Source organism: Allobosea sp. RCC_152_1, from assembly GCF_041360765.1.
Lineage (GTDB): Bacteria > Pseudomonadota > Alphaproteobacteria > Rhizobiales > Beijerinckiaceae > Allobosea > Allobosea spartocytisi.
This window is the reverse complement of sequence record NZ_JBFUPU010000002.1, coordinates 671513-898513: the sequence shown is the minus strand read 5'-3', so window position 1 is coordinate 898513 and position 227001 is coordinate 671513. Positions and strand designations below refer to the sequence as shown.

Below are 227001 nucleotides of genomic sequence, written 5' to 3'. Positions count from 1 at the left end.
AACGCGCCCTCGTGGAAGAGGCGGACCTGCTGGCCGGGCGCGCGGATGAAATCCGTGTTGCGCGTGCTGTAGTGATAGGGCGCAAGGAACTCGGCGAAGGCCGCCATCGCATAGATCACGAAGATGAGGACGGCCGAGATCACCGCGAGCCTGTGCTTGCGGAACTTCCACCACATCAACTGCCATTGCGAGGCGAGATAGACCCGCTCCTGCTCGGCGGTCATCTCCTCGGTGGCATAGGGCTCGAACGGGGCCGTCGAGACCGCATGCGGCAGCGGCGCGCCCTCGGGCGGCAGATCCTTGAGCGAGTTCGCGGTCACTTCGTTGCAGCCCCCTGCAAGCGAATGCGCGGATCGAGGATGGCCAGCGCGATGTCCGAGATCAGCACGCCAATCACGGTGAGGAAGGAGAGGAACATCAGGAAGGAGCCGGCGAGATACATGTCCTGGCTCTGCAGGGCGCGGATCAACAGCGGGCCCGTCGTCTGCAGCGACAGCACGATCGCCACGACCTCCGCGCCCGAGACGATCGAGGGCAGGATGTCGCCGATATCGGAGATGAAGAAATTGAGCGACATGCGCAACGGGTATTTGCGCAGCGCCTTGCCCGGCGGCAGGCCCTTGGCGCGGGCGGTGGTGTAGTACTGCTTCTGCAATTCGTCGAGCAGGTTGGCGCGCAGCGCCCGGATCATGCCCGCGGTGCCGCCGGCACCGATGATGATGACCGGGATCCAGAGATGCTCCAGCACCGATCTGAGCTTCGCCCAGCTCATCGGCTGGTTGAGATATTGCGGATCGACGAGACCGCCGATCGAGAGGCCGAACCAGAGATTGGCGAAGTACATGAAGACGAGCGCCAGCAGGAAGTGCGGCACGGCAAGCCCGATCAGGCCGAGGAAGGTCAGGCCGTAATCGCCCCAGCTATATTGATGCGTCGCGGAATAGATCCCGATCGGGAAGGCCACGATCCAGGTGAACAGGATCGTGGCGAAGGAGACGATCATCGTCAGCAGGAGCCGGTCGCCGACGATCTCCCGCACCGGGCGCTGGTATTCGAAGGAATAGCCCATATCGCCGTGGAGCAGGCCCGCGACCCACCAGGCATAGCGCTCCACCGGGGGCCTGTCGAAGCCGTACTCCTTCTTCAGGAACTCGATGCGGCTCATATCGGCCTTCTCGCCCTGCGCCTGCATCTCGGCGGCGAGGGTCTCGAAATAATCGCCTTCGGGCAGGTTGATCACGGTGAAGATCAGCGCGCTGGTGACCAGCAGCGTCGGGATCATGATCAGGATGCGCTTGAAGATGTAGCGAAAGAGCACCGCTCAGCCCTCGCCGTCTTTCTTTCTACGAAACCAGAAGGTGTCTGGCATGTAGCGGCCGAGGAAGGCCCCGGGCTCGAAGCTGTAAAGCCCGTGATCGGGAACGTTGTTGAGGTCGCGCGACACCACGATGGGCTGCAGCGTGCTGTTGATGACGCCGATGGTGAAGAGCTGCTCGGCGTTGATCCGCAGCATCTTCTGCCAGATTTCGCGGCGCTGCGCCGTCGTCACGCTCATCCGCCATTCGTTGTAGAGCCTGACGAGCTCGTTCGCCTCGGGGAGCGACGGGCGCTCGCCTTCGCGGCCATTGGTCTCGATGAACTGGCCCCAGCGCGGCCACTGGAACTGGGCAGTGGAGGTCGGGGCGAGCGCGTCCGGCTCCATCTCCGGCGTGACCAGCGCGTTGTCCATGCCGGCCCAGGCCGACATGATCGTCTGCCCGGCGACGATGCGACGCCGGAAGACGTCACGCTGGCTCGAGCGCGGATAGATCTTGATGCCGACATCGAGAAAGTTCTGCTTCAGCAGGTCGAGGATGTCGGTCTCCTCGGTGTTCTCGCCTGCGGTCTCGATGGTGAATTCGAGCCGTCTCCCGTCGGGCAGGAGGCGCACGCCGTCATCGTCCCGCTTGGTCAGGCCGATCTCGTCGAGGAGCTGGTTGGCGAGGCCGGGATCGTGCTGGATCCAGAGCGAGGCGAGGGCCGGGTCGTAGAGCGGGCTTTCCGGCAAGGCCGTGTTGCCGCTTTCGCGGGCGAGGCCGAAGAAGATCACCTTGTTGACGTCGGTCCGGCTGATCGCGACCGAGATCGCCCGCCGGTAGCGGACGTCGCGGTTGAGGTCGCGCCAGACGGGGTCGATGGCGTTGAGATTGGGCAGCAGCGCGAAATAGGCGCCCTCGGCCCGTTTCCAGAGCTTGACCTCGAAATTCATCCGCTTCGAGGCTTCCTTGAGGAAGGTGTAGTTGTCGAAGCGGATGTAGCGCACCTGCAGGTCGGCCTCGCCGGCCGCGGCCTTGGCCGGGATGAGCGCGCTCGTCCCGATCGTCATCGTCACCTCGTCGGCATAGGGCAATTGCCGGCCGTTCTCGTCGATGCGGTGGAAATAGGCGTTGCGCTCGAAAACGAACTGCTCGGCGGGCAGGGGCGTGGTGTTGCGCCAGGGCTCGAGGGTCGGAAGCTTGGGGTTCTCGGGCCGGTACATGCGGGAGTTGCGCTCGTGCAGGGCGCCCCAGTCGCGAACCCGGTTCTCCTTGATCTTCGCGGCGAGCTCCTGCTTCAGCGCGTGGCGCTCGTGGAATTGCCGCAGATATTGCGAGGGCATGAAGATATAGGTCGGCTGGGCGGCGGCCAGAGCCGGCAGGAAGATCGGGTTGGGCGCCTTCCAGCTATAGCGGACCTCGGTCTCGCTCACGATCTCGAAGACCGGCGGTTCGCCCGCCGAGAACAGCGCCTGAGGCGGCCCGCCCGGCGACAGGCGCTTGTTGTTGGCGACATCCTCCCACCAGTAGCGGAAATCCTCGCTCGTCAGCGGTGATCCGTCCGACCAGCAATGCCCGGGCCGCAGGCGCAGCGTGAAGATGCGCCCCTCATCGACGTTGAAGCTCTCCAGCACGTCGGGGACGAGCTCGAGCTTGTCGTCGTAGACGACCAGGCGCGTATAGCCATAGAGCGTCATCATGCGCAGGTCGCGCTGGTCGCCCATCAGCAGGCGGATATTGCCACGGTGCCGGCCGGCCCTGCGCCCGAGGCTCGCCATGTCGATGACGCGCGGAACGTCCGGAATCCGGTCGCCGACCGGGGGCAGCGCGCCGGCCGCCACGCGGTCGGCGAAGAACGGGCTGTCGATCGCGGCAGGGGTCTGGGCGGCGGGAGCCTGGGCAGAGGAAGGCTGGACGGGAGGCTGCTCGGGCGCGGCGCGCAAGGCGCGCGGCAGGCCGAGGCCGGCGGCGGTGGCCGTTCCCAGAAGCAGCGCCGAGCGGCGCGTCGGAGGAAGGCGGCGCTTCGTCACGACACCAGCTCCTTCACATCGGCATTCGGCCGCGCCAGCACATAATGGCCGTCGCCGAGGGCCAGGTGCGTGAGCTCGCGGTCGTCCGCCCCGTGCTTGAAGGCGCTGCCCCAGCCGCTATCGTCCGAGGCGCCGCCGGGCGCGGCCAGCTTGAAGTCGAGCTTGCGGTCGAGATCGGCGAAGGGCACCGAGCGCAGCAGCGCCTTGGTGTAGGGATGGACGGGCCGGGTGAACAGCGTGTGGCGCGGCGCGAGCTCGACGATGCGGCCGTTGGCCATCACCGCGATGCGGTCGGCCATGTAGTTCACGACCGCGAGGTTGTGCGAGATGAACAGGAAGGTCAGGCCGCGCTCGGCCTGCAGGTCCTTCAGCAGGTTGAGGATCTGCGCCTGGACTGAGACGTCGAGCGCCGAGACCGGCTCGTCGCAGATGATGAGGTCGGGATCGAGCGCGAGCGCGCGGGCGATGCCGATGCGCTGGCGCTGTCCGCCGGAGAAGGAATGCGGATAGCGGTTGAGGAAGCGGGTATCGAGGCCGACATCCTGCATCAGCGCCTTGACCCGCTCGGCCTGTCCGGGCGCCTCGCCGCGCTCGTGGATGACCAGCGGCTCGCGCAGGATGCTCTTCACGGTCATGCGCGGCGAGAGCGACGAGACCGGGTCCTGGAAGATCATCTGGACGCGCGGGCGGAAAGCGCGCAGCGCCTCGCCCTCGAGCGCCAGCACATCGGTCCGCCGATGGCCGTCATCGAAGATCACCTCGCCGGAATCGGCGGTGACGGCGCGCATGACGATCTTGCTGACGGTGGTCTTGCCGCAGCCGCTCTCGCCGACGAGGCCGAGGCATTCGCCACGGCGGATATCGAAGCCGACATCGTTGACCGCCTTGACGACGGAAAGGCTGCCCTTGCCGAAGAAGCCGCGCGAGCCGGTGACATAGGTCTTGTGCAGGTTGCGCACGCGCAGGAGCGGAGCCGCATCGGCGGCCGGCGCGGGCGCTGGCTTCGCCGCGGCGGGCGGGCGGGCCCGTGCCTCGCGCAGGGCCACGAGCCGCTCGCCCTCCTGCATGTCGAAATGCGGCGAGGCTTTCAGCAGCGCCTTCAGATAGGGGTGGCGCGGGCGCCTGAAGATGTCCTCGACCTGGCCGCGCTCCATGATCTCGCCGTGGAAGATGACGACGACCTCGTCGGCCATGTTGGCGACGACGCCGAGATCGTGGGTGATCAGCAGGATCGCCATGCCCATCTCGGCCTGGAGATCGCGCATCAGGTCGAGGACCTGGGCCTGGATGGTGACGTCGAGGGCGGTGGTCGGCTCGTCGGCGATGAGCAGCGCCGGCTGGCAGATCAGCGCCATCGCCAGCATGGCACGCTGGCGCAGGCCGCCGGACAATTCGAAGGGGTAGAGTCCGGAGGCGCGATGCGGGTTCTTGAAGCCGACGCGCTTGAGCATCGCCTCGATCAGCTCGCGTGCCTGCGCCTTCGGCATCGGGCGGTGCAGGAGCAGGGCTTCCTCGATCTGGTTGCCGATGGTGTGGACCGGCGAGAGCGAGGACATCGGCTCCTGAAAGATCATGCCGATGCGGCCGCCGCGCAGCGCGCGGATGCCCGGGCCTTCCCTTGGCAGGGCGGCGATGTCGATCACGGCGTCGGGCGCGAGCGGGTCGCGGAACAGGATCTCGCCGCCGGTGACGGAGCCCGCGCGCGGCAGCAGCCCCATGATCGCCTGCGAGATCACCGATTTGCCCGAGCCGGATTCGCCGACCAGCGCGACCGTCTTGCCGGCGGGAACACGCAGGCCGACGCCCTTCACCACGTCGCGGGCGAGGCCGTGGACCGTGAAACCGATACGCAGATCGCTAACGCGAAGAATGTCCATGAACCGAACTTGTACTTCCCCTCGGGAGGTCCTTACCCTCACCTGACGTCACTAGACGTCGAAAGTTCCGTCTTGCCAATGGCTTTCGGCAGGCCGGATCACTCGGACGGACATTGGCCGGCGCGGATGACATCGCTGCAACGCGGGCCGCGGCGGAAATCGTCGTAGCTGATGCTCCAGGGCTGTACGTTCGGGGCGCGATAGGGACCGAATTTGAAATATTGATTACGGTCGAGGCCCGGTGCCGCGTGCCCGATGTGACCTTTGACCGTGACGATCGGGATGCCGTCGGCCAGAATCTCGATATGGCCGTCGCCGGACGGGCCGGGCTGCGAGCGGACCACGAAATCGATCCAGCCTTTCTGGGCCGCAGGCAGGTCGGCATGGCGCGTCACCCGGATTCCGGGGGCGCAGGCGCCGAAATAGGAGGGATATTCCTCCGGCACCGAGCCGCTCTCGATGGCGACCAGCGCCCGTGTCTGGTGGACCTGCGGTCGGCTGAGCACGCGCGCCTCTCCGGGCAGGCAGCCTTGCGGGCGCTGCGGGCCGCCGATCGGATAGGATTCGACCAGGTCGGTCTCGACGGTGAAGCCGAGACGGCCCCGGTAGAGCCGCAGGGCCAGGAAGGGCGAGAAGTCGCCTCGCGCGTCGCGCAGGATCTCGCGCTTCCACTGCGCCATCACATATCTGCGATCATCCTGCGGCAGCGGATCGTTCAGCCGCATGGCGAAGCCGTACCAGACGGTCCGCGAGTAGGAGGCGAGAACCTCCGGGCGCTCCCAGACTTCGGCGCGCTCGCTGCAGGCCCTGGCGCGCGGATCGCAGGACGGCATCGCCGTCAGGGTCAGCTCGCCCCGCCCGCGCAAGGGCGAGCGCGTGCCGAAAACAACCTGCCCGCCACGCTGTTCGGGGTTGTCCTTGTAGAAAAGGCCGCCTTCGGGCGCGAAACCGCGCTGCTCGAAGCCATCGGTCAGGACGAAGTCGGCCGGATCGGTCGGGGGTGTCGTCGCAGCGGGCTGTGCCGCCGAGAGCAGGAGCAGCGACAGCAACGCCGCGCGCCCGAGCCGATGCCTGACGGCAAGATCGCCCATATATCCCCCCGCATGCGACCGGCCCCGTCGCCGATCCACGCTTTCGCCGCTAACCGACGCACATTGTACAGCACCGCGTACTAACCATATATGGACACCCGCGGGGTGCGGTCTGCGGGGCATAATACAATCGGGCGCGTGTCCGCGCCGAACAGGATCGTCTCCTTTGGAGCCCAACCTTTTCCGCTACATCTGGCAGAAGAGTCGCGGCGAGCAGATCGTCGTCCTGGCGATTATCCTCGTGTCGATCCCGTTCAACTGGGCTTCGTTCGACGTTCCCAAGCGCATCGTCAACGACGCGATCCAGGGCGGCGCCTTCAAGGGCGGCCACACCACCGCGACCCTGATGGACCTCACGCTACGCCTGCCGTCCTGGCTGGGCGGCGCCAGCGTCAAGCTGTTCGAGGGCTTCCAGGTCGGGCAGCTCGGCCTGCTGATCGGGCTTTCCAGCTATTTCCTGCTGCTCGTCCTGATCAACGGCGCCTTCAAATACGTCATCAACGTGCGCAAGGGCATCCTCGGCGAGCGCATGCTGCGGCGCATGCGCTACGACCTCTTCAGCCAGCTCATGCGCTTCCGGCCGGAGGATATCCGGGCGGTCAAGCCGGCCGAGATCGCGAGCATGATCAAGGACGAGGTCGAGCCGGTCGGCAGCTTCGTCGGCGACGCCTTCATCCAGCCGGTCTTCCTGCTCAGCCAGGCGCTGACGGCGCTCGTCTTCATCATGGCGCAGAGCTTCTGGCTGGGCTCGATCGCGCTGCTGATCGTTCTGGCGCAGGCGATCATCATCCCGATCCTGCGGCGCGAGCAGCTTCGGCTCGGGCGCCAGCGGCAGATCGTCTCGCGCCAGCTCGCCGGGCGCATCGGCGAGATCGTCGATGCCGGTCCGATGATCCAGGCGCATGGCGCGACGGCCTATGTCCAGTCCGACATCGCCGGGCGGCTCGGGCGTCTCTTCGACATCCGCTACGCGCTCTACAAGCGCAAATTCGCGGTCAAGTTCCTGAACAACCTGCTGGCTCAGGTCACGCCGTTCTTCTTCTACGCGATCGGCGGCTATTTCGCGTTGCAGGGGCGGCTCGACATCGGCCAGCTCGTCGCCGTGATCGCCGCCTATCGCGACCTGCCGCCGCCGATCAAGGAACTGATCGACTGGGATCAGCAGCGCAACGACGTCACCATCAAATACGATCAGGTCATCTCGCAGTTCAACAGCGACGACACGCTGGTGCTCGACGAGGAGAAGGCGGTGGCGCCGCTGCCGGCGACTGGCGAGGTCCAGGTCGAGGCGCTGCAATTGCTCGACAATCGCGGCCAGCCCCTGCTGACGCCGCTCTCCTTCGGCGTGCCACGCCCCGGCATCGTCGCGGTCGTCGGGCCCCATGGCGGCGGCAAGGATGTGCTCGGGCGCATCCTCGGCCGCCAGGCCACCAACTATACCGGCCGCGTCCTGATCGACGGGGAGCCGCTCGCGACCATGTCGGTCGAGCGAGCGAGCCACATCATCGGCTATGCCGGCGACGAGGCCGAGATCATCGCGGGGTCGATGCGCGACAACATCCTGCTGCCGCTGCAGCGGCACCGCCCGACCCTGAAGCCGGCGGGGGCGGTCACGCCGGCCGAGCATCGCCACTTCGTCGAGGCGATACGCTCGGGCAATTCACCCTTTCCCTTCGAGGCGGACTGGACCGATTACGACGGCGCGGGCCTGGGCGACCGGGGCGCGCTCGCCAAGCGGGTGCGCGAGCTCCTCGACGTGCTGGGCTGCACCGAGGACGTCTACAGCCTCGGCCTCGGCGGCAAGGTGATGCCGCCGCTCAGCGAGGAGGGGACGCAGCGCCTGATCGAGGCGCGTCGCGCGGTCGCCCACGAGCTCGCGCGCACCGATCTCGGCGAGCTGATCGAGCCCTTCGTCGCCGATCGCTACAACGCCAATGCGAGCGTGGCGGAAAACCTGATCTTCGGGACGCGGACGACGCCGCGCTTCGACAATGCGACCTTGCTGTTCGAGCCCTACGCCCATGCGATCCTGAAGGCGGAGGCCTTGATCGAGCCGCTGGCGGAGATCGGGGCGCGGATCGTCGCGACCGTGGTCGAAATCTTCGCAGGGCTGCCGCAGGGCCATGCGCTGTTCGAGCGCTATTCCTTCGGGGCCAATTTCGAGCTGGAGCGGCTGGGCGAGCTTTCGGATATCCTGGCGAAGCAGGACATGCGCTCGCCGCTCGATCAGGAGAGCGAGCGCGATCTCGTCGCGCTTGCACTCGGCTATATCGAGCCCAAGCACAGGCTGAACCTGATCGACCAGCGCCTGCAAAGGCGGATTCTGCGGGCCCGCGCCAGCTTCCGCAAGCATCTGCCGGCCAATGCGGTGGACGATGTCGATTTCTACGACCCCGACAAGGTGATGTTCGGCGCCAGCGTGCGCGACAACCTGCTGTTCGGCCGTATCGGCTACGGGGTGGTCGATGCCGAGCGCAAGGTCGCCGATGTGGTTCATCGGGCGCTGTCGCGCGCCGGGCTCGAGGGCGCGCTCTATCGCCTGGGGCTGGACACGGAAAGCGGCATCCGGGGGCGTTACCTGCCGGCGCGGCTGCGCCAGGCGATCCCGCTGATGCAGGCCCTGATCAAGGCGCCGCAGATCGCGGTGCTCGACGTCACCGGGCTTTTGGCGATATCGGACGATCCCGCCGGCATCGTCGCCCGCCTGCGCGGCTATTGCAGCGGCATGACGCTGTTTCTTCTTGTGGGAGATGCTAATCTGGTCGAGGACGTTCCGTTGCGGGTGGTCTTCCACGGCTCGACCGGCTCGGTCGAGGCTGGAGCCTTGCCGGAGGCGGCGAACGATGCCGGCCGGCAGCCGCCTCGCTTCGAGGACGTCCAGCGGATGGAGGTACGGTCATGACGCTCGAAACCGATATCGCCTGCCTGCGTGAACTGCCGCTGTTCCGCGAGCTGCCGCCGTCCCGCCTCAAGCTCGTGGCGCTGATGGGCGAGCGGCTGAGCTTTCCCGCCGGAACGCTGCTCGTCCGCGACCAGGACCGGCCCGACGGGGTCTATGTCATCCTCCGGGGTGAAGTCGAGTTCTCGCAGAAGCGCGAGGACGGCGGCGGCCGCCGCTTCCAGAAGGAGGCGGGCAGCATCATCGGCGACGTCTCGCTGCTGAGCGGCAAGCGCTTCCTCGGCAAGGTCACGGCCGGCTCCGACGTGCTGGCCCTGCGGATCCCGAAGGATCTGTTCTTCGAGCTGCTGCAGACCGTGCCGGAGTTCAGCCTTGCCATCTGCCGGGATCTGGCCGACCGCGTGGCGCGCCTGGCAAACGTCCTGCTGCACGAGGACGAACCGGTTTTATGAAGCAGGCCAGCGTATGAGTTTGCCACAGATCGCCGGCGCCAGGCGGGCAGCCATGGACGCCGGCATGCAGCAAGTATCGTCCTGGAGCCGCGACATCCGCCTGGTTTCCGGGCTGATCCTGCTGGCTTTCGCGACCACGCATTTCATCAATCACGCCGTCGGCATCTTCGGGCTGCAGGCCATGGAGGCGGTGCAGAACTGGCGCTACTGGTTCTGGCACACTTGGCCCGGCACGGTGGCGCTCTACGGTTCCTTCATCGTCCATCCGCTCTTCGCACTGGTGCGGGTCGCGCAGCGCCGCACCTTCAAGATGCCGGTCCGGGAGATGCTCCAGATCGCGCTCGGCCTCGCGATCCCGCTGCTGCTCGTCGATCACATCATCAGCACGCGGGTGATGGGGGCCTATTTTCAGGTCGACGAGAGCTATCATTCGATGCTGCGGCGGCTGTGGCCGCGCCTGGCCCTGTCGCAGTCCCTCCTGCTTCTGCTGGTCTGGACGCATGGGATGATCGGCATCCATTTCCTGCTGCGCTCGCGGGACAGTTACCGGCACTGGCGCGACGTCTTCCTGCTGGCGGCGATCCTGGTGCCGCTGCTGGCGCTGATCGGCTTCGCGGTCGGTGCGCGCGAGGCGTTGCAGATGGCGCTGCCGCCCGAGCGGATCAGCCAGGCGCAGGAGTCGATGTTCGACTTCAACGTGACCTGGGCGAAGGGGCTGTTCTACGGCCTCGTCGGCTCTTTCGTGCTGTTCGTCGGCGCGCGCGAGATCAGGGTGCGGACCACGCGGCAGATCACGATGCGCTTCGTCGGGCACGGCACGCGGCGATTGGCTCCGGGCCCGACCGTGCTGGAGATGTTCCGCCGTTTCGGCATTCCCCATGCGGCGCTCTGCGGCGGCAGGGCGCGCTGCGCCACCTGCCGCGTCCTGGTGATCGACGGCGCGGACACCCTGCCGCCGCCGACGGCCAACGAGGCCAAGCTGCTGCGGCGAATCTCGGCGCCCGATCGCGTCAGGTTGGCATGCCAGATCCGGCCGCGCGACGATCTCCAGGTCCAGATCCTGCTCGCCTCGCGCCTCAACGCCGCGCCGGGGCGCGGCCTCGAGCCGGACGCGACCATGGGCAAGCGCGATCTGACCGTGGTGGTGGCGGATCTCAGGGCCTTCTCCGCCCTGTCGGAACGGCAATTGCCGCAGGAGCTCATCGGCCTGCTGAATCGCTTCTTCGACGAGATGGGCCAGGCGATCACCGCCCATGAGGGACGCATCGACGCCTTCTATGGCGACGGCTTCATGGCGGTGTTCGGTCTGGAGGGCTCACAGGCCAGGGCGGCGCAGGCGGCGATCGCGGCCGCGGCCGACATCGTGCGCGCCGTCGAGGCGCTCAACCGCGAGTTCGGCGCCGCGCTGCCTTTGCCGCTCAGGATCGGCATCGGCATCCACACCGGCAACGCCATCACCGGTGCGGTCGGGAACGACAATCTCGGCCGGCGCGAGATCACGGTCGGCGAGACGGTGATGATCGCGAGCCAGCTCGAATCGGCGACGCGCCGGGTGCTCTCCGATGTCGTCGTCTCGGAGGACGCCATCCGGGCGAGCGGGCGCAGCTATGCCGGCACGACCGCTCTCAAGATCGCGATCAAGGGGCGCGAGAAGCCCCTCATCGCCTATGGCTTCGCCAGCGCGCCCGAGATCGCCAAGCGCAAGCGGGAGAGCGCGGCCGTTGCGGCGGCCCCGTCGGGCGCCACGGCCGGCGGCGAGGTGGCTGCGGTCGCAGAGGCAGGACCGGAGGGGGCTTCCGACGCTGCGCGCCCGAAGCCGCCCGCGCCCTGAGCCTGCCGGCTCGGGCTTTCGCGCCCCCTATCCATGGGTCATGACCGCCTCTATGGTCCGCCCGCCCTCATCCTATCCGAACGAACCATGACGCCAGAACCGCCCGTCGAGGCTTTCCACGACCTGCTGAAGGGCATGGCGGCCCTGTCGGGCAACCGTATCGTCGGCGACATCGCCCGGCTCTACGGCAAGGACGCGCCGCCCGACCTCTCGATCGCCTGCAACCATAAGCAGATCGCCTCGAAGCAGTGGCTGGTCGAGGCACTGGCCGAGACCTTGCCGCGGCCCGATGGCCCGGTCTGGGTGCTTGGCGCCTGGTATGGCGTGCTCGGCGCGCTGCTGCTCGACGACGACCGGCTCGATATCGGGCAGGTCGTCAGCCTCGACATTGATCCCACCTGCGCGCCGGTGGCCGAGACGCTGAACCATCGCCATGTCGCCACCGGCCGCTTCCGGGCCGTGACCGCCGACATGACGGAGCTGGATTTCGCCGCGCTTTCGCCGGCACCGGGACTCGTCGTCAACACGAGCTGCGAGCATCTCGACGACGTGCCGGGCTGGCTTGCGAGCTTGCCGGCCGGGCTGCCGCTGCTACTGCAGTCGAACGACTATTATCGGGAGCCCGATCATCGCAGCTGCGTGCCTTCGCTCGAAGCCTTTCGCGAGCAGGCGGGATTGGCGGAGATCTGCTTCGCCGGAGCGCGGCCGACGAAGAACTACACCCGCTTCATGCTGATCGGCCGGCGATGAGCCGTTCTGCTCCGCCGCGCATCGCGATCGCGATGAAAGGTTATCCGCGCCTGTCGGAAACCTTCATCGCGCAGGAACTGCTGGGATTGCAGCAGCGCGACGTCCCCTTCGAGATCTGGTCGCTGCGCCACCCGACCGATGCTGACCGGCATCTGATGCACAAGCAGATCACGGCGCCGCTGCGCTATCTGCCGGAATATCTGCATGACGAATGGGCGCGCGTGATGCGCGGCATCCTTGCCGCGCTGCTGCGGCGGGGGTTGGTGCGGCTGCTGCCGGTCTTCCTGCGCGATCTCGCCCGCGACCGCACGCGCAACCGCTGGCGCCGCTTTGGCCAAGCCTGCGTCATGGCGCGGGAATTGCCCGCCGATATCCGGCATCTGCATGTGCATTATCTGCACACGCCGGCCTCGGTCATCCGCTATGCGGCGCTGCTGCGCGGCCTGAGCTGGTCCTTCTCCGCTCACGCCAAGGATATCTGGACGACGCCCGACTGGGAGAAGCGCGAGAAGATCGCTGATGCCGCCTGGGGCGTCACCTGCACGCAGGATGGGCATGGCGAGCTGGAGAGGCTCTCCGATCCGCCCGGCAAGGTCGCATTGGTCTATCACGGGCTCGAGCTCACGCGCTTTCCGGCGCCCGTCGCCCGTTCGCTGCGTGATGGATCGGATGCGGCCGATCCGGTGCGTTTTGTCACGGTCGGGCGCGCCGTCGCCAAGAAAGGCTTCGACGATCTGCTGAACGCGCTGGCACGGCTGCCCAGCGTGCTGCAGTGGCGGCTGACCCATATCGGCGGCGGCGAGATGCTGAAGGCGCTCAAGCAACAGGCGCAGGCGCTGGGCCTCGTGGACCGGATCATCTGGGCGGGGCCGAAGGCGCAGGGCGAGGTGATCGCCGCCTTGCAGGAGGCCGATATCTTCGTGCTGCCTTCCAAACAGGCGGGGGATGGCGACCGCGACGGCCTGCCCAATGTCGTGATGGAGGCGGCGAGCCAGAAGCTGCCGATCGTCGCGACCGATTTCGCCGGCATCCCCGAATTCGTGCGGCCGGGCGTCGAAGGGCTGCTCGTGCCGCCCGGCGATGTCGATGGATTGGCGATGGCGCTGGCTGAACTCGCCGGCTCGCCGGAGAAGCGCGCGGTGCTGGGGGAGGCCGCTTTCCTGCGATTGACGACATCCTTCTCGGCCGCCGCCGGGCTGGACCGGATCGCCGGCATGCTGCGGGCCTCGTCGGGCGAGGGCGCATGAGCGGCACGGTCCTGATCGTCGTCACGCATCTGCTTGGCAGCGGGCATCTGGTGCGGGCGGCGCATCTGGCCCGGGCACTGGTGCGCGGCGGCTTCGCGGTGACGCTCGCCAGCGGCGGCATGACGCTGCGGTCGATGGAGGGGGAGCCCTTCGCTTTCGTGCAATTGCCGCCGGTCAGGACCGAGGGCGTCGATTTCCGCAGCTTGCTCGATGGGGCGGGGCGGCCAGTCGAGGCCGGGCGGATGGCCGCGCGCATCGCCATGCTGGAAGCGCTGGCGGCGCGTTTGCGGCCGGACGTCGTCGTCACCGAGCATTTCCCCTTCGGCCGCCGGCAACTGGCTGAGGAATTCCTGGCTGCGATTGCGGCCGCGAAGGCGGCGAACCCGGCTGCTCTGGTGCTGGCCTCGGTGCGGGACGTGCTGGTGACGCCTAAGCCCAAGCGCATCGCCGAGGCGCATGAGCGTATCGCAGGGCTGTTCGATGCCGTGCTGGTCCATGGCGAGGACGATTTCCTGCCGCTGGATCGATCCTGGCCGGTCGATGCCGGGCTCAGGGCCAAGCTGCGCTATACGGGCTATCTCGCGGACAGGCCGAAGCCTGCTCCAAGCGTCCTTCGAGACGCCATCTCCGGCGAAATGGCTCCTCAGGATGAAGGCCTGGAGGGGAGGGGCGAAATCGTCGTCTCCGGCGGCGGTTCGGCTGCGGCCATGCCGCTGTTCGAGCTTGCTCTCGCCGCCGCGCGTTTGGGGCCGGCGACGCGGCGTTGGCGCATTCTCGTCGGGCGCGGCGTGTCGGAGGAGGCGTTCGGGCGCCTGATGGCCGGGGCGCCGGACCATGCCATCGTCGAACGCGCGCGGCCCGATTTCCCCGCTTTGCTCGCCGGCTGCGCGCTGTCGATCAGCCAGGCCGGCTACAACACTGTGCTCGATCTGATCGCGGCGCGGAGGCCGGCCATCGTCGTGCCTTTCGATGCGGGGGCGGAGACGGAGCAGGCTGTCCGGGCCGAGGCGCTGGAACGGGCCGGGCTTGCCCTGTGCCTGCGGCTGTCGGGCGCCGAGCCATTGACGGCCGAGGGGCTGGCTCGCGCCGTCGAGACGCAGATCGGGCGGCCCGTTCCGGCCGGCGGGTTTCGGCCCGATGATGGAGGACGCGCCGTCGCGGCGGTGAAACGGCTGCTGCGGGAGCGGCGTTGAGATGTCCGGGACACTGAGCCGGCATGCCCTTTGCGTGGGCTGGGGTGCAGCTTTGCGAATTGCCGCTTCCGGTCTTTCGCTCTAATGAGGGATGATCCGCCTCCCTCCTCGGTCGGCACTGGGTAACCGGCAACTTCCGGTCAAGGCCCTGCGCCCGGAGACACGATGATGACGACGACGACCGCGCCCGGATTGCCCGACATGAAGCTGTCGGTGCGCCAGACCTTCGGGATCGACACAGACCTCGAGGTGCCGGCCTTTTCGGTAGCCGATCCGCATGTGCCGGATTTCGACCCGGATTACCGTTTTGATCGCGACACCACGATCGCGATCCTCGCCGGCTTCGCGCATAACCGCCGCGTCATGATCTCGGGCTATCACGGCACCGGCAAGTCGACCCATATCGAGCAGGTCGCCGCCCGGCTGAACTGGCCCTGCGTGCGCGTCAACCTCGACAGCCATGTCTCGCGCCTCGACCTCGTCGGCAAGGACGCGATCGTGCTGAAGGAAGGCAAGCAGATCACCGAGTTCCAGGACGGCATCCTGCCCTGGGCGCTGCAGAACAACATCGCGCTGGTCTTCGACGAATACGATGCCGGCCGCCCGGACGTGATGTTCGTGATCCAGCGCGTGCTGGAGCAGTCCGGCAAGCTCACCCTGCTCGATCAGAAGCGCGTCATCCGCCCGCATGGGGCCTTCCGGCTGTTCGCCACCGCCAACACGGTCGGCCTCGGCGACACGTCCGGCCTCTATCACGGCACGCAGCAGATCAACCAGGGCCAGATGGACCGCTGGTCGATCGTGACCACGCTGAACTACCTGCCGCATGACAACGAGGTCGCGATCGTTCTGGCGAAGTCGAAGCACTACCAGAAGAGCCCGGAGGGCAAGGACATCGTCAACAAGATGGTCCGCGTCGCCGATCTCACCCGCAACGCCTTCATGAACGGCGATCTCTCGACCGTGATGAGCCCGCGTACCGTCATCACCTGGGCCGAGAACGCGGCGATCTTCGGCGATATCGGCTTCGCCTTCCGCGTCACCTTCCTGAACAAGTGCGACGAGATGGAGCGCACGCTGGTGGCCGAGTTCTTCCAGCGCTCCTTCGGCAAGGAACTGCCCGAGAGCGCCGCGAACGTGGTGCTGAGCTAACGAGAGGACGCGCGCCATGGCGCAGTATCAGGGAAGCTGCCACTGCGGGCGGGTCGCCTACGAGGTCGAGGCCGATCTCGGGCAGACGCTCACCTGCAACTGCTCCTACTGCCAGCGCCGTGGCTCGATTCTCGCGTTCTCGCCCGCGAGCTCATTTGCCCTGACCAAGGGCGAGGATGCGCTGACCGAGTACCGCTTCCATACGCAGAAGATCCAGCATCTGTTCTGCGAGAGCTGCGGCATCGAATCCTTTGCCAAGGCGAATGGGCCCGACGGCACGCCGATGGTCGCGGTGAATGTGCGCTGCCTCGTCGGCGTCGAGCCGACCGAATTGTCGCCGACGGCCTATGACGGGCGCTCGCGCTAGGGGGAGCGATGGTCGCGATCACGGTCGAGCCCGAGCAGGACGAGACGCGTGCCGCGGTGTTGCGCGGCCTGAGCGCCCATAACCAGTCGAGGGTCGGCCCGCGCAACGGCAAGCCGCTGACGATTAGCCTGCGCGATGCGGATGGCGCGATCCTCGGTGGGCTGGTCGGCGAGCTGAAGTGGGAATGGCTCCATGTCGACCTGTTCTGGATCGACGAAAGCCAGCGCGGTGCGGGACAGGGCGCGGCCATCATGGCCGAGGCCGAGCAGCGGGCGAGGGATTATGGCGCACATGGCGTCTATCTCTCGACGATGAGCATCCAGGCTCCTGATTTCTACCCCAAGCTGGGCTATCGCGAGTGCGGTCGGATGGAGAACTATCCGGTGGCCGGTCAAACGCTGCATCATTTCACGAAGGCGCTATGAGCATCTCGAACCGCAAGCCCGGAACGCCGAAGGAAGCCCCGGCCGAGCCGCTGAAGCGGGCGATTTCCGGTGCGATGAAGGCCATCGCGCGCAAGCCGGAGATGGAAATCGTCTTCGCCGCCGACAAGCCTTCTCTGGTCGGCGAGCGGGCACGCCTGCCCGAGCCGCCGCGCAAGCTGACGGCCGGCGATGTCGCGGTGTTGCGCGGGCACGCCGATTCGATGGCGTTGCGCCTCGCCTGCCATGATGCTGCGATCCACCGCCGCGCCGCGCCGGAGGGCGATGCGGCGCGCGCCGTCTTCGACGCGGTCGAGCAGGCGCGGGTCGAGTGCATCGGCGCGCGGCGCATGTCCGGCATGGCCGGCAACATCTCCGCGATGCTGGAGGACCGCTATCACCGCGGCGGGCGCTATGAGGAGATCACCGACCGGGCCGATGCGCCGCTCGAGGATGCGGTGGCGCTCATGGTGCGCGAGCGGCTGACGGGGCTGAAGCCGCCCAAGGCGGCCGAAAAGATCGTCGAGCTCTGGCGCGAGCAGATCGAGGCCAAGGCCGGGGACGATCTCGACCGGCTGTCGAAGACCATCGAGGACCAGCGCGGCTTCGCCCGCACGGTGCGCGACATGTTGGCGGCGCTCGACATGGCCGACCAGAGCGCGCAGGGCGACGAATCCGAGGAGGACGAGGACAATCAGGATCAGTCCTCCGAGGATCAGCAGCAGCAGGAAGGCGAGTCCGACCAGGAGAGCGGCTCCGACCGCTCCGAGGTCGAGGTCAGCGAGGATGCGACCGAGGAATTGCAGGAGGGCGCCTCCGAATCATCCGACGCGCCGGCGGGCGACTGGGAGGAGGAGGACGAGAACTCCGAATCCGAGGAGGCCGGCGAGGCGCCACGCCCGCGCGAAGGCAAGAATGACGGCCGCCTGGCGACGGACTACAAGGCCTATACGGTCAAGTTCGACGAGATCGTCACGGCCGAGGAGCTCTGCGACGCCGAGGAGCTGACCCGCCTGCGCGCCTATCTCGACAAGCAGCTCGCGCATTTGCAGGGCGTCGTCGCGAGGCTTGCAAACCGGCTGCAGCGCCGCCTGATGGCGCAGCAGAACCGTTCTTGGCAGTTCGACCTGGAGGAGGGTGCGCTCGACCCGGCTAGGCTGCCGCGCATCATCATCGACCCGTTCCAGCCGCTCTCCTTCCGGCAGGAATCGGATGTGAATTTCCGCGACACGGTCGTCACGCTGCTGATCGACAATTCCGGCTCGATGCGCGGCCGGCCGATCACGGTCGCGGCGACCTGCGCCGACATCCTGGCGCGGACGCTGGAGCGCTGCGGCGTCAAGGTCGAATTGCTCGGCTTCACCACGCGCGCCTGGAAGGGCGGGTTGTCGCGCGAGGCCTGGCTGCAATCGGGCAAGCCGGCCAATCCGGGCCGCCTGAACGATCTCAGGCACATCATCTACAAGGCCGCCGATGCGCCCTGGCGCCGTGCCCGCAAGAACCTCGGGCTGATGATGCGCGAGGGGCTGCTCAAGGAGAATATCGACGGCGAGGCGCTGGACTGGGCACATAAGCGCCTGCTCGGCCGGCCCGAGCAGCGCAAGATCCTGATGGTGATCTCGGACGGCGCGCCGGTCGATGATTCCACGCTGTCGGTCAATGCCGGCAACTATCTGGAGCGGCATCTGCGCCATGTCATCGCCGAGATCGAGACGCGCTCGCCGGTCGAGCTGATCGCCATCGGCATCGGCCATGACGTCACGCGCTATTACCGCCGCGCCGTCACCATCGTCGATGCCGAGGAGCTCGGCGGTGTCATGACCGAGAAGCTCGCAGAGCTGTTCGAGGAAGATGGCCCGGCTTCCGGATCCGCTTCCGGCTCGCGCCGCCTGCACTGATGCGCCTTAGCCGTCGTGGCCTGCTGGCAGGGCTGGGTTCGCTCGCGCTGCCACCGGCGGCGCAAGCGATCGAGCAGAATCGCTTTTCCGTCGAGATCGGCGCGCGGCGCATCGCCGCCTTCGAGCCGCGCAGCCCGGAGAAGCGGCGCTTCGGCGCCTTGCAGTTTCGCGGCGGGCTCGTGCTGTCCTGCAGCCATCCGCGCTTCGGCGGGTTCTCCGGGCTGTGGCGTTCCGTCGATGGGCGCGAACTCGTTTCGGTCAGTGATCGCGGCTATTGGCTGACGGCGAAGGTCGCCTCGGACGCTGGGCGGCCGGTCGGGCTGGGGAGCGCCGAGATGGCACCCATCCTCGGCGCCTCGGGGCGGCCGCTGGCGCGCACGCGCTCCTTCGACACGGAGAGCCTCGCGATTGCCGGTGGCGTCGCCTATGTCGGCGTCGAGCGCACGCATGAGGTGCTGCGCTTCGACTGGGCCGGGGAGGGCGTCGAGGCGCGGGCGCGCTCGCTGCCGGTGCCGCCCGAGGTCAAGCGCCTGCCGAGCAACCGCAGCCTGGAGGCGGTCGGCGTGGTGCCGGCGGGGCCGCTTGCCGGCACCGTGGTCGCGATCGCCGAGCGCTCCGGCCGCGAGAACGAGCCGACGCTGGGGGTGATCCTGAGCCCCGGCCGGCCGGGGCTGTTCAAGGTCGTGCGCCATGACGGCTACGACATCACCGATCTCGCCTTCCTGCCCTCCGGCGACATGCTGGTGCTGGAGCGCTGGTACAGGCCGTGGCGTGGCGTCGGCATGCGGATCCGGCGAATCGCCGGGCGCGACCTCAAGCCCGGCGCGCTGCTCGACGGGCCCTACCTGATCGAGGCCGATCTCGGTTTTGAGATCGACAATATGGAAGGGCTCTCTGTCCATCTGGATCAGGGGCGGACGATTCTCACCCTGATCTCGGACGATAATTTCTCGATCCTGCAGCGCACGCTGCTGCTGGAATTCGAGCTGGTCGCATAGTGGGCGTCATGGTCGGGCTTGACCCGACCATCTCTTGCCGAATGAAGTTCCGATGCCTTCTCGTCCCGAGATTCTCGGGTCTGCACTACGCTTCGCCCGAGAATGACGCCTCATTCGCCAACGAAAAAAGCGGCCTTGCGGCCGCTTCGTTCAAACCCGAGATGAAAACCCGCTCAGTTGGCAGCGAGCTTCTTCTCGAGGTCGCGCTTCAGGCCGAGAGCGCCGACCGAGAGGTCGTCGGCCGCAGCCTTGAGCAGGAAGGCGTCGAGGCCGCCGCGATGCTCGACCGAACGCAGGGCGTTGGCCGAGATGCGCAGGCGCACCGAACGACCGAGCGCGTCCGACTGCAGCGTCACATTGACGAGGTTCGGGCGGAAGACGGTCTTCGTCTTGCGGTTCGAGTGGCTGACGAGGTGGCCGCTCTGGGTGGCTTTCCCGGTCAGTTCGCAACGGCGGGCCATGGCAATCGTTCCTTGCATCCCCGGTTCGCTCAAATAAAAATGCCGACACGCGACGTGCCGGCCATCGAGCACCGGAAGTCAAATTGAGTTGGCGGTTCCATAGCCAAGGCTGTGAGCCACGTCAAGAAAAACTCCAAGCACCGCGATGGCAATCCATCAGCGTTAAGGGATCGTAAAGCGCCGGGCCGGATGCTTTCATCGGAAAGCTGCCCGAGGGCGGCGCTGCGGTCACGATTCGGACCGATTCACAATGCATGTCGCGGCATGATCGCGCCGCTCCGGAGGAACTGGATGAAGCCCGCCGTCGCATCGTCCCTGGCAGGTCTGATCCTCTCGATCTCTTTCGCCACCGCGGCGGTGGAGGCGGCGTCGCTCGACGCCAGATACGATGTCTCGCTGCTCGGCATCACCTTCGGCAAGGCCGGCCTGAGCGGCAGCATCGACGGCGCCAACTACAAGCTCGACCTCGTCGCCAAGCTGACCGGCGTGGTCGGCGGGGTGACCGGCGGCCGCGGCTCGGGCGCCGCGACGGGGGCGCTCGTCGGCGGCAAGCTCTCGCCCAAGACCTTCGCTGTGAGCGCGGCCAACTCCAGCGAGAGCCGCACCGTGCGGATGGCGCTCGCCGACAACAGCGTCGCCGGCATCGACATCGAGCCGCCGATCGACGAGAAGCCGGATCGCGTGCCGCTGACCGATGGCAACAAGCGCAACATCGTCGACCCGCTCAGCGCTTTCATCATGCCGGTCAACGGCAAGGGTAAGGACGCCTGCAACCGCACCCTGCCGATCTTCGACGGCGCGGCGCGCTACGACATCAAGCTCTCGAGCGCGGGCACCCGCCACGTCAAGCTCGACGGCTATAGCGGGCCGGTCTCGATCTGCCAGGCGCGCTATGTCCCCATCGCCGGCCACCGGGCGCTCCGGCCCAGCACCAAGTTCATGGCCGAGAACAAGGATATCACCACCTGGCTCGCGCCCGTGGCGGGCACCGATGTGATGGTGCCGGTGCGCATCTCGGTGAAGACGATGATTGGCACGGCGGTGATCGAGGCGTCGAGCTTCAAGGTCGACCCGGGCGTGACGGCGAGCGCGGCTCGGAACTGACGGGATCTGCCGTCGTGCTCGGGCTTGACCCGAGCATCTCTGAAACAAGAGCCTTCCCGTCATGAGATTCTCGGGTCGAAGCCGTGCTTCGCCCGAGAATGACGCCCGGCAGCAAGCCTTCAATGCGCCGCCGACTTCGAGAACAGGTTGATCACCATGACACCGGCGACGATCAGCGCCATGCCGCCGAGCGCGGGCAGGTCGAGCTTCTGGTCGAAAAGCACCAGCGCGATCAGGCTGATCAGCACGATCCCGACGCCCGACCAGATCGCATAGGCGATGCCGACGGGGATCGTCCGCAGGCACAGCGACAGGAAATAAAACGCGCAGAAGAAGGCCGCGACGGTGATCAGAGACGGCACCAGCCGCGTGAACTCGTTCGAGGCCTTCAGCGCCGAGGTGCCGATCACCTCGCTGACGATGGCGATGGCCAGGTAGAGATAGCTCATGCGGTCACGGCGTTCGTCCGGCGTTCCGAGGGAGCGCGGGACGCGCCGCGGTCATCCTCGAAAACCGGCCGGAAGAAGGAGCGCTCATAGCTGACGATGAAGCGGTCCTTTTCGTTCATCGCGAAGGCGGCCTGACATTCCGGGTCCGTGGCTGCGCGCTCGCGATACTCTTCATAGGCTGCGAGCGACGGGAAACTGAACATCGCCAGCGCGACGTTGGAGGTTCCTTCCGACGGCATGAAATAGCCGTGATGCACGCCGCCGAACTTCTCGACGAGCCGGATCCAGAGCTTGCCATAGGCCTCGAAGGCCGGAAGCTGATAGGGATCGACGATATAGCGCAGATGGCAGGTTATCATGCTCAGGCCACCTGCCGGCTTTCGAGGAAAGCGCGCATCCGTTCCAGCGCCTTCTCGATGTTCTCCAGCGAGTTGGCATAGGAGAGGCGGATATAGCCCTCGCCATGGACGCCAAAATCCGGGCCGCCGATGGTGGCGACGCCGGCATCCTCCAGCAGGGCGGAGGCGAGCTTCTTCGCTTTCCAGCCGGTCCTGGAGACGTTCGGGAAGGCGTAGAAGGCGCCCTTCGGTACGGCGCAGGAGACGCCGGGCAGGCCGTTCAGCCCCTTCACCACCGCCTTCCGGCGCCTGTCGAACTCGGCCACCATGGCGTGGACGGCATCCTGCGGGCCGGTCAGCGCCGCCAGCCCCGCCCATTGCGCGGGGGCGTTGACGCAGGAATGCGAGTTGACCGCGAGCTTGCGGGCGTTGTCGTAGAGCGGCTTCGGCCAGACCGAGTAGCCCAGCCGCCAGCCGGTCATGGCGTAGGTCTTCGACCAGCCGTTGAGCAGGATCAGCCGGTCGCGGATCTCGGGATAGCTGAGCAGGCAGACGTGGCTTTCGCCGTCATAGACCATCTGGTCGTAGATCTCGTCCGACATGACCGCGACGTCGGGAAACTTCGCCAGGCCTGCGACGAGCTTGTCGACCTCGCTCTTGGGCGTGACGCCGCCGGTCGGGTTGGCCGGCGAATTGACGATGAGCAGGCGCGTCCTCGGCGTGATCAGCGAGAGCGTCTCCTCGGCGGAGAAGGCGAAGCCGTTCTCCTCGCGGACCGGCACCGGGATCGGCGTCGCGCCAGTGTATTCGATCATCGAGCGGTAGATCGGGAAGCCGGGGTCGGGATACAGAATTTCCGCGCCGGGCTCGCCGAACATCAGGATCGCCATGAACATGGTGACCTTGCCGCCGGGCACGATCATCACGTTCTCCGGCGAGACCTCCACGGAAAAGCGCTTGTGCAGATCGGCAGCGACGGCCTCGCGCAGCGGCAGGATGCCATTCGCCGGGGTGTAGCCGTGATGGCCGTCGCGCAGCGCCTTCACCGCCGCCTCGACGATATGCTCCGGCGTCGCGAAATCGGGCTGGCCGATGCCGAGATTGATGATGTCCTTGCCCTGCCGCTGCAGTTCCGTCGCCCGTGCCAGCACGGCGAAGGCGTTCTCCTCGCCGATTCGGGCGAAGGCGGGGGCGACATGGAGGGTCATGATGGCCTCGGGCGTGATCGTTTCCGGCGGCCTGCTTGCCAGCGGCCTTAGGCCACAGTCTTCGCCGGAAAGGGCGCTGCGATGCAAGCCCGCGCGGTCGGTCGCGCCCCGACCATGCAAGGCGCGCATGAAAAATAGTATGATTTATCGTGACGGGCCCTCTTGCGGGCGAAGGGGCCGGACCGGATAATCGTCAAATCATTCTAAGAAAAGGCGCTGCCGCAAGGCCTTGACGGCAGCGCGGGAGAGGAGCGTTCGATGGCAAAGACCCCGGAGAGCAATGTGCCGCGGCAGGACCGCCCGGTGGCGGTTGCGAAGCGCAAGGCAAAGCGGCGCATCAAACCGGAACAGCTCCGCTCGAAAGCCTGGTTCGATAACCCCGCCAATGCCGACATGACCGCGCTCTATATCGAGCGCACCATGAATTTCGGCCTGTCGCGCGAGGAGTTGCAGTCCGGCCGGCCGATCATCGGCATCGCCCAGACCGGCTCCGACATCGCCCCGTGCAACCGGCATCATCTCGAGCTCGCCCCGCGCATCCGCGACGGCATTCGCGAGATGGGCGGCGTTCCCTTCGAGTTCCCGATCCATCCGATCCAGGAAACCTGCAAGCGCCCGACCGCCTCGCTCGACCGCAACCTGCAATATCTCTCGCTCGTCGAGATCCTCTACGGCTATCCGCTCGATGCCGTGGTGCTGACCACCGGCTGCGACAAGACCACACCGGCGCAGATCATGGCTGCCGCGACGGTCGACATCCCTGCGATCGCGCTGCCGGGCGGGCCGATGCTGAACGGCTCCTTCCGCGGTGAGCGCACCGGCTCGGGCACCATCGTCTGGAAGGCGCGCCAGATGATGGCCGCCGGCGAGATCGACTATAAGGGCTTCGTCGACCTGGTCGCGTCGTCGGCACCGTCGGCCGGCCACTGCAACACCATGGGCACGGCCTCGACGATGAACGCGCTGGCCGAGGCGATGGGCATGACGCTGCCCGGCGCTGCCGCGATCCCCGCGCCCTACCGCGACCGCTACGAGATGGCCTATCTCACCGGCAAGCGCATCGTCGAGATGGTCTGGGAGGATCTGAAGCCTTCGGACATCCTGACCCGCGAGGCCTTCGAGAACACCATCGTCATCAACTCGGCGATCGGTGGCTCGACCAATGCGCCGATCCACGTCAACGCCATCGCCAAGCATATCGGCGTCAAGCTCGACAACGAGGACTGGACGAAGATCGGCTACGACACGCCGCTGCTGGTCAACATGCAGCCGGCCGGCGAATATCTCGGCGAGGATTATTACCGCGCCGGCGGCCTGCCGGCAGTGATCGCGGAGCTGCTCGCCAAGGGCAAGCTCAAGCCCGCCATCACCGCGAATGGCCGCACCCATGAGGAGAACTGCGCCGGGGCCTTCTCGGGCGATCGCGAGGTCATCAAGACCTATGACGCGCCGATGAAGAAGGAGGCTGGCTTCCTCAACCTCTCCGGCAACCTGTTCGACTCGGCGATCATGAAGACCAGCGTGATCACGCCGGAATTCCGCAAGCGCTATCTGGAGAACCCGAAGGACCCGATGGCCTTCGAGGGCCGCGCCATCGTCTTCGACGGGCCGGAGGACTACCACCACCGCATCGACGATCCGGCGCTCGCCATCGACGAGCACTGCATCCTGTTCATCCGCGGCGTGGGGCCGATCGGTTACCCCGGCGCGGCGGAGGTCGTGAACATGCGGCCGCCGGATTATCTCATCAAGAAGGGCGTCACCGCGCTCGCCTGCGTCGGCGACGGGCGCCAGTCCGGCACCTCGGGCTCGCCCTCGATCCTCAACGCCTCGCCGGAAGCGGCGACGGGCGGCGGGCTCGCGCTCCTCAAGATGGGGGACAAGGTCCGCATCGACCTGAAGAAGCGGACGGCCGACATCCTCATCTCCGAGGCGGAACTGGCCGAGCGCAAGGCCGCGTTCAAGGCGGCGGGCGGCTACAAATATCCGAAGAGCCAGACGCCCTGGCAGGAGATCCAGCGCAAGATCGTCGATGAGCTCTCCGAGGGCATGGTGCTGAAACCGGCGGTCAAGTACCAGAAGATCAACAAGAAATTCGGTATTCCGCGCGACAATCATTGAGCGAGGCGCCACAGGCGCCGTCATGCTCGGGCGAAGACCCGAGCATCTCTCGACGAAGAGGCTCCAGTGCCTGCTCCGGTCAGAGTTTCTCGGGTCGCTGCTTCGCATCGCCCGAGAATGACGGACCAGGTGGCATTCGCCGCGCGCAACGGCCCCCGCCTGCCAATGCGCGCGGATGGGGCTGACAAACGGGCCGGCGCTCGACACTATGCCAGCCCGCAGCTCCCGCTGATCTGAAACGATTTAAAATGAGCTATTCCCCGCAGGTCGAAACTTTCCGCAAGCTGCATGAGAGCGGCTGCTTCGTGATGCCCAACCCCTGGGATCTCGGCTCGGCGCGCTGGCTGCGCGGGCAGGGATTCAAGGCGCTGGCTTCGACCAGCGCGGGCTTCGCCTTCACGCAAGCGCGGGCCGATCAGGATGTGCCGCGCGACATGATGCTCGCCCATCTCGCCGAATTGGTGAAGGCGGTGCCGGACCTGCCGGTCAATGCCGATTTCGAGAACGGCTATGCCGATACGCCCGATGGCGTCGGGGCCAACGTCAAGCTCTGCGTCGCGACCGGCGTCGCCGGGCTCTCGATCGAGGATGCCACGGGCCGCGAGGCAGAGCCGCTCTATCCGTTCGAGCTTGCGGTCGCGCGGGTGAAGGCGGCGCGCAAGGCGATCGACGAGACCGGCTCGGGCGTGCTGCTGACGGCGCGCGCCGAATGCTTCCTGACCGGCCATCCCGAGCCGCTGAAGGAAGCGGTGCGCCGCATCGAGGCCTATGCGGCGGCGGGCGCCGACGTGCTCTACGCGCCGGGCCCGAAGACGACCGACGACATCCGCACGATCGTCGATGCGGCCGGCGGCAAGCCGGTCAATGCGCTGGTCTATGGCGATTTCGGGCTAACCGTCTCCGATATCGCGGCGGCCGGTGCGCGGCGTATCTCGATCGGCGGCGCGCTGGCGCGGGCGGCCTGGGCCGCCTTCATCGAGGCGACGCGGCTGATCGCCGAGGAGGGCAGCTTCAAGGGCTTCGCCAATAATGGCCCCTCGGCGCCGCTCAATCCCTTCTTCCGTGGGGATCTCGAGGCGCGTTCGTGAGCGGCGTGCTGCTGATCGCGCCGGAGTGGCTTGGCCATAGCGGGCTCTGGCAGATCGACGCCAAGGGCAAGCGCAAGGCTGTCGATGCCGAGGATATTGGATTGTCGGAGAAGCTTGCCGACCGGCTCGAAGCCTGGATGGATTCCTTCGACGCGATCTATGACGAAGACGACGAGGCGGCCTCCGATTTCCCAAGCGAGGTCGAGCGGTTGGCCTGGGAGGCCGAAGGGCACGCCATCGCGGATGCGATCGCACGCGAGCTGGGCGCGGGCTGGGACATCCGGCAGGATTTGACCGGCTGGCGGGAAAAGGGAAAGTCATGACCTCGTTGCAGAACTGGAAGCCCGTGCCGTTCCCGCCGGCGAAGGTGCTGGAAGGGCGCTATTGCCGGCTGGAGCCGCTCGACGTCGGCAGGCATCTCGACGACATCTGGGCCGCGACGACCGGCCACGATCAGATCTGGGACTGGCTGCCGGCCGCGCCGCCGAAGAGCAAGGACGAATACCGCGCTTTGCTCGAATCGATGGTAGCGAAAGCCGGCATCGTGCCGCTCGCGGTGATCGACAAGGCCGATGGCAAGGCCAAGGGCCATCTCTGGATCATGGAGATCCGCCCCGAGCAAGGCGTCTTCGAAGTCGGCTGGATCACCTATTCGCCGGCGCTGCAGCGTACGCGGGTGGCGACGGAAGCGATCTATCTCGTCGGCGATTACGGCTTCTCGCTCGGCTATCGCCGCTATGAATGGAAGTGCAACAATCTGAACGAGCCCTCGAAGCGCGCGGCTTTGCGCTTCGGCTTCCAGTATGAGGGGCTGTTCCGCCAGCACATGGTGGTGAAGGGCGCGAACCGGGATACGGCCTGGTTCTCCATCATCGATTCCGAGTGGCCGGCGCGTGCGCGCGCTTTCCAGGCCTGGCTCGCGCCCGACAATTTCGATGCGCAGGGCCAGCAGAAGGCGTCGCTCACCGATCTCGCCAAGGTCCAGGCCTGACGATGACGCCGCGCCGCGCCGCGCCTGCCGATATTCCGGCGATCGTCGCGCTGACGGAGGCAGCCTATCTGCCGAACGAGGCGATCATCGGCGTGCCCTCGCTGCCGCGCCTCGCGGACTATCACGAGGTGCTGGCCAAGCACGAGGTCTGGCTGCTCGATGGCGAAGCGGGGCTCGATGCCGCGCTGGTGCTGGAGATCGAGCCGGAGGATTTCACGATCTGGAGCATTGCGGTTTCGCCGCAGGCCGCGGGCCGCAAGCTCGGCGCGGCGCTGATGAACTTTGCCGAGGAGCGGGCGAAGGTGCTCGGCTACGCCTCGATCCATCTCTATACGCACGCGAAGCTCAGCCAGCGCATCGGTTGGTATGAGCGTCTCGGTTTCACCATCACGCATCATGAGGACATGGCCGACCGGCGCCTCACCCATATGCGCAAGACATTTTCCAAAGCCGGCTAAAAAGAGGACGAAGGCATGGCGGGTCGTTTGAAGGGCAAGGTCGCGGTGGTCACCGCTGCGGGGCAGGGCATTGGCCGTGCGATCGCCGAGGCCTTCGTGGCGGAAGGCGCCACGGTCTGGGCGACGGACAAGGACGTCACCCTGCTCGAAGGCATTCCGAAGGCGAAGAAGCGCAAGCTCGACGTGCTTTCGACCAAGGCCGTCAACGCCTTCGCCGAGAAGGTCGGGCCGATCGACATCCTCGTCAACGCTGCCGGCTTCGTCCATCATGGCACGGTGCTCGACACCGACGACAAGGCCTGGGACTTCTCCTTCGACCTCAACGTCAAGGCGATGCACCGCACGATCCAGGCTTTCCTCCCGGGCATGCTGGCCAAGGGCGCAGGCTCGATCGTCAACATCGCCTCCGGCGCCGGCTCGGTGCGCGGCATCCCGAACCGCTATGCCTATGGCGCGACCAAGGCGGCCGTGATCGGGCTGACCAAGGCCGTCGCGGCCGACTTCATCAAGAAGGGCATCCGCTCGAATGCGATCTGCCCGGGGACGATCCAGTCGCCCTCGCTCGACCAGCGCATCAAGGATCTGGCAGCGGCGACCAACGTCACCGAGGCTGCGGCGCGGCAGGCCTTCATCGATCGCCAGCCGATGGGCCGGCTCGGCACGGCCGAGGAGATCGCCTGGCTCGCGGTCTATCTCGCCTCCGACGAAGCGAGCTACACCACCGGCCAGATCCACCTCGCCGATGGCGGCTTCGCGCTCTGACGCGCACACAAAAACTCAAGGGAGGTCAGGGTGCATATCCTCGTTCTCGGCGGCGCCGGCATGGTCGGGCGCAAATTCATCGAGCGGCTGGCGCGCGATGGCGGGCTGGGCGGCAAGCCGGTCACCCGCGTGACGGCGCAGGACGTCGTGCCGGCCTCACCGCCGCCGGCTGCGCCCTTCGATTTCGAGGCGGTGGTCTCCGATCTGTCGGTCGAGGGCGCGGCCGAGACGCTGATCGCGACGCGGCCCGAATTGATCGTCCATCTTGCGGCGATCGTCTCCGGCGAGGCGGAGGCCGATTTCGACAAGGGTTATCGGATCAATCTCGACGGCACGCGCTACCTGTTCGAGGCGATCCGTCGAATCGAGGGCTATACGCCGCGCCTCGTCTTCACCTCCTCCGTCGCGGTGTTCGGTGCGCCCTTCCACGACAAGATCGAGGATGAGTTCTTCACCACGCCGCTGACCAGCTACGGCACGCAGAAGGCGATCGGCGAGCTTCTGCTCTGCGACTATTCGCGGCGCGGCTTCTTCGACGGCATCGGCATCCGCCTGCCGACGATCTGCGTGAGGCCGGGCAAGCCGAACAAGGCGGCCTCGGGCTTCTTTTCCAACATCATCCGCGAGCCCCTGAACGGCGAGGAGGCCGTGCTGCCGGTCTCCGACCAGGTGCGGCACTGGCACGCCTCGCCCCGTTCGGCCGTCGGCTTCCTCGTCCATGCCGCGACGATGGACACCACGGCAATCGGCCCGCGCCGGGCGCTGACCATGCCGGGCTATTCCTGCACCGTTGCCGAGCAGATCGAGACGCTGCGCAAGGTTGCGGGCGAGAACGTCGTGAAGCGGATCAAGCGGGTGCCTGATCCGGTGATCGATGGGATCGTCGCCGGCTGGCCGCGCAATTTCGACCCCCAGCGCGCGCTGGCGCTCGGCTTCAAGGCGGAGTCGAATTTCGAGGAGATCATCCGCGTGCATATCGAGGACGAACTGCACGGGACCTTCGTGAAGTGACTTTGCCGGCCTCAGGGCCGTTAGCATCACGCTTCCATCTGCGGCACGCCCGGCCTTGAGCCGGGCGTGTTCTTTTTCAGGCTCCGGCGCGCTCAGGCCGCACAGGTCTCGCTCTGCGACTGCTGGAGCCGTGCCGGAAGCTCCGGCTCCGTATCGGCGGATGTCCTGGCCTCGAGCTCGGGCGCATGGGCCCAGCCGGTGGCGCCCCAGCTCTTCAGCGCCGCCCAGGTCGAGCGGTCGAGCCGGAACTGCTCGCAAGGGAACAGCCCGCCCCGCGCCGGCAGCGACTTGAGGAAGGAGCCCTCCGGCCGGAAGCCGGACTTCTCCAGCACCCGCCGCGAAGCCGGATTGATGACGCGGGTATCGGCCTCGATCGCCGGCACGTCGACCAGCGAGAACAAGGTGTCGATCAGCCCCTGCACCGCCTCCGTCGCGTAGCCCTTGCCCCAATGCTGGGTGCCGAGCCAGTAGCCGATGAAGGGCGTGCCCGAGGCCTGCCGGTGCGCGCCGATCATGCCGATCAATTCGTTGGGCTTCGCGCGCGGGGTGACCGCCAGCACGAGGTGCTCGCCCAGCGCATTGCCCTTGCGCATCGCGAAGATGAAGGGCTCGACCGCCTCGGGCGGGTAGGGATGCGGGATATTGGCCGTCATCTCCGCCACGGCCTTCTCACCGGCCTGGCGCAGGATGGCGGCGGCGTCCGCCATACGCGGCCAGCGCAGCCAGAGACGGCGGGTCTCGAGCCGGAAGACGTCGTCGCGGGTCAGTTCGGGGAACATTCTCGTCTCTCCGTCGGCGCAAACGAAAAAAGGGAGCTGGGACTTCGGTCCCATCTCCCCTTCGCTGACCTTCGGGAGACCCATTTCGGGCCTTCAACCCTTGATCCGTTCGGTTCGATGGAACCGGCGGATCGAGAGAATTCCCTATCCGCCTTTTACTCTGCGGCCTCTTGGGCCGGGACTACGTTCACGAAAGCTCGGCCGAGTTTCGTCGTGAATCGGACGCGGCCATTCGTCGTCGCAAAGAGGGTATGGTCTTTGCCCATGCCAACGTTCGCGCCGGCATGCCACTTGGTGCCGCGCTGACGAATAATGATGTTGCCGGCAACGACGGCCTGATCGCCGAAGCGCTTCACGCCGAGTCGCTTGCTTTCGGAATCGCGGCCGTTACGCGACGAGCCGCCTGCCTTTTTGTGAGCCATAACGCCCTACCTCAAAACTTCTCGTGTCTCTCTAACCCGAATCGGCGGCGAAAGCCACCCGGTTCGGATACGAAATGCCGGAGCACCATTCTGTCAGGAGCGACAGGCCGAGGACGTAAGCCTTCGGCGATGGCGATCCGGCGTGGATATCGACGCCGGGAAACCCGGTCTCAGGCCTCGGACGCCTCGTCCTTGGCCTTCTTGGCAGGGGCCTTCTTGGCCGCGGCCTTCTTCGGCTTCTCGGCATCCTCGCCGGCCTCGGCCTTGGCGGCCTTCGGAGCAGCCTTCGCCTTGGCGGCGACCGGAGCAGCGGCGGCGGCATCGCCCTTCTTCATCTCCGGCTGCTTGCCGCCGGTGAGGATGTCGGTGATGCGGATGACGGTCAGCTCGGCGCGGAAGCCGCGCTTGCGCTTCGAGTTCTGGCGGCGGCGCTTCTTGAAGGCGATGACCTTCTCGCCACGGGCCTGCTCGACGATCTCACCGACGACGGTGATCTCGGAGAGGGCCTTGGCGTCGAGCGTGGTCTTCTCACCTTCGGTGAGCATCAGCACGGAGCCGAAAGCGACGGTGTCGCCCGGGTTGCCCTCGATCTTGGCAGCGGTGATCTTGTCGTTGGCGGCGACGCGGAACTGCTTCCCGCCGGTCTTGATGACTGCGAACATTTTGTCCTCCATGTTCGGCCCCGCCCTGTCACGGCCTCCGGACTGGAAGCGCATGCGGGACGGCTTTTTGGCAGTCGATTGCGTGGTCTGGTTTGCTCTTGCCGGCATGCGACGCAGCGCACATGCCAAAAGAGATCGGGCGCGGGTTTCCCCACGCCGGACGGTGCTCGATAGTCGGGCTCTCCGCGAAGGTCAAGCGAAAGCGGCGGGGGACGGTCGATTTCTCCCGCCCGGGAGGCTTGCCCCTCGGGCGTGGCTTGTGTAGTAAGCGCCTCGCTTCGACCGATAGCGACCGCGGACAGGTGGCAGAGTGGTTGAATGCACCGCACTCGAAATGCGGCATACCTGCAAGGGTATCGGGGGTTCAAATCCCTCCCTGTCCGCCATCATCCCGCCAAGGGATTGAGACCATCGATATCACCGCGCCTGACCTGATCCGTTCCCGGCTTGCGCTGGGAAAGTGGGCGAAAGCCCGCAAAGGTTGACGCAATCATCATGCGTGCGCGCCGACCGCGTCCTCGTTCTTTTTCAGCACGCCGAACGACGCATGCAGCAGCTCTCCTCAGGCCGGCGCGGAATGCGCTTCGGCGCCAAATGGGACAACATTTAGGAAGCGGGAATGGCCAAGCGTACGAAATCCAAAGCTCTCGATACCGAGTTCACGATGTTCGATGTCATCTATGAGGATGGGTCGAGAACCTCCAACCGACGCGTTCCGACAGCGCTGCTCGGGGGGCTCGATGGCGATGAGCCGGCCAAGGCGGCAATCCTGGAGCAGGACCAGATCATCTCCGAGAAGTCGGGCAAGCCGCCCTTGGCGATCGCGACCCTCGTCCGGTCGACGAAGGCAGCGGCCGAGCCAGAGAAGCGCAAGGATGACCGCAAGAAGCGCAGTGCGTGATCGGCGAGGAGTTGGATAGGCCAGCAGATGCCGGCGAATCGCCACCGGCCGCAGAGAGGATGTGCGGAGTCGGTTTTTCTTTCCGCCGGTCCATTGGAAGAAGCCGAGGCCGGAATTGAGCCGCCCTGGGTTCGCCGGAGGTGCCAACTTCTGAGAGACTGGGGCTATGAGACCCCAGGGCCCGCTTCCTATGCCAGCGGAGGGCCTATCGCTGGAGCTTCGCGGTGATTGGCGCGGATTCTGGCGCGGTGTTCCCAACAAACGAAAGCCCCGTCTCGTGGGGAAACGGGGTTTGCACAATTATGTAAATTTGGTTGCCGGGCCTGAAACCACCGACAGTTGCCTCAAGTGCTTTCTCGAAAGAGATCCCCGCTTCCGCGCAGCGCCAATTGCAGACATTGGGCTTTTGCCTGGAAGCGGACATCACCAATCGGTAACAATGAAGGCTTGAGGATGAGCCGCGCTGCCCTGGGAAGGTTCGTGGCAGAGGTCCTCTTTCCAGCTCTCGAACCGATCTTGCCAGATCGTTTCAAGATTTAGCGGCGCGCTCGCCCCAAAAAACTAGATTTTTCTGCGAGGAATGGCGGTCGCATAGGTGTTCAGCGAGAGCAGGTGGCGGTCGGCGCGATGGAGCGCAGCGAGCGCCGCATTGCGATCCTTGTTGGCCAGTAATCCGCAGAGCACCTCGGAGATCGCCAGCGCCGGCGCCAGCGTGTGGAAGAAGCTCTGGCTCTCGGTGGAGCAGAGGATGGCCTGATCGGCGATGCCGACCAGCGGCGAAACCTCGCTGTCGGTGATCGCGATGATGCCGAGCCCCTTTTCGCGAGCGAGCTCGGCGAGCTCCAGGCTGTGGCGCGCGTAAGGATTGATCGAGATGGCGAGCAGCACGTCCTCGGCGCCGGCGCGGATCAACCCGTCGCCCACCGTGTCGGCCGGCCCGTCGAGATGGATCGTCTTCTCCCCGAGCAGCGCCATCACATAGTGGAAATGCCAGGCGACCGAATGGCAGGAGCGCAGGCCCAGCACATAGATCCGACGCGCCTGCGCCAGCCGGTCGGCCGCCGCCGAGAGACGTTCCAGCGAGGCCGGTTCCGACAGGCGCGCGATCTGGGCGGCGAGCCCCTGCAGCATGCGCCGCGACAATTGCGCTGCGGCCATGTCCTGCTCGCTCTCGTCGGTCTTCATCGCGCGCGCCGCGAAGCCGTCGACGCGGAAGCGGATCGCCTCGGCATGATGGGCGCGGATATCGTCATAGCCGGCGAGGCCCAGGAACTTCGCGAGCCGCGTCATCGTCGAGGGCTGCACACCGGCATTGCGCGCCAGCTCGCGCATCGAGACCAGCGCCACCTCCTGCGGATGCTCGATGATGTAACGCGCCGCCTGCTGCAATTGCGGGGACATGCCGTCGAAGAGGCTGACGATGCGCTCGCGCAAGGGATCCGCCTGCAACATTTGAATCGCACCCTCTTTGCCCCGTCGCGACCATTCCCGCGCGCCGGTCGGATTTCAAACGGTTTCTCGGCTTTCCCTCAGCCTTTGAGGGCGTTGCGCCGGACTGTTCCGTCGCGACAGTTTTAGCGTCAATCGTTTCCGATTTGTATCATATAAAACAAATGTTGCATCACTCGATGAGGCGTGTCATGAGGCTGCGCGTCGCGGCGGCCTGTCCGCGCCAATCCGGGAAGCTTGAGATGACCAGGATTCTCCATCGCTCGATCGGCGGCCGGTTGCCGCAAGCGGTTGCGGGGCAGGGCGTCACGATCACCGACGCGGATGGCCGCAGCTATATCGACGGATCGGGCGGCGCCGCCGTCTCCTGTCTTGGCCACGGCCATCCCGAGGTCATGGCGGCGATGCGCGCGCAGATGGACCGCATCGCCTACGCCCATACTTCCTTCTTCACCACCGATGTCGCCGAGGAGCTGGCCGAGCGCCTGGTCGGGCTGGCGCCGGAGGGGCTCGATTACGTCTATCTCGTCTCCGGCGGCTCCGAGGCCGTCGAGGCCGCCATGAAGATGGCGCGGCAGTATTTCGTCGAGATCGGCCAGCCACAGCGCCGCCATTTCATCGCGCGCCGGCAGAGCTATCACGGCAATACGCTGGGCGCGCTTGCCGCCGGCGGCAATGCCTGGCGGCGGGCGCAGTTCCAGCCGATCCTGCCGCAGACACACCATGTCTCGCCCTGCTACGCCTATCGTGGCCAGAAGGCCGGCGAGACGCCCGAGGCCTATGCCGCTCGCCTCGCCGACGAGCTGGAAGCCAAGATCCTCGAGCTCGGAGCGGAAGAGGTCATCGCCTTCATCGCCGAGCCGGTGGTTGGCGCGACGCTCGGCGCCGTCGGGCCGGTCGCGGACTATTTCGCCCGTATCCGCCGCATCTGCGACAAATATGGGGTGCTGCTGATCCTCGACGAGGTGATGTGCGGCATGGGCCGCACCGGCACGATGTTCGCCTGCGAGCAGGAGGGCATCTCGCCCGATCTCGTCACCATCGCCAAGGGGCTGGGGGGCGGCTACCAGCCGATCGGCGCGGTGCTGCTCTCGGACAGGATCTACCGCGCCTTCGCCGAAGGCTCCGGCCTGTTCCAGCACGGCCACACCTATATCTGCCATCCGATGGCGGCGGCGGCGGCCAACAAGGTCGTCGAGCTGATCTCGCAGCCGGAGATGCTGGAAAACGTCCGCCTGATGGGCAAGCGCCTTCAGGCCGGGCTCGACGCTCGCCTCGGCCAGTCTCCCCATGTCGGCGATATTCGCGGCCGCGGCCTGTTCCGAGGCATCGAGATCGTTGCTGACAAGGAGACCAAGACGCCCTTCGCCCCGGCGCTGAAGGTGCATGCCCGGATCAAGAAGGAGGCGATGGCGCGCGGCCTGATGAGCTACCCGATGGGCGGCACAATCGACGGGCGGATCGGCGATCATGTCCTGCTGGCGCCGCCCTATATCATCACGCCCGAGGAAATCGATCTGATCGTCGAGCGGATCGGCGGCGCGATCGACGCGGCGGTCAGGGTCTGACCGCTGCCATGGCGTTCCGCATCGCCTTCGCCGGCTTCAATCTCGAATCGGTCACGGCCGTTCCGCAGATCGTGGAGCTGGCGGAGTTCGAGCGCGTCTGCGTGCGCGGGGCTGAGCTGACGGAACGGTTCCGCGGTACCAACACTGTACCCGGCGGCTGCCTGAAGATCTGCGAGGCGGAAGGCGCGGAGTTCGTGCCGCTGTTCCACACGCTGCTCGGCGCGCTCGGGCCGACTGCGGATGAGGCGGTTGCGCACTACACCGGCGAGATCGTCGAGGGCCTCCGCAAGAATGGCCCGCGCGACGGCGCCATCCTGTTCCTGCACGGTGCCTGCTGGGCGCCCGGCTATGCCGATGTCGAGCGGCACGTCATCGACGCGGTGCGCGCGGCCTTTCCGGCGCTGCCGATCGCCGTCGCGCTCGACTATCACGGCAATATCGACCGCGAGACGCTGCGCGGCGCCGATATCGCCGTCGCCTATCGCCATTCCCCGCATATCGACATGGGCGAGACCGGCGAGCGGGCGACCCGCGCGCTGCTCAGATTCCTGCGCGAGGGCCGTCGGCCGGGTCTCGCGGTGGCGCGGCCGGATGTCGTCATCCCCTCGATCATGTCGGCGACGGCGCTGGCACCGCTGGCCTCGATCATCGCCGAGGCGCGGGCCGCCGAGCAGGACGGCGATTGCGACATCTCGATCATGGCCGGCTTCTCCTATGCCGACAGCGCCAATACCGGCATGTCGGTGATCTGCCTGGACTGGGACGGGCAGGAGGCGGCCGAGGCCAAGGCGCAGGCCTTCTCAGGCCGGTTGCGCGCGGCGCGCAAGGCCATCGCCAACGCTATCCCGATCCTGAGCGTCGAGGACGCCCTGGCCGATATCGAGCGCAGTCCCGCGACGGGCCGGCCGATCGTGCTGCTCGAGCATGCCGACCGGATGAACGATTCCACCCATCTGCTGCGGGCTTTGCTCGGCCGCGATGTCGGGAGGGTCAACGTGCCTTTCCTGCTCGACCCCGCGACGGCCGCGCAGGCCAATGCAGCGGGCGAGGGCGCCGAGATCACGGTCGCGCTCGCCGGCAAGACGGCGCCGGAGACTGGTGGGCCGGTCGAGGCAGTGGCACGCGTCCTCTGGTCGGGGCCGAAATCCTTCAACGTCTCCGGCCGCTACCAGCGCGGTTCCTTCGTCGATCTCGGGCTGACGGCACTCCTCCAGATCGGCGCGGTCCGGATCTCCGTGGTCTCGCATTTCGCCTTCGCCGTCGATGGCGACCCATTCTTCATCTTCGGCGAGCGACCAGAAGATTACGACGTCATCCTGCTGCGCTCGAAGACGCATTTCCGCGACTACTACGAGCCGCTGGCCGACCGCATCCTGGTGGTCGACACGCCCGATCTGGGCCCTGCCAATGTCAGGCTGATCCCGTACCGCCAGCTCGACACGGCACGCGCCTATCCGTGGAGCGACGCTCCCGCCTGACGACACGCGCCAATCCAAGCAACCAAAAACGAGGGGATAACAATGACGTTTCGGTTCAGGACTTTCGGGGCTGCGGCGCTGCTCGCCGGCTCCCTGCACGCATTGCCGGCTTTTGCCGAGACGACGCTCAATGTCGTCATGCAGGCGCCGCTCAGGTCGCTCGATCCGATCCTGAGCACCGCCCAGATCGTGCGCACCCATGGCTTCATGGTGTTCGACACGCTGCTCGGCATGGATGCCAAGTACAACCCGCAGCCGCAGATGGCCGACTACGCCGTCTCAGCCGATAAGATGACCTATACCTTCACCTTGCGCGACGGCTTGAAATGGCATGACGGCACGCCGGTGACCGCGGCCGATTGCGTCGCCTCGCTGAAGCGCTGGGCCGCGAATGACGGCGCCGGGCGCACGATGATGGGCTCGGTCGCGTCGATCGAGGCGACCTCTGACAAGGTGCTCGTCATCAAGCTGGCGAAGCCTTTCGGCCAGGTGCTGGAACTGCTGGCGAAGCCCTCGCCGGTGCCGCCCTTCATGATGCCGAAGCGTCTCGCCGAGACGCCTGCCGGCCAGCAGGTGACGGAGATGGTCGGCTCCGGCCCGTTCAAGTTCGTCGCGGCCCAGTATCGTCCCGGCGATCAGGCCGTCTATGTCAAGAACACCGACTACAAGCCGCGCGCCGAGCCGATGAGCTGGACCGCCGGCGGCAAGACCGTGAATGTCGACAAGGTCGTGTGGAAGGCGATGCCGGACATGCAGACCTCGATCAATGCATTGCAGTCCGGCGATGTCGACCTGATCGAGCAGGTGACGATCGACCTGCTGCCGCTGCTCAAGGCCAATGACGAGATCAAGACGGGCGCCATCAACGCGCTCGGCAGCCAGGTCACCGGCCGCTTCAATCATCGCCTGCCGCCCTTCGACAATCCCAAGGTCCGCCAGGCGGCGATGTATGCGCTCGACCAAGAGCAGCTGATGCAGACCGCGATCGGCGACAGCCAGTATTACAAGCTCTGCGCCTCGGTCTATGGCTGCGACGTGCCGCTCGCCTCGGATGCCGGCTCGGAATATCTCAAAGGCAGCGCCAAGGAGCGCATGGCCAAGGCGAAGGAGCTGCTGAAGGCCTCCGGCTATGACGGCACGCCGGTGCTGATGATGCAGCCGACGGACCTGACGATCCTGTCGACCCAGCCCATCGTCGCGGCCGAGCGCCTGCGCGAGGCCGGCTTCAAGGTCGATGTCGCCGCGATGGATTGGGCGACGCTGCAGTCGCGCAAGAACAGCACGCAACCCGTGGCACAGGGCGGCTGGAACATGTTGTTCACCTATTGGGGCGTCTCCGGCATCTGGAACCCGACCGTGCATGCCCTGCTCGACGGCTCGGGCGCGGAGACGGCGTGGTCGGGCTGGCCGAAAAGCGCCCGCGTCGAGGAACTGCGCGCTGCCTTCCTCACCGCGCCGACGCTCGACGAACAGAAGACAATCGCCCGCGAGATCCAGCAGATCGCCTATGACGAGGGCTTCTATTTCAATGCCGGCGAGTTCCAGTCCGTCGCCGCCTGGAGCGCCAAGCTGAAGAACCTACAGCCCGGCCCGCTCACCCTGTTCTGGGGCGTGAGCAAGTAACCTCGCGAACCGGGCGGCATCGCCGCCCGGCTGGCTTGACCGAGCGCTGGCTGTCCGGCCAGCGCCCAGGCGCGGAGCACCACATGGCTTCCTACTTCCTGCGCAGGCTGGCGATGGCGATCCCCGTCATGTTCTTCGTGGCGCTGTTCGTCTTCCTGCTGCTGCGGCTGACCCCGGGCGACCCGGCCCAGGCCATTGCCGGCGATCAGGCGACGCCGGCCCAGCTGGTCGCGATCCGTGAGAATCTCGGCCTCGACAAGCCGCTCGCCGGCCAGTTCGCCACCTGGCTTGGCGGCATGGCGCAGGGCGATTTCGGGCACTCGCTGATCTCGCAGCGCCCGGTTCTGGAGATGATCGGCCAGCGCATCGGCCCGACGCTGGCGCTCGCGGTCATGGCGATGATCTTCACGGTCGTCATCTCGCTGCCGCTCGGCGTGCTCGCCGCCTGGCGCCATGGCGGCATGGTCGACCGCTTCGTCATGGCGCTCTCGGTCGTCGGCTTCTCCGTCCCGATCTTCGTGATCGGCTATGTGCTGATCGCGGTCTTCGCGGTGGACCTGAAATGGTTCCCGGTGCAGGGCTACAAGCCGCTCGCCGAGGGCTTCGGCCAGTTCCTCCACCGCATCCTGCTGCCGGGGCTGGCACTTTCCTTCTTCTACATCGCGCTGGTCTCGCGGATGACGCGAGCCTCGATGCTGGAAGTGCTGCGCGAGGATTATGTCCGCACGGCGCGGGCGAAAGGGTTGGGCGAGCGCATCGTCCTGTTCCGCCACGCCCTGCGCAACGCCGCAATCCCGATCCTCACCGTGGTCGGAACCGGCTTCGCCATGATGGTCTCCGGCGTCGTCGTCACCGAGACGGTCTTCAACATCCCCGGTCTCGGACGGCTGGTCGTCGACGGCGTGCTCGCCCGCGACTACCCGCTGATCCAGGCGATCATCCTGCTGACGGCCGGAACCTATGTGCTGATCAACCTGCTGATCGATCTCTCCTACGCGCTGAGCGACCCGAGGATCCGCTACCAATGAGCGCCGCATCGAACCCCGCGCAAGGCGGCCTCCCGCGCCGCCGCCTGCTCAGAAACCCGCCGCACTGGACGACGGTGCTCGCCATTCTCGTCCTCATCATCGTCGTTGCGATGGCTGTCTTCGCGCCGTTCATCGCGAATTTCGAGCCGACCAAGCTCAACGCGGCGATGCGGCTCAAGCCTTCCTCGAACCTCTATTGGCTGGGCACCGACAGCTTCGGCCGCGACCTCTTTTCGCGCGTGGTCTATGGCGCGCGGGTCTCGCTGCTGGTGGGGGCCGGCGTCGCCATCGGCGCCATCGTGATCGGCCTTCCGCTCGGTCTGATCGCTGGCTGGTACCGCAGCGTCGACGGCGTGCTGATGCGGATGATGGACGGGCTGATGGCGATCCCCGGCATCCTGCTCGCCATCGCCATCGTCGCGCTGGTCCGTGGCGGGCTCACCACCGTCATCATCGCGATCATGATCCCGGCGATTCCTCAGGTCGTCCGGCTGGTCCGCGCGCGCGTCATCGCCGCCCGCGAGGAGACCTATGTCGATGCGGCGATGCTGCTCGGCACGCCGCCTGCCAAGCTGATCTGGAAGCATCTGCTGCCGACGACGATCGCCCCGCTGATCGTGCAGGGGACCTATATGTATGCCTCCGCCATCCTGACGGAGGCGGCTTTGTCCTTCCTCGGCGTCGGCATCGGCACGGAGATCCCGAGCTGGGGCAACATCATGGCCGAGGGGCGGCTCTATTTCGCGATCAACCACTGGCTGGTGTTCTGGCCGGCGATCGTGCTGTCGGCCTGCATCCTGTCGATCAACCTGCTGGGCGACGCGCTGCGCGACCGGCTCGACCCGAAGATGCAGGGGAGAGCCCCGTGACGACGACATCCTCCAGCCAGCCGGTGCTCTCGATCCGCGACCTCAAGGTCGCGACGCGCGGCCGCGAGCCCAGCGAGATTCTGAAGGGCATCAGCTTCGACATCATGCCGGGCGAGACGCTCTGCCTCGTCGGCGAATCCGGCTCCGGCAAATCGGTGACCTCGCTGGTGACGATGGACCTGCTGCCGCGCGACGAATTGCGGGCGACGGGCGGCACGGTGCGCCTCAACGGCGAGGACATCCTCACAGTGACGCCGTCCCGCACCAAGGCGCTGCGCGGCGCCGAGATGGCGATGATCTTCCAGGAGCCGATGACCGCGCTGAACCCGGTGCTGACCATCGGCCTCCAGATGGACGAGGTCTACTGGGCGCACACGGCAATGCGTCTTAAGGAACGCAAGGAAGCTGCGCTCGCCGCCTTCGAGGCCGTGCATCTGCCCGATCCGGCGCGGATCTATGACAGCTATCCGCACCAGCTCTCGGGCGGACAGCGCCAGCGCGTGATGATCGCGATGGCGCTCGCCTTGAAGCCGAAGCTCCTGATCGCCGACGAGCCGACCACCGCGCTCGACGTCACCACGCAGAAGCAGATTCTCAGCCTGATCCGCGAGTTGCAGGACAAGCAGAACACCGCCGTCCTGTTCATCACCCATGACATGGGCGTGGTCGTCGACATCGCCGACCGGGTCTGTGTCATGCGCCGCGGCGAGATCGTCGAGACCGGCCCGGTCGAGCAGGTGCTCAGCCGGCCGCGCGAGGATTACACGCGCGACCTGCTGCAGGCCGTGCCATCGCTGGTGCCTCGCGCTCCTCGTGCTGCGGCGAAGCAGGCCGAGGCCGTGGTCGAGATCCGCAATCTCGAAAAGACCTTCAGCTTCGGTTCTCTGCTTGGGAAGCTGATGGGGCGGGATATCCGCACTGTCCGCGCCGTGAACGATGTCAGCTTCAGGCTGGAGCGTGGGCGCACGCTCGGCATCGTCGGCGAAAGCGGCTCGGGCAAGTCGACGGTCGCGCGCTGCCTGATGCGCCTGGAACATCCGACCGGCGGCGAGATCCGGGTCAACGGCCAGGACATCGCCCCGCTCCAGGGCCAGAAGGCGCTGGCCCCGGCGCGTCGGCGCGTGCAGATGGTGTTCCAGGACCCCAATCGCTCGCTCAATCCGCGCCTGCGCATCGGTGAGAGCCTGATCGAGGGGCCGCTCAATCTCGGCGAGGAGCGGGGCTCTGCGCTGAAGCGCGCGGGCGAATTGCTCGAGGTGGTCGGCCTGCCTGGCACAAGCCTCGAACGCTTTCCCCATCAGTTCTCCGGCGGCCAACGCCAGCGCATCGCCATCGCGCGCGCCCTGATGATGGAGCCCGAGGTGATCGTCGCGGACGAGGCCGTCTCTGCCCTCGACGTCTCCGTGCAGGCGCAGGTGCTCGCGCTGCTGGCGGAGATCCAGGAGCGGCGCAATCTCGCCGTGCTGTTCATCACCCATGACCTGCGCGTCGCCGCCCAGATCTGCGACGAGGTGATGGTGATGCAGCGCGGCCGCGTCGTCGAGGACGGGCCGGCCGCCGAAGTGCTGGCGCGGCCGCGCCATGAGTATACACGGGCCTTGATCAACGCGGCGCCGGGGCGAGACTGGGATTTCGCCACCGGGCGCCGCATCGCCGGAGCCGACGCATGATTTCCGCCAGCCTCGTCCAGCTCGACGTCCAGTCTCTGGCGCCGGCCGAGAACTTCCGCCGCATCCACGACTTCGTCGCGGCCGAGGCGGCGAAAGGCGCCCAGCTCATCCTGTTCCCCGAACTCGCCAACACCGGCTATGTCGAGCCACTGGTGCCGGGCGGGGCGCTCGTCAGCGACGTCCCTCATTTCGGAGCGGCGCTCTACGAGGCCTGCGCCGCGCCGGATGGCGAGGAGGTGAGGGCGCTCGTCGCACTCGCCGCGCGGCACCGCGTACATATCGTCATCGGCCTCGGCCTGCGCGATCGCCTGCGCGCCGGCGTGATGCGCAATGCCTCGCTCTTGATCGGCCCGGAGGGCGTGCTCGGCGACTACACCAAGATTCACCAGTGGCAGAACGAGAAGCTGTTCTTCAGCGGCGGCGACAGCATCGACACCTACCCGGTCTTCGGCACGCGGCTCGGCATGCAGGTCTGCTACGATATCCGCTTCCCCGAGATCACCCGCATCCTCGCGCTTCAGGGCGCGAGCATCGTGACCTCGGTCTGGGCTTCGTTCGGGGCGGAGAATGCGCCGGTGACCGACGAGGGGCTCTTCATCCACCGCGCCTATACGCGGGCGACCGAGAACGGCGTCTTCTTCCTGAGCTGCAACCGCAGCGGCAGCCGCGGCGGGCAGCGCTTCTTCGGCCGCTCCTGCGCGGTGGCGCCGGATGGCCGCGTGCTCGGCACGCTCGATCATGATCGCGAGGACGTGCTGCGGGTCGAGATCGACCTCGCCGAGGTCGCGCGCTATCGCAGCTTCACCGGCATCTGGGCTGATCGCGTGCCGGCCCTCTACGCCAAGTACCTCACGCCCTGAGCCTCGCGAGACCTCCGATGACGACCTCTCCCTGTCCGCCGATCAGCGATGCCGACTGGCCCGAAGCCATCGCCGAGATGAAGACCGGCTTTGCCGGCGCGCTCAATGTTTACCGGACGATGGCGCATCATCCGGCCTTGCTGAAGGCCTGGGCGCCCTTGCGCCAGCATATCGTCAAGGACAGCGCGCTCGGGCCGGTGCGTTCGGAGGTGGTGATCCTGCGCGCGGCGCATCGCATGGGCTCGCCCTATGAATGGGCGCATCATGTCAGCAGGGCGCGGGCGCTCGGCATGAGCGATGCCCGCATCGCGGCGCTGCGGGGCCAGCCGGAAGGCGAGGACGGGCTGATCGTACGCGCGGTCGATGCGCTCTTCGACGACAAGCGCCTGTCGCTATCGCTCGAAGCGGAGCTCGCCGCGGCGATCGGGCGCGAGGCGGTGTTCGACCTGCTCGCGACGGTCGGCTTCTATTCGGTGCTCGGCTACATGCTGATGACCTATGAGACGCCGATCGATGAGGCGATCACGACCGAGATGTCCGAAAAGCCGCTGGCCGCCACTGCTGACCGCTAAACGCAGAAGATTGCCGCTTAATGCAAGCGGGATTCGTTCCGCCGAGAAGCGCCATGACCAGACATTGAGTGTATGCCCAGAACCGGACATCCAACACGTTTCGGAGGATTGAGCGTCGGTAAGTGGGCAGCTAGCCCCCTCACTATGTTTGGCCGGCTGCTGCTCAATCCTTTCGTCAACAGGCATCCCAACAGCCGCGTCAATGAGCAGTTGTCCTGAGCCTATCCGCCACAGCCCACTCTCAGGGGCCTAGCGTCAGAACGACGCTTCCCACGCCCCATTCACGGCTCCGTGCGACATCTGCTTCGTTTCCGGAACCCGCCCGACCATGGTGGATGTCGTACAGCGTAGCGTCCCCTCAATCCGCCGGCGAATTGCCTGCGCTGTTCACCGGTACGGGCGGATCAATCAGCTCCGAATTCAGTGCGACAGCACCGCCATGCGGTCGAGGGCGGTAGCGAAGCCTTGCAACGAGATCGAAAATGGCGTGGCGCCACCACCATCGGCGACAGCTCTCACCTTCAGCGCCGTGCCCGCGCGCAGCGCGACCAGCGTTGGGGCCTCGAAGGTCACTGAAACGAGGCAACCAGCCGGCACGCAAGTGCGGAAGCGCAGCGGCTGCATCGCAGGCTTGTCATCGATCTGGAAGGTCACGCCGGAATCGAGCGCAAGGCCGAACGGCAGGACCAGCGTCCCTGACATGGTGTTGCCGTTCGGCGCGTTGAGCTCGATGGCGAGCACCCGCTGACCGTTCTGCTGCGCCTGAACCTGCGACAGCACACAACGCTTCTGATTGCCCTGCTGCGCACAGGTGGCACGCCAGTCCTTGTAGGTCTCGTTCAGCGAGGATGCCCCACCGGGAAGACCGGACGCAGTGTTCCCGCCAGCCGGTTGACCACTGGATTGGGCCTGTGCGAGCTCGAAGCGTTGTGGGGTAGGATTGTCGTGGCTGTCGGTGATCGAATCCGCCTGGCTTGGCGTGGAGACGGCGACGCCCGCCACCATATGCACTGTCACGCCCGCAGCGATCGTCAGTGCGGCCACCGAGCCGGTTCCAAAAAAGCGGACTTTGCTGGTCATCATGCGAGCGCCTTTCGTTCGTTTGCGCGCTGCACATTGAGATCGAGCAGACCCTGAAAGCTCTGAAGCGAAGCAAGGTGGAGCGTGGCGAGATCGAGCCAGCCCTTCGCGTACCAGTCGGTGTCGGTTCTAGCGGGCAACGCCCGGAATGCCTTCTCATCCACCGCCCAGAAGCCGTTCAGCATCTGTTGGGCACCATCGGGAAACTGTATCTGGACTGGTTCGGCGTGGGCAGCTTCGCCTCGCCAAGCGCTCTGACGAACGCGAGCGTGTTGACGACATCGACATGGTAGGCGCGGCAGAAGGCCATGGCCGCCTGCGCCGTCGAAGTTGGCTTGCCTTCTCCGTCGAACCGGCGCTTCCGCGTCCGATCGCATCGATATCCAAGCAACAAAACGGTCTGACTTCCGGTCGATGGCCAGTAGCTGCGCCTTGTCGGGTGTCTCGGTCCCGATGAAGGGGGAGCGGCGCACATAGGCCGGAACATAGCTGCGCACGCCATCGGTCGCGAAGACGATCGGATAGTGGCGTATGGCGAGGGCAAACGCGCCGATGCAAAGGGGAACGGCGACGGCCTCGCTTGCAAACCCGAAATTGGTGGACGGTTCGAGACCCACATCGCTATGGTCTTCAAAGCGCAGGAGCACGGGGGCTCTGTAGAAGATTGGAAGCGCCGACGTCCCTGTCCCTGCTTGCGTGTCTTTGCTCACAGTCAACTCAGTTTCCACTTTCAGAACTTGACGTCGAGGTTCAAGCGAGCGGACTGGTCCGAGAGACCTGAGCCGAACTGGCCGCCATAGGTGACGCCGAGCGTCGCGTTTGGCGAGAGAGCGTAGTCGAGGCCGGCTTCAACCACCGCTGCATTGCGCGCGATCGGAACCCCGCCGGTCGAGAAGGCGTCGCCGCCACCGGCAAAGCGCATCGTCGAGAGCGGCGTCGCATCGCCGAAGGCGTGACGCCAGCCTGCCATACCCTTGACCGTCACAGCCGCGCCGTTGAGGTCGAAGCTGGTCGAGGCGCGAAGGCCCAATGTCGTGAAGGTCGCATCCGTGGTGGCCCCCTGGCTGGTCAGCGCAGCCGCCCCGCCCCGCTCGGTGAAGCCATCGGTATGGACACTCACATGAGTGAGGTTGGCGAAGGGCTCGAACCGGGTCGCGCCCATGGTGAAGCCGTAGCCGAGCTCGCCGAAGACCTGCGCCGTGCTGGCGTTGTAGTCGCCCTTCAGGCCATTGCCAAAGCCCGGGAACATCACGTTCCGTGAGGTCGAGACGTCATGCCAAGTGTAGGCGGCGCCGGTCCGGAAGGTGAGATCACCCCAGTTCGTGCCGCCATAAAAGCCGACATGGTAATTGTCGCTCGAGCCGGACGAGTGACGGTCCTTCACGTCGAAGCTGACGCGGCTGTAGCCCGCGACCGCGCCGAAGCGCCAGCTGTCGAGCACCGGCGCATCCGCGCCGATGAAGAATCCACCGGTCGAGCGGTTGAGGCGCGCGGCATTGCTGTCGCCATTGGTGTGCCCCCAGGAGCCGAAGCCCTGGCCCCAGACCGCCAGACGATCCGTCGTCGCGCCGACCGCAACCGGCTTGCCGTCGACATAGGTCGTGACCATGCCCTTCGCGGCGCCGGCACTCTCGAAGGCCGCACGGATGCGGTCGTTGATGGCGTTGCGAATGAAGCGGCTATCCTCGACCAGCGCCGACTTCGCCGAAGCGTGGATCTCGCCCGAGAGCTGGTCGAAGGCGTACTGCGCCTGCGGAGCCGACAGGTTCAGCACCGCATTGTAGACCGGGTTGCCTCCCCCAAGGCTCTCGACGCCGCCGCCGGTGGCGATCTGGTTCGGGGTCAGGCCGACGTTCTGGAAGCTGACGACATTCCGCGTCAGCGTCAGATAGACGTTGTTGGCGTCGTAACTGAGCGAGGGATCGAGGAAGGCGAGGTTCGAGGTCACGCTGCTGAAGGTGCCGCTCCGGCCGCCATTGGCGGTGAGGATCGTGTACTGGGTCTGCGGCGCATAGTTGCCCATGTCCGCCAGCACTCTGACCGAGCTGCCGGCGATGGTCGCCGTGCCGCTGGCGACGATCTTGTCCGACTGCCTCGCCGCGTTCACCTCGACCTCGTAGATCGAGCCCGCCGCAAAGATGACGTTTCCGGCGATGTTCAGCGTGCCGATCGAATTGCCTGGCGCAATCGTGCCCAAAACGTTCACATTGCTCACCACGCCGCTGCCTTGCAGGCGGCCGCCGGCCAGCACGTCGACGGTGCCGCCGAGTGAGCCGTTGACTGCCAGCGTGCCGTTCTCGGCCGTGGTCGTCCCGGAGAAGGCTGAGGAATTGCCGTTCAGGATGAGAAAACCCGCGCCGGTCTTGTTGAAGCGGCCATCGCCCGTCAGCACGCCGGCATAGGTGGCATCGACGCTCTGGTCGAAGGTCAGCGAGGCGCCCGAGGCAATCGCGACATTGCCGCCGAAGTGCGTGGCTGAGGTGACCAGCCTGCCGGCTTCGACCGTCCAGTCGAGCGACGACATGCCGGTCAGGCTGAGAACACCCGCGCCGCGCTTGACCATCATGCCGCCCGAGCCATTGAGCGCCGCTATGTCGCCGGCAAAGACGGCGTCGGTCGTCTGATTGAAGACGACCGTGCCGGCGTTGCCGACATTGCCCGAGATCGAACCGGCGGTGCCGATCAGCGTCCCCTCCGTCACGAGGGTGTTGCCGAAGGCGTTGGCAACATTGTCGAGCCGCAGTATGCCGGCGCCCTGCTTGATCAGATCGCCACTCCCCGACACCGTGCCGGTCAGGCCGAGGCTGGTTCCGGCGGCGATGTCGAAGCGCCCTGTCTGCGTCAGCGCGATCGACCGGGCGGTATCGAAGCTCCCCGTGGTCGCGAGGGCGCCACCGGTGAAGGACAGACCCCCTGCCGCTGCGCCGAGATTGGCGTCGCGCGACACCGACAGCACACCGCCCGCGATCGTCGTGCCACCGGTATAGGTGTTGTCGCCGGTCAGGGTGAGTGTGCCGGCGCCGGCCTTGGTGAGCGAGGTGCCGTTCCAGCCCGTCGCCAGGTTTGCCGCCCGGTCGGCGAGCACCGCTCCGACCGTGAAGGAGTCGGTCGCACTGGTCAGGGTGAAGGTGCCGTTGGCGAGATTGTTGCCGGCGGTCCAGCTCAGGCCATAGCTCGCGAGATATTGCAGGCCATCGTCCGATTTGCGGGTGGATAGGGTGAGATAATCCACCGTGCCGCTAAAGCCGCCCACGCTGACATTAGCGAAGTCGCCCACGATCCCCAGGGGGGTGTCGATCAGCACTTTGTCGAGCTGGCTCGCATCGCTGATGCCGGTGAGGTTGAAGGTAACGCCGTTGCCGATCGTGACGCTACGGGCCGACAGCGTCGGGCTGGCCGGGCCGGCGGCGATGGACAGCCCGGTGCCGTCGGCAAAGGTTGCGGCTCGTTCAAGGTTCACGGTCGCCGGTGTCTGTATCGCCAGCATGCCGCCGGTCACGGTCAGGTTGCCGCCGAGATTGTTGCTGCTGCCCGCGCTGCCGTCGCCGAACTGCAACCGGCCGCCGGAGACGGTGGTGTCGCCGATGTAGCTGTTGCTCCCGGTCAGGATCGTCGTGCCGGAGCCGATCTGCTGCAGGGCGCCGCTGCCGGAGATCGCGCCGGAGAAAGTCACCGCGTCCGAGCGGTTGAAGGCGAGCGTGCCGTTGTTGAGGACATCACCGACGATCGAGCCGCTGGTGCCGCCATTGCCGAGCTGCAGCATGCCGCCGCTGATCGTCGTGCCGCCCGTGTAGCTGTTGGTTCCGGTCAGGGTTGTCGTGCCCGAACCGATCTGCCGCACCGCACCGCTGCCGGAAATGCCGCCGGAGAAAGTCACCGCGTCCGAGCGGTTGAAGGCGAGCGTGCCGTTGTTGGCGACATCGCCGGCGATCGAACCGCTCGTGCCGCCATTGCCGAGCTGCAAAGTGCCGTCGCTGATCGTCGTGCCGCCCGTGTAACCGCTGTTTCCGGTCAGGAGCGTCGTGCCCGAACCGACCTGGCGCACGGCGCCGCTGCCGGAGATGGCGCCGGAGAAAGTCACCGCGTCGGAGCGGTTGAAGGCGAGCGTGCCGTTGTTGAGGACATCACCGACGATCGAGCCGCTCGTGCCGCCATTGCCGAGCTGCAAAGTGCCGCCGCTGATCGTCGTGCCGCCCGCGTAGCTGTTGGTTCCGGTCAGGAGCGTCGTGCCTGAGCCAATCTGCTGCACCATGCCGCTGCCGGAAATATCGCCGGAGAAGGTCATCGCATCGCTGCGGTTAAAGGCGAACGTGCCGTTGTTGAGGACATCACCGACGATCGAGCCGTTGGTGCCGCCATTGCCGAGTTGCAGCGTGCCTCCAGAGATGGCCGTGCCGCCTGTATAGGAATTGTCCGTCGAGAGGATCAGCGTGCCCGAACCGGCCTTGGTCAGCGATCTGCCATCCCAGCCGGTTGCAGGATTGGCGGCCTGATCGGTGAGCGCCACCCCCATCGTGAAGGTGTCGGAGGGATTGGTCAGCGTGAAGGTGCCATGCGCCAGATTGTTGTTGGCCGTCCAGCTCAGGCCGAAACTGGCGAGATATTGCAGATGATCTGCCGATAAGTGGGTCGAGAGGGTGAGATAGTCCACCGTCCCGCTGAACCCGCCCACTGTCACCGTGCCGAAATCGCCGTCGAAGCCGTTGCGCGTGTCGATCAGCACCTTGTCGAGCTGACTTGCATCGCTGACGCCGCTGAGATTGAAGGCGACGCCCGTTCCAAGCATGAGGCTATCGGCGGTAAGCGAGGGAACGCCGGCAGTGGCGCCGATCGACAGCGTGGTGTTGTCGCCAAAGGTCGCAACCTGAGCGACGCTCACGGTCGCCGGCGTCTGGATCGCCAGCATGCCGCCGGTCACGGTCAGGTTGCCGCCGAGATTGTTGCTGCTGCCCGCGCTGCCGTCGCCGAACTGCAACCGGCCGCCGGAAACGAGGGTGTCGCCGGCATAGGTGTTCGTGCCTGTCAGGATCGTGGTGCCCGCACCGGTCTGGCGCACCATGCCGCTGCCGGAAATATCGCCGGAGAAAATCATCGCATCGCTGCGGTTGAAGGCGAGTGTGCCGTTGTTGAGGACATCACCGACGATCGAGCCGCCCGCGCCACCACTGCCGAGCTGCAGCATGCCGCCGCTGATCGTCGTGCCACCCGTGTAGCTGTTGGTTCCGGTCAGGGTTGTCGTGCCCGTGCCGATCTGCTGCACGGCGCCGCTGCCGGAGATGCCGCCGGAGAAGGTCACCGCATCGCTGCGGTTGAAGGCGAGCATACCGTTGTTGACGACATCACCGACGATCGAGCCGCTGGTGCCGCCATTGCCGAGCTGCAGCATGCCGCCGCTGATCGTCGTGCCGCCCGTGTAGCTGTTGGTTCCGGTCAGGGTCGTCGTGCCCGTACCGATCTGCTGCACCGCGCCGCTGCCGGAGATGGCGCCGGAGAAGGTCACCGCATCGCTGCGGTTGAAGGCGAGCGTGCCATTGTTGACGACATCGCCGACGATCGAGCCGCTCGTGCCGCCACTGCCGAGTTGCAGCATCCCGCCGCTGATCGTCGTGCCGCCCGCGTAGCTGTTGGTTCCGGTCAGGGTTATCGTGCCCGAACCGACCTGGCGCACGGCGCCGCTGCCGGAGATGGCGCCGGAGAAAGTCACCGCGTCCGAGCGGTTGAAAGCGAGCACGCCATTGTTGACGACATCGCCCAGAATAGAGCCACTCATGCCGCCATTGCCGAGCTGCAAGGTGCCGCCGTTGATCGTGGTGCCGCCGGTATAAGTATTGATCCCCGACAGCGTCAGCGTGCCGGTGCCAGTTTTGACCAGCGAGCCGCCTGTGCCGGAGATCACGCCGCCCACCTCTGTCGAGAGATTGTTCGAGCCGACAGTCAGTTCGTTGGCGCCAAGCAGATAGGAGCCGCCACCTGCGATCGAGCCGGCGGTGAGTTTTTTGTCACCGGCGGCACCCGTCGAGCCCGAGAAATCGACAGTGCCAGCCGAGCCATTGATGATCTCGGCGCCACCGGCGTTGCTGTTGTGGAGAAACACAAGGCTGGAGTTGTTGATCATCCTGGCGTTGCCGGCCGCGCTGGTGGAGCGGAACGTCAGGCTGCCGTTGTTGGTGATCGCCGAGCTGCCGGCGCCGCTCGCGTCGTAGAATGTGAGATCGCTATTGTTGGTGATGCTGGCGCCGCCGGCCGTACTCGTGTCGTAGAAGGACAGCGTGGCGCCATTTGTGATGATGGCATTGGCTGCGGAGCTTGCATTGTGGAAGTTCAGCAAACCGCTGTTGTTGGCAATCGTGGCGGTGCCGGCAAGGCTGTCGTTGTAGAATAACAGATTGCTGTTGTTGGTGATGTTGCTGCCGCCGGCCGAGCTCGTATCGTGAAATTCGAGGACATTGTTGTTGGTCCCGACAGCACTGCCGGCGCTGCTGGTATTGTAGAAATAGAGTTCGCCGCTGTTGGTTATGGTGGCGTTGCCGGCACTGGTTCCATTCTGGAAGTTGGTTGTGCCGGTATTCGTGATGCCGGTGATGCCCGTGGTGGTGGCATTGGTGACGGTGAATGTACCAGCGCCGTTCACATTGACCTGGCCCTGGATCGAGCCGGCGGTGCCAGCGGTGCCAAGTTGCAATATGCCGGCGTTGATCGTGGTGCCGCCGGTGTAGCTGTGGCTGCCGGTGAGAATTGTCGTCCCGGGACCGCCTCTGGTCAGCTGCGCTGCGCCGGAGAGTGTTGCGCCAACCGTGCCGTCGCCCCAGAGGTTGAACGCGTTCGCGGCTTCGATTGTGCCAGTGCCGCTTATGCTGCCGCCATTGAAAGCGAGGATTTGCAGGCTGAGCTTGCGGCCTGCGCCGATATTGAGGATCGCCGCGCCTGAATTTGTGAATGTGGAGACGCCAAACATGTCGCGGCCAGTGAGCGACACCGAACCGTTGCCCTGGTTGTTGATGTTGCTTGTCTGGACATCAACATCGCCGCCGAGAACCTTGATCTGGCCGCTGTTGTTGACGTTGTAACCAGCCCCAGGGGAAAGTATCGCCGTGCCGCCGGGGCCATTGAAGTTGATGATGCCGCCAGCGTTGTTGTTGATGTCGCCATTGTCCATCACGACGCCGTCGGTACCGACATTGATGGTGGCATCGTTATTCAGCGTGTTGCCGGTGCCGAAAAGTGTGGCACCGGTCCCCAGGTTGATTATCCCTCCCCCGGCATTCCAGATGGTTCCGGCGGACAGCATGTTGCCGTCACCGATGTTGATCGTGCCGCCCGCATTGTTGAGGCTGGTAAAGCCGGTGGCATTTCCGGCAGCACCCAAGGCGAGCGTGACACCTGCATTTGCATTGAGAACATTGTTGTAAGTGCCGGAAATCTCCGTGGTGCCGCCGAGCAGTTCGATCACGCCGATATTGCTGCCGGTCAGCGCCGTGATGCTGTTCGTGCCGCCGGTGATGACGATCGCGGAGGAGGGGTTTCCCGACAGACCGCCGGCGCCGCCGCGCGCGCCGCCCTGAATGCTCCCGCTGTTGATGATCGTCAGGTTCTGGCCAATGATGCCGTAGCCGCCGGCCTGCGGGCGATAGGGCTGGGAGTTTAGGAAGTCCGTTCCACCGCCGCCGCCTTGGATCGTACCGGAATTGGTGATCGTCAGTCCGCTGGAGGCGGTGGCGGTGACGCCGTTGCCGCCATTGCCGCCCGCGCCGTTGCCCGAGAAGTCGGCGAAGGGATTGGCGATGCCCGGCCCGATAACGGCCGCGCCGCCGCCGCCCTTGCCGCCCGCTATCACGCCTGAATTGGCGAGGCTGGTTCCGGTCGTAACGATGATGCCGGACCCACCGCCGCCGCCACCGCCGCCGCCCGCATAGTTCCACGACTGCGCATAGTTCGCGGAGCCGGACCCGCCATTGCCGCCATTGCCACCCTTGATCGTAGCGTTGTTGGTAAGGTCCGTCGTCAGCGTGAGGCCCGCCCCACCCGCGCCGCCGCCGCCGCCGCCGGCGCCCAGGCCGTAGCCTCCGCCACCGCCGCCGCCGCTGTCCGATCCTCCTCCCGAGCCGCCACGGTTGCCCGAGCCGCCGGTCGAGCCGCCGCCGCCGTTCGACCCGGTCGTCGAGCCGTCCCCTCCGAGGCCCGCCGACGCGCCGCTGCCTGCAGTCGAAGAGTTCGGCGCATTGCCGCCGGTCCCGCCGTTCTGGCCGATGCTGTCCGCCAGCGCAGGTCCCGCCGCGAGGATCAGCGCCAACGGCGCGACGGAGTTCGCAAGCGCCGCAGCCAAAGAGGCGACGACGACACCCGATGCGGGCACACGCAGTGCGGAGCGGCTGGCGCGCACCTCGGAAATTCTGACTGCCCTCACCGCGATGCCCCGCGTGCTTTGGTGCCGGTATCGCCGCTGCCGGGAGAAGGTACCCAGGTAGCACCGCGTCGGAGCCGGATGCCGGTCACCGTCAGCGCCGTGGAGGCCAGCAACGCGGCGCGCAACAGGTTGCCCATGACGCCGCGGGCCGAAGCCGAATGCACCCCTGAAGACATCGTTCCCCCAGCCTGGAATCGGGACTTGTGTTCCCGCAGCGCATCCAGGCGTCATGCCTTTTCCGCGCTTCCCGTGATCGAGCCCCGCGAGCGCGTTCGTTGTGCTCCAGCGCCTTATGTCAGCGCGGGCCGGAAGGGTCCTGAAAGGGCGGCGGGGGAATTCTGAAATTTCGCTGAAATTTTCTTTTCCTGAGGGAATCGGGGTGGCTTTTGAGGAATCTGCGTGCTTTTGGCAGGATACCGCGGTTCTGTGGCAACGCTGGAGAAGGGGGGCAGGTGCTCAGATTCGCAGGATTTGAAGTCGATCAGCGGCGTTCCGAGCTGCGGGGCCCCGATGGCGGGACGATCAAGCTGCGGCCGAAGGCTTTCGATCTGCTGTGGCTGTTCGCCGCCAACCCCAGGCGAATCATCAGCAAGAACGAGCTAATGGAGGCGGTCTGGCCGGACGTCCATGTCAGCGACGACAGCCTGTTTCAGTGTATCCGAGAGCTTCGGACCGCGCTGGGCGATGACAGGCGCCAGTTGATCCGAGCCGTCTCCGGTCGGGGCTATCTGTTAGAGGCTGAGGTATCGGACACAACGGATACGAGCGCGCGGGAAGACGCCGCCTCGACTGTTGGCCCCGAAACGGAAAGCGAACTGGCCGGAAGCTGGCTCGATCTCAAGATGCGGCGCCGCGCCGCACTCTTGACCATGGCGGGGCTCGGCGTGTCGGCTTTGGCGGCGGCCGCGACGCGGCTTCCCCATCTCTTCGCAGGCGCGCGCCCGACCGTCGCCGTGATCCCCGTGACAACCGCGAGCAATGACCCCCTGGCCGCCCGGATGGCGGCCGGCGTCACCCGCGACCTGACCGACGGCCTGGCGAAAATCGAGACGATCCAGGTGGTGATCCCGCCCGGCGGCGCCGTACCAGCCACCGATCTCGTCGTGAGCAGTGAACTGGAGAAGACCGAAGCAGCGTGGAATTTGCGTGTGCGCATGACCGAGCCGACGACCGGCGCGGTCAAGTGGACCACATCGGTGTCGGTCGGCCTGACCGACACCGACGTGCAACTCCAGCAGACCCGCCTCACGGCCGGCATGGGCCACGCGCTGGCGCTGCGCATCAACGTGCTTCTGAATTCAGGAGAACGCTCGGCCGACGGCTTGCCGGCGGGCAGCACCAAAGTCGCCATAGAACAAGCAACGGCCTCGATCAACCAAACGACGCTGGAGCGCTTTCGTGTCGCGCAGGCGATGCTGGAACAAGCCCTCGCCGACGACGCCGGCAATGTCGACCTGCAAGTTGCGCTCGCGGCATTTCAACTGCGCGGGATTCAGATGGCCTGGTTCCCTGCTGCGGAGCGCGTGTCGGTCGAGAACCGCGTCGGCGTGGTCATGGAACGCGCGTTGCGCGCGCAGCCCAATTACATCCCGGTGCTCCAAACGCATTGCCGGTTTCTGTCGACGACTAACCGCTTCGTCGAAAGCCTGGTGGCATGCGGTAAGGTGCTCGCCCTCAATCCGTGGGACGGAAGCGCTTTGTACCTTACCGGACTTTCCCAGATCTTCTTGGGCCGTTTCGACGACGCGCTCGCAACATTCAAGCAAGCGGATCGGTTCGATACGCCACAGGTCGCTCGCTGGACATGGGCGATCGGAGCGGGCTTGGCCTGCCTGCTCATGGGGCGCGCCGAAGAAGCATTGCCCTGGCTGCAGCGATCGATAGCCATCACGTCGGCCAGCGGACGCACGCATTTGCTGCTGGCCGCCGCCTATCAGCAATTGGGCCGAACCGACGACGCCAGGGCAGCCATCGCCAAGGCCCTCGAACTGAGACCAGGTTCGACGGCACGCAATGCGCCGCCGCCCACCCGCAATACGAGCCCGGTGTATCTCAAGGCCTCCGAACGAGTCGTGAGCCTTATGATCGCCGCCGGGTTGCCTGAGAGCTGACAACACGCGACAGCGCGGGCCATTGGACGATCCTGCTTCCCAATGTGGCATGACCGCGCGGTGCCCGCTAAGTCTCGGCCGGGCGTTTTACACGCTGGCGCGGAGCCGGCGCCAGATCTCGGACAAACGGGCTCCAAAGCAGCCGGAAACGAACCGGGGCCGGACCGATATTGGCAGGCAACACCAGATCCGAGCGCCGGCAGTTGCTGTGACGCATTAACCATTAACGGGGTTTTAACTTTTCGAAAGCCCGAAAGCCGCGCTATTTTGTTAAGGAGTTGTTAACCATACGGCGGCCCCGGCATGCGTATCAGAGCCAGGTTGATCCTTTCGATTGTTGCTCTGCTTGCGCATTTTTCGATGCCGATCTCCTCGGCCGCTGCCGGTGCGACCCAAGCCGAGGGCCTGCCAGTCGCAGAGCCCGCCGCATTCGCCCGGATCGGCGGGCAAGCGAAGCCGATGATCGGCTGGACCCTGTTTTGCCAGGCGCAGCCGCTCGAGTGCAGCGAAACGCGGCTCGCTCCGGTGGCGGTGATCCTGACGCCGGGCTCATGGGCGGAGCTCAACGCCATCAACGCCTTGGCCAACAAGCAGATCAAGCCGATCGGCGACGACGACCATTACGGGATCTCAAAAATGGGGGTCCCCAATTGGTGGACTTACCCCGATGACGGATCGGGTAATTGCAATGACTATGTGCTGCTCAAGCGACGGCTCCTCATCGAGGCCGGGTGGCCGAAATCCGCGCTGCTCATGACGGTCGTCGTTACCCCCGAGGGTGAAGGGCATCTGGTTCTGACAGTCCGGACGGACCGGGGCGACCTCATCCTCGACAATGTCCGCGAGAAGATTCTGGTCTGGAACAAGGTCGGCTACCGCTTTGTGAAGCGGCAGTCCGCCGCGAACCACAATGTCTGGCTTTCGATCGAGGCCGACGAGCTTGCTCCCGCGACATCCGCGGCCTCGTCGCGGGTCAGCAGTCGTTGAGGCTCCAGTATTTGCTCACGAGCTCTCTGTCATCGTCGTCCAGGACGGCGAAAGTACCGGGGATCACGACGAAAAACCGTTGAGCCGATTTTCCCGACGCGGCGACCCGGCCGCATACGGCGAACCCCGGCATCCGCCTGCTCGGGCGAATTCTCAGATCGGACATCCTGGCTGCCGGCCCCAGTCGCCGGTTCAGTGCTTCCTGAGTGAGGCGCGGAACGTCGCCGCGCGTCGCGGGAGCTTCTCCTGGAGCAGCGGCAAGCGTGATCTGCAGGGCTGTGAGGATGGCCGCGGTCCAGCTCGTCATGGCGAAAGCATCTTTGCTGTGGTGGCGCCGGGCAAGAGCAGGGCTCCAGCCCAGAGAAATGCGGACGCCCAGTTCGAGAGATGGAAGGCGAGGGGTGGCATAGCCGACAGACCCGCGACGAGCGGGACCGTCGCGCGCAACGGCCCGAAAAAGCGGCAGCCGACGATACCGAGCCAACCCCATTGCCGAAAGAATGCTTCTGCGCGGCCCATCAATGCAGGATGGCGCAATGCGAAGCGCGAGCGCCGCATCGTTGTCTCGTACCGCCTTCCGAGCCAGTAGGAGACCCAGTCTCCCAGCGCAGCCCCTATGGAGATCGCGATCCAGATGGGCAGAAAGGCGATGCCGCTGGCGCCTATCAGGCCGCCGATCGCCAGCAATAAAGCTGTGCCGGGAATGATCAGGGAGACGAAGGCAAGGGATTTGAGGAAAGCCAGAAGAAACGCAATCGGCGCCGCCCAGGCTTCGTGAGCCTGAATAAAGGACAGAACGGGCGCAATCCATTCATTGAGAAACGCGAGGGCGCCGTGGTTTGCGAGGGTGTCCTTCAATCCGTCAGCCCCGCTGGCGCTTGTGTCGTTATGGCTCCAGCAGGCCGGTTGATCCGGGCAAGCGGCGTGCCGGGAGATGAAGAGCTGCCTTCCGTTGCCACCTTTAGTCCTCGCCTCGCGCGGCCGCAAACGTCGTCACGGCACCCTCGGCTGCAGGCGCGCATTCATGCAATCGGATCCGGCTGCTGAAGCGGGAGATGAGCCTGTAAAGTCCAGGCTCGGGGTGGCTCGACGGTGAGCTGCCGGAGTGCTACACACGGTCGATAGGCATTAAGCTATTGATCTTACTCGGTAAGAGGCGCGGAAAGCCACATCCATCCCTCTCCGCCTCTTCCGCATTGCGCGCAGTTGCCATGGGGTTGCTGTGCACGGGCTGTTTTCATGCGCGTTGACGTCCTGGGACTTCAGGCTTTCGTCGCCATAGCCGAGCGCGGCAGCTTCCGCGCTGCCGCCTCCCATCTCAATCTCTCCCAGACCGCGCTCAGCCATCGCATCCGCAAGCTGGAGGAGATGCTCGGCACGCCGCTTTTTCTGCGTACGACCCGGCAGGTCTCCCTGACCGCCGCCGGCACGACGCTGCTGCCGCGGGCGCGGCGCATCTTCGAGGATCTGGGTTCCGCACTCGACGAAGTCCGGATCGATCTGCAGGAAGGGGACGAGCAGGTCTCGGTCGGCTGCCTGCCGACCGTCGCGGTGCATTGCATGCCGTCGGTCATCGCCGCCTTCGCCAGGCGCCATCCCGGCGTCGGGGTGAGGGTCCATGACAATTCGGCGTCCGAGATCGCCGGCAAGGTCCAGTCCGGCGAGGTTGAGTTCGGCGTCACCATCGTTGCCGCCAATCGCTGGGATCTGGAGCTGAAGCCGGTCGTGAAGGAGCCCTTCGTTCTGGTCAGCCATCGCGACATGCCGCTGGCCCAGGCCGCTTCGCTGACATGGGCGCAGTTGCAAGGCGAGCCGCTGGTGCGGATCAGCGCCGAAACCGGCAACCGCATCCTCATCGACGATGCGCTGGGCGCACGGCGCGAGAGCCTGACCTGGCGCTACGAGGTCCAGCGGGTGGTCACCGCGGTCAGCCTGGTGCGCTCCGGCATCGGCTACGCGATCGTCCCTCAGCTCGCGCTCGACGCGGTCGAGGCCGGCGGGCTGGTGGCGGTGCCGCTGCGTTCGCCGACCGTCACGCGCACGCTGGGCATCGTCACGCGCAAGACCGTGCCGCTGCGGCCCGTGGCGCGCGATCTTCTCTCGTTGCTGAGCCAGGCCCTGAAGCGCAGCGTCACGCCGCGCCGAGATGAATGAAATTAATCAATCGCTGCATTCTTATCATTTGATGAGGGAATGAGGCTGCTCCACCTTTGCTGCGGGAGAAAACGCACAAGGGAGTGGCGGCGATGGCTGGTTCGGCCAGGATCGCATTCATCGGCTATGGCGAGGTCGGCCAGACGTTCTCGCGCGGATTCCTGACCCATGGCGTGGCCGGGATTCACGCCTATGACCTGCTTTTCGGCAGCGGGCCGGGCAGCCGGCTCGAGGAAGCGGCGCGCCGGATCGGCGTGACCTGCGCCGACACAGCCGAACGGGCCTGTGCCGATGCTGTGTTCATCTTCTCGGCCGTCACGGCGGACCGCACCGAGGCCGTGGCCGCCGAGGCTGCAAGCTGGCTGAAGCCCGGCCAGATCTTCGTCGATGTCAATTCGGCCGCGCCCACGACCAAGCAGCGGGCGGCGCAGGCGATTGCGGCAAGCGGCGCCGATTATGTCGAGGCGGCGGTGATGGCTCCGGTGCTGAAGCCCGGCCTGCGCGTCCCGATCCTTGCCGGCGGCCCGAAGGCGGTGGACGCGGCCGAGGTGCTCAACCGACTCGGTATGAACCTGACACCGGTCTCCGAAATCTTCGGACGGGCATCGGCGATGAAGCTCTGCCGCAGCATCGTCATCAAGGGACTGGAGGCGCTGATGGTGGATTGCGCCGCCGCCTGCGAGGCCTGGGACGTCAAGGATCCCGTCTTCGCCAGCCTGCACGAGACCTTTCCCTCCATCGATTTCCATGCGCTCGCCGCCGATATGCGCGAGCGCGTCGCGACCCACGGCATCCGGCGGGCGGCGGAGATGCGCGAGGCCGCCGAGATGCTCGCCGCCGCCGGCCTCGAACCCGGCCTCGCCAGCGCCATCGCGGACGCCCAGCAGCGCGGGGCGCGCGCCAAGCCGGCGGCAGGAGCCTGAGGCCATGGCCCAGATCGCCATTCCCTGCATGCTGATCCGCGGCGGCACCTCGAAGGGAGCCTATTTCCTGCGCGGCGACCTGCCGGCCGACAATGCGGCGCGGGACGCATTCCTGCTTGCGGTGATGGGCTCGCCCGACAAGCGGCAGGTCGACGGGCTCGGCGGCGCGCATCCGCTGACGAGCAAGGTCGCGATCATCTCGCCGTCCAGCGAGCCGGGCTGCGACATCGATTTCCTGTTCGCGCAGGTCGGCATCGAGACGGCGCAAGTCGATACGACACCGAATTGCGGCAACATCCTCGCCGGCATCGGGCCCTTTGCCCTGGCGCGCGGTTTGGTCAAGGCGCAGGGCGCGCGCACGACCGTCCGGGTCCGCACCATCAACACCGGCACCATCGCCGATCTGACCATGGATACGCCCGATGGCGAGGCGAGCACCGAGGGCAGCGCGCGCATCGATGGCGTGCCGGGGACCTCGGCGCCGATCGATATCGGCTTTCTCGATGCCGAGGGCTCGGTCTGCGGCGCGCTGCTGCCGACCGGCCATGTCGTCGATGTGATCGAGAGCGTGCCGTGCACGCTGATCGACAATGGCATGCCGGTGATCGTGATGCGCGCGGCCGATATCGGACGCAGCGGCTACGAGTCGCGCGAAGAGCTCGACAAGGATAGGGAGCTGAAGCAGCGGATCGAGCGTATCAGGCTCGCAGCCGGGCCGCTGATGAATCTGGGCGATGTTTCCGGGAAGGTCGTGCCGAAGATCGCGCTCGTCGCGCCGCCGCAGGCCGGTGGCGCGATCTGCACGCGCAGCTTCATCCCGCATGAATGCCACGCCTCGATCGGTGTTTTCGCGGCAGTGACGGTCGCGACCGCGGCCGTGCTGCCGGGTTCGCCGGCGGCGTCCGTCGCGGCGATGCCCGAGGGCCGCGAGCGCTCGCTCTCAGTCGAGCATCCCACGGGGGAGTTCACCGTGACACTCACGGTCGGCGGCACGGCCGAGCGACCTGTGGTCGAGCGGGCCGGGCTCCTGCGCACCGCACGCATCCTGATGGAGGGCCGCTCCTTCGTGCCGGCGAGCGCCCTGGCCGCACATGCGGACAGCGCCCGCCATGCCGCCGAATGAGTTGAGAGAGGGTTGAGGCTTCGATGGCGAACGCGCAGAAGACGGGTCTCGTGATCACCGCCCATCCGGGTGATTTCGTCTGGCGCGCGGGCGGCGCCATCGCGCTGCATGCGAAGCGCGGGATGCGGGTGAAGATCCTCTGCCTGTCCTATGGCGAGCGCGGTGAGAGCCAGTTCGCCTGGAAGAAGGCTGGCGTCAGGATGGAGGAGGTCAAGGCCCAGCGCCGGGAGGAGGCCGAGGCCGCGGCCGAACTGCTCGGCGCCGAGATCGAGTTCATGGACGCAGGCGACTATCCGCTGCGCACCACGCCGGAGATGCTCGACCGCGCCATCGACATCTTCCACGAATTGGGGCCGAGCTTCGTGCTGACCCATGCGCTCGAAGACCCCTACAATGTCGACCATCCCGAGGCGGCGCGCTTCGCCCAGGAAGCCCGCATCATCGCGCAGGCGGCCGGCCACAAGCCCGATCCGGAGCGTGCCTATGCCGCCCCGCCGGTCTTCCTGTTCGAGCCGCACCAGCCCGAGCAATGCGACTTCAAGCCGAATGTCATCCTCAACATCGACGAGGTTTGGGAGGTGAAGCGCCGGGCCTTCGAGATCCTCGCCGCGCAGAAGCATCTCTGGGAATATTACACCCGCGTCGCGCTCAATCGCGGCATGCAGGGCGGCCGCAACTCCGGCAAGGCGATGACCTATGGCGAGGCCTATCAGCGGCTCTTCCCGGAAGCGCTGGAGGCGCTGGCGTGACCCCGTGGGCATCCGCGCCCGCCAGTCCAACGAAGACGAAAAGCCTAGACGATTGGCGGCTGGCGAAGGCGGACGGGACATGTAGGCTATGCACAAAGGCCCTGCCAAAGCGGGCCGCGTCCATCGCGACGGCGATGGGGACGAAGAACGGCTTCGCAGAGAGCCAATTCAGGGGAAGGGAACGGACATGACGGTTCGCAGGACGTTACTCGGTGGCATGCTCGGGCTGGCGCTGGCCGCCTCGACGAGCGGGTTTGCGCTGGCGCAGGAGGCGGTGAAGATCGGCCTGATCCTGCCGATGACGGGGCCTTTCGCCTCGACCGGCAAGCAGATCGATGCCGCGGTGAAGCTGTTCCTCGCCAGGGAAGGCGCCACCCATGGCGGTCGCAAGCTCGAAGTGATCCTCAAGGACGATGCCGGCAACGCCGATGCGACGCGGCGCCTCGCCCAGGAGCTGGTCGTTAACGAAAAGGTCTCGGTGCTTGCCGGCTTCGGGCTGACGCCGCTTGCCATGGCGACCGCACAAATCGCGACGCAGGCCAAGGTGCCGGAGATCGTGATGGCGGCGGCGACCGCCTCGATCACCGAGGCCTCGCCCTATATCGTGCGGACCTCCTTCACCTTGCCGCAGGCTTCCGAGCCGATGGCCAACTGGGCCGCCAAGAACGGCATCAAGAAGGTCTTCACCGTCGTCACCGATTACGGGCCGGGCATCGATGCCGAAACCTCCTTCGCCAACACGTTCAAGGAGGCCGGTGGAACCGTCGAGAGCGTGCGCATCCCGCTGCGCAATCCGGATTTCGCGCCCTTCCTCCAGCGCGTCTCGGAGGCCAAGCCCGACGCGCTCTTCGTCTTCGTGCCGTCGGGCGTCGGCGCGCAGTTCATGAAGCAGTTCATCGAGCGCGGCCTCGACAAGGCCGGCGTCAAGCTGATCGGCACCGGCGACGTGGTCGATGACGACATCCTCGAAGGCATGGGCGATGTCGCGCTCGGCGCCATCACCACGCACCACTATTCGGCCGCACATGACAGCCCGGCGAACAAGGCCTTCGTCGAAGCCTTCCAGAAGGCCAATCCCGGCATGCGCCCGAACTTCATGGCGGTCGGCGGCTATGACGGGATGAAGCTGATCGCCAAGGCGCTCGACGCGACCAAAGGCGACGCCAGCGGCGACAAGCTGATCGCGGCGATGAAAGGCGCCTCCTGGGAGAGCGTGCGCGGGCCTGTGAAGATCGACCCCGACACCCGCGACATCATCCAGAACATCTATGTCCGCAAGACGCAGAAGCTCGGCTCCGAGCTGCACAATGTCGAGTTCGAGACGATCAAGGACGTCAAGGACCCGGTGAAGGCCCGCAAGTGACGGGCTTTCCGACGGCAGCGGATCGACGCGCATGCTGACCATCCTGTTCGACGGCATCGCCTATGGGATGGTGCTGTTCGTTCTCGGCTGCGGGCTCTCCGTGACCATGGGGTTGATGAATTTCGTCAACCTCGCCCACGGCGCCTTCGCGATGCTCGGCGGCTATGTCGCCGTGCTGGCGATGCAGCGGCTCGGCCTGCCGTTCCTGGCGAGCCTGCCGCTCGCCTTCCTCGCGGCGGCGCTGGTCGGCGTCGTGCTGGAGCAGCTGATCTACCGGCCGATGTACACGAAAAGCCATCTCGACCAGGTGATGTTCTCGATCGGGCTGGTCTTCATGGCGGTGGCCGGCACGGACTGGCTGATGGGCTCGACCCAGCAATTCATCCGCCTGCCGGACTGGCTGCAGGGGCGCTTCGAGGTCGCTGGCATCGGCATCGGCCGCTACCGGCTCTTCGTCATTGTCGTCTGCGGCCTGCTCGCCGTCTCGCTGCAATGGGGCTTCACACGCACCCGCTTCGGCAGCCGGCTGCGCGCGGCGGTCGACGATGCGCGGGTGGCGCGTGGCCTCGGCATCCCCGTCAACCGCCTGTTCGCGCTGACCTTCGCGCTCGGATCGGGGCTGGCCGGATTGGGCGGCGCGCTCGGCATCGAGCTCATGGGCCTAGACCCGACCTTCCCGCTGAAATTCATGATCTACTTCCTGATCGTCGTCACGGTCGGCGGCACGTCCAGCATCACCGGGCCGTTCTTCGCCGCGATGCTGCTCGGCGTCGCCGATGTCGTCGGCAAGTATTTCGTGCCGCAGGTCGGCGCCTTCATCATCTACGCGCTGATGGTCGTGCTGCTGATCACCCGGCCGCATGGGCTGTTCGCGAGGGCGCGGGCATGACGATGCCCGTGTTCGAGACACGCGTCCGGCAGGCGCTGTTCGCCTCGCGGCGCTGGCATCCGGCCGAAATCGTTTTCTGGTGTCTCGCCTTCGCGGCCTTCCTGCTGTTCCCGCGCAACCTGCTGCTGCTCAACGAGATTGCGATCCTCGCCCTCTTCGCGCTCTCGCTCGACCTGATCCTCGGCTATGCCGGCATCGTCTCGCTGGGACACGCCGCCTTCCTCGGCATGGGCGCCTATGCGGCCGGGTTGCTCGCCAAACATGTCTCGGCCGATCCGTTCGCCGGGCTGTTGGCCGGCATGGGAGCGGCCGGGCTGCTCGGCCTCGTCACCAGCCCGCTCGTCTTGCGCGGCACCGATCTCACCCGGCTGATGATCACGCTCGGCGTGGCGCTGATCCTCTACGAGCTGGCGAATTCGTTCAGCACGCTGACCGGCGGCGCCGACGGTTTGCAGGGCATCATGATGGCGCCTGTGCTCGGCCTGTTCGATTTCGATATTTTCGGCCGCACCGCCTATTTCTATTCGCTCTCGGTCCTCTTCCTGCTGTTCCTGATCGCAAGGCGGGTCGTGCATTCGCCCTTCGGCCTGAGCCTGCGCGCGATCCGCGACAATCCGCTGCGGGCCGCGGCCTCGGGAGTTCCGAATGATCGGCGTCTTGCCGCCGTCTACACGCTCGCGGCGGCCTATGCCGGGGCGGCGGGCGCGCTGCTTGCCCAGACGACGCAATTCGTCTCGCTCGACGTGCTCGATTTCCACCGCTCGGCCGATCTGATGCTCGTGCTGATCATTGGCGGCGCCGGCTATCTCTATGGCGGGCTGATCGGGGCGATCGCTTTCAAGCTGCTGCAGGACCTGATCGCGAGCTTCACGCCGCAATACTGGATGTTCTGGATCGGGCTCTTCCTCGTGCTCTTCGTGCTCGGTGGACGCGAGATGATCCATGGCGCGGTCAAGGCCGTTGCGGCACGCTTCGCCCGGCTCGGCAAGGGAGCGGCCCGATGAGCGCGGTGCTGCAAACCTTCGACCTGTCCAAGAGCTTCGGCGGCATCACCGCGACCGATCATGTCGATTTCACGCTCGCGAAGGGCGCGCGCCATGCGCTGATCGGCCCGAACGGCGCCGGCAAGACCACCTTCGTCAATCAGCTCACCGGCGTGCTCCGGCCGAGCTCCGGCCGCATCGAACTGATGGGCGAGGACATTACCGCGTTGCCGCGCGAGGCGCGGGTGAAGCGCGGGCTCGCCCGCACCTTCCAGATCAACCAGCTTTTCGGGACGATGACGCCGCTCGAGATGATCGCGCTCGTCACCTCCGAGCGGCTCGGCCGGGGGAGCCATCCGTTTCGCGCGCTCGACCGCGATCTGGAGCTGGTGGGTCAGACTGCCGAGATTCTGACGCGCTTCCGGCTCGACGACATCATGGACCGGCGCATCGCGACGCTGCCCTATGGCAAGCAGCGCCAGATCGAGATCGCCGCCGCCTTCGCCGCAAGGCCGAGCGTGCTGCTGCTCGACGAGCCGGCGGCCGGCGTGCCGGAGGCCGAGCGGCGCGAATTGATGCAGACCGTTGCCGCACTCCCGGACGACGTCTCCGTGCTGCTGATCGAGCACGACATGGATCTCGTCTTCCGTTTCGCCACGCGCATCACGGTGCTGGTCAATGGCCGCGTGCTGGCGGAGGGGACGCCGGAGGAGATGGCGCGCGACAGCAGCGTGCGCGCGGCCTATCTCGGCGAGGGCGCCCATGCCTGACGCATCGCTGCCTGAGCTGCTCAAGATCGAGAAGCTGAGCGCCGGCTATGGCGAGGCGCAGGTGCTGTTCGACATCGACCTCACGCTTGCACAGGGGCAGTCGCTGGCGCTGCTCGGCCGTAACGGCGTCGGCAAGACGACTTTGGTCAACAGCATCATTGGCGTCACCCGGCGGCGCGGCGGGCGGATCGTGCTGGCCGGGCGTGATCTCACCGCCGCCTCGCCGGAGCAGAGGGCGCATGCCGGCATCGGCTGGGTTCCGCAGGAGCGCAACATCTTCAAGTCGCTGACCGTGCTGGAGAACCTGACGGCGGTGGCCCGGCCAGGGCCCTGGGATGCCGCCCGCGTCTTCGGCATGTTCCCGCGATTGGCGGAGCGGAAGACCAATCTCGGCAACCAGCTTTCCGGCGGCGAGCAGCAGATGCTGGCGATCGGCCGGGCCTTGATGCTCAACCCGAAGCTCTTGCTGCTCGACGAGCCGACCGAGGGGCTGGCGCCGATTATCGTCGAGGAACTGCTCAAGGCGCTGAAGGCCCTGTTCCGCGAGGAGGGGCTTTCCGCCATCGTGATCGAGCAGCATGCGCGCAAGATCCTCGAGCTGACGGACGAGACGATCGTGCTCGAACGCGGCCGCGTGGTCCTCGCCGAGCGCAGTGCTACGCTCATCGCCGAGCCCGAACGGCTCGAACACCATCTCGGCCTCGCCGCCGCAGCCTGACCGTCAAGAACCGGAGGAAACGCGATGACCCAGAGGAAGAAGCCACCGTTCCGGGGCGACATGGTGGGAAGCCTGCTGCGCAGCGCGCCCGTCAAGGAAGCCCGCGCCAAGGTCGCTGCGGGCGAGATGGCGCAGGCCGAGCTGACGAAGATCGAGGACGAGGAGATCAAAAAGCTCGTCCGCAAGCAGGAGGAGATCGGCTTGCAGGCGGTGACCGACGGCGAATACCGCCGCGCCTTCTGGCATTTCGACTTCCTCGACGGCTTGACCGGCGTCACGACCTACGAGACCGATGCCGGCATCCAGTTCAAGGGCGTCGCCACGAAGGGGCATGGCATCCGTGTCACCGGTAAGCTCGACTTCCCGGCCGACCACCCGCATCTGGCCCATTTCAAGTTCCTGGCCTCGGTGACCAGCCGTGTGCCGAAGATGACCATCCCGAGCCCGTCCATGCTGCATTACCGCGGCGGGCGGAAGGCGATCGATCCGAGCGCCTATCTCAAGATGGAGGATTACTACGACGATCTCGGCAAGGCTTACGCCAAGGCGATCAAGGCCTTCTACGATGCCGGCTGCCGCTATCTGCAGCTCGACGATACCAGCCTGTCCTATTTCTGTGATCCCGAGCAGCGCAAGATGCTGGCCGAGCGCGGCGACGATCCGGACAAGCTGATCTTCGTCTATCGCGACGTGCTCAACGCGGCGTTGAAGGCGAAGCCCGCCGACATGCAGATCACCACCCATACCTGCCGCGGCAACTTCAAATCGACCTTCATCGCGTCCGGCGGCTACGAGCCGGTGGCCGATCTCGTCTTCAACCAGATCGATGTCGACGGCTATTTCATGGAGTGGGACGACGACCGCTCGGGCGGCTTCGAGCCGCTGCGCTTCCTGCCCAAGGGCGACAAGCAGGTCGTGCTTGGCCTCGTCACCTCGAAGTTTGGCACGGTCGAGAGCAAGGACAATCTCAAGCGCCGGATCGAGGAGGCCGCGAAATTCGCGCCGCTCGAGCAGCTCTGCCTGTCGCCGCAATGCGGCTTCGCCTCGACGGAAGAAGGCAATGTGCTGGCCGAGGACGAGCAATGGGCCAAGCTCTCGCGCATTCTCGAAGTGGCGAAGGAAGTCTGGGGCTGAAAGCGCCTTTGGGGGAAATCTGGTCATCCCGGACGGAGCGAAGCGAAGATCCGGGATCCATGCCTGAACATTGATCGGAAACGCTCCGGCATGGATCCCGGGTCAAGCCCGGGATGACCGCGTGGCTCCGTGCAAAATCAGCTTGCTCCAGAGGACACCAGACATGAGCGCCGAGCCCTGCTTCGACATCGCCCATCTCGGCCATGTCGAGCTCTTCACCAACAAGCCGCAGGAGAGCCTCGACTTCTTCGTCAACATCTTCGGACTGACGGAGAGCGGGCGCGCGGGCGACTCCGTTTATCTGCGCGCCTGGGACGATTACGAGTTCCACACGCTGAAGCTGACGGCCTCGAATACGACCGGCGTCGGCCATATCGGCTATCGCGCTGCGAGCGAGGCGGCGCTCCTGCGCCGCGTCGCGGGAATCGAGGAGATGGGCGCGGGCATCGGTTGGGTCGAGGGCGACCTCGGCCATGGCCGCGCCTATCGCTTCCGCGACCCCGACAACCATGTCTTCGAGATCTATTTCGACACGAACAAATATGTGGCGCCCGAAGGCGAGCGGCCGGCGCTGAAGAACCAGGCGCAGCGCAACCATGGCCGGGGCTGCGCCGTGCGCCGGATCGATCACGTCAACCTGCTGGCGCAGGACGTCGCCGCGATCCGCGACTTCATGCCGAAGGCGCTGGGCAGCCGCGTCACCGAGCAGATCGTGCTGGATTCCGGCGAGGTCGGCGGCTGCTGGTTCACCGTCAACAACAAGAGCTACGACATCGCCTATACGCGCGACCACACGCCGGCGCAGGGGCGCTTCCACCATGTCACCTATGCAGTGGACCAGCGCGAGCACATCCTGGAGGCGGCCGATCTCTTCCTGGAGAACGGCGTCTTCATCGAGACCGGCCCGCACAAGCATGCGGTGCAGCAGACCTTCTTCCTCTATGTCTATGAGCCGGCCGGCAACCGCGTCGAGATCGCCAATGCCGGCGCGCGCCTGATCCTGGACCCGGACTGGCAGACCGTGACCTGGACCGAGACAGAGCGGAAGAAGGGCCAGGCCTGGGGGCTCAAGACGATCGAGAGCTTCCACACGCATGGTACGCCGCCGGCGGCGTAGCGCGCGCCACAGGCTCTGTCTCAGGGAGAGATGTCTGGGATGCCGTTATGGCGGCATCTGCATAGCTTCCGCCGGAAGTCCTGCTTCGACTTGGTCGGATCGTCGGCCAATGATCGGGCTGCGGCGACGACAAGAAAATGTCGATGGTCCAGATCGCTGTCGGGTTCCGTTCAGAATCGCGATTCTAAACTGCATCGTGTTCTCGAAAGCGGTGCCATCGATTTCGGTCGAGCGCCGTTAACGAAACATTCTTGCTCATCACCCGTTTTGGGCAATAGCCTTGTCTCGTTTGATTCGACTGGGCTTTGTTCATGCGATTTGGAGAAACGCTTATGGAACGACGTTCTTTCCTGCTCGGGCTGTTTGCCCTTTCCGCTGGCGCCGCCACCGTCGCTGTCGCTGGCAAGGCTGATGCGGCTGGGCTCGGCGCTGCCGGCCAGGCGCTCGGCGCCATGCCCTCCGAGAAGGCCGCGACGCTGCCTGACGGCACCCCGATCGAGCAGGTGCAGTATTCTCACCGTCCTCACCCCGGCCACCGCCCGCGTCCTCCCTACCATCGCCCGCGTCCGCGGCGTCAGGTCTGCACGGTGCACCGCAACCGCTTCGGCCGTCCGGTCCGCGTTTGCCGCTGGGTCTACTGAGCGTTTTGACCGTTTCGGCGGAAATGGCTTTCGAGCTATCTTTCGCCGCGTGAGTATCGGGCGATGGCGGAGGCGCCATCGCCCTTTCGGTTTCCTCGTCGACGCGGCACAGGTGAGGTCATGATCAGGACATCGGTAACCCTTGGAGCTCTGGCGGTCCTCGTTGCGGGCTGCGTTTCAAATCGCCCGGAACCTGCACCTGTCCCGCAGGGCGGCACGGCGAAGCAGATCCTTCGCGATGGCGGCCAGCTCGTCCTTCCCGACGGGACGCGGGTCACGCCCGATCCCACCGGAGGCTTTCAGCTGCCGAACGGCGACTATGTCCGGCGCGATCGCGGCGGCGCGCTCATCCTGCCGACCGGCGCACGCTGCGCGGCGACGCCCAGCGGCTATATCTGCCCCTGACAACAGGCTTTTGCTGGCCTGAACCCTTGCCGGTGCATCCCCACCGGCCTGCGGGCGCGCAGCCTTACATCGCACGGCCGCGCGGCGGGCGGCGGTGTTCGTGCCGGTCGGTCAGATCGGGCGGCATCGGCCGGGCTGCGCCGAACGAGTCCTCGTTCTCGTCGGTGAGGACATGGTTGTGGCTGCGGAAGGCCCAGATTTCCTTGGCGGCCTCCCAATGCTCGCGGTCACGGCCTTCCGGCTGGCCTTCCTGCATCCAGATGCCGTAGGCGATCTTCCTGATCTCGCGCTGTGCCTTCTCGTCCTTGCTCATGCAATCCTCCATCGTGAGCGACGGCCGGGCTTCACCCTATGGCGACCAGCCGCCATGATGCCGCTTCAAGGCGGGCCGCAGCAGCGGCCGTTGCGGCTTTTCAGCGGTGACATCCGGCGAGGCCAGCCCGGATCGCGTTGGGCCTCGCCCTGTCTCCACGGCGCCCTTCCATGAAGGCGCTCGCTTCCGGGAGAGCGACGTCCTTTCATGTGGGGGCAGGCAGGGGATCAACAAGGCTGAAGCCCGGCTTGTTCCGGTGGAGCGAGGTGAGACGTAAGCGCGCAGATCGCGCGCCCGGCTTCGTTCAGGCCTTTGCCGGGCCGAGCATGGGCTGGGATTCCGGCTCGGGATGGGTCTCGACGGGACGCTTGGCGTAACGCTGCGCCAATGTGGCGCAGGCGAAGAGCTGGATCTGGTGGAACAGCATCAGCGGCAGGACGATGAGGCCGAGCGCCTGGCCGGGGAAGAGGATGTTGGCCATCGGAATGCCGCTCGCCAGGCTTTTCTTCGAGCCGCAGAAGACGATGGCGATCTCGTCCTCCTTGGAGAAGCCGAAGCGGCGGCTGACGACCGTCGTGATCACCAGAACGGCCGCGAGCAGGACCATGTCGAGCAGCACGACGGCGACGAGGTCGCCCGCCGTGACCTGCGACCAGATGCCGGCCGCCATGCCTTCGCTGAAGGCAGCGTAGACGACGAGCAGGATCGAGCCGCGATCGACCAGCGAGATCACCGCCTTGTGCCGCTGCAGGAATGTGCCGATCCAGGGGCGCAGGATCTGGCCGACCGCGAAGGGCGCCAGGAGCTGGAGCGCGATGCTCTCCACCGCCGCGGTGCTGAAGCCCCCGCCGTTCGCGTTGAGCAGCAGCATGACGAGCAGCGGCGTCACCACCATGCCGAACAGGTTCGAGACCGAGGCGCTGCACAGAGCGGCGGCGACATTGCCGCGCGCGATCGAGGTGAAGGCGATGGAGGATTGCACCGTCGAGGGCAGCACGCAGACGAACATCAGCCCGAGAATCAGAGTGGGGGAGAGAAAGTTTCCGAACGCCTTGGTCAGGCCGAGCCCGAGCAGCGGGAACAGCACATAGGTGCTGGCGAAGACGAGGGATTGCAGCCGCCAGTGCAGCAGACCGTCCCAGACCGCCTTCGGCGAGAGCCGTGCGCCATAGAGGAAGAACAGCAGCGCGACCGCCACGGAGACCGCGTCATTGGCGACCACGGCGCCCCGGCCGGTGGCCGGCAGGATGATCGCGATCGCGACGGTGGCGAGGAGCGCAAGCAGATAGGGGTCGATGCCGAAACGGGCGAGGGTGCGGCGGAGCATCTGATGCCCTCCTGAATGAGCGGCTTCTGCGGCATCGGCCTGTTCCGAAAATCGCCTGCCACTTTCGGGCCGATGCTGTAACAGATCGCCGGCTCATTTTGATCCGGACTGGACATGATATTGCTCATCATGAATCATGATGAGGTGACATCCGATCCGAAACCGCTCGATCCCGTGCTGCTGCGCAGCTTCCTCAAGGTCTGCGAGACGCTGAGCTTCACCGAAGCGGCGCGGCAGCTCGGCTTACGGCAATCCTCGGTCAGCCAGCATGTGGCGCGGCTGGAGAAGCGGGTGGGGCGCAAGCTGCTAGCGCGGGATACGCATGAGGTCCGCCCGACGCCGGATGGCGATGCGATCCAGCCCTTCGCCCGGCAGGTGCTCGAGGCCGGCAGCCGCATCGAGCACTATCTCAAGGGCTCGACGCTACGGGGGCGCCTGCGGCTCGGCGTCTCCGAGGATTTCGCCTTCACGGCGCTGCCGGACATCCTCGCGGAATTCGCGATGCAGCATCACGCCGTCGATCTGGAGCTGACGGTGGGCTTAAGCGGCCGGCTCTACGAGCAATACGATGCGGGCGATCTCGACCTCATCTTCGTCAAGCGCCGCAATGGCGACGCGCGCGGCGTCGTCGCCTGGGAGGAGCGGCTGGTCTGGGTCGGGCGGCCGGGCTCGCGGCTGGCCGAGCAACCGGTGGTGCCGCTGGTGCTCTATCCGCCGCCGAGCATCACGCGCATCCATGCGATCGAGACGCTGGAACAGGCCGGCCGGGCCTGGCGCGTCGCCTGCACCAGCGGAAGCCTTGCGGGCCTGCGTGCCGCCACAGTGGCGGGGCTCGGCGTCACCGCGCATTCGGCGCGCTTGATCCCGCCCGGGCTGGCCGAGGCCGAGCCGCGCGAGGCATTGCCGCGGCTGGGCTCGATCGAGTTCGTCGTGGTCGGCGGGCAGTCGCATGAGGAAGCGGCGCGGGCGCTCGCCGCCAGCATCCTCTCCGGCGCCGGCCGGCTGCTACCGGCCGAGAGTTCCACGGGGCGGCGGGGCAGGGCATAGAGCCTGCCGAGCTTCGGGAACGCGTCAGACGAGCTCGAAGCTCTGCACCAGGACGTCGTGCGAATCGAGGCCGAGCTGCACGTCGAAGCGCCCGTTCTCGACCACTTCCTTGAGCTCGCCATTGATGAATTTGAGCTCATCCTCGCCGATCTCGAAACGCACGACGCGGCTCTCCCCCGGCTTGAGCGTGACCTTCTGGAAGCCCTTCAGCTCCTTCACCGGCCGCGCGATCGAGGCGTAGGGGTCGGCGATGTAGAGCTGCACGACATTAGCGCCCTCATAGCTGCCCTCATTGGTCAGCGTCGCCTCGGCGCTCAGCTTCTCGCCGCGCTTGAGGCGCGTGGCCGAGAGCTTCAGATCCTTCAGCGTGAAGCGGCTGTAGCTCAGGCCGAAGCCGAAGGGATAGAGCGGGCCTTGCGCCTCCTCGAAATATTGCGAGGTGTAGTTGCCCGGCTTGCCCTCGGTATAGGGCCGGCCGATGCGCAGGGCGTTGTAATAGGTCGGGATCTGACCGACCGAGCGCGGGAAGCTGATCGGCAGCTTGGCGGAGGGGTTGTGATCGCCGAACAGCACGTCGGCGATGGCGTTGCCGCCTTCGGTGCCGGTGTACCAGGTCTCCAGCAGCGCGTCGGCATTGTCCTTCTCCCAGCCGATCGCGAGCGGCCGGCCGTTCATCAGCACGACGACGAGCGGCTTGCCGGTCGCCTTGAGCGCCTGCAGCAGCCGGCGCTGCGAGCCGGGCATGTCGATGCTGACGCGGCTTGAGGATTCATGCGACATCCCGCGCAACTCGCCGACGGCGGCGATCACCACATCGGCCTGGCTGGCGACCGAGACGGCTTCCTCTATCATCGCCTCGATGCTGCGCGGGTCCTGGACGACCTCGGGTTTGTCCCAGTTCAGGAAGTTGAGGTACTCGACGACCTTCTGGTCGTCGATGACGTTGGAGCCGCGGGCGGTGACGAGGCGCGCCTTGCCCTCGATCGCCGCCTCGAGGCCGGCGCGCAGCGTCACCGCCTGCTCGGGCACACCCTGGGCCGACCAGCTTCCGAGGATGTCGAGCCCGGAATCGGCCAGCGGGCCGATCAGCGCGATGGTGCCTTGCTTCTTCAGCGGCAGGGTCTGGTTGCGGTTCTCCAGCAGCACGATGGTCTCGCGGGCGATCTCGCGGGCCGGCTGGCGGTTGAGGCGGCTGTCGGCCTTGACGTCGACGGGATCGTCCTCGGGCTTGCCCATGCGCAGGAACGGGTCGGCGAACAGGCCCATATCGTATTTCGCGCCCAGCACCTCGCGGACGCAGGCGTCGATCTCGGCCATCTTGATCTCGCCCGAGGCGATCAGCCCCGGCAATTCGGCGAGATAGACCTGATCGGCCATGCTGAGGTCGATGCCGGCCTTGACGGAGAGCTTGGCCGCCTCGCGATTGTCGCGCGCGACGCCGTGCCGCGTCAGCTCGGTGATCGCGCCGTGATCGCTGACGGTGACGCCCTTGAAGCCCCATTCCTTGCGCAGGAGATCCTGCAGCAGCCAGGTATTCGAGGTCGCGGGCACGCCGTTGATGGAGTTGAGCGCGACCATGACGCCGCCGGCGCCGGCATCGATCGCGGCCTTGTAAGGCGGCAGATAGGTCTGGCGCATCCGCAGCGGGCTCATATCGACCGTGTTGTAGTCGCGCCCGCCCTCGACCGCGCCGTAAAGCGCGAAATGCTTGACCGCCGCCATGATGGTGTCGGGCTTGTCGGGCGAGGTGCCCTGGAAGCCGCGCACGCTGGCGCGGGCGCATTCGGAGACGAGATAGGGGTCCTCGCCGAAGCCTTCGGAGGTGCGGCCCCAGCGCGGGTCGTGGCTGATATCGACCATCGGCGCGAAGGTCATGTCGACGCCGTCATTGCAGGCCTCGACGGCCGAGACGCGGGCCATCCGCTCGATCACGGCCATGTCGAAGCTCGACGCCAGCCCGAGCGGGATGGGGAAGGTGGTGCGGTGGCCGTGGACCACGTCATAGGCGAAGAATAGCGGAATCTTGAGGCGGCTGCGCTTGACGGCGGCCTCCTGCAGCGGCCGATTGTCGCGCCGGATGACGGTGTTGAAGGAGCCTGCGATGCGCCCGGCCGCGACCTCGTCCATCAGCTTGGCATGCGGCATTTCGGGGCCGATGCTGATCAGGCGGAGCTGGCCGATCTTCTCGTCGACGGTCATGCGTTTGATGAGGTCGTCGACGAACGCCTTCTTGGCGGCGTCAGAGGGCTTTCCGGCCCGTTTCGGCGTTGCCAGTGCGGGATTCGCGGTCATTCCCACCGCCAGCGCGGCCCATGAGATGGCCCCGAGCGCCTGCCGCCGGGACAGGCCGTTCCTGCTCTCCTCCATGCGGGAACCATCCCCTCGCCGGTCGGCGACTGGCACGCTGTTCTGATTGTCCATGCTGTGTTCGTTCACTTCGATCGAGGTTGGCGGGGGAGGCGCGGGCGCGGGTCGAATTGGTCGGCGCTCATTCCTTGACCCTTGTCCCCACGATGGGCATGTGTGCTCGGACGCGCCTCTGCCAGTGCAGGACCGGCGCATATCCTGCCATTCGTTATGTAAGGGAGCTTCTGTGAACTTGTCGACCCGTCCCGCGGCCGCACCCTGCGATCCGACCCGACGTTTCTCGATCCGGTCCACCCAGGCTTCGTTCGGATTCAAGCCTTCCCGGCGGAGGCCCGGCCTTGCAAGGCTGCAGGTGGCTCTGGGCTGGCTGGTGGCCGGCACGCTCGCCTTCTGCGCCTCGGCGATGGCGCAGGAACGCCCGGCCTTCGGGCTGGGCGAGGTGGTGGCGCGGGCGAAGGCGCTGGCGGCGGCCCCCTATGCCGCGCCGGTCAGCAACCTGCCCGACGTCTTCAGCAAGATGCAGTTCTTCGACTACCAGAAGATGCAGCCCCGGCGCGATCGCTTCGCCTGGTCCGAGCTGGACACGCCGTTCAAGCTGTCCTTCTACCACCAGGGCATGCAGTTCAACACGCCGGTCAGGATCAACGAGATCGTCGACGGCGCTGTGAAGGAGATCCCCTACGATCCCGGCCGCTTCGATTTCGGCGACCTGCATTTCGACCGCGAGCAGACCAGCAAGCTCGGCTGGGCCGGGTTCCGGGTGTTGTTTCCGGTCAACGAGCCCGGCAAGAACGACGAGATCATGAGCGTGCTGGGCGCGAGCTATTTCCGCGTCATCGGCAAGGGCCAGATCTATGGGCTGTCCGGGCGCGGGCTCGGCATCGACACCGGCCTGTCGATTCCGGAGGAGTTCCCTGCCTTCCGCGAATTCTGGATCCGCCGCCCGGCGGCGCTGGACACGTCGCTGACCTTCTATGCCCTGCTCGATTCCCCGCGTGCGACCGGCGCCTATGAATTCACCCTGACGCCCGGTTCCGACGCGGTGCTCGCCGTCAAGGCGCGCGTCTTCCAGCGCCCGGGCGGGAAGCCGGCCCTGTTCGGCGTCGCACCGCTCACCAGCATGTTCCTGTACGGCCCCAACCAGCCGTCGCCGGTCTATAATTTCCGCCCCGCGATCCATGATTCCAACGGGCTCGCGATTCATGCCGGCAATGGCGAATGGATCTGGCGCCCGCTCAACAACCCGCCGATGGTCGCGCTCAGCAGCTTCGCGGCCGAGAATCCGAAAGGTTTCGGCCTGCTCCAGCGCGGCCGCTCGTTCTCGCGCTACGAAGATCTGAAGGACCGTTACGATTTGCGCCCGAGCGCCTGGATCGAGCCGATGAACGACTGGGGCAAGGGCTCGGTCCGCCTCGTCGAGATTCCGACCGCGGACGAGACCAACGACAACATCGTCGCCTTCTGGGCGCCGGACACGCTTCCGCCCCCCGGCCAGCCGATGCAGTTCGACTACCGCATGCACTGGACCATGGATGAGCCGGCCATCATGAAGGACGGCCCGGCCCATGTGCTGCAGACGCTGCGTGCCACGGGCGAAATCTATCAGTCCAACCTGATCCGCGCCGGCGACGGCACGCTCGCCTTCCTCGTCGATTTCAAGGGGGAGCGGCTGCGCGACCTGCCTCAGGGTGCGCCGGTTACGGCGCTCGTCAGCGCCAACGACAATGTCGAGGTCGTGGGCACGCTGCTCCAGCCCAACCCGGCCATCCAGGGCTGGCGCCTGACCTACCGGATCAAGGTCAAGGACTCCACCAAGGTGTCCGAGCTGCGGGCCGCGCTGGAGGCGGATGGGCGCACGCTTACCGAGACCTGGAGCTTCCAGCTTCCGCCGCTGCCGGCCAGCATGTCGCCCGGCGACAGGGAGCGTTATCTCAATCTCCTGCGGATTGGGCAGCAGTAGTGCTGCGAGCCGGGGGCATCTGCCCTCGAAGCGATGATCCCGCGCCGGGCACCGACCCCGCGCGGGGAGGCGCCGGATCGGCTGGGCGCGCTGTCATGCCGGTGCCATGTCCCGCTGCCTGCCGGCGAACGGCCGGAAGGTCATCAGGACCAGCATCGCCGCCAGCCCCAGGGCCCAGGAGGCGGCATACATCGGCACATAGCTGGCGAAATGGTCATAGATCATGCCGCCGAAGAGGGGGCCGATGGACATGCCAAGGCTGCCGGCCATCGCCGTGCCGCCGATGATCGTGCCCATCATCCTGAGCGGGAAGTTCTCGCGGATGATCACGGCGTAGAGCGGCATCGTGCCGGCATAGATGAAGCCGACCACCACCGCGACGGCATAGAAGCCGGCGAGCTCCCCGACGAAGGCATAGGCGAGCACGCCGAAGGCCTGCGCCAGCAATCCGATGACGAGAACGCGCTGGGCGCCGAAGCGGTCGCCCGCGACACCAAAGCCGATGCGGCCGAACATGCCGGCCAGCCCCTCGACGCTGTAGATCGAGACCGCCGCGATCATCGGGATGCCGCAGGTCACGGCGTAGCTCAACGTGTGGAAGATCGGGCCGGAATGGGTGGCGCAGCAGAAGAAATTCGCCAGCATCAGCGTGATGAACTGCGGCGAGCGCACGGCCTGCCTGACCGTCATCCCTTCTTGCGGGCCCTCCGTCATCGCCCCGGCCTCGGCGTGATCGAGCGCGGGCGGCCGGCGCACGAGGAGCGCGGCCGGGATCATCAGCGCCGCCGCAATGCCGGCGATGATCAGCATGGCGCCGCGCCAGTCATGAATGGTCACCAGCCAGGCCGCGAGCGGCGCCATGGTCATCGGCGCCATGCCCATGCCGGCGGAGACGAGCGAGACGGCAAGCGCGCGCTGCGTCTCGAACCAGCCGGTGACGCAGGCCATCATCGGCGCGAAGACAGCGGCCGTCGCGCCGCCGACCAGGAGACCGAACAGGAGCTGGAACTCGACCAGCGACTGTGCCCGGCTGGCGAGCGCGAGGCTCGATGTCAGCACGATCGATCCCGTCAGCACCACCGGGCGCGGCCCGAACCGGTCGGAGAGGTTGCCCCAGACCATGCTGGCGCCCGCCATGGCGAGGAAGCCGATCGTCATCGCCGTGGAGATGCCGGTCACCGACCAGCCGGTGTCCTGCGACATCGGCCTCAGGAAGACGGGCAGCGAGAACATGGCGCCGACCGCGGCGCAGCCCAGCAGGGCACCCGCAGCGACGATCACCCAGCGATAGGGATGGTTCATGACATTCTCCGGGATGCGCCGGCGCCGGCATCCATATCCTTCAACCGGTGTTTCGGGGCGGATCAGCTCTGCGGCGGCCGCCAATCGGCCGAGGGCAGGGTGTTGACCATCCAGGGGATGCCGAACTTGTCGACGAGCGAGCCGAAGCCGGGCGACCAGAAGGTCTCGGCGAACGGCATGCCCACCTTGCCGCCTTCCGAGAGCTGCTCGAACCAGCGCTGGCTCTGCGCCTTGTCGGTGCCGTGCAAGGTGACGTCGAAGCCGTTCTTGGGCTTGTCGATGTTGGAGGCCCAGCCGACATCCATGTCGGCGCCCATCAGGGCCTGGTCGCCGACCTCCAGCCAGCAATGCATCAGCCAGCTCTTGTACTTCTCGTCGGTGATCGGCATGCCGGGAGGCGCGTCGGCATAGGGGATGGCGGCGGTGATCTTGCCGCCCAAGACCTTGGCGTAGAATTCGAACGCCTCGCGGCACTGACCGCGGAAGCTCAGGCTGGTCACGATCTTCATGGTCGTCTCCTTTGTGATCGGGCTTCGGCGCGCGTCAGGCGAGATCGATGGGGCCTTCCGCACCGGGCTCGCCTGTCGGCCGGCGCGTCACCTCGACGATCCGCACCGTCGTCGAAGAGCGAGGCGCAAAGGGGCGTCGCGTCTTGGGCGTGGCCGCCCCGGAACATCAGGACGTGCAGCATCGTGGACACGGTCCGATTCCTTCCAGGCGGGCGCGGAGAACGGTTGCCCTAGCCGGTCGGCGGTTTCTTCTTCGTTGATATCAACGTAATGATCGCGCCGATGTCAACCTTGCGGCCGCGCGTTCCTGCCAGCTCCTGTCAGTGGGGAGACGGTGCCCAGGCTGGCCGCGTTTCCGGGGCGGCGGGGCAGTCCCCATGGTGTTCGCAGATGAGGTCGAGTCCTCGTCCGGCGGTGCGATCGCCATCGCGTCGAGGCAAGAAAAAACCCTGCAAGACCAGGGTCTTGCAGGGTTCGAAAATGGTGGGCGCGACAGGGATCGAACCTGTGACCCCTACGATGTCAACGTAGTGCTCTCCCGCTGAGCTACGCGCCCGTCAGCCGCCCTTGGCGACTTTCGGAAGCGTGTCCGGGCCTTGCGGCCGCAGTCACGCTGCGAGGTGAGGGGGCTATAGCGGCTCGCCTCGCGGCTTGCAAGGCGTTTGCCGCATAAATTCTCACAGGCCATCCGACACCCCGTTGCAGGGTGCCGAACAGGCTTCAGGCGGCCAGCAATTTCTCGACTTCGTTGACGAGCTCGCGCAGGTGGAAGGGCTTGGAGAGCACCTTCGCATCCTTCGGTGTCTGCGAATCGGGGTTGAGCGCCACGGCGGCGAAGCCGGTGATGAACATCACCTTGATGTCGGGATCGAGCTCGGTGGCGCGGCGCGCCAGCTCGATGCCGTCCATCTCCGGCATGACGATGTCCGTCAGCAGGAGCTCGAAGGGTTCCTCGCGCAGACGATTATAGGCCGACAGGCCGTTATCGAAGGAGGCGACGTCATAGCCTGCATTCTGCAGGGCCTTGACCAGGAAGCGACGCATATCGTTGTCGTCTTCCGCGAGCAAAATCTTCGTCATGGGCCTGTTCTGTCCGTCCCCGAGGCCGGTCTCTCCCGGCGCTGCCCGGGCGATGCCGCGTCCGTTTCAATGCGTCTGGCGCCCGCGCCGCCGTCGGGGCCGATGCGGCTGGGTAGCGACCCCGCCGCTTCGTTGGAACCATGCCCTCTTATAAGGCCAGATCGTGGTAAACAACGCGTGAATCCACTGTTGCACGACAGCCACTCTTTCGGCGCCGCTTCAACCCGTTCGGTTTGTGTGCTTCAGTCAGGTGAAATGAGCTTTTCCTCTGCCCCGTTTCCGCCCGCGCCCGACGATGTCGTCGGCGAGATCGACCGTCCCTACAGCCTGTACCAGCCGGCGCTGCAGGTGGTGCCGGTGGTCGTCGATGTGCCCCATGCCGGGAGGCGTTATCCGCCGGGCTTCGTCGAGCAGGCGCGCTTGCCGCTCAAGGGGCTCAGGCGCTCCGAGGACGCTTTCGTCGACCGGCTGTTCGCGCAGAGCGTCGCGCTGGGCGCTCCGCTGCTCGTCGCGGAATTTCCCCGCGCCTATCTCGACGTGAACCGCGAGCCCTACGAGCTCGATCCGCGGATGTTCGACGGGCGGGTGCCACCCTTCGCCAATACGCGCTCGATGCGGGTCGCCGGCGGGCTCGGCACGATTCCGCGAATCGTCGGCGATGCGCAGGAGATCTATTTCGGGCGCATCCCGATCGCGGAGGGCCTTGGCCGGATCGACGCGCTCTATCGCCCCTATCACGCCGGGCTGCGCGGGCTCGTGCAGCGGACGCAAGGGGCGTTCGGCACCTGCATCCTGGTCGATGCCCATTCGATGCCTTCGGCCGGGCTCGATCGCGAGGGATCCGCGAAATCGGACATCATCCTGGGCGACCGATTCGGCACCAGCGCGGCCGGCTACATCATCGACATCGCCGAGGAGGCTTTCGCCCGGCTGGGCCTGAGCGTCACGCGCAACCGGCCCTATGCTGGCGGCTTCATCACGGAGCATTACGGCGCCCCCGCTGCCGGCGTGCATGCGCTGCAGATCGAGGTCAACCGTGCGCTCTACATGAACGAGGCGACGCTCGAGCCGCATGACGGCTTCGAGACCTTGCGCGACGCCATATCCCGCGCGCTTGCCGATTGCTTCGCCCGCTGGAGCGGCTGGCTCGACGAATGGCGCGAGGCGGCCGAGTAGCCGCGCCCCGTGGCCGCGACGCGGCATCGGCCAGCCAAGAAAAAAGGGCCGCACACTTGCGTGGCGGCCCAAGTCTAGGGAGGAAACGCCCAAGGAGGGCAAGCGAAGGTTTGAAGCGATCTCCCCTTCGCAGATGCACAATAAGACTGTGCGGCGCAAAAACGCAAGCGGATTTGTCGGATATCAAAGCAGCCATGCGTTGGTTGCATGGTTGACCCCGAAAATCGTTGCAAACAAAACGATCTATGACATTTGGCAGAGGGCTGCGATCTCGCCGGGATCGGACTATGGGCAAGGTTATGTTGCAGAGCACAATAATCCAGCAAGGGACGTCCCGATGAGTGCGGTCGATTTCGGTGCCTTCGTGGCGGATCTGGCGACGCAGTCAGGCCAGGCGATCCTGCCGTTCTTCCGGGCGCATCATACGGCCGAGGACAAGTCGGGCGGGGGCGTGTTCGACCCGGTCACCGAGGCCGACCGCGCCGGCGAGACGGTCATGCGCCGCCTCATCGGCCAGCATTTCCCGGAGCATGGCCTGCTCGGCGAGGAGTTCGGCAGCGAGAACACCGATGCGGACTATGTCTGGGTGCTCGACCCGATCGACGGCACGCGGGCCTTCATCTCAGGCATTCCGGTTTGGGGCACGCTGATCGGGCTGACGCGCAAGGGCGTGCCGGTCTATGGCATGATGCACCAGCCCTTCACGGGCGAGCGCTACTCCGGCGACGGGCGCGAGGCACGCTATGAGGGTCCCGGCGGGCCGCGGCGGCTCAGGACGCGGCAGGTGCCGGACCTTGCGGCGGCGACGCTGATGACGACCTCGCCCGCGCTGTTCCAGGGTGAGGAGGCGCAAGCCTTCCAGCGCGTCGAGCGCGCGGTGCGGCTCTCGCGCTATGGCTGCGACTGCTACGCCTATTGCATGCTCGCCGCCGGCCATGTCGATCTGGTGATCGAGAGCGGCCTGAAGCCCTATGACATCGTCGCGCTGATCCCGGTCATCGAGGGCGCCGGCGGCGTCGTCACCTCATGGGATGGCGGGAGCGCTGCCGGGGGAGGCCGCATCGTCGCCGCCGCCAGCGAGGCGCTGCATGAGGCCGCGCTCGATCTTCTCGCCGGCTGAGGCGGCCTCTGCCTGGTCCTCGCCGGGGATGAAGGCGTCGAAGGCGGCCCAGAACCGGGCGCGGATCGCATCGCTCTCCATCAGGATCTCGTGGCGCGCCTCGGGGAAGACCAGCGCCGAACCGGTCTTGAGGCGGGCCGCGAAGCGTTCGATCGCCGGTGTCGAGACGACGGGGTCCTGTCCGGCGGCGATGATCAGGGTCGGCACCTTGACGTCGAGCGCAGCGGAGGGGGCGTTGAGCCGGGCCATCAGCCGGAAGGCGTTGCGGACCCAGGCGATGGTCGGGTCGCCGATGCTGAGATGGCGCGCCTGCGCCGACAGCTTGCTGTTGCGCGCATAGCGAACCGGATCGCTGGTCAACCGGTTGCCCGCGAAGGGTTTCGTCGCGATGGCGGTGTCGCCGCCGCCGGGGACGAAGGCGCGGCCGAAGCCGAGCCAGTACAGGATGCTGGCGAGCCGGCTCGCCCCTGCAGGGTTCTTCACCATGGTGAGGCCGAGCATGGGGGCGAGCGCGACCATGCGCGAGACCGGCAGGGCGCCGTGACGCGCGGCATCGAGACAGAGCGCGGCGCCCATCGAATGGGCCAGAACGAAATAGGGCGGCGGGAACTTCGCCTGCATCTCCGCCATCGCCAGGGCGAGATCGGCCTCGTAATGCTTCAGCCGGCCGACATGGCCCTTGCGCTCGCGGCGGACGAAGCGCTGCGAGCCGCCCTGGCCGCGCCAGTCGAAGGCGAGGACATGGAAGCCGCGCCGGCGCAATTCGGCGATCGTCTCGCTGTAGCGCTCGATGAATTCGGCCCGGCCCTGGACGAGGACGATCGTGCCGCGCACCGGTTTCACGGTCGGGTGCCAGCTCGCGAGGCGCAAGGCGGCGCCGTCGCGCGTCGTCGCCAGCCAGACCTTGCCATGGCCCGGGACGGGATAGTCGGGATCGGCGAAAAAGGCGGCCTCGGCCATTGCTGCTCCGGGCAATGACGCCGGACCGAAAAGTGGACATCACCCTTCGAAAAAATCCGATGCCATCGCGATTAGATCGATCGCCGTCATCACGTCCGGTGGGGCGCAAGGCAACCTGAGCTCACGCCGCCTGCCGGCCACGCGAACTCGTATCGGGCTTTGTCAGGCCCCGTTTATGCCCTTGGCGCGAGGCTCTTGAAAAGCCGAAAACGCTTCCCCAGATCACTTCTGCGCAGGCCGGAACCGGCTGCGTGAAACCCAACAGGGCCCGCGCTCAGGCGAGGCGGGCCGCAATGCATGTCGCTTTCCGGAGGACACATCATGCGTCATTTCGATCTCTCCCCCCTCTACCGCTCGACCGTCGGCTTCGACCGCCTGTTCTCGATTCTCGACCAGGCGACCAGCAATGATTCGGCCCCGAGCTATCCGCCCTACAATATCGAGCGTACCGCCGAGAACGCCTACCGCATCACCATCGCGGTCGCGGGCTTCGGCGAGGCCGACCTCTCGATCGAGAGCAAGGAAAACGCGCTGACCGTCAAGGGCGAGAAGCAGGCCTCCGACACGGCCGAGAAGCGCGAAGTCCTGCATCAGGGCATCGCCGCACGCGCCTTCGAGCGTCGCTTCCAGCTTGCCGATTATGTGCAGGTGACGGGCGCCAGCCTCGAGAACGGCCTGCTCCATATCGACCTCGTGCGCGAAATCCCCGAGGCCAAGAAGCCGCGTCAGATTCCGATCGGCGCCGGTTCGGCCAAGGTCATCGAGGCCAGGGTCGGGACCGCCAAGGCGGCGTAGTTCCTCACGCCCCGACGGTTTGAAGAGCGAGGGCTCCCGGTGACGGGGGCCCTTTTCGTTTGGCTGCGGAAACACAGCCGTCATGGTCGGCCTTGTGCCGGCCATCCCCGTCTTCCCTGATCGAGGGCGGTGTCCAAGACATGGGTGCTCGCCACAAGCGCGAGCATGACGAGGGTGGAGCCGGTGTCCCGTTGACCGGCTGGGGACTTCGTGAGCCCCCAAAAGTCACTGCAGCGGCGTGACCGGCGCGATCGGCGTTTCAGGCTTGGGGTTGGCCGTGCCGGTATCCTGCCCCTGCACCGGAGCCAGCGGTACGGCGGCCTCGGCGGAGGCCGGCGGTGGCGCTGAGAGCGGCGGCTGGCGTTCGGCCGTGTCGGTGCCGCGCACATCCTGCGGATTCACCAGCTTGGGTTTTTCGGTGCCGTTGTCCGGGTTGACCGGGCCGGGCGAAGGCTCGGCGGGGGCGGCGGCCGGGGGCGGCGTCTGCGTCGCCGGCGCGCTGGCCTCGACCGGGGGCTGCGGTGCGGGTGGGGTCGGCGCCTGCTCCGGCGCGGGCGGGGCGGCCGGCGCGGGTGGAACGATGGTCGCGGGGGCGCTCGCCTCGGCCGGGGGCCTCAATTCGGCCGGGCGCTGCGGCGGCTTCGGCACGAGTCGCGGTCGCGGCGGCTCGCGCTCCTCGCGTGGGTCGACGCGGGCGATATTCGGCCCCAGGTCGGCCTGGCCGTTGCGCAGCGGCACGCGGCGGATCAGGTTGCCGGCGAAGGCATCGAGGATCAGCCGCTGCCGCTGGCCGTTCGCCCGCATGCCGTCGACGACATAGGCGTCCTCGCTCCGATAGAGGCGGTCGATCCGGACGAAGCCGTAATTCTCGGCGGCGATGCGGCGGATGTCGTAGGCCGTCACCGGCTCGGCGATGCGGGGCGCGGAACGGTAGCCATATCCGTAGCCATAGACATAGGCTGGCGGATAGGGCGCCGGCTCTTCGTAATAATAAAACTGGGCGGCGGCGCCTCCCGCCGAGCCGGCGAGTGCACCGGCCACGGCCAGACCCATCAGGCCGATGTGCCTCGACGCGGTCGAACGTTGTGCCATGCCATCTTCCTTAACGAGGTGTCGCGCCTTTCAGTCTTCCTTAGCGATTGCGGCAGGCATGGGGCCGGACCGGGCCGAAAAATCCCTGTGTCAGTCGGAGATCGCCGCGATCAGCCGGCCGACCTCGCCGGGATCGGTCGCAAAGGACATGACGAAGCGGCCGACGATCTCACCGTCCTGCAAGGCATTGTCGGGGGCGAGCGAGCGGCCGGGCCAGGAATGGTAGCGCACCTCAGCCGCGGTCAGCCGTTCCTGCGTGGCGGGAGGCAGGATCAGGAAAACCTCGTTGGCCTGGCAGGGCCAAGCGAGGCGCGCCTCGCCACCGTTGCCGACCGCATCCGCAAGACGCTTCGCCTGCGCATTGGCGTGGCGGGCGAGATCGAGCCAATGGTCGTCGGCCAGCAGGGCCTCGAACTGCGCGCCGAGGAAGCGGCCCTTCGACAGGGTCTGGCCGGCGCGCTTGCGGCGCCATTTCATCTCCTCCGCGCGGCCGGGGTCGAAGAAGACCACTGCCTCGACCGCCCAGGCGCCGTTCTTGGTGCCGCCGAAGGAGAGCACGTCGACACCGGCCTTCCAGGTGATCTCGGCCGGCGTGCAGCCCAGCGTGACCAGCGCATTGGCGAAGCGCGCTCCGTCCATATGGACCGTCAGATTGCGGGCCGTGACGGCTTCTTTCAGCGTGCGGATTTCGGCCGGGGTGTAGATCGTGCCGCATTCCGTCGCCTGGGTGACGGAGAGGGCCTGGGCCTGGACATTGTGGAAGCTGCCCTCGTTCAGGTTGCCCAGAGCCCGCGTCACCGCCTCTGGCGTCAGCTTCCCGCCGATGCCGGGGAGATCGACCAGCTTGGCGCCGTCGCTGAAGAATTCCGGCGCGCCGCATTCGTCCTCGACGATGTGGCTTTCCTCATGGGTGATGACGGCCCCCCAGGGCCTGACCACGCTGGCGAGCGCCAGGGCATTGGCCGCGGTACCCGTGGTGACCAGGAAGGCGGCGACCTCCCGCTCGAACAGCGCTGAGAGGCGCTCCTCGACGCGCTTCGTCCAGTCATCCGCGCCATACCCCGCTGCGGGGCCGCCATTGGCGGCGGCGAGGGCGGCCATGACGCGGGGGCTGGCGCCGGCGGTGTTGTCGCTGATGAAGTTCATGGAGGAAAGGGTTATGGGGCGACCCAGCTTCTGCCAAGCGACGAAGGCGGGGAGGGGGCTTGCACGCCGTGCCGGTCGGGACAGGCTCAGAACAAGAAGCGTATCGCCGGAGTCGGGCTTTCATACCGGAAATGTCTCGTGGGAATCGGGTATCGCAATAAAATTTCGTTTCTGCCTCAAATCGGTGCTTGTGCGCAGATTGGAATTCTGGCAAATTCGTCTCGATAGGACAGTGTTGCTGTCCCATTTTTCATCGCGCCGACCAAAAGCCGTCCCAGGCTGAGGTCGCGCCGTCGCAACGGAGGCGAGCATGACGAGGGGCCGGGCTGCTAATGCCAAAGCCGACCGTACGCGCGCCGTCCGTAAAACGACGGCCTAAGACAGGCGCGACCGGGCGATAGCCGCCCGAAGCGCCTGCGGAGGACGCGGGCGCGGTGGAAACAAAGCGCAAGCAAGCCTCTGACAAAAGACAAGGCCGATCCGTTCTGGCCCTTTCCTTGCTGCCGGCTTCCGGCCGGCTCGGAAAGACCGGCGCGGAAAGGGATGGTGTGGGCTTGATACGCCTGCCTGCCGGCATCGCGCCGGTGGGTTCCGGCGAGCGGGGTTTGACGATGAGCGCGACCAGCCAATCGAACGAGGATATCGGGCGCTTCCCGGCCGTGCGCGACCCGGCGCTGCCGACGCATCAGGGCCTCTACAACCCGGCCAATGAGAAAGATTCCTGCGGCGTCGGCTTCATCGCCGACATGAAGAACCGCAAGAGCCACGCCATCGTGCAGCAGGGCCTGCAGATCCTGCACAATCTCGACCATCGCGGCGCTGTCGGCGCCGATCCGAAGCTCGGTGACGGCTGCGGCATCCTTACCCAGATCCCGCATCGCTTCTTCAAGGAAGAGACCGCGAAGCTCGGCATCGATCTGCCCGAGCCCGGCTTCTACGCCATCGGTCAGTTCTTCATGCCGCGCGATCCGGCGATCCGCGCGCTCTGCGAGGAGATCATCTCCCAGGCCGTCGAGGAGGAGGGCCTGAATTTCCTCGGCTGGCGCGATGTGCCGGTCGACAATGCCGATCTCGGCAAGGCGGTACTGGAGACCGAGCCGGTGCATCGCCAGCTCTTCGTCGGCCGCCCGGACGACATCACGGACGAGGACGAGTTCGAGCGGCAGATCTATGTCCTCAGAAAGTCCGTCTCGAACAAGGTCTACCGGCATCAGGAGCGCAAGACGGCGGAGTACTACCCCGTCTCGATGTCCTGCCGCACCATCGTCTACAAGGGCATGGTGCTGGTGAACCAGCTCGGCTCCTACTTCAAGGATCTGCAGGATGAGCGCTTCGACAGCGCGCTCGCCCTGGTGCATCAGCGCTTCGCGACCAACACCTTCCCGTCCTGGCGCCTCGCGCACCCCTACCGGATGGTGGCGCATAACGGCGAGATCAACACGCTGCGCGGCAACGTCAACTGGATGGCGGCGCGGCAGGCGAGCGTCGATTCCGACCTGTTCGGCTCGGATATCTCGAAGCTCTGGCCGATCTCCTATGAGGGCCAGTCGGACACCGCCTGCTTCGACAACGCGCTCGAATTCCTGGTGCAGGGCGGCTATTCGCTCACCCACGCCATGATGATGCTCGTGCCGGAGGCGTGGAACGGCAACCCGCTGATGGATGAGGAGCGGCGCGCCTTCTACGAGTATCACGCCGCGCTGATGGAGCCCTGGGACGGGCCAGCCGCGATCGCCTTCACCGACGGGCGCCAGATCGGCGCGACGCTCGACCGCAACGGCCTGCGCCCCGCGCGCTATCTCGTCACCGATGACGGGCTCGTGGTGCTGGCTTCCGAGTTCGGCGTGCTGCCGATCCCGGAGGAGAAGATCGTCGAGAAGTGGCGCCTCCAGCCCGGCAAGATGCTGCTGATCGACCTCGAGCAGGGCCGCATCATCGGCGATGACGAGATCAAGACGAGCCTTTGCCTCGCCAACCCCTACAAGGACTGGCTGAAGCGCACCCAGATCGTGCTGGAGGATCTGCCGCCGGTCGAGGCGCGGGCCTCGCGCACCGACGTGCCGCTGCTCGATCGCCAGCAGGCCTTCGGCTACACCACCGAGGATGTCCGCCTGCTGATGGCGCCGATGGCGGTGACCGGGCAGGAAGCGGTCGGCTCTATGGGCACGGACACGCCGATCTCGGCGCTCTCGTTCAAGTCGAAGCTGCTCTACACCTATTTCAAGCAGAACTTCGCGCAGGTCACGAACCCGCCGATCGATCCGATCCGCGAGGAGCTGGTGATGAGCCTGCTCTCCTTCATCGGGCCGCGGCCGAACATCCTCGATCTGGAAGGCACCTCGCGCCGCAAGCGCCTGGAAGTGCGCACCCCGATCCTGACCAATGACGATCTCGAGAAGATCCGCTGCATCGGTCATTACGAGGATCGCTTCGACACCAAGACCATCGACTTCACCTATCCGGCGCGCGAGGGCGCGGCCGGCATGGATGGCGCGCTGGAGCGGCTCTGCGAGCGCGCCGAGGCGGCGGTCCATGGCGGCTACAACATCATCATCCTGTCCGACCGGCAGGTCGGCGCCGACCGCATCCCGATCCCGGCGCTCCTGGCGACGGCGGCGGTGCATCATCACCTGATCCGCAAGGGCCTGCGCACCTCGGTCGGCCTCGTCGTCGAATCCGGCGAGCCGCGCGAGATCCATCATTTCTGCTGCCTCGCCGGCTATGGCGCCGAGGCGATCAACCCCTATCTCGCCTTCGACACCCTGCTCGACCAGCATGCGCAGGGCGCCTTCCCCGAGGAGGTCGATGCCGACGAGGTGGTGAAGCGCTACATCAAGTCGGTCGGCAAGGGCGTGCTGAAGGTGATGTCCAAGATGGGCATCTCGACCTATCAGTCCTATTGCGGCGCGCAGATCTTCGACGCCGTCGGCCTGAAGAGCGCCTTCGTCGACAAGTTCTTCTTCGGCACGGGCACGGCGATCGAGGGCGTCGGCCTCGACGAGATCGCCGAGGAGAGCCTGCGCCGTCACCGCGACGCCTTCGGCGACTCGCCGCTCTACCGTGACAGCCTCGATATCGGCGGCGAGTACATGTACCGCGTCCGCGGCGAGGACCATGTCTGGAAGCCGGATGTCGTCGCCTCGCTCCAGCACGCCGTGCGTCTCAACGCGCAGGACCGCTACGAGGAGTTCGCCCGGCAGGTGAATGACGACGAGCAACGGCTCAGCACCATCCGCGGCCTGTTCAAGCTCAAGATGGCGGCCGATGAGGGCCGGGCGCCCGTGCCGCTGGAGAGCGTCGAGCCTGCGTCCGAGATCGTGAAGCGTTTTGCCACCGGCGCGATGTCCTTCGGCTCGATCTCGCGCGAGGCGCATGAGACGATGGCGCTCGCGATGAACCAGATCGGCGGCAAGTCGAACACCGGCGAGGGCGGCGAGGAAGCGATCCGGTTCAAGCCGATGCCGGACGGGCGCTCGAAGCGCTCGGCGATCAAGCAGATTGCGTCGGGCCGCTTCGGCGTCACGGCCGAGTATCTCGTCAATGCGGACGTGATGCAGATCAAGGTGGCGCAGGGTGCCAAGCCTGGCGAGGGGGGGCAGCTTCCCGGCCACAAGGTCGACGCCAAGATCGCCCGGACCCGGCATTCGACGCCGGGCGTCGGCCTGATCTCGCCGCCGCCGCATCACGACATCTATTCGATCGAGGATCTCGCCCAGCTGATCTTCGACCTGAAGAACGTCAACCCGGCGGCCGATGTCTCGGTCAAGCTCGTCTCCGAGATCGGCGTCGGCACGGTGGCGGCCGGCGTCGCCAAGTCGCGCGCCGACCACATCACCATCTCCGGCTTCGAGGGCGGCACCGGCGCGAGCCCGCTGACCTCGCTGAAGCATGCCGGTTCGCCCTGGGAGATCGGCCTCGCCGAGACGCAGCAGACCCTGGTGCTGAACCATCTGCGCGGGCGCATCGCGCTGCAGGTCGATGGCGGCCTGCGCACCGGCCGCGACGTGGTGATCGGCGCTCTGCTCGGGGCCGACGAGTTCGGCTTCTCGACCGCGCCGCTGATCGCGGCGGGCTGCATCATGATGCGCAAGTGCCACCTCAACACCTGCCCGGTCGGCGTCGCGACGCAGGACCCGGTGCTGCGCAAGCGCTTCAAGGGCCTGCCCGAGCATGTGGTGAACTACTTCTTCTTCGTCGCCGAGGATGTCCGCAAGATCATGGCGGAGATGGGCTTCACCAGCCTCGACGAGATCGTCGGCCGCTCGGACCTGCTCGACAAGCGCGAGGCGATCGAGCACTGGAAGGCGAAGGGGCTCGACTTCAGCAGGCTGTTCCACAAGGTCGACCTGCCGGGCGTGGCGATCCGCCATGTCGAGTTGCAGAAGCACCCGATCGACGATGTGCTCGACCGCAAGCTGATCAAGGCGGCGCAGGGCGCGGTCGAGACCGGCACGCCGGTCGTGATCGAGGAAAGCATCTGCAATGTCGACCGCTCGACCGGCGCGATGCTCTCGGGCGTCGTCGCCAAGAAATACGGCCATGCCGGCCTGCCGGACGACACCATCACGGTGAAGCTGAAGGGTACCTCGGGCCAGAGCTTCGCGGCCTTCCTGGCGGCTGGCGTTACGGTCGAGCTCACCGGCCAGGCCAATGACTATGTCGGCAAGGGGCTCTCCGGCGGCAAGCTGATCGTCCGGCCCGATCCCGCGACCCGGGCCGTGGCCGAACGCTCGATTATCGTCGGCAACACCGTGCTCTACGGCGCGATCTCGGGCGAGGCCTATTTCCGCGGCGTCGCGGGCGAGCGCTTCGCGGTGCGCAACTCCGGCGCCATCGCGGTGGTCGAGGGCACGGGCGACCATGGCTGCGAATACATGACCGGCGGCGTCGTCGCCGTCATCGGCCAGACCGGGCGCAACTTCGCCGCGGGCATGTCGGGCGGCATCGCCTATGTGCTGGACGAGGACGGCACCTTCAAGTCGCGCTGCAACCTCTCGATGGTCGATCTCGAACCGGTCGAGGAGGAAGAGGAGCTGATGGAACGGCTGCACCATCACGGTGGCGACCTCGAGCATAAGGGCCGCATCGACATGACCAACATGTCGGGCCATGACGAGGAGCGCCTGATGCAGATGCTGACGAACCACGCGAACTACACCGGTTCGGAGCGTGCCCGCACGATCCTCGACAACTGGGCGGATTACCGCACCAAGTTCGTCAAGGTGATGCCGGTCGAGTACCGCCGCGCGCTACGCGAAATGGAGCAGGCCCGCACCTTGCAGGCCGCGGAATAAGCGAAACGCCACCTGCCGGGGCCGTCACGGTCCCGGCACCCGGAACAGGTTAAGGCATGCGCGCGGGGCGACCCGGGCACAGGGCGAGAGAAACGGCATGGGCAAGGTCACGGGCTTTCTCGAATACGACCGGCAGGAGCAGAAGTATCAGCTCGCCGGCGATCGCATTCGCCACTTCCGAGAGTTCACGCTCCCGCAGGAGGAGCGCGATATCAAGAAGCAGGCGGCGCGCTGCATGGATTGCGGCATCCCCTTCTGCCACGGCCCGACCGGCTGCCCGGTGCACAACCAGATCCCGGACTGGAACGAGCTGGTCTATTCCGGCGGCTGGGAGGATGCGCTGCGTAACCTCCACTCCACCAACAACTTCCCGGAGTTCACCGGCCGCATCTGCCCCGCGCCTTGCGAGGAAGCCTGCACGCTGAACCTCGAGAATATGCCGGTGACGATCAAGACGATCGAGCAGGCGATTGCCGACAAGGGCTGGCAAGAAGGCTGGATCGCGCCCGAGATCCCGGCCAGGCGCACCGGCAAGCGCATCGCCATCGTGGGCTCGGGGCCTGCCGGCATGGCGGCCGCGCAGCAGCTCGCCCGCGTCGGCCACGACGTCCATCTCTATGAGCGCGAAGCCAAGGCCGGCGGTCTGCTGCGCTACGGCATTCCCGACTTCAAGATGGAGAAGAAGCATATCGACCGCCGGGTGAAGCAGATGGAGGCGGAGGGCGTCACCTTCCACTACAACGCCAATGTCGGCGTGACGCTGCCCTTCGCGACGCTCCTTGCCGAGCACGACGCGGTGCTGATGACGGGCGGGGCGGAAGCGCCGCGCGATCCCGGCCTGCCGGACACCAACCTCGCCGGCGTGCATTACGCGATGCCCTACCTCACCCAGCAGAACAAGCGCGTCGGCGGCGAGGACGTCTCCGGCGAGGCGCCGATCCTGGCTGCGGGCAAGCATGTCGTCGTGGTCGGCGGCGGCGATACGGCTTCGGACTGCGTCGGCACCGCCTTCCGGCAGGGGGCGCTCTCGGTGACGCAGCTCGACATCCGGCCGATGGCGCCGGAGATCGAGGACAAGCTCACGGTCTGGCCCTATTGGCCGACGAAGTTCCGCACCTCCTCCTCGCAGGCCGAGGGCGCGGAGCGCGAGTTCCAGGCGGCGACGCTCGGGCTGGAGGGCCGCAACGGGCGGCTGACCGGTGTGAAATGCGCGCGCGTCGATGAGAAGCGCAAGCCCATCCCCGGCACGGAATTCGTGCTCCAGGCCGATCTCTGCTTCCTCGCCATCGGCTTCGCCGGCTCGGTGATCGAGGGCATGATCGCGCAGTCGGGCGCGGCCGTGGACAAGCGCGCCAATGTCGTCGCCAACGACCGCGACTACGCCACCAGCGTCGACAAGGTCTTCGTCGCCGGCGACATGCGCCGCGGCCAGTCCCTGGTCGTCTGGGCGATCCGCGAGGGCCGCCAGGCGGCGCATGCCATCGACAAGCATCTGATGGGCGAGACCATCCTGCCGATGTGACGGGGGCGCCCTCCATTGCGGGAGCTTGCCGATTTTCGGTAGAAACACGCCGTCATTCCGGGCTTGACCCGGAATCCATCGTAGAGTGCTCAAGCACCAAATGCCGGGACCAGCCGCCCTCGGACCCGCGTGGCGTAATCCGAGCAGCCGGCAAGCTGGCCTGAAGAACGCGATCCTCCGCGATCGTGCGATGGAGCAGGGAACGGCAGGCTGAAGATCACGATGAGCGCCGCCGCGAGGCACGATCCGAGTACAGCCCGCTTGCCACGATGATCGGAATCCCGGCGGTGTCTCCGGGACGGCGGACGATCCGCCGGCGCACACTTACCGCTTAGTGTCCGCAACAGGATATGCGATCAGCCGACGCCGCAATCGGAGTTGGGGGCGCCGGGCGGGGAAGCGGTGACGGTGAAGTCCTTCCGCGCGATCTCCTGCCCGCCGGCCGAGACGATGAAGGTCCAGCTGCCCGGCTCCATTTCCCATTCGTGATCGAAGGTGAAGCCGATATGGGTGACGCCCTCGATCACCGCGCTCGGGAAGCGGTCCTGCGTGCTGGTCTTGCCATCGGGGCTGGTGAACTGGGGGTGCAGGACGCGGACGGAGACCTGGCGCGGCAGGATCTGGGGAATGGCGTCGCTCAGCTTGAGCGTGAGGCCGAAATTCCGGCATAGCCGCGCCTCGATGCGGTCCGCGCGCTCGAGGTAGCGGATGTTCTTCATTTCGCGAGCCGGTTCGAGACCGGTTCCGCCGGGCGTCGGGGCCGCCATCATGCGGCGACCCACCGTGACCCCGAAATCGACGATCTCGGCTTTCGGCGCGGCGACCGCGGAGCCGGAAACGGCGGCAAGAATCATCGCGGCCATCGCGGCCATATATAGGCGTTTGCTCATGAGACCTCGGGGGCGCTCCGCTGCCTCGCATGTTGAACTTTGCAAAAACGCCAGTCAAAGATGGAGTGTCGGGCTCCGGCGCCGCGGCCGGCCATCCCGGCGGTCGAGCATCAGGATAGCCCTTCGCCTGAGGCCGCCGCATGCCGAAGCAAGCGATCCCGCATCCGGTCCTTGCGACGCCCCGCCTGCGCCTGCGCCAGTTCCGCGCCGATGACGTGGATGCGATGCATGCCTGCTTCGCCGACCCCGAGGCGATGCGGTTCTGGAACCAGCCGACCTACACGAAGCGCATCGAAACCGAGCGCTCCGTGCGCAGCTTCGTCGATTGCACGCCGTCCTATTACCGGTTCTGGGCGGTTGCCGATGCCGGGACCGATCGCTGCCTGGGGCTCGTCAATTATCACGACGGGCATATCCGCAGCAGGCGGGCGAGCATCGGCTACATGATCGATCCCGCTCTCCACCGGCAGGGCATCGCGACGGAGGCGGTCACGGCGATGCTCGATTTCTGCTTCTCGGAGCTCGGTCTGCATCGCCTCCAGGCCTTCATCCATCCGGACAACCGCGCCTCGATCCGGCTGATCGAGAAGCTCGGGTTCCGCCGCGAGGGCCTGCTGCGCGACAATCTGCGCGTGGGGGAGGTCTGGCGGGACGATCTGCTCTATGCGCTGCTCGCGACGGAGTGGCGCGGCGCGGCCTGATGCCGGGCAGCATGCCGGGGCAGCGGTCCGGTCCTCACCGCGGCCAGCGATAGTCGTCGATGCGGCCCGGCACGGGCTCGGGCGCGATGCCCTGTCCGAAGACGCGCTCGAGCTGGTCGGCCGCATCGCCGCGACCGCGCGCTTCCGTGATCGAGGCGAGCAGCGGCTGTGCCGAGGGCGCCGCCTGTCCGGTTAGCGGCTGAATCGGCCCGGCCAGGGGGCGGGCCTGCAGGGCCTGCGGCAAGCCGATCGCCGGCAAGCCGGCGGCCATCTGGTCGATCAGGCGCTCGACACCGCCGGGCTGCAGCTCGGGCGCGGTCGGGGCGCCGGTGTCGGGCGCGACGGGCAGGGCGATCACATTGCTCTGCGGCGCCTGCTCGATGATCCGGCGGATGACGAGGTCAACGAAATGCGCGGCCTTGCGGGCGCCGGCCTTGGTGAAGTGCACGCCGTCGCCGAGTCGCAGGCGCGTCGGCTGGCCGGAGACGTCCGGGCCGGTCGCGGTATAGCGGTTCTCGGAATCGACGAAGCCGCCCCAGAGGTCGACATATTGGCCGCCGGCCTTCTCGGCCCGTTCGCGGTAAAGCTCGTTCAGCGTGACGAGATCGGCCGAGAGGCGGGCGTTCTGCACGGGCGGGACGCCGACCCAGATCAGCGGGATGCGCTTGGCCGCGAAGGCGGTGGCGAGCGCGTCGACGCGGTCGCGATAGAGCTCCAGCCAGCGCGGGCTCAGCGGCTCCTGCACGATGTCGCCTTCGCGGATCGGCTGCCGGTCGTTGAGCCCGACCATCATGACCGCGATGGTGATCTTCTGGTCGCTGGCGAGCAGATCCGTGACGGCCTTCTGCCAATCGTAGAAATCGGTGCGGACGAGGCCTGAATCCGGCTTCGTCCGGTGGGTGACCTCGACATCGGGGCGGTCGTTCAGCGCCTCGTCGAGGCCGTCGGCGAGCAGGTTGGCGAGGGAATCGCCCATCACCACGATGTGGTTGGTGACATCGACCTTCGGGATGACGGGATCGTCGCGAACGACGACGGGGGCCGCCGCCCTGCTGCGCCGAACGACCGGGGCCGGGCTGGGGCGCAGGCGCGGCTGCTGCGGCTGCACGGCCGGTCTGGCGGGCAATTGCCAGAAGAGCTGGAACAGGCTGCGCTGCTGTTGCGGCGGCTGCTGGGCAAGCGAAACGGGGCCGCCGGTCAGGAGGAGCAGGCAGGCGGAGCAGAGAACCATGACGAGCGAGCGCAGGCGCATCAGCCATCCGATCCAGCGGCTCGGGACAGGTTCAATATAGGGCCGGATGGGCCAAAAGTCAGCGGGAGCCGCGCATCCGGGTGAGCAGGGCCGGCGTCGGATAGCCGTCCGCGATCTCGCCGACGCTGATCTGGTAGCGCCGCACCGCCTCGCGCGTGCCGGTGCCGATGCGCCCGTCCGCGTCGTGGTCGTAGAGTCCCAGCGCCTTCAGGCGGCGCTGCACGTCCTTGGTGCCGGCCATGTCGAGGCGGGCGGCCTTGAGCGGCCAATCGGCCTGGATCGCCGCCCGGCCCATGATGCGGTCGCCGAGATGGCCGACGGCCAGCGCATAGGCGTCGGAGGAATTGTATTTCTTGATGACGTCGAAATTCGCGGTCAGCAGCAGCACCGGGCCGGTATGGCCGGCGGGGTAGAACAGGCGGCCCTCGCCGGAGGAGGGCAGGGCGCGGCCATCGGCCCGGCGCACGCCGGCGGAGCGGAAGGCGGCGAAACTCGCCTTGTCCAGGCGATGGTCGAAGCCGTCCGGCAGCGAAACCTCCATGCCCCAGGGCAGGCCGGGGACCCAGCCATAGCTCTTCAGGTAGTTGGCGGTGGAGGCGATGGCGTCGCTGGACGAGTTCCAGATGTCGGCATGGCCGTTGCCGGTCCAGTCGACGGCGTATTTCATGTAGCTCGACGGCATGAACTGGGTGTGGCCCATGGCGCCGGCCCAGGAGCCGCGCAATTCGTCGCGCTCGACATAGCCCTTCTGGATCAGCTCGAGCGCGGTCAGCAATTCGTCGCGGAAGAAGTCGCCGCGGTAGCGGATCGCGGCGAGCGTCGCCAGCGAGCGGATGACGTCCTTGCTGCCCTTGAAGGAGCCGAAATTGGTTTCCATGCCCCAGACGCCGAGCACGACCTCCTTCGGCACGCCGTAGCGGGCCTCGACCTGGGCCAGCACGGCCGCGTTCTCCGCCGCCACCGCCTGGCCGCGCTGGACGCGGCCGCCGCCGACGGCGTTGTTGAGATAGCTCCAGATCGGCGCGCTGAACTCGGACTGCTTCTTGGTCAGCGCGACAATCGAGGCGTCGGGCGTCACGCCGCGGAAGGCGAGATCGAAGGTCGTGCGCGAGATGCCGCGCGCCTGCGCCTGTGGCCAGAGCCGTTGCAGGAAGATGTCGAAGGAGGCGCTGGCGGGGCTTGCCTGCGCGCTGCCGGCCGGCGCGCGCGACACGTTGATCGAGCCCGTGGTCTGCGCGAGCGCCGGCGCCAGGCTCAGCAAGGCCGAAGCAGCGAGGACGGACAGGCGCATGGGGGCTCCCGACGGCTGAGGGATGAAAACACCTCCAGAGCGCCCGAACAAGATTAACCAAGCGTTAAATCGGGGAATACTGCGGCAAATTGCGCGCAATTTGACAAGCCGCGGCGATTGTCCGACCCTGATCGGATGCACAGCGCCTTTTCCTTCGCTCGCGGCCGGCATCGGTCGGGTAACGTCATCGCGGGCTTATAGCCCCGGGCCTGTCGCGCTTGGCGCCTCCGGTCCGGGGGCGCCTCCACTTGATCCCCATCTTCCAGCGACGGCGTTCGTCCGGGCCTGTTTCGCGCCTGGCCGCCTGCGCTGATTTCTCCGAGAGACAGACATGACCGACAAGACCAGGAAGGCGCCCGCGCGCCCTGCCATCACCGTGACCGCCGCCGACCATGCGATGCTCAGCCGCATCGCGGCGGGGGCCGCCAACACCATGCCGGAACTCGCCGCCGAGCTGACGCATGAGCTCGACCGCGCCCGCATCCTGCCGGAAGGCCGGGTCTCGGCCGAGCATGTGCATATCGGCAGCGAAGTCACCTATCGCGACGAGAGCACCGGGCGGGAGACCAAGGTCACGCTGGTCTGGCCTGAGCATGCGGATATCGAGAAGAACCGGATCTCGGTGATGACGCCGATCGGCGTCGCGCTGATCGGCATGGCTTCCGGCCGCTCGATCGACTGGACGACGCGCTCCGGCGATGTGAAGCGCCTGACCGTCGTGGCGGTCGGCCAGCCTGTCGGGGAAACGGCGGCGGCCTGAGGTCGGATGCGTGCTGCCTTCCCGGACACGCACCGTCATTCCGGGCGAAGGCCCGGAATCCATCACAGAGCGCGGTGCTTCTCGATGGATTCCGGATCGGCGCCGCTGACGCGGCTTGTCCGCAATGACGGTGGGTTTTCGGAAGACGGCGTGATGTGAAGTTCAGGCCGAGGCGTTCTTCATCCTGAGCTTCTCCTCCCAGGCGAGGGCCTGGCCGACGATCTCCTCCAGATCGTCATGCTGCGGCCGCCAGCCGAGTTCGGCCTGGATGCGGTCGGCGCGGGCGATGAGCGAGGCCGGGTCACCGGGCCGGCGCGCGGCGAGCGTCACCGGGAAGTCGATGCCGGAGACCTTCTTCACCACCTCGGTGACCTCCTTCACCGAATAGCCGCGGCCATAGCCGCAGTTCAGCGTCAGGCTCGTGCCGCCGTCGCGCAGATGGTCGAGCGCGGCGAGATGGGCGCGGGCGAGATCGGTGACATGGATGTAGTCGCGCACGCAGGTGCCGTCGGGCGTCGCGTAATCCGTGCCGAAGATGGTGAGCCCGTCGCGCTGGCCGAGCGCGGCCTGGCTCGCGACCTTGATCAGATGGGTGGCGTTGGGCGAGGACTGGCCGGAACGCCCCTTCGGGTCGGCGCCGGCGACGTTGAAATAGCGCAGGGCGATGTAGGAGAAGCCATGGGCCTTCGCGGCGTCCTGCAGCATCCATTCGCTCATCAGCTTGGAGCGGCCATAGGGGTTGATCGGGTTGAGCGCGATCTCCTCGGGCACGGGCGAGACGGCGGGCTCGCCATAGACCGCCGCCGTCGAGGAGAAGATCACGTGCTTGACGCCGCCGCGCACGGCGCTTTCAATCAATGCTCGGGTTTTGACAGTATTATTGAAATAATAACCAAGCGGATCACTCACCGATTCAGGAACAACGATTCGCGCCGCGAAATGCGCCAGCGCCGTTACGCCATGCTCGGCGATCAGCTTCTCGACCAGCTCCTGATCGCCGACATCCCCTTGAATGAAGGTCGCTTCGGGCGGAACGGCCCACCAGAAACCGGTCGAGAGATTGTCGAGAACCACGACCTTTTCGCCGCGATCGAGCAATTCCAGCACCATATGACTGCCGATGTAGCCGGCGCCGCCTGAGACCAATACCGCCATTGTCACTCTTGCCTCATCTTCGTCTGGAACTCTGCCTATCCGAAACCGGTTGACGGGTTCTCAAGGCCTGTCAGCTAATACGCTCCTGATGGCCGACGACAGTGACAGTTGTGCGGCCCACCCCATCAAAGCCTCGCTTCGGCAAAGGCACTCGCGTCAAGGACCCTTCATGACGAAACGCATCCGCAAGGCCGTTCTCCCTGTCGCTGGTCTCGGCACCCGCTTCCTGCCCGCCACCAAGGCGATCCCGAAGGAGATGCTGACCATCGTCGACCGTCCGGTCGTGCAGCATGTCGTCGATGAGGCGCGCGCCGCCGGCATCGAGCATTTCATCTTCGTCACCGGCCGCAACAAGGCGGTGATCGAGGATCATTTCGACATGGCCTACGAGCTGGACGATACCCTCGCCAAGCGCAACAAGACCAGGGAATTGGAGGCGCTGAAGCACGATCTGCCGGCAGCGGGCGCGACCAGCTTCACCCGCCAGCAGGCGCCGCTCGGCCTCGGCCACGCGGTCTGGTGCGCGCGCGAGATCGTCGGCGACGAGCCTTTCGCGCTGCTGCTGCCGGACATGCTGCACTACAGCGCGGGCAAGGGCTGCCTCGCCGAGATGATCGAGGCCTATGACCAGCATGGCGGCAACCACATCGCCGTCGCGCCGGTGCCGGACGATCAGACGCATCAATACGGCATCGTCGGCGTCGAGGACGCCAGGGCCAAAGTCTCGAAGATCACCGGCATGGTCGAGAAGCCGCCGAAGGGCACCGCTCCGTCCAACCTGCACATCACTGGCCGCTACATCCTGCAGCCGACGATCTTCAACCTGCTCGCCAACCAGGAGAAGGGTGCGGGCGGCGAGATCCAGCTCACCGATTCGATGATCGCGCTGTCGCATCAGGAGCCGTTCTTCGCGGTGCGCTTCGATGGCGAGATCTACGACACCGGCTCGAAGATCGGCTTCCTGACGGCGAATGTGGCCTATGCGCTCGACCGCGGCGATCTCGGCCCGCAACTGCGCGCGGAAATCGAGAAGCTGCTCGATCGCTGAAGCGGACAGGAAGAGCGTGGGTCATCCCGGGCGACCACAGGTCGACCCGGGAGCCATGTCGGACCGGTTCAGGCGGGGATTCCGGATCTCCGCTTCGCTCCGTCCGGGACGCCCCGCGTTTGATAGGCATGGGAAACCGCCTCCCGCAGTCGATTTGCCGGGTGGCCATTCCCTGGAAAATGCCGGATGAGGGGCCATGCAGGAGATGCCCCGTTGAGTGACCAGAGCCTCGTGTTCGATCGTGCGCTCGGCCGGTCGCGGCTGAAGCGCGCGCTTGCCGGTGACTACCCGGATTTCCTGCTGCAACGCGCGGCCGGCGATCTGGAGGAGCGGCTCGGCGCGGTGCTGCGCGAATTCGGGGTGGCGGTCGATCTCGGCACGCCGCTGCCGGTCGTCGCGCCGGTCCTTGCCGGCAAGGCGGGTCGGGTGTGGCGCATGGCGGAGGCGGACGGTGCGTCGGCCGATCTGGTCGGCGATCTCGAACGGCTGCCCTTCGCGGCCGGCTCGCTCGATCTGGCCGTCTCGCTGCTGGCGCTGCACGGCGTCAACGACCTGCCCGGCGCGCTCATCCAGATCAAGCGGGCGCTCAAGCCCGACGGGCTGTTCATGGCCTGCCTGCTCGGCGGGCGCTCCCTGCAGGAGCTCCGGCAGACGCTGCTCGAAGCCGAGAGCGAGACGACTGGCGGGGTCAGCCCGCGCGTCGCGCCCTTCGCCGATCTGCGCGACCTCGGCGGGCTCCTCCAGCGAGCCGGTTTCGCCCTGCCCGTCATCGACAGCGAGACCGTGACCGTGCGCTATCGCGACGCCTTCGGTCTCTTCCGCGATCTCAGGGCGATGGGCTGGGCCAACACCCTCGTCGCGCGCCGCAAGGCACCGCTGAAGCGGGAGACCTTGCTGCGGGCGGCGTCGCTCTATGCCGAGCGCTTCGCCGATGCCGATGGACGCCTGCCGGCGACCTTCGAGTTCGTGTGGCTCTCCGGCTGGGCGCCGCATGAGAGCCAGCAGAAGCCCTTGCGGCCGGGTTCGGCCAAGGTGCGGCTGGCCGATGCGCTCGGCGTGCCGGAGATCAAGACCGGCGAGAAGCCGGGAGGCGAAGGCTGATGGCCGAGCGTGCATCCCGCCTGACTCGCGGCGATTTCCGCATCTTCCGCGCCATTCCGACGCGCTGGCACGACAATGACGTCTATGGCCACGTCAACAACGTCGTCTATTACGGCTGGTTCGACACGGCGGTGAATGGCTGGCTGATCGAGAACGGCTTCCTCGATCCGGCGACGAGCGAGATCGTCGGGCTCGTGGTCGAGACCGGCTGCAGCTATTTCGAGAGCGTCGCCTTTCCCGAAACCGTCGAAGCGGGCATCGCGGTGGAACGGCTCGGCACCAGCTCCGTGACCTATCGCATCGGAATCTTCAGGCAGGGGAGCGAGCAGGCGGCGGCGCAAGGACGCTTCACCCATGTCTATGTCGCGCGGGCGAGCCAGAAGCCGGTGCCGATTCCGGCGCCGCTCAGGGCCGCGTTGACTGCCATCCAGAGCTGAAAACGGCGTCTCAGCCGCGAATGCGTTGTCTCGCACGTTAAGGCAGGCTATGCCCCTGCCAACCCCTTGCCGGACCGCCAGGAAGCCTGAGCCCGTGATTCCGAACGACATCAAGATCACCCCGCAACTCGTCGCCGAGCACGGCCTGAAGCCGGACGAGTACCAGCGCTTCCTGCATCTGATCGGCCGCGAGCCGACGATCACCGAGCTCGGCATCGTCTCGGCGATGTGGAACGAGCACTGCTCCTACAAATCCTCGAAGATCCATCTGAAGACGCTGCCGACCAAGGCGCCCTGGGTGATCCAGGGTCCCGGCGAGAATGCCGGCGTCATCGATATCGGCGAGGGCACGGCCATCGTCTTCAAGATGGAGAGCCACAACCACCCGTCCTTCATCGAGCCCTATCAGGGCGCGACGACGGGCGTCGGCGGCATCCTGCGCGACGTCTTCACCATGGGCGCGCGCCCGATCGCCGTCCTCGACGCGCTGCGCTTCGGCGATCCGGCGCATCCGAAGACCCGCCACCTCGTCTCCGGCGTCGTTGCCGGCATCGGCGGCTACGGCAATTCCTTCGGCGTGCCGAATGTCGGCGGCGCCACCGGCTTCCACACGCGCTATGACGGCAACATCCTCGTCAACGCCATGGCGGTCGGCATCGCCAAGGCCGACGAGATCTTCTACGCCAAGGCCTCCGGCGTCGGTAAGGCGATCGTCTATCTGGGATCCAAGACCGGCCGTGACGGCATCCATGGCGCGACCATGGCCTCGGCCGAATTCGACGACAAGTCGGAGGAGAAGCGCCCGACCGTGCAGGTCGGCGACCCCTTCGCCGAGAAGCTGCTGCTCGAAGCCTGCCTCGAGATCATGGCCGCCGGCCATGTCGACGCGATCCAGGACATGGGCGCTGCCGGCCTGACCTGCTCGGCCGTCGAGATGGGCGCCAAGGGCGATCTCGGCGTCGAGCTCGACCTCGACAAGGTGCCCTGCCGCGAGGAGGGCATGAGCGCCTATGAGATGATGCTCTCGGAGAGCCAGGAGCGCATGCTCATGGTGATCAAGCCGGGCCATGAGGAGGCCGCCGAGGCGATCTTCACCAAATGGGGGCTCGACTTCGCCGTCATCGGCCACACCACCGACACGCTGCGTTTCGTCGTGAAGCATCAGGGCGAGGTCATGGCCGACCTGCCGATCAAGGAGCTTGGCGACGAGGCCCCCGAATATGACCGGCCCTGGATCGAGACCCCGCCGCAGCAGCGCATCGCGCCGGAAAGCGTGACGCCGCCCTGCGGCAACGCCGAGGCGCTGAAGAGGCTGATCGGCTCGCCGGACCTGTCGTCGAAGCGCTGGATCTGGGAGCAGTACGACACGCTGATCCTCGGTAATTCGGTGGTGCGGCCCGGCGGTGATTCCGGCGTCATCCGCATCGAGGAGGGGCCGCGGGGCCTCGCCATGACGGCTGATGTCACGCCGCGCTATTGCGAGGCCGATCCCTTCGAGGGTGGCAAGCAGGCGGTGGCGGAAGCCTGGCGCAATCTCACCGCGGTGGGCGCGACGCCGCTCGCCATCACCGACAACCTCAACTTCGGCAATCCCGAGAAGCCGGAGGTCATGGGCCAGTTCGTCGGTTGCGTCCGCGGCATCGGCGAGGCCTGCAAGGCGCTCGATTTCCCGGTCGTCTCGGGCAATGTCTCGCTCTACAACGAGACCAACGGCGTCTCGATCCTGCCGACCCCGACCATTGGCGGCGTCGGCGTCATGGCCGATGTCACGAAGCACGCCACCATTGCCTTCAAGGGCGAGCGCGAGGCCATCATCCTGATCGGCGAGACCGCGGGCTGGCTCGGCCAGAGCTCTTATCTCGCGACCATCTGCGGCCGGGAGGAAGGCGCCCCGCCGCCTGTCGATCTCGCGATCGAGCGCCGCAACGGCGATTTCGTGCGCGGGCTGATCGCGTCGGGCACGGTCTCGACCTGCCATGATGTGTCGGATGGCGGGCTTGCGGTTGCGCTTGCCGAGATGGCGATGGCCAAGGGCGTCGGCGCGACCATCGAGACGCTGCCGGCCGGCTCGGCCCACGCCGCACTCTTCGGCGAGGATCAGGCGCGCTATGTCCTGACGGTCCCGGCTGCCGAGGCCGATGCGGTGATCGCGGCGGCGAAGGCGGCTGGCGTGCCGGCGCTTACCATCGGCAAGACGGGCGGCACGGCGCTCAGCCTTCCGGGCGAGCCGGCCCTGGCTGTCGCCGATCTGCGCAAGATCCATGAAGACTGGCTGCCGTCCTACATGGCCGGCAAAGCGGCCTGAGGAGGCAAGACCATGGCGATGGACGCGCACGAGATCGAGCGCATGATCAAGGCGGCGCTGCCGGATGCGGCGGTCGAGATCAAGGATCTGGCTGGGGACGGCGACCACTATGCCGCGACCGTCACCTCGGCGGCCTTCAAGGGCAAGACCCGGGTGCAGCAGCACCAGATGGTCTATGCCGCGCTGCAGGGGAATATGGGCGGCGTGCTGCACGCCCTTGCGCTGACGACGGCGGTGGCGGAATGAGCCGGCCGGCGCCGGGGGGGCTGCGCCTCGCGCCGTGGCGCGCCGGCCTGGCTGCCGCTGGGTTCTGCATCGCGCTGGGCGCTAGTCCGGTCATGGCCCAGATCATGCCGCCGGTGGAGGATCCGGCCGCGAATTCGCGTGCCTTGCTCGACAAGCTCCAGAGTGACGGCGGCGAGCCTTTCGTCGCCGAGGTGATGCGGCTTCTGAGGAAGAAGGGCGAGAACACCGAGCTCTCCACCAATCTCAGGCCGTTCAGCAAGAAGAAGCCCGACGTCCTCGGCCTCGCCTATGACCGGAACTTCAACGACCTGATCCGGGTGATGGTGTTCTACGCACAGTACGACGATAACCGCTATCCGTTCATGTACTTCCAGTTCACCTACAAGAAGATCAAAGAGGGCTGGGCGATGACCAATTTCCGCTTCGAGAACGAGGCGTCGCGCGCCTTCCCCGAGGGGTATGCCGCGCCCTGAGGGCCGATGAGCGGCCGGGGCTGGTGCGAGGTGCTCTGGAATCTGCTAACGCTCGCCCCGATATAAGGCGGACCGCACCAGCGAGCGCCATCAGATCGTCCGGCAGAAAGGCCGTTATCCCATGTCCGACATCAATGCCCGTATCGATGCCGAAGTGAAGAGCAACGACGTCGTGCTGTTCATGAAGGGCACGCCGCAATTCCCGATGTGCGGCTTCTCCGGCCAGGTCGTGCAGATCCTCGGCTATATCGGCGTGCCGTTCAAAGGCGTGAACGTGCTGGAGGATCAGGAGATCCGCGAGGGCATCAAGGCCTATTCGAACTGGCCGACGATCCCGCAGCTCTACGTCAAGGGCGAGTTCGTCGGCGGCTGCGACATCACCCGTGAGATGTTCCAGGCCGGCGAATTGCAGGCGCTCTTCGAGGAGAAGGGCATTTCGGTGAAGCAGGCGAGCTGAGGGCTCGCCGGTTTCCCAATCAGCTTTCTGACCTGACGGTGCTTCTCAGGCCGCCGCGCATTGCGGGTGCGGCTTGCGGACGCGTTCTGTCGATGCCGGGTGTTTCGCCAGCATGCGCTCCGGCCTGATCGGCCGGCGCGTGAAGTCGCCGCCGCAGTTCGGGCAGATGCCGGCGAAGCGCGTCTCGGCGCAATCGGTGCAAAAGGTGCATTCATAGGTGCAGATCAGGGCGTCGCGCGACTGGGGCGGCAGGTCCCGGTCGCAGCATTCGCAGTTCGGGCGCAGTTGCAGCATGGCGTCGTCTCCTTTTGCGGGTGGCGGAAGAATGACCGCAAACCGGGACGACGCCAGCGACTTCGCGTGATCCGACCGATCAATGGCGCGGATCGATTTTTCTCGACCTTGGAATTTTGCACTGTCATCCCGGGCGACCGCAGGGAGACCCGGGATGACGGCGTGTTTTTGGGAATGCCTGACTGCGCCGGCTATTTCACCAGCAGCCAGTCGTCGATCACCAGCGCGTCGAGCCCGCTCGTATAGAACATCAGGATGGCGTCCTCCGCCGTGTGCAGGATCGGCTTGCCCATGATGTTGAAGGAGGTGTTGAGGATCACCGGCACGCCCGTCAGTTCATGGAAGGCCGAGATCAGCGCGTGATAGCGCGGGTTGCGCTCGGCCTTGACGCTCTGGAGGCGGCCCGTCGCGTCCTCATGGACCACGGCCGGGACGCGGTCACGCACCGTCTCCTTCCAGGTGAGGGTGCGCTCCATATAGGGTGCGTCCTGGTAGTTCTCGAACCAGTCGGCGGCGTGCTCGGCCAGGATCGAGGGGGCGAAGGGGCGGAAGGCCTCGCGGTACTTCACCTTGGCGTTGAGGATGTCCTTGGCGTCGGCCGGGCGCGGATCGGCGATAATCGAGCGGTTGCCCAGCGCGCGCGGGCCGAACTCGGCGCGGCCCTGCACCCAGCCGATCAATTTGCCCTCGGTGAGCAGTTTGGCGGTGACCGGCGCGATCTCGTCGGCGCTGAGCTTGCGCAGGCGCGGCTCCCAAGCCTGCATGCGTTTGAAGGGCTCGGTCGAGACCGTCGAACCGAGATAGGGCGAAAGCGGCCCCTTCGGCGCGCGCCAATCCGGGTTCGCCTCTGCGTGGCTGAGCCACGCCGCGCCGATCGCATTGCCGTCATCGGCGGGCGCCGAGGGAACGAAGACCGTCCGGAAGCCATGCCGGCCAACGATCTTGCCGTTGAAGGAGGAGTTCAGCGCGCAGCCGCCGGCCATGACGAGGTTTTCGCTTGGGACCAGAGCGGCGGTCTCGGCGAGCAGCGCCTCCATCATCTCGGCGAAGACATCCTGCCCGCAGCGGGCGAGGTCGGCCCAGCCCTTGTCGAGCGCGTCGGCCGGGCGGCGGGCGAGGATTTCGGCGGCAACCGCCTGCACGATATCCGCCTTGGCGAAGGAGAGCTTGTGGCCCTCGATCGCATAGAGCCTGCGCAATAGCGCCATCAATTCCGGATCGGTCTTGCCATAGGGGGCGAGCCCCATGATCTTCCATTCCTCGCCCTTGGCCTGGTCGAAGCCGGCGAGGTCGGTGACGAGGCCGAAATAGAAGCCGATCGATTCCCGGCCGCGATGGCGCTTCACCTCGCGCAGCTTGCCGTTCTCCAGTGCGAAGATGGCCGAGGCGCCGGTCTCGCCCATGCCGTCGACGACGAGGCAGGCGGCGTTGTCGAAGGGCGAGGACCAGCAGGCATAGGCTGCGTGGCTGAGATGGTGGCCGTAGCGCTTCAAGCCAGTGACATTGGCCTTGCCATAGGCGCGGTCGAGGCCGAGCAGCACGCCCATGCCGGCGCGCTGTTGGGCGTGGTGGAGCGAGGCGATGAGCGCGCGCTCGGTGCGTTCCGGCACGAGCGAGCGGTTGAGCTCGGGCGAGAGTTTGAGCAGCGCCTCGAGGCTGAGGGAGCCGGCGCGCGCCATCTGGTCGAGGAAGCCGGTGAAGTCCTCGCCCCAGCTCGTGGCGATCGCGACCTCGGCGCCGTCCGGGATGTAGCGCTTCAGCAGCCCTTCCATGCGCGGGGCCGAATCCGGCTCGCAGTTCGGCGCGCGCTTGTATTGCAGATAGCGCTCGGTCGCCTCGGCGAAGAGAACCTCGCCATCCGGGCCGATGATCGCGAGGGCGGGGTCGTGGAAGGTGGTGGCGAGGCCGATCGTGTAGCGCATGGACATGCCTTTACCCGTGCCGGGGCGCCGCGCCAATCCGAATGGCACGGGCCGCCGCTGCGCGCGGGGGAGGGTTGCTATTTATCCTTGAAGGCGATGCTCGCCGCCGTCTGGTCGATGGCGGGCTGGAGCTGCGGCATCTCGCTTTCGTCGGCCATGACGATCAGCCGCACGAAGCGGCTATCCGGTCCGATCGCCAGATACTGGGCAAAGCCCTTGTTGGCGCCATTCGGGTGCTTGAACGAGCCCGTGAGCAGCATGCCGTCCTGGCCGGCGAAGGGCACGCGCTTGCGCTCGGCGACCGTGGCGTTTTCCAGATTATGCGTGCCCTTGAGCAGGCTTTCGGAAAGGGCGTCCTCCTGGCCGGGCTTGACCGGCCCGGTGGGCTGGTAGGCGACGACCAGCAATGGCTGCGTGCCGGAAGGATCGGTGTTCTTGTCGCCGACCGTCATCAGCAGGCCGGAGCCGCCGATGCTGTCGATCACGCGGAAGGGCGCGGCCGCCTTGATGGCGAAGGGCAGGGCGGCGAGCTTCTCGTCGAGCGACGGCTCCTTGCCGAGCGAGACCGAGGCGATCATCGCCTTGATCTGCGCCGGGGCGAGCTTGGCCTTCTGCGGTGCCTGCACCGTCAGCATCACGGTCTTCTCGCCCTTGAGCAGGACGATCCATTTGTCGAAGGTGTCGCCGGTCGGTGCGATCTGCGAGCCCGTCAGCAAGGGCACCTTGTCGCCGCCGACAGCGATCTGTTCCACCGATTTGATCGTGATGTTCTGGCGGGCGAAGTTCGCCTTGGCCACATCGGCATTGCCGAACAAGGTGGAGAGCTGCGCATGGGCCTCGGGCGGCAGCTCGACGATCAGCACGCTCGCCTGGTTCGCCTTGTTCACCAGACCGGAGAAGCCGGTGGCCGGCTCGAAGCCCTTCGGTGCGGCGAGCGAGACGCTGGTGCCGGGGATCGGCTTGCGCTCCTGCGCGACGGCCGGCGCCAGCGCCAGCCAGGCGATGCAGGCGAGCGCGACGGCACCGGACTTGCCGAGCCGGGACTTGCCAAGCCGGGACTTGCCGGATCCGGAGCTGCCGAATCGGCTCGCGCCGCTGCGTGGATGGGTCATGGCTCGTCCTTCCGGTCTTCGATGTCGTCCGCAACAGAACGCCGCAATGCGACAAGAGTTCGTCATGCCGCCGGCTATGCGGTCCATCCGGTCTTTGGTCAGGTGGAATTCGGTCAGGGACGGCCGGTGGCCGCAGCCATCAGCGCCTTCGAATCGGCGCTCGCCCAATCGGCCGGGCCCTGGATGATGCCGAGCTCGCAGCCCGTCTTGTCGACGATGATGCTGACCGGCATGCCCTCGACCTTATGCGCCTTGCGCAGCGCCTGGAAGGTCGAAGCCTGCGGGTCGCCGTAGAAGGGCAGGGTGGTGACCTTGTTCTCGGCCAGCCAGGCCTTCGGCTTGTCGAGGTTGCGCGTGTCGATATTGATGGCGACGACCGCGAAATCGGGGCCGCCCATCTCGCGCTCCAGCACGTCGAGCGCCGGCATTTCCTTCAGGCAGGGCGCGCACCAGGTCGCCCAGAGATTGACCAGCACGGTCTTGCCCTTGAAGTCGGCGAGCGTCAGCGGCTTGCCGTCCGGCCCGCTGAAGGCGAGCTCGGGCGCCGGCTCGGGCCGGGGGCGGATCTCGACCGCCGCGACCTCGCCCTTCGCCAGCGGCGCCATGCGCGCTGCGGTCTTGGCGGCCGCGCTGCATGATCCGTTGCCGGCATCGCCCAGCCCGGAGTAGAAGGCTGCCACGCCAGCGAGGCCGAGCGCCGCCACGACCCCGAGGGCCAGTCCGATCTTCGTTCCTGACGTCATCGTGCGTCCTCAAAAGCAGGAAAGACCGCCGTGAGCAACCGCATGTGGGGTGGGCGTTTCGCCACAGGTCCCGACGCCATCATGGAGGAGATCAACGCCTCCATCGATTTCGACAAGAGGCTCTGGCGCCAGGACATCCGCGGTTCGCTGGCGCATGCCGCCATGCTGGCCGAAACCGGCATCCTGACCAAGGAAGACGTCGCGACGATCACCGCCGGCCTCAAGCAGGTCGAAGGCGAGATCGAGAGCGGCGCCTTCACGTTTTCGCGTGCGCTCGAAGACGTCCACATGAACGTCGAGTCGAACCTCAAGGACAAGATCGGCCTGGCCGCCGGCCGGCTGCACACCGCCCGCTCGCGCAACGACCAGGTCGCGACCGACATGCGGCTGTGGGTGCGCGACACGCTCGACGAGCTCGACGGGCAGATGGCCGACCTCCAGCGCGCGCTGGCCGAAAAGGCCGATACCTATGCCGGCGCGGTGATGCCGGGCTTCACCCATCTGCAATCGGCGCAGCCGGTCACCTTCGGTCATCATCTGCTCGCCTATGTCGAGATGCTCGGCCGCGATCGCGGCCGGGTGCGCGATGCGCGTGCCCGCCTCAACGAATGCCCGCTGGGCGCGGCCGCGCTCGCCGGCACCTCTTTCCCGATCGACCGGCACATGACGGCGAAGGCGCTCGGCTTCGACCGGCCGACGGCGAACTCGCTCGATTCGGTCTCGGATCGCGATTTCGCGCTGGAGACGCTGTCGACGGCCTCGATCTGCGCCATGCATCTCTCGCGTCTGGCCGAGGAGATTGTGCTCTGGGCGACGCCGCAATTCGGCTTCGTCAGGCTCTCCGACGCCTTCTCGACGGGCTCCTCGATCATGCCGCAGAAGCGCAACCCCGACGCGGCCGAGCTGGTGCGCGGCAAGGCGGGGCGCGTCTTCGGCGCGCTGCAGGCGCTGCTGACAATGATGAAGGGCCTGCCGCTGAGCTATTCCAAGGACATGCAGGAGGACAAGGAAGGCACGTTCGACGCCCTCCAGACGCTCTCGCTGTGCCTCGCCGCCATGGCCGGCATGGTCCGGGACATGCAGCCCGACCTCAAGGCGATGAAGAAGGCGGCGGGCGCCGGCTATGCCACGGCGACCGACCTCGCCGACTGGCTGGTGCGCGTGCTGAAGATGCCGTTCCGCGACGCTCATCACGTCACCGGCCGGCTCGTCGGCATCGCCTCGGAGAAGAAGGTCGGGCTGGAGAAGCTGACGCTCGCCGAGATGCAGGCGGTCGAGCCGCAGATCACCGAGGCCGTCTTCGCCGTGCTCGGCGTCGACCAGTCGGTGAGGAGCCGCGTCAGCTATGGCGGCACGGCCCCGGCCAATGTCCGCAAGCAGGCCAGGCGCTGGCTGAAGCAGCTCGCGAAAGGCTAGTCGGACGGCGAAACGCCACGTCATCCCGGGCTTGACCCGGGATCCATCGACGGGCGTTGGTGCTCTACGATGGATTCCGGATCTCCGCTTCGCGGCGTCCGGAATGGCGGCGAAGGATTGTCGCAACCGCTCGCGCTTCGCCGCATCCTCCGCTACTGTCCCGCCACGTTTCGTTCGAGGGTTCGTCTTCGTGCTTCCATCCCGTCTGAATCTTGCCCGCCTGAAATTCGGCCGCACCCTCCTGGTCGTCGGCCTCCTTGGCGTGGCGCTCGCCGCCTGCGGGCGCAAGGGGCCGCTCGAAGCGCCGCCGAACGTCTCCGGCGCCGTCGACCTGCCGGACAACCAGATCGGCGCGCAGTCGAACGACGTGTCGGATTACGGTTCGGCCTCGGTGCTGGCCAAGCCGGCCAAGGCGAACCGGGCGATCACCGTGCCGGAAAAACCGTTCCTGCTCGATCCGCTGATGTGAGCGGCGGCGCCCTCATCAGCTTGCCGCGAAGTCATCCCGGCCAAGCGTAGCGCAGAGCCGGGATCCATGCCTGAGCCTCGACCGGAAGCGCTCCGGCAGGGATTCCGGGTCTCCATTCGGTCGCCCGGGATGACGGCGACGGTTCAACAGATCTCGTTCCGGGGTTCCGCCCATGCATCATTTCGCCTATCGCGACGGCTCGCTCCATGCCGAGGGCGTCGACCTCAACCGGATCGCGGCCGAAATCGGCACGCCGGTCTATGTCTATTCGAGCGCGACGATCGAGCGGCACTACACGCTCTTCGAGCAGGCACTGAAGAAGGCCGTGCCGGCGGGCAAGGCGCATGTCTTCTACGCCATGAAGGCGAATGGCAATCTCGGCGTGCTGAAGACGCTGGGCGCGCTCGGCGCGGGCGTCGATACCGTCTCCGAGGGCGAGGTGCGCAAGGCGCTGGCGGCCGGCATCCCACCCGAGAAGATCGTGTTTTCCGGCGTCGGCAAGAGCGAGCAGGAATTGCGTTTCGCCGTCGAGGCCGGGATCTACCAGGTCAATATCGAGAGCGAGAGCGAGCTCGACCTGCTCTCGAAGGTTTCGGCCTCGCTCGGCAAGCGGCAGGAGGCGGTGTTCCGGGTCAATCCCGATATCGGCGCCGGCGGCCATGCCAAGATCACGACGGGCTCCTCCGAAAACAAGTTCGGCGTCTCCTTCGAGGAGGTCGGCCGGCTCTATGGGCGGGCGGCCAACATGCCGGGCGTGCGGATCATGGGGCTTGCCGTGCATATCGGCAGCCAGATTCGCGAGATCGACGCCTTCGAGGCGGCCTATTCCAAGATGGTGGCGCTGGTCGGCGCGCTGAAGGGGGAGGGGCACCGCGTCGAGCGGCTCGATCTCGGCGGCGGGTTGGGCATTCCCTACGACATCCCGAAGAGCTTCGATTACGGCCCGGGGCTGATCGAGGCCTATGCCGAGATGGTGGGACGGGTGACGAAGGGGCTCGATGTCGAGCTCGGCTTCGAGCCGGGACGTCTCATCGTCGGCAATGCCGGCATCCTGCTGACGCGGGTGCTGCATCTCAATCCGCGCCCGACCAAGCAGTTCCTCATCGTCGACGCGGCGATGAACGACCTCGTCCGGCCGGCGATGTACGAGGCCTATCACGAGATCTGGCCGGTGGCCGAGCCGGCGATCGGGGCGCCGGACGTCGCTTATGACGTGGTCGGGCCGATCTGCGAATCGGGCGACACCTTCACCACCGGGCGGGTGCTGTCGGCGCTGAAGCAGGGCGATCTCATCGCCTTCATGACCGCCGGCGCCTATGGCGCCTCGATGTCCTCGACCTACAATCAGCGCCTGCTCGTGGCCGAGGTGATGGTCAAGGGCGACCAATATGCCGTGACCCGTCCGCGTCAGAGCTATGAGGAGCTGATCGGGGCGGACAGGTTGCCGGGGTGGTTCGCGTAAATTCACGCATCATTCTCGGGCTTGACCCGAGAATCTCATGACCAGTTGGCTCTGGTTTCAGCGATGCTCGGGTCAAGCCCGGGCATGACGGCCTGTGTGCCCGTTCACGAAACGTCGAGCGCGGTGCAAAGGCCGGTCCGGGGACTGGCAATGCCACATTCCCGTGTTAGCCTGCTTCAGTAAGGCGATGAACCGACGGAAATGGGGGCTGCCCGGAGCGATGGCATGAGCGAGGCAGAGCGCCGCAAGGCGCCCGACACGATGGACGGCATCCGGCAACGGTTGCGCCGCCTCACGCTGGCCTCGCGGGTTTCGCTCGGCTGGGAACGGCTGTGGCCGCGGCTGTGGTTGCCGCTCGGCGTCGTCCTCGCCTTTCTCGCCTTGTCCTGGTTCGGGCTGTGGACCCATCTGCCCTGGTATGGGCGGATCGCGGGCGTCCTGGCCTTTGCAGGGGCCTTCCTCGCCAGCCTCTGGCACGTCGCCCGCATCGTGCTGCCGACGCATCGCGACGCGCTGACCCGGCTCGATCGCTCCTTCGCCGGCGGGCATCGGCCCGCTTCGGCGCTGGAGGACAGCCTCGCCGTCGGCTCCAGCGATCCGGTTTCGCAAGCTCTCTGGAAGCTGCATGTCGAGCGCCAGAGCCGGCAGGTCGCGGCGCTCAGGATCGAGGCGCCGCGTCCGTTGATGGCGGCTCGCGACCAGCGGGCGCTGCGCGCGGTGCCGCTGCTCGCCGCCATCGCGGCCTTCTTCGTCGCCGGGCCCGAGACGACGCAGCGCCTCTCCGCCGCCTTCGACTGGCAGGGGCCGCCGGGCGCCTCGCCCTCGACCCGCATCGACGCCTGGATCGACCCGCCGGCCTATACCCGCCTGCCGCCGATCCTGATCGACTTCGCCAAGCTCGCGAGCCCGCGTCTCAGCGCGCCGGAGAAGTCGACGATCGTCGTGCGCATCGCCGGCAAGACCAATATGGACGTCGTCACCACCGGAAAGCTCGAGACCAAGCCGGCCGAGGCCCAAGACGGCAAGACCCAAGACGGCGAGGCGGGCGCCCAGCCGGCCCGGCAGACGCAAGGCAGCGATCCGCAGCAGGCGGTGCTGGAGAAGCGCTATGTGCTCGCCGGCAACGGCACGCTGAGATTGACCGGCAGCGGCGCGCCCGGCACCACGCTCAGCATCACCGCCATTCCCGATTTGCCGCCGACCATCGCCTTCGTCGACACGCCGAAGCCGGTCGTCGGTGCCCAGTCTGGCGGCTTGAGCATCACCTACAAGGCCAAGGACGATTACGGTATCGCCTCGATCGAGGTCGATGTCTCGCGCCCCGACGCCGCCGCCGGCGGCCGTTCGCTGGTCGACCCGCCGAAGCAGAACCTCGCCGTGCCCTCCTCCGCCACTGGCGAGGAGGAGCTCAAGGGCACCGTCGATTTCTCGGCGCATCCCTGGGCTGGCGCCAAGGTCCGGATGGTGCTGATCGCCAAGGACGAGGCCGGGCAGGAGGGGCGCAGCCAGCCGGTCGAGGTCGTGCTGCCGCAGCGCACCTTCACCAATCCGCTGGCCAAGGCGCTGGTCGAGCAGCGGCGCAAGCTCGTGATGAATGTCGATGACCGCTCCAGAGTGCAGCTCGCCATGGATGCGCTGATGATCGAGCCCGGGCTCTTCATGAAGGAGATGGGGACCTATCTCGGCATGCGCATGCTGACGGAGCGGCTGCGCAAATCCGGCAGCGACGACGAGTTGCGCGAGGTCTCAGAGCTGATGTGGGCGATGGCGCTCCAGCTCGAGGACGGCGGCATGTCCGATGCCGAGCGGGCTCTGCGGCAGGCGCAGGAGAATCTGCAGCAGGCGCTGGAGCGTGGCGCCTCCGAGGAGGAGATCAAGAAGCTCACCGAGGAGATGCGGCGGGCGATGGACAACTATATGCGCCAGCTCGCCGAGCAGATGATGCGCCAGCAGCAGAACGGCCAGCAGAACCAGGCGCAGCTGCCTGAGAATTTCCGGACGGTGACGCCGCGCGACCTGCAGAACATGCTCGATCGCATCGAGGAATTGTCGCGGCGCGGCGACATGGCCGAGGCGCAGCGGCTGATGGAAGAGCTCAACCGGATGCTCAACAATCTGCAGATGGCGCGGCCCGGCCAGGGCGATCCGCGCCAGAACCAGATGAACCAGGCGCTGGGCGATCTCGACCGGATGACGCGCGATCAGCAGAACCTGCGCGACGAGACCTATCAGAACCAGCAGCGCGGGCAGGGGCAGACCCAGCGCGGCCAGCGCCCCGGCCAGCAGCAGGCACGTCCCGGCCAGCGCGGCCAGCAGGGCCAGCAAGGGCAACGCGGCCAGCAGGGCCAGCGCGGTCAGCAGCCCGGCCAGCAACCGGGCGACCAGGGCGAGGACGGCGAAGGCGGCGAGGGCATGCAGGGCCAGAACGGCCAGGGGCAGGGTGGCCTGTCCCAGCGCCAGCAGGCCCTGCGCGAGCGGCTGCAGGATCTGCAGCGGCGCATGCGCGGCATGGGCGCGCCGCAGAATGGCGAGCTCGGCGAGGCCGAGGAGGCGATGCGCGAGGCCGAGCGGCAGCTCGGGCAAGGCGACGGGGAAGGGGCGCTGGACGCGCAGGGCCGCGCGCTCGACGCGCTGCGCCGCGGCGGCCAGAACCTCGCCCAGCAGATGCAGGGCCAGCCCGGCGAGGGCGACGGCGAGGGCCAGGCCTATGGGGAGCCGGACGGGCGCCAGCAGGGCCGCCCCTCGGCCCAGCAGCGCGGCAGCGAGGATCCGCTCGGCCGGCCGCAGCGCCAGCGCGACTGGGCCGATGGCCGGGTCAAGGTTCCCGGCGCCGACGAGAGCGCGACGCAGCGGGCGCGGCGCATCCTGGAGGAGCTGCGCAAGCGCCTCGGCGATCCGCTGCGGCCGCAGGAGGAGCTGGATTATCTGGAGCGGCTGCTCCGGCGGAACTGAGCGGACCGCTCCCCGCGCCTCTCAGCTCTTCCGCTGCGCGGCGAAGCGCGCCGCGGCCCTGAGCGCGTCAGCCGCGCTGCCGAAGCCGTCGAGTGCCTTCACCGCCGCTTCGCTCAGCCGGTCGCGCTCGCGCTTGGCGCCGTCGAGCCCGAGCACGCCGATCAGCGTCGCCTTGCCCTTGTCCTCGTCCTTCGCCGTCGCCTTGCCCATCTGGGCCGCATCGGCCTCGACGTCGAGAATGTCGTCGGCGATCTGGAAGGTCGCGCCCAGCGCCCGGCCATAGGCGTCGAGCGCCGTCAGCGCCGCCGCATCGGCGCCGCCCAGCCGCGCGCCGATCTCGACGCTGGCCGCCAGCAGCGCCCCGGTCTTCATCGCCTGCAGGCGCCGGATCTCCGCCTCGGTCAAGGCATGCTTCTGGGCCTCGAAGCGGCCCTCCGCGGCGAGGTCGAGCATCTGGCCGCCGACCATGCCGCCAAGCCCGGAGGCGCGGGCGAGGCAGCGCACCAGCGCCACCCTGATCTCACCCGCTTCATGCGTCTCCGGATCGGCCAGCACGTCGAAGGCGAGCGTCAGCAGGGCATCGCCCGCCAGGATCGCGGTTGCCTCGTCATAGGCCTTGTGGACGGTGGGGCGCCCCCGGCGCAGATCGTCGTCGTCCATCGCCGGCAGGTCGTCATGAACAAGCGAATAGCAATGCAGCAGTTCGACCGCGGCGCCGGCCCGCAGCGCCTGTGCCGAGGGAACGCCGAGAAGCCGGGCAGTCTCCACCGTCAGGAACGGCCGCAGCCGCTTGCCGCCCGCGAGCGCGCCGTGGCGCATCGCGGCGACCAGACGCGGTGGACGCAGGATTTCGCCGGCCGCCGGCGTCTCGGACAGGAGGCTCTCGAGCAGCGTCTCGACCGCCGCGGCATTCTGCGCCAGCCGGGCATCGAGATCGGCGTGGCTGGCCTGTGACGGGACGGAACTCATGCGTGGGTCTCGCGTTCGCTGCCGGGACGGGGGCCTTGCCGGACGTTTGCCGCATCGTCAAGGTGCGGGGCCATGGCGGACGCGTCGGTGGAGCGGCGGGAAACAGGGAGCGGTCTCCTGGCTTGGGTTTTCGGATGGTGCCTGAGGCTGACCTTCTGGCTCGTCCTCGCCCTCGTCGTTGCTCTGGTGCTCTATCGATTCGTGCCCGTGCCCTCGACGCTGATGCTCGGCCGCTGGCTGACGCTGCGGCCGGTCGAGCGCGAATGGGTGCCGCTGGAGCGGATTTCGCCCAATCTGATCCGTGCCGTCATCGCCTCCGAGGACCAGCGCTTCTGCAGCCATCGCGGGGTCGACTGGGTCGAGCTCAATGCAGTGATGGAAGACGAGGACGGGCCGAGCCGCGGCGCATCGACGCTGACCATGCAGACGGCCAAGAACGTCTTCCTCTGGCCGGGGCGCTCCTACATCCGCAAGGGGCTGGAAATCCCGCTCGCGATGGTGAGCGACCTCGCCTGGGGCAAGCCGCGCGTCATCGAGGTCTATCTCAACGTCGCGGAATGGGGCGAGGGCCTGTTCGGGGCCGAGGCCGCGGCGCAGCACTATTTCCGCAAATCCGCGGCCCGGCTCACGCCGGTGGAGGCGGCGCGTCTTGCCGGGGCCCTGCCGAATCCGATCCTGCGCAATCCGGGCAAGCCGAGTCGCGCGCTGCAATCGGCCTCCGGGCGCGTTCTGCGCCGCATGGGCCAGCTCGGCTCCCTTGGCAATTGCGCCTTGCCCGGCTAACTCCTCCGCGAAGACGAAGCCTGCTCCGGCGCCCGACATCGTTGTGGGCAAAGGTCAGTCAGCCACTTTTTCACATGAGGCTCTAGCCAGCGCGCGCCTGAGCGTGTATGGGCAACGCCTCACGAGATTGATCCGTCGTCGTGGCGGTGGCGCAGCTTTGGCGAGCGGCGCTCCGAGCGGCGGCACGATGGAGAGTACAATGGCCGTTCCGAAGAAGAAGACGTCGCCGTCGAAGCGCGGCATGCGCCGCTCGGCCGACGCGCTGAAGCAGCCCACCTATATCGAGGACAAGAACTCCGGCGAACTGCGCCGCCCGCACCATGTCGATCTGAAGAGCGGCATGTATCGCGGCCGCCAGGTTCTCAAGGTCAAGGCCGACGCCTGAGCCGGAATGGCCGGATCGCCTCCGGCCTTCGCTCGAATCTGATGAAACCGGCCGAAAGGCCGGTTTTTTCTTTGTCTTGCCGGGCCGAGAGTCGCGCTCGGAACCTGTGAGCATGACGGCGCCGAAACGGCTGCCCTATCCGCATATGCCGGGGGCGGGGCTGTAAGCCCTTCAGCGCCTCGCCGACGACAACGCCGCCAGCCGCGCCGCGGCGCGATAAAGCAGCACGGCCGATTGCGACGTCGCCAGGCCCTTGAGCGCGAAGGGCCCGATCCGCGCTTTGAAGGCCGCGGCCTGCAGCAGCACGAGCGCGGACGCGCTGAGGTTCAACCCCTCAGGCGCTGGCCTCTCTCCGTTACGCATATGTCTCACTCCGGCACGGGCACTCTGTGACGGGGCGGAAGTTGCAAGACGGTCGCCACGCTTAACGGGGCGTTAAGCAAAAACCCTTCATCATTTCGAAACACTTCCCCAACCAGCCGGACATGGCGGGGCCGCACCAGGACGATGCGGCGCGAACAGTCCGATGAGGCCGCCCGCGATGCCTTCCCCCGCGCTTTTCAGCTTCCGCAAGGACAATGCGGCTGATCCGAGGGGATTGCTCTCGTCGATCGGCGAGGTGGTCTATAGCTGGGACATCCAGAGCGACGCGCTGAGCCTGGGCCCGAATGCCACGGATGTTTTCGGCACGCTCCCGGAACGGGCGATGACGCGGGGCATCGGCTTCGCCGCACTCGTCGAGCCCGGCAGCGGCCCGAGCCGCTACGACGCGATCTTCGGCTCGAGCGAGCAGGACCAGGGCGAGGGCGTGCTCTACCGCACCCGCTACGCCATCGATCTCGGTGGCCGGAAGATGTGGGCCGAGGATACCGGCCGCTGGTTCGCCGGCAGCGACGGCCGCCCGGCCTGCGCCCGCGGCGTGCTGCGGCTCGACCGTGCGGTGCGCAGCGAGGAATTCGGCTCTTCCGGCAGCGATCTCTGCGATCGCCCGGCCCTGGTCGAGCAGATCGGCCTCAGCCTGCAGGAGCATCTGCCGCAGGACCGGCCGGTGGTCGTCCTCGTCGCGGCGATCGACGAGCTTGCGCGCCTCAACGACGATTTCGGCCATGAGGCGACCGACGAGATCGTCATCACGGCGCATGAGCGGCTGCGCTCGGTGACGCGCCAGCGCGACCATCTCGTTCGCTATGCCGGCAACAGCTTCGCGATCATCCTGTCCGGCTGCCCGCGCGACCAGATCGATTCGGCGGCCCGCCGCTTCATCAAGGTGGTCGCGGAATCCGCCATCGAGACCAGCCATGGCATCGCGCTGGTGCGGCTGCGCGTCGGCGCGGCCCATGCGCCCGAGCTCGGCAGCCATGCCGGCGAATTGCTGGCAGCGGCCGAGGGCGCGCTGGCGGCGGCGCGGGCCGGCGCCTCCGAGGATGCCGTCATCGCCCGCCCGCAGCGCCGGCGCCAGGACAGGGCCGACCATGGCGGGCTCGACGTCCAGGCCGTCACCGCGCTGAACGAGCGGCGGGTGCGGCTGGCCCTGCAGCCTGTCGTCTCGGCCCGCACCCGCGAGGTCGCCTTCCACGAAGCGCTGCTGCGCGTCGGGCAGCCCGAGGCCGGCCTGTTCTTCGCTTCGGCCGAGCTGGTGCCGCTGCTCGAGCGGCGCGGCCTCGTGCGGCTGTTCGACCATCGTGTGTTCGAGTTGGCACTCGCGATGCTGGCCGGGGACCCGGCGCTCACGCTGTCGATCAACGTCTCGCCGGTCTCGCTCGGCGATCCCGAATGGCTCGACGCCTTCCTGACGCTGGCCGGCTCGTCGCGCGGCCTCGCCTCACGGCTGATCGTCGAGATCACCGAGACGGCGACCATCCAGGACCCGGTCCGGATCGCGAAGCTGCTCGCCCGGATCAAGCAGCATGGCTGCCGCATCGCCCTCGACGATTTCGGCGCGGGGCATACCTCGCTCAAGCATCTGCGCGCCTTCCCGATCGACATCCTGAAGATCGACGGGGCCTTCACGCAGAATCTGCGCCGCTCGACCGACGACCGCTTCTATGTCCGCACGCTGATCGATCTCGCGCGCCATCTCGAGGTCGAGACCGTCGCCGAATGGGTCGATGACGAGTTGCAGGCGACGATGTTGCGCGACTGGGGCGTGACCTATCTGCAGGGCCATCTCGTCGGTCGCGCCGAGCTCGTGACGGAAGTCCAGCCGGAGCGCCGCCGCGCCGTCGGCTGATGCAGGCCGGGGCAGCGGCGGGCAACGCCCGCCGCCTTCGGCTCACTTGCTGCGGGAAAGCTTGTCCAGCCGCTCGCGCATTTCGGTGAGCTCGCGCTTGAGATCGCCGAGATCGTCGGCCTTGGCCGGCTCCGACGCGGCGTCCTGCTTCGCCTTCGCGGCCGCCGCGGCGGTGAAGGGATTGAACATCCGGAAGGCCTCGGTGAAGATCTGCATGTTCGCGCGGGTCTGCGCCTGGATGGCGTCGAGCGCGGGCGCTCCGAAGGCGGTGCCGCCGAAGGCCGGGCTGCCGAAAGCCTTGCTCATCTGCTCGCGGAATTTGCTCTGCTCCTGGGCGAAATTCTCCATCGAGAATTCGAGATAGCGCGGCACCAGCGCCTGCATGCTGTCGCCGTAGAAGCGGATCAGTTGACGCAGGAACGCGATCGGCAGCAGGTTCTGACCGTCCTTGGCTTCCTCGTCGAAGATGATCTGCGCCAGCACCGAGCGGGTGATGTCCTCTCCCGACTTGGCATCGTAGACGACGAAATCCTCGCCGCCGCGCACCAGCCCGGCCAGATCCTCCAAGGTGACGTAGGAACTCGTACCCGTATGGTAGAGGCGCCGATTGGCGTATTTCTTGATGACGGTCGGTTCTTTTTCGCTGGCCATCATGTCCTGCTAGACGTTGATCCGCCCCGTGCCGGCGGTGCCGGCGCCGTTTGGCGGAACGTTCTCCCTGCGGTGACGATAGCCTCTCGGTGCTGCGCCGCAAGCTTTTTGAGCGTGCGGCGCAAAAACCGGTCGGAATTGAGGCGATGTCTCCGCCGCGACCGCGCGCTCCACAGCCGGGAGGCCCTGCCAAACGCCGGATATGGCAGTAGGGCTGACTTGACGGCGTCACGGCGGCCTTCGAAGGTGGGCGAAGGTTGCGCCGGCGGGAGCGGCGCGGCAGGTCAACATCAGAATAGCAGCAAGGAATTCCCCCATGGCAGATACGGACATCGTGATCGTCGGCGCAGCGCGCACGGCGGTAGGCGCCTTCAACGGCGCTTTTGCCAACACTCCCGCCCATGATCTTGGCGCCGCCGCGATCAAGGAAGCGCTGAAGCGCGCCAAGGTCGAGGCGGCCGAGGTCGACGAGGTCGTGCTGGGCCAGGTGCTCGCCGCCGGCCAGGGCCAGAACCCCGCCCGCCAGGCCGCGATGGCCGCCGGCATCCCGCAGGAGAAGACCGCCTGGGGCCTCAACCAGCTCTGCGGCTCGGGCCTGCGCACGGTCGCCATCGGCCTGCAGCAGATCGCCAATGGCGATGCCGACATCATCGTTGCCGGCGGCATGGAATCGATGTCGCTGGCGCCGCATGCCTCGCATCTGCGCGCGGGCACCAAGATGGGCGACACCAAATTCATCGACACCATGATCAAGGACGGGCTCTGGGACGCCTTCCACGGCTACCATATGGGCACCACGGCCGAGAACGTCGCGACCAAGTACCAGATCAGCCGCGAGGAGCAGGACCGCTTCGCCGTGGGTTCGCAGAACAAGGCCGAGGCTGCCCAGAAGGCTGGCCGGTTCAAGGACGAGATCGTTCCCTTCACCATCTCGACCCGCAAGGGCGACGTGGTCGTCGACAGCGACGAGTATCCCCGCCACGGCGCGACGCTGGAAGCCATGGCCAAGCTCAAGCCCGCCTTCTCCAAGGACGGCACGGTGACCGCCGGCAACGCCTCGGGCCTCAATGACGGCGCCGCCGCCCTCGTCATCATGACGGCCAAGGAAGCGGCCCGCCGCGGCCTCACCCCGCTCGCCCGCATCGCCTCCTGGGCGACGGCCGGCGTCGATCCGGCGATCATGGGCACGGGCCCGATCCCCTCGACCCGCAAGGCGCTGGAAAAGGCCGGCTGGAAGGTCGCCGATCTCGATCTCGTCGAGGCCAACGAGGCCTTCGCCGCGCAGGCGCTCGCGGTCAACAAGGATCTCGGCTGGAACCCTGACATCGTCAACGTCAATGGCGGCGCCATCGCGATCGGCCACCCGATCGGCGCGTCGGGCGCCCGCGTGCTGGTGACGCTGTTGCACGAGATGGCCAAGCGCGACGCCAAGAAGGGCCTCGCCACGCTCTGCATCGGCGGCGGCATGGGCGTCGCCTTGGCCGTGGAGCGCTGAGACAAGCGCCTCTGCTCATGGCGAAGCGCACGACGCTCTACCGCTATCTCACCGGGCCCGATGACGCTGCGTTCTGTCATCGGGTCACCGAAGCCTTGAGCCAGGGCTGGTCGCTCTACGGCCAGCCGACGCTCACCTTCGACGCCGCGCAAGGCCGCGTCATCTGCGGACAGGCCATCACCAAGGACGTGGACGTGCCCTACACGCCCGCGTTGAAGCTATCCGAACAATAGCGGCGGCAAGCCGCGCAAGACTTCACAAGAGGGAGAATGGCTATGACGAAGGTGGCGCTGGTGACGGGGGGCACGCGCGGGATCGGCGCGGCGATCTGCAAGGCCTTGAAAGAGGCCGGATACAAGGTCGCGGCCAGCTATGCCGGCAATGACGAGGCGGCCGCCAAGTTCAAGGCCGAGACCGGCGTTTCCGTCTATAAATGGGACGTCGGCGACTATGAGTCCTGCGTCGCCGGCATCGCCAAGGTCGAGGCTGAGCTCGGGCCTGTCGACGTCCTCGTCAACAATGCCGGCATCACCCGCGACGGCATGTTCCACAAGATGACCAGGGATCAGTGGGACGCGGTGATCAACACCAACCTAAACTCGCTCTTCAACATGACCCGCCCGGTCTGGGAAGGCATGCGCGCCCGCAAATTCGGTCGCGTCATCTGCATCTCCTCCATCAACGGCCAGAAGGGCCAGATGGGTCAGGTGAACTACTCCGCCGCCAAGGCCGGCGATATCGGCTTCGTCAAGGCGCTGGCGCAGGAGGGCGCACGCGCCGGCATCACCGTGAACGCGATCTGCCCCGGCTACATCGCCACCGAAATGGTCAAGGCGATCGATCCCGCCGTGATTGAGAAGTCGATCCTGCCGCATATCCCGGTCGGGCGACTCGGCGAGCCCGAGGAGATCGCCCGGGCGGTCGTGTTCCTCGCCGGCCCGGATGCGGGCTTCATCACCGGCTCGACCCTCTCGGCCAATGGCGGCCAGTACATGGCGTGAGCCGCCCGGCAATCCGCCGTCGTTCTCGGGCGCCGCAAGGCGGTGACCCGAGAATCTCGCACCGGAGGGGGAGCTCTTCCGCCAAGAGATGCCCGGGGCGCTCCCAGGCCTGAGGCCGCCCGCAGAAGCTGCGCTTCCGTACTTGTATATTTCCATATTTCCTATATCGTGGAATTATGGAAATTACAGATGCCGTCACGCGCCTTTCCGCGCTCGCTCATGAAGGTCGCCTGGCGGTCTTCCGCATGCTCGTCCAGACAGGCCCCGACGGCATTGCCGCGGGCGAGATCGCGCGCCGCCTCGGCGTACCTCCCAGCAGCCTTTCAGCCAATCTGACCGTGCTCAGCCATGCCGGCCTGATCGCGGCGCGGCGGGAGGGCCGCTCGATCGTCTATACCGCCGGGTATGACGAGATGACGCGGCTGCTCGGTTATCTCCTCGACGATTGCTGCGGCGGATCCCCCGAGATCTGCCGGCCGCTCGCCGAGAAATTCGCGCAAGCGGCTTGCTGCGCCCATGACACCGCCTCAGCGTAACTTCGCCATGCACGCGGCGGTCAGACCCCTTGCGGAGGCGACGCTGGCGCGCCGCCTGGCAGCGGAGGGGCTGGGAACGATGGCCCTGCTCGCCATCGTCATTGGCTCCGGCATCATGGGCGAAAGGCTGGCCGGCGGAAACATCGCGATCGCGCTTATGGGCAATACGCTGGCGACCGGGGCAGGGCTGGTCGTGCTCATCACCATCTTCGGCCCGGTGTCGGGCGCGCATTTCAACCCGGCCGTCACCCTGGTCGCGACGCTTCGGCGCGAACTGCCCCGGAGGGTGGCTTGCGCCTATGTCGCAACGCAGCTCATCGGCGCCGTTCTCGGCGTCTGGCTCGCCCATGCCATGTTTGCCGAGCCGCTTCTGCAGGTTTCGGGCAAGCTGCGCGACGGTCCGGGCCAGGCCTTGTCGGAATTCGTGGCCACTTTCGGCCTCATCGCCGCCATTTGCGGGGCAGCGCGCTTGAGGCCGCAGGCCGTGCCGTCGATCGTCGGCTTCTACATCGTGTCGGCTTACTGGTTCACGGCCTCGACCTCTTTCGCCAACCCCGCCGTCACGCTGGCGCGCAGCCTGTCCGACAGCTTCGCGGGGATCGCTCCTGGCTCCGTGCCGGTTTTCCTTGCGGTGCAGCTGGCGGGTGCCGCGGCAGCCTCGATGGTCTTCCACTGGCTTCTTCAGGAGAATGCGGCGCCATGACTGCCGGCTTTCCGATCACCATCTTCCACAATCCCGCCTGCGGCACCTCGCGCAATGCGCTCGCGATGATCCGCGCCGCCGGCTACGAACCGACGGTTGTCCATTATCTCGACACGGGTTGGACTCTGGCGCAGCTCCGGCAATTGCTCGACGCGATGGCGGCACCGCCGCGCGACATCCTGCGCGAGAAAGGCACGCCGGCTGCCGAGCTCGGCCTGCTCGATCCGGGAATCTCCGAGGATCGGATTCTGGACGCGATGGTCGCCCTGCCCATCCTGGTGAACCGCCCGATCGTCGTTACGCCGAAGGGCGTGAAGCTGGCGCGCCCTTCCGAAGTCGTGCTCGAGCTTCTGGAACGCCGCCCCGACTCGTTCACAAAGGAAGACGGCGAGGTCGTCCGCTTGGCGGCGATCTAGAGTACGATGGAGCCACGCAGTCATCCCGGGCCTGACCGGGAATCCATGCCGGAGCGCTTCCGATGGACGTTCAGGCCTTCCGCGCTCCCCTCGGCAGCAGGAAGGTCAGGAGCCCCAGTGCCGGCAGCCAGGCGCAGAGCTTGAAGACCTGGATGATGCCGACCTGGTCGGCGAGCGCGCCGAGCGCCGCCGCGGCGACGCCGCCGAGCCCGAAGGACAGGCCGTAGAACAGACCGCCGACGAGGCCGATGCGGTGCGGTACCAGATCGATGGCGTAGATCAGGATCGCCGAGAAGGCGCTCGCCATGATGAAGCTGACGACGATGCTGAGCACGCCCGTCCAGAACAAATCCGCGTAGGGCAGCGCGAGCGCGAAGGGCAGCGAACCCAGGATCGACAGCCAGATCACCCGGTCGCGGCCGATCCGGTCGCCGATCATGCCGCCGAGGATGACGCCGATGGCGCCGACCACGAGATAGAGGAACAGCATGATCTGCGAGAGCTGCACCTCCACGCCGAAGCGCGTGATCAGGTAGAAGGTGTAGTAGGAGGTGAAGGCGGCCGTGTAGCCGTTCTTCGAGATCAGCAGCACGACCAGTACGGTCATGGCCAGGATGATGCGCCCGCGCGGCAGGCCGTGGCTCGCGGTCTCCTCGACATGCTCCTTGGACGATGTCTGCTCGCGCCGCATCGCCGCATAGCGCGCGCCGATCCAGCCCATCAGCCCCATCGCCAGCAGCACGACCAGCGAGAACCAGGACAGGCTCTCCTGCCCGCGCGGCACCACCACCATCGCCGCCAGCAGCGGGCCGATGGCGTAACCGACATGGCCGCCGACCTGGAACACGCCCTGCGCCAGCCCCTGCCGCCCCGCGGCGGCGTGACGCGCCATGCGCGTCGCTTCCGGGTGGAACACCGCCGAGCCGAGGCCGATCAGCCCGGCCGCCAGCAGCACGACGGCATAGCTGTGGGCGAAGGAGAGCAGCAGCAGCCCGGTCAGCGTCGAGCACATTCCGGCGACCATCGCATAGGGCCAGGGCCTGCGGTCGGTGACATAGCCGAGCAGCGGCTGCAGCAGCGACGACGTCACCTGGAAGGCGAGCGTGATGAAGCCGATCTGCATGAAGTCGAGCCGATAGGCATCCTTGATCAGAGGATACAGCGCCGGGATCATCGACTGGACAAGGTCGTTCAGCAGATGGGCGACGCTGAGCGCCGCCAGAACCGGCATCAACGGGCGGCGGACGACGCCTTCTATCGGGATCGTGGTCATGAATGAGGCATGATGCGAGCCGGCGTCGCGGTCAACGGTTTCCGGAACATGGCGCCCATGGCTGCCGTGCTGAGGTGCAATGCAGCATGATGCCGGGGGCTGCCGGACAAACTGGCGCCGGCCCATCGGCAAGCCCGGCGAAACCTGCTATCGCCGCCCTGTTTCGAGCCCGGCTTTTCGTCATGACCTCCCGCACCGCCACTCTCATCGGCTTCTGCGCCATCCTGCTCTGGTCGACGCTCGCGCTGTTCACCGCGATGTCGGGGCGGGTGCCTCCGTTCCAGCTCGTCGCCATGACCTTCGTCATCGGCGGCCTGCTGATCCTCGCCATCACGGCGCTGCGCGGCGAGCTCAGCCGGATCAGGCCGACGCCGGCCTCCTTCGCACTGGGCCTCTACGGTCCGTTCGGCGACAGCGCGCTCTACTATGCCGCGGTGAAGACGGCGCCGCCGGCGGAAGCGAACCTGATCCATTATCTCTGGCCGCTGCTGATCGTGCTCTTCGCCGCGCTCCTGCCCGGCGGCGGGCTGAAGACTCGCCATCTCGTCGGCGCCTTCATCGGGCTCGTCGCGACCGGGCTCCTCGTTTCCGGCGGCCTCGGCAGCGGCGGCGGGCTCGCTTTCGGCCATGTGCTGGCCGCGCTCGGCGCCTTCGTCTGGGCGAGCTATTCGGTGGTCTCGCGCCGCTTCGCCGACGTGCCGTCGGAAAGCCTCTGCGTCACCATGCTGGGTTGCGCCGTGCCGGCTCTCCTCTGCCATTCCGCCTTCGAGACGACGCTGTGGTCGCTCACGGGGGTGGAGTGGGCCGGTGTTCTCGGCCTCGGGCTCGGCTCGATCGGGCTCGCCTTCGTCGTCTGGGACATCGGCATGAAGCAGGGCGATGTCGCGCTGCTCGGCGTCGCCTCCTACGCCGCCCCGGTGCTCTCGACGCTGGTGCTGGTGCTGTTCGGCTATGCGCAGGCGAGCTGGCTGCTGGCGGCCTCCTGCGCGCTCATCGTCATCGGCGCGCTGGTGGCGAGCGGGGCCGGGCGGCCGTCCCGGAAATAGAGGCGCGGGTGCCTCTCTCCTTGTGGAGACCGGGCGTCTCCGGAGCCGGAAGGAAGGGGCTACTGCCAGCGGCCGAAGGCGTCGCCCAGCGTCTGGGCGCCCGAGACGCCCTTCTCGAAAGTGATGATGCCGCGGCGACCGGAGGTGAACAGCACGGGCAGGTCGATCCAGCTCCGGTTCAGGATGAGATCGGTGTTGCGTTCGACCTCGACCGGAACATTGGACAGGGCCGCGACGAAGAGATTGTCGCCGAGCGCCGAGTTGATCGCCGAGAGCGGCGCGCCGCGCTCGCCTTCCGCGGTCTTGAACTGCGGTACGCCGACTTCCTTGATCCCCTGCGTCGCCGGGTCGCCGGTGGCGGTGAAGCGCATGCCGACGATGTGCGAGGCGGGGAAGGCCGAATCGGTGTTGCGCCGGATGGTGAAATCGAGATTGACGCCCGCTTCCGGGATTTCGATGGTGGCGCGCACGATGGTTTCGACGGGCCGGCCCTGGCCAGCGCTCTCGCTGTCGAGCCGCCAGAAGACGCGGCCATTGACGGTGCGCGGCTGCTGGGGGTTGTCCGGGTTCTCGACATAGAGGATGGCGCGCTGGGCGACGGCGATCTCGCCGCCCGGCTGCTGCACCGGCGTGCCGGCCGCGTTGTTGCCGCCCGCATTGTTGGGGCGGCCCTGCGCCGGCGCATTGGCGTCGCCGACGCGGTCGCCGATCTTGCCGGCATTTTCCGGCTGGGCCGGCTGCTGCCGGGCCGCGGTTTCCGCGCCGGGATGCGTCGCGTCCTGCGGCTTGAGCTTGTGGACATAGATCGCGGTGCCGGCGATGGCGGCCACCGCGACGGCGACGACCACGCCGACCACGCCGGTGCGGATGTGGCCGGGCTTCACCCGGGACTCGCGCGGCGGCATGATGCGCGGGCGGGCCGGCTGGCTCTCGGCCGGCTCGGGCAGGGGCTCGCCGAATTCCTGGCCCTCGGCGGGCGGCAGGGGGGCGAATTCGGGCTGCTGCTTCGGCTCGGGCGGGCGCGGAGGCTTCGCCGCCGGCTCCTGGGGGCGAATCACCGGGCCGCGAGCGGGCGGCAGCGGCGCCTCGCTGTATTCGGCCTCGATCCGGGCGACGGCCTCGTCGAGCGTCAGGCGCTCGCGCATGATCTCGGCCTCGCTCAGCGGCGGATCGAGACCGCGCAACTGCGCGACGAGGGCTGCCCGCGCCCGGTCGAAGATGGCGCGGCGCGCCTCGGGTGAGTTGTCGGGCAGCCCGGCGACGGCGCGTGCCAGGATCGGGTAGAAATCGGCCATTGGCCTCACTTGTCGCTGATGACGAGCCGCGTCAACCCTCGAACGGATTATGAACGAGGATGGTGTCGTCGCGTTCCGGGCTGGTCGACAGCACGGCGACGGTGGCGCCGATCAGTTCCTCGATGCGGCGGACATATTTGATCGCCTGGGCCGGCAGATCGGCCCAGGAGCGGGCGTTGGCGGTCGAGCCTTCCCAGCCTTCGATCGTCTCATAGACCGGCTCGACGCGGGCCTGGTCGCTCTGGCCGGCGGGCAGATGCTCGATGATCTGGCCGTCGAGCTTGTAGCCGACGCAGACCTTGATCTCCTTGAAGCCGTCGAGGATGTCGAGCTTGGTCAGCGCGATACCGTCGATGCCGGAGGTCTTGACCGTCTGGCGCACGAGGCAGGCGTCGAACCAGCCGCAGCGGCGTTTGCGGCCGGTGACGACGCCGAATTCCTTGCCCTTCTGGCCGATCAATTCGCCGATCTCGTCGAAGAGCTCGGTCGGGAAGGGGCCTTCGCCGACGCGGGTGGTGTAGGCCTTGGCGATGCCCAGCACATAGCCGACGGCGGAGGGGCCCATCCCCGAGCCGGTCGCGGCCTGGCCGGCGACGATGTTCGAGGAGGTGACGAAGGGGTAGGTGCCGTGGTCGACGTCGAGCAGCGCGCCCTGCGCGCCCTCGAACAGGATGCGCTTGCCGGCGCGGCGCTGCGCATCGAGCAGCGCCCAGACGGTGTCGGCATAGGGCAGGATTTCTGGCGCGATCGCCTTGAGCTGGCCGAGCAGTTCGCGGCCGTCGACCTCGGCGATGCCGAGACCGCGGCGCAGCGCGTTGTGATGGGCGAGCAGGCGCTCGATCTTGGCTTCGAGCAGGGCCTCGTCCTTGAGATCGATGACGCGGATGGCGCGGCGGCCGACCTTGTCCTCATAGGCCGGGCCGATGCCGCGCTTGGTCGTGCCGATCTTCATGCCGGCATTCGAGGTCTCGCGGAAATGGTCGAGCTCGCGATGCAGCGGCAGGATCAGCGTGGCGTTGTCGGCGATGCGGAGATTGTCCGGCGTGATCGCGACGCCTTGCGCGCGCAGCTTGCCGATCTCCTCGACGAGGTGCCAGGGATCGACGACGACGCCGTTGCCGATGACCGAGAGCTTGCCGGGGCGCACGATGCCCGAAGGCAGAAGCGAGAGCTTGTAGACGACGCCGTCGATGACGAGCGTATGGCCGGCATTATGGCCGCCCTGGAACCTGACGACGACATCGGCCTGGCTGGAGAGCCAGTCGACGATCTTGCCCTTGCCCTCGTCGCCCCACTGGGCGCCGACCACCACAACATTCGCCATGAGCGAGGTGTCCCTGCTTGTTCCGCGTTGCCTCACGCAAGCGGCCCGCGCAAATGCAAAACCCCGGCGCAAGGCCGGGGTTTCGGGGCAGGTCCTTGCAAGCCCTCATGGGCCAATGCGGCGCGAAGGTCAAGTTTTGCGTAGGTCTGTTTGAGGCCCCCCAGCCCTCATCCTGAGGAGCCATTGCCATGGGAATGGCGTCTCGAAGGATGGTCCGGGAGGCTCCGGAGCGATCTGGAGCCTCCTTCGAGACGCCGTTGACGCCGCCCCTCAGGATGAGGGCTTGAGCGGCCCGGACAGGTGCAAAATGGGAGGCGGATCCATGGGTAAACAGCCGGAGCATGGCGGATCTGCAGGATCTGCGCAGTAATGCTGCCGCAATCGCGCGTAAGGGCTAAGGGGCATCGTCGGCGCGTGGCAGGAATCGTGCTTGCCGGCGCGGGCCGCAGAAGGGGAAGAACAGCAATATGACCAAGCTCGACGACTGGCTCGGCCAGCACCATGCCGCGTTCACGGCGATCCGCCGCGACATCCACGCCCATCCCGAACTCGGCCTGGAAGAGCAGCGCACCGCCAAGCTCGTCGCCGACAGCTTGCGCGAATGGGGCATCGAGGTCACCGAGAAGGTCGGCCAGACCGGCGTCGTCGGGGTCATCCGAGGCAAGCAGCCGGGCGAGCGCGCCATCGGCCTGCGCGCCGATATGGATTGCTTGGCGCTGGAGGAGACGACGAACCTTCCCTATTCCTCGAAGAATCCCGGCCGGATGCATGCCTGCGGCCATGACGGCCACACCACCATGCTGCTCGCGGCCGCGCGCTATCTCGCCGAGAACCGGGATTTCGCCGGCACCGTCAACCTGATCTTCCAGCCGGCCGAGGAAGGCCGCGGCGGCGCCAACGCCATGCTGGCCGACGGTCTCTTCGACCGCTTCCCCTGCGACGCGATCTACGGGCTGCACAACACGCCGGGCATGCCGACCGGCAGCTTCGGCACCACCGTCGGCCCGTTCCTGGCGGCGGCGGATAGCTGGAAGGTGACCTTCCGCGGCCTCGGCGGCCATGGCGGCTCGCAGCCGCATCGCTCGACCGACATCACCTATGCGCAGGCGCATTTCGTGCTCGGCCTGCAGGGCATCGTCGGCCGCAACGTCGCCCCGCTGGACACCGCCGTGATCAGCGTCGGTTACATCCATGGCGGCGACGTCAACGCCTCGAACGTGATCCCCTCCGAGCTCGTCATCGGCGGCACGGCCCGCACCTATTCGCAGGAGGTGCGCGATACGGTGGAGCGGCGCATCGCCGAGCTTGCTCTGGCCACGGCGCAGGCCTGGGGCTGCCAGGCGGAGCCGTATTATCACCGCGGCACCAGCCCGCTGGTGAACGAGGCCGAGCAGGTTCGCGTTGCGGTCGCCGCGGCGACGCAGGCCGCCGGCGCTGAGCATGTCAACGGCCAGCTCCGCCCCGGCACGGGCGGCGAGGACTTCGCCGAGATGATGCTGGTGCGGCCCGGTGCCTTCATGCGCATCGGCAACGGCGTCAATCCGGACGGTTCCTTCGTCGGCCTGCACACGCCGCTCTACGACTTCAACGACGCGATCATCCCGGCCGGCGTGCGCTACTGGGTCGGCCTCGTCGATCAGGAGCTCGGCCAGGGCCTGCGGGCCGTCGCGGCGGAGTAACGGAGCGCCTGCACGGGAACTGTCATGCCCGTCCTTGTGGCGGGCATCCACGTCTTTGGCTCCCCTTGGTGAGCGATGCGGGCTAAAGACGTGGATGGTCGGGACGAGCCCGACCATGACGGTATGCGGAATGATGCCATGAAAACCCTCGCCATCTCGACCCTGACCATCTGCGGCATCGAGGAACTGCCGGGCAACAGCGCCCGCGAGGTCACGCATGTGCTCTCGGTGCTCGATCCCGACCGGGCCGAAATCGAGGCCTTCGGCGCCTATGGCATGCATGAGCGGGTGACGCTGCGCTTCCACGACATCATCGAACCGGCCCCGGACAGGATCATGCCGGCGCCGGGGCATGTCGCGGAGATCCTCGGCTTCGGCGAGGGCTTGCGCGCCTCGGCGGTGGGCCGGAAGGCCGGCCATCTGCTGGTGCATTGCCATATGGGCATCTCGCGCTCGACGGCGGCGATGCTGACCTTGATGGCGCAGGCCGATCCGCATGAGGGCGAGGACGCGCTGTTCGCTCGTCTGCGCGAGATCCGGCCGCAGGCCTGGCCGAATTCGGTGATGGTCGGTTTCGCCGACGAGCAACTCGGCCGCCATGGCCGACTGACCGAGGCGCTGGGCCGGCATTATGCGCATCAGATCGCGGCGCAGCCGAAATTCTGGACCTGGATGAACGATCTCGGCCGCAAGCGCGAGCTGGAAATGGCGGTTTAGCTCGCCGACGAGGCGGCGCGTCCGGGCCTATCGACCCGAGAGGGCCGCTAACATGAAAACGGCCCCGCCGAAGCAGGGCCGTCGTCGACTTACGGCAAGGACTTACTTTGCCCAGCGGCCTTCATATTTGAACTGCGGCGCGGCCTTGAGAGCGTCCTTCGTGGTCTCCATCGTGGCCGACCACTTCTTGTCGTTCTCGGAATAGTTCACCTTCACGGCGGCCGGCGAGACGATCACATAGTGCTCGCCCATGCCGAGGAAGCCGCCCGCGGAAACGATGTAGCCGGCGACCTGGCCATTCGACATGACGATGTCCTTGATCTCGCCGATCTTGTCCTTGGCGGAGTTCTGGACATTGAGGCCGATCAGGTTGCTGCTCAGTACGTCGGTCGGCTTGGCGGCGATATAGACTTCCTTCACCGCCGTCGTGCTGGTAGCCGTTTGCGCATAGGCGCTGGTCGAAAGAACAGTTGCAGAAATGATGGCGATGGCGACATTGCGCATGAAAGTAAACTCCAAACCATGAATTCCCCAGGTGATAGAGACAACGCCGCCTCTCGCCATGGGTTCCTGATTCGGGCATTCTTTTATTTCAGATCATTTGCGCGATCGGCCTCCGGTTGCCGATGCAAGGTGCCTTCACGCCCCGGAGCGAGGCGCTCCGGGGCCGGTGGCGCAGGCCTCTGGCCTCAATCCGTCGCCTGCGGCAGCGGCTGCTCGTCATAGGAGAGCTCGCGGTCGCCCGGCGATTTGATGCGGTAGGCGAGCCGGAGTTCCTTCTCGCCGCCCGGTGCGAGATCGAAGGTCCAGGAGGAGACGCCGCGCTTGTCGCCGACCTGCTTCTCGGTCGGTGGCGTGCTCTGGGCCGCGATCGTCTCGACCGTGATCGCGCTGTTCTCGGAATAGGGGGTGCGCTGCAGCACCGTGACCTTGACGGCTTGAGCATGCAGGCTCTTCACCACCGTGCGGAACTCGCGCTGGTCGGTGCGGGTCTGGTTGAGCCAGCGCGGCTCATTCTCGCGGCGCTTCACCGGGGCGAAACTGACCTTGATCCGGTCGTCGGCGCCGAAGCCGAGCGCGACCTCGTCCCCCGGCGCGACGAGCCCGATCCGGCCCGTGCCGACATAAGTGCCGTCGCGATGCAGCGCGACCTTGCCCGGCAGGAGCGGGGCTTCCTCGTCATGATTGAAGGCAGCTTCGAGGAAGGCCTTCTGTTCCAGCTCCGGCACGCTGCGGGCCGACAGCGTCGGCTCGGCCTTGCGCTGCGTGAGCACGACCGTCTTCACCGTGCCGTCCTGCGGAATGGTGGCGCGGCCGGGCACCTGGAAGCTCGCCTGATAAGGGCCGGCTTCGATCCGGGCGGTCTGGACTTCCGCCGGCCTGGGCGGCGCTGCGGCGCGTTGCGACGCGGCCTTTGCCTCTGCCTGCTCGGCCAGAGCCTCGGCCTCCGCCTTGGCGCGGGCGGCGGCCATCGGCGCAGGCGCAACCTTGCGCAAACGGCTTTCATAGATCGCCGGCGGCTCGAAGAACGCGATCTGCATCGGCTGGAGATCGGGCGCGCCGGTGCCGCCGGCCGAGCGCGTCGTCGACAGGGTCAGCGCGACGTCGCCCCAGTCCTCGCCGGTGCGCTGGCGGATCTCGGCGCGGCGGGTCAGCGCCAGTTCCGGCTTCGCCGTCGTGGTCGTCAATCGCGCCTCGTAGGCGGGCACCCATTGCGCGCCGCTGACGCGATAGCTGACCGTGAACTCGGCCGCGACCGGCTGCGGGGCCTCGACCGCGATGGCGACGTCGCGCTTCGGCGCGCCGGGGCGGCTGCCTTGCGGGCGGGCGCTTTCGAGCGCGGCGATCTCGGCCTCGACATCCGCGAGCTTGCCGCGCTCGCCGCGCAGATCGTTCTGGACCTTGACCAAAGCGGTGCCGATCGCCTCGAACACTGTCGGCCAGTCGGCGACGGGCAGGGCCTTGCCGTCCGGGCCGAGCTTGTCGGGGCCGGTCTGGGCGAAGCGTTCGATGGTGGTACGCTGGGCTTCGATCGCGGCGATGCGGCCCTCATGCGCGCCCTTCTCGTCGCGCAGCGCCTTGAGCTTGTCCTCGACGGTCTTGTCGAGGACCGGCTTCGCCTCGCCCGGGGTGACGCGGACATCGATGGCGCCGACCGAGAACGAGCCGTCGCCTTTCCCCTCGATGCGGATGGAGGCCGGGTCGATCGTCGCCGGCAGGCCACGCAGCACGATCTGCGAGGCACCCTGCAGCAGGTCGGCCTTGCCCAGGCGGGTGACGATGGCGCCGTCGGGATAGACCGTGACGCGGTCGATGCGGCTCGAAAGCTCGGTCTCGGCGGCGCTGGCGAGGCCAGGCGCGATCACGAGGGCGGCGGCGAGGCCGTATTTCATGAAGTTTCCCCCTCCAAATCAAAGTCACGAGGCCGTGATAGACGGTGCCGAATCCGGCGCGCCCAAGGCGAAATCGAGCCTAACTGCGGATAGGCCCGCTGGGCCATGGCCTCGTCCTCCATTCGCAGGAGCGTCGGCCGGGCGCGAAGCGCTTTCCGGCGGTGGAGGCAAGGCGTCAGCCCACCGGGAAGGGCATGACATGAGGCCGGGACGACCGTGCTCGCCCTGTCAGGGCCCGCCACGCGACGATTGCTCTCGCAGCGGATGCGTGCCCGATTGCTTTAAGGGTTCAGGCGCCGGCATCCCCGCGGTCGCGCCGGTGCTGCTCGGTGCCCTGCTGAGGCGCCAGCCATGGCTCCCGGCGGATGGTCCAGAGCTCATAGGCGGGCACGAGCGCGCTCGGCGGGCTGTCCAGGGTGCCGAGCTTGATCTCGATCTCGTCCGAGCCTTCCGCCCAGCAGAACAGCGGCGAGCCGCATCGCGGGCAGAAGCGCTCGCCGCCCGCGCGGCTTTGCCAGCAGCCGAGCTCGCCGGAGAGCGTCGCGCCGGCCCGGGGCCAGATTCCGAAGAAGGAGAAGGCCGCGCCCGAGCCCTTCCGGCAGGTTTCGCAATGGCAGATGCCGACGCGGATCGGCTCGCCGTCGAGTTCGTAGCGGACCTGTCCGCAATTGCAGCCGCCTGAAAGTCTCATCGTGGTCTCGCGCGTGTGTCCCCGGTTTCGCCAGCATGGGCAGCAGAGCAACGGTGCTTCGTGCGGAACGGTTCCGGCGAACTGTGCCGGACGGCGGGGGTTTTCTGCAAGGGTTTGCGGATGTGCGGGAGTGCCAAGGCAGGTCGGCGCTCGGTCCGAAATCAGCACTACGTCCCGGACGACCGGCGGTGGTCCGCGATGACCTCGGTGACGATCCTCCCGGCTTTTTCAATCGAGCGAGCATCCTGACCGGCGCTTGCGAGGGTGATGAGGGCCTTCCACAAGGCCCATCCGCGAGCACGACTCCAGGTGTTGTCGTCAAGCGCGAGTTCGGCGCGGAACGCAGCGCGGCTGTCTCCGGAAAACTCTGTCCAGGCCATCACCAGATCGCAGGCGGGGTCGCCTACAGCCGAGCTTCCGAAATCAATGACCGCACAAAGGGCTCCGTCCTTGACGAGCAGATTGCCCGAGGCGATGTCGCCGTGAACCCATAGCGGCTGGCCGCTCCATTCCGACGAGAGCGCCGTTTCCCACACTTCGGCGGCGGAGGCGGCGTCAATCCGTCCGGTGAGGGCCGTCAAAGCGGACCGCGTTTCCGAGTCGTAGACGGCAAGGCGCCCGCCACGATGAAAATTGTGGTTCCCGGCGGCAGGTCCGCCGGTGGCATCGATCCGGTGCAATGCAGCCAGGAAGGAGCCCAATGATCGGGCCAAAGCAGGCAGGTCGGCAATATCGCCGGTCGTTGCAGGCTCGCCTTGAAGCCATCGATAGATCGACCAGGGCCAAGGGTAACCTTCGCCTGGCGCGCCCATCGCCAACGGAACCGGGATCGGAAGGGGCAAGTTCGGAGCCAGCCTCGGCAGCCAGCGGTGCTCCTTTTCGACCTGCGGGACATAGCGTTCTGCGCTCGGCAAGCGAATGGACAGCTCCTGGCCAAGGCGAAAGGTTCGATTGTCCCAGCCTCCCGGCTGGACGGCTTCCAGTGCCAGCGTCGCGTATTGCGGAAACTGGGCCTTGATCAGGCGACCAACCAGCTCAACGCCGATCGTTGCAGGCAGGTGCTTCTCCGGGTGTGGCATCGCCGCTTCCAATAACACCGGTTTCGGCTTCCCGCCCGTTGCGGACGCCTCCGGTTCATGAGAAGCCGCGCCCATGCTGAAACGGATCACGCAATGGGCAGGACGGGTCAAGCGTGACGCCGTCGCTCTTTGGATTGCCGCGCGCGATCCGCGGACGCCGTTGATCGCGAAAGCCGTCGCTGCCGCGGTCGCCGCTTACGCCCTCAGTCCGATCGACCTCATCCCGGATTTCATTCCGGTCCTGGGCTATCTGGACGATCTGCTCATCGTGCCCGCCGGGATCGCTCTGGCGGTCCGCCTCATCCCGGCCGAGCTCATGAGCGAGTTTCGAGGGCAGGCCGATGAGCGCGCGGGCCGACCGCGCAGCGCCGTCGGGGCTGCGATCATCGTCCTGATCTGGTTGCTGGGCTTGGCCGCTCTCGGCTTCTGGGCTTTCCAGCGGTTCCGCTAACCGGCCTCACGCCCGGCCGCGTTCGCTCGCATGCGGCTTGACGCGACGGTCGAGGAAATTGCGCAGCTCCGTGACGCGGCGCTCGGCGTCCAGCACCTCGCGGTCGAGGCCATGGGCCCAGGCGAGGTCCTGGCGGGCGGGGTCGGCGTCGAGCGTCTCGAGGTCCGCGAGCCAATCCTTCGCGGTGGCCTCGTCCTTGCGGAAGCCTTCCTCGATCAGCAGCGGCACCATGCGGCCGAGGATGGAGGCGACCTGTTTCAGCGGGAATTCGGGGTGATACTGCACGCCCCAGAAGGTGCCGCCATTATGCTTGATCTCGGCGGCCTGGACCTGGCTGATGGCGTTCGAGGCGAGGATCGTCGTGCCATGCGGCGGCAGGGCGACGCTGTCGAGATGGATCGCCGGGGCGTCGAAGGCGGCGGGGCGGCCGGCCAGCAGCGCGTGGCCGCGGCCGATCTCGGTCGGCGCGATGCGCCGGGCGAAGCCGACCTCGCGCCCGTTCGGATTGGCGGTGACGGTGCCGCCGGCCGCGACCGCGCCCATCTGGATGCCCCAGCAGGAGCCGAAGCTGGGCGTGCCGCTGGCATAGATCGCGCGCATCAGTTCGATCTGCCGGGTCACGGCCGGCTCGATCTTGTAGATGTGCAGGGCCGAGCCGGTGAGGAAAATGCCGTCATAGGATTCCAGCCCTGCGGCATCCGGCAGATTGGCGCCCTCATCCGCCGGCAGGCAGATATCCGAGACGATGCCGGGGGCGATCGCGGCGATTTCGGCCGCATAGGCCTCGGCCGGGGTCGCGCCATAGCCGGCGACATGCTCCTCGCGATGCTCTCGCGTATTGCCTTCGACGAAGAGCAGGCGGAGGGGACGGTGGCCGGTCTGGATCATGGGCAGGGTTCCGAGGGATGCATCGGGCGACGGGCAGGTGTGCGCGCAATCTCATAGGAGGGGCGGGTTGCGCAAGGTTATGCAAAGCTCCTTCCTCGCGACAGGGCCGAAACGTGTACACCTCCCAGACATGGCTGCATCGGGCCTGGGCGAATGCCTATCTTCTGATGATCCTGACGACGCTGATGTGGGCCGGCAACGCCGTGGCGAGCCGGCTCGCCGTCGGCAACATCTCGCCCATGGCGCTGACCTCGTTCCGGTGGATCGCGGTCTGCGCGGTCTTGCCCTGGCTGCTGCGCGACCAGCTCCGCATCCATTGGCCGGCGCTGCGGGCGCGCTGGTGGTTCATCGCCCTGCTCGGCATGGGCGGTTTCACCATGTTCAACATGCTGATGTATCTCGCTGCCTATTCGACCTCGGCGATCAATATCGGCATTCTTCAGGGCTCGATCCCGATCTTCGTGCTGATCGGCGCCTTCCTGGCCTATCGCACGCGGATCGGCCTGATGCAGGCGCTCGGCGTCGCGGTGACGCTGATCGGTGTCGCGGTCACGGCGAGCCGGGGCGATTTCCATGTCCTGACCGGCCTGCGCTTCGCGGCAGGAGACCTGTTCATGATCCTCGCCTGTGTGTTCTACGCGGGCTACACGGTCGCCGTGCGCAATCGGCCTCCGATGCCGGGGCTGGTCTTCTTCACCGCGGTCGCCTGCTTCGCCTGCGTGATCTCGCTGCCGCTGCTCGCGGCCGAGATCGCGCTCGGCCAGTACTACGCGCCGACGCCGAAGGGCTGGCTCATCCTCGCTTTCGTCGTGATCGGCCCCTCGCTCCTGTCGCAGCTCGCCTTCCTGCGGGCGGTCGAACTGATCGGGCCGGGCCGGGCCGGCGTCTTCGTCAATCTCGTGCCGGTCTTCGCGCCGATTCTCGCCGTGGCGATCATCGGCGAGCCTTTCGGCCTCTACCATGCGGTCGCGCTCGCGCTGGTGCTCGGCGGCATCTTCATCGCCGAGCGGCTGGGGCGATAGAGCATTTCCGCCTTTCTGCGAAAACGCTCCATCTCCTGGTTTTATCGGATTTTCTTCACGCGAGCCGGTGTCCACCTCGCTCGACAAGGCTCAAGCCGCCGCGTGGCCTTTCATCGGGCGTCCATGGGGCTGGCTTCCCGCGACAGGCGCCTACCGATCCGCACCAGCAGGTTCTTCAGCTCGCTTTTGAGTTCCTCGTCGCCAGCGTCCTTCGCGACGCGGTAAGCCTGCATGACATGGTCGGCGACGTTTGCGGTCGGCGTCTCCGTGCCGACCGTCTCCGTGATGTCGAGCGCGATCCCGACATAATGCGTGGCGCTGCCATCCGCCATGCGGTGGCAGCGTGCGAACGCCGCAATGAGCCGCTCGCCCTCGGCCGTCGAGACGCGGTATTGGCTGCTGAAATCGATGCCGGCCCTCGTGCAGTGCGCGACTTCCCGCGCGACCCGCTCGCGATCCCCGGAATGGATGCCGTTGACATAGGCATCGACCGGCGCGCCGCGGATCGCTTCCTCGGGATCGACAGAAAACAGCGCGGCGAATCGTGCATCGGCGTAGAGCCGATCCTGTTTTACATCCCAGTACCACATGCCGAGTATTGTATTGTCGTTGAGGCAGGCACTGCCCGGAAACGACATAAACTCCGACCTGCCGCCCTTGAAGACTGCGTCAGACATGTCAGCCTCTCCCTCGTTATTGAGAATGAGAGAGAATCTCCGGCGATACAAGCGCGGGCTCGCCAAAAACAGCGGTTCTCAACGCAAGGCTGAAACCGCCAGCCGCGCCGCCTCGGCGAGTGCGGCTTCCCGCTTCGGGGCATCGGCGCGCGAGCCGGCAAGATAGGTGACGATGACGAAGCGCCGCCCGTCCGGCAGCGTCGCGATGCCGATGTCGTTGGTGGCGTGGTTGATGCCGTCCGTGGTCAGGCCGAGCCCGGTGCGATGAGCGAGGACGGAGCCCGGCGGCAGCCCGGCCTTGATGCGGCCGGTGCCGATCTTCGATTCGCTGATGACCTTGGTCAGGAAGGCGGTATGCGCGGGGTTGCGCAGCCAGTTGCCTTCGGCGAAGCCTTCGAGGAAGCGCGCGCTTGCCTCCGGCGTCGCCGCGTCGCGCTTGTCCGTCAGCGCGGCGGCCAGCGCCGCGATGCGCAATTCGGGGTTCAGGGCGCGCAGATCGGCGCGGAAGCGCTGCTCGTCGACGACCTCGTTCCAGCCGAAGCCCTTGAGACCGTAGATCTCCGGCTGGAACTGGCGTTCGTAGCGGTCGATCGACATGTTCTCGATGCCACCGTCGCGCAGCATCTTCGTCACCACCTGCGGGCCGCCGATTTCGCGCATCAACCGGTCGGCCGCCGTGTTGTCGCTCTGGCCGGCGGCGAGGCGGATCAAGTCCCGCACCGGGTAGGTCGCGCTCTCGCCCTTGAATTGCCGGGCGATCGGGCTGTTGAAGAGCGACAGGTCCTTGCGGGTGATGGTGATCGGCTGGTCGAGCTTGAACTTCCCCGCCTCGACCTGCTGCAACACCGCGACCGCCAGCGGCAGCTTGAAGACGCTCTGCATCGGGAAGGTCTCGGCTCCGCGCCAGGACCAGAGCTTGTGGTCCTTCAGGTCGATCAGTGCGACGCCGAGCCGGCCCTCAGTGCGGCGCTCGAGCTTGGCAATGCCCTTGTCGAGGCTGGGCCGATCCCAATCGGCGAAGGCGGGTGGAATGGCCAGGCCGACGAAAGCGAGGGCGGCGGCAAGGCGAAGGCGGGCAGGCATGGACGTTTCCTCGTGATGTCCGCATCAGAGAGAATGGACATTACGGCGGGGTTACGGCGGTGCGTCAGGCCGGTCCGTTATTCTCGCTGTCGCAGAGTTCGAGCTCCACAGGGCAGTTCTCGATGCCGAAACATTCCGGCAGGAGCTGCTTCACCCGCTCGCGCAGGGCGTCGAGCGTGTCGGCCTCGGTGACGATGCCGAGCTCGCCCACATCCATGGCGTACCAGAGGCCCGCCGCCTCGTCGCGGCGGACCTCGAAGCGGATCGGCTCCATCGCCCCGGCGGGCGCGGCGACGAGAGCCTTCAGCGGATTGATCAAGATGTTAAAACCTCAGGCGCCTGGCGCGCTTGACCATGGGGATCTCGTGGATCTTGGCCAGTAGCTCATCCGAGATGGGCTCGTCCACCGCGACATAGCAGATCGCGTCGCCGCCCGGCTTGTCGCGGCCGAGCGCGAAGGTCGCGACATTGACGCCGGCGCCGCCGAGCAGCGAGCCGAAGGCGCCGATGAAGCCGGGCTTGTCGGCGTTGCGGACATAGAGCATATGCGGCGCGAACTCGGCGTCGACGGCGATGTCGCGGATCTCGACGATGCGCGGCTTGCCGTCATGGAAGACGGTGCCGGAGGCATGGCGCGGCATGTCCTCGGCATCGACGACGATGCGGATGACGCTTTCGAGGTTGCCGGCGACGTCGCGGGTCAGCTCCTCGACGACGATGCCCTTCTCCTTGGCGATCAGCGCGGCGTTGACCATGTTGATCTCGGGCAGGAAGGGCCTGAGCACGCCGGTGATCGCGGCGGCCGAGATCGCCTTGAGGTTGAGGCTCGCGACCGCGCCCTCATACTCGATGCGGATGCCCTTGACCGGTGCCTCGGTGAGCTGGCCGAGGAAGGAGCCGAGCTTCTCGGCGAGATCGACGAAGGGCTTGATGCGCGGGGCTTCTTCCGCCGAGATCGAGGGGAAGTTGACCGCGTTGGTGATGGCGCCCTTGAGCAGGTAGTCGCTCATCTGCTCGGCGACCTGCAGGGCGACATTCTCCTGCGCCTCGTTGGTGGAGGCGCCGAGATGCGGCGTGCAGACGACGTTTTCCAGTCCGAAGAGCGGGTTCGATTCAGCCGGCTCCTGCGAGAACACGTCGAAGGCGGCACCGGCGACATGGCCGGACTTGATCAGGTCCGCCAGCGCCTGCTCGTCGACGAGACCGCCGCGGGCGCAGTTGATGATCCGCACGCCCTTTTTCGTCTTGGCGAGGTTTTCGGCCGAGAGGATGTTCTTGGTCATCTGCGTCATCGGGACGTGCAGCGTGATGAAGTCCGCGCGCTTCAGCAGGTCTTCCAACTCGACCTTCTCGACGCCCAACGCCACGGCGCGCTCAGGCGAGAGATAGGGGTCATAGGCGATGACGCGCATCTTGAGCCCGATGGCCCGCTCGGCGACGATCGAGCCGATATTGCCGGCGCCGATCAGGCCGAGCGTCTTGGCCGTGATCTCGACGCCCATGAAGCGGTTCTTCTCCCACTTTCCGGCCTGGGTGGAGACGTCGGCCGAGGGGATCTGGCGGGCGAGCGCGAACATCATCGCGATGGCGTGCTCGGCGGTGGTAATCGAATTGCCGAAGGGCGTGTTCATCACGATGATGCCGCGGGCGGTCGCGGCGGGGATCTCGACATTGTCGACGCCGATGCCGGCGCGGCCGATGACCTTCAGCTTCGTCGCGGCCTCCAGCAGCTTGGCGGTCGCCTTGGTGGCCGAGCGGATGGCGAGCCCGTCATAGTCGCCGATGATCGCGGCGAGCTTGTCCTTGTCCTTGCCGAGGCCGGGATCGAAGGTCACGTCGATGCCGCGATCCTTGAAGATCTGGACGGCGGCGGGGGAGAGGGCGTCGGAAATCAGGACCTTTGGTGCGGGCATGGGAGGCTCCGGCTGGCGCCGCGCTACACGGGGAGCGTTCGGCGCGTAAAGAGGAGGAGAGCGTCATGGCCGGGCTTGACCCGGCCATCTGGGGACGCGGAGGCGAAGGGCAGCGCCTCTTCTTGAGAGAGATGGTCGGGTCAAGCCCGACCATGGCGGCAGCTTGTTACGCCGCCTTCTTGCCCAACGCCGCCTTGGCCTCGGCGAAGGCATAGGCGATCCAGGGCAGCAGCGCCTTGACGTCGCGCGACTGCACGGTCGCGCCGCACCAGATGCGCAGGCCGGGAGGGGCGTCGCGGTAATGGCCGAGATCGTAGCCGGCGCCGGCCTTCTCGATGATCGAGACGACCTGCTTGGCGAAGGCCGCCTGCGCGTCCGCCGGCAGGGCGGTGACCGCCGGGTCGGTGAACTTCAGGCACACGCTCGTGTTGGAGCGCGTCTTCGGCTTCACGGCGAGGAAGTCGATCCAGTCGTTCTCGCGCACGAATTTGGCGATCACGCGGGCATTGGCATCGGCGCGCTTCACCAGCCCGTCGAGCCCGCCGACCTTCTTCGCCCAGTTCAGCGCATCGAGATAATCCTCGACCGCGAGCATGGAGGGGGTGTTGATGGTCTCGCCGGAGAAGATGCCCTCGATCAGCTTGCCGCCCGAGGTCATGCGGAAGATCTTCGGCAGCGGCCAGGCCGGCTTGTAGGTCAGGAGCCGCTCGACCGCGCGGGGCGAGAGCACGATCATGCCATGCGCGGCCTCGCCGCCGAGCACCTTCTGCCAGGAGAAGGTGACGACATCGAGCTTGGGCCAGTCGAGGCGCTGGGCGAAGGCGGCGGAGGTGGCGTCGCAGATGGTCAGCCCCTCGCGGTCCTCCGCGATCCAGTCGGCATCGACGACGCGCACGCCCGACGTGGTGCCGTTCCAGGTGAAGACGACGTCGCGGTTCTTGGTGTCGACCTTCCTGAGGTTCGGCAATTCGCCATAGGGCGCCTCGAAGGTGCGGACATCGGCGAGCTTGAGCTGCTTGACGACATCGGTGACCCAGCCGGCGCCGAAGCTCTCCCAGCTCACCATATCGACGCCGCGGGCGCCGAGCAGGCTCCAGAGCGCCATCTCGACGGCGCCGGTATCGGAGGCGGGCACGATGCCGATGCGGTAATCGGCCGGGACCTGCAGCACCTCGCGGGTGAGGTCGATCGCGGCTTTGAGCTTGTCCTTGCCGATCTTGGCGCGGTGCGAGCGGCCGAGCGGGGCGTCGGAGAGGTTCTTGAGGGCCCAGCCGGGGCGCTTGGCGCAGGGGCCGGACGAGAAGTTAGGCACGCGCGGACGCGTGGTCGGTGCGGTATTCGCCATCGATGTCTCCATCCTTACAGATGGGCGCGCCCCGTTGGGGGGGCGTGTCCCGTCGATGGGGGTAGAGCCGCTGGGGGTGGGGAGTCAAGGGTCGAAGTCAATGCTTTCCGATCTCACTTTCTTGCCTTGTCGGCGATTTTTGCGAGCTCGTTTATATAAATATCGTCTATGTTTGACTCTGTGCCGGAGAATGTTTCGTAGTCATTGTTTGGAAAATCTTGATCACGCTCCGATCTTTTTGTGAATATAAGTTCATTTTCAGAAGCTAGCGCGCTTATTATTTTCTGTGCCTGTTCCGGTGAGAAGTTTCGTAGATTCTTGAGGATAGCCTCTTGGTCGTCGGTAGTGACAGCTAAGAGGCTTAACAGGATGTTTTTTTCTGTTGAGCCGAGAGTTGAACGGCCTCTCGAATTTGAAGGTAGCGCGAGGCAATAAACTCCCACACCCTGATTTCTTTTGAAGGATGGGTGTCGCGCTGGAACCCGTCGACCCATTCCGCCATAGATAGGGGGTGAACGTCGCTTAACACGTTGCGAATAATAGAAATTCTTCGAATTAGCTCTATCGGAAGTCTTTCATGGCGAATGGGGGCCATTTCAATTAAATTTAGGGGGATCTTTTCTGACTGGCTGTTGATGCTTGCTTTTTGATTTATAATTTTCCTAATTATTGCAGCGTGCAAGGAAGGGTTAATTACGCTTACGATATCAATGGAGAGTTTGTCCAGTGATTGATTTGTGTTTGCCGCCATTATGTCGGCAAGGCTTGGGCTGAAATTTATGACATCTGAACGTTCTATATTATGCCATACTGGTAATATTGTACGGTTTGCTCCGATGCTTTTTGCGACAAGGCCTCTGAATTCGTAATCGGTCCAGTCTTTTTTAAAAAAACTATTTGATAGGATGACTATCCCAAATTCTGATTTGGATAATCCAAGATCAATATTTTTAGATAAACTATCTCCGATTTTTAGCTCGAATTCATCAAACCATACCCTTAAGCCCAATCTTGTGAGGTTATTAGCCAAGGGGCGGGCTATATCGTTCTTATCTTCACTCGCGTGGCTGATGAAAGCGTCCCATTTCTTCTTCAGCAATCTAGCGCTCCTCAAGTTTTTCGATTAAGCTATTTATGAAATTGTAGGCTACAAGAGTAGATAGTTTAGATCGTACATTAAAATACAGCTTAGATTTTTTCAAGTTTATTCTGGGGCCTGGATCGAAAATTTGTGACGTATTCTCCTGGGCAAAGGTGCCTCTCCACATTTTCCTCTGTTGAATTCGTCCGCTTCGCTCTCAGAAGGCCCCCGGAAGCGTCTCGCGCGTAACTATGTTGTTGGAGAAATATGTCCCCGCCCCCATACCGCGCGCCTATCCTCATCCCACCTTGTCCCCGAGGGCAGCCATCCGGAGGTATGCCGTTGGCGGGGCGGGGGCGGCGCCTGCGGGTGGGGTTACGACCCACTGCCGGGAGGCTTCGGGGCACCGCCCTAACCGGATTACCCGCGGGGAACTCCTCTCCCGGATGGGAGAGGGGCAGGGGTGAGGGACCGCCGCTGATCATTGGAACGCGGCGGAGCCCGTTGCGACTCTTTGCGGATAGGGCAGGCCCTCATCCCTGCCCTTCTCCCACACGGGAGAAGGGTTCCCCGCGCCTTTTCGGGCGGTTGAGATAAGTTGTCGGCGAGAGGTGGGCAGGGGAGGCTCGCCCTATCCGCCAATCGCCCTGCGGATGGCGGCGATGACGACATCCCTGTCATTCAGGACTTCGGCATTGCTGAAACGCACGACCTTGAAGCCGTGCCGTTCGATTTCCTCCGTCCGCGCGGCGTCGTAATCCGCCTCCCAGCGATGCTGGCGGCCGTCGATCTCGACGATCAGCTTTCGATCGATGCAGATGAAATCGACGGTGTAACCGAGCAGGGGAACTTGTCGCCGGAACTTCAGCCCGTCGAGCTGGCGGTTGCGCAGGAGCGACCAGAGGATGTCCTCCGGTTCGGTAGAATGTCCGCGAAGCTTTCGGGCAAATTGCCGCTGTTCGGTTGTCATCGGGGGCGGATGTTGGACGCGTGCACCCTTGCGATCAATGGCGGGCCCTCACCCCTGCGCCTCTCCCATCCGGGAGAGGGGTTCCCGCGCTTAACCGCTGCCGCCCAGAAACTTATCCCCGCCTTCCAACGCCCGCCTATCCTCGGCCCACCTCATCCCCGAGGGGCAGCCATCCGGAGGTGTGCCGTTGGTGGGGATGAGGGCGGCGCCTGCGGGTGGAGTCACGATCCACTCCCGGGAGGCTTCGGGGCACCGCCCTGGGGACACTACGATCCCTGTGCGAGGAGCTCGCTGGGAACGGCCGATGGCCTCACGCCTTCGTCCCATGCCCGAGTAGACGCGACAAGGCGATGAGCCGAACTGGCGTCGAAAGGGCTCGCGGCGAAGGATGGCCGCAGGCCCGATAAGCGCGGCCCGGAGACTTAAGAACGCCGGCAAGCGGAGCGCCACGGGGCGTGCGGAGGGTGGCTCAATCCCTCCGCGCCGCATCCTGGCTCAATGGAAGCGGCCCGATACCCAACCGCGCCTCGCGGCGCTCCGCTGCCCCTCATCTCTCAACGCCCACGCCCGGCGGCGCGGGCGGCGATGATGCGCGCCCTTTCGCGGTGAAGCGCGGGCAACCCGCTGCCGCAGCGAAGCCGGCCGTCGCCGCGTTTGACGCTTCGCGGGCCGGTCCCGGACAAGCCCGCGATCGGCGGGAAGGGCGGGGCGGGAGAGCGCTGCCGACGAGCGAGCTGGCGACAGGGCGGCCGCACCTTTCCCGGTGACGGCAGGCCCGCCCTTCTCCACACGGGAAACGGGTTCATCGCGCCTTTTCGGGCCCGATTAGGGTAAGCTCACCGCTCAAAGCGATTCACGGAACCCTCCCCATGGCCAAAAAGACCCCCGAACAGCTCGCCCAGGAATTCGAGGGCCGCAAGGCCAAGGGGCTGGCCAAGGGCGGGGCGGCGTATTGGCCCAACATCATCGCCAATGCCGTGCTGAAGCTCACCGCGGCGCGGGCCGAGATCACGCCGGAAACGCTGATCGAGATGATCGAACGCGAGGCGCCGTCGCTGGAGATCACGGTCCGGTCCGGCGCGACGGAGGCGGTCGCGCGGTTGAAGCAGGCCATCGCCAAGGGAGCGTGAGGCGCGGGCTTGAGGCGCGACGGGCGTGAGACGCGATCTCTTGGGGGCGGTGGCGGATGGATAATCGCGCGGGTGAGATGGATGTCTTCGTCACGGCGGCGGATGCCGGCAGCTTCTCGGCGGCCGGGCGCAAGCTCAACCTCTCGCCCTCGGCCGTCAGCAAGCTGATCAGCCGCGTCGAGGACCGGCTCGGCACGCGGCTGCTGGTGCGCACGACGCGCGCCCTGCAGCTCACGCCGGAAGGCGAGGTCTATCTGGCGCGGGCGCGGCGCATCCTCGCCGAGATCGAGGAGACCGAGAGCGCGCTCTCCAGCGGGGCGCGGGCGGTGCCGCGCGGCCGGCTCAGGGTCAGCGTCTCCGTCGGCTTCGGGGTGATGTATGTCCTGCCGCGGGTGCAGGAATTCCTGACGCTCTATCCCGAGATCGAGCTGGACATTTCGCTGAACGACGAGGTGATCGACCTGGTCGAGGAGCGCGCGGACATCGCGATCCGCGCCGGCATCCTGCGGGATTCCCGGCTCAAGGCGCGCAAGCTGCTGGAGACGCGCCGCATCGTCATCGCCTCGCCCGCCTATCTCGAACGGCACGGCACGCCCCGGACCCCGGACGATCTCGAGCGGTTCAACTGCCTGCGCTTCAATTTCCGCTCGAGCTTCGACGAATGGCTGTTCCGCGATCCGGCGAGCGGCGAGCGCTTCAGCCGCACGGTCGCCGGGAATTTCCTGGCCAATAGCGGCGCCACGCTGCGCAATCTCTGCCTGCGCGGCATGGGGCTGGCGCGGCTGGGCCGGTTCCATGTCGAGCCGGATCTCGCGGCGGGCCGGCTCGTGCCGGTGCTGGAGGCCTATGACGCGGATGACCGCGAGCTGATCCACGCCGTCTTCGCCGGCCACGAGCATATGGCGGGGCGCATCCGCGCCTTCGTCGATTTTCTCGCCGAGCGGATGCGGGAGCCTCAGGCGGTTTCCGGCTCGCCGCCCTTGGCGAGATAGCGCTCGACCGAGACGACGACCTTGTCGTCGAGCGGGCCGATCGCCGCCTCGTCCTTGTCCTTGTAGGGGATCGCCCGCAGGACATGGCGGATGGCGTTGAGCCGCGCCCGCAGCTTGTCGTTGCTGCGCACGATGACCCAGGGCGCGTCTTTCGTCGAGGTGCGGCCGAGCATCTCGTCGAAGGCGCGGGAATAATCGTCGAAGCGCGGGATCGCCTCGAAGTCGATCGGCGAGAGCTTCCAGCGCTTGAGCGGATCGTGCCAGCGGGCATGCAGGCGCATCATCTGCATCTCGCGGCCGATGGTCAGGAAGAGCTTGACGATGCGGATGCCGCCGCGCGTCAGCATGCCCTCGAAGACGGGGGCCTCGCGCAGGAAGCTCTCGGTCTGCTCCGGCGTGCAGAAGCCCATGACGCGCTCGACCCCGGCGCGGTTGTACCAGGAGCGGTCGAAGAAGACGATCTCGCCGGCCGTCGGCATCTCGGCGGCGTAGCGCTGGAAGTACCACTGCCCCTTCTCGGTGTCCGAGGGCTTGGGCAGGGCGACGATACGGGCCTGGCGCGGATTGAGATGCTGGGTGAAGCGGGCGATGGTGCCGCCCTTGCCGGCGCCGTCGCGGCCCTCGAAGACGACGACGATGCGCTCGCCATGCTTCTGGGCCCAGCGCGTCAGCTTCTGCAATTCGATCTGCAGCGGCTCCAATTCGCGGTTGTAGCGCTTGCGCTTCATCCGCTTGCCATAGGGGTAGTCGCCGCTGTGATAGGCGGCGTCGACGATCGCTTCCGGCAAGGTATCGGCCTCGATGTCGAAGCCCTTGGCCTTGCCGGCCTTTTGGGCCTTGCCGGTGCTCTTGGACTTGTCCGGCTTGGGCGGCCGCTTCTCCTTCGGGGTCGATTGCGTCGCCGGCAGCTGGATCAGGTTTTCGATCTCGGCGCCTGAGAATTTCTTCGCCATCGTTTCTGTCTCCTCGCCGGGACGAGCCCGTTTCTTCCCCGGCGGAGCCTAGCCGGCTACCGCGCCGAAGGGAATTGACGCCCTCTGCCGTTCCGCGCAGGAAGAGCCGAGCCGGCAACGGCCGGCAGCTTCGGACGTTCCATGATCGACACCGCCGTTTTCCCCATCGCCGCTGCGCGCGGCTTCGTCGAGGCGCTCGGCACCGCCGTCGTGCTGCTCGACGAGCTCGGCGTCGCGCAGGCGCTGAGCCCGGCGATGCGCGCGCTGATCCCGGGGCTCGAGACCGGCAAGCTCCTGGCGCTGGTGCTGCGCGACCCCGACCTGATCGAGGCGATCGAGGCGGTGGCGCTGGATGGTGGGCGCAAGACGATCGAGCTCGTCGAGCGCGTTCCGGTGGAGCGGACCTTCCGCATCCACATCGCCGCGCTTGCCGGGCGGGCCGAGCGCCGTCCGACGCTCCTGACCTTCGAGGATCTGAGCGAGCAGCGCGTCATCGAGCGCATGCGCGTCGATTTCGTCGCCAATGCCAGCCATGAATTGCGCACGCCGCTGGCCTCGCTGCTCGGCTTCGTCGAGACGCTGCAGGGGCCGGCGCGCAACGACGAGAAGGCCCGCGAGCGCTTTCTCGGGATCATGCGCGAGCAGGGGCTGCGCATGGCGCGGCTCGTCGACGACCTGCTCTCGCTGTCGCGGATCGAGCAGCGCGCCCATGTCGCGCCCGACGCGCCGGTGGATCTCGCCGGCATCGCGCGCGAGATCGTCGATTCCCTCGCGCTGCTGGCGCGCGAGCGCGAGGTGACCCTCAAGCTGAAGGCGCCGTCCGAACCGCTGCAGGTGCCGGGGGACCGGGACGAGTTGCTGCGGCTGATGGAGAACCTGGTCGAGAACGCGATCAAATACGGCAAGCGCGGCGGCGAGGTCGCAATCGCGGTCGAGATTCATGACGGGGAGGCCAGCGTCTGCGTCCGCGACGACGGGCCGGGCATCGCGCCTGAGCATCTTCCGCGCCTGACCGAGCGCTTCTACCGTGTCGATACGGCGGCCAGCCGCGAGGCCGGCGGCACGGGACTGGGGCTCGCCATCGTCAAGCACATCGTGCTGCGCCATCGCGGCCGGCTCACCATCGAGAGCAAGCCGGGGCAGGGCGCTGCCTTCAAGGCGATCCTGCCCCGCTACGGAACGGGCCGCAGCGCGGCCTGAGCCCTGACAATCCGGAACGGCCCGAGCCTTTGTGACAGTTTTCATGACGGAATGTCATGTGGCTGTCATACTGAGGGTGTTCTGACGAGGTCGCTGCAAACAGCGACCCAGAGAGGACATCTCAATGCGCAAGATTCTCGTTCTCGCGGCCGTTGCCGCCGGGATCGCCGGTTCCGCCCAGGCTGCCGACATCACCGGCGCCGGCGCGACCTTCCCCTTCCCGATCTATTCGAAATGGGCCGAGGCCTATCAGAAGGAAGCCGGCGTCGGCCTGAACTATCAGTCGATCGGCTCGGGTGGCGGCATCCGCCAGATCAAGGCGAAGACCGTCGCCTTCGGTGCGACCGACGCCCCGCTCAAGGGCGAGGAGCTCTCCAAGGACGGCCTGATCCAGTTCCCGACCGTGATGGGCGGCGTCGTTCCGGCCGTGAACATCGCCGGCATCGAGCCGGGCAAGCTCAAGCTCTCGGGCGAAATCGTCGCCGGGATCTATCTCGGCGAGATCAAGAAGTGGAACGACCCGAAGATCGTCGCGCTCAACGGCGATCTGAAGCTCCCCGACGCCAACATCAACCCGGTCTACCGTTCGGACGGCTCGGGCACGACCTTCGTCTTCACCGACTACCTCTCCAAGGTTTCGGCCGAGTGGAAGACCAAGATCGGCAACAACACCGCCGTGCAGTGGCCGGTCGGTATCGGCGGCAAGGGCAATGAGGGCGTTTCCGCTTCGGTGAAGCAGGTCGCGAACTCGATTGGCTATGTCGAGTACGCCTATGCCAAGCAGAACAAGCTCTCCTACGCCCTGGTGAAGAATGCCGACGGCAACTTCCCGATGCCGACGATCGAGGCCTTCCAGGCCGCGGCCGCCAATGCCGACTGGAAAGAGCAGCCGGGCTTCGGCATCTCGCTCAACAACCAGAAGGGCAAGGATGCCTGGCCGATCACCTCGGCGACCTTCATCCTGGTCCATGCCAAGCCGGAAAGCCCGGCCGACGTGCAGGCCGCGCTGAAGTTCTTCGACTGGGCCTACAAGAGCGGCGACAAGCTGGCGAGCGATCTCGACTACGTGCCGCTCCCGGCCAACGTCAAGGACGAGGTCCGCGCCGCCTGGAAGGGCGTGACCGACAACTCCGGCAAGCCGATCTTCTGATCGCAGCCTGACCGACAGGGCGAGGCGGGTTATCCCGCCTTGCCCGACCACGCTCAGCCTTCATCCTGAGGAGCCGCCGGTCGCGGCACCGGAGGCTCTTCAGGATGAGGGCTGAGGCCGATCGAACCGGACCGGCTCGAGCAGCCTCGGCGACATTATCGGAGCCTCGCGGAATGACCGCCGTAACCGACATGAAAAGCATTCCCCCGGCACCGGTGATCCGGAAGACGCCGAAGGCGACCTTCGACCTCGTCTTCCGCAATGCGAGCTTCCTCGCGGCGCTGCTGGTGCTGGTGCTGCTCGCGGGCATCATGCTCTCGATGATCGTCGGCGGCTGGCCCGCCTTCCGCGAATTCGGCCTCGGCTTCATCACCTCCAGCGTCTGGGATACGCAGAACGAGCAGTACGGCGCCTGGCCGGCGATCGTCGGCACGCTCTCGACGGCGCTGATCGCGCTCGTCATCGGCGTGCCGCTCTCGCTCGGCATCGCCGTGTTCCTGACGCAGCTCGCCCCGCCCTGGTTCAAGCGGCCGGTCGCGACCGCGATCGAGCTGCTCGCCGCCGTACCCTCGATCATCTACGGCATGTGGGGGCTGTTCGTCTTCGCGCCGCTCTTCGCGGCCTATGTCCAGATCCCGCTCTCGAATATCGTCGAGGGCATCCCGATCGTCGGCACGGTGCTCTATTCGCGCTCGCCCTCGGGCCTCGGCATCTTCACCGCGGGCATCATCCTCGCCTTCATGATCGTGCCCTTCATCGCCTCGATCACCCGCGACATGCTGGAGCAGATCCCCTCGGTGCTGCGCGAGAGCGCCTATGGAATTGGGGCGACCACCTGGGAAGTCGTGCGCCATGTGCTGGTGCCGCAGGCCGGCGTCTCGATCATCGGCGCGATCATGCTCGGGCTCGGCCGTGCGCTCGGCGAGACGATGGCGGTGACCTTCGTGGTCGGCAACGCCAACCGGCTCTCGGCCTCGATCCTCGACCCCGGCTCGACCATAGCCTCGCGCATCGCCAACGAGTTCAACGAGGCGATGGGCCTGCAGCTCAATTCGCTGATCGCGCTGGGCTGCATCCTGTTCTTCGTCACCTTCGTCGTCCTCGTCATCGCGCGGCTGCTGGTCGCCCGGGTCAAGAAATTCTGAGGTCTGGGTCAGATGAGCATGTCCACCTCTTCCGCACCGGCCGCATCGCACATCGCCTGGGGGCGCGTGCGCCAGTCGCGCCGCACCGCCGACCGCGCGATGAAGGTCATCGCCACCGGCTTCACCTTCTGCGCCATCTTCGTGCTGTTCTGGATTCTCGGCATGCTGCTGGTGAAGGGCATCGGCGGGCTCTCGCTCGCGACCTTCACCCATGTCACGCCCGGGCCGGGCTCCGAGGGCGGCGGCCTCGCCAACGCCATCGTCGGCTCGATCGTGCTGACCTTCCTGGGCATTGCGGTGGCGACGCCGATCGGCGTGCTCGCCGGCACCTGGCTGGCGGAATACGGCCGCGGCTCCAAGCTCGCCAACATCATCCGCTTCATCAACGACATCCTGCTTTCGGCGCCGTCGATCCTGATCGGCCTGTTCGTCTACGTCATCCTGGTCGAGCCCTTCCGCGGCTATTCCGGCTGGGCCGGCGGCGTCGCGCTCGGCATCATCGCGATCCCGGTCATCGTGCGCACCACCGAGGACATGCTCAGCCTCGTGCCCGGCCCGCTGCGCGAGGCAGGCTCGGCGCTCGGCGCGCCGCCTTCCGTCGTCATCACCAGCGTGACCTGGCGCGCGGCGAAGGCCGGCATGGTCACTGGCATCCTGCTGGCACTCGCCCGCATCGCCGGCGAGACGGCGCCGCTGATCTTCACCGCGCTGAACAACAATTTCTGGTTCTCGCCCAATCTCGTCGGCGGCGTTTCCAACCTGCCGGTCACGATCTACCAGTTCGCCTCCGCCCCTTACGAGAACTGGCAGCAACTCGCCTGGGCTGGTTCGCTGATCATCACGATCTCGATCCTGCTGCTCTCGATCATCGCCCGGCGCGTCGTCGCCGGCGGCAAATAAGACTTGAATCCAGCCCGGTCGCGCCCGACCTTGAGGACCATGTCGATGCTTTCGACCCTTGAACTCTCCCCGCAGTCGCTCGATGCCGAGGCTCCCGTCCGGATCGCGGTGAAAAACCTCGATTTCTACTACGGCGAGCACAAGGCGCTGAAGAACATCAATCTCGACTTCCGTGACCGCCATGTCACGGCGCTGATCGGGCCTTCGGGCTGCGGCAAGTCGACCCTGCTGCGCATCTTCAACCGGATCTACTCGCTCTATCCGGAGCAGAAGGCGACCGGCGAGATCATGCTCGACGGACGCAACATCATCTCCAACGACGTCGATGTGAACGAGCTGCGCTCGCGCGTCGGCATGGTGTTCCAGAAGCCGACGCCGTTCCCGATGTCGATCTACGACAACGTCGCCTTCGGCATCCGCCTCTACGAGAAGCCGCCGAAGTCGGAGCTCGACGACCGCGTCGAGGGCGCACTGCGCCGCGCCGCGCTCTGGGACGAGGTCAAGGACAAGCTGAAGAGCTCCGGCATGGGCCTCTCCGGCGGCCAGCAGCAGCGCCTGTGCATCGCGCGCACCATCGCGCAGAAGCCGGAAGTGATCCTGTTCGACGAGCCGACCTCGGCGCTCGACCCGATCTCGACCGGCAAGATCGAGGACCTGCTGGAGCAGCTCAAGAGCGACTTCACCATCGCCATCGTGACGCACAACATGCAGCAGGCGGCGCGCATCTCGCAGTACACGGCCTTCATGTATCTCGGCGAGGTCATCGAGTTCGCGCCGACCAACACGATCTTCATGAACCCGGCGAAGAAGCAGACGCAGGATTACGTCACCGGCCGGTTCGGCTGAGCGGCGACGGAGGAGGAACCCCATGACCGACCATATCGTCCGCTCCTACGACGCCGATCTCGAAGGCCTTCGCCGCAGCCTCGCCGAAATGGGCGGGATGGCCGAGCGCATGCTCGGCGATGCGACCGTGGCGCTGGTGCGCCGCGACACCACGCTGGCCCAGAAGATCATCTCCGCCGATCAGCGCCTCGACAATCTCCAGCGCGAGGTCGAGGAGAAGGCGGTGCTGACCATCGCCCGGCGCCAGCCGCTGGCCAACGATCTGCGCGAGCTGATCTCCGCCATCCGCATCGCGGCGGATGTCGAGCGTGTCGGCGATCTCGCCAAGAACATCGCCAAGCGCGCCGTCGCCATCTCCGGGCAGTTCCAGCCGCCGCACCGCGCCGTGGTCGGGCTGGAGCACATCAGCCGCCTCGTTCAGGCGCAGCTCAAGGACGTGCTCGACGCCTATGCCGCCGGCAACGAGCAGAAGGCGCTCGAGGTCTGGCGCCGCGACGACGAGATCGACGCGCTCTACACCTCGCTGTTCCGCGAGCTCCTGACCTATATGATGGAAGATCCGCGCAACATCACCTTCTGCACGCATCTCCTGTTCTGCGCCAAGAACATCGAGCGCATCGGCGACCACACCACCAACATCGCCGAGACGATCCACTATCTCATCACCGGTGACTCGCTCGACGCGAACCGGCCGAAGCTCGACACGACCAATATCGAGGTCGAGGCGATCACGGGTAGCTGAGGCTAAGGAATCATGGCGGCACGCATCCTGATCGTCGAGGACGAAGAGCCTCTCACCCTGCTGCTGCGCTACAACCTCGAAGCCGAGGGCTTCGAGGTCGACAGCGTGGCGCGGGGGGACGACGCCGAACTGCATCTGCGCGACCACACGCCCGATCTGGTGCTGCTGGACTGGATGCTGCCGGGCCTTTCCGGCATCGAGCTCTGCCGCCGGCTGCGCTCGCGGCGCGACACCGAGCGGGTGCCGATCATCATGTTGACGGCGCGCGGCGAGGAGACCGAGCGGGTGCGCGGGCTCGCGACCGGCGCCGACGACTATGTCGTGAAGCCGTTCTCCCTGCCGGAGCTGACGGCGCGCATCCAGGCGCTGCTGCGCCGGGCGAAGCCCGGCCATGTCGCCGGTCTTCTGCAGGCGGGCGACCTTGAGCTCGACCGCACCACCCGGCGCGTCCGCCGCGCCGGCAGCGAGCTGCATCTGGGGCCGACCGAGTTCCGCCTGCTCGAGTTCCTGATGCAGGCACCGGGCCGCGTCTATTCCCGCGCCCAGCTCCTCGACGCCGTCTGGGGCCGGGACGTCTATATCGACGAGCGCACCGTCGACGTGCATGTCGGCCGCCTGCGCAAGGCGATCACGCCTGCCGACGCCAAGGACCCGCTCCGGACCGTGCGCGGCGCGGGCTATGCCTTCGACGAGACGTTCGCCAGAAGCTGACCGCCGCCGGAGCTGACACGCGAGCCGAGCCCCGGCTCGCAGCGCCCGTGCTTCAGGTGTCGGGGCCGCCCTCGATATCGGCGGCCCAGGCCAGCGCGGCTTCGCGCTCGGCCGGCGGGAAGGTGCGGATCTCGACGAAGGGGACCACCGGGGCGAAGAGCCGCGCGACGCGATCGAGCCAGCCCTTCTCGACGATGATCGCCTCCTTGGGGAAGCGCCTGAGTTCCCAGAGCTTGCCGAAGCTGTAGCGCGCGTCCTTCCAGGCGGCGGCGAAGGTCATGTCGTCGAAGGCGGTGATATCGGCGAGGATCGCGACCTTCTCGTGCCGGCTCAGCCGGTCTTCGACATCGGCGGCGACGCGCTCGATATCGGCCGGCTCGATGGTGCCGCTGAACGCGATGGCGAGAACATGGTCGGGAGCCGGAAGAATGGTGATCATGGCGGCCTCCTCCTGTGCCGATGTCAACGCATGGCCGGCCGGGAGGTTGCGGGCGCTCAGGCTGCTCGCGTCGCCGCGTCGAAAGCCGCGGCCTCCGTCCTCAGCCAGGCGATGAAGGCGTCGAGGCCGGGGCGCGAGGGCTGGTCCAGGCGGCGGGTCAGCCAGCAGCCGGTGACGCTGGTGAAGCCGATATCGAGCGGGTTGACCAATGCGCCCGAAGCCAGTTCCTCGGCGACATAGCAGCGTGGCGCCAGCGCGACGCCGAGCCCCGCGACCGCGGCGCGGATGATGACGGAGTAATAGCCGTATCGGACGGTATGGGCCGGCACCGCGCCGCGCAGGCCATGCGCCTCGGTGAACTCGGCCCAGAAGGCCGGCATCTGGTAATGCTGCAGCAGCGTCATCTTCTGGATGTCGGCGGCGCGGCGGAAACCGCCCATGCGCTCCAGCAATTCGGGCGCGGCGACGAGGGCGACATCGCGGCCGAACAGATAATGCGCCTCCTTGCCGGGCCAGGGCGGGGTGCCGTGGTTGATCTCGATGTCGGGCTCTTCCGTCTCGTTTTCGCTGACATAGTTGGTGAACTGGACATCGACGCCGGGATGGGCCTCGGCGAAGACGGGGAAGCGCTCCATCAGCCAGCGCTCGCCGGCGATGGCGACCATGTGCAACCGGATCGGCCGGGCGATGGCGACGCGCTCGGCCAGGCGCATCGCACCGCGTTCCATCTGCTCCAGGGCGGCCTCGGCATAGGGCAGGTAGATTGCGCCGGCCTCGGTGAGCTTGAGGCCGACCGGATTGCGCTCGAACAGCACGGTGCCGAGATGGTGCTCGAGCGACAGGATCTGCTTGGAGACCGCGCTCTGCGTCAGGTTGACGACGCCTGCGGCGCGGGCGGTCGAGCCCAGTCGCGCGACGGTGACGAAGGCGCGCATGGCGGTGGAGGAGGGCGGGGGCCGCAAGGCCATGGGTATTCCGTTTTGGACTAGGCTACCGGAGATCGTTTCGTTTGCTGGCTGCCGGGTCAAGAGGTCATTCTTACGCTTGGGGAGGAGGGGCTCGCATGAATTTGACAATCTGCCCGTGCTGCGGTGGTTTCCGCGGACCAACGGCATCGCGGTCGATGGCGCTTTCGAGAGCCGCCGGCAAGCCTGTCCGGGAGCGCCGTCGATGAGCCATGCCGTCACCTCGCCGGTCGCCAGCCGCGATCTGGCCGCGATCGCGCGACTCAGGATCGTGCCGCGTCGTTTCTATGGGCGTTGGGTCGCGGCGGCGCTCATCATCGCTGTCCTCGCCTGGATCGTCGCCGCCTTCGTCAAGGGCGACATCGCCTGGCCGGTGGTCGGGCAGTTCTTCACCGCGCCCGCGATCCTCTCCGGTCTCGGCAACACGCTGATCATGACGGTCTGCGCAATGACGCTGGGCATCGTGCTCGGGGTCGTCTTCGCGATCATGTATATGTCGCCGAACCCGGTGCTGCGCAGCGTCGCGCTGTTCTACATCTGGTTCTTCCGCGGCACGCCGCTGCTGCTGCAGCTCCTGATCTGGTTCAACCTGGCGCTGGTCTTCCCGACCATCGGCATTCCCGGGCTGTTCTCCTGGCGCACCATCGACATCATCGGTCCGTTCATGGCGACGCTGCTCGGGCTCGGCATGAACCAGGGCGCCTATACCGCCGAGGTGGTGCGCGGCGGCATCCTCTCCGTCGATACCGGGCAGACCGAAGCCGCCAAGGCGATCGGCATGACGCGGCTGACGGCGCTGCGTCGCATCGTGCTGCCGCAGGCGATGCGCGTCATCATTCCGCCGGTCGGCAACGAGGTGATCAGCATGGTGAAGCTGACCTCGGTGGCGAGCGTGATCCAGTATGCCGAGATCCTGCGCAACGCCCAGACGATCTATTTCGCCAATGCCCGCGTCATCGAATTGCTGATCGTCGCCGCCGGCTGGTATCTGCTCGTGGTGACGCTGCTGCAGATCGGGCAGTATTTCCTCGAGCGCCATTTCTCGAAGGGACGCGGCGAGAGGCGGGCGAAACGCACCGTCAAGATCGAGGAGGAGCCGGCATGAGCGCGGCGCAGAACCAGGCGGATGCGGATACCGCCATCGTCACCGTCGCCAATGTCAGCAAGTTCTTCGGCGATCTGAAGGCGCTGAACGACGTCTCGCTCTCGGTCGAGCCCGGCATGGTCCAGTGCATCATCGGGCCGTCTGGCTCGGGCAAGTCCACGCTGCTGCGCTGCATCAACCAGCTCGAGAAGATCGACCAGGGCGCGATCCGCGTCGATGGCGAACTGATCGGCTATCGCCGCGTCGGCGACGAGCTGCACGAGCTGACCGACCCGGAGATCGCGCGCCAGCGCCTCGTCACCGGCATGGTGTTCCAGCGCTTCAACCTGTTCAACCACATGACGGCGCTGCAGAACATCATCGAGGGGCCGCTGACCGTGCTGAAGCGGCCGCGCAAGGAGATCGTCGCGGATGCCATGGCGCTGCTGGAGCGTGTCGGCCTCGCCGAGAAGCGCGACGCCTATCCGAGCGAGCTCTCGGGCGGGCAGCAGCAGCGCATCGCCATCGCCAGGGCGCTGGCGATGAAGCCCAAGCTGATGCTGTTCGACGAGCCGACCTCGGCGCTCGATCCCGAGCTCGTCGGCGAGGTGCTGAACGTGATGCGCGACCTCGCCGCCAGCGGCATGACGATGATCGTCGTCACCCATGAGCTCGGCTTCGCGCGCGAGGTGGCGAACGACGTCGTCTTCATGGACAAGGGCGAGATCGTCGAGCGCGGCACGCCCGACACGGTCCTGGTCGCACCGACCCAGGCCCGCACCCGGGATTTCATCGCAGCCGTCCTGAAATGACGACCGGCGGGATTCTTGTCGTTTTGCGCATGGCTTCAGCGAAAAACCGGTTCCCGCTTCTTCGCGCAATGCTTTGAGTTCATAAGAGGGAGAGACCACATGCTTCGTTTGACACTGACGGCGGCGCTGCTCGCCGCGACCACGCTGGCCGCTCAGGCGCAGACCGTGCCGGACCGGATCAAGACCGCCGGCAAGCTCGTGATCGGGACCCAGCCGAACTATCCGCCGATCACCTCGAAGGACCCGGCGACCAACCAGCTCATCGGCTTCGACATCGAGCTGGGCGAGGCCATCGCCAAGGAACTCGGCCTCAAGGTCGAATGGCAGGAAACGGCCTTCGCCCAGATGTTGCCCTCGATCCAGACCGGCCGCGTCGACATGGCGCTGGCCGGCATGAGCGATCTGCCGGCCCGGCGCGAGCAGGTCGACTTCGTCGATTATCTCGAATCCGGCGCGCAGTTCTACACGGTCACCCCGTTCAAGGACACGGTGAAGAGCCCCGACGACCTCTGCGGCAAGAGCGTCGGCGCCAGCCGCTCGACCAACTGGCCGCAGCAGATCGGCGATTGGAGCCAGGCCAATTGCGTCGCCAAGGGCAAGCCCGCGATCAACGTCGTCGGCACCGAGGGCTCGGTCGATGCCCGCACCCAGCTCAAGACGCAGCGCCTGCAGGGCGGCGTCCAGGGCAGCGAGACGATGAGCCATTTCCAGAAGCTCGAGCCCAACACCTACATCCCGCTCGGCAAGCCGTTCACGACGACGCTGATGGGCATTCCCTTCGCGAAGACGGCCGAGGGCACGCAGCTGCGCGACGCCGTGAAGGCCGCGCTGGAGAAGCTCCAGGCCAACGGCACCTATGACGCGCTGATCCAGAAATACGGCCTCCTCGACAACCCGTTGAAGCCGGTCTCGATCAACAAGGGCCAGTAGTTCCCTCGCGAATGCGCGGCGGCCTCGAAGCCGCAAGCCGAGGTTCGCTTCGCTACCGTCATCCCGGCCGGTCCGTCCGTGCCGGGATGACGTGTTTTCGGACCGGTGAAGCCGGGTGCGGGCCGCGGAGATGGCGGGCGCGATCTCGCCGGGCTTGCGATGGCGGCCGGGCTGCCGTAACCCGGAAGCCTCTTTCCGCGACCCGTCGTTCCCAGCCGCCATGCCAGCCTCGATCACCGACCGCTATGCCGCCCTGGTCGAGGCGGGCGCCATCGAGCGCGATCCGGCCCAGGTCGCCGTCGTCAGGAAGCTGGAGGCGCTGAATGCGGCGCTCGCCGCCCGCCGCCTCGCCCGCAAGGGCAGCGCGCTCGGCTGGCTCTTCGGCAAGAAGCCCGACACCGCCGAGGCGCCGAAGGGGCTCTACATCTGGGGCTCGGTCGGCCGCGGCAAGACCATGCTGATGGACATGTTCTTCGAGTCCGCGCCGGTGAAGCGCAAGCTGCGGGTGCATTTCCACGAGTTCCTGGCCGCGGTGCATGGCCGCATCAACGCCCATCGCCAGAAGATCAAGACGGGCGAGGTCAAGGACGGCGATCCGATCGCGCCGGTCGCGGCGGAACTGGCTGAGGAAGCCTATCTGCTCTGCTTCGACGAGTTCACGGTGACCGACATCGCCGATGCGATGATCCTCGGGCGCTTGTTCACGGCGCTCTTCGCCGCCGGCGTCGTCGTGGTCGCGACCTCGAATGTCGAACCGTCGCGGCTCTATGAGGGCGGGCTCAACCGGGCGCTGTTCCTGCCCTTCATCGATTTGCTTCAGACCAAGGTCGAGGTGCTCAAGCTCGATGCGCGCACCGATTTCCGGCTGGAGAAGCTCGGTGGCGCGCCGGTCTATCACGTGCCGGCCGATGCGAAGGCGAAAGCTGCGCTCGATGCTGCCTTCAAGGGGCTCTCCGGCGTGGCGCAGGGGCCGCGGACCGTGCTCAACGTCCAGGGGCACGAACTCGTGCTGCCGCAGGCGGCCGGCGGCGTAGCGCGGGCAAACTTCGTCGATCTCTGCGCCCAGGCCTATGGCGCCTCGGACTATATCGCGCTGGCGCAGCGCTTCCACACGCTGGTGCTCGACGATATCCCGATCCTCGATTTCGACCGACGCAACGAGGCCAAGCGCTTCATCATCCTGATCGACACGCTCTACGAGCACCATGTGAAGCTCGTCGCCTCGGCGGCGGCCGAGCCGCATGAGCTCTATCGCGCGAACAAGGGGCGCGAGGCCTTCGAGTTCGACCGCACCGTCTCGCGCCTGATCGAGATGCGCTCCGAAGAGTATCTCGCGATGCCGCATGGCCGGCCGGATTCGGCTGCGAGTGGCGACACCACCGGGCTGGTCGAGACGTGAGTTTCACCGCCGACAATGGATGGGTGGTCATCCCGGGCAAGCTGCGCAGCAGCGCCGACCCGGGATCCATGCCTGAACCTTCGTCGGAAACGCTCTGGCATGGATCCCGGGTCAAGCCCGGGATGACGGCGTGGTTGCGTGCGAACCCTAAATCGGAGCGCCGCTGAACCATGCCGCAGCGCGAGCCGAGCGAGACACGCATCCTCACGGTCGCCAGCGAGCACCTGCGGACGTTCGGGCTGAAGCGCTTCACCGTCGTCGCCGTGGCGGAAGAGGCGGGCATGACCCATGCCAATGTCTATCGCTATTTTCCGTCCAAGGGGGCGCTGATCGATGCGGTAGTCGATCTCTGGCTCAAGGCGACGGAGCGGCGGCTCGCCGACATCGCCGATGGTCCCGATCCGGCCGACGACAAGCTCGAGCGGCTGATCCTGGCGCTTGCCAAGGCCAATCGTGACCTGCTGAGCGAGGATCCGCATCTCTTCGCGGCACTGTCGCTCGCCGTCGCCAAGCGCCATGCCATCAGCCGGCGCAACCGGACGCGGGTCAGAGCGCTGTTCGAGCGCGTCGTCGACGAGGGAATCGCCACCGGCGTGTTCGAGCCGCGCGATCGCGACCGGGCCATCGCCTTCGTCATCGATGCGACGCATCGCTTCATCCATCCGGCCTCGCTGGCGCTGGAAGCCGACGTGCCGCTGGCTTCGGTCGATACCCGCCTCTCGACGCTGATCCGCGTCATCCTGCGGGTGCTTGGTAGCGGCATCGTGTGAAAAAATTTGGTGACCAATTACAATTTCTGTAAATTGTAATTGCCCGATTTTTGCCTCAAACGACTGAAAGTCGACATGGAGCCTCTTGCAAGTCATTGAAAAAAAAGAGGCCGCCTGTTTCGCCGCGCGAATGGGAGCGCCTCGCCCCGCAAAAGCCGTGTTTTCTGCGAGGGTTGCGGCAAAAGGGCGGTTTGGGCCAAAGGAAGCCACGGTTTGGCCGGCCCGCCGGCCATCGTAGCGCCAAGGTATTTTGGCCAAGGCATTCCGGATGTCGAAAGTCGGCCGCAGCCGGTTTCGATCGAAGCGCCAGAAGAGAAGGACTAGGCTATGGCCCGCAAGAAGATTGCCCTCATCGGTTCAGGCCAGATCGGCGGCACGCTCGCCCACCTCGCCGGCCTGAAGGAACTGGGGGACGTCGTCCTCTTCGACATCGCCGAGGGCATCCCGCAGGGCAAGGGCCTCGACATCGCCGAATCCGCGCCGGTCGACGGCTTCGACGCCGGCTACAAGGGCACGAACTCCTACGAGGACATCAAGGGCGCCGACGTGATCATCGTCACCGCCGGCGTGCCCCGCAAGCCCGGCATGAGCCGCGACGACCTGATCGGCATCAACCTCAAGGTGATGAAGGCAGTCGGCGAAGGCATCAAGCAGTACGCCCCCAAGGCCTTCGTGATCTGCATCACCAACCCGCTCGATGCGATGGTCTGGGCGCTGCAGAAGTTCTCGGGCGTCAAGCCGAACATGATCTGCGGCATGGCCGGCGTGCTCGATAGCGCCCGCTTCCGCTACTTCCTCGCCGAAGAGTTCAACGTCTCGGTCAAGGACGTCTCGGCCTTCGTGCTCGGCGGCCATGGCGACGACATGGTGCCGCTGGTCCGTTACTCCGGCGTCGCCGGCATCCCGCTGCCCGACCTCGTCAAGATGAAGTGGACGACGCAGGAGAAGCTGGACGCCATCGTCGAGCGTACCCGCAAGGGCGGCGGCGAGATCGTCAACCTGCTCAAGACCGGCTCGGCTTTCTATGCGCCTGCCGCTTCCGCCATCGCGATGGCCGAGAGCTATCTCAAGGACCAGAAGCGCGTGCTGCCGGCGGCCGCCGCGCTGAAGGGCCAGTACGGCGTCAAGGACATGTTCGTCGGCGTGCCGGTGGTGATCGGTGCCAAGGGCGTCGAGCGCGTCGTGAAGATCCGCCTCAACGGCGCCGAGAAGGAGATGCTGGCGAAGTCGGTGGCTTCGGTGCAGAGCCTGATCGACGCCTGCAAGAGCGTCGATCCGTCGCTGGCCGGCTGAGGCATGCGCCCGGCGCAGGCACATATCCGGCAGGTGTTCGGGGGACGGCTCAGCCCGTCACCCGAACCGCAGCACCTTCTTGACCAGATGGGTGAAGGAGCCGCGGCTCTTCTTGCGTTCGACGTCGGCCTGGCTTCTGAGCCAGGTCATCTGGACGACGCGCCGCTCGCCGACGAAGGATGTGTGTCCGTGCCAGGAGTTGTCGGCGCGACGGAACGCGAAGAGCGAGCCGGTGATCGGGCTGATCTCTTCCTTCATGTTCTCGAAATCGGTGCCGTTGTAGAGCACCCGCAAGCGTCCGGCCGGCGAATCCTGCCAGGCGTCGTTGAGATAGACGAGCAAGGTCGCGATCTTCGACTCGCTGTCGGTGTGGATGCGTCCATCCTTAGCGGCGGAGAGCTTGCGGATCGTGATCATCTTCGGCTTGTCGACGAGGTCGATGTCGAGCTTTTCGGAGACGATTTCGGCCATCTCGCGGCTCTTCATCTCCTCCAGGAGTTTCGCGAAGGTGCCGTGCCGGTTGACGTCCTCTTCGGGGTGGTAGCCGGACTCGCGGATGTCGGGGAAGTCGTTGCGCAGGCCGTCCACCGCACCGGGCAGGATGACATCGCTGGCGATGAGATAGTTGTAGGGTTCTCGTTCAGTTCGCGCCGCGCGGACGGAATCGAGGTTGATACAGGAATACGACGTCGCCATTTCACTGTCCTCCCGTCAGATGTTTCATCTGATTGTGGATTTTTATCACCGGAATTCGGACGCGCGCAATCGCAGGCGATGCTCCGCCGCGCCGGGGTTTCGCCATCTTCGATCGCATGGGGCGCCGCACCCGGTGCCGGCCCCTTTTTCTTCAAAGCCCAGTCAGGAGCTACCGGATGAACATCCACGAATACCAGGGCAAGGCCATTCTGAAAGAGTATGGCGCGCCCGTCTCCGCCGGCTTCCCGGCGTTGACGGTGGCTGAAGCGGTCGAGGCCGCCAGGAAGCTGCCGGGTCCGCTCTATGTCGTGAAGTCGCAGATCCACGCCGGTGGCCGCGGCAAGGGCAAGTTCAAGGAACTCAGCCCCGACGCGAAGGGCGGCGTGCGCCTGGCCAAGTCGGTCGAGGAAGTCGAGGCCCACGCCAAGGAAATGCTCGGCAACACGCTGGTCACCGTGCAGACCGGCGAAACCGGCAAGCAGGTCAACCGCCTCTATATCGAGGACGGCTCGGATATCGAGAAGGAGTTCTACCTCTCGGCGCTGGTCGACCGCGAGACCTCGCGCATCGCCTTCGTCGTCTCGACCGAAGGCGGCATGGACATCGAGGCCGTCGCCCATGACACGCCCGAGAAGATCGAGACCTTCTCGGTCGATCCCGCGACCGGCATCATGCCGCATCACGGCCGCGCCATGGCGCGCATCCTCGGGCTCTCCGGCGACCTCGCCAAGCAGGCCGGCACCGTGCTCGGCCAGATCTACAACGCGTTCGTGGCCAAGGACATGGACATGTTGGAGATCAACCCGCTGATCGTGACCACCCAGGGCCAGATCAAGTGCCTGGACGCCAAGATCTCGTTCGACTCCAACGCGCTCTATCGCCATCCCGAGATCGTCGCGCTGCGCGATACGACGGAAGAGGACGAGAAGGAGATCGAGGCCTCCAAATACGACCTCGCCTACATCGCGCTCGACGGCACGATCGGCTGCATGGTCAACGGCGCCGGCCTCGCCATGGCGACGCTCGACATCATCCAGCTCTACGGTGAAAGCCCGGCGAACTTCCTCGATGTCGGCGGCGGCGCCAGCGAAGAGAAGGTGACGGCGGCGTTCAAGATCATCACCGCCGACCCGAAGGTGAAGGGCATCCTCGTCAACATCTTCGGCGGCATCATGAAGTGCGACGTCATCGCGCGCGGCGTCATCGCGGCGGTGAAGGCGGTCGGCCTTCAGGTTCCGCTGGTGGTGCGCCTCGAAGGCACCAATGTCGAGGAAGGCAAGCAGATCATCCGCGAGTCCGGCCTCAACGTCATCCCCGCCGATGACCTCGACGACGCCGCGCAGAAGATCGTCGCCGCGGTCAAGAAGGCCTGAGGAGCAGATATGTCCATCCTGATCGACAAGAACACCAAGGTCATCACCCAGGGCTTCACCGGCAAGAACGGGACCTTCCATTCCGAGCAGGCGATCGCCTATGGCACGCAGATGGTCGGCGGCACCTCGCCGGGCAAGGGCGGCGCGATCCATCTGGGTCTGCCCGTCTTCGACACCGTCGCCGAGGCGAAGGAGAAGACCGGCGCCACCGCTTCGGTCGTCTATGTTCCGCCGCCGGGCGCGGCCGATGCGATCTGCGAGGCGATCGACGCCGAGATCCCGCTGATCATCTGCATCACCGAGGGCATTCCGGTGCTCGACATGGTGCGCGTCAAGCGCTCGCTCTCGGGCTCGAAGTCGCGCCTGATCGGCCCGAACTGCCCCGGCGTCGTCACCGCCGGCCAGTCGAAGATCGGCATCATGCCGGCCAACATCTTCAAGCCGGGCTCGGTGGGCATCGTCTCGCGCTCGGGCACGCTGACCTATGAGGCGGTGTTCCAGACCACGCGCGAAGGCCTCGGCCAGACCACGGCCGTCGGCATCGGCGGCGACCCGGTCAAGGGCACCGAGTTCATCGACATGCTCGAGATGTTCCTCGCGGACGACAAGACCGAGTCGATCGTGATGATCGGCGAGATCGGCGGCTCGGCCGAAGAGGACGCGGCGCAGTTCATCAAGGACGAAGCCAAGCGCGGCCGCAAGAAGCCGATGGTCGGCTTCATCGCCGGCCGCACGGCGCCTCCGGGCCGCCGCATGGGCCATGCCGGCGCGATCATCTCGGGCGGCAAGGGCGGCGCCGAGGACAAGATCGCCGCGATGGAAGCGGCCGGCATCCGGGTTTCGCCCTCGCCGGCGCGCCTTGGAAAGACCTTGGTCGAAGTGTTGAAGGGCTGAGGCCCTGGTGCCTTTCCGGGGCGCGTCATGGTCGGGCTTGACCCGAACATGACGTCCCCGAGGAAGCGACGGCAAAACGGCATGAGATGGTCGGCTCAAGGCCGGCCATGACGGAAGACCAAATGCTCAGGGCGCAGACCCGAGCATGACGGCAAGTTGAAGGATGTCCGGGCAAGGGTTCGGACATGTCGCAAGCGGTGAAGGAAGGCAGGAGCATCATGGCTCGCCAGGACATCAACGAGGCTCTCGCACAGACCGGGTTCCTCTACGGCGGCAACGCGGCCTATATCGAGGATCTCTACGCCCGCTACGAGGCCGATCCCAAATCGGTCGACGAGCAGTGGCAGAGCTTCTTCGGCGCGCTGCAGGACGACAAGCAGTCGGTGCTGGACAACGCCAAGGGCGCCTCCTGGAAGAAGCCGAACTGGCCGGTCGTCGCCAATGGCGAGCTGATCTCGGCGCTCGACGGCAACTGGGCCGTGGTCGAGAAGGTGATCTCCGACAAGCTCGGCGCCAAGGCCAAGGCTGCCGGCACGACGCTCTCCCCCGCCGACGTCCAGCAGGCGACGCGCGATTCCGTGCGCGCGATCATGCTGATCCGCGCCTATCGCATGCGCGGCCATCTCCATGCCAAGCTCGACCCGCTCGGCATCGAGAGCCGCAACGACCCCGAGGAATTGTCGCCGGCCGCCTTCGGCTTCGGCGAGGCCGATCTCGACCGCAAGATCTTCATCGACAACGTGCTCGGCATGGAGTTCGCCACCATCCGCGAGATGGTCTCGATCCTGCAGCGCACCTATTGCGGCACGGTCGGCATCGAGTTCATGCACATCTCCGACCCCGAGCAGAAGGCCTGGCTGCAGGAGCGCATCGAGGGGCCGGACAAGGAGATCGCCTTCACCAAGGAAGGCAAGAAGGCGATCCTCAACAAGCTGGTCGAGACCGAGGGCTTCGAGAAGTTCCTCGACCTGAAGTTCACCGGCACCAAGCGCTTCGGCCTGGACGGCGGCGAGGCGCTGGTTCCGGCGCTGGAGCAGATCATCAAGCGCGGCGGCGCGCTCGGCGTGCGCGACATCGTCTTCGGCATGGCCCATCGCGGCCGCCTCAACGTGCTGACGCAGGTGCTGGGCAAGCCGCATCGCGCGCTGTTCCACGAGTTCAAGGGCGGCTCCTTCGCGCCCGACGACGTCGAGGGCTCGGGCGACGTGAAGTACCATCTTGGTGCCTCCAGCGACCGCGAGTTCGACGGCAACAACGTCCATATCTCGCTGACCGCCAACCCGTCGCATCTCGAGATCGTCGATCCCGTCGTGCTCGGCAAGGTGCGCGCCAAGCAGGATCAGTTCGGCGACGTCGTCGAGCGTTCCAAGGTGCTGCCGCTGCTGATCCATGGCGACGCGGCCTTCGCCGGCCAGGGCGTGGTGGCGGAGTGCCTCGGCCTCTCCGGGCTGAAGGGCCACCGCACCGGCGGCTCGCTGCACTTCATCATCAACAACCAGATCGGCTTCACCACCTATCCGCGCTATTCGCGCTCCTCGCCCTATCCGTCCGACGTGGCGAAGATGGTCGAGGCGCCGGTCTTCCATGTGAATGGCGACGATCCGGAGGCGGTGGTCTTCGCCGCCAAGATCGCGATCGAGTTCCGGCAGAAGTTCCACAAGCCGGTCGTGGTCGACATGTTCTGCTATCGCCGCTTCGGCCATAACGAGGGCGACGAGCCGGGCTTCACCCAGCCGCTGATGTACCGCAAGATCCGCGGCCACAAGACGACGCTGGAGCTTTACGGCGCCAAGCTCGAGGCCGAGGGCGTGGTTCAAGCCGGCGAGCTCGACGAGATGCGCGCCGCCTGGAAGGCGAAGCTGGAGGTCGAGTTCGACGCCGGCCAGGCCTTCAAGCCGAACAAGGCCGACTGGCTCGACGGCCGCTGGGCCGGCATGAAGGCGATCCGCGCCGACGAGGACGATCCGCGCCGCGGCGCCACCGGCGTGCCGGCGGAGACGCTGAAGGAGATCACCGAGAAGATCACGGCCGTTCCGGCCGGCTTCAACGTCCACAAGACGATCCAGCGCTTCCTCGACAACCGCAAGAAGGCGGTCGAGAGCGGCGAGGGCATCGACTGGGCGACGGCCGAAGCGCTGGCCTTCGGTTCGCTGCTGCTCGACGGCAATCCGGTGCGGCTCTCCGGCCAGGATTGCGAGCGCGGCACCTTCTCGCAGCGCCATTCGGTGCTGATCGACCAGGAGACCGAAGCCCGCCACACCTCGCTCAACCATATCCGCGAGGACCAGGCCCGCTACGAGGTCATCAACTCGATGCTCTCGGAAGAGGCGGTGCTCGGCTTCGAATACGGCTACACCCTGTCGGAGCCGAACGCGCTGACGATGTGGGAGGCGCAGTTCGGCGACTTCGCCAATGGCGCGCAGGTGGTGTTCGACCAGTTCATCTCGTCCGGCGAACGCAAATGGCTGCGCATGTCCGGCCTCGTCTGCCTGCTGCCGCATGGCTATGAGGGCCAGGGTCCGGAGCACTCCTCCGCCCGCCTCGAGCGCTTCCTGCAGATGTGCGCCGAGGACAACATGCAGGTGGCGAACTGCTCGACGCCGGCGAGCTACTTCCACATCCTGCGCCGCCAGCTGAAGCGCGACTTCCGCAAGCCGCTGATCCTGATGACGCCGAAGTCGCTGCTGCGCCACAAGCGCGCCGTCTCCGACCTCGCCGACCTCGCCGAGGGCTCGACCTTCCACCGCGTGCTGGCGGATGATGCCGAGCGCGGCAAGTCGACCACCAAGCTGGTCAAGGATTCGAAGATCCGCCGCGTCGTGCTCTGCTCGGGCAAGGTCTATTACGACTTGCTGGAGGAGCGCGAGAAGCGCGGCATCGACGATGTCTATCTGATGCGCGTCGAGCAGCTCTACCCGTTCCCGCTGAAGACGCTGGCGCAGGAGCTGGCGCGCTTCAAGGGCGCCGATGTGGTCTGGTGCCAGGAGGAGCCGAAGAACATGGGCTCCTGGACCTTCGTCGAGCCCTATCTGGAATGGGTGCTGGGCCATGCCGGCTCGAAGTCGAAGCGGCCGCGCTATGTCGGCCGCCCGGCCTCGGCCGCGACGGCGACCGGCCTGATGTCCAAGCATCTCGCCCAGCTCAACGCCTTCCTCGACGAGGCCTTCGCGGCCTGACGACCCTCCCGGCGATGCTTTGCGCACTGCCGGATTTCCCTGCCGCATCGGCGTTTCCGCCGGTGCCGATCCGACCGCCAGAGAACGAGACAACAGAGGCCTGACATGGCGACCGAAATCCGCGTACCCACCCTCGGCGAATCCGTTTCCGAGGCGACCATCGGCAAGTGGTTCAAGAAGCCGGGCGAGGCTGTGAAGGCCGACGAGCCTTTGGTCGAGCTCGAGACCGACAAGGTGACGCTGGAGGTCAACGCCCCGGCCGCCGGCGTGCTCGGCGAGATCGTCGCCAAGGAAGGTGATACGGTCGGCGTCAGCGCGCTGCTCGGCATGATCGCTGAAGGCGGTGCGGCTGCTGCCGCGCCCGCTCCGAAGAAGGAAGAGAAGCCCGCCGCCGCGCCGGCTCCGGCCACTGAGGCTCCGAAGGCTGCCGCTACCAAGGCCGCCGATTCCGGCCCGGCCGTGGCGCGGCTGGCCGCCGAGAGCGGCATCGACGCCTCGTCGGTCCAGGCCTCGGGCAAGGATGGCCGCGTCACCAAGGGCGACATGCTCGCTGCGATCGCGACCGGCGCCAGTGCCGCCCCGGCGGCGCCTGCCGCTCCGGTGCAGGTCCGCGCCCCGTCGGCGCCGGACGACGCCTCGCGCGAAGAGCGCGTCAAGATGACGAAGCTGCGCCAGACCATCGCGCGCCGCCTCAAGGAGGCCCAGTCCACCGCCGCGATGCTGACGACCTTCAACGAGGTCGACATGACCAACGTCATGGCGCTGCGCAACCAGTACAAGGATGCCTTCGAGAAGAAGCACGGCGTCAAGCTCGGCTTCATGGGCTTCTTCGTGAAGGCCTGCGTGCAGGCGCTGAAGGAGATCCCGGCCGTCAACGCCGAGATCGACGGCACCGACATCGTCTACAAGAACTACTACCATATCGGCGTCGCCGTCGGCACCGAGAAGGGCCTGGTGGTTCCGGTGGTGCGCGATGCCGACCAGCTCTCCATCGCCGGCGTCGAGAAGAAGATCGGCGAGTTCGGCCGCAAGGCCCGCGACGGCAAGCTCTCGATCGAGGAGATGCAGGGCGGCACCTTCACCATCTCGAATGGCGGCGTCTACGGCTCGCTGATGTCGACCCCGATCCTGAACGCGCCGCAATCGGCGATCCTGGGCATGCACAAGATCCAGGAGCGCCCGATGGTGGTGAACGGCAAGATCGAGGCCCGGCCGATGATGTATCTCGCGGTCAGCTACGACCACCGCATCATCGACGGCAAGGAGGCCGTGACCTTCCTCGTCCGCATCAAGGAAGGCCTGGAGGATCCGGCGCGCCTCGTGCTCGACCTCTGATCGCGTTTCGCGACGTTCACTTCGACGTCATGCCCGGGCTCGTCCCGGGCACCCACGACTTTTCTCCCGGCCTCCCGAGACGTGGATGGTCGGGACAAGCCCGACCATGACGGGCACTGCGAGGCTATAGAGATGTCCTACGATCTCGTCGTCATCGGAACCGGCCCCGGGGGCTATGTCTGCGCCATCCGCGCCGCCCAGCTCGGCCTCAAGGTCGCGGTGGTCGAGAAGCGCGCCACCCATGGCGGCACCTGCCTGAATGTCGGCTGCATTCCCTCCAAGGCGCTGCTGCACGCTTCCGAGATGTTCGAGGAGGCCGGCCACACCTTCGAGAAGCTCGGCATCGTCGTCGGCAAGCCGAAGCTCGACCTCAAGGCGATGATGGCGCACAAGCAGGAGACCATCGACGCGAACGTCAATGGCGTCGGCTTCCTGCTGAAGAAGAACAAGATCGACGCCTTCCGCGGCACGGCCTCGATCCCCGCCGCCGGAAAGGTCGTCGTCACCGCCGAGGACGGCAAGGCGCAGGAGATCGAGACCAGGAACATCGTCATCGCGACGGGTTCGGAATCCGCGCCGCTGCCGGGCGTGGCCATCGACGAGAAGACCGTCGTCACCTCGACCGGCGCGCTCGAAATCGGCTCCGTGCCGAAGGAGCTCGTCGTGGTCGGCGCCGGCGTGATCGGGCTCGAGATCGGCTCGGTCTGGGCCCGGCTCGGCGCCAAGGTCACCGTCGTCGAGTTCCTCGACCGCATCCTGCCCGGCATGGATGGCGAGGTCGCCAAGCAGTTCCAGCGCATCCTGGAGAAGCAGGGCTTCACCTTCCAGCTCGGCTCCAAGGTCACCAAGGTCGACGTGGCCAAGAAGGGCGGTGCGACCGTCACCGTCGAGCCTGCCGCAGGCGGAGAGGCCAGGACGCTCAACGCCGATATCGTGCTGGTCGCGATCGGCCGCCGTCCCAACACCGATGGTCTCGGCCTCGACAAGGCGGGTGTCGCCACCGAGCGCGGCCGCGTCGTCATCGACGACCATTTCAAGACCAATGTCGCCGGCATCTACGCGATCGGCGACGTGGTGCGCGGGCCGATGCTGGCGCACAAGGCGGAGGATGAGGGCGTCGCGGTCGCCGAGATCATCGCCGGCAAGCATGGCCATGTGAACTACGACGCCATCCCCGGCATCGTCTACACCGCGCCGGAAGTGGCTGCGATCGGCAAGACCGAGGAGGAGCTGAAGGCGGCCGGCGTCGCCTACAAGATCGGCAAGTTCCCGTTCACGGCCAATGGCCGCGCCCGCGCCATCCGCCACACCGAGGGCTTCGTGAAGGTCCTGGCCGATGCCGCGACCGACCGCGTGCTCGGCTGCCACATCATCGGCCCGCATGCCGGCGACCTGATCGCGGAAGTGACCGTGCTGATGGAGTTCGGCGGCTCGTCCGAGGATCTCGCCCGTACCTGCCACGCCCATCCGACGCTGGCCGAGGCTGTGAAGGAAGCCGCGATGGCGGTGGAGAAGCGCCAGATCCATATGTGATCGGGTTGGCGGGCCGTGCCTCTGGCGCGGCCCTGCTGCAGGAACGAAAAAAGGAGCTGCAGGATTGCAGCTCCTTTTTTTAGGGGCTAACCGAGGAAGGGCCGGGCCGCCCGTGGCGGTCTCGCTGATTGCTGCGCTCAACCTCGTCGGGCGTGGAAGGCCGTCAGCGTGTTCTTGAGCAGGCAGGCGATGGTCATCGGGCCGACGCCGCCGGGGACGGGCGTGATCGCGCCCGCGACCTCTACCGCCTCGGCGAAATCGACATCGCCCGTCAACTTGCCGTCGGGCAGGCGGTTGATGCCGACATCGATCACGGTTGCGCCGGGCTTGATCCAGTCGCCCTTGACCATGCGCGGGCGGCCGACTGCGGCGATGACGATATCGGCGCGCTTCACCACCGCGGGCAGATCACGCGTGCGCGAATGGGCGATGGTAACCGTGCAGTCGGCCTGCAACAGGAGCTGCGCGACCGGGCGGCCGACCAGTTCCGAGCGGCCGATCACCACGGCATCGAGACCCGAAAGCGACGGAAGCGCCTGCTTCAGCAGCAGCATGCTGCCGAGCGGCGTGCAGGGTACGAGGCCGTTCTTGCCGCCGGCGAGCAGGCCGGCATTGATCGGGTGCAGGCCGTCGACATCCTTGGCCGGGTCGATGGCGTCGATGATGCGGCCGGTGTCGATATGCTTCGGCAGGGGCAACTGGACGAGGATGCCGTCGACGCTGTCATCGGCGTTGAGTTCGGCGAGCTTGGCGAGGAGCTGTGCCTCGGTCGTCTCGGCCGGCAGGCGATGGGCGACCGAGTTCATGCCGACCTCGACGGCGAGCTTCTCCTTGGAGGCGACATAGACCTTGCTCGCCGGGTCCTCGCCGACGAGGACGACATGGAGGCCGGGGACGATGCCGCGCGCTGCCTTGAGTGCGGCGACCTCGCGGGCGATGCCGGCGCGCAATTCCGCTGCTACGGCTTTGCCGTCGATGATGCGTGCCTGTTGCGTCATGATGCGTCCTCCTGCCGGAAGCCGCTCTCATGCGCGATCCCGCCCGCACGGACAAGCCCGGATGCGACGGCTGCGTGGCCTTCTGCGCCATGGGCCCTGCGGCGGTCGCGCTTGCGGGGCACAGGGCGGGCCGATATCCAGTAGCGGAGGGCCGATGCGGGAGGTGCGGAAGTGACGTTGGGTTTCGCCACGCTTCCGGATGCATCCGCCTTCCGCCTGCTCAATATGAGCGCGCCGCTTTGCCTGATCGATGGCGGCTCCTTCGCCGCGGATCGTGACGGGTTTGCCCGGATCGACCTTGCGATTGCCGATGGTCGGATCGAATCGCTGCTGCCGGCGGGAACCGAGACGCTGAGGGACGATCGGCCGGCGCTCGACCTCGAGGGCGGCATCGTGCTGCCGCGTCTGGTCGACTGCCACACCCATCTCGACAAGGGTCATATCTGGCCGCGCAGTCCCAATCCGGACGGGACGTTTCCGGGCGCGCTCACTGCCGTCGCCAATGACCGCGAGGCCAACTGGTCGGCGCTGGATGTCCGGACGCGCATGGATTTCTCGCTGCGCACGGCCTTTGCCCATGGCACCGCTGCGATCCGGACGCATCTCGATTCGCTCGGCAAACAGATCGGTATTTCCTGGCCGGTCTATGCGGAGATGCGGGAACGCTGGGCCGGGCACATCGCCTTGCAGGCCTCGCCGCTGTTCGGCGTCGAGCAGGCGCTCGATCCGGCGCATATGGCGGCGGTGATCGCGGCGGTGAAGATGCATGGCGACGGGCTTCTCGGCTGCGTCACCTACATGATCCCGGAGCTCGACCGGGCGCTCGACATCCTGTTCCGGGCGGCGAGCGAGAACGGCTTCGATCTCGATTTCCATGTCGATGAGAGCAACGACCCGGCAGCCCGCTCGCTCGAGCACATCGCCGATGCGGCGCTGCGGCACCGCTTCACCGGTAAGATCCTGTGCGGGCATTGTTGCTCGCTCAGCTTGCAGGCACCGGAGGACGAGGCGCGGATCATCGGCAAGGTGAAGGAGGCCGGCATCGGGGTGGTTTCGCTGCCGCTCTGCAACCTGTATCTGCAGGACCGGCAGGCGGGCCGCACGCCGCGCTGGCGCGGCGTTACGGCGCTGCACGAGCTGAAGGCGGCCGGCGTGCCGGTGATGGTCGCCTCCGACAACACGCGTGATCCGTTCTACGCCTATGGCGATCTCGACCTCGTGGAGGTGCTGCGCGAGGCGACGCGCATCCTTCAGCTCGATCATTCCGGTTCGGACTGGCCTTGCGCCGTGGCACGGACGCCGGCGGCCGTGATGGGGCTTGACGGTGTCGGCGTGCTGGCGGCGGGCGGGCCAGCCGATCTCATCTTGACGCGGGCGCGGAGCTGGACCGAGTTCTTCGCCCGGCCGCAGGGGGACCGCAGCGTCCTGGTCGCGGGCAGGGCGATCGACCGGACCCTCCCGGATTACCGCGAGCTGGATCATCTGATGGGTAGAGCATCATGACGAGCCGCTACGACATCGCGGGGCTAAAAGCCCGCATCAGTGGCGTCCGCACCGAGGAGAACCCGGCGCTGGTGAAACAGAAGAGCCGCGACTTCTTCTGGTACTCGCCGGTGCTGAAGCGCCAGCTCGATCAGGTCGTGGCCGATATCGTGGTTTCTCCAACGAGCGAGGCGGAGGTCGTTCAGACGCTCGCCGCCTGCCACGCGCTCGGCATTCCCGTGACGCCGCGCGGCACCGGCACCGGCAATTACGGGCAGGCGATGCCGCTTTCGGGCGGCGTGCTGCTCGATCTCTCCGGCTTCAACAAGGTCAAGGAGATCGGCGCCGGCCGCTATGTCGCCGAGCCCGGCGCGATCATGGCCCGCATCGACGACGAGACACGGGCGCATTCGCGGCAGGAACTCAGGCTGCACCCCTCGACCTATCAGACTGCCTCGATCGGCGGCTTCATCGCCGGCGGGTCGGGCGGCGTCGGCTCGATCAAATGGGGCGGGCTGCGCGACTGGGGCAACATCATCCGGCTCAAGGTCGCGACGATGGAGGCAAGCCCGCGCCTGCTCGAATTCGCGGGCGAGGACCTGCACAAGGTCGCCCATGCCTATGGCACCAACGGCATCATCACCGAGGTCGAGATGCCGCTCGGTCCGGCCTATGATTGGGTCGATGTCATCGTCGGCTTCGAAAACCTGCGCGTTGCGACCGAATTCGCCAATGCGGTCGGCGAGCAGGACGGGCTCGCGCTCAAGAACCTCAGCGTCTTCGCCGCGCCGGCGCCGCATGATTATTTCCTGCGCCATCGCAAGTTCCTGCCGCGCGACAGCCATCTCGTCGTTGTCATGGCCGCCGATTTCGCCGTCGATGCGCTCACGGCCTATGCGCGGCGCTTCCGGGGCGCGGAGCTTCTGCTGCGCTCGGACACGCTCTCACCGGAGGATGCCAAGGGCCTGCCGCCGGCCTATGAGCTCGGTTGGAACCACACGACGCTGCGCGCGCTGCGGGTCGATCCGGCGATCACCTATCTCCAGGTGCTCTATCCCTTCCCGGATCAGGTCGAGCTGGTCGAGGCCATCCATCGGCGCTTCGGCGAGGAGCTCATCGCGCATCTCGAATTCGTGCGCTTCGATGGCAAGATCACCTGTTTCGGCCTGCCGCTATTGCGGTTCACGACGGAGGAGCGGCTGGACGAGATCATCGCCATCCATGAGGAGATGGGTGCGCCGATCTTCAATCCGCATCGCTACACGCTGGAGGAGGGCGGCATGAAGCAGACCGACGAGACGCAGCTCGCCTTCAAGCGCGAGGCCGATCCGCAGGGGCTGCTCAACCCCGGCAAGATGATCGCCTGGGAGGACCCGGATTACGACTACCGCTCGGGCAAGACCTTCCTGTTCCGCAGCCTGTCCGAAGCCGGGGCCGGCTGACGATGCGCGTGCTCGTCCTCTTCGCCCATCCCGACCCGGAGAGCTATGGCGCCGCCCTGCACCGGACGGTGGTCGAGGGGCTCAGGCAGGCCGGGCACGAGGTCGATGACTGCGACCTCTATGCCGAGGGGTTCGATCCGGTTCTGAGCCCCGACGAGCGCCGCTCCTATCACGACACAGCCAGCAACAGATCGAACGTTGCCGGCTATGTCGCGCGATTGCAGGCGGCCGACGCGCTGGTGCTGTGCTTTCCGGTCTGGAATTTCGGCTATCCGGCGATCCTGAAGGGGTTCTTCGACCGGGTCTTCCTGCCGGGCGTCTCCTTCGAGCTCGTCGGCGGCAAGGTCGAGCCGGCGCTCGGCAACATTCGCAAACTCGTCGCAGTGACGAGCTATGGAGCCACGCGCTGGACGGCTTTTCTGATGGGAAATCCGCCGCGCAGGCTGGTTTGCCGGGCGTTGCGGGCCGTCTGCCATCCGACGGTGCGCCCCGTTTATCTGGCGCATTACGGCATGAATCGCGCCACGCCCGAAAGCCGCGCCGCTTTCCTGCAAAAAGTCGCGGCGAAAGTCGCGGTCTTTTAAGACCGACATGGGATTGTCATCTGTCTGTCATGTTGGCGGGCGAATACGCAGCCGGCGAAGCGTCTTCCTTATCCGCGCAAGGATCCGCCGAAGGATGGCTCCATGACCAAGGCTCTCGAGAAAAGCGTCGGTCGCGCCCTGCTCGTGACGGCGCGGCTGCATCGCTCGCGGATGGGCGAAAAGCTGAACGGGCTCGGCCTCTTCCCCGGGCAGGAGCAGGCGCTGAAGGCGCTGCAGCCGGCACCGATGACGATGGGCGAGCTCGCCTCGCTGCTCAGGGTCAAGCCGCCGACCGTCTCGAAGACGATCGGCCGGCTCTCGCTGCAGGGTCTGGTGACGCGCGAGGGCGGCAATCGGGACGGCAGGCTGGTGCAGGTCGCCCTGACGGAAGCCGGGCAGAAGACGGCGGCCGAGCTCGACGCGGTCTGGAACGATGTCGAGGAGGAGCTGCTCGACAAGCTCGACGGCAAGGAGCGCAAGCAATTGCGCAAGCTGCTGCGCAAGGCGGCCAAGGGCCTCTCCAAGGCCGGCGCCGACCATGACGATCCCGAGATCGATGGTGAAGAGGCCGATAGCGACGCCTGATTGATGCATGGAGCGCATGCGTTCCGGTGCTGGCAGGCCGCCTCAAATCGTTTAAGCCTGATCTCCTCATTCGCTCAGATCATAGCGAGGCGGGCTTGCCTGCGCCTTCCCAGACTGTCGACGAGGCGCGCCGCGCGCGCCTGACGGCCATTGGCCTGATGTGCGCTGCCGTCATCTGCTTCGCTCTGCTCGACACCAACGCGAAATGGCTCGGCCTCCACGGCATGGACCCGCTGCTCGTCGCCTTCGCGCGTTACGGCGTCAGCGTCACGCTGGTCTCCTTCGTGATCAATCCGTGGAGCCATCCCGGCGTACTCAGGGCAAAGCGGCCCTGGCTGCAATTCTTCCGCTCGCTGATGCTGCTTGCCTCGACGGTGCTGAACTTCTTCGCGCTGCGCTATCTGCAGCTTGCTGAGACGATCTCGATCATGTTCGCGGCGCCCTTCCTGGTCGCGCTGGCGTCGGGGCCGCTGCTCGGCGAATGGCCCGGACCGCGCCGGCTCATGGCCATCGGCATCGGTTTCCTCGGCGTGCTGGTGGTGACGCGCCCGGGCGTGGGCGGGATGCATCCGGCGGCGCTGCTCTCGGTCGCCGGCTGCTTCTGCTACGCCTTCTATGCGCTGTCGACACGGGTGCTGGCGGCCTCCGACTCCTCGGAGACCACGATGGTCTATTCCGGGCTCGCCGGCACGCTGGCGCTGCTGCCGGTCCTGCCTTTCGTCTGGACGACGCCGCAGGAACCTCTCGCCTGGGCGGCGCTGTTCGCGACCGGCTTCTTCGGCGCCGTCGGGCACTGGATGCTGATCCTGGCGCATCGGCTGGCGCCGGCGACGGTGCTGGCGCCCTTCATCTATTCGCAGCTCGTCTGGATGGTGCTGATGGGCTGGCTCGTCTTCGGGCAATTGCCCGATCGCTGGACCTTCATCGGCGGCGGCATCGTCATCGCCTCGGGCCTCTACCTGCTCTATCGCGAGCGGGTGCGGCATGTGCCCGAAGAGGCGAGTTCGGCGCGGCTGGACTGAGAGGCTCCCGGCAACCCTGCTGCGGTGGCCGACTGACGGCGTTTTCCGCGCGTCCGGTGCTCACGTGCGAAGAGGCGACACGGTGCGGCTAGATCGAGCGCAGCGGGTCGTCATGCTCGGGCTTGACCCGAGCATTTCCTGAGCGAGATATTCTCGGATCTGCGCTTCGCTCCGCCCGAGAATGACGAGGCGCGTCCGGACTTCCGCTCAGACCGTGACCTGCGTGCCGACCTCGACGACGCGGCCGGTCGGGATCTGGAAGAAGCTCGTCGCGTCGGTCGCGCTCTTGGTCAGGCTGATGAAGAGATTGTCCTGCCAGACCGGCATGCCCGATTGCGGCGAGGGCTTGATCGAGCGGCGTGAGAGGAAGAACGAGGTCGACATGATGTCGAACTTGAAGCCCTGCTTGCGCAGCATGGCCAGCCCCTTGGGCACGTTCGGGCTCTCCATGTAGCCGTAGACCAGATCGACGCGCCAGAAATCGTCGGTGATGCGGGAGAGGCGCACGCGCTCCTCCTCGGCGACGCGGGGCGTGTCGACCGAGCGCACGGTCAGGATGACGTTGCGCTCATGCAGCACCTTGTTGTGCTTGAGGTTGTGCAGGAGCGAGGCCGGCGCCGTCTCGGGATCGCTGGTCAGGAAGACCGCCATGCCCTTGACGCGGGCGGGCGGGCTCTTCGACAGCATGCCGACGAGTTCGAGCAGCGGCACATCCGTCTTGCGGGTCTTGTCGAACAGGATCTTGGTGCCGCGCATCCAGGTCCACATCACCACCGTCAGCGCCATGGCGAGCAGCACCGGCACATAGCCGCCATGGAACAGCTTCAGCATGTTGGCCGAGAAGAAGGAGAGGTCGACCAGCAGGAAGGGCAGGATGATCGCCGCGGTGGCCGGCAGGCTCCAGCCCCAGTGGCGCCGGATGACGATCGCCGCGAGCATGGAGGAAACCACCATCGTGCCGAAGACCGAGATGCCGTAGGCGTGTGACAGGCTCGACGAGGTCCGGAACGACCAGACCAGGATCAGGACGACGATGAGCAGCATCAGGTTGACGCGCGGCACGTAGATCTGGCCCGAGGTCTGCTCGGAGGTGTGGCGGATTTCCATGCGCGGCAGCAACCCCAGCTGGATCGCCTGACGGGTCAGCGAGAAGGCGCCGGTGATCACCGACTGGCTGGCGATGATGGTCGCGACCGTCGCCAGCACGACGAAGGGCAGCAGGAAGCCCTCCGGCGCCAGCCGGTAGAACGGGTTGTCGATGGCGCTCGGGTCGGACAGGATCAGCGCTCCCTGGCCGAGATAGTTGAGCCAGAGCGCCGGGAAGACGACATAGAGCCAGGCGCCACGGATCGGCCCGCGCCCGAAATGACCCATATCGCCATAGAGCGCCTCGGCCCCGGTCACCGCCAGGCAGACCGAGCCGAGCACCGCAAGAGCCACGCCGGCATGGTCGTGGAAGAACATCAGGGCGTAATAGGGGTTGATCGAGCGGAAAATCGTGAGGTCGTCGGCGATGTGGTAGATGCCGAGGCCGGCCAGCGTCACGAACCAGATCAGCATGATCGGGCCGAAGAAGGTCGCCACGCGCTGGGTGCCGTGACTCTGCACGACGAACAGGCCGATCAGGATCGCCGAGGCGATCCACAGGATGTAGTCGTCGAGCACGGGCGTGACCAGCTTGACGCCCTCGACGGCCGAGAGCACCGAAATCGCCGGGGTGATGACGGTGTCGCCATAGAACAGGCCGGCGCCGATCATGCCGAGCAGCAGAGCGGCCCGGCTGCGGTTGCGGCCCAAGGCGCGCTGCGCCAGCGCCACGAGCGTGAGGATGCCGCCTTCGCCGTTGTTGTCGGCCCGCATCAGCAGGACGACATATTTCAGCGTCACGACGATGACGAGCGACCAGAGGATCAGGGACAGAACGCCGATGACGACCGTCGGCGGAATGACGACATTCTCCTGCCCGCCGGTGGCCGCCAGCAGGGTTTCGCGCAGCGCGTAGAGCGGGCTCGTGCCGATGTCGCCATAGACGACCCCCAGCGCCCCGAGGGCCAGCGCGGTATAGCCGTGCTTGCCGTGGCCGTGGCCGGGGCCGCCGGCGGCACCATGGCCATCGTCCAGACCGAAACGGGAGTCTTCCGGCCTGACGGTCGAAAGACCCGTTTGTTCATGCCCCATTGGGGATCTCCGCTCGTGCTGCAGTGCAGCGGAAGGCCGGGGCCTCTACCATAACGCAGGCGGCTGGCAAAGGGAGCGGTCAGCCGGCTGCGCCGAGCCCGGTACCGAAGCGGTGGGCGATATAGCTTGCGACCATGGCCTTGAACTCCTCCGCGATGCCGGCGCCCCTGAGGGTCGCAACCTTCTTGCCGTCGACGAAGACGGGGGCCGTCGGTGCCTCGCCGGTGCCCGGCAGCGAGATGCCGATATCGGCATGCTTCGACTCGCCGGGGCCGTTGACGATGCAGCCCATCACCGCGACGTTGAGGTTCTCGACGCCGGGATATTGCGTCTTCCATTCGGGCATGGAGTTCGAGATCCAGTTCTGGATGTCGCGGGCGAGCTCCTGGAACACGGTCGAGGTCGTGCGGCCACAGCCGGGGCAGGCGGCGACGAGCGGCACGAAGGCCCGGAAGCCCATGGTCTGGAGCAGCTCCTGCGCCGTCTTGACCTCGAGCGTGCGGTCGCCGCCCGGCTCCGGCGTCAGCGAATAGCGGATGGTGTCGCCGATGCCTTCCTGCAGCAGGATGCCGAGCGCGGCCGAGGAGGCGACGATGCCCTTCGAGCCCATGCCGGCCTCGGTCAGGCCGAGATGGATGGCGTAGTTCGCCCGGCTCGCCAGCATGCGATAGACCGTGATCAGGTCCTGCACGCCGGAGACCTTGGCCGAAAGGATGATGTATTCGCGGCCGAGCCCGATCTCCTCGGCGCGCTCGGCCGAGAGCAGGGCCGACTGGACCATGGCCTCGCGCATGATGGCGCGGGCATCGAGCGGGCGGGGCGAACGGGCGTTCTCGTCCATCAGCGCCGTCAGCAGCTCCTGGTCGAGCGAGCCCCAATTGGCGCCGATGCGGACCGGCTTGCCGTGCTTGATCGCCATCTCGACGATCTGGCCGAACTGCTTGTCCTTCTTGTCCTTGAAGCCGACATTGCCCGGATTGATCCGGTATTTCGCCAGCGCCTCGGCACAGGCCGGATGGTCGGCCAGCAGCTTGTGGCCGATATAGTGGAAGTCGCCGACGAGGGGCACGTCGACGCCGATGCGGTCGAGCCTTTCGCGGATCTTCGGCACGGCGGCGGCGGCCTCGTCGCGATCGACCGTGATGCGCACGAGCTCCGAGCCCTGCCGGGCCAGCGCCGCGACCTGCGCGACGGTGGCGGCGATATCGGCCGTGTCGGTATTGGTCATAGACTGGACGACGATCGGCGCGCCGCCGCCGACCGTGACGTGGCCGACCTTGACCGGGACGGTGAGCTGGCGGGCCAGCGGGCCTGCGTGTTCCGGCGTCAGATAGGAAAAGGCGCGCTCGTTCATGCGGGCTGCTCTATCACGGGCCGGCGTTCCGGCAATGCTCGCAGCGGCCGACGATCTCGACCATCTGATGCGAGGGCGAGAATTGCCGTGTTTCCGCGATCGCCGCCACCGCTTTCTTCATCGCGGGCGAAGAATCCTCATCGACGCCGCCGCAGACCTCGCAGATCAGGAAGGCGACGACCTCGTTCGCACCATGCCCGTGCAGGCAGGCGACATAGGCGTTCTTCGAGGAGAGCCGGTGGACGAAGCCCTGCTCGACGAGGAAGTCCAGCGCCCGGTAGATCGAGATCGGCGCCAGCCTGCGCCCGCCTTCCGGCGAGATGCGGTCGGCCAGATCATAGGCGCCGACCGGCCGGTGGTCGGCATGGAGCGCTTCCAGCGCCTTGCGCCGGATCGGGGTGAGGCGCAGGCCGCGTTCCCGGCAGATCCTTTCGGCGCGGGCCAGAGCCTCCGCCGCGTGCTGGCGGTGGTCCACCGCATGGCGGCAGGCTTCGTCGCCATGCGTATGCGACGCATGGTCATGTTCGCCGTGATGATGCGCGTTCGACTGCATTTTCGTCATGTTGCGTTGCAAAGACTCATCGGGCAACGTGCGGCGATATCGTGTCGGTGCATTGCCTCGTTCGAACCCGAACCTAAGCATTTTCTCCCCGATTGTCAGGAGCCTTGACGCTCATGTTCCTCAAAGACCGTACTGCCGCCATTACCGGGTCGACCTCCGGCATCGGGCTCGCCTATGCCCGCGCACTGGCCAAGGAAGGCGCCAATCTCGTCATCAACGGCATCATGCCCCCAGCCGATGCCGAGAAGCTGCGCACCGATCTCGAGCAGGAATTCGGCATCAAGGTGGTGTTCTCGCCCGCCGACATGACCAAGCCCGCCGAGATCGCCGGCTTCATCGCCGAGGGCGAGAAGGCCTTCGGCGCCATCGACATCCTGATCAACAATGCCGGCATCCAGTATGTCGCGCCGATCGACGAGTTCCCGCCGGAGAAATGGGATCAGATCATCGCGATCAACCTGTCCTCGGCCTTCCATACGATCCGCGCCGCGCTGCCGAAGATGAAGGAAAAGGGCTGGGGCCGCATCATCAACACCGCTTCGGCACATGCCTTCGTCGCCTCGCCGTTCAAGAGCGCCTATGTCTCGGCCAAGCACGGCATCGCCGGCCTGACCAAGACGGTGGCGCTCGAGGTCGCGACCAAGGGCATCACCGTCAACGCCATCGCGCCGGGCTATGTCTGGACCCCGCTGGTCGAGAAGCAGATCCCCGACACGATGAAGGCGCGCAACATGACCAAGGAGCAGGTCATCAACGACGTGCTGCTCGACGCCCAGCCGACCAAGGAATTCGTCACGGTCGAGCAGGTGGCGGCGCTCGCCCTGTTCCTCTGCACCGATGCGGCGAAGTCGATCACGGGCGCGACCTTGCCGATCGATGGCGGCTGGACCGCCGCGTGAGCGGGCGCCCGCACCGCCGCTCGGAGCCGGTCAAGGGCCTGGCGGGACCGAAAGCGGAGAAGACCGTCTCGCTCGCCTTGCAGGGTGGTGGCGCGCATGGCGCCTTCACCTGGGGCGTGCTCGACGTCATCCTCGAAGATGGGCGCCTCGGCATCGAGGCGCTGACCGGGACGAGCGCCGGCGCGATGAACGCCGTCGTGCTGGCCGAGGGCTGGCTCGACGGCGGAGCGGACGGTGCGCGCGCCAAGCTGGAGGCCTTCTGGCGGGCAATCAGCGTCGACGGCAAATATGGCGGCTCGGAGCGCTCGCTGATCGACACCATGCTCGGCGCCTGGGGCAATAGCACGGGAACACCGCCGGGCATGCTGTTCTTCGAGATGTTTTCGAAGGTGGCGAGCCCCTACGACGTCAATCCGCTCAACATCAATCCGCTGCGGGGCGTCGTCGCCGACCTGATCGACTTTGAGAAGGTCAGGGCGCAGGACGCCGTGAAGCTGTTCATCGCCGCCACCAATGTGCGAACCGGCAAGATCGCGGTGTTCGACGGCGAGCAATTGACGCCGGACCATGTAATGGCCTCGGCCTGCCTGCCGATGGTGTTCCAGGCGGTCGAGATCGACGGCGAAGCCTATTGGGACGGCGGCTATATGGGCAATCCCGCCCTGTTCCCGCTGTTCTACAAGGCGCATTGCGACGACATCCTGCTCGTCCAGATCAACCCGATCCAGCGGCGGGAATTGCCGACCAAGGCACGGGAAATCCAGGACCGGCTGAACGAGATCACCTTCAACGCTTCGCTTTTGCGCGAGCTGAGGGCGATCGATTTCGTCAATCGCCTCATCGACGACGGCAAGCTGCCGCGCGACGAATACAAGCGCGTGCTGATGCATCGCATCGACGGCGGCCCGCCCCTGGCGGAGCTGACCTCCTCCTCCCGCATGAACGCGGAATGGGACTTCCTGCTCCGGCTCAGGGATATGGGCCGGGCGGCGGCGAAGCGCTGGCTGAAACGCAACTACGACGCCATCGGCAAGGTCGGCACGCTCGACCTGAAGGAGGCGATTACCTGAAGGCTCCGGCTGCCCGGACCTTCAGTCCTCATCCTTCGAGACGCCGCTTTGCGGCTCCTCAGGATGAGGGCTCGATGCATTCGCGGATGGCGCACGCAGCGAATTCTTCGCTTTTCGGCCTCGCACCTGTTCCGTCGCCACCGCTTGCGCCAGACTGGCCCGCAATGCCATTCACCGGAACCTCAGGCTCCCTTTCAGAGAGACGATCATCCCATGCAGAAACTGGTCATCACCGCCGGCCCGTACACCTTCGGCGGAAAGTTCGAGCTCGAGGCGGCCCCGAAGACCTGCGCCGCCTTCCTGCGGCATCTGCCCTTCGTCAGCAAGATCGTCCATGTCCGCTGGAGCGGCGAGGGCGTGTGGATGCCGCTCGGCGATCTCGACTTCGGCGTCGGCTACGAGAACAACACCAGCTATCCCGCGCCGGGGCACATCATCCTCTATCCGGGCGGCGTCAGCGAGACCGAGATCCTGCTCGCCTATGGCGGCGTGCAGTTCGCCAGCAAGGCGGGCCAGCTCTCCGGCAACCACTTCATCACCCTGACCGAGGGGCTGGAGAACCTCTACGCGCTCGGCCGCAAGACGCTCTACGAAGGCGCACACGACATCCGCTTCGAACTCGTCGGCTGAGGGCGGTCAGGCCGCCATCGCGGCGGCGGTCGCCGGCTCGCTGTCGAGCCTCACCGTCATCCCGGGCTTGACCCGGGATCCATGCCGGAGCGCTTCCGGTCGGGGTTCAGGCATGGATCCCGGCCCTCCGCTTCGCTGCGGCCGGGATGACGCTTCAAGCCGCCGTCGAGGTATCCGCCGGCGGTGGCAATTCCGCCCTGGTGTTCGGCTTCTCCCGCATGGCGGGAGCGTCGGCCGGAGGGGCGACATCGGGTCGGGCCTGCGCGTCCGCCGCAGCCTCGCCGTCGCCGCTTCGGGGCGCGCCCGTGGCGGCGTTCAGATTGCCGCACAGCGAGAGCATGGCGCGTGCGATCTCGGCCTCGCCCATGATGGTCAGCGTCGCGCCGCATTTCGTCAGATGCTCGACCTCCGCGTCCGAATGGGCGCGGGCGACGATCGGCAGGGTGGTGTTTTCCGTGCGCGCCTGCTGGCAGACCTGCCCGGCCTCGAAGCTGCCGGGGATGGCGACGAAGAGCCGCGTGGCACGGCCGACCGCGGCGGCCGCGAGCACCTCGGGGTCGGCCGCGTTGCCGATGAGAAGCTCGGCGCCGTCGCGCTTCGCCGTCGCGATGGCGTCCGGGTTGTCCTCGATCACCAGGAGCTTGGCGCCTTGCGCCAGCAGCCCCGCGCCGAGCAGGCTGCCGACGCGGCCATAGCCGACCACCACGATATGGTTCGACAGGCTCGTCGGGATGACGTCGCGCTCCGGTTCCACGGCCGGCGCAGGCTGGGCGGCGGGCGCCGCGGCATCGGCCTCGGGCGCGTCGGCCGCGGGCTTGGGCTTGGCGCCGGTGTCGGCACCAAGCCGGTCGATCAGCGCGAACATCAGCGGGTTGAGCAGGATCGACAGGATCGCGCCGGCGAGGATCAGGTCGCGCCCCTGCGACGGCAGGATGCCGAGGCTGGCGGCGAGGCCGGCGAGGATGAAGGAGAATTCGCCGATCTGCGCCAGCGAGGCCGAGATCGTCAGCGCCACCGCGTTCGAGCGGCCAAAGGCGCGCACGATCAGCCAGGCTGCGACCGATTTGCCGATCAGGATGATGGCGAGCGTTCCGAGCAGCGCCCACGGCGCCCGCAGCAGGATGCCAGGGTCGAACAGCATGCCGACCGAGACGAAGAACAGCACCGCGAAGGCGTCCCGCAGCGGCAGCGTCTCCTCGGCGGCGCGCTGGGAGAGCGGCGATTCCGAGAGGATCATGCCGGCGAAGAAGGCGCCGAGTGCGAAGGAGACGCCGAACAGCGTCGCCGACAGGAAGGCGACGCCGAGCGCGACCGCCAGCACGGCGAGCCGGAACAGCTCGCGGGAGCCGGTATGGGCGACCCAGTGCAGCACCCAGGGAATGACCCTGCGCCCGACGATGAGCATGAAGGCGATGAAGGCGGCGACCTTGGCGACGGTGACGCCGAGTACGCCCCACAGGCCGAGATCGAACTGTGCCGAGAGCGGGGAGGGGCCGCCGGACTGTCCGCCGTTGATCGCACTGGCGACGGCGGGGATCGCGACCAGCGCCAGCACCATCGCGAGATCCTCGACGATCAGCCAGCCGACGGCGATCCTGCCCTTTTCCGTCTGCACCAGCCGGCGCTCCTGCAGCGCGCGCAGCAGCACCACGGTGCTGGCGACCGAGAGCGCGAGGCCGAAGACGAGGCCGGCAACCCAGTTCCAGCCGAGCAGCAGGCCGAGGCCAAGCCCGAGCAGGGTCGCGACCGCGATCTGGGCGATGGCGCCGGGAACGGCGATGGTTTTGACCGACAGCAGATCCTTCAGCGAGAAATGCAGGCCGACGCCGAACATCAGCAGGATCACGCCGATCTCAGCCAGTTCGTTGGCCAGGTTCTGGTCGGCGACGAAGCCCGGCGTGAACGGGCCGGCAGCGACGCCGGCGAGCAGATATCCCACCAGCGGGGAAATGCGCAGTTTCTGGGCGATGGCCCCGAAGACGAAAGCAAGGCCGAGGCCCGCGACAATGATGGCGATCAGCGGGCCGTGATGCATGTCTCTCCCGAAATCCGAACGTAAAAATCAAGCCTGTGGAATGATTTCGAGGATGGGGATTTGCGGCGGCGATTTCAACCGAAAGACGTAGAACCTTTTTGCGTGGGCGGCAGTTTTTTTGGGCGCGGGTCAAAGCGTTCGCCGCGGCGGGAGAGGCCGGCGCGATGCGGGCGGGCGGCGGGGCCGGCCTGGCTCAGGCCCTTGGCTTCTCCAGCAGGATCTGTCCCTGCTTCTCGACGCCGATCTTCAGCTTCTCGGCGAAGACGGCGAGCATCCAGGGCAGCGTCACTTCGACGCGCACCAGGGCGTCCTCGACATCCAGCCGCCCATGGACGGTATGACCGAGCGCCGCGACGCCGAAATACAGGCTGTCGCCTTCCCAGCGCTCCTCGACGAGCTGCATCTTGACCATGCCGAGCCGGTCACGGATGCGGTCGATGCCGCCCCGCAGGCGATCCAGCGCAGCTGCGCGGCCGAGATCATGCGAGATGGTGATCGAGACAGGCTTCGCCATGGCATTCCGGAAGAGGTTTCGGTTCACGGGGCTTGCCTGCACATGGCAACGGCGCTGGAGGATGTCCAGCGCCGGTGCAGCGATCGGCAGGTTTCCGGGCCCGCGCTTCAGATCCGCGCCAGCCCGTCCGAGGCCAAAGAGGCGGATCAGCTCCGCTCGCTCAGCCGCTTCTGACCTGTTTCGGTGACACGCCAGATCGAGCCGTCGGACTTGACCAGGCCGCGGCCTTCCAGAGCGTGAAGCATGGTTTCATCGAAGATGAAATGCCGGGTTTCTTCCTCGATGCTCTCGAGCGCGATCCATTCGGGATCCGAGAGGATGGAGGGATGCGCGATCTGGAGGTGCTGAACGTGCATAAGCGTCTCCTTCTCGTTTGATGCCCCTGTTGCAGGCTCAGATCGCATCCAATCTTGACGCGGTGATGGCCGAAACATCCTGCATCGATGACGGTGCGTTTTTCTGCCTCGGGCGGAACCCATCTTCCGATCGCCGGTTCACCTCGTAACCCTGTCCAGAAACGGAGTGTTCCCGATGGCGATGACCAACAGCTTCCCGCCCGATGTGCCGAAGGATGCGGAGGAGATGCGCGAGGAGGCGGGTGCCACCGTGCGCAGCCTGCGCAGCAAGGCGAGCGAGATGGCCGACAAGGCCGGCGAGGTGGTCAAGGACCATTACACCCGCGCGAAAGAGGCCGTGACCGATGCCGTCAGCGAGGCCGATCCGATGGAGACGGCCCGCCAGGGTGGGCAGGCCGTGGCCGGCGCTGTCGGGCGGCACCCGCTGGCGGCTTTTGGGCTCGGTGCGCTGAGCGTCGGGCTGATCGCCTGGGCTGCCCTGCGCAGCCGTGAGCCTGCTTCGCGCTGGGAACGCTACCAGCCGGATTACGGACGCTGGCGTAGCTGGCTGCAAGACCAGGGATCGGAAGCGGCCGATGCCGGGAACCAGGTGTTGCGGGCCGGCGGCAAATGGCTGCGCTCCCAGCGGGGCCAGGTCGACGACTATGCCGACCAGGCCAGCGACTATGCGGCGCGGGCACGCGGCTATGCCGATCTCGGCGGGCGCATGCTGGCGAAGCGGGCCGAACGCGAGCCGGTGGCGGCGCTGATCGGCCTGGGGCTTGCCGTTTATGTGATCGGTTCGCTGTTGGCGTCTGCCTCGGCCAGCGAACCGGCCACGGCTCCGGCGCGCAAGCGGGCCGCGCGGCGCTGACGTTTTCCGATAGGCCACAAAAAAGTCCTGCGACGCCGAGCGCCGCAGGACCTGGATATCCTGGAAGAAGGAGGTGCCTTCCGAAAGAAGGCGCCTCGCTATCTCACCACCAGTAGCCACGGCGGCCGTAATAACCACGGCCGTAGTAAGCGCGGTTGTCGGCGGCAACGAGGGCGCCGCCGATGACGCCGGCGGCCACGCCGGCCGCAACCGCATTGCCGGTCTCGTTCGAGGCCCGGCGATTCTCGACATAGTTCGCCGAACGGCACTGCTGGTAGGCGCGGGTGCCGGGGCGGAAGCCCTGGGACTCGCAGGTGACTTCGGCGTCGGCCATCGATTCCTGCGCGGTCTGGCAACCGGCGAGAAGAGCGGCCATCGCACCAACGATCAAAATGCTACGCATTATTTATTCCTTTTCAGCCTCCCATTGGCCTGCTGGAGACTTAAGAGCAGCCGCGTTGGCAGGTCAAGAATGGGCATCGTGTTTGAGTTAAGTTCGCACGGCTGTTTTGTGACAATAGTGTCGTATCCGGTTCTTGGCGGGAGGTGGCGAAGGTCTTCCGCTTTGGAGACTTGCAACCGTCAGCCGCCGGAGCATTTCCCGATTGGCGTCGGGCTTGCTTTTGTGTCAAAGCGGCGGATCATGCGTTCGATACCTCCGAGAGAGACCATCCGGCCGTGACGATGAAGCCGCGTTTCCTGATCCTTCTGCCCGTGCTTCTGCTCGGCGCCTGCGCCTACCAGACCTCGCGCACCAGCATCGTGGTGGTCACCAACACGCAGGGCGTGATCGAGAACTGCCAGAAGCTCGGCGAGATCGACGGCGATTCGGGTTTCGGTTCGGTCGTGCCGCTCGACAAGATGCGCGAGCTGACGCTGAACCGGCTGAAGATTCGCGGCGCCGATATGGGCGGCACGCATGTCTTCTCCGACGTCGCCGACATCAAATGGTCGGGCGGCAAGACGACCGGCACCGTCTACAAGTGCAATCCGGGCTAGGGTTTCGCCTCCGGCTGCTACGGCGACGATGCTTTGACGCTTCATTCCTCTCGCTTCCCGCCGATCGCTGGGTGACAGCCCGGATCAAAGCGGCAAAGCGGAACGAAGCCGTCCTTTATTCGAAGGACCGGTGCGGCGAGCGGAGAATCGCGCCGCGAGGCGGGCTCATCCCTTCAGCAGCCATTCGTGCTCGGCCGCGTTGTGGAATTTCCAGCTCCGCTTCGGGCCGGCCATCACGTTGAGATAGTAGAGGTCGTAGCCGTGGCAGGTCGCGCAGGGGTGATAGCCCTTGGGCACCAGCACGACGTCGCCGTCCTCGATCGCCATGGCCTCGTCCAGGCTGCGGTCGTCGGTATAGACGCGCTGGAAGCCGAAGCCCTGCGGCGGGTTGAGGCGGTGGTAGTAGGTCTCTTCCAGATAGGTTTCGCGCGGCAGGTCGTCCTGGTCGTGCTTGTGCGGCGGATAGCTCGAGGTGTTGCCGGCGGGGGTGATGACCTCGACGACGAGCAGCGAATCGGCCGGTTCGGTCTCTGGCAGGATATTGGTGACGTGGCGGGTGTTGGAGCCCTTGCCACGGACCTCCTGACCGAGCTCGTCGGGGCGGATGACGCGCACGGGAAGTCCGCCGCCGAGACCCGGTGCCGTGCAGATGGCGAGTTCCAGATCGGTGGTGGCGGTGACGGACCAGGCGGAGCCTTCCGGGAGATAGACCGACCAGGGCTTGCCCTCGAAGGGGCTCATGCGCTGGCCGAGTTCGCCGAGGCTCTGGCCGCCGGCCGTGGCTTCGCCCTTGCCGGTGACGAAGACGAGGCAGGTCTCGCGGTCGCCGGTCTGCGCCGAAACGGTCTCGCCCGGCTTCAGGCGATGCAGGTCGAAGCCGACATAGGTCCAGCCGGCGCTTTCCGGCGTGACATGGGTGACGCGGCCATGGCTGCCGTTGGGCTTGACCTTGAGACGGGACATCGGTGCTTCCTCAAGCAGTCAGATTCAATCAGGGGCGTCATTCCGGGCGCAGCGCAGCGGAGGCCCGGAATCCATCGTAAAGCGCATCGACCTCCGGTGGATTCCGGATCGGCGCCGCTTTCGCGGCTTGTCCGGAATGACCGTGGAGGATGTTCAGGCCAGCCCGGCTTCCTTGATGAAGCGCACCAGATTGGCATGCCCCAGCTTGGCATAGGCCGCGGGCTCGGCCTTTTTCGGGTCCTGCTCGGCCTCGACCACGATCCAGCCGGAATAGCCCTGCAGTTCCCTGAGCACGCGGACATAGTCGATCAGCCCGTCACCCGGCACGGTGTAGACGCCGGCGAGCACGGATTCGAGGAAGGACCAGTCCTCGCGATTCGAGCGCCACATCACGGCTTCGCGGATGTCCTTGCAGTGAACATGGTGGATGCGCGCCTTCCAGTGGCGGGCGATGCGGGCGGGATCGCCACCGCCCCAGGTCGCGTGGCCGGTGTCGAGCAGGAGGCCGACAACCGGGCCGGTGACGCCCATGAAGCGGTCGATCTCGGCCTCGGTCTGCACGACCGTGCCCATATGGTGGTGGTAGACGAGCTGGAGGCCGTATTCCGCCTTCACCGCCTCGGCGAAGTTGGTGTAGCGCGCGCCGAACTCGTCCCAGCGCGTCTTCGGCAGGACGGGCCTGGCCGAGAGCGGCTTGGCGATGTCGGAATGGATCGCGTTCGAGGTCTCGGCCGCGATCAGGACCGCGCAGCCCATGTCGCGCAGCAGCGTCGCATGGGCCTTCACGGCCGCCATCTCGGCGGCGACGTCGCGGACGAGCAGTTCGGTCGAATACCAGCCGGAGACGAGCGCATGGCCGTGAGCATCGAGGATGGGCTTCAGCTTGGCCGCCTCGCGCGGGAACTTGTTGCCGAGCTCCATGCCGGTGAAGCCGGCTTCGCGCGCCTCCTTCAGGCAGGTTTCGAGCGGAATGTCGCCGCCGATCTCCAGCATGTCGTCATTCGACCAGCCGATGGGGTTCGCGCCGATGCGGATCATGTCAGGGGTCTTTCTCGCCTAGGGAAACGGCTTCAATTGCCGATGTTCTGGTGTTTGCGCAGCTTCTCATAACTCGCCCGCGCCGCGCGGACCTGCTCGCGCTCGCTGACCTCAGGCACCGCGACATCCCACCAGGCGCCGCCGGCCCCCGTCGAGATCAGCGGGTCGGTGTCGATGACGACGACGGTCGTGCGGGTGTTGGCCTTGGCCTGCGCCAGCGCGGCTTCGAGCTCGGCGATGGAGGCCGCCTTCACCGCGATCGCGCCCATGCTGGCGGCGTGGGCGACGAAGTCGATCTCCGGCAGGGTCTCGTGCCGGGCGTCCTTGAGCAGGTTGTTGAAACTCTGGCCGCCGGTCGCGTTCTGCAGGCGGTTGATGCAGCCGAAGCCCCGATTGTCGAGCAGGACGATGGTGAGCTTGAGGCCCAGCATCACCGAGGTCGCGATCTCGGAATTGAGCATCAGGTAGGAGCCGTCGCCGACCATGACGACGACCTCTTCGTCGGGCCGCGCCATCTTGGCGCCGAGCCCGCCTGCAATCTCGTAGCCCATGCAGGAGAAGCCGTATTCGGCATGGTAGGAGCCGGGGGCGCCGGCCTGCCATAGCTTGTGCAATTCGCCGGGCAGGCCGCCTGCTGCATGGAGCAGGATGACGTCGGAGCCCAGCGTGCGCTGGACCGCGCCGATGACCTGGGCATCCGAGGGCAGGGCGGCGTTGCTGGCGCCGGTCGCCTGATCTGCTTCCTTCCGCCACTCGGCCTTGCCGGACTTGGCATTGTTGGTCCAGCTCTCCGGCGCTTTCCAGCTGCCGATGGCATCGGCCAGCTCGGCCAGGCCCTCGCGGGCGTCGGCAACCAGCGGCAAGGCACAGTGCTTGCCGGCATCGAAGGGCTGGACGTTGAGGCCGATGATCGTCTTTCCGGGAGCGCCGAACAGCGCCCAGGAGCCGGTGGTGAAGTCCTGCAGGCGCGAACCGACCGCGAGGATCAAGTCGGCTTCCGCCGCGAGACGATTCGCGGCCGCGGTGCCGGTCACGCCGACGGCCGCCATGTTCAATGGATGATTGTCCGGTAGGGAGGACTTGCCCCCTTGCGTCTCGCAGACCGGAATGCCGGTCGCGGCGGAGAAGCGGGCCAATTCGTCACTCGCGCCGGAATAGAGCACGCCGCCGCCGGCGACGATCAGGGGCTTCTTGGCGGCTTTCAACGCCTCGGCAGCGGCTTTCAGTTCGTCACGGTCGGCGCGCGGACGGCGCGGCGTCCAGAGACGCTCGTCGAAGAAACTCTCTGGGTAATCGTAAGCTTCGGCCTGCACGTCCTGGCAGAGCGCGAGGGTGACGGGTCCGCATTCGGCCGGATCGGTCAGCACCTGCATGGCCCGGGTCAGCGCCGGGATGATCTGCTCGGGCCGAGTGATGCGGTCGAAATAGCGCGAGACGGGCTTGAAGCAGTCATTCGCCGAGATCGTACCATCGCCGAAAGCTTCGACCTGCTGCAGGACGGGATCGGGAATGCGATTGGCGAAGACGTCGCCCGGCAGCAGCAGCACCGGCAGTCGGTTGACATGAGCGAGCGCCGCAGCCGTGACGAGGTTGGTCGCGCCGGGGCCGATCGAGGTGGTCGCAGCCATGAAGCGGCGGCGCATGTGCGCCTTGGCATAGGCGATGGCCGCATGGGCCATGGCCTGCTCGTTATGGGCGCGGAAGGTCGGCAGGCGTTCGCGCTCGTGCCAGAGCGCTTCGCCGAGCCCCGCGACATTACCATGTCCGAAGATCGCCCAGACGCCGCCGAAGATCGGCAGGCGCTCTCCGTCGATCTCGGTCATCTGCGCAGCGAGGAAGCGCGTCAGCGCCTGCGCCATGGTGAGGCGGACGGTGCTCATGATCTGTCTCCGGTCGGGAGTCTTTTTAGCATCGGCTTGGTCCGAAAACCGGTTCCCACTTTTCGGGCCGATGCGCTAGGCCGCCTTGCGGCCGCGCGTGGCAAGCCAGAGGCCGGTCAGCGCCTCGAAACGCCCCGCCATGTCCGCGATGGCCGCTTCGTCGTCGAGCTTGCCCGAAAGCCAGCCTTCCGCCGCATTCATGAAGATGGTGCGGCCCACGGCGAAGCCCTTGACGATCGGAGTGCCGGCCGTGGCGGCGAAGCCGGCCTCCAGCTCCTCGGCGGGAGCATCGAGTCCGAGCAGCAGCACGCCGCGGCACCAGGGATCGTGCCTCGCAATCGTCTTCTCGATCGCGGTCCAGGCGGCGGGGGAGGATTGCGGCTCGAGCTTCCACCAGTCGGGCTTGATGCCCAGCGCGTAGAGCTCTTCCAGCGCGCGGGCGACGGTGTCGGATCCGAGCGGGCCGTTCTTGCCGGCGATGATCTCGACCAGCAATTCGCGGCCGACCTTGCGCGCCGCCTCGAACAGCCCGCGCAGCTTCTCCTGCTGCTCGCGCTTCAGCTCGGGTGCATCGTCGGGATGGTAGAAGCACAGGCATTTGATGCAGTGATCGACCGGCCATTCCGGCAGGAGCGAACCGATATCCTGGCTCGTCTCGAAGCGCAGCGGGCGCGAGCCCGGCAGTTCGACCGGGCGGCCGAGCCAGGAGAAGGGGTGGCGGGCGAATTCGAACAGCGCTTCGCGGCCATGCTTCTCGTCGAGCAGCATGCCATAGCCGGGGCGGCCATCGGCGACGCGGGCCGCGGCCTTGACCGCCAGAACCTTGAAGTCGCGGATGCGGGCCGGGTCGGCACCGAGCTTGTCGGCGAGCTCTTCCAGTTGGGAGCGATGGTCGCAGGCAAATGCCATCAGCGAGGGGATGTCGCGCCGGCGTGTCGTCGCCCAGTGGATGTGGTTGATGTCCTCATCCTTGCGGAGCGCGCGATGCGGGCTGCCGTTCTTCAGAAAATATTGAAGCTCCTCGAAGGTCGGAATCTCCGGCGCGCAGAGCAGGCGCGAAACGGCGAAGGCGCCGCAGGCATTGGCCCAGGTCGCGGCGGTGGCGAGGCTTTCGCCGCCGAGCCAGCCGCGCAGGAAGCCGGACATGAAGGCGTCGCCGGCACCGAGGACATTGTAGACCTCGATCGGAAAACCCTTGCCGACGATGCCGTCCTCCAGATCCTCCGAGATCGCCCCCTCATAGACGATACAGCCCATCGGGCCGCGCTTGAGCACGATGGTCGCGGGCGTCAGCGAGCGGATCGTCTTCAGCGCCTGAAGGAGCTCGCTCTCGCCGGAGGCGATCAGCACCTCCTCCTCCGTGCCGACGATCAGGTCGCAGCCGGGCAGGACCGTCTTCATCCGCTCGGAGACGGCCTGCGAGGCGATATAGCGGTTGTCGCCGGCATCGTGCCCGGCAAGGCCCCAGAGATTGGGTCGGTAGTCGATGTCGAGCACGACCTTGCCGCCGTTCTCGCGCATCAGCCGCATCGCCTTGCGCTGGGCGGCCTCGGGCTTCGGCCGGGCGAAGTGCGTGCCGGTGACGACGACGGCGCGGGCGCGCGCGATGAAGGCCGGGTCGATATCGCCTTCCTCCAGCGCGATGTCGGCGCAGTTGTCGCGGTAGAACAGCAGCGGGAAGGATTTGTCGCTCTCGACCGAGAGGATGGCCAGCGCGGTCAGCCGCTCTGGGTCGGTCTTGAGGCCGTCGAGATTGACACCCTCACGGGCAAGCTGCTCGCGCAGGAAGCGGCCGAACTGCTCGTTGCCGACGCGGGTGAGCAGGGCCGAGCGCAGGCCGAGCCGCGCCGTGCCGATAGCGATGTTGGCCGGGCAGCCGCCGACCGACTTGGCGAAGGAGGTGACATCCTCCAGCCGCGAGCCGATCTGCTGGCCGTAGAGATCGACCGAGGCGCGGCCGATGGTGATGACGTCGAGCGCCTGCGCCGATCCGCTGAGCGGTCCCGTCATATGCTCCTCCCGGCTGCGATGCTTCTCAGGCCGAACGGCCCTGGCTGCCGGCATGAAATAATAATTCCATTATTTCGTCAATGCGGAATGGATATTCCTAGGCTTTTCCGGGCTGGCCGCGGCGGCGGCTCCTGCCGCGGCCGTCGCGGCGCGCCTCGCCGATGCCGACGGTCAGCGCCATCGCCAGCGCCATGGTCGAGGCCAGCGTCCGGAAGCCGCCGAAATCGGCTTCCGCGACCTCGAACCAGAGCTGCGCGAAGCTCGCGAGCGGCGAGAAGGCGCTGTCGGTGATGGCGACGAGCGGCACGCCGCGCTCGGCAAGGCCGCGGGCATCCTCGACGGTGGCCGGCGCGTAAGGCGAGAAGCTGACGACGAGCACGGCGTCTTTCGGCGTGGCGAAGGCGATCATCTCGGGGTCGAGCCCAGCCGCCGATTCGACGAGCTGGTAGCGCACGCCGAGCTTGCCGAGCGCATAGGCGAGATAGCTCGCGACGGGGTAGGAACGGCGGCGGGCGAGGATGTAGATCGTCTCGGCACCGGCCAGCAATTCGATCGCCCGGTCGAGCGTGGCCTCGTCGAGGCTGCGGCTCATCACGTCCAGCGATTTGCGCGAGGCGGTGAGGAAACCGTCGAGAATGTGATGGTTGCCGGCCGGGCCTTCGCCGCTCCGCAAGGTGCTGAGGCGTTCCTCGTAGCTGGAATTGCGCTCGCGCAGGCGCTCGCGGAAGACGCCCTGCAGGCTGGTGAAGCCGTCGAAGCCGAGATGCTGGGCGAAGCGAATCAGCGTCGAGGGCTGGACACCGGCGGAAACGGCGATGCTGGCCGCGGTGCCGAAAGCGATTTCGTCGGGATTGTCGAGCGCATAAGCGGCGATCTGCGCGATGCGTTTGGGCAAACTCTCACGCTGGGCGAGGATCAGTGTGCGCAGGCCGTCGAAATCACGCGGCAGTTCCGTCGTCGCCATATCGCTCATGCGTCGTTCGTGCTCGCGGCGGATTCTCTATGCGCGACAGTTCTGGCAGCGATGACGAAATGGAGCAAGCGTTCCAATGGGGGAATGAACAGTCGATGGGGAGAGGGGGAACGTCATGCTCGGGCCTGACCTGAGCAGCTCTTGACAGGGGCGGTTCCTGCGTCTCTTCCTGCCAGAGATTCTCGAGTCTCCGCTCCGCTTCGCCCGAGAATGACGCGAATACTCTTGTTCAACCCAGCGGAGCGGTGGCGCAGCTCTGGCCGCCATCGACCGGCAGGCAGACGCCCGTGATGAATTTCGCCTCGTCCGAAGCCAGGAAGATCGCGGCGTTGGCGATGTCCCAGGCGGTGCCCATCTGGCCGAGCGGCACCAGCGCATTGCGGGCGGCGACCATCTCCTCGACCGAGGCGTATTGCGAGGAGATCTGCTTGTAGATCAGCGGTGTGTCGATCAGCCCGGGCATGATGCAATTCGCCCGGATGCCCTGCCTGGCATACTGCATCGCGAGCGCGACCGTCGCCTGGTTCACCGCCGCCTTGGTCGCGTAGTAGGCGAAGTACGGATAGCCGGTCCAACGGATGGCGGCGAGCGAGGAGATGTTGACGATGGCGCCGCCGCCACCCTTCAGCATCTCAGGGATCGCGGCCTTAGCGCAGCGATAGACCGAGCCGAGATTGAGCTGGAGCGAGGCCTCGAACTGATCCTCCGAAAGCTCGACCGGGCCGCCCATATGGGTGACGCCGACATTGTTGTGCAGGATGTCGAGCCGGCCGAAATGGCTCACGGTCTCGGCGACGCAGGTCTCGACCGAGGCGAGATCGGTGACATTGGCAGGGAGAGCCAGAGCTTTGCCGCCCTCGCCGGCGATGATCGCTGCGGTTTCCTCGGCGGCCTCGCGATTGAGGTCGATGCAGGCGACGCCGGCGCCCTGGCGGGCATAGGCGACCGCCGCGGCCTTGCCATTGCCCCAACCGGGGCCGGAGGAACCGGCGCCGAAGACGATGGCGATCTTGCCCTTCAGCCGGTCGGCCATGGTGATCAGTCTCTCGATGTCAGAAATATCCGCGGGTCATCCCGGACAAGCGGCGAAGCCGCGCCGATCCGGGATCCATGCCTGAACTGTTCCGGCATGGATCCCGGGTCTCCGCTTCGCTCCGCCCGGGATGACCCGCGTGTGGTGGTGGCAGAGATCAGCTCAGCGAGCTGCCGACGGCCTTCTCCAGGATCGCCCAGGCCTCGTCGCCGTATTTCTTCTTCCATTCGGCGTAGAAGCCGGCCTTGCGCAGCGCCTCGCGGAAGGCATCGGCCTTTGTCTCGTTCGCGACCATGCCCTTGGCGACGAGTTCGCCCTGCACGTTGGCATTGAGCTTGGCGACGTCGTCGCGCTCGAGCAGCGCGGCGGCGTTGATGTTCTTGGCGACGATGGCGCGCAGGTCTTCCGGCAGCTTCTCCCAGGCGCGACGGTTCGCCAGGAACCAGAAGCCGTCCCACATATGGTTGGTCAGCGAGAGGTACTTCTGCACCTCGAACAGCTTCGCGGTCGAGATGATCGCGAGCGGGTTCTCCTGGCCGTCGACGATCTTGGTCTGCAGCGCGGTGTAGACCTCGGCGAAGTTGATCGAGGCCGGGGCCGACTGGAAGGCGGTGAACATCGAGGTCCAGAGCGGCGAGACCGGCACGCGGATCTTGAAGCCCTTGAGGTCGTCAGGCGTGGCGACCGGGCCCTTGGACGAGGTGATCTGGCGGAAGCCGTTGTCCCAGATCTTGTCCATGACGACGAGATTGGCCTTGTTGATCTGGCCGCGGACATAGGCGCCGAGCTCGCCGTCCATCGCCTTCCAGACGGCGTCGTAGTTCGGGAAGGCGAAGCCGATGCCGGAGAGCGAGGCGTTGGCGACCAGTGTCGAGAGGATCAGCGGCGAGAGCGTGAAGAACTCGACGCCGCCCGAGCGCACCTGGCTCAGCATGTCCGTATCGGAGCCGAGCTGGTTGTTCGGGAAGATCTGGATGTCGACGCGGCCCTTGGTCTCTTCCTTGATCTTGGCCACAGCCTCGTTGGCGCGCATGTTCATCGGGTGCGCGACGGGCAGGTTGTTGGCGTATTTATAGGTGAACTCGGCGGCCTGGGCGTTGGCGCGGCCGATATGGAAGGTGCCGATGGCGGAGGCGGCGGCTGTCGCCTGGAGCAGGGTACGGCGCGAGATGGTCATGGGCGTTTTCTCCTTGAGAGCGTCTGTTGTTTGTTTCTTGTGGTTGGCGGTGAGCTTCACAGCACCCAGGTCGAGAGGCCGGGGACGAGGGCGATGACGACGAGGCCGAGGAGGAGCGCGATGAGATAGGGCCAGATCGCGCCCATCGCCTCGTCCGGCGAGACGTTGCCGATCTTGCAGGCGATGTAGAAGCCGATGCCGATCGGCGGCGCCATCAGGCCGATATTCATCGCAGTGACCACGACCATCGCATAGTGCACGTCGTTGATGCCAAGGCTCTTGGCGATCGGGAACATCAGGGGCGCCAGCAGCACGATCGCCGGCAGGCCCTCCAGCACGCAGCCGAGGATCATGAAGACGACGATCGACACCGCCATGAAGCTGAGCCAGCCGCCGGGCAGATGCGCCATGAAGCTGGCGAGGTCGCGGGCGAAGCCGGTCTGGGTCAGGGCCCAGGCCATGGCGAGCGCCGTGCCGAGGATCATCAGGATGGCGCCGGAGAGCGCCGCCGTCTCGACCAGCATCGCGTAGAACTTGCGCGGGCCGATGCCGCCATAGAGCACGATGCCGATGACCAGCGCGTAGAGCACCGCGATGGTCGAGACTTCGGTCGCGGTGGCGACGCCGCCGCCGACTGCGGCGCGGATGATGAAGGGCAGGACGAGCGCGGGAGCGGCGACGAGCGCGACCTTGCCGATCACCGCGAGCGGGGCGCGGCGCACGCCTTTCATGTCCTCCGCCGCTGCTTTCCAGCGGGCGAGGCCGGCGAGCGCCACCAGCAGCACGCCGGCGATGACGAAACCGGCATTGAACAGGCCGGCGATCGAGACACCGGCGACCGAACCGAGCACGATCAGCACGATCGAGGGCGGCACGGTATCGGCCATCGCTGCGCCGGTGGAGAGCAGTGCGATCAGGTCTTTGGGCTTGTAGCCGCGCCGCTTCATCTCGGGGAACAGCGCCGGGGCGACGGTCGCCATGTCCGAGACCTTCGAGCCCGAGATGCCGGAGACGAGATAGAGCGAGCCGAGCAGCACATAGGACATGCCGGCTCGGACATGGCCGAGCAGCGAGGCCAGGAAATCGACGATCGCCTTGCCCATGCCGGTGGCGTCGAGGATGCAGCCGAGCAGGACGAAGATCGGCACGGAGAGCAGAATGAGGCTCGACATGCCCTCGTCCATGCGTCCGATCATCACGAGCATCGGGACGTTGGTCGAGAAGGCGAGGAAGGCGAGCGTGCCCAGCCCGAAGCAGAAGGCGATCGGCACGCCCGCGACGAGGCAGGCGGCGACGACGCCGATCAGGAAGATCAGGATGTTGTAGTAGCCGAGGCCCTTGAGCGTCGGCCCGAGCAGCCAGAAGGCGAGGCCGAAGCCGCCGATGATTGCGGCCGCAGCGGCGATGTCGACGAGGCGCGCGGTCTTGAAGAGATAGCGCAGGGTCAACAGCCCCATCAGCACGATGCCGACGGCGATGGCCGAGACGCGCCAGCTCACGGGGATGTTGAGCGCGGCCGAGGTGACGTAGCTTTCCTCCACCGCATATTCGATGGCCGGATCGACCATCGCGGCCAGGAAGGCGGCGACGGCGGTCAGCGCCAGCGTCTCGACGAATTCGCGCAGGCGTGCCGGCATCATGCCGACGAAGAGGGTCAGGCGCAGATGCTCGTTGCGGTCGACGGCGATGGCGGCGCCGAGCATGGCGAGCCAGATGAAGGCGATCGAGGCGACCTCGTCGACCCAGACGAAGGGCAGCGCGAAGACATAGCGCGAGACGACGCCGAGCAGCAGCACGCCGATGATGAAGGCGACCAGCGCGGCCGCGACCATCTCGACCGGGCGCATGATGGCGGAGCCCGGGCGCGCATCCGCGTTCTCGCTCAGGTTCTCAGGAATCGTCAGGGTATCGGCGATGTCGCTCATGAGCCGGCCTCAGCTGCCGGTCGTAAGATCGTCGCGCGTCCTACCGGACGCGACGTGACGATCTAGCCTTTTGCTTTGGCATCGGATTCTCCCGAAAAGCGCGTTCCGCTTTTCGGTCCGATGCTCAAGGCGCAATCCGCCTGTGATGCAGGATGCCCAAAGGGCCATCGTTCCGTTCCTCCCTTCGCGCCGATCTTGTGTGTCGCCGGCGTCGATTGTGGTCCACACTGTGAATAGCCAGACAGCGGGACGGCGGGCAGATTACACGAGGGGTGCGGCATTGCAATCCGCAAAGCGCCCATCTAGGGTTGGGATACAAGAATAAGGTCCATATCATGGACTATCTGGAGGAGCGCTTGCCGCAGAATTCCGCGCCCGAAGCCGGCCTGTCCGGCTCGCAGAGCGTCGACCGGGCGCTCGGGCTGCTCTCGCTGATCGGGCGGGAGCCGGCCGAAGGCCTGCCGCTCGGCGAGATCGTTTCCGGCAGTGGACTCAACAAGCCGACGACCCGGCGCCTGCTGCTGGCTTTGATGCGCGCGGGCCTGGTCGAGCAGGAGCCGCAGACGCGGCGCTATTGCCTCGGCGAGGAGGCCTTCGTGCTCGGCGTGCTGGCGGCGCGGCGCCACGGCCTGCTCGAAATCGCGATGGACGGCCTGCGCCGGTTGTCGGCGGAAACGCAGGACACGAGCTTCCTGACCGTCCGGCGCGAGAACTACGCGATCTGCCTGCATCGGGAGGAGGGGACGTACCCGGTGCGGACCCACGCCTTGCAGGCGGGCGACCAGCATCCGCTCGGCGTCGGCGCAGGCTCGCTCGCCATGCTGGCGGCGCTGCCCGACGATGATGTGGACCGTGTGATCGCGGCGAACGAAGCTGTACTGCTGGCGCGCTATCCGGGCTTCGCGCCGGAGGCGATGAGGGCCGATATCGCCGAAACGCGCGCGCGCGGCTTCTCGCTCAATCCCGGCCGGCTCGTCGCCAGTTCATGGGGCATCGGCCGGGCCTTCCGCTATCCGGATGGGCGGGTCGCGGGAGCCCTCTCCATCGCCGCGATCGACAGCCGCATGGCGCCAGGCCGGCAGGCGGAGCTTGCCGTGCCGCTGGCGCGCGAGGCCGAGCGCATGGAAGCGCTCCTGGCCGAGATGTTCGTATCCAAACGGGCCGGCAGGCCCATGGCGGCCGCTGTGCCGCGATCCATCGAGACAGGGAGAGCCGCAAGATGAGCTCTGCAACAGCCGCCCCGACCGGGGGCGTCGTGCCGATGACCCGGCGCGTGATGAACCTCGCCCATATCGCGACGCAGAACGCGCGGCGCCTGCCCGCACATCCCGCCTTCATCTGGGGCGAGAAGGTGCTCGACTGGGCCGAGATCGATGCGCAGGTTTCGGCGCTCGCTGCGGGTTTGCGGGCGCGCGGCATCGGCAAGGGCGACCGTCTGCTCGTCCATTCCAAGAACTGCGACGCGATGTTCGTCTCGATGTTCGCGACCTTCCGGCTCGGCGCCGTCTGGGTGCCCACCAATTTCCGCCTGCTGCCGGACGAGGTCGCCTATCTCGCCACGGCTTCCGGCGCGAAGGGCTTCCTCTGCCATGGCGATTTCCCGGATCATGCGGCGGCGGTCGCGGCGGCGAGCCCGGCGCCGGAGTTCACCTGGCGGATCGGGGATGGCGCGTTCGGCGAGGACGAGGTCGGTGCGGTGATCGCGCGCCATCGCGGCGAAAACGTCGAGAATGCCGCGGTCGAGCATGACGATCCCTGCTGGTTCTTCTTCACCTCCGGCACGACCGGGCGCTCCAAGGCCGCCGTGCTGACCCATGGCCAGATGGGCTTCGTGATCACCAACCATCTCTGCGACCTCGTGCCGGGCTCGACCGAAAAAGACGCGTCGCTGGTGGTGGCGCCGCTCTCGCATGGCGCGGGCGTGCACCAGCTGATGATCTCGGCGCGCGGCGCGACCTCGATCCTGCTGCCGACCGAACGCTTCGATATCGACGAGGCCTACCGCCTGATCGCGAAGCACCGGATCAGCAACATCTTCACCGTGCCGACGATCCTGAAGATGCTGGTCGAGCATCCGGCCGTGGACCAGCACGATCATTCCAGCCTGCGCTACATCATCTATGCGGGCGCGCCGATGTATCGCGAGGACCAGAAGGCGGCGCTCAGGAAGCTCGGCAAGGTGATCGTGCAGTATTTCGGGCTGGGCGAGGTGACCGGCAACATCACCGTGCTGCCGCCGGCGCTGCATGAGGCCGAGGACGGGCCGAATGCCCGCATCGGCACCTGCGGCTTCGAGCGCACGGGCATGCAGGTGCAGATCCAGGACGAGGACGGCCGGGAGGTCGAGGCCGGCGTGCAGGGCGAGATCTGCGTGATCGGCCCGGCCGTCTTCGCCGGCTATTACGACAATCCGGAAGCCAATGCGAAATCCTTCCGCAATGGCTGGTTCCGCACCGGCGACCTCGGCCATATGGACGAACAGGGCTTCGTCTACATCACCGGCCGGGCCTCGGACATGTACATCTCCGGCGGCTCGAACATCTATCCGCGGGAGATCGAGGAGAAGATCCTGACCCATCCGGCGATCGCCGAAGTCGCCGTGCTGGGCGTGCCCGATCCGGTCTGGGGCGAGATCGGCATCGCGGTCTGCGTCAACCGCCCCGGCCAGAATGCGACGGAAGGCGAGATCGCGGATTTCCTTGGGCCCAAGATCGCCCGCTACAAGATGCCGAAGCGCTTCCTGTTCTGGGAGGCCCTGCCGAAATCGGGCTATGGCAAGGTGCCGAAGCGCCTCGTCAAGGACGAGCTGGAGAAGCGCGGGGAGCTCGACTTTCTGAAGGGGAAGGCGTCGTGAGGCGGGTCGAGCAGCCCGGCACCGGAACTCCCGAACGCATCCAGTGGGTGGAATGCGGCGGGCGCGCCTTCTCGCTGACGCTGCCGGCTGGCGTGCCGTTGCTGGAGGCGGTGAGGAGCGGTTTCGCGGCCGAGGGCTTCACCTCGGGCGTGGTGAAGCTCGACGGACTGAAGCTTGCACCCTTCGCCTATGTGATGCCGGCTTTATCGAAGACGCCGGAGCATGCCGCCTTCTATAGCGAGACCTTCCGGCTGGAGGGCGGGGCGCGCATCGAGGTCGGCGCGATGACCTTCGGCCAGCGCGACGGGGCGCCGTTCTTCCATGCGCATGCCTTGTGGGTGGAAGGAGACGGCAAGCGCAGCGGCGGGCATATCCTCCCGGACGAGACGACCGTGGCCGAGACGATCACGCTGCAGGCGGTCGGACTCGATGGTGCGGCTTTCACGGCTGAGCCGGATGGCGAGACGCATTTCAAGCTGTTCGGACCGGTGGCGGCTGCGGCAGGTGGCGCCGGGGATGGACGCTTCTTCGCGTTGCGCGTGAAGCCGAATGTCGATTTCTGCGGAGCTCTGGAGACGTTCTGTGCGGAGCGCGGGGTTCGCGAGGCCGCGATCCATGGCGGGGTCGGCTCGACCATTGGCGCGCGGTTGACGGATGGTGGGGTGGTCGAGAATTTCGCGACGGAGGTCGCCATCACCGATGGTCGGATCGCTCCGGGCGTGGGGGGCTTCGAAGCAGCAATCGATGTCGCGCTGGTCGACTATAGCGGCGCGCTGGCGAGCGGGCGGTTGGTTCGGGGCGACAACCCGGTGCTGATGACCTTCGAGCTGGTGCTGGAGGCGCGCTGACGGCTCTTCAGAACCAGCGGGAAAGCCTCTCCCGGAGGGAGAGGGCAGGGTGAGGGGTAGGCCGCTCACCGTGTTTGCCGTGAGGTGGTCGCTGCGTAGCGGTGAGGTCGCAGTTCACTGCTCCAGGGGCCTACACCTCACCCCTGCCACTCTCCTTACAGGAGAGGGGTTCCCGCGCTCTTCCGGCTCGTTGTCAGCCCTTCAACCGCCCTGCTGCTTCTCGATTTCGCGATTCCGCAGATCCTTGCGCATGATCTTGCCCGTCGCGGTCAGCGGCAGTTCCGTTACGAACTCGACCTCGCGCGGATATTGATAGGCGGCCAGCCGGTCACGCACGAAGGCCTGGATTTCAGTCGCCAGTTCCGCCGTCGGCGCCACATCCGGCTTCGGCAGGACGAAGGCCTTGACGATCTCGGTGCGGACGGGATCGGGCACGCCGACGACGGCGACCATCAGCACGGCGGGATGGCGGATGATGCAGTCCTCGATATCGCCGGGACCGATGCGATAGGAGCCCGAGGAGATGATGTCGTCGTCGCGGCCCTGGAACCAGAAATAGCCGTCCTCGTCGCGCGCACCGCTATCGCCGGTGACAAGCCAGTCGCCGATGAATTTCGCCGCCGTGGCCTCGGGCTGGTTCCAGTATTCCAGCATCATCACCGGATCGGGTCGTGCCACCGCGATCAGCCCCTGCTCGCCATCAGGCAATTGCTGGCCTTCCGGCGATATCACCGCGACGCGATGGCCAGGCACGGCGCGGCCCATCGAGCCAGGCTTCACGGGGTAGAGGCTCGCGCAGTTGGCGACGAGCAGGTTCGCTTCGGTCTGGCCGTAGAATTCGTTGACCGGGAAGCCGAAGGTCTCGCGGCTCCAGTCGAGCATGTCGGCGCCGAGCGTCTCGCCACCGGTGCCGATCGAGCGCATGGCATAGCCGAAGCGTCGGGGATCGCGGACCTGCCGCATCAGCTTCAGCGCCGTCGGCGGCAGGAAGGCGTTGCGGACCTTGTGCCTGTTCATCAGCGCGAAGGCGGCCTCGGGATCGAATTTGCGGGCACGCGATGCCAGCACCGGCACGCCGCAATAGAGGCTCGGCAGGAGCACGTCGAGCAGGCCGCCGATCCAGGCCCAGTCAGCTGGCGTCCAGAACAGGTCGCCCGGCTGCGGGAAGAATTCCTGCGGCAATTGCACGCCCGGCAGATGGCCGAGCAGGACGCGATGGGCATGCAGCGCGCCCTTCGGCTTACCCGTCGTGCCGGAGGTGTAGATGATCACGGCCGGGTCGTCGGCGCGCGTATCGGCTGGGGTGAAGCGGTCTGAGGCCTTCGCCATCTCCGCCTCGAAATCGAGATGGCCGGCGCCGCCGACGACGAAGATCTTGCGCAGATTCGGCAATGCGTCGCGGATCGCCTCGACCTTGCCGATATTCTCCGCGTCGGTGACGAGCACGCTGGCGCCGCTATGGCCGAGGCGATGCTCCAGCGCCTCGGGCCCGAACAGGATGAAGAGCGGCAGCGCGATGGCGCCCAGCTTATAGGCGCCGAGATGGGCGATCGCGGTCTGCGGCGATTGCGGCAGGAGGATGCCGACGCGTTCGCCCGGCCCGATGCCGTGAGCGCTCAACAGGTTGGCGAAGCGGTTCGAGGCGCGGGCGAGATCGTCGAAGGAGAGCGTCGCGAGTTTTCCGCCTTCCTCCTCGAAGATCAGTGCCGGTTTGCCGGTGCCGTCGGCATGGGCGTCCGAGCAGGCCGTGCCGATGTTGAAGCGCTCGGGCACACGCCAAGCGAAACGGCGCAGCGTGTCTTCATAGGTGGTGCCGCGTTCGAGCATGTCGGGCCTCGGCGTTCTGGCAGAGACTCGATTAGGCGTGCGACGCGGTGAACTGGCAAGCTGCGGACAGGCTCATCGGATTTTGGGAGAAGGGCACCCTGCTCTGAAATCGTGAAAGGGTCGCGGCGATACTCATTTTATGTTATACGTTCTGTATAACAGGAGGGCGGGGTCATGAGCGAACTGAAAAAGGTCGAGGAGACCGAGGCGACGGTGCTGCAGATCCGCAAGATCGGCAATTCGCTCGGGCTGATCCTGCCCAAGGATCTGTTGGCGCAACTCGGTTTCAGCGAGGGAGACAAGCTCGAGCTCGTTCGGCAGCCGGAGGGAGCGCTCAAGCTGCAGCGGCATGAGGATTTGCATGCCCGTGGCATGGCGATCGCCCGCAAGTCGTTCAAGAAATATGCCGCCACTTATCGCGAGCTCGCCAAGTGAGCGAGCCGCTCTGGGTGAGTGTCGAGCTCGCTCTCGATATCCATGCGGAGCAACTCGCCATCTTCGGAGGGCCGGAAGGCGTCCGTGATCGCGGCCTGCTCGAATCGGCCTTGGCCCGTGCCCCGAACAGGTTCTCCTATGGCGAAACCAGCCTCGCAGCGCTGGCGGCAGCTTACGCTTTCGGTATCACCCGGAACCATCCGTTCGTTGATGGCAACAAGCGTGCAGCCTTCGCCTGCATGTTCGTTTTCCTGGGCCTCAACGGCATCGATTTCGACGTCGAGCCAGCAATGGCCGCAGCCGCCATCCTCGCACTCGCGGCCGGCGAGGTCGATGAGGAAGGCCTGACGCGCTGGATCCGCGACAATTGGCCGAAGGATATGCCGGCATGACCACCCCGATCTGGATCGAGGCTGCGATCAACGGCCCCTGGGGCAAGGAGCGCCAGCCCGGCATCCCGATCAGCATCCCCGACATCATCGCGGACGGCATCGCGGCGGTCGAGGCGGGCGCGGCGATCGTGCATCTGCATGTCTATGACGTCGAAACCGGGCGCCAGCGCGACGATTGGGAGCTCTATGCGCGGGCGATCGAGGGCATCCGCGCCAAGGTCGACGCCATCGTCTACCCGACGATCCCGATCCTCGGTTCCTCCTATGCCGGCGACATGATCAATTCCGGGCGCTACACCCATCTGGAAGAGCTGGCGAAGCGCGGCCTCGCCGAATGGGGCGTGCTCGATCCCGGCTCCTGCAACTGGACGAGTTTTGCCGGTATTCCGCAGGGCGAGGCCGGTTTCATCTACCAGAACCCCGGCGAGCATATCCGCGAGGGCATCGATGTCGCGCGGCGCAACAAGGTGCATCCGAGCTATGCGATCTACGAGCCCGGTTTCACGCGGCTCGGTGCCGCCCTGGCGCGGGCCCATCCCGACCTGCCCGTGCCGATCTACCGGCTGATGTTCTCGGATGCCTTCGCCTGGGGCTTTCCGCCGCGCGAATGGGCGCTCGAAGCGCATCTGAAGCTGCTGGCCGAAGATGCTCCTGGCGCTCCGGTGATGATCGCGGGGCTCGGCGTGGATCTGTCCGAGCTGATCGGGCCAGCGGTGGCGCGCGGCGTCCATGTTCGCGGCGGGCTGGAGGACGCGCCCTTCGGCTGCGCGAAAACGAATGCGCAGTTGATCGCGGAGACGGTCCGCCGGGTCGAGGCGGCAGGTGGTCGCGCGGCTGACGTCGACGAGGTACGAAGCAGCCTCGCCCGAGCGGGCGGAAGCTGAGAATCAGGGAATTGCGTTCGATGAGCCTGCGAGACGAGTTGCTGGAGCGGTTCTTCCGCTATGTCGCGGTCGAGAGCCAGAGCGATGGCGCGGCGACGACGCTGCCGAGCACGCCGGGCCAGCAGGAGCTGGCGGAATTGCTCGCGGGTGAACTGCGCGCGCTCGGGCTTGAGGATGTCGTTATCGACGCGCATGCGACGGTCACCGCAGTGAAGCGTGGCACGCGCCCGAACGCCCCGCGCATCGGCTTCATCGCCCATGTCGATACGGTCGATGTGGGCTTGTCGCCGGTCGTCAAGCCGCAATTGCTGCGCTTCGCGGGCGAGGATCTTCGTCTGAACGAGGCGCAGGACATCTGGCTGCGCGTGGCGGAGCATCCGGAGATCCTGCCCTGGAAGGGCCATGACGTCGTCTTCAGCGACGGCACCAGCGTGCTCGGAGCGGACAACAAGGCGGCGGTCGCGATCGTGATGACGCTGCTCGCGCGGCTTAAGGCCGAGGACGAGCATGGCGATATCCATGTCGCCTTCGTGCCCGACGAGGAGATCGGGCTGCGCGGCGCCAAGGCGCTCGATCTCGCCCGCTTCCCCTGCGATTTCGCCTATACGATCGATAGCTGCGAACTCGGCGAAGTCGTCTACGAGAACTTCAATGCCGCCGGCGCCGAGATCGTCTTCACTGGCGTCACCGCCCATCCGATGTCGGCCAAGGGCGTGCTGGTGAACCCGCTGCTGATGGCGCAGGATTTCATCGCCGCCTTCGACAGGGCGCAGACGCCCGAGAACACCGAAGGGCGCGAGGGGTATGTCTGGTTTACCGGCCTCGACGCGAATGCATCACAGGCGGTGCTCAAGGCCAATATCCGCGATTTCGACCGCGACTCCTTCGCGGCGCGCAAGCGCAGGATCGGTGAGGTCGCTGAGGATATCGCCGGCCGCTATCCGACCGGCAAGGTGACCTGGAAGGTGAGCGACACCTACGGCAATATCAGCGACAGCCTGGGCGAGGACCGCCGCTCGGTCGAGCTGCTGATGACCGCGCTGAAGGAACTCCAGATCGCGCCGAAGCTCATCCCGATGCGCGGCGGCACCGATGGCGCGGCGCTTTCGGCACGCGGGTTGCCGACGCCGAACTTCTTCACCGGCGGCCTCAATTTCCATTCGCGCTTCGAGTGCCTGCCGGTGCCGGCTTTCGAAGCCTCCTATGAGGTGGCGCGGCGGATCTGCCTGCTGGCGGGGAGGGGCACCTAGAGCATCGGACCGAAAAGCGGATTCCCCTTTTCGATCCGATGAGACGGAGGTCGGGCGTAAGGGATCGTCGACCCTGCGGCGGCCCCCGGGCCGCGAAGGATTACCAGGTCACCTGGAGCCCGACATTGCCCGAGACGCCACGGCTGCGCTCGGAGGAGGCGTTCGTCAGATAGCTCGCCTTGGCAAAGAGGCTGACATTGCTTGCGACCTCCGCGGCGACGCCGCCGCCGATCTCGACAGCCGTCGCGCCGTAGCGCGTGGTGATCAGATTGGCGTCGAACAGGGTTTTGTCGTTGCCGTCGAAGGTATGCCAGAGATCGACGGTGAGATAGGGCCGCACCGGAATCGCCCCCCAGGCGAAACTGCCCTGCAGGCGCGCGCCGATGCGGCCGGAGACGACATTCGCATCGCGGTGGTCGATCGATGAGAACAGGTCGTTCGCCCGGTCGAGCATCGACCGCTGCCAGACGAGCTGTGCCTGCGGCTCCAGCACGAGGCCGGCGCCGAGCGCGATCGGATAGCCGCCCTCGATCGACCCGGTGAGGACCGAGCCCGTCGCATCCGCCTTCAGGCCGCGGTCCGAGCGCGGATTGCCGTCGAGCCAGCTATGCATCGCGACCGCGTCGACATACCAGCCGCTTGGGCCGATATGGGTCCAGTAGCCGCCGAGGCTGTAGCTGTTGAGCGAGAGCTTGCCGGCCCGCGCGCGGAGCTGCCCGAGCGCGAAGCCGCGGGTGTCGCCTTCGGCCCGGCCGTAGCCGAAGAACAGGCCGAAGCGGTCGCGATGCCCGTCCGGCCTGTCGATGCCGTAGAGATCGAGACCGGTCTGGAGCCCGACGATATTGCCCTTGAACTCCGGGCTGACGGTGCCGGACTGGCTCTGTTCGCGATGCTCGCCGAAGATGCGGCCCCAGGCGGCTGAGCTCTGCTCGCCGCGGTTCAGCAGATACTGGTCGCCCCGGCGCTGGTGGAAGGTGCCGAGCGTGCTCAGCGCGACCATGCGGGCCGTGGATGGCGTCAGCGTGTTGGCGGCGACCTCGGGCCGATAGAGCGGGACCGTCGCACCTGCCGGGGCCGGCGCGACGGCGGGCATGCCGGGCGCCTGCTGCGGTACAGGCGGTTCAGGCACCCCGGGAGGAGTAGGTGTTGCAGGCGCCGCGGGAGGGGCAGTCGAGCGCAGATACCAGTTCTGCTCGCTGCCCGGCGTCACGCCGCCATGATACAGCAGATATTCGAAGGCGCCGGCGGCGATCGGCCCCGCTTGCGTGAAGGCTCCTGCGGTGGTCGCGCCGTTGACGGCGCTGACGACCTCGATGCCGTTGCCGAGCGTCGGGGCGCCAGGGCCGCCCAGATTGACGACGCCAATGGCCGTGCTCCCATTGGCCGTGCCGTTGGAGATGATCAGCCGGTCGGAGGGGGAGGCGCTGTCGCCAAGGACGGTCTGAAGGCTGAGCCTGCCGTTCTGGCCCGTATAGTTGCCGAGGATGGTGAGGCTGTCCGTCGCCGCTGCGGGCCCGTTGGTGAGATCGATCAGGCCGGCATTGGTCACGGTCGCGAGCTGCCCGGCCGTGAACGGCACGATGGCGTGGCTGCCATTGCCGGCGAAGACCGTGCTGGTCGCATCCACCGTCAGCGTTCCGGTTCCCGTGCCCGCGTCGCCGAGCGTGAGCGTGCTGGCGAAGGTCAGGCGGGAGTTGTTCGTCAGCTCGATCAGCTCCCAGTTGATGAAGCGGGCGACGCCTGTGGCGCTTGTGTTCACCCAGGTCAGACGGTCGGTCCCGGTGCCGCCGTCGATCACGGCCGTCGGCACCAGATTGGCGTCCGTCAGGTTGGTGAAGATGGCGGTGTCGTTGCCGGCGCCGAGCTGGAAGCCCGAGGACAGCACGCCGCCGCCGTTCCAGTTGACGATGTCCCTGCCGTTGCCGCTGATGAGCGCGCCGGCGACGGTACCGCCGCTGACGTTGAAGACGTTGTCGCCATTGCCGAAATTGACGAAGCCGCCGATCGAGCCGCCCGAGAGGTTGAGCGTGTCGTTGTTCTGCGCGGCCAGGATGTTGCCGACGACCGTGCCGCCCGACATGGTCACGACGTTGTTGGCGAGCGTCATGTTGATCGAGCCGATCTGGCCGCCGGTGATCGTCACGAAGTCACCCTCGTTCAGGCCACCCGTGATGACGCCGCCGGAAATCGTCGCGAAGTCGAGCTCGCCGCCCTGATCGACCGAGCCGTTGATCGTGCCGCCGGTCATGATGAAGGTGTCGACGCCGTCGCCAAGGCCGCTGCCCTGGTCGAGATTCCCGTTCAGGGTGCCGCCGCGCATGATGAAGGTGTCGTTATTGTTGCCCTGGCTGACATTGCCGTTGATGGTTCCGGCGTTGTCGATCGTGAGCCTGTCATTGCCAGAGCTGAGGATCGCGCCGTTGATGGTTCCGCTGGCCAGATTGGTGACGGTGTAGACACCGTTCCCGGCGAAGTTGAGCGCGGCTCCCGTGCCGCCATTGATCTGGGCGGCGCTGCCGCCGACGCCGTTGGTGATGGCGATGGTCTGTGCCGCGCCGGCGGCGCCTGTGCCGGCTGCGATGCCGTCGGTCGTTCCCTGGATGATGCCGCTGTTGTCGATCACCAGCGCCCGCGCCGCGGCGCCCGCCGCGAAGGTCTGGCTGATGCCCGCGCCAGCGCCGCCTGCCGCCGTGCCGGCGATCGTGGCGCCGGCATTGTTGACGATCCGGATCGTCGAGGCCGCATTGCCCTGCAGGATCGCGATGCCGGTCGCGGCACCTGCTCCGGTGTTCGTCGCGGATATCGTGCCCCAATTATTGAAGAGATTGCTTCCCGCGCCGGTCCCCGACGAAAAGCTCAGGCCGGTGAAAGCTCCCGCGCCATTGCCCGTCGCGACGATGGAGCCGTTGTTGTTCAGCGTGTTCCCGAACGTGTTGGTCCCGAATGTCAGCGCCTGGCCGCTCGGGGCCTGCTGGATCGTCGCTCCGGGGTTGACGTTAACGATGACCGGCACGCCTGCAGGCGCCGCGAATCCGTCAGGGTCGGTGCCCGAACAGGTGACCGTCGCGCCCGCGCCGGGTGGGTCCGGCAAGCATTGCGCCTGAACAGGCAGCGCCGCGAGGAGGCTGCTCATGCCGGCCGCCAGTGCGATGGGGCTGCTTTCCAAGAACGGAAGCCGGAAACGCCGCTTTCTCAGCCGCGCATCACGCGTCTGGACTTGTCCAGACCGTTCGGTGCCAGAGCATCGCCGCATGCTCGCCTCACATCTGCTGATCCTGCACGCAAGATGCAGTGCGAATCGCTCGCAAGCAACCAAAGCGCGAGCATCAGCGTCGTGCTTCGGTGGCAACCGTCTCCAAAAAGTTAAAAGGCGTGGTGGGCTTGGTCGCGGCGGTGGCGATCCCTAGATGGCTGTTGTGGATCGAGGCGAACCCGAGAGACCGATGTCCGAACGCGATAGCGAAGCCAACCGATTCTCCGCCCGCGCGGCACGCTATGCCCGGGTGGGCGCGAATGTCGGCGGGGTGGCGGCGCGGATCGCGGGCGCCAGGCTGTTCGGCGTCGAGGGGCGCGACGCCTCCAATGCCGAGGCGCTGGCCAAGGCGCTGGGCGGGCTGAAGGGCCCGATCATGAAGGTGGCGCAGCTCGTCGCCACCATTCCCGACGTGGTGCCGCCGGAATATGCCGCCGAGCTGCAGAAGCTGCAGTCGCAGGCGCCGCCGATGGGCGCAGCCTTCGTCAAGCGCCGGATGATGGCCGAGCTCGGCGCCAATTGGCGCGAGCGCTTCGGCGAATTCGACCTGAAGCCGGCGGCGGCCGCTTCACTGGGGCAGGTGCATCGCGCGACGACGCTGGAAGGCACTCCGCTCGCCTGCAAGCTGCAATATCCCGACATGGAATCGGCGGTGGAGGCCGATATCGCCCAGCTCGAGGTGCTGTTCTCGCTGCACCGGCGCATGGGCGCGGTGATCGACACCAGCGAGATCGCCAAGGAGATCGGCGCCCGCGTCCGCGAGGAGCTCGATTACAAGCGCGAAGCCAGGCATGTCGCGCTCTATCAGGCGATCCTGGCGGAGACGCCGCAAGTGCGCGTGCCGGCTCTGGAGCCGGCGCTCTCGACCCGGCGGCTGCTGACCATGCACTGGCTCGACGGCAGTCCGATCCTCTCGCACAAGCAGGACGGGCAGGCGGTGCGCGACCGCATCTCGACCGCGATGTTCAAGGCCTGGTGGCGGCCCTTCAGCCATCACGGCGTCATCCATGGCGACCCGCATCTCGGGAACTACACGGTGTTCTCGGAGGGCGGCGAGCCGCAGGGCATCAACCTGCTCGACTATGGCTGCATCCGCATCTTCCCGCCTTCATTCGTCGGTGGCGTGGTCGACCTCTATCGCGGCCTGCAGCAGGGTGACGATGCCCGCGTCGTCCATGCCTATGAGACCTGGGGCTTCAAGGGGCTGACCAAGGAGCTGGTCGACACGCTCAACATCTGGGCGCGCTTCATCTATGGGCCGTTGCTGGAGGACCGCGTCAGGCGCATCGCGGAGGATGTCAGCCCTGCCGAATACGGTCGCAAGCAGGCCTTCCAGGTGCACCAGGCGCTGAAGAAGCGCGGGCCGGTGACGGTGCCGCGCGAATTCGTCTTCATGGACCGGGCCGCGATCGGGCTCGGCGGCGTCTTCCTGCATCTCGATGCCGAATTGAATTTCCACCAGCTGTTCGAGGCGGAGATCGAGGGGTTCACGGTGGAGGGCGTCGCGCAGCGGCAGCACGCGGCGTTGGTCGAGGTCGGGTTGAAACCCTAGGCTCGCGCGGCTCAGTCGCCACCACCGCCGCAATCGCCGCCGCCGCTGTCGTCGCCGAAGCCTCCGCTTCCTCCGTCACCGCCGCCGGAGGTGCGGCGCCAGGCCGCGATGTCCTCCTCGTCGCGCTTGGTCTGCTCGCGCGCCTCGGCGAACCAGCGCCTGGCCCTCTCGCGCAGGGCAGGGTCGAGCGCGAAGGGATCATCCCCTTCGGTATCCTTGCGCGGGTCGTCCACGAAAAGCGCCTCCCTTCGATTGCGAGAATTTAGCCGAATCCGGAGGAGTCGTCCTCGCCGTCGCCGAAATGGCGTTAATCGCGGTCGCACGCAGGTTGTAAATTGCGCATGGTTGGCGTTGTTAAATCGATTTAAATTTCGTATTTTCACCGAAACTGGACAGAAGGCCGCGAGGGCGCTGTTCATTTCACCGGCGCGCGACGCTGCCGCGTTGCCCGTCCGTCGCGGGTGCGCTACAGGCTAGAGAGACTGTGTCTTTTTCAGGATCGAGACCATGGCCGACCACGCCCATCACGCCGACATTCCCGCGATGGACTATCCCGAGCATGAGCGCACTTATGGCGGCTTCGTGCACATGGCCGAAGTCGGCACGGTGGCCTGCCTCGCCATCGTCGCGGTGCTCGCGGTCGGCGGCACCAAGCACGCCTGGGGCACCGCTCTTGTTGGCACGCTCCTCACGGTGATCGGAACCGGCGTCGGCATCGCGTCGGAGAAGATCTCCTGGCGCGCGCCGCTCGTGGCGCTCGTGCTGATGCTGCTCGCGCTGCTCCTCTACTGATCCGCTTCCCGTAACGCCGGAAAGGCCTGCCCCGCCATGCGCATTGCTGTCCCAGCCGAAACGCAAGGGGCGGAGACCCGCGTCGCCGCGACGCCGGAAACCGTCCGCAAGTTCAAGGGCCTCGGCGCCGAGATCGTCGTCGAGACCGGCGCCGGCAAAGCCTCCGGCATCCTCGATGCCGATTACGAGGCGGCGGGCGCGACGATTGCGAAGACGGCGGCGGAGGCGCTTGCCGGGGCGAATATCGTGCTGAAGGTGCGTCGTCCGGGCGAAAGCGAGATCGCCGGGCTGCCGGCGGGCGCGCTCGTCATCGCGACGATGGACCCTTACGGCAACGAGGCACAGGTCGAGGCGCTGGCCAAGGCCAATGTCGCCGCCTTCGCCATGGAGTTCATGCCGCGCATCACTCGCGCGCAGGTGATGGACGTGCTGTCGTCGCAGGCCAACCTCGCTGGCTACCGCGCCGTGATCGACGGCGCTGCCGAATACGGCCGGGCGCTGCCGATGATGATGACGGCGGCGGGCACCGTGCCGGCCGCGAAGATCTTCGTGATGGGCGTCGGCGTCGCCGGCCTGCAGGCGATCGCGACGGCGCGGCGCCTTGGCGCCATCGTGACCGCGACCGATGTGCGCCCCGCGACCAAGGAGCAGGTCGAGTCGCTCGGCGCCAAGTTCCTCGCCGTCGAGGACGAGGAGTTCAAGCAGGCGCAGACGGCCGGCGGCTACGCCAAGGAGATGTCCAAGGAATACCAGGCCAAGCAGGCGGAACTGACCGCCAGCCACATCGCCAAGCAGGACATCGTCATCACCACCGCGCTGATCCCGGGCCGCCCGGCGCCGAAGCTGATCTCGGCGGCGATGGTCGAGAGCATGAAGCCCGGCTCCGTCATCGTCGATCTCGCCGTCGAGCGCGGCGGCAATTGCGAGCTGGCCAAGCCCGGCGAAGTCGTTGTCACGCCGAACGGCGTCAAGATCGTCGGCCATCTCAACGTGCCGGGCCGGCTCGCCGCAACCTCTTCGGCGCTCTACGCCAAGAACCTCTACGCCTTCGTCGAGACGCTGATCGACAAGGCCGAGAAGAAGCTCGCAGTGAACTGGGACGACGAGCTGGTGAAGGCGACCGCCCTGACGAAGGACGGCGCCGTCATCCATCCGAATTTCGCGCCGAAGGCCTGAGCGAAGGAATTCCGACCATGGCAAATCCCTCTCCCGAACAGGCCATCGAAAGCGCCCGCAACGCCGCGGCGCTGGCCAGGCAGGCGGCCGAGCTCGCCGAGCGCTATGCCGACCAGGCGGCGGCGGCGGCCAGCATCGCCACCGGCGGCGTCGATCCGACGATCTTCCGCCTCGCCATCTTCGTGCTCGCCGTCTTCGTCGGCTACTACGTCGTCTGGTCGGTGACGCCGGCGCTGCACACGCCGCTGATGTCCGTCACCAACGCGATCTCCTCGGTCATCGTCGTCGGCGCGCTGCTCGCCGTCGGCGTCGAGGCTCTTCCGGCGCTCGGCGACGGGCCGATCTGGGCCAAGATCTTCGGCTTCGTCGCCCTCGTGCTCGCCTCGGTGAACATCTTCGGCGGCTTCCTCGTCACCGAGCGCATGCTCGCGATGTACAAGAAGAAGGGCTGACGCATGGCCGCCAACCTCTCAGCCCTGCTCTACGTCGTTTCCGGCGTCCTGTTCATCATGGCCCTGCGGGGCCTGTCGCATCCGACCAGCTCCCGCCAGGGCAACCGCTACGGCATGATCGGCATGGGGCTCGCCATCCTGACGACGGTGGTGTTCTTCCCGCCGTCGGGCTTCTCGGGCTGGCTGCTCGTCATCCTCGGCATCGCCATCGGCGGCGGCATCGGCGCCTTCATGGCCAAGCGCGTGCAGATGACGCAGATGCCGCAGCTCGTCGCCTTCTTCCACTCGCTGGTCGGCCTCGCAGCCGTGCTGGTGGCGGCGGCCGCGCTCTATGCGCCGGAGGCCTTCGGCATCGGCCATGTCGGCTCGATCCACGGCGCGAGCCTGTTCGAGATGGCGCTCGGCGTCGCGATCGGCGCGGTCACCTTCACCGGCTCGATCATCGCCTTCCTCAAGCTCGACGGGCGCATGAGCGGCAAGCCGATCATGCTGCCGCAGCGCCATGGCATCAATATCGGCCTCGCCATCGCGCTCGTCGTCCTACTGGCGATCTTCATCAAGACCGAGAGCCACGGCGTCTTCTGGCTGATCGTGCTGGTTTCGCTGGTGCTCGGCGTGCTGCTGATCGTGCCGATCGGCGGCGCGGACATGCCGGTCGTCGTGTCCATGCTGAACTCCTATTCCGGCTGGGCCGCCGCCGGCATCGGCTTCACGCTCGGCAACATGGCGCTGATCATCACCGGCGCACTGGTTGGCTCCTCCGGCGCGATCCTGTCCTACATCATGTGCAAGGGCATGAACCGCTCCTTCATCTCGGTGATCCTCGGCGGCTTCGGCGGCGAGACGGCTGCCGCCGGCGCGGCCGGGGCGGTCGAGGCGCGGCCGGTGAAGCAGGGCTCGCCGGACGATGCCGCCTACATCATGAAGAACGCCGCCAAGGTCATCATCGTGCCGGGCTACGGCATGGCGGTGGCGCAGGCGCAACACGCTCTGCGCGAGATGGCGGACACGCTCAAGAAGGAAGGCGTCGAGGTCAAATACGCGATCCATCCGGTTGCGGGCCGCATGCCCGGCCATATGAACGTGCTGCTGGCCGAGGCCAACGTGCCCTATGACGAGGTCTTCGAGCTTGAGGACATCAACTCGGAATTCGGCCAAGCCGACGTCGCCTTCGTCATCGGCGCCAACGACGTCACCAACCCGGCGGCGAAGACCGATCCGCAATCGCCGATCTACGGCATGCCGATCCTCGACGTCGAGAAGGCCAAGACGGTGCTGTTCATCAAGCGCGGCATGGGCTCCGGCTATGCGGGCGTCGAGAACGAGCTGTTCTTCAAGCCCAACACCATGATGCTGTTCGGCGACGCCAAGAAGGTCACCGACGAGATCGTCAAGGCGCTGGCGCACTGAAGGACCCGCAAAAGCGGGCGCCGCTTTTGCGATGAGGGCTGTTCGAGACCAAACCCGCGCGCCGTCATCGGAATGCTGCAATGGGCCGGCTTGATCGCCGGCCCCTTTGCTTTCCGGATCCCCCGCCCGATGCTTCTGCGCCTGACCAGGATTGTGCTGCTGCTGGCGCTGGCGGCCTATCTCGCCACGCTCGGCCTGCTTTATGCCTACCAGCGCGACCTGGTCTTTCCGCTCAATCCGGCGAAGGCGGATATCGCCTCGGCGGGACTTCCGGCGGCCGAGGAGGTGTCGGTGACGACCGCCGATGGCGAGCGGCTCGTCGCCTGGGCGGTGGCGCCGCGGGGCGACAAGCCGGTGCTGCTCTATTTCCAGGGCAATGCCGGCAATCTCGGCGGGCGGGGCCGTGCAGAGAGGCTGAGGGCGCTGACCGCGGACGGGACCGGTCTTTTCGCGATCAGCTATCGCGGCTATGGCGGCTCGACCGGCAGCCCGAGCGAGGAAGGCCTGCAGCAGGATGCCCGGGCCGCCTATGCGGCGGCGGCGCAGCGCTACGGGGCCGACCGGCTGATAGGCTATGGCGAGTCGCTGGGAACCGGCGTGGTGCTGAAGCTCGCGGCCGAGAGGCCGCTCAAGGCGGTGGTGCTGGAGGCACCCTATCTTTCGGCGCTGGCGGTGGCCGAGGCGCGCTATCCCTATCTGCCGCTCGGTCCCTTCATGCGAGACCCTTTCCGCTCGGACACGGTCATCGAGGAGATCAACGCACCGCTGCTGGTCATGCATGGCGAGCGCGACGGCGTCATTCCCATCGCCCAGGGGCAGGCGCTCTACGATCTCGCCAAGCCGCCCAAGCGCTTCCTGCGCTTCCCGGAGGGCCGGCATGCGGACCTGCCGGACCATGGCGCGATCCCGGAAGTGCGGCGCTTTCTGGCGGATGTCGCGCAGGGGCAGTTCAGCGGAGCGCAGGTCCGGACCGTACCATGACAAAGGCCGCCGGATCCGATCCGGCGGCCTCGATCTTCACAGCGCTTCGCCCGCGCTCAGCTCCTGAAGAGACCGCCGCCGCCACCGCCGCCGAGGCGGGACTGGCCGGCGCGGGCCTGGGCATTGTTGCCGTCTAGGCTGAGCGCGCGCTGATAAGCCTGCTGGGCTTCGGATCTCTGGCCGAGCTTCTCCTGGGCGAAGCCACGGCCGGCCCAGGCATCGGCGTTGCGGTTGTCGACATTGAGGGCTGCGGTGAAGTCCTCCAGCGCGGCATCGTATTTGCCCAGCGCGTTCAGGCTCTGGCCGCGCGCGACATAGGGCGGGGCGGTGTAGGGGTTGCGGTCGATCACCGAGTCGAAATCGGTGACGGCGTGCTGGTGCTGGCCTTCCTTCTGATAGACGAGGCCGCGCGAATGGAAGGCTTCGGGCGATTCCGGGTTCAGCCGGATCGCGGTGTTGAGGTCGCTGAGCGCCTGCTGCAGGTTGCCTTGCTGGCGCAGCAGATTGGCCCGGGCGACATAGGCCGGACCGTAATTGGGGTTGACGGTGGTGGCCTTGTTGAAATCGGCCATGGCCGCATCGTTGCGACCGCTCTGGCGCAGGGCCAGGCCGCGATTCGTATAAGCCGAGGCGAGGTTCGGATCGAGCTGGACCGCCTTGGTGAAATCGCCGATCGCGTCCGAGAAGCGGCCGATGCGGGCATAGGCGGCGCCGCGGGTGTTGTAGGCGCCGGGATCGTTCTGGTTGCGGCTGATGACCTCGCTCAGCGAGCCGATATTGACGCTGGCATCAGCGTTGTCGCTGGTGTCGAGCACGGCCACGGCTGGCTGGGAGGAGAGACCGGATACGCTGTCGCATCCGGCCAGAGCCACCGCCATGCCAGCGGCCGCCAGCCAATAACTGCCTCGGATCATGCTTCGCCTCATCGATCTCGGCCTCATCGGTCTCGTGCTTCGTCTGCCGCTGAGTCCCAAGCCTCAAGCCCAGGCTCCTTGCGGCGTGATCGCGCTCCCCAGCCGAACAGCGCCTCGTCAGACAAGACGCCCCAAACCCGCCAAAACTTGGTTAACTCCGGCAAAAACAAGAGCGCCCGGAGCGGACTCCAGGCGCCTGTCATTCTCGGACCCGCCCAGCGCCGCACAAGGCGGCTTGGCCAGGCTCAGGGGCGCTTCGGCTTCACCGGCGCGGGCAGGAGGCCTTCGCGCTGCAGCTTCTTGCGGACCAGCTTGCGGGCGCGGCGGACGGCCTCGGCCTTCTCGCGCGCCTTCTTCTCGGAAGGCTTCTCGTAATGGCCGCGGAGCTTCATCTCGCGGAAAATGCCCTCGCGCTGCATCTTCTTCTTGAGGGCGCGGAGAGCCTGGTCGACATTGTTGTCGCGAACGAGAACCTGCACGTGAAACGTCCGTCCTTAGCGGGTTGATCCAAAAATACGGGCCGGCGATGCCGCATGCGGATCGCTCGAAGGTTCGTGCGGATAACAGAATTCGATTTGGCTGTCCACGGCGCGATGCCGCGAAAATGCAGCCGTGGCACGCTTTTTCGCCGGATCGGGGCGAGCGCTCAGCCGCGCTCGGACAAAACCCGGGTGACATGGCCCATCTTGCGGCCCGGACGAGCGTCGCGCTTGCCGTAGAGATGCAGATGCGCGCCGGGCTCGGCGAGGATCTCGCGCCAGCGCAAAGCGGCGTCGCCGATCAGGTTCTCCATCTCGACGCGGCCGCGCAGCGCGGCGGAGCCGAGCGGAAAGCCGCAGACGGCGCGGACATGCTGATGGAACTGCGAGGTCTCGGCGCCCTCGCTGGTCCAATGCCCGGAATTATGCACGCGCGGGGCGATTTCGTTGACGATGACGCGCTCGGTGCCGCCATCCTCCAGCACGAACATCTCGACGGCGAAGACGCCGACATAGCCGAGCGCCTCGCCGATCCGACGCGCCGCATCGATGGCGGCGTCGGAGGCTGTCCTGCCGAGCTTCGCCGGCACGCGGGTGAAGGCGAGGATATGGTCGCGATGCTCGTTCTCGCAGACGTCGAAGGCAGCAAAGGCGCCATCGAGCCCGCGAGCGGCGACGACCGAGACCTCGCGCTCGAAGGGCACGAAACCTTCGAGGATCGCGGGAAAGCGGCCGATCGCCTCATAGGCCTCGGCGAGGTCGGTGCCGGGAGCGATCTTGACCTGCCCCTTGCCGTCATAGCCGAAGCGGCGTGTCTTCAGGATCGAGGGGCGGCCGAGCGCGGCGACGGCGGCCTCGAGATCGGCCAGCGAATCGACGGCGCGGAACGGCGCGACCGCAAGGCCGAGATCGGCGACGAAGCTCTTCTCGCTCAGCCGGTCCTGCGTCACGGCAAGCGCGCGGGCTCCGGGATGCAGCGGCGTGCGCGCGGCGAGGAACGCGGCGGTCGCCGCCGGCACGTTCTCGAATTCATAGGTCACGACGTCGACGGCGTCGGCGAAGTTGGCGAGGGCCGCCTCGTCGTCATAATCGGCGACGGTATGGCGGGTGGCCACGTCGAAGGCCGGGCTGTCCGCCTCCGGCGCGAAGACATGGCAGCGTATGCCGAGATCGGCGGCGGCGAGCGCCATCATCCGGGCGAGCTGGCCGCCGCCGAGGATGCCGAGCATGGCGCCCGGCGCGAGGCCGGTCGGAACAGGCGCGCTCATGCCTCGTTCCGATTCGGGCGCTCGGCGATGCCGGCGCTCTGGCGGGCGCGATAGGCCTCGAGACGTTCCGCCAGGGCCTCGTCCGAGAGTGCGAGCACGGCGGCCGCCAGGAGCGCGGCATTGACCGCGCCGGCACGGCCGATGGCGAGGGTGCCGACCGGGATGCCGGCGGGCATCTGCACGATGGAGAGCAGGCTGTCCTGCCCCGAGAGCGCCTTGGATTCGACGGGGACGCCGAAGACCGGCAGCGGCGTCAGCGAGGCGGTCATCCCCGGCAGATGGGCGGCGCCGCCGGCACCGGCGATCACCACCTTGAAGCCTTCGGCCTTGGCGCCCTTGGCGAAGGAAAACAGCCGGTCCGGCGTGCGATGGGCCGAGACGATGCGGGCGTCATAGGGGATGGCGAGGGCGTCGAGCGCTTCGGCAGCATGACGCATCGTCGCCCAGTCGGACTGGCTGCCCATGATGATGGCGACGGGTGGGCTGGTCTTGGCCATGGATGCGCTCGGGCTTCGCCTTGGGAAGCGCGCGATCTAGACCGCCCGGCGCCCGATAAGCAAGGGCGAATCGGGCCTGGCGCCCATCGAATCGCCGTGCTCAGGCGATGATGTCGGGCGTCAACGCATCCTCGATCTGCGAAATGCGGTCCTTCAGGTAGAGCTTGCGCTTCTTCAGCCGCTGCACCTGGATCTGGTTGATCGCGCCGACCCGCTCCAGCGCGTCGATGGCGCTGTCGAGATCGCGGTGCTCCTCGCGCAGCCGCGCCAGCTCCGCGGTGAAGGTCTCGACCTCTTCCGGGCTGAGCTCGAATCCCATGGCCATCTCATCATCGCCGCACTTGGCCGCGACTATGCCTTCGCCGCGATGCGCCTCGCAAGAGCGCGTGTCGCTGCCCAAGCCTCCGGGAGCCTTCTATTCACGGCTTCCGGGAAGGGAGCCGGAGTCGATCACAGAATCTCATGAATGCCGTGTGACAGTGCAGGGCAGACGTGAAGCCGGCTTTCTGTCAGATTGGTACGTCAACTGTTCATCAGGAGGATCCCAGATGTCGTTGCAGACCCGTCTTGTCGAACTCGAGCGCAAGCATCGCCAACTCGAGGACGCGATCGCCCGAGCCGTGGCGAGCCCTTCCTCCAGCGACCTCAGCGTGGCCGAGCTCAAGCGGAAGAAGTTGCAACTGAAGGATGAGATCGAACGCGTAAGGCTGACCATGCCGGGGCGAACCCTGCACTGAGACGAAATTTCGCTTCGCCCGCGGGGCGTTACATGGATGCGGACTTGAACCGGCCCGAAAGGGCCGGTTCTTTTTTGCGCTATGGAACCTTCCCGGGATGTCGCATGTTGAAGCGTGGCGTTTCAACATGGGAGGGATAGCATGGGCATTATCTGGACCATCATCATCGGCTTTGTCGCCGGGATCATCGCCAAGTTCATCACGCCGGGCTCGAACGAGCCGTCCGGCTTCATTCTGACAACAATTCTCGGCATCGTCGGCGCCTTCGTGGCGACCTATCTCGGTCAATCGCTCGGCTGGTATGCGCCGGGGCAGGGGGCAGGGCTGGTCGGCGCGGTGATCGGCGCCGTCATCGTCCTGTTGGTTTGGGCGATGATCAATGGCCGCCGCGGTTCTGTCTGATCCTGATCGAGTCCAGAAAAGGAGTTCCTGCCATGAGCAATGACAACGGGACCAGCAGCGGTTTTCCGTCGATGACGGCCCTGCTTGGGCTGCTCGCCGTCGCGGGCTACCAGCATCGCGACCAGATCTCGGAGTGGATCAGCAACAAGATGGGCGGCGGGCAGGGCGCCGCTCCGCCGGCCCCAGGGCAGGCGGGTGCCGCGCCCGGTCAGCAGCAGGCTGGCGGTGGCCTTCTCGGTAGCCTGGGCGGCTTGCTCGGCGCTGGCGGCGCCGGAGCGATCCTGAACAGCGGCCTCGGCGAGCTGGTCGACCGCTTCAACCAATCCGGGCAGGGCGACAAGGCCAATTCCTGGGTCGGGACGGGTCCCAACCAGGATGTCGCGCCGGGCGATCTCGAGCAGGCGCTGGGACCGGAGGTGCTCGACGCCATCGCCAAGCAGACCGGCCTCTCGCGCGAGGACCTGCTGGCGCGGCTCTCGAAAGTCCTGCCCGATGCGGTCGATCGCTATACGCCGGGCGGCAATCTCGGCAGCGCCAGGGGCTGAACGCTCCGGACGTAAGAGACATCGCCATGGCAGTGGCGCGGGCTAGAGGGCCCGCGCCATTTCGCGCAGGCGGAATTTCTGGATCTTGCCGGTCGAGGTCTTGGGGATCTCGGTGAAGATCACGGTCCTCGGGCATTTGAACGAGGCCAGATGTTGCTTGCACCAGGCGATCAGCTCCGCCTCGGTCGCAGGCTTGCCCGGCTTGAGCTCGATGAAGGCGCAGGGCGTCTCGCCCCATTTCTCGTCCGGCCGGGCGACGACCGCGGCGGCCTGCACCGCCGGATGCTTGTAGAGCGCATCCTCGACCTCGATCGAGGAGATGTTCTCGCCGCCGGAGATGATGATGTCCTTGGAGCGGTCCTTGAGCTGGATGTAGCCGTCGGGATAGCGCACGCCGAGGTCGCCGGTGTGGAACCAGCCGCCGGCGAAGGCGGCGCCGGTCGATCTCGGGTTCTTCAAATAGCCCTTCATCACGACGTTGCCGCGCATCATCACCTCACCGAGCGTCTGGCCGTCGCGCGGGACGGGCTGCATCGTGTCGGGATCGAGCACGTCGAGCCCCTCCAATGCGGGATAACGCACGCCCTGGCGGGCTTTCTTCGCGGCCTGCTCGGCCGGCGGGAGCGTGTCCCAGTCGTCGTTCCACTCATTGACCACGGCCGGGCCATAGCACTCGGTCAGCCCGTAGAGATGGGTGACCTCGAAGCCGGCCTGCTTCATGCCGGCGAGCACCGCTTCGGGCGGCGGGGCGGCGGCGGTGAAGAAGGAAACGGTCTGCGGGAAGTCGCGGCGCTCCTCTTCCGGGGCGTTGAGCAGCGTCGACATCACGATCGGCGCGCCGCAGAGATGGGTCACGCCATGGTCGGCGAGCGCGTCATACATCGCCTTGGCCCGGACCTGGCGCAGGCAGACATGGGTGCCGGCGACGATCGAGATCGTCCAGGGGAAGCACCAGCCGTTGCAGTGGAACATCGGCAGCGTCCAGAGATAGACCGGATGGCGGCCGAGATTGCCGGTGATGACGTTGGAGGTGGCCAGCAGATTGGCGCCGCGATGGTGATAGACCACGCCCTTGGGGTCGCCGGTGGTGCCGGAGGTGTAGTTCAGCGCGATCGCGTCCCATTCATCGTCCGGCATCCGCCACGCGAATTCCGGATCGCCGGAGGCGACGAAATCCTCGTAGTCGACGCTGCCGAGGCGCTCGCCCGGCCCGTCATAGACCGGGTCGTCATAGTCGATGACGAGCGGCTTCGCCTTGCAGAGCGCCAGCGCCTCCCGGATCGTGCCGGAGAACTCGCGGTCGGTGATCAGCACCTTCGCTTCGCCATGGTCGAGCGAGAAGGCGATGATGGCGGCATCGAGCCTGGTGTTGAGCGTGTTGAGCACGGCACCGGCCATCGGCACGCCGTAATGGCATTCCAGCATGGCGGGCGTGTTCGGCAGCATCGCTGCGACCGTGTCGTTCTTGCCGATGCCGTGTTTCGCCAGCGCCGAGGCGAGGCGGCGGGAGCGAGCATAGAACTCGGCATAGGAGCGGGCGAGCGGGCCGTGGACGATCGCGGTGTGGCTGGGGAAGATCGCGGCGGCGCGCTCGAGGAAGGTGAGCGGCGTCAGCGGCTGGTGATTGGCCGGGTTGCGGTCGAGATCGGTGTCATAGGGCGTGGTCTTCATCTTGGGCCTTCCGCCGTCGTGTCGCCGCAGGATTAGCCGCTCGCCGGCTCAACCGTAATCCATCCCTTTTGCCGATGCGGCGCAATCGTCGATGGCGGCGGGCTTGCGGTGCGGAAGGCTTCTCGCCACGATGCCATGGAACCGGTCTGGAGAGAGACGATGCGGGTCTTTGCTGCCCTGGCGGGGATGACCGGCTGGGTGGCGCTGGCGCTCCAGTTCTACCTGAGCGCGGTCAACGGCAGCGCGCGGGGGCTGCCTGCCGGCGAGATGGTGCTGCGTTATTTCAGCTTCTTCACGATCCTGACCAACATGCTGGTCGCGCTCGTCCTGACGCAGGCCGTGCTCGCTCCCGGTCGCGGCATCCTCGGCCGGCCCGCAGTGCAGGCGGCGACAGCCGGCTATATCGCCGTTGTCGGCCTGATCTATGTCGTCATCCTGCGCCACACATGGGCGCCGACCGGCCTGCAATGGTGGGTGGATGTGGCGTTGCACTATGCCATGCCGCTGCTCTATCTCGCCTTCTGGCTGGCCTTCGCGGCCAAGGGCAGGCTGCGCTGGGCGATGCCGCTGGGCTGGCTCGCCTATCCCGGGCTCTATCTCGCCTGGGTGCTGGCACGTGGTGCGGCTTCGGGCTTCTACCCCTATCCGTTCATCGACGTGGCGAGGCTCGGCTATGGCCGGATGGCCGCGAACGCGCTCGGCATGATGCTGCTGTTCCTGCTGGTCGGTTTCGCCTTCGTCGCGCTCGATCGCCTTCTGGCGCGGGGCCGGGCGCTCACCCCCACAAGCGCAGACCCAGACCGCCGAGCCCATCGAAGACGAGCTTGAGCCCCACCACGACCAGCAGCCAGTAGATGATGCCGTAGAAGCGCTCGGCCGGGACGCGACGGACCAGCCAGACCCCGGCGAAGGTCGCGGCGATGGCGAAGGGCAGCAGCGCGGCGGAGGCGATGAGGTTTGCGGCGCTGAACTGCCCGAGCGCGATATAGGGAATGATCTTCACCCAGTTCATCGCGGCGAAGAAGATCGCGCCGGTGCCGACGAAGACGGCGGGCGGCAGCTTCTGCGGCATGGCGTAGATCTGGAAGGGCGGGCCGCCGGCATGGGCGACCATGCTGGTGAACCCGCAGAAGAAACCCCAGAAGCTGCCCGCGCCCCAGCTCGCCTGCGTCGCGACAGTCGGCTTCTTGCCGTCGCTCAGCATGCGGCGCAGCGCGAAGCCGACCGAGATCAGCCCGACCGCCAGGACGACGGCTGCGTCCGAGACCTTCGCCGCCAGCAGATAACCCATGAGGATGCCCAGGAGCGCGCCGGGCGCCAGCGTCGCCAGATTGCGGCGATCGAATTCGCGCCGGTAGGACCAGACCGAGACCACATCCTGCGCGATCAGCAGCGGCAGCATGATCGCCGCCGCCGTCACCGGCGAGACGACCAGCGCCATCAGCGGCAGGGACAAGAGGCCGATCCCGGAAAAGCCGCCTTTCGCCAGCCCGGTCAGGACGACGGCCGGCACCATGGCGGCGAAGAAGACGAGATCGAAGGGCATGGAGGAATGCTGCGCCGCAGGGCCGAGAGGTTCGGAATGGGGTGGGCGAAAGTCTTAAAGCAGCGCGCTTGCACTGGCTGAGGGGAGTGCGCAGGATTCCGCGCAAAACCAGCCCCGCCAACGCCGGCTCGCCACGGGGCTTTAGGATGAAACCCGGCGCAGAGGAACGCTTCCCATGAATGGCTCCCATGCGGCGCCCGCCCGCCCGGCGCAAGGCTATCGCGAAACCTATGCAAGCTGGCAGGCCGACCCCGATGCCTATTGGCTCGACATCGCCAAGGGGATCGACTGGATCAAGCCGCCGCAAAAGGCCTTCGACGCCGCTGCCGGTATCTATGGCCGCTGGTTCCCGGATGCGACCTGCAACACCTGCTTCAACGCGCTCGACCGGCATGTGCGCGACGGGCGCGGTGAGCAGGTCGCGCTGATCCATGACAGTCCCGTCACCGGAACGAAGGCGAAATACACCTATGCCGAGATGCTCGACGAGGTCGCGACGCTCGCCGCCGTGCTGCAGGACCTTGGCGTCGGCAAGGGCGACCGCGTCCTGATCTACATGCCGATGGTGCCGGAGGCGGCCTTCGCCATGCTCGCCTGCGCGCGGATCGGCGCCGTGCATTCGGTGGTGTTCGGCGGCTTCGCTGCCAAGGAACTGGCGACGCGCATCGACGATGCCGAGCCCAAGGTGATCCTGAGCGCAACCTGCGGCATCGAGCCGACGCGGGTGGTCGAGTACAAGCCGCTGCTCGACGGCGCGATCGCAATGGCCCGGCACAAGCCGCAGGCTTGCGTGATTCTGCAGCGGCCGCAGGCCGAGGCCTCGATGCATGCGGCGCGCGACAAGAACTGGCGCATGCTGGTCGCGGCCGCGAAGGCCACCGGGCGCAAGGCCGATTGCGTCGAGGTCGCCGCGACCGACCCGCTCTACATCCTCTACACCTCCGGCACGACCGGCCGGCCCAAGGGCGTGGTCCGCGACAATGGCGGCCACATGGTCGTGCTCAAGGCGACGATGGACCAGCTCTTCGATGTCGGGCCGGGCGAGGTGATGTTCTGCGCCTCCGATGTCGGCTGGGTCGTCGGGCACGGCTATATCGTCTATGCGCCGCTGATCCAGGGCGCGACCAGCGTGCTCTATGAAGGCAAGCCGGTCGGCACGCCCGATCCCGGCGCCTTCTGGCGGGTGATCGCCGAGCATGGCGTGAAGGTGCTGTTCACGGCCCCGACCGCCTTCCGCGCCATCCGCAAGGAGGACCCCGAAGGCAAGCACCTCGCCGGGCACGATCTCT

The 227001-nt window shown here is 66.6% G+C and carries 208 protein-coding genes and 2 tRNA genes (2 of these 210 only partly in view); 126 read left to right on the top strand and 84 right to left on the bottom strand.

The window, feature by feature from the left end:
* The 5 genes from AB6806_RS10680 to AB6806_RS10660 form a co-directional block, all read right to left on the bottom strand.
* Positions 1-320 carry the 5' end (the start) of an ABC transporter permease gene (locus AB6806_RS10680; RefSeq protein ID WP_370954576.1) on the bottom strand. Its footprint begins 868 nt before the window's first position, so only the first 320 of its 1188 coding nucleotides appear in the window; its start codon is at positions 318-320; its stop codon lies off the left edge, out of view.
* On the bottom strand, positions 317-1282 hold the full coding sequence (locus AB6806_RS10675; protein WP_038364407.1) for an ABC transporter permease: 966 nt from the start codon (positions 1280-1282) through the stop codon (positions 317-319). The genes AB6806_RS10680 and AB6806_RS10675 overlap by 4 nt, the downstream gene beginning before the upstream one ends.
* 39 nt (positions 1283-1321) lie before the next feature.
* Positions 1322-3238, bottom strand: a complete 1917-nt coding sequence (locus AB6806_RS10670; protein WP_370954660.1) for an ABC transporter substrate-binding protein — start codon at positions 3236-3238, stop codon at positions 1322-1324.
* A gap of 83 nt (positions 3239-3321) precedes the next feature.
* Positions 3322-5202, bottom strand: a complete 1881-nt coding sequence (locus AB6806_RS10665; RefSeq protein ID WP_370954575.1) for an ABC transporter ATP-binding protein — start codon at positions 5200-5202, stop codon at positions 3322-3324.
* A 98-nt stretch (positions 5203-5300) separates the two neighbouring features.
* Positions 5301-6293, bottom strand: coding sequence for a heparin lyase I family protein (locus AB6806_RS10660; RefSeq protein ID WP_370954574.1), 993 nt, complete (start codon positions 6291-6293; stop codon positions 5301-5303).
* A gap of 166 nt (positions 6294-6459) precedes the next feature.
* On the opposite strand from AB6806_RS10660, the gene AB6806_RS10655 reads away from it, so the two are divergent.
* From AB6806_RS10655 to AB6806_RS10605, 11 genes are all read left to right on the top strand, one after another.
* Complete coding sequence (locus AB6806_RS10655) at positions 6460-9195, top strand: ABC transporter transmembrane domain-containing protein (RefSeq protein WP_370954573.1); 2736 nt, start codon at positions 6460-6462, stop codon at positions 9193-9195.
* Positions 9192-9644 (top strand): Crp/Fnr family transcriptional regulator, encoded by a 453-nt coding sequence (locus AB6806_RS10650; RefSeq protein WP_038363736.1) that lies wholly within the window; start codon positions 9192-9194, stop codon positions 9642-9644. Before AB6806_RS10655 ends, AB6806_RS10650 begins: the two co-directional genes overlap by 4 nt.
* 13 nt (positions 9645-9657) lie before the next feature.
* Positions 9658-11475: an adenylate/guanylate cyclase domain-containing protein gene (locus tag AB6806_RS10645; RefSeq protein WP_370954572.1), complete on the top strand. Its 1818-nt coding sequence runs from the start codon at positions 9658-9660 to the stop codon at positions 11473-11475.
* Between the two features lie 87 nt (positions 11476-11562).
* Positions 11563-12225, top strand: coding sequence for a class I SAM-dependent methyltransferase (locus AB6806_RS10640; protein ID WP_370954571.1), 663 nt, complete (start codon positions 11563-11565; stop codon positions 12223-12225).
* On the top strand, positions 12222-13472 hold the full coding sequence (locus AB6806_RS10635) for a glycosyltransferase family 4 protein (RefSeq protein WP_370954570.1): 1251 nt from the start codon (positions 12222-12224) through the stop codon (positions 13470-13472). Before AB6806_RS10640 ends, AB6806_RS10635 begins: the two co-directional genes overlap by 4 nt.
* Entirely contained in the window at positions 13469-14665 is a 1197-nt protein-coding gene (locus tag AB6806_RS10630) for a glycosyltransferase family protein (protein WP_370954569.1), read from the top strand. Before AB6806_RS10635 ends, AB6806_RS10630 begins: the two co-directional genes overlap by 4 nt.
* Before the next feature lie 165 nt (positions 14666-14830).
* Positions 14831-15817 (top strand): cobaltochelatase subunit CobS, encoded by a 987-nt coding sequence (gene cobS, locus AB6806_RS10625; RefSeq protein WP_038363744.1) that lies wholly within the window; start codon positions 14831-14833, stop codon positions 15815-15817.
* Positions 15818-15833: 16 nt separating this feature from the next.
* On the top strand, positions 15834-16184 hold the full coding sequence (locus AB6806_RS10620) for a GFA family protein (RefSeq protein WP_142022056.1): 351 nt from the start codon (positions 15834-15836) through the stop codon (positions 16182-16184).
* 8 nt (positions 16185-16192) lie between these two features.
* On the top strand, positions 16193-16609 hold the full coding sequence (locus AB6806_RS10615) for a GNAT family N-acetyltransferase (protein ID WP_142022055.1): 417 nt from the start codon (positions 16193-16195) through the stop codon (positions 16607-16609).
* On the top strand, positions 16606-18504 hold the full coding sequence (gene cobT, locus AB6806_RS10610; protein ID WP_038363748.1) for a cobaltochelatase subunit CobT: 1899 nt from the start codon (positions 16606-16608) through the stop codon (positions 18502-18504). Before AB6806_RS10615 ends, cobT begins: the two co-directional genes overlap by 4 nt.
* On the top strand, positions 18504-19502 hold the full coding sequence (locus AB6806_RS10605; RefSeq protein WP_142022054.1) for an esterase-like activity of phytase family protein: 999 nt from the start codon (positions 18504-18506) through the stop codon (positions 19500-19502). The genes cobT and AB6806_RS10605 overlap by 1 nt, the downstream gene beginning before the upstream one ends.
* A gap of 173 nt (positions 19503-19675) precedes the next feature.
* On the opposite strand, the gene rpmB is transcribed toward AB6806_RS10605, so the two are convergent.
* Entirely contained in the window at positions 19676-19963 is a 288-nt protein-coding gene (rpmB, locus tag AB6806_RS10600; RefSeq protein ID WP_038363751.1) for a 50S ribosomal protein L28, read from the bottom strand.
* Between the two features lie 291 nt (positions 19964-20254).
* Here rpmB and AB6806_RS10595 point away from each other — a divergent pair, with 291 nt between their 5' ends.
* Positions 20255-21067: a DUF3108 domain-containing protein gene (locus AB6806_RS10595; RefSeq protein ID WP_038364412.1), complete on the top strand. Its 813-nt coding sequence runs from the start codon at positions 20255-20257 to the stop codon at positions 21065-21067.
* Positions 21068-21186: 119 nt separating this feature from the next.
* On the opposite strand, the gene AB6806_RS10590 is transcribed toward AB6806_RS10595, so the two are convergent.
* The 3 genes from AB6806_RS10590 to AB6806_RS10580 are packed head-to-tail and all read right to left on the bottom strand — an operon-like array spanning position 21187 to position 23062.
* On the bottom strand, positions 21187-21516 hold the full coding sequence (locus AB6806_RS10590; protein WP_112763569.1) for a DMT family transporter: 330 nt from the start codon (positions 21514-21516) through the stop codon (positions 21187-21189).
* Positions 21513-21875 (bottom strand): NIPSNAP family protein, encoded by a 363-nt coding sequence (locus AB6806_RS10585; RefSeq protein WP_133564782.1) that lies wholly within the window; start codon positions 21873-21875, stop codon positions 21513-21515. The genes AB6806_RS10590 and AB6806_RS10585 overlap by 4 nt, the downstream gene beginning before the upstream one ends.
* A 2-nt stretch (positions 21876-21877) precedes the next feature.
* A complete protein-coding gene (locus AB6806_RS10580; protein ID WP_113254962.1) occupies positions 21878-23062 on the bottom strand; it encodes a pyridoxal phosphate-dependent aminotransferase in 1185 nt (394 codons plus the stop codon).
* Between the two features lie 258 nt (positions 23063-23320).
* Between AB6806_RS10580 and AB6806_RS10575 the strand changes: the two genes are divergently transcribed.
* The 7 genes from AB6806_RS10575 (at position 23321) to denD (ending at position 29493) form a co-directional block, all read left to right on the top strand.
* The gene (locus AB6806_RS10575; RefSeq protein ID WP_112763566.1) at positions 23321-25183 is read left to right on the top strand and encodes an IlvD/Edd family dehydratase; all 1863 of its coding nucleotides are present in this window, start codon (positions 23321-23323) and stop codon (positions 25181-25183) included.
* A gap of 248 nt (positions 25184-25431) precedes the next feature.
* Complete coding sequence (locus tag AB6806_RS10570; RefSeq protein ID WP_142022053.1) at positions 25432-26271, top strand: isocitrate lyase/PEP mutase family protein; 840 nt, start codon at positions 25432-25434, stop codon at positions 26269-26271.
* On the top strand, positions 26268-26594 hold the full coding sequence (locus AB6806_RS10565; protein ID WP_133564777.1) for a hypothetical protein: 327 nt from the start codon (positions 26268-26270) through the stop codon (positions 26592-26594). Before AB6806_RS10570 ends, AB6806_RS10565 begins: the two co-directional genes overlap by 4 nt.
* Positions 26591-27262 (top strand): GNAT family N-acetyltransferase, encoded by a 672-nt coding sequence (locus tag AB6806_RS10560; protein WP_133564775.1) that lies wholly within the window; start codon positions 26591-26593, stop codon positions 27260-27262. The genes AB6806_RS10565 and AB6806_RS10560 overlap by 4 nt, the downstream gene beginning before the upstream one ends.
* 2 nt (positions 27263-27264) lie before the next feature.
* The gene (locus tag AB6806_RS10555; protein WP_142022052.1) at positions 27265-27720 is read left to right on the top strand and encodes a GNAT family N-acetyltransferase; all 456 of its coding nucleotides are present in this window, start codon (positions 27265-27267) and stop codon (positions 27718-27720) included.
* A 15-nt stretch (positions 27721-27735) separates the two neighbouring features.
* Positions 27736-28482, top strand: a complete 747-nt coding sequence (locus AB6806_RS10550) for an SDR family oxidoreductase (RefSeq protein WP_142022051.1) — start codon at positions 27736-27738, stop codon at positions 28480-28482.
* A gap of 30 nt (positions 28483-28512) precedes the next feature.
* Complete coding sequence (gene denD / locus AB6806_RS10545; protein ID WP_142022050.1) at positions 28513-29493, top strand: D-erythronate dehydrogenase; 981 nt, start codon at positions 28513-28515, stop codon at positions 29491-29493.
* A gap of 92 nt (positions 29494-29585) precedes the next feature.
* Here denD and AB6806_RS10540 read toward each other — a convergent pair whose 3' ends face one another.
* The 3 genes from AB6806_RS10540 to rplU form a co-directional block, all read right to left on the bottom strand.
* The gene (locus tag AB6806_RS10540; RefSeq protein ID WP_142022049.1) at positions 29586-30272 is read right to left on the bottom strand and encodes a GNAT family N-acetyltransferase; all 687 of its coding nucleotides are present in this window, start codon (positions 30270-30272) and stop codon (positions 29586-29588) included.
* A 155-nt stretch (positions 30273-30427) separates the two neighbouring features.
* Entirely contained in the window at positions 30428-30694 is a 267-nt protein-coding gene (gene rpmA / locus AB6806_RS10535; RefSeq protein ID WP_038363769.1) for a 50S ribosomal protein L27, read from the bottom strand.
* A 170-nt stretch (positions 30695-30864) separates the two neighbouring features.
* On the bottom strand, positions 30865-31356 hold the full coding sequence (gene rplU / locus AB6806_RS10530) for a 50S ribosomal protein L21 (protein WP_038364421.1): 492 nt from the start codon (positions 31354-31356) through the stop codon (positions 30865-30867).
* 296 nt (positions 31357-31652) lie between these two features.
* On the opposite strand from rplU, the gene AB6806_RS10525 reads away from it, so the two are divergent.
* Both AB6806_RS10525 and AB6806_RS10520 read left to right on the top strand, forming a co-directional pair.
* Positions 31653-31742, top strand: a tRNA-Ser gene (locus AB6806_RS10525).
* Positions 31743-31975: 233 nt separating this feature from the next.
* Positions 31976-32257, top strand: a complete 282-nt coding sequence (locus tag AB6806_RS10520) for a hypothetical protein (protein ID WP_113254946.1) — start codon at positions 31976-31978, stop codon at positions 32255-32257.
* A 561-nt stretch (positions 32258-32818) separates the two neighbouring features.
* Here AB6806_RS10520 and AB6806_RS10515 read toward each other — a convergent pair.
* Positions 32819-33709 (bottom strand): MurR/RpiR family transcriptional regulator, encoded by an 891-nt coding sequence (locus tag AB6806_RS10515; RefSeq protein ID WP_038362122.1) that lies wholly within the window; start codon positions 33707-33709, stop codon positions 32819-32821.
* Between the two features lie 239 nt (positions 33710-33948).
* Here AB6806_RS10515 and AB6806_RS10510 point away from each other — a divergent pair, with 239 nt between their 5' ends.
* The 8 genes from AB6806_RS10510 to AB6806_RS10475 all read left to right on the top strand — a co-directional run bounded on the left by AB6806_RS10510 (position 33949) and on the right by AB6806_RS10475 (position 43374).
* A complete protein-coding gene (locus AB6806_RS10510; protein WP_370954568.1) occupies positions 33949-35274 on the top strand; it encodes an aspartate aminotransferase family protein in 1326 nt (441 codons plus the stop codon).
* A gap of 8 nt (positions 35275-35282) precedes the next feature.
* The gene (locus AB6806_RS10505; RefSeq protein WP_370954567.1) at positions 35283-36752 is read left to right on the top strand and encodes a M81 family metallopeptidase; all 1470 of its coding nucleotides are present in this window, start codon (positions 35283-35285) and stop codon (positions 36750-36752) included.
* Positions 36753-36794: 42 nt separating this feature from the next.
* Positions 36795-38375 (top strand): ABC transporter substrate-binding protein, encoded by a 1581-nt coding sequence (locus AB6806_RS10500; RefSeq protein WP_038362126.1) that lies wholly within the window; start codon positions 36795-36797, stop codon positions 38373-38375.
* A gap of 83 nt (positions 38376-38458) precedes the next feature.
* Positions 38459-39403 carry an ABC transporter permease gene (locus AB6806_RS10495; RefSeq protein WP_370954566.1) on the top strand — a complete coding sequence of 315 codons (945 nt, stop codon included), beginning with the start codon at positions 38459-38461 and terminating at the stop codon, positions 39401-39403.
* Positions 39400-40272: an ABC transporter permease gene (locus AB6806_RS10490; RefSeq protein WP_038362130.1), complete on the top strand. Its 873-nt coding sequence runs from the start codon at positions 39400-39402 to the stop codon at positions 40270-40272. Before AB6806_RS10495 ends, AB6806_RS10490 begins: the two co-directional genes overlap by 4 nt.
* Positions 40269-41942: an ABC transporter ATP-binding protein gene (locus AB6806_RS10485; protein ID WP_370954565.1), complete on the top strand. Its 1674-nt coding sequence runs from the start codon at positions 40269-40271 to the stop codon at positions 41940-41942. The genes AB6806_RS10490 and AB6806_RS10485 overlap by 4 nt, the downstream gene beginning before the upstream one ends.
* The gene (locus AB6806_RS10480) at positions 41939-42802 is read left to right on the top strand and encodes a carbon-nitrogen hydrolase family protein (protein ID WP_142022044.1); all 864 of its coding nucleotides are present in this window, start codon (positions 41939-41941) and stop codon (positions 42800-42802) included. The genes AB6806_RS10485 and AB6806_RS10480 overlap by 4 nt, the downstream gene beginning before the upstream one ends.
* A gap of 17 nt (positions 42803-42819) precedes the next feature.
* Positions 42820-43374, top strand: coding sequence for a carboxymuconolactone decarboxylase family protein (locus AB6806_RS10475; protein WP_142022043.1), 555 nt, complete (start codon positions 42820-42822; stop codon positions 43372-43374).
* A gap of 420 nt (positions 43375-43794) precedes the next feature.
* Here the strand turns inward: AB6806_RS10475 and AB6806_RS10470 are convergent, their stop codons facing one another.
* From AB6806_RS10470 to AB6806_RS10460, 3 genes are all read right to left on the bottom strand, one after another.
* Positions 43795-44457, bottom strand: a complete 663-nt coding sequence (locus tag AB6806_RS10470) for an invasion associated locus B family protein (protein ID WP_370954564.1) — start codon at positions 44455-44457, stop codon at positions 43795-43797.
* Entirely contained in the window at positions 44454-45101 is a 648-nt protein-coding gene (locus tag AB6806_RS10465) for a SapC family protein (RefSeq protein ID WP_142022042.1), read from the bottom strand. Before AB6806_RS10465 ends, AB6806_RS10470 begins: the two co-directional genes overlap by 4 nt.
* Before the next feature lie 83 nt (positions 45102-45184).
* Positions 45185-52834 (bottom strand): autotransporter-associated beta strand repeat-containing protein, encoded by a 7650-nt coding sequence (locus AB6806_RS10460; protein WP_370954563.1) that lies wholly within the window; start codon positions 52832-52834, stop codon positions 45185-45187.
* A gap of 476 nt (positions 52835-53310) precedes the next feature.
* Here AB6806_RS10460 and AB6806_RS10455 point away from each other — a divergent pair, with 476 nt between their 5' ends.
* Both AB6806_RS10455 and AB6806_RS10450 read left to right on the top strand, forming a co-directional pair.
* Positions 53311-54969, top strand: coding sequence for a winged helix-turn-helix domain-containing protein (locus AB6806_RS10455; protein WP_142022040.1), 1659 nt, complete (start codon positions 53311-53313; stop codon positions 54967-54969).
* 303 nt (positions 54970-55272) lie between these two features.
* Positions 55273-55956, top strand: a complete 684-nt coding sequence (locus AB6806_RS10450) for a transglutaminase-like cysteine peptidase (RefSeq protein WP_142022039.1) — start codon at positions 55273-55275, stop codon at positions 55954-55956.
* Here AB6806_RS10450 and AB6806_RS10445 read toward each other — a convergent pair.
* Entirely contained in the window at positions 55943-56263 is a 321-nt protein-coding gene (locus AB6806_RS10445; RefSeq protein ID WP_133564751.1) for a hypothetical protein, read from the bottom strand. The two genes, AB6806_RS10450 and AB6806_RS10445, sit on opposite strands and share 14 nt — an antisense overlap.
* Positions 56260-56814 (bottom strand): DedA family protein, encoded by a 555-nt coding sequence (locus tag AB6806_RS10440; RefSeq protein WP_185747953.1) that lies wholly within the window; start codon positions 56812-56814, stop codon positions 56260-56262. Before AB6806_RS10440 ends, AB6806_RS10445 begins: the two co-directional genes overlap by 4 nt.
* A gap of 381 nt (positions 56815-57195) precedes the next feature.
* Between AB6806_RS10440 and AB6806_RS10435 the strand changes: the two genes are divergently transcribed.
* The 13 genes from AB6806_RS10435 to AB6806_RS10375 all read left to right on the top strand — a co-directional run bounded on the left by AB6806_RS10435 (position 57196) and on the right by AB6806_RS10375 (position 68925).
* Positions 57196-58110, top strand: a complete 915-nt coding sequence (locus AB6806_RS10435) for a LysR family transcriptional regulator (RefSeq protein ID WP_142022038.1) — start codon at positions 57196-57198, stop codon at positions 58108-58110.
* A 92-nt stretch (positions 58111-58202) separates the two neighbouring features.
* Positions 58203-59033 (top strand): NAD(P)-dependent oxidoreductase, encoded by an 831-nt coding sequence (locus AB6806_RS10430; RefSeq protein ID WP_142022037.1) that lies wholly within the window; start codon positions 58203-58205, stop codon positions 59031-59033.
* 4 nt (positions 59034-59037) lie between these two features.
* Positions 59038-60156 (top strand): 4-oxalomesaconate tautomerase, encoded by a 1119-nt coding sequence (locus AB6806_RS10425; protein WP_370954562.1) that lies wholly within the window; start codon positions 59038-59040, stop codon positions 60154-60156.
* A 23-nt stretch (positions 60157-60179) separates the two neighbouring features.
* A complete protein-coding gene (locus tag AB6806_RS10420) occupies positions 60180-60905 on the top strand; it encodes a PIG-L deacetylase family protein (protein WP_113254951.1) in 726 nt (241 codons plus the stop codon).
* A gap of 187 nt (positions 60906-61092) precedes the next feature.
* Positions 61093-62268, top strand: coding sequence for an ABC transporter substrate-binding protein (locus AB6806_RS10415; protein WP_113254952.1), 1176 nt, complete (start codon positions 61093-61095; stop codon positions 62266-62268).
* A 31-nt stretch (positions 62269-62299) separates the two neighbouring features.
* Entirely contained in the window at positions 62300-63157 is an 858-nt protein-coding gene (locus tag AB6806_RS10410; RefSeq protein ID WP_370954561.1) for a branched-chain amino acid ABC transporter permease, read from the top strand.
* Complete coding sequence (locus AB6806_RS10405) at positions 63154-64161, top strand: branched-chain amino acid ABC transporter permease (protein WP_370954560.1); 1008 nt, start codon at positions 63154-63156, stop codon at positions 64159-64161. Before AB6806_RS10410 ends, AB6806_RS10405 begins: the two co-directional genes overlap by 4 nt.
* Positions 64158-64910 carry an ABC transporter ATP-binding protein gene (locus tag AB6806_RS10400; RefSeq protein ID WP_191124923.1) on the top strand — a complete coding sequence of 251 codons (753 nt, stop codon included), beginning with the start codon at positions 64158-64160 and terminating at the stop codon, positions 64908-64910. The genes AB6806_RS10405 and AB6806_RS10400 overlap by 4 nt, the downstream gene beginning before the upstream one ends.
* 7 nt (positions 64911-64917) lie before the next feature.
* Positions 64918-65628, top strand: a complete 711-nt coding sequence (locus AB6806_RS10395) for an ABC transporter ATP-binding protein (RefSeq protein WP_370954659.1) — start codon at positions 64918-64920, stop codon at positions 65626-65628.
* A gap of 24 nt (positions 65629-65652) precedes the next feature.
* On the top strand, positions 65653-66762 hold the full coding sequence (locus tag AB6806_RS10390) for a 5-methyltetrahydropteroyltriglutamate--homocysteine S-methyltransferase (RefSeq protein ID WP_370954559.1): 1110 nt from the start codon (positions 65653-65655) through the stop codon (positions 66760-66762).
* A 163-nt stretch (positions 66763-66925) separates the two neighbouring features.
* A complete protein-coding gene (locus AB6806_RS10385; protein WP_370954558.1) occupies positions 66926-67879 on the top strand; it encodes a catechol 2,3-dioxygenase in 954 nt (317 codons plus the stop codon).
* A gap of 332 nt (positions 67880-68211) precedes the next feature.
* Complete coding sequence (locus AB6806_RS10380; RefSeq protein ID WP_038363791.1) at positions 68212-68520, top strand: hypothetical protein; 309 nt, start codon at positions 68212-68214, stop codon at positions 68518-68520.
* A gap of 120 nt (positions 68521-68640) precedes the next feature.
* Positions 68641-68925 (top strand): hypothetical protein, encoded by a 285-nt coding sequence (locus tag AB6806_RS10375; protein WP_038363793.1) that lies wholly within the window; start codon positions 68641-68643, stop codon positions 68923-68925.
* A gap of 64 nt (positions 68926-68989) precedes the next feature.
* Here the strand turns inward: AB6806_RS10375 and AB6806_RS10370 are convergent, their stop codons facing one another.
* Together AB6806_RS10370 and AB6806_RS10365 are read right to left on the bottom strand one after the other, a co-directional pair.
* Positions 68990-69238, bottom strand: coding sequence for a DUF2934 domain-containing protein (locus tag AB6806_RS10370; RefSeq protein WP_370954557.1), 249 nt, complete (start codon positions 69236-69238; stop codon positions 68990-68992).
* 304 nt (positions 69239-69542) lie between these two features.
* Positions 69543-70565, bottom strand: coding sequence for a bile acid:sodium symporter family protein (locus tag AB6806_RS10365; RefSeq protein ID WP_142022033.1), 1023 nt, complete (start codon positions 70563-70565; stop codon positions 69543-69545).
* A 129-nt stretch (positions 70566-70694) separates the two neighbouring features.
* Here AB6806_RS10365 and AB6806_RS10360 point away from each other — a divergent pair, with 129 nt between their 5' ends.
* On the top strand, positions 70695-71612 hold the full coding sequence (locus tag AB6806_RS10360; RefSeq protein ID WP_142022032.1) for a LysR family transcriptional regulator: 918 nt from the start codon (positions 70695-70697) through the stop codon (positions 71610-71612).
* Positions 71613-71636: 24 nt separating this feature from the next.
* On the opposite strand, the gene bglX is transcribed toward AB6806_RS10360, so the two are convergent.
* Positions 71637-73979, bottom strand: a complete 2343-nt coding sequence (bglX, locus tag AB6806_RS10355; RefSeq protein WP_142022031.1) for a beta-glucosidase BglX — start codon at positions 73977-73979, stop codon at positions 71637-71639.
* A gap of 352 nt (positions 73980-74331) precedes the next feature.
* Between bglX and AB6806_RS10350 the strand changes: the two genes are divergently transcribed.
* Entirely contained in the window at positions 74332-75939 is a 1608-nt protein-coding gene (locus AB6806_RS10350) for a glucan biosynthesis protein G (protein ID WP_282568287.1), read from the top strand.
* Positions 75940-76032: 93 nt separating this feature from the next.
* Here AB6806_RS10350 and AB6806_RS10345 read toward each other — a convergent pair whose 3' ends face one another.
* The 4 genes from AB6806_RS10345 to cpdR all read right to left on the bottom strand — a co-directional run bounded on the left by AB6806_RS10345 (position 76033) and on the right by cpdR (position 78830).
* Positions 76033-77241, bottom strand: a complete 1209-nt coding sequence (locus AB6806_RS10345) for an MFS transporter (RefSeq protein ID WP_370954556.1) — start codon at positions 77239-77241, stop codon at positions 76033-76035.
* A 62-nt stretch (positions 77242-77303) separates the two neighbouring features.
* Positions 77304-77750 (bottom strand): VOC family protein, encoded by a 447-nt coding sequence (locus tag AB6806_RS10340; protein ID WP_112764863.1) that lies wholly within the window; start codon positions 77748-77750, stop codon positions 77304-77306.
* 481 nt (positions 77751-78231) lie between these two features.
* Positions 78232-78306, bottom strand: a tRNA-Val gene (locus AB6806_RS10335).
* 164 nt (positions 78307-78470) lie between these two features.
* Entirely contained in the window at positions 78471-78830 is a 360-nt protein-coding gene (cpdR, locus tag AB6806_RS10330) for a cell cycle two-component system response regulator CpdR (protein ID WP_038363805.1), read from the bottom strand.
* Between the two features lie 255 nt (positions 78831-79085).
* Here cpdR and AB6806_RS10325 point away from each other — a divergent pair, with 255 nt between their 5' ends.
* The gene (locus AB6806_RS10325) at positions 79086-80006 is read left to right on the top strand and encodes an N-formylglutamate amidohydrolase (RefSeq protein WP_370954555.1); all 921 of its coding nucleotides are present in this window, start codon (positions 79086-79088) and stop codon (positions 80004-80006) included.
* Positions 80007-80343: 337 nt separating this feature from the next.
* Entirely contained in the window at positions 80344-81126 is a 783-nt protein-coding gene (gene hisN / locus AB6806_RS10320) for a histidinol-phosphatase (protein ID WP_370954554.1), read from the top strand.
* Here hisN and AB6806_RS10315 read toward each other — a convergent pair.
* Positions 81031-82086 carry an alpha/beta fold hydrolase gene (locus tag AB6806_RS10315; protein WP_370954553.1) on the bottom strand — a complete coding sequence of 352 codons (1056 nt, stop codon included), beginning with the start codon at positions 82084-82086 and terminating at the stop codon, positions 81031-81033. The two genes, hisN and AB6806_RS10315, sit on opposite strands and share 96 nt — an antisense overlap.
* A 321-nt stretch (positions 82087-82407) precedes the next feature.
* Between AB6806_RS10315 and AB6806_RS10310 the strand changes: the two genes are divergently transcribed.
* On the top strand, positions 82408-82881 hold the full coding sequence (locus tag AB6806_RS10310; protein WP_038363810.1) for an Hsp20 family protein: 474 nt from the start codon (positions 82408-82410) through the stop codon (positions 82879-82881).
* 225 nt (positions 82882-83106) lie between these two features.
* Here AB6806_RS10310 and AB6806_RS10305 read toward each other — a convergent pair whose 3' ends face one another.
* Entirely contained in the window at positions 83107-83973 is an 867-nt protein-coding gene (locus AB6806_RS10305) for a hypothetical protein (RefSeq protein ID WP_260368465.1), read from the bottom strand.
* Between the two features lie 90 nt (positions 83974-84063).
* Positions 84064-85119, bottom strand: a complete 1056-nt coding sequence (locus AB6806_RS10300) for a threonine aldolase family protein (RefSeq protein WP_370954552.1) — start codon at positions 85117-85119, stop codon at positions 84064-84066.
* A 611-nt stretch (positions 85120-85730) separates the two neighbouring features.
* On the opposite strand from AB6806_RS10300, the gene gltB reads away from it, so the two are divergent.
* Complete coding sequence (gene gltB / locus AB6806_RS10295; protein WP_113254916.1) at positions 85731-90413, top strand: glutamate synthase large subunit; 4683 nt, start codon at positions 85731-85733, stop codon at positions 90411-90413.
* Between the two features lie 97 nt (positions 90414-90510).
* The gene (locus AB6806_RS10290; RefSeq protein ID WP_142022027.1) at positions 90511-91935 is read left to right on the top strand and encodes a glutamate synthase subunit beta; all 1425 of its coding nucleotides are present in this window, start codon (positions 90511-90513) and stop codon (positions 91933-91935) included.
* A 356-nt stretch (positions 91936-92291) separates the two neighbouring features.
* On the opposite strand, the gene AB6806_RS10285 is transcribed toward AB6806_RS10290, so the two are convergent.
* Positions 92292-92825 (bottom strand): DUF3859 domain-containing protein, encoded by a 534-nt coding sequence (locus tag AB6806_RS10285; protein ID WP_142022026.1) that lies wholly within the window; start codon positions 92823-92825, stop codon positions 92292-92294.
* Between the two features lie 140 nt (positions 92826-92965).
* On the opposite strand from AB6806_RS10285, the gene AB6806_RS10280 reads away from it, so the two are divergent.
* Positions 92966-93526 carry a GNAT family N-acetyltransferase gene (locus AB6806_RS10280; protein ID WP_142022025.1) on the top strand — a complete coding sequence of 187 codons (561 nt, stop codon included), beginning with the start codon at positions 92966-92968 and terminating at the stop codon, positions 93524-93526.
* Between the two features lie 34 nt (positions 93527-93560).
* Here AB6806_RS10280 and AB6806_RS10275 read toward each other — a convergent pair whose 3' ends face one another.
* Both AB6806_RS10275 and AB6806_RS10270 read right to left on the bottom strand, forming a co-directional pair.
* A complete protein-coding gene (locus tag AB6806_RS10275) occupies positions 93561-94778 on the bottom strand; it encodes an SGNH/GDSL hydrolase family protein (RefSeq protein ID WP_113254911.1) in 1218 nt (405 codons plus the stop codon).
* 58 nt (positions 94779-94836) lie between these two features.
* Positions 94837-96069, bottom strand: coding sequence for a lytic murein transglycosylase (locus AB6806_RS10270; protein WP_081925441.1), 1233 nt, complete (start codon positions 96067-96069; stop codon positions 94837-94839).
* Positions 96070-96400: 331 nt separating this feature from the next.
* Here AB6806_RS10270 and rnk point away from each other — a divergent pair, with 331 nt between their 5' ends.
* Positions 96401-96829, top strand: a complete 429-nt coding sequence (rnk, locus tag AB6806_RS10265; protein WP_142022024.1) for a nucleoside diphosphate kinase regulator — start codon at positions 96401-96403, stop codon at positions 96827-96829.
* A gap of 162 nt (positions 96830-96991) precedes the next feature.
* Here rnk and galE read toward each other — a convergent pair whose 3' ends face one another.
* A complete protein-coding gene (galE, locus tag AB6806_RS10260) occupies positions 96992-97984 on the bottom strand; it encodes a UDP-glucose 4-epimerase GalE (protein ID WP_113254908.1) in 993 nt (330 codons plus the stop codon).
* Between the two features lie 169 nt (positions 97985-98153).
* Between galE and galU the strand changes: the two genes are divergently transcribed.
* The 7 genes from galU to grxD all read left to right on the top strand — a co-directional run bounded on the left by galU (position 98154) and on the right by grxD (position 104051).
* Positions 98154-99032, top strand: coding sequence for a UTP--glucose-1-phosphate uridylyltransferase GalU (gene galU / locus AB6806_RS10255; RefSeq protein ID WP_112765230.1), 879 nt, complete (start codon positions 98154-98156; stop codon positions 99030-99032).
* 213 nt (positions 99033-99245) lie between these two features.
* Positions 99246-100133: a methyltransferase domain-containing protein gene (locus tag AB6806_RS10250; RefSeq protein ID WP_142022023.1), complete on the top strand. Its 888-nt coding sequence runs from the start codon at positions 99246-99248 to the stop codon at positions 100131-100133.
* Entirely contained in the window at positions 100133-100570 is a 438-nt protein-coding gene (locus tag AB6806_RS10245) for an acyl-CoA thioesterase (RefSeq protein ID WP_142022022.1), read from the top strand. The genes AB6806_RS10250 and AB6806_RS10245 overlap by 1 nt, the downstream gene beginning before the upstream one ends.
* Before the next feature lie 94 nt (positions 100571-100664).
* On the top strand, positions 100665-102875 hold the full coding sequence (purL, locus tag AB6806_RS10240; RefSeq protein ID WP_142022021.1) for a phosphoribosylformylglycinamidine synthase subunit PurL: 2211 nt from the start codon (positions 100665-100667) through the stop codon (positions 102873-102875).
* Positions 102876-102887: 12 nt separating this feature from the next.
* Positions 102888-103121, top strand: coding sequence for a BolA/IbaG family iron-sulfur metabolism protein (locus tag AB6806_RS10235; RefSeq protein ID WP_038363838.1), 234 nt, complete (start codon positions 102888-102890; stop codon positions 103119-103121).
* Positions 103118-103594, top strand: coding sequence for a hypothetical protein (locus AB6806_RS10230; RefSeq protein WP_142022020.1), 477 nt, complete (start codon positions 103118-103120; stop codon positions 103592-103594). The genes AB6806_RS10235 and AB6806_RS10230 overlap by 4 nt, the downstream gene beginning before the upstream one ends.
* Before the next feature lie 121 nt (positions 103595-103715).
* Positions 103716-104051: a Grx4 family monothiol glutaredoxin gene (gene grxD, locus AB6806_RS10225; protein WP_112765233.1), complete on the top strand. Its 336-nt coding sequence runs from the start codon at positions 103716-103718 to the stop codon at positions 104049-104051.
* 45 nt (positions 104052-104096) lie between these two features.
* On the opposite strand, the gene AB6806_RS10220 is transcribed toward grxD, so the two are convergent.
* The 4 genes from AB6806_RS10220 to tlpA form a co-directional block, all read right to left on the bottom strand.
* A complete protein-coding gene (locus AB6806_RS10220; protein ID WP_142022019.1) occupies positions 104097-104345 on the bottom strand; it encodes a DUF1272 domain-containing protein in 249 nt (82 codons plus the stop codon).
* A 191-nt stretch (positions 104346-104536) separates the two neighbouring features.
* The gene (locus tag AB6806_RS10215; protein ID WP_370954658.1) at positions 104537-106267 is read right to left on the bottom strand and encodes a carbamoyltransferase family protein; all 1731 of its coding nucleotides are present in this window, start codon (positions 106265-106267) and stop codon (positions 104537-104539) included.
* A 77-nt stretch (positions 106268-106344) separates the two neighbouring features.
* The gene (locus AB6806_RS10210) at positions 106345-107379 is read right to left on the bottom strand and encodes a hypothetical protein (RefSeq protein ID WP_370954551.1); all 1035 of its coding nucleotides are present in this window, start codon (positions 107377-107379) and stop codon (positions 106345-106347) included.
* A 113-nt stretch (positions 107380-107492) separates the two neighbouring features.
* Entirely contained in the window at positions 107493-108122 is a 630-nt protein-coding gene (gene tlpA, locus AB6806_RS10205; protein ID WP_112765236.1) for a thiol:disulfide interchange protein TlpA, read from the bottom strand.
* Positions 108123-108152: 30 nt separating this feature from the next.
* Here tlpA and argH point away from each other — a divergent pair, with 30 nt between their 5' ends.
* The 4 genes from argH (at position 108153) to AB6806_RS10185 (ending at position 114421) form a co-directional block, all read left to right on the top strand.
* Positions 108153-109538 carry an argininosuccinate lyase gene (argH, locus tag AB6806_RS10200; protein WP_370954550.1) on the top strand — a complete coding sequence of 462 codons (1386 nt, stop codon included), beginning with the start codon at positions 108153-108155 and terminating at the stop codon, positions 109536-109538.
* Between the two features lie 190 nt (positions 109539-109728).
* The gene (gene lptM / locus AB6806_RS10195; protein WP_133564704.1) at positions 109729-110007 is read left to right on the top strand and encodes an LPS translocon maturation chaperone LptM; all 279 of its coding nucleotides are present in this window, start codon (positions 109729-109731) and stop codon (positions 110005-110007) included.
* Positions 110008-110179: 172 nt separating this feature from the next.
* Complete coding sequence (gene lysA / locus AB6806_RS10190; RefSeq protein ID WP_370954549.1) at positions 110180-111469, top strand: diaminopimelate decarboxylase; 1290 nt, start codon at positions 110180-110182, stop codon at positions 111467-111469.
* Between the two features lie 225 nt (positions 111470-111694).
* Entirely contained in the window at positions 111695-114421 is a 2727-nt protein-coding gene (locus tag AB6806_RS10185) for a TIGR02302 family protein (protein ID WP_370954548.1), read from the top strand.
* A gap of 21 nt (positions 114422-114442) precedes the next feature.
* Here AB6806_RS10185 and AB6806_RS10180 read toward each other — a convergent pair whose 3' ends face one another.
* Complete coding sequence (locus tag AB6806_RS10180) at positions 114443-115390, bottom strand: polyprenyl synthetase family protein (protein ID WP_370954547.1); 948 nt, start codon at positions 115388-115390, stop codon at positions 114443-114445.
* A gap of 72 nt (positions 115391-115462) precedes the next feature.
* Between AB6806_RS10180 and mtgA the strand changes: the two genes are divergently transcribed.
* On the top strand, positions 115463-116173 hold the full coding sequence (mtgA, locus tag AB6806_RS10175) for a monofunctional biosynthetic peptidoglycan transglycosylase (RefSeq protein ID WP_370954546.1): 711 nt from the start codon (positions 115463-115465) through the stop codon (positions 116171-116173).
* Between the two features lie 199 nt (positions 116174-116372).
* A complete protein-coding gene (gene rpmF, locus AB6806_RS10170; RefSeq protein WP_038363858.1) occupies positions 116373-116558 on the top strand; it encodes a 50S ribosomal protein L32 in 186 nt (61 codons plus the stop codon).
* A gap of 171 nt (positions 116559-116729) precedes the next feature.
* On the opposite strand, the gene AB6806_RS10165 is transcribed toward rpmF, so the two are convergent.
* Positions 116730-116888: a hypothetical protein gene (locus tag AB6806_RS10165; RefSeq protein WP_162720285.1), complete on the bottom strand. Its 159-nt coding sequence runs from the start codon at positions 116886-116888 to the stop codon at positions 116730-116732.
* Between the two features lie 211 nt (positions 116889-117099).
* Between AB6806_RS10165 and AB6806_RS10160 the strand changes: the two genes are divergently transcribed.
* Positions 117100-118788: a GGDEF domain-containing phosphodiesterase gene (locus AB6806_RS10160; protein ID WP_370954545.1), complete on the top strand. Its 1689-nt coding sequence runs from the start codon at positions 117100-117102 to the stop codon at positions 118786-118788.
* 42 nt (positions 118789-118830) lie between these two features.
* On the opposite strand, the gene phaR is transcribed toward AB6806_RS10160, so the two are convergent.
* Positions 118831-119439 (bottom strand): polyhydroxyalkanoate synthesis repressor PhaR, encoded by a 609-nt coding sequence (gene phaR, locus AB6806_RS10155; RefSeq protein WP_370954544.1) that lies wholly within the window; start codon positions 119437-119439, stop codon positions 118831-118833.
* Positions 119440-119755: 316 nt separating this feature from the next.
* On the opposite strand from phaR, the gene AB6806_RS10150 reads away from it, so the two are divergent.
* From AB6806_RS10150 to arsC, 6 genes are all read left to right on the top strand, one after another.
* Positions 119756-120934 (top strand): acetyl-CoA C-acetyltransferase, encoded by a 1179-nt coding sequence (locus AB6806_RS10150; protein WP_112765244.1) that lies wholly within the window; start codon positions 119756-119758, stop codon positions 120932-120934.
* 17 nt (positions 120935-120951) lie between these two features.
* Positions 120952-121167 carry a DUF1737 domain-containing protein gene (locus tag AB6806_RS10145; RefSeq protein WP_112765245.1) on the top strand — a complete coding sequence of 72 codons (216 nt, stop codon included), beginning with the start codon at positions 120952-120954 and terminating at the stop codon, positions 121165-121167.
* Positions 121168-121209: 42 nt separating this feature from the next.
* The gene (gene phbB, locus AB6806_RS10140) at positions 121210-121935 is read left to right on the top strand and encodes a beta-ketoacyl-ACP reductase (protein ID WP_038363868.1); all 726 of its coding nucleotides are present in this window, start codon (positions 121210-121212) and stop codon (positions 121933-121935) included.
* Between the two features lie 176 nt (positions 121936-122111).
* The gene (locus AB6806_RS10135) at positions 122112-122471 is read left to right on the top strand and encodes an ArsR/SmtB family transcription factor (protein ID WP_112765246.1); all 360 of its coding nucleotides are present in this window, start codon (positions 122112-122114) and stop codon (positions 122469-122471) included.
* Positions 122452-123174: an aquaporin gene (locus tag AB6806_RS10130; RefSeq protein WP_370954543.1), complete on the top strand. Its 723-nt coding sequence runs from the start codon at positions 122452-122454 to the stop codon at positions 123172-123174. The genes AB6806_RS10135 and AB6806_RS10130 overlap by 20 nt, the downstream gene beginning before the upstream one ends.
* The gene (gene arsC / locus AB6806_RS10125) at positions 123171-123590 is read left to right on the top strand and encodes an arsenate reductase (glutaredoxin) (RefSeq protein ID WP_133564691.1); all 420 of its coding nucleotides are present in this window, start codon (positions 123171-123173) and stop codon (positions 123588-123590) included. Before AB6806_RS10130 ends, arsC begins: the two co-directional genes overlap by 4 nt.
* Before the next feature lie 70 nt (positions 123591-123660).
* On the opposite strand, the gene AB6806_RS10120 is transcribed toward arsC, so the two are convergent.
* A complete protein-coding gene (locus AB6806_RS10120) occupies positions 123661-124863 on the bottom strand; it encodes an MFS transporter (RefSeq protein ID WP_142022013.1) in 1203 nt (400 codons plus the stop codon).
* A 182-nt stretch (positions 124864-125045) separates the two neighbouring features.
* Between AB6806_RS10120 and yddG the strand changes: the two genes are divergently transcribed.
* A complete protein-coding gene (yddG, locus tag AB6806_RS10115) occupies positions 125046-125909 on the top strand; it encodes an aromatic amino acid exporter YddG (protein ID WP_142022012.1) in 864 nt (287 codons plus the stop codon).
* A gap of 59 nt (positions 125910-125968) precedes the next feature.
* Here yddG and AB6806_RS10110 read toward each other — a convergent pair whose 3' ends face one another.
* Both AB6806_RS10110 and AB6806_RS10105 read right to left on the bottom strand, forming a co-directional pair.
* Positions 125969-127204 carry a histidine kinase gene (locus tag AB6806_RS10110; RefSeq protein WP_370954542.1) on the bottom strand — a complete coding sequence of 412 codons (1236 nt, stop codon included), beginning with the start codon at positions 127202-127204 and terminating at the stop codon, positions 125969-125971.
* Between the two features lie 31 nt (positions 127205-127235).
* The gene (locus AB6806_RS10105) at positions 127236-128528 is read right to left on the bottom strand and encodes an adenylosuccinate synthase (protein WP_370954541.1); all 1293 of its coding nucleotides are present in this window, start codon (positions 128526-128528) and stop codon (positions 127236-127238) included.
* 467 nt (positions 128529-128995) lie between these two features.
* On the opposite strand from AB6806_RS10105, the gene AB6806_RS10100 reads away from it, so the two are divergent.
* The gene (locus tag AB6806_RS10100) at positions 128996-130207 is read left to right on the top strand and encodes a M20 aminoacylase family protein (RefSeq protein WP_112765252.1); all 1212 of its coding nucleotides are present in this window, start codon (positions 128996-128998) and stop codon (positions 130205-130207) included.
* A 138-nt stretch (positions 130208-130345) separates the two neighbouring features.
* A complete protein-coding gene (locus AB6806_RS10095) occupies positions 130346-130924 on the top strand; it encodes a tyrosine phosphatase family protein (RefSeq protein ID WP_370954540.1) in 579 nt (192 codons plus the stop codon).
* Positions 130925-131026: 102 nt separating this feature from the next.
* Here AB6806_RS10095 and AB6806_RS10090 read toward each other — a convergent pair whose 3' ends face one another.
* From AB6806_RS10090 to AB6806_RS10075, 4 genes are all read right to left on the bottom strand, one after another.
* Positions 131027-131428, bottom strand: coding sequence for a PRC-barrel domain-containing protein (locus AB6806_RS10090; RefSeq protein WP_370954539.1), 402 nt, complete (start codon positions 131426-131428; stop codon positions 131027-131029).
* 185 nt (positions 131429-131613) lie between these two features.
* Positions 131614-133317, bottom strand: coding sequence for a mucoidy inhibitor MuiA family protein (locus AB6806_RS10085; protein WP_370954538.1), 1704 nt, complete (start codon positions 133315-133317; stop codon positions 131614-131616).
* 289 nt (positions 133318-133606) lie between these two features.
* The gene (locus AB6806_RS10080) at positions 133607-134008 is read right to left on the bottom strand and encodes a GFA family protein (protein WP_370954537.1); all 402 of its coding nucleotides are present in this window, start codon (positions 134006-134008) and stop codon (positions 133607-133609) included.
* Between the two features lie 167 nt (positions 134009-134175).
* Complete coding sequence (locus AB6806_RS10075) at positions 134176-135087, bottom strand: aminoglycoside phosphotransferase family protein (RefSeq protein WP_370954657.1); 912 nt, start codon at positions 135085-135087, stop codon at positions 134176-134178.
* A 73-nt stretch (positions 135088-135160) separates the two neighbouring features.
* Between AB6806_RS10075 and AB6806_RS10070 the strand changes: the two genes are divergently transcribed.
* A complete protein-coding gene (locus AB6806_RS10070; protein WP_142022004.1) occupies positions 135161-135538 on the top strand; it encodes a YkvA family protein in 378 nt (125 codons plus the stop codon).
* A gap of 6 nt (positions 135539-135544) precedes the next feature.
* Here AB6806_RS10070 and AB6806_RS10065 read toward each other — a convergent pair whose 3' ends face one another.
* Positions 135545-136426 (bottom strand): type 1 glutamine amidotransferase, encoded by an 882-nt coding sequence (locus AB6806_RS10065; RefSeq protein ID WP_038363893.1) that lies wholly within the window; start codon positions 136424-136426, stop codon positions 135545-135547.
* Positions 136427-136539: 113 nt separating this feature from the next.
* Here AB6806_RS10065 and AB6806_RS10060 point away from each other — a divergent pair, with 113 nt between their 5' ends.
* Complete coding sequence (locus AB6806_RS10060) at positions 136540-137448, top strand: DMT family transporter (protein WP_370954536.1); 909 nt, start codon at positions 136540-136542, stop codon at positions 137446-137448.
* 110 nt (positions 137449-137558) lie between these two features.
* Here AB6806_RS10060 and AB6806_RS10055 read toward each other — a convergent pair whose 3' ends face one another.
* The 7 genes from AB6806_RS10055 to AB6806_RS10025 all read right to left on the bottom strand — a co-directional run bounded on the left by AB6806_RS10055 (position 137559) and on the right by AB6806_RS10025 (position 144517).
* Positions 137559-138176 (bottom strand): PAS domain-containing protein, encoded by a 618-nt coding sequence (locus tag AB6806_RS10055; RefSeq protein WP_370954535.1) that lies wholly within the window; start codon positions 138174-138176, stop codon positions 137559-137561.
* Positions 138177-138203: 27 nt separating this feature from the next.
* A complete protein-coding gene (gene bla / locus AB6806_RS10050) occupies positions 138204-139208 on the bottom strand; it encodes a class A beta-lactamase (protein ID WP_370954534.1) in 1005 nt (334 codons plus the stop codon).
* Between the two features lie 64 nt (positions 139209-139272).
* Positions 139273-139527 (bottom strand): DUF1902 domain-containing protein, encoded by a 255-nt coding sequence (locus AB6806_RS10045; protein WP_038363897.1) that lies wholly within the window; start codon positions 139525-139527, stop codon positions 139273-139275.
* A gap of 4 nt (positions 139528-139531) precedes the next feature.
* Positions 139532-141121 carry a phosphoglycerate dehydrogenase gene (gene serA / locus AB6806_RS10040; protein ID WP_370954533.1) on the bottom strand — a complete coding sequence of 530 codons (1590 nt, stop codon included), beginning with the start codon at positions 141119-141121 and terminating at the stop codon, positions 139532-139534.
* 166 nt (positions 141122-141287) lie between these two features.
* Positions 141288-142466 carry a phosphoserine transaminase gene (locus AB6806_RS10035; RefSeq protein ID WP_370954532.1) on the bottom strand — a complete coding sequence of 393 codons (1179 nt, stop codon included), beginning with the start codon at positions 142464-142466 and terminating at the stop codon, positions 141288-141290.
* 361 nt (positions 142467-142827) lie between these two features.
* Positions 142828-143565: a toll/interleukin-1 receptor domain-containing protein gene (locus AB6806_RS10030; protein WP_370954531.1), complete on the bottom strand. Its 738-nt coding sequence runs from the start codon at positions 143563-143565 to the stop codon at positions 142828-142830.
* A 613-nt stretch (positions 143566-144178) separates the two neighbouring features.
* Positions 144179-144517 carry an endonuclease domain-containing protein gene (locus AB6806_RS10025; RefSeq protein ID WP_370954530.1) on the bottom strand — a complete coding sequence of 113 codons (339 nt, stop codon included), beginning with the start codon at positions 144515-144517 and terminating at the stop codon, positions 144179-144181.
* An 869-nt stretch (positions 144518-145386) separates the two neighbouring features.
* Here AB6806_RS10025 and AB6806_RS10020 point away from each other — a divergent pair.
* Together AB6806_RS10020 and AB6806_RS10015 are read left to right on the top strand one after the other, a co-directional pair.
* Positions 145387-145647: a hypothetical protein gene (locus AB6806_RS10020; RefSeq protein ID WP_370954529.1), complete on the top strand. Its 261-nt coding sequence runs from the start codon at positions 145387-145389 to the stop codon at positions 145645-145647.
* A 56-nt stretch (positions 145648-145703) separates the two neighbouring features.
* Positions 145704-146639 (top strand): LysR family transcriptional regulator, encoded by a 936-nt coding sequence (locus AB6806_RS10015; RefSeq protein WP_038359830.1) that lies wholly within the window; start codon positions 145704-145706, stop codon positions 146637-146639.
* On the opposite strand, the gene ppk2 is transcribed toward AB6806_RS10015, so the two are convergent.
* Positions 146603-147592: a polyphosphate kinase 2 gene (gene ppk2 / locus AB6806_RS10010; RefSeq protein ID WP_370954528.1), complete on the bottom strand. Its 990-nt coding sequence runs from the start codon at positions 147590-147592 to the stop codon at positions 146603-146605. The two genes, AB6806_RS10015 and ppk2, sit on opposite strands and share 37 nt — an antisense overlap.
* A 141-nt stretch (positions 147593-147733) precedes the next feature.
* Between ppk2 and AB6806_RS10005 the strand changes: the two genes are divergently transcribed.
* From AB6806_RS10005 to phoB, 7 genes are all read left to right on the top strand, one after another.
* Positions 147734-148792 (top strand): ATP-binding protein, encoded by a 1059-nt coding sequence (locus AB6806_RS10005; protein WP_038359828.1) that lies wholly within the window; start codon positions 147734-147736, stop codon positions 148790-148792.
* 124 nt (positions 148793-148916) lie between these two features.
* Positions 148917-149942, top strand: coding sequence for a phosphate ABC transporter substrate-binding protein PstS (pstS, locus tag AB6806_RS10000; protein WP_113254534.1), 1026 nt, complete (start codon positions 148917-148919; stop codon positions 149940-149942).
* A gap of 173 nt (positions 149943-150115) precedes the next feature.
* Positions 150116-151087 carry a phosphate ABC transporter permease subunit PstC gene (gene pstC, locus AB6806_RS09995; RefSeq protein ID WP_038359776.1) on the top strand — a complete coding sequence of 324 codons (972 nt, stop codon included), beginning with the start codon at positions 150116-150118 and terminating at the stop codon, positions 151085-151087.
* Positions 151088-151105: 18 nt separating this feature from the next.
* The gene (gene pstA / locus AB6806_RS09990; RefSeq protein ID WP_038360388.1) at positions 151106-151987 is read left to right on the top strand and encodes a phosphate ABC transporter permease PstA; all 882 of its coding nucleotides are present in this window, start codon (positions 151106-151108) and stop codon (positions 151985-151987) included.
* Positions 151988-152026: 39 nt separating this feature from the next.
* Positions 152027-152833, top strand: coding sequence for a phosphate ABC transporter ATP-binding protein PstB (gene pstB / locus AB6806_RS09985; protein ID WP_038359773.1), 807 nt, complete (start codon positions 152027-152029; stop codon positions 152831-152833).
* 22 nt (positions 152834-152855) lie between these two features.
* Complete coding sequence (gene phoU / locus AB6806_RS09980; RefSeq protein ID WP_038359770.1) at positions 152856-153575, top strand: phosphate signaling complex protein PhoU; 720 nt, start codon at positions 152856-152858, stop codon at positions 153573-153575.
* A 12-nt stretch (positions 153576-153587) separates the two neighbouring features.
* Positions 153588-154286, top strand: coding sequence for a phosphate regulon transcriptional regulator PhoB (gene phoB / locus AB6806_RS09975; protein ID WP_038359768.1), 699 nt, complete (start codon positions 153588-153590; stop codon positions 154284-154286).
* Between the two features lie 52 nt (positions 154287-154338).
* Here the strand turns inward: phoB and AB6806_RS09970 are convergent, their stop codons facing one another.
* Positions 154339-154725, bottom strand: coding sequence for a SpoIIAA family protein (locus tag AB6806_RS09970; RefSeq protein ID WP_142021995.1), 387 nt, complete (start codon positions 154723-154725; stop codon positions 154339-154341).
* Between the two features lie 56 nt (positions 154726-154781).
* Positions 154782-155693, bottom strand: a complete 912-nt coding sequence (locus AB6806_RS09965; RefSeq protein WP_038359764.1) for a LysR substrate-binding domain-containing protein — start codon at positions 155691-155693, stop codon at positions 154782-154784.
* 202 nt (positions 155694-155895) lie between these two features.
* Between AB6806_RS09965 and AB6806_RS09960 the strand changes: the two genes are divergently transcribed.
* The 6 genes from AB6806_RS09960 to mdh all read left to right on the top strand — a co-directional run bounded on the left by AB6806_RS09960 (position 155896) and on the right by mdh (position 161978).
* A complete protein-coding gene (locus tag AB6806_RS09960; RefSeq protein ID WP_112761481.1) occupies positions 155896-156795 on the top strand; it encodes an amino acid ABC transporter permease in 900 nt (299 codons plus the stop codon).
* Positions 156792-157586: an amino acid ABC transporter ATP-binding protein gene (locus tag AB6806_RS09955; protein ID WP_051987589.1), complete on the top strand. Its 795-nt coding sequence runs from the start codon at positions 156792-156794 to the stop codon at positions 157584-157586. The genes AB6806_RS09960 and AB6806_RS09955 overlap by 4 nt, the downstream gene beginning before the upstream one ends.
* Before the next feature lie 99 nt (positions 157587-157685).
* Positions 157686-158516 (top strand): ABC transporter substrate-binding protein, encoded by an 831-nt coding sequence (locus AB6806_RS09950; RefSeq protein WP_112761483.1) that lies wholly within the window; start codon positions 157686-157688, stop codon positions 158514-158516.
* Between the two features lie 220 nt (positions 158517-158736).
* Positions 158737-159915, top strand: coding sequence for a cell division protein ZapE (gene zapE / locus AB6806_RS09945; RefSeq protein ID WP_038359758.1), 1179 nt, complete (start codon positions 158737-158739; stop codon positions 159913-159915).
* A gap of 170 nt (positions 159916-160085) precedes the next feature.
* The gene (locus AB6806_RS09940; protein WP_038359756.1) at positions 160086-160685 is read left to right on the top strand and encodes a TetR/AcrR family transcriptional regulator; all 600 of its coding nucleotides are present in this window, start codon (positions 160086-160088) and stop codon (positions 160683-160685) included.
* Between the two features lie 327 nt (positions 160686-161012).
* Positions 161013-161978 carry a malate dehydrogenase gene (gene mdh, locus AB6806_RS09935; protein ID WP_038359754.1) on the top strand — a complete coding sequence of 322 codons (966 nt, stop codon included), beginning with the start codon at positions 161013-161015 and terminating at the stop codon, positions 161976-161978.
* Between the two features lie 57 nt (positions 161979-162035).
* On the opposite strand, the gene AB6806_RS09930 is transcribed toward mdh, so the two are convergent.
* Positions 162036-162674, bottom strand: a complete 639-nt coding sequence (locus AB6806_RS09930; protein ID WP_038359752.1) for a 2OG-Fe(II) oxygenase family protein — start codon at positions 162672-162674, stop codon at positions 162036-162038.
* 176 nt (positions 162675-162850) lie between these two features.
* On the opposite strand from AB6806_RS09930, the gene sucC reads away from it, so the two are divergent.
* From sucC to lpdA, 5 genes are all read left to right on the top strand, one after another.
* Positions 162851-164047 (top strand): ADP-forming succinate--CoA ligase subunit beta, encoded by a 1197-nt coding sequence (gene sucC, locus AB6806_RS09925; protein ID WP_191125262.1) that lies wholly within the window; start codon positions 162851-162853, stop codon positions 164045-164047.
* Positions 164048-164056: 9 nt separating this feature from the next.
* Positions 164057-164941, top strand: a complete 885-nt coding sequence (gene sucD / locus AB6806_RS09920; protein WP_038359746.1) for a succinate--CoA ligase subunit alpha — start codon at positions 164057-164059, stop codon at positions 164939-164941.
* Between the two features lie 218 nt (positions 164942-165159).
* Positions 165160-168117: a 2-oxoglutarate dehydrogenase E1 component gene (locus AB6806_RS09915; protein ID WP_038360384.1), complete on the top strand. Its 2958-nt coding sequence runs from the start codon at positions 165160-165162 to the stop codon at positions 168115-168117.
* 105 nt (positions 168118-168222) lie between these two features.
* Complete coding sequence (gene odhB / locus AB6806_RS09910) at positions 168223-169452, top strand: 2-oxoglutarate dehydrogenase complex dihydrolipoyllysine-residue succinyltransferase (RefSeq protein ID WP_142021990.1); 1230 nt, start codon at positions 168223-168225, stop codon at positions 169450-169452.
* A gap of 132 nt (positions 169453-169584) precedes the next feature.
* Positions 169585-170985, top strand: coding sequence for a dihydrolipoyl dehydrogenase (gene lpdA, locus AB6806_RS09905; protein ID WP_142021989.1), 1401 nt, complete (start codon positions 169585-169587; stop codon positions 170983-170985).
* 137 nt (positions 170986-171122) lie between these two features.
* Here lpdA and folD read toward each other — a convergent pair whose 3' ends face one another.
* Entirely contained in the window at positions 171123-171983 is an 861-nt protein-coding gene (folD, locus tag AB6806_RS09900) for a bifunctional methylenetetrahydrofolate dehydrogenase/methenyltetrahydrofolate cyclohydrolase FolD (protein ID WP_142021988.1), read from the bottom strand.
* A gap of 171 nt (positions 171984-172154) precedes the next feature.
* Here folD and AB6806_RS09895 point away from each other — a divergent pair, with 171 nt between their 5' ends.
* The 5 genes from AB6806_RS09895 to AB6806_RS09875 all read left to right on the top strand — a co-directional run bounded on the left by AB6806_RS09895 (position 172155) and on the right by AB6806_RS09875 (position 177098).
* Entirely contained in the window at positions 172155-173486 is a 1332-nt protein-coding gene (locus AB6806_RS09895; RefSeq protein WP_142021987.1) for a cytosine deaminase, read from the top strand.
* Positions 173483-174907 (top strand): FAD-binding oxidoreductase, encoded by a 1425-nt coding sequence (locus AB6806_RS09890; RefSeq protein WP_142021986.1) that lies wholly within the window; start codon positions 173483-173485, stop codon positions 174905-174907. The genes AB6806_RS09895 and AB6806_RS09890 overlap by 4 nt, the downstream gene beginning before the upstream one ends.
* Before the next feature lie 2 nt (positions 174908-174909).
* Complete coding sequence (locus AB6806_RS09885) at positions 174910-175491, top strand: NAD(P)H-dependent oxidoreductase (RefSeq protein ID WP_142021985.1); 582 nt, start codon at positions 174910-174912, stop codon at positions 175489-175491.
* A gap of 102 nt (positions 175492-175593) precedes the next feature.
* Complete coding sequence (locus AB6806_RS09880) at positions 175594-176076, top strand: MarR family winged helix-turn-helix transcriptional regulator (protein WP_038359732.1); 483 nt, start codon at positions 175594-175596, stop codon at positions 176074-176076.
* Positions 176077-176171: 95 nt separating this feature from the next.
* Positions 176172-177098 (top strand): DMT family transporter, encoded by a 927-nt coding sequence (locus tag AB6806_RS09875; RefSeq protein ID WP_370954527.1) that lies wholly within the window; start codon positions 176172-176174, stop codon positions 177096-177098.
* Between the two features lie 207 nt (positions 177099-177305).
* Here the strand turns inward: AB6806_RS09875 and AB6806_RS09870 are convergent, their stop codons facing one another.
* The 3 genes from AB6806_RS09870 to AB6806_RS09860 form a co-directional block, all read right to left on the bottom strand.
* Complete coding sequence (locus AB6806_RS09870) at positions 177306-179276, bottom strand: potassium transporter Kup (RefSeq protein WP_370954526.1); 1971 nt, start codon at positions 179274-179276, stop codon at positions 177306-177308.
* A 79-nt stretch (positions 179277-179355) separates the two neighbouring features.
* Positions 179356-180630: a flavodoxin-dependent (E)-4-hydroxy-3-methylbut-2-enyl-diphosphate synthase gene (ispG, locus tag AB6806_RS09865; RefSeq protein ID WP_142021983.1), complete on the bottom strand. Its 1275-nt coding sequence runs from the start codon at positions 180628-180630 to the stop codon at positions 179356-179358.
* 13 nt (positions 180631-180643) lie between these two features.
* Positions 180644-181192: a Fur family transcriptional regulator gene (locus AB6806_RS09860; RefSeq protein WP_038359728.1), complete on the bottom strand. Its 549-nt coding sequence runs from the start codon at positions 181190-181192 to the stop codon at positions 180644-180646.
* A gap of 113 nt (positions 181193-181305) precedes the next feature.
* Here AB6806_RS09860 and AB6806_RS09855 point away from each other — a divergent pair, with 113 nt between their 5' ends.
* The 3 genes from AB6806_RS09855 to AB6806_RS09845 all read left to right on the top strand — a co-directional run bounded on the left by AB6806_RS09855 (position 181306) and on the right by AB6806_RS09845 (position 183791).
* Positions 181306-182091 (top strand): 3-hydroxybutyrate dehydrogenase, encoded by a 786-nt coding sequence (locus AB6806_RS09855; protein WP_038359726.1) that lies wholly within the window; start codon positions 181306-181308, stop codon positions 182089-182091.
* A complete protein-coding gene (locus AB6806_RS09850; protein ID WP_142021982.1) occupies positions 182088-183161 on the top strand; it encodes a patatin-like phospholipase family protein in 1074 nt (357 codons plus the stop codon). Before AB6806_RS09855 ends, AB6806_RS09850 begins: the two co-directional genes overlap by 4 nt.
* 213 nt (positions 183162-183374) lie before the next feature.
* Positions 183375-183791, top strand: a complete 417-nt coding sequence (locus AB6806_RS09845; protein WP_112761495.1) for a DUF3830 family protein — start codon at positions 183375-183377, stop codon at positions 183789-183791.
* Between the two features lie 154 nt (positions 183792-183945).
* On the opposite strand, the gene ybaL is transcribed toward AB6806_RS09845, so the two are convergent.
* The 3 genes from ybaL to AB6806_RS09830 all read right to left on the bottom strand — a co-directional run bounded on the left by ybaL (position 183946) and on the right by AB6806_RS09830 (position 186696).
* Complete coding sequence (gene ybaL / locus AB6806_RS09840; RefSeq protein WP_081925197.1) at positions 183946-185826, bottom strand: YbaL family putative K(+) efflux transporter; 1881 nt, start codon at positions 185824-185826, stop codon at positions 183946-183948.
* Positions 185827-186019: 193 nt separating this feature from the next.
* The gene (locus AB6806_RS09835) at positions 186020-186340 is read right to left on the bottom strand and encodes a polyhydroxyalkanoic acid system family protein (RefSeq protein WP_038359722.1); all 321 of its coding nucleotides are present in this window, start codon (positions 186338-186340) and stop codon (positions 186020-186022) included.
* 146 nt (positions 186341-186486) lie between these two features.
* Positions 186487-186696, bottom strand: coding sequence for a hypothetical protein (locus AB6806_RS09830; protein ID WP_038359720.1), 210 nt, complete (start codon positions 186694-186696; stop codon positions 186487-186489).
* Positions 186697-186871: 175 nt separating this feature from the next.
* Between AB6806_RS09830 and AB6806_RS09825 the strand changes: the two genes are divergently transcribed.
* Positions 186872-187549 carry a hypothetical protein gene (locus tag AB6806_RS09825; protein ID WP_142021981.1) on the top strand — a complete coding sequence of 226 codons (678 nt, stop codon included), beginning with the start codon at positions 186872-186874 and terminating at the stop codon, positions 187547-187549.
* A gap of 103 nt (positions 187550-187652) precedes the next feature.
* Here AB6806_RS09825 and AB6806_RS09820 read toward each other — a convergent pair whose 3' ends face one another.
* The gene (locus AB6806_RS09820; protein WP_370954525.1) at positions 187653-187883 is read right to left on the bottom strand and encodes a hypothetical protein; all 231 of its coding nucleotides are present in this window, start codon (positions 187881-187883) and stop codon (positions 187653-187655) included.
* A 344-nt stretch (positions 187884-188227) separates the two neighbouring features.
* Here AB6806_RS09820 and AB6806_RS09815 point away from each other — a divergent pair, with 344 nt between their 5' ends.
* Entirely contained in the window at positions 188228-188548 is a 321-nt protein-coding gene (locus AB6806_RS09815) for a DUF4156 domain-containing protein (RefSeq protein WP_142021980.1), read from the top strand.
* Between the two features lie 165 nt (positions 188549-188713).
* On the opposite strand, the gene iolB is transcribed toward AB6806_RS09815, so the two are convergent.
* From iolB to AB6806_RS09775, 8 genes are all read right to left on the bottom strand, one after another.
* Complete coding sequence (iolB, locus tag AB6806_RS09810) at positions 188714-189511, bottom strand: 5-deoxy-glucuronate isomerase (protein WP_142021979.1); 798 nt, start codon at positions 189509-189511, stop codon at positions 188714-188716.
* Between the two features lie 153 nt (positions 189512-189664).
* Complete coding sequence (iolE, locus tag AB6806_RS09805; protein WP_142021978.1) at positions 189665-190549, bottom strand: myo-inosose-2 dehydratase; 885 nt, start codon at positions 190547-190549, stop codon at positions 189665-189667.
* Between the two features lie 32 nt (positions 190550-190581).
* Positions 190582-192432 carry a 3D-(3,5/4)-trihydroxycyclohexane-1,2-dione acylhydrolase (decyclizing) gene (iolD, locus tag AB6806_RS09800; protein WP_370954656.1) on the bottom strand — a complete coding sequence of 617 codons (1851 nt, stop codon included), beginning with the start codon at positions 192430-192432 and terminating at the stop codon, positions 190582-190584.
* 72 nt (positions 192433-192504) lie between these two features.
* Positions 192505-194439 carry a bifunctional 5-dehydro-2-deoxygluconokinase/5-dehydro-2-deoxyphosphogluconate aldolase gene (locus AB6806_RS09795; protein ID WP_370954524.1) on the bottom strand — a complete coding sequence of 645 codons (1935 nt, stop codon included), beginning with the start codon at positions 194437-194439 and terminating at the stop codon, positions 192505-192507.
* Between the two features lie 97 nt (positions 194440-194536).
* Entirely contained in the window at positions 194537-195412 is an 876-nt protein-coding gene (locus AB6806_RS09790) for a MurR/RpiR family transcriptional regulator (protein WP_370954523.1), read from the bottom strand.
* A 229-nt stretch (positions 195413-195641) separates the two neighbouring features.
* Positions 195642-196445: an SDR family NAD(P)-dependent oxidoreductase gene (locus tag AB6806_RS09785; protein ID WP_370954522.1), complete on the bottom strand. Its 804-nt coding sequence runs from the start codon at positions 196443-196445 to the stop codon at positions 195642-195644.
* Positions 196446-196602: 157 nt separating this feature from the next.
* Positions 196603-197622: a TRAP transporter substrate-binding protein gene (locus AB6806_RS09780; protein ID WP_112764717.1), complete on the bottom strand. Its 1020-nt coding sequence runs from the start codon at positions 197620-197622 to the stop codon at positions 196603-196605.
* Between the two features lie 56 nt (positions 197623-197678).
* A complete protein-coding gene (locus tag AB6806_RS09775; protein ID WP_142021973.1) occupies positions 197679-199547 on the bottom strand; it encodes a TRAP transporter large permease in 1869 nt (622 codons plus the stop codon).
* Positions 199548-199882: 335 nt separating this feature from the next.
* Between AB6806_RS09775 and AB6806_RS09770 the strand changes: the two genes are divergently transcribed.
* Genes AB6806_RS09770 through AB6806_RS09760 form a run of 3 tightly spaced genes read left to right on the top strand, consistent with a single transcriptional unit; the run spans position 199883 to position 203249 of the window.
* Positions 199883-200770 carry an IclR family transcriptional regulator gene (locus tag AB6806_RS09770; RefSeq protein ID WP_142021972.1) on the top strand — a complete coding sequence of 296 codons (888 nt, stop codon included), beginning with the start codon at positions 199883-199885 and terminating at the stop codon, positions 200768-200770.
* A complete protein-coding gene (locus AB6806_RS09765) occupies positions 200767-202401 on the top strand; it encodes an acyl-CoA synthetase (protein WP_142021971.1) in 1635 nt (544 codons plus the stop codon). Before AB6806_RS09770 ends, AB6806_RS09765 begins: the two co-directional genes overlap by 4 nt.
* Positions 202398-203249, top strand: coding sequence for a PCC domain-containing protein (locus AB6806_RS09760; protein ID WP_142021970.1), 852 nt, complete (start codon positions 202398-202400; stop codon positions 203247-203249). The genes AB6806_RS09765 and AB6806_RS09760 overlap by 4 nt, the downstream gene beginning before the upstream one ends.
* 201 nt (positions 203250-203450) lie before the next feature.
* Here AB6806_RS09760 and AB6806_RS09755 read toward each other — a convergent pair whose 3' ends face one another.
* Positions 203451-205076, bottom strand: coding sequence for an acyl-CoA synthetase (locus tag AB6806_RS09755; protein ID WP_142021969.1), 1626 nt, complete (start codon positions 205074-205076; stop codon positions 203451-203453).
* 174 nt (positions 205077-205250) lie between these two features.
* Between AB6806_RS09755 and AB6806_RS09750 the strand changes: the two genes are divergently transcribed.
* From AB6806_RS09750 to pepT, 4 genes are read left to right on the top strand one after another with little or no spacing between them, the layout of a single operon-like run.
* Positions 205251-205511, top strand: a complete 261-nt coding sequence (locus tag AB6806_RS09750) for an AbrB/MazE/SpoVT family DNA-binding domain-containing protein (protein WP_113254502.1) — start codon at positions 205251-205253, stop codon at positions 205509-205511.
* Positions 205508-205903, top strand: a complete 396-nt coding sequence (locus tag AB6806_RS09745) for a type II toxin-antitoxin system death-on-curing family toxin (RefSeq protein WP_142021968.1) — start codon at positions 205508-205510, stop codon at positions 205901-205903. Before AB6806_RS09750 ends, AB6806_RS09745 begins: the two co-directional genes overlap by 4 nt.
* Positions 205900-206787: a beta-keto acid cleavage family enzyme gene (locus AB6806_RS09740; RefSeq protein WP_142021967.1), complete on the top strand. Its 888-nt coding sequence runs from the start codon at positions 205900-205902 to the stop codon at positions 206785-206787. Before AB6806_RS09745 ends, AB6806_RS09740 begins: the two co-directional genes overlap by 4 nt.
* A 20-nt stretch (positions 206788-206807) precedes the next feature.
* Positions 206808-208037, top strand: coding sequence for a peptidase T (pepT, locus tag AB6806_RS09735; protein WP_142021966.1), 1230 nt, complete (start codon positions 206808-206810; stop codon positions 208035-208037).
* Between the two features lie 100 nt (positions 208038-208137).
* Here the strand turns inward: pepT and AB6806_RS09730 are convergent, their stop codons facing one another.
* Positions 208138-211170 carry an autotransporter family protein gene (locus AB6806_RS09730; RefSeq protein WP_185747951.1) on the bottom strand — a complete coding sequence of 1011 codons (3033 nt, stop codon included), beginning with the start codon at positions 211168-211170 and terminating at the stop codon, positions 208138-208140.
* Positions 211171-211480: 310 nt separating this feature from the next.
* On the opposite strand from AB6806_RS09730, the gene AB6806_RS09725 reads away from it, so the two are divergent.
* Positions 211481-212842 (top strand): ABC1 kinase family protein, encoded by a 1362-nt coding sequence (locus AB6806_RS09725; RefSeq protein WP_142021964.1) that lies wholly within the window; start codon positions 211481-211483, stop codon positions 212840-212842.
* Between the two features lie 11 nt (positions 212843-212853).
* Here the strand turns inward: AB6806_RS09725 and AB6806_RS09720 are convergent, their stop codons facing one another.
* Complete coding sequence (locus AB6806_RS09720; RefSeq protein ID WP_038359691.1) at positions 212854-213075, bottom strand: hypothetical protein; 222 nt, start codon at positions 213073-213075, stop codon at positions 212854-212856.
* A gap of 274 nt (positions 213076-213349) precedes the next feature.
* Between AB6806_RS09720 and AB6806_RS09715 the strand changes: the two genes are divergently transcribed.
* From AB6806_RS09715 to AB6806_RS09695, 5 genes are all read left to right on the top strand, one after another.
* Complete coding sequence (locus AB6806_RS09715) at positions 213350-213634, top strand: aa3-type cytochrome c oxidase subunit IV (protein ID WP_038359690.1); 285 nt, start codon at positions 213350-213352, stop codon at positions 213632-213634.
* Between the two features lie 36 nt (positions 213635-213670).
* Complete coding sequence (locus AB6806_RS09710; protein WP_113254496.1) at positions 213671-214810, top strand: Re/Si-specific NAD(P)(+) transhydrogenase subunit alpha; 1140 nt, start codon at positions 213671-213673, stop codon at positions 214808-214810.
* 17 nt (positions 214811-214827) lie between these two features.
* The gene (locus AB6806_RS09705) at positions 214828-215262 is read left to right on the top strand and encodes an NAD(P) transhydrogenase subunit alpha part 2 (protein ID WP_038359688.1); all 435 of its coding nucleotides are present in this window, start codon (positions 214828-214830) and stop codon (positions 215260-215262) included.
* Positions 215263-215265: 3 nt separating this feature from the next.
* Complete coding sequence (locus AB6806_RS09700) at positions 215266-216672, top strand: NAD(P)(+) transhydrogenase (Re/Si-specific) subunit beta (protein WP_113254495.1); 1407 nt, start codon at positions 215266-215268, stop codon at positions 216670-216672.
* Positions 216673-216801: 129 nt separating this feature from the next.
* Positions 216802-217653 carry an alpha/beta hydrolase gene (locus AB6806_RS09695; protein ID WP_370954521.1) on the top strand — a complete coding sequence of 284 codons (852 nt, stop codon included), beginning with the start codon at positions 216802-216804 and terminating at the stop codon, positions 217651-217653.
* 56 nt (positions 217654-217709) lie between these two features.
* On the opposite strand, the gene AB6806_RS09690 is transcribed toward AB6806_RS09695, so the two are convergent.
* The 5 genes from AB6806_RS09690 to AB6806_RS09670 form a co-directional block, all read right to left on the bottom strand.
* Complete coding sequence (locus AB6806_RS09690; RefSeq protein WP_248312782.1) at positions 217710-218567, bottom strand: tetratricopeptide repeat protein; 858 nt, start codon at positions 218565-218567, stop codon at positions 217710-217712.
* A 245-nt stretch (positions 218568-218812) separates the two neighbouring features.
* Positions 218813-219046 (bottom strand): 30S ribosomal protein S21, encoded by a 234-nt coding sequence (gene rpsU, locus AB6806_RS09685; RefSeq protein ID WP_038359685.1) that lies wholly within the window; start codon positions 219044-219046, stop codon positions 218813-218815.
* Positions 219047-219213: 167 nt separating this feature from the next.
* Positions 219214-220314: a 5-(carboxyamino)imidazole ribonucleotide synthase gene (locus AB6806_RS09680; protein ID WP_038359684.1), complete on the bottom strand. Its 1101-nt coding sequence runs from the start codon at positions 220312-220314 to the stop codon at positions 219214-219216.
* A complete protein-coding gene (purE, locus tag AB6806_RS09675; protein ID WP_142021963.1) occupies positions 220311-220811 on the bottom strand; it encodes a 5-(carboxyamino)imidazole ribonucleotide mutase in 501 nt (166 codons plus the stop codon). Before purE ends, AB6806_RS09680 begins: the two co-directional genes overlap by 4 nt.
* Positions 220812-220911: 100 nt before the next feature.
* Positions 220912-221130: a YdcH family protein gene (locus AB6806_RS09670; protein ID WP_038360360.1), complete on the bottom strand. Its 219-nt coding sequence runs from the start codon at positions 221128-221130 to the stop codon at positions 220912-220914.
* Positions 221131-221359: 229 nt separating this feature from the next.
* Here AB6806_RS09670 and AB6806_RS09665 point away from each other — a divergent pair, with 229 nt between their 5' ends.
* The 3 genes from AB6806_RS09665 to AB6806_RS09655 all read left to right on the top strand — a co-directional run bounded on the left by AB6806_RS09665 (position 221360) and on the right by AB6806_RS09655 (position 222495).
* The gene (locus AB6806_RS09665) at positions 221360-221548 is read left to right on the top strand and encodes a YdcH family protein (RefSeq protein WP_038359682.1); all 189 of its coding nucleotides are present in this window, start codon (positions 221360-221362) and stop codon (positions 221546-221548) included.
* Positions 221549-221689: 141 nt separating this feature from the next.
* Positions 221690-221950, top strand: a complete 261-nt coding sequence (locus AB6806_RS09660; RefSeq protein WP_038359681.1) for a GlsB/YeaQ/YmgE family stress response membrane protein — start codon at positions 221690-221692, stop codon at positions 221948-221950.
* 32 nt (positions 221951-221982) lie between these two features.
* On the top strand, positions 221983-222495 hold the full coding sequence (locus AB6806_RS09655) for a YidB family protein (RefSeq protein ID WP_248311103.1): 513 nt from the start codon (positions 221983-221985) through the stop codon (positions 222493-222495).
* Positions 222496-222537: 42 nt separating this feature from the next.
* On the opposite strand, the gene AB6806_RS09650 is transcribed toward AB6806_RS09655, so the two are convergent.
* A complete protein-coding gene (locus tag AB6806_RS09650; RefSeq protein WP_112764732.1) occupies positions 222538-224166 on the bottom strand; it encodes an acyl-CoA synthetase in 1629 nt (542 codons plus the stop codon).
* A 159-nt stretch (positions 224167-224325) separates the two neighbouring features.
* Between AB6806_RS09650 and AB6806_RS09645 the strand changes: the two genes are divergently transcribed.
* Positions 224326-224994 (top strand): Pr6Pr family membrane protein, encoded by a 669-nt coding sequence (locus tag AB6806_RS09645; protein ID WP_142021962.1) that lies wholly within the window; start codon positions 224326-224328, stop codon positions 224992-224994.
* On the opposite strand, the gene AB6806_RS09640 is transcribed toward AB6806_RS09645, so the two are convergent.
* The gene (locus AB6806_RS09640) at positions 224942-225712 is read right to left on the bottom strand and encodes a sulfite exporter TauE/SafE family protein (protein WP_142021961.1); all 771 of its coding nucleotides are present in this window, start codon (positions 225710-225712) and stop codon (positions 224942-224944) included. The genes AB6806_RS09645 and AB6806_RS09640 overlap by 53 nt on opposite strands.
* 175 nt (positions 225713-225887) lie before the next feature.
* Between AB6806_RS09640 and AB6806_RS09635 the strand changes: the two genes are divergently transcribed.
* Positions 225888-227001 carry the 5' portion of a propionyl-CoA synthetase gene (locus tag AB6806_RS09635; RefSeq protein ID WP_142021960.1) on the top strand. Its footprint extends 821 nt past the window's final position, so only the first 1114 of its 1935 coding nucleotides appear in the window; its start codon is at positions 225888-225890; the stop codon falls past the right edge of the window.

Coding starts and splice junctions, on each gene's coding strand:
- AB6806_RS10400 (WP_191124923.1), top strand. CDS start 64,158: ATGAGCGCGGTGCTGCAAACCTTCGACCTGTCCAAGAGCTTCGGCGGC.
- AB6806_RS10585 (WP_133564782.1), bottom strand. CDS start 21,875: ATGATAACCTGCCATCTGCGCTATATCGTCGATCCCTATCAGCTTCCG.
- AB6806_RS10065 (WP_038363893.1), bottom strand. CDS start 136,426: ATGATCCAGACCGGCCACCGTCCCCTCCGCCTGCTCTTCGTCGAAGGC.
- pstB (WP_038359773.1), top strand. CDS start 152,027: ATGTCGATGCTTTCGACCCTTGAACTCTCCCCGCAGTCGCTCGATGCC.
- odhB (WP_142021990.1), top strand. CDS start 168,223: ATGGCGACCGAAATCCGCGTACCCACCCTCGGCGAATCCGTTTCCGAG.
- AB6806_RS10480 (WP_142022044.1), top strand. CDS start 41,939: ATGATTTCCGCCAGCCTCGTCCAGCTCGACGTCCAGTCTCTGGCGCCG.
- AB6806_RS10615 (WP_142022055.1), top strand. CDS start 16,193: ATGGTCGCGATCACGGTCGAGCCCGAGCAGGACGAGACGCGTGCCGCG.
- AB6806_RS10100 (WP_112765252.1), top strand. CDS start 128,996: ATGACCAAGCTCGACGACTGGCTCGGCCAGCACCATGCCGCGTTCACG.
- AB6806_RS10325 (WP_370954555.1), top strand. CDS start 79,086: ATGAGCTTTTCCTCTGCCCCGTTTCCGCCCGCGCCCGACGATGTCGTC.
- AB6806_RS10380 (WP_038363791.1), top strand. CDS start 68,212: ATGGAACGACGTTCTTTCCTGCTCGGGCTGTTTGCCCTTTCCGCTGGC.
- AB6806_RS10345 (WP_370954556.1), bottom strand. CDS start 77,241: ATGAACCATCCCTATCGCTGGGTGATCGTCGCTGCGGGTGCCCTGCTG.
- AB6806_RS10070 (WP_142022004.1), top strand. CDS start 135,161: ATGCTGAAACGGATCACGCAATGGGCAGGACGGGTCAAGCGTGACGCC.
- AB6806_RS09830 (WP_038359720.1), bottom strand. CDS start 186,696: ATGCACGTTCAGCACCTCCAGATCGCGCATCCCTCCATCCTCTCGGAT.
- AB6806_RS09700 (WP_113254495.1), top strand. CDS start 215,266: ATGGCCGCCAACCTCTCAGCCCTGCTCTACGTCGTTTCCGGCGTCCTG.
- phaR (WP_370954544.1), bottom strand. CDS start 119,439: ATGGCCAGCGAAAAAGAACCGACCGTCATCAAGAAATACGCCAATCGG.
- AB6806_RS10215 (WP_370954658.1), bottom strand. CDS start 106,267: ATGCGCTACACGATCGGCCTCGCCACCACCTTCCACGACCCCGCCCTC.
- AB6806_RS09705 (WP_038359688.1), top strand. CDS start 214,828: ATGGCAAATCCCTCTCCCGAACAGGCCATCGAAAGCGCCCGCAACGCC.
- phoU (WP_038359770.1), top strand. CDS start 152,856: ATGACCGACCATATCGTCCGCTCCTACGACGCCGATCTCGAAGGCCTT.
- pepT (WP_142021966.1), top strand. CDS start 206,808: ATGAGCCTGCGAGACGAGTTGCTGGAGCGGTTCTTCCGCTATGTCGCG.
- pstA (WP_038360388.1), top strand. CDS start 151,106: ATGTCCACCTCTTCCGCACCGGCCGCATCGCACATCGCCTGGGGGCGC.
- AB6806_RS09645 (WP_142021962.1), top strand. CDS start 224,326: ATGCGGGTCTTTGCTGCCCTGGCGGGGATGACCGGCTGGGTGGCGCTG.
- serA (WP_370954533.1), bottom strand. CDS start 141,121: ATGCCCGCACCAAAGGTCCTGATTTCCGACGCCCTCTCCCCCGCCGCC.
- AB6806_RS10630 (WP_370954569.1), top strand. CDS start 13,469: ATGAGCGGCACGGTCCTGATCGTCGTCACGCATCTGCTTGGCAGCGGG.
- iolE (WP_142021978.1), bottom strand. CDS start 190,549: ATGATCCGCATCGGCGCGAACCCCATCGGCTGGTCGAATGACGACATG.
- AB6806_RS10275 (WP_113254911.1), bottom strand. CDS start 94,778: ATGCGCCTGCGCTCGCTCGTCATGGTTCTCTGCTCCGCCTGCCTGCTC.
- AB6806_RS10110 (WP_370954542.1), bottom strand. CDS start 127,204: ATGGCCGATTTCTACCCGATCCTGGCACGCGCCGTCGCCGGGCTGCCC.
- AB6806_RS09930 (WP_038359752.1), bottom strand. CDS start 162,674: ATGGCGACGTCGTATTCCTGTATCAACCTCGATTCCGTCCGCGCGGCG.
- AB6806_RS10150 (WP_112765244.1), top strand. CDS start 119,756: ATGGCAGATACGGACATCGTGATCGTCGGCGCAGCGCGCACGGCGGTA.
- lysA (WP_370954549.1), top strand. CDS start 110,180: ATGCATCATTTCGCCTATCGCGACGGCTCGCTCCATGCCGAGGGCGTC.
- AB6806_RS10080 (WP_370954537.1), bottom strand. CDS start 134,008: ATGAGACTTTCAGGCGGCTGCAATTGCGGACAGGTCCGCTACGAACTC.
- galU (WP_112765230.1), top strand. CDS start 98,154: ATGACGAAACGCATCCGCAAGGCCGTTCTCCCTGTCGCTGGTCTCGGC.
- AB6806_RS10360 (WP_142022032.1), top strand. CDS start 70,695: ATGAATCATGATGAGGTGACATCCGATCCGAAACCGCTCGATCCCGTG.
- rpmA (WP_038363769.1), bottom strand. CDS start 30,694: ATGGCTCACAAAAAGGCAGGCGGCTCGTCGCGTAACGGCCGCGATTCC.
- AB6806_RS10435 (WP_142022038.1), top strand. CDS start 57,196: ATGCGCGTTGACGTCCTGGGACTTCAGGCTTTCGTCGCCATAGCCGAG.
- AB6806_RS09940 (WP_038359756.1), top strand. CDS start 160,086: ATGCCGCAGCGCGAGCCGAGCGAGACACGCATCCTCACGGTCGCCAGC.
- AB6806_RS10425 (WP_370954562.1), top strand. CDS start 59,038: ATGGCCCAGATCGCCATTCCCTGCATGCTGATCCGCGGCGGCACCTCG.
- AB6806_RS09825 (WP_142021981.1), top strand. CDS start 186,872: ATGGCGATGACCAACAGCTTCCCGCCCGATGTGCCGAAGGATGCGGAG.
- AB6806_RS10515 (WP_038362122.1), bottom strand. CDS start 33,709: ATGTTGCAGGCGGATCCCTTGCGCGAGCGCATCGTCAGCCTCTTCGAC.
- AB6806_RS09725 (WP_142021964.1), top strand. CDS start 211,481: ATGTCCGAACGCGATAGCGAAGCCAACCGATTCTCCGCCCGCGCGGCA.
- AB6806_RS10390 (WP_370954559.1), top strand. CDS start 65,653: ATGACCCAGAGGAAGAAGCCACCGTTCCGGGGCGACATGGTGGGAAGC.
- AB6806_RS10420 (WP_113254951.1), top strand. CDS start 60,180: ATGGCGAACGCGCAGAAGACGGGTCTCGTGATCACCGCCCATCCGGGT.
- yddG (WP_142022012.1), top strand. CDS start 125,046: ATGACCTCCCGCACCGCCACTCTCATCGGCTTCTGCGCCATCCTGCTC.
- AB6806_RS10245 (WP_142022022.1), top strand. CDS start 100,133: ATGGCCGAGCGTGCATCCCGCCTGACTCGCGGCGATTTCCGCATCTTC.
- gltB (WP_113254916.1), top strand. CDS start 85,731: ATGAGCGCGACCAGCCAATCGAACGAGGATATCGGGCGCTTCCCGGCC.
- AB6806_RS10595 (WP_038364412.1), top strand. CDS start 20,255: ATGAAGCCCGCCGTCGCATCGTCCCTGGCAGGTCTGATCCTCTCGATC.
- AB6806_RS10185 (WP_370954548.1), top strand. CDS start 111,695: ATGAGCGAGGCAGAGCGCCGCAAGGCGCCCGACACGATGGACGGCATC.
- AB6806_RS10505 (WP_370954567.1), top strand. CDS start 35,283: ATGGCGTTCCGCATCGCCTTCGCCGGCTTCAATCTCGAATCGGTCACG.
- AB6806_RS09770 (WP_142021972.1), top strand. CDS start 199,883: ATGGACTATCTGGAGGAGCGCTTGCCGCAGAATTCCGCGCCCGAAGCC.
- AB6806_RS10305 (WP_260368465.1), bottom strand. CDS start 83,973: ATGGCACAACGTTCGACCGCGTCGAGGCACATCGGCCTGATGGGTCTG.
- AB6806_RS10315 (WP_370954553.1), bottom strand. CDS start 82,086: ATGGCCGAGGCCGCCTTTTTCGCCGATCCCGACTATCCCGTCCCGGGC.
- AB6806_RS10410 (WP_370954561.1), top strand. CDS start 62,300: ATGCTGACCATCCTGTTCGACGGCATCGCCTATGGGATGGTGCTGTTC.
- AB6806_RS09740 (WP_142021967.1), top strand. CDS start 205,900: ATGACCACCCCGATCTGGATCGAGGCTGCGATCAACGGCCCCTGGGGC.
- galE (WP_113254908.1), bottom strand. CDS start 97,984: ATGGCGGTATTGGTCTCAGGCGGCGCCGGCTACATCGGCAGTCATATG.
- sucD (WP_038359746.1), top strand. CDS start 164,057: ATGTCCATCCTGATCGACAAGAACACCAAGGTCATCACCCAGGGCTTC.
- AB6806_RS09855 (WP_038359726.1), top strand. CDS start 181,306: ATGTTCCTCAAAGACCGTACTGCCGCCATTACCGGGTCGACCTCCGGC.
- rpmF (WP_038363858.1), top strand. CDS start 116,373: ATGGCCGTTCCGAAGAAGAAGACGTCGCCGTCGAAGCGCGGCATGCGC.
- AB6806_RS09845 (WP_112761495.1), top strand. CDS start 183,375: ATGCAGAAACTGGTCATCACCGCCGGCCCGTACACCTTCGGCGGAAAG.
- AB6806_RS09715 (WP_038359690.1), top strand. CDS start 213,350: ATGGCCGACCACGCCCATCACGCCGACATTCCCGCGATGGACTATCCC.
- AB6806_RS10375 (WP_038363793.1), top strand. CDS start 68,641: ATGATCAGGACATCGGTAACCCTTGGAGCTCTGGCGGTCCTCGTTGCG.
- AB6806_RS09820 (WP_370954525.1), bottom strand. CDS start 187,883: ATGGCCGACGCCGAAGTCACCTGCGAGTCCCAGGGCTTCCGCCCCGGC.
- AB6806_RS10300 (WP_370954552.1), bottom strand. CDS start 85,119: ATGAACTTCATCAGCGACAACACCGCCGGCGCCAGCCCCCGCGTCATG.
- AB6806_RS09750 (WP_113254502.1), top strand. CDS start 205,251: ATGAGCGAACTGAAAAAGGTCGAGGAGACCGAGGCGACGGTGCTGCAG.
- AB6806_RS09915 (WP_038360384.1), top strand. CDS start 165,160: ATGGCTCGCCAGGACATCAACGAGGCTCTCGCACAGACCGGGTTCCTC.
- AB6806_RS10180 (WP_370954547.1), bottom strand. CDS start 115,390: ATGAGTTCCGTCCCGTCACAGGCCAGCCACGCCGATCTCGATGCCCGG.
- AB6806_RS09690 (WP_248312782.1), bottom strand. CDS start 218,567: ATGATCCGAGGCAGTTATTGGCTGGCGGCCGCTGGCATGGCGGTGGCT.
- cobS (WP_038363744.1), top strand. CDS start 14,831: ATGATGACGACGACGACCGCGCCCGGATTGCCCGACATGAAGCTGTCG.
- AB6806_RS10020 (WP_370954529.1), top strand. CDS start 145,387: ATGGCCAAAAAGACCCCCGAACAGCTCGCCCAGGAATTCGAGGGCCGC.
- AB6806_RS10445 (WP_133564751.1), bottom strand. CDS start 56,263: ATGACGAGCTGGACCGCGGCCATCCTCACAGCCCTGCAGATCACGCTT.
- AB6806_RS10120 (WP_142022013.1), bottom strand. CDS start 124,863: ATGACCACGATCCCGATAGAAGGCGTCGTCCGCCGCCCGTTGATGCCG.
- AB6806_RS10135 (WP_112765246.1), top strand. CDS start 122,112: ATGGAAATTACAGATGCCGTCACGCGCCTTTCCGCGCTCGCTCATGAA.
- rplU (WP_038364421.1), bottom strand. CDS start 31,356: ATGTTCGCAGTCATCAAGACCGGCGGGAAGCAGTTCCGCGTCGCCGCC.
- mtgA (WP_370954546.1), top strand. CDS start 115,463: ATGGCGGACGCGTCGGTGGAGCGGCGGGAAACAGGGAGCGGTCTCCTG.
- ybaL (WP_081925197.1), bottom strand. CDS start 185,826: ATGCATCACGGCCCGCTGATCGCCATCATTGTCGCGGGCCTCGGCCTT.
- AB6806_RS09640 (WP_142021961.1), bottom strand. CDS start 225,712: ATGCCCTTCGATCTCGTCTTCTTCGCCGCCATGGTGCCGGCCGTCGTC.
- AB6806_RS10025 (WP_370954530.1), bottom strand. CDS start 144,517: ATGACAACCGAACAGCGGCAATTTGCCCGAAAGCTTCGCGGACATTCT.
- AB6806_RS09660 (WP_038359681.1), top strand. CDS start 221,690: ATGGGCATTATCTGGACCATCATCATCGGCTTTGTCGCCGGGATCATC.
- AB6806_RS10210 (WP_370954551.1), bottom strand. CDS start 107,379: ATGACCCATCCACGCAGCGGCGCGAGCCGATTCGGCAGCTCCGGATCC.
- AB6806_RS10145 (WP_112765245.1), top strand. CDS start 120,952: ATGGCGAAGCGCACGACGCTCTACCGCTATCTCACCGGGCCCGATGAC.
- ispG (WP_142021983.1), bottom strand. CDS start 180,630: ATGAACGAGCGCGCCTTTTCCTATCTGACGCCGGAACACGCAGGCCCG.
- AB6806_RS09670 (WP_038360360.1), bottom strand. CDS start 221,130: ATGGGATTCGAGCTCAGCCCGGAAGAGGTCGAGACCTTCACCGCGGAG.
- AB6806_RS09785 (WP_370954522.1), bottom strand. CDS start 196,445: ATGGCCGACCGGCTGAAGGGCAAGATCGCCATCGTCTTCGGCGCCGGT.
- AB6806_RS10490 (WP_038362130.1), top strand. CDS start 39,400: ATGAGCGCCGCATCGAACCCCGCGCAAGGCGGCCTCCCGCGCCGCCGC.
- AB6806_RS09775 (WP_142021973.1), bottom strand. CDS start 199,547: ATGAGCGACATCGCCGATACCCTGACGATTCCTGAGAACCTGAGCGAG.
- lpdA (WP_142021989.1), top strand. CDS start 169,585: ATGTCCTACGATCTCGTCGTCATCGGAACCGGCCCCGGGGGCTATGTC.
- AB6806_RS10340 (WP_112764863.1), bottom strand. CDS start 77,750: ATGAAGATCGTGACCAGCCTGAGCTTCCGCGGTCAGTGCCGCGAGGCG.
- AB6806_RS10270 (WP_081925441.1), bottom strand. CDS start 96,069: ATGCGCCTGTCCGTCCTCGCTGCTTCGGCCTTGCTGAGCCTGGCGCCG.
- cobT (WP_038363748.1), top strand. CDS start 16,606: ATGAGCATCTCGAACCGCAAGCCCGGAACGCCGAAGGAAGCCCCGGCC.
- AB6806_RS10570 (WP_142022053.1), top strand. CDS start 25,432: ATGAGCTATTCCCCGCAGGTCGAAACTTTCCGCAAGCTGCATGAGAGC.
- sucC (WP_191125262.1), top strand. CDS start 162,851: ATGAACATCCACGAATACCAGGGCAAGGCCATTCTGAAAGAGTATGGC.
- AB6806_RS10555 (WP_142022052.1), top strand. CDS start 27,265: ATGACGCCGCGCCGCGCCGCGCCTGCCGATATTCCGGCGATCGTCGCG.
- AB6806_RS09870 (WP_370954526.1), bottom strand. CDS start 179,276: ATGGGGCATGAACAAACGGGTCTTTCGACCGTCAGGCCGGAAGACTCC.
- AB6806_RS10235 (WP_038363838.1), top strand. CDS start 102,888: ATGGCGATGGACGCGCACGAGATCGAGCGCATGATCAAGGCGGCGCTG.
- AB6806_RS10230 (WP_142022020.1), top strand. CDS start 103,118: ATGAGCCGGCCGGCGCCGGGGGGGCTGCGCCTCGCGCCGTGGCGCGCC.
- AB6806_RS10015 (WP_038359830.1), top strand. CDS start 145,704: ATGGATAATCGCGCGGGTGAGATGGATGTCTTCGTCACGGCGGCGGAT.
- phoB (WP_038359768.1), top strand. CDS start 153,588: ATGGCGGCACGCATCCTGATCGTCGAGGACGAAGAGCCTCTCACCCTG.
- AB6806_RS09790 (WP_370954523.1), bottom strand. CDS start 195,412: ATGAGCGATATGGCGACGACGGAACTGCCGCGTGATTTCGACGGCCTG.
- mdh (WP_038359754.1), top strand. CDS start 161,013: ATGGCCCGCAAGAAGATTGCCCTCATCGGTTCAGGCCAGATCGGCGGC.
- AB6806_RS10405 (WP_370954560.1), top strand. CDS start 63,154: ATGACGATGCCCGTGTTCGAGACACGCGTCCGGCAGGCGCTGTTCGCC.
- AB6806_RS10560 (WP_133564775.1), top strand. CDS start 26,591: ATGACCTCGTTGCAGAACTGGAAGCCCGTGCCGTTCCCGCCGGCGAAG.
- AB6806_RS09960 (WP_112761481.1), top strand. CDS start 155,896: ATGAGCCATGCCGTCACCTCGCCGGTCGCCAGCCGCGATCTGGCCGCG.
- AB6806_RS10470 (WP_370954564.1), bottom strand. CDS start 44,457: ATGATGACCAGCAAAGTCCGCTTTTTTGGAACCGGCTCGGTGGCCGCA.
- AB6806_RS10095 (WP_370954540.1), top strand. CDS start 130,346: ATGAAAACCCTCGCCATCTCGACCCTGACCATCTGCGGCATCGAGGAA.
- AB6806_RS09655 (WP_248311103.1), top strand. CDS start 221,983: ATGAGCAATGACAACGGGACCAGCAGCGGTTTTCCGTCGATGACGGCC.
- AB6806_RS10310 (WP_038363810.1), top strand. CDS start 82,408: ATGCGTCATTTCGATCTCTCCCCCCTCTACCGCTCGACCGTCGGCTTC.
- AB6806_RS10660 (WP_370954574.1), bottom strand. CDS start 6,293: ATGGGCGATCTTGCCGTCAGGCATCGGCTCGGGCGCGCGGCGTTGCTG.
- AB6806_RS09860 (WP_038359728.1), bottom strand. CDS start 181,192: ATGACGAAAATGCAGTCGAACGCGCATCATCACGGCGAACATGACCAT.
- AB6806_RS09950 (WP_112761483.1), top strand. CDS start 157,686: ATGCTTCGTTTGACACTGACGGCGGCGCTGCTCGCCGCGACCACGCTG.
- AB6806_RS10620 (WP_142022056.1), top strand. CDS start 15,834: ATGGCGCAGTATCAGGGAAGCTGCCACTGCGGGCGGGTCGCCTACGAG.
- AB6806_RS10005 (WP_038359828.1), top strand. CDS start 147,734: ATGATCGACACCGCCGTTTTCCCCATCGCCGCTGCGCGCGGCTTCGTC.
- AB6806_RS10580 (WP_113254962.1), bottom strand. CDS start 23,062: ATGACCCTCCATGTCGCCCCCGCCTTCGCCCGAATCGGCGAGGAGAAC.
- AB6806_RS10385 (WP_370954558.1), top strand. CDS start 66,926: ATGAGCGCCGAGCCCTGCTTCGACATCGCCCATCTCGGCCATGTCGAG.
- AB6806_RS10645 (WP_370954572.1), top strand. CDS start 9,658: ATGAGTTTGCCACAGATCGCCGGCGCCAGGCGGGCAGCCATGGACGCC.
- AB6806_RS10675 (WP_038364407.1), bottom strand. CDS start 1,282: ATGATCCCGACGCTGCTGGTCACCAGCGCGCTGATCTTCACCGTGATC.
- AB6806_RS09765 (WP_142021971.1), top strand. CDS start 200,767: ATGAGCTCTGCAACAGCCGCCCCGACCGGGGGCGTCGTGCCGATGACC.
- AB6806_RS10640 (WP_370954571.1), top strand. CDS start 11,563: ATGACGCCAGAACCGCCCGTCGAGGCTTTCCACGACCTGCTGAAGGGC.
- AB6806_RS10075 (WP_370954657.1), bottom strand. CDS start 135,087: ATGCCACACCCGGAGAAGCACCTGCCTGCAACGATCGGCGTTGAGCTG.
- cpdR (WP_038363805.1), bottom strand. CDS start 78,830: ATGACGAAGATTTTGCTCGCGGAAGACGACAACGATATGCGTCGCTTC.
- AB6806_RS10575 (WP_112763566.1), top strand. CDS start 23,321: ATGGCAAAGACCCCGGAGAGCAATGTGCCGCGGCAGGACCGCCCGGTG.
- AB6806_RS09795 (WP_370954524.1), bottom strand. CDS start 194,439: ATGACGGGACCGCTCAGCGGATCGGCGCAGGCGCTCGACGTCATCACC.
- folD (WP_142021988.1), bottom strand. CDS start 171,983: ATGACGCAACAGGCACGCATCATCGACGGCAAAGCCGTAGCAGCGGAA.
- AB6806_RS09835 (WP_038359722.1), bottom strand. CDS start 186,340: ATGGCGAAGCCTGTCTCGATCACCATCTCGCATGATCTCGGCCGCGCA.
- pstS (WP_113254534.1), top strand. CDS start 148,917: ATGCGCAAGATTCTCGTTCTCGCGGCCGTTGCCGCCGGGATCGCCGGT.
- grxD (WP_112765233.1), top strand. CDS start 103,716: ATGTCCGACATCAATGCCCGTATCGATGCCGAAGTGAAGAGCAACGAC.
- AB6806_RS10500 (WP_038362126.1), top strand. CDS start 36,795: ATGACGTTTCGGTTCAGGACTTTCGGGGCTGCGGCGCTGCTCGCCGGC.
- AB6806_RS09885 (WP_142021985.1), top strand. CDS start 174,910: ATGCGCGTGCTCGTCCTCTTCGCCCATCCCGACCCGGAGAGCTATGGC.
- iolB (WP_142021979.1), bottom strand. CDS start 189,511: ATGTCCCGTCTCAAGGTCAAGCCCAACGGCAGCCATGGCCGCGTCACC.
- AB6806_RS10370 (WP_370954557.1), bottom strand. CDS start 69,238: ATGAGCAAGGACGAGAAGGCACAGCGCGAGATCAGGAAGATCGCCTAC.
- hisN (WP_370954554.1), top strand. CDS start 80,344: ATGAGTGCGGTCGATTTCGGTGCCTTCGTGGCGGATCTGGCGACGCAG.
- AB6806_RS10540 (WP_142022049.1), bottom strand. CDS start 30,272: ATGTTCCCCGAACTGACCCGCGACGACGTCTTCCGGCTCGAGACCCGC.
- AB6806_RS10605 (WP_142022054.1), top strand. CDS start 18,504: ATGCGCCTTAGCCGTCGTGGCCTGCTGGCAGGGCTGGGTTCGCTCGCG.
- AB6806_RS09710 (WP_113254496.1), top strand. CDS start 213,671: ATGCGCATTGCTGTCCCAGCCGAAACGCAAGGGGCGGAGACCCGCGTC.
- AB6806_RS10475 (WP_142022043.1), top strand. CDS start 42,820: ATGACGACCTCTCCCTGTCCGCCGATCAGCGATGCCGACTGGCCCGAA.
- bla (WP_370954534.1), bottom strand. CDS start 139,208: ATGCCTGCCCGCCTTCGCCTTGCCGCCGCCCTCGCTTTCGTCGGCCTG.
- AB6806_RS10280 (WP_142022025.1), top strand. CDS start 92,966: ATGCCGAAGCAAGCGATCCCGCATCCGGTCCTTGCGACGCCCCGCCTG.
- AB6806_RS10635 (WP_370954570.1), top strand. CDS start 12,222: ATGAGCCGTTCTGCTCCGCCGCGCATCGCGATCGCGATGAAAGGTTAT.
- AB6806_RS10590 (WP_112763569.1), bottom strand. CDS start 21,516: ATGAGCTATCTCTACCTGGCCATCGCCATCGTCAGCGAGGTGATCGGC.
- AB6806_RS10085 (WP_370954538.1), bottom strand. CDS start 133,317: ATGAAATACGGCCTCGCCGCCGCCCTCGTGATCGCGCCTGGCCTCGCC.
- AB6806_RS09880 (WP_038359732.1), top strand. CDS start 175,594: ATGACCAAGGCTCTCGAGAAAAGCGTCGGTCGCGCCCTGCTCGTGACG.
- AB6806_RS09665 (WP_038359682.1), top strand. CDS start 221,360: ATGTCGTTGCAGACCCGTCTTGTCGAACTCGAGCGCAAGCATCGCCAA.
- AB6806_RS10090 (WP_370954539.1), bottom strand. CDS start 131,428: ATGCGCAATGTCGCCATCGCCATCATTTCTGCAACTGTTCTTTCGACC.
- rnk (WP_142022024.1), top strand. CDS start 96,401: ATGACCGACAAGACCAGGAAGGCGCCCGCGCGCCCTGCCATCACCGTG.
- AB6806_RS10550 (WP_142022051.1), top strand. CDS start 27,736: ATGGCGGGTCGTTTGAAGGGCAAGGTCGCGGTGGTCACCGCTGCGGGG.
- AB6806_RS10510 (WP_370954568.1), top strand. CDS start 33,949: ATGACCAGGATTCTCCATCGCTCGATCGGCGGCCGGTTGCCGCAAGCG.
- tlpA (WP_112765236.1), bottom strand. CDS start 108,122: ATGACGTCAGGAACGAAGATCGGACTGGCCCTCGGGGTCGTGGCGGCG.
- AB6806_RS09755 (WP_142021969.1), bottom strand. CDS start 205,076: ATGCTCGAACGCGGCACCACCTATGAAGACACGCTGCGCCGTTTCGCT.
- phbB (WP_038363868.1), top strand. CDS start 121,210: ATGACGAAGGTGGCGCTGGTGACGGGGGGCACGCGCGGGATCGGCGCG.
- rpmB (WP_038363751.1), bottom strand. CDS start 19,963: ATGGCCCGCCGTTGCGAACTGACCGGGAAAGCCACCCAGAGCGGCCAC.
- AB6806_RS09955 (WP_051987589.1), top strand. CDS start 156,792: ATGAGCGCGGCGCAGAACCAGGCGGATGCGGATACCGCCATCGTCACC.
- AB6806_RS10130 (WP_370954543.1), top strand. CDS start 122,452: ATGACACCGCCTCAGCGTAACTTCGCCATGCACGCGGCGGTCAGACCC.
- AB6806_RS10450 (WP_142022039.1), top strand. CDS start 55,273: ATGCGTATCAGAGCCAGGTTGATCCTTTCGATTGTTGCTCTGCTTGCG.
- AB6806_RS10220 (WP_142022019.1), bottom strand. CDS start 104,345: ATGCTGCAACTGCGCCCGAACTGCGAATGCTGCGACCGGGACCTGCCG.
- AB6806_RS10495 (WP_370954566.1), top strand. CDS start 38,459: ATGGCTTCCTACTTCCTGCGCAGGCTGGCGATGGCGATCCCCGTCATG.
- ppk2 (WP_370954528.1), bottom strand. CDS start 147,592: ATGGCGAAGAAATTCTCAGGCGCCGAGATCGAAAACCTGATCCAGCTG.
- AB6806_RS10105 (WP_370954541.1), bottom strand. CDS start 128,528: ATGGCGAATGTTGTGGTGGTCGGCGCCCAGTGGGGCGACGAGGGCAAG.
- AB6806_RS10035 (WP_370954532.1), bottom strand. CDS start 142,466: ATGGCGAATACCGCACCGACCACGCGTCCGCGCGTGCCTAACTTCTCG.
- AB6806_RS09730 (WP_185747951.1), bottom strand. CDS start 211,170: ATGAGCAGCCTCCTCGCGGCGCTGCCTGTTCAGGCGCAATGCTTGCCG.
- AB6806_RS09780 (WP_112764717.1), bottom strand. CDS start 197,622: ATGACCATCTCGCGCCGTACCCTGCTCCAGGCGACAGCCGCCGCCTCC.
- AB6806_RS10290 (WP_142022027.1), top strand. CDS start 90,511: ATGGGCAAGGTCACGGGCTTTCTCGAATACGACCGGCAGGAGCAGAAG.
- purE (WP_142021963.1), bottom strand. CDS start 220,811: ATGGCCAAGACCAGCCCACCCGTCGCCATCATCATGGGCAGCCAGTCC.
- arsC (WP_133564691.1), top strand. CDS start 123,171: ATGACTGCCGGCTTTCCGATCACCATCTTCCACAATCCCGCCTGCGGC.
- AB6806_RS10365 (WP_142022033.1), bottom strand. CDS start 70,565: ATGCTCCGCCGCACCCTCGCCCGTTTCGGCATCGACCCCTATCTGCTT.
- AB6806_RS10160 (WP_370954545.1), top strand. CDS start 117,100: ATGCCTTCCCCCGCGCTTTTCAGCTTCCGCAAGGACAATGCGGCTGAT.
- zapE (WP_038359758.1), top strand. CDS start 158,737: ATGCCAGCCTCGATCACCGACCGCTATGCCGCCCTGGTCGAGGCGGGC.
- AB6806_RS09650 (WP_112764732.1), bottom strand. CDS start 224,166: ATGAAGACCACGCCCTATGACACCGATCTCGACCGCAACCCGGCCAAT.
- AB6806_RS10665 (WP_370954575.1), bottom strand. CDS start 5,202: ATGGACATTCTTCGCGTTAGCGATCTGCGTATCGGTTTCACGGTCCAC.
- pstC (WP_038359776.1), top strand. CDS start 150,116: ATGACCGCCGTAACCGACATGAAAAGCATTCCCCCGGCACCGGTGATC.
- AB6806_RS09680 (WP_038359684.1), bottom strand. CDS start 220,314: ATGAGCGCGCCTGTTCCGACCGGCCTCGCGCCGGGCGCCATGCTCGGC.
- AB6806_RS09970 (WP_142021995.1), bottom strand. CDS start 154,725: ATGATCACCATTCTTCCGGCTCCCGACCATGTTCTCGCCATCGCGTTC.
- AB6806_RS09695 (WP_370954521.1), top strand. CDS start 216,802: ATGCTTCTGCGCCTGACCAGGATTGTGCTGCTGCTGGCGCTGGCGGCC.
- bglX (WP_142022031.1), bottom strand. CDS start 73,979: ATGGAGGAGAGCAGGAACGGCCTGTCCCGGCGGCAGGCGCTCGGGGCC.
- AB6806_RS10430 (WP_142022037.1), top strand. CDS start 58,203: ATGGCTGGTTCGGCCAGGATCGCATTCATCGGCTATGGCGAGGTCGGC.
- AB6806_RS09890 (WP_142021986.1), top strand. CDS start 173,483: ATGACGAGCCGCTACGACATCGCGGGGCTAAAAGCCCGCATCAGTGGC.
- AB6806_RS10415 (WP_113254952.1), top strand. CDS start 61,093: ATGACGGTTCGCAGGACGTTACTCGGTGGCATGCTCGGGCTGGCGCTG.
- AB6806_RS10520 (WP_113254946.1), top strand. CDS start 31,976: ATGGCCAAGCGTACGAAATCCAAAGCTCTCGATACCGAGTTCACGATG.
- AB6806_RS10285 (WP_142022026.1), bottom strand. CDS start 92,825: ATGAGCAAACGCCTATATATGGCCGCGATGGCCGCGATGATTCTTGCC.
- AB6806_RS10650 (WP_038363736.1), top strand. CDS start 9,192: ATGACGCTCGAAACCGATATCGCCTGCCTGCGTGAACTGCCGCTGTTC.
- AB6806_RS09965 (WP_038359764.1), bottom strand. CDS start 155,693: ATGGCCTTGCGGCCCCCGCCCTCCTCCACCGCCATGCGCGCCTTCGTC.